Origin of the sequence: Verminephrobacter eiseniae EF01-2, assembly GCF_000015565.1 — a bacterium.
Taxonomy (GTDB): Bacteria; Pseudomonadota; Gammaproteobacteria; order Burkholderiales; family Burkholderiaceae_C; genus Acidovorax; species Acidovorax eiseniae.
This window is the reverse complement of sequence record NC_008786.1, coordinates 1,301,524-1,532,209: the sequence shown is the minus strand read 5'-3', so window position 1 is coordinate 1,532,209 and position 230,686 is coordinate 1,301,524. Positions and strand designations below refer to the sequence as shown.

194 protein-coding genes, 5 pseudogenes and 1 CRISPR repeat array (2 of these 200 running past the window's edge) are annotated in these 230,686 nt (G+C 64.6%); of the genes and pseudogenes, 107 read left to right on the top strand and 92 right to left on the bottom strand.

Annotated elements, in window-relative coordinates; genetic code table 11:
• The 12 genes from VEIS_RS06680 to VEIS_RS06625 all read left to right on the top strand — a co-directional run.
• Nucleotides 1-263, top strand: partial view of an aromatic ring-hydroxylating dioxygenase subunit alpha gene (locus VEIS_RS06680; protein WP_011809145.1) — the 3' end only. Its footprint begins 829 nt before the window's first position; the window shows 263 of its 1,092 coding nt (coding positions 830-1,092); the start codon falls outside the window, past its left edge; its stop codon occupies nt 261-263.
• Nucleotides 264-327: 64 nt separating this feature from the next.
• A complete protein-coding gene (locus VEIS_RS06675; protein ID WP_011809144.1) occupies nt 328-639 on the top strand; it encodes a protocatechuate 3,4-dioxygenase in 312 nt (103 codons plus the stop codon).
• A 62-nt stretch (nt 640-701) separates the two neighbouring features.
• On the top strand, nt 702-1,736 hold the full coding sequence (locus tag VEIS_RS06670) for an aromatic ring-hydroxylating dioxygenase subunit alpha (RefSeq protein WP_083758578.1): 1,035 nt from the start codon (nt 702-704) through the stop codon (nt 1,734-1,736).
• A 7-nt stretch (nt 1,737-1,743) separates the two neighbouring features.
• Complete coding sequence (locus VEIS_RS06665; protein ID WP_011809142.1) at nt 1,744-2,787, top strand: PDR/VanB family oxidoreductase; 1,044 nt, start codon at nt 1,744-1,746, stop codon at nt 2,785-2,787.
• Between the two features lie 15 nt (nt 2,788-2,802).
• Nucleotides 2,803-4,233 (top strand): LysR family transcriptional regulator, encoded by a 1,431-nt coding sequence (locus VEIS_RS06660; RefSeq protein ID WP_157048423.1) that lies wholly within the window; start codon nt 2,803-2,805, stop codon nt 4,231-4,233.
• Between the two features lie 138 nt (nt 4,234-4,371).
• On the top strand, nt 4,372-5,550 hold the full coding sequence (locus VEIS_RS06655) for an ABC transporter substrate-binding protein (RefSeq protein ID WP_011809140.1): 1,179 nt from the start codon (nt 4,372-4,374) through the stop codon (nt 5,548-5,550).
• Between the two features lie 46 nt (nt 5,551-5,596).
• Complete coding sequence (locus tag VEIS_RS06650; protein ID WP_011809139.1) at nt 5,597-6,469, top strand: branched-chain amino acid ABC transporter permease; 873 nt, start codon at nt 5,597-5,599, stop codon at nt 6,467-6,469.
• Nucleotides 6,470-6,471: 2 nt separating this feature from the next.
• Nucleotides 6,472-7,491: a branched-chain amino acid ABC transporter permease gene (locus VEIS_RS06645; RefSeq protein ID WP_011809138.1), complete on the top strand. Its 1,020-nt coding sequence runs from the start codon at nt 6,472-6,474 to the stop codon at nt 7,489-7,491.
• Nucleotides 7,488-8,243: an ABC transporter ATP-binding protein gene (locus VEIS_RS06640; RefSeq protein WP_011809137.1), complete on the top strand. Its 756-nt coding sequence runs from the start codon at nt 7,488-7,490 to the stop codon at nt 8,241-8,243. The genes VEIS_RS06645 and VEIS_RS06640 overlap by 4 nt, the downstream gene beginning before the upstream one ends.
• Nucleotides 8,236-8,946, top strand: a complete 711-nt coding sequence (locus VEIS_RS06635; protein WP_041949861.1) for an ABC transporter ATP-binding protein — start codon at nt 8,236-8,238, stop codon at nt 8,944-8,946. The genes VEIS_RS06640 and VEIS_RS06635 overlap by 8 nt, the downstream gene beginning before the upstream one ends.
• 273 nt (nt 8,947-9,219) lie before the next feature.
• Nucleotides 9,220-9,975 (top strand): alpha/beta fold hydrolase, encoded by a 756-nt coding sequence (locus VEIS_RS06630; RefSeq protein ID WP_011809136.1) that lies wholly within the window; start codon nt 9,220-9,222, stop codon nt 9,973-9,975.
• Between the two features lies 1 nt (nt 9,976).
• Nucleotides 9,977-10,426, top strand: a complete 450-nt coding sequence (locus tag VEIS_RS06625) for a nuclear transport factor 2 family protein (RefSeq protein WP_232287864.1) — start codon at nt 9,977-9,979, stop codon at nt 10,424-10,426.
• Between the two features lie 152 nt (nt 10,427-10,578).
• On the opposite strand, the gene VEIS_RS06620 is transcribed toward VEIS_RS06625, so the two are convergent.
• The 3 genes from VEIS_RS06620 to argH all read right to left on the bottom strand — a co-directional run bounded on the left by VEIS_RS06620 (nt 10,579) and on the right by argH (nt 27,344).
• Nucleotides 10,579-25,047, bottom strand: a complete 14,469-nt coding sequence (locus VEIS_RS06620; RefSeq protein WP_041949859.1) for an Ig-like domain-containing protein — start codon at nt 25,045-25,047, stop codon at nt 10,579-10,581.
• A 27-nt stretch (nt 25,048-25,074) separates the two neighbouring features.
• Nucleotides 25,075-25,350 carry a hypothetical protein gene (locus VEIS_RS28360; protein WP_049773835.1) on the bottom strand — a complete coding sequence of 92 codons (276 nt, stop codon included), beginning with the start codon at nt 25,348-25,350 and terminating at the stop codon, nt 25,075-25,077.
• A 527-nt stretch (nt 25,351-25,877) separates the two neighbouring features.
• The gene (gene argH / locus VEIS_RS06610; protein WP_011809131.1) at nt 25,878-27,344 is read right to left on the bottom strand and encodes an argininosuccinate lyase; all 1,467 of its coding nucleotides are present in this window, start codon (nt 27,342-27,344) and stop codon (nt 25,878-25,880) included.
• 51 nt (nt 27,345-27,395) lie between these two features.
• Between argH and VEIS_RS06605 the strand changes: the two genes are divergently transcribed.
• Nucleotides 27,396-28,550 (top strand): sensor histidine kinase, encoded by a 1,155-nt coding sequence (locus VEIS_RS06605; protein WP_011809130.1) that lies wholly within the window; start codon nt 27,396-27,398, stop codon nt 28,548-28,550.
• Between the two features lie 127 nt (nt 28,551-28,677).
• Here the strand turns inward: VEIS_RS06605 and VEIS_RS06600 are convergent, their stop codons facing one another.
• A complete protein-coding gene (locus VEIS_RS06600) occupies nt 28,678-29,595 on the bottom strand; it encodes a LysR family transcriptional regulator (protein WP_011809129.1) in 918 nt (305 codons plus the stop codon).
• A 123-nt stretch (nt 29,596-29,718) separates the two neighbouring features.
• Here VEIS_RS06600 and VEIS_RS06595 point away from each other — a divergent pair, with 123 nt between their 5' ends.
• Nucleotides 29,719-30,693, top strand: a complete 975-nt coding sequence (locus VEIS_RS06595; RefSeq protein WP_041949858.1) for a tripartite tricarboxylate transporter substrate binding protein — start codon at nt 29,719-29,721, stop codon at nt 30,691-30,693.
• On the opposite strand, the gene VEIS_RS25685 is transcribed toward VEIS_RS06595, so the two are convergent.
• Complete coding sequence (locus VEIS_RS25685; RefSeq protein ID WP_157048422.1) at nt 30,690-30,896, bottom strand: hypothetical protein; 207 nt, start codon at nt 30,894-30,896, stop codon at nt 30,690-30,692. The two genes, VEIS_RS06595 and VEIS_RS25685, sit on opposite strands and share 4 nt — an antisense overlap.
• A gap of 121 nt (nt 30,897-31,017) precedes the next feature.
• Nucleotides 31,018-31,206, bottom strand: a complete 189-nt coding sequence (locus tag VEIS_RS27590; RefSeq protein ID WP_232287863.1) for a hypothetical protein — start codon at nt 31,204-31,206, stop codon at nt 31,018-31,020.
• Nucleotides 31,207-31,254: 48 nt separating this feature from the next.
• Here VEIS_RS27590 and VEIS_RS06590 point away from each other — a divergent pair, with 48 nt between their 5' ends.
• Nucleotides 31,255-32,325, top strand: coding sequence for an isocitrate/isopropylmalate dehydrogenase family protein (locus tag VEIS_RS06590; protein ID WP_011809126.1), 1,071 nt, complete (start codon nt 31,255-31,257; stop codon nt 32,323-32,325).
• A gap of 151 nt (nt 32,326-32,476) precedes the next feature.
• Here the strand turns inward: VEIS_RS06590 and VEIS_RS28355 are convergent, their stop codons facing one another.
• From VEIS_RS28355 to VEIS_RS06580, 3 genes are all read right to left on the bottom strand, one after another.
• Entirely contained in the window at nt 32,477-32,629 is a 153-nt protein-coding gene (locus VEIS_RS28355) for a hypothetical protein (protein WP_157048421.1), read from the bottom strand.
• 69 nt (nt 32,630-32,698) lie between these two features.
• Entirely contained in the window at nt 32,699-33,670 is a 972-nt protein-coding gene (locus tag VEIS_RS06585) for a Bug family tripartite tricarboxylate transporter substrate binding protein (protein ID WP_157048420.1), read from the bottom strand.
• A 49-nt stretch (nt 33,671-33,719) separates the two neighbouring features.
• Nucleotides 33,720-34,508, bottom strand: coding sequence for an enoyl-CoA hydratase/isomerase family protein (locus tag VEIS_RS06580; protein ID WP_041949857.1), 789 nt, complete (start codon nt 34,506-34,508; stop codon nt 33,720-33,722).
• Nucleotides 34,509-34,616: 108 nt separating this feature from the next.
• Between VEIS_RS06580 and VEIS_RS27585 the strand changes: the two genes are divergently transcribed.
• A complete protein-coding gene (locus VEIS_RS27585) occupies nt 34,617-34,769 on the top strand; it encodes a hypothetical protein (RefSeq protein WP_157048417.1) in 153 nt (50 codons plus the stop codon).
• A gap of 68 nt (nt 34,770-34,837) precedes the next feature.
• Here VEIS_RS27585 and VEIS_RS06575 read toward each other — a convergent pair whose 3' ends face one another.
• From VEIS_RS06575 to VEIS_RS06555, 5 genes are all read right to left on the bottom strand, one after another.
• Entirely contained in the window at nt 34,838-36,103 is a 1,266-nt protein-coding gene (locus VEIS_RS06575; RefSeq protein WP_041949856.1) for an FAD-dependent monooxygenase, read from the bottom strand.
• A 193-nt stretch (nt 36,104-36,296) separates the two neighbouring features.
• On the bottom strand, nt 36,297-38,807 hold the full coding sequence (locus tag VEIS_RS06570; protein WP_011809121.1) for a putative bifunctional diguanylate cyclase/phosphodiesterase: 2,511 nt from the start codon (nt 38,805-38,807) through the stop codon (nt 36,297-36,299).
• A complete protein-coding gene (locus VEIS_RS06565) occupies nt 38,804-41,188 on the bottom strand; it encodes a bifunctional diguanylate cyclase/phosphodiesterase (protein ID WP_407831855.1) in 2,385 nt (794 codons plus the stop codon). The genes VEIS_RS06570 and VEIS_RS06565 overlap by 4 nt, the downstream gene beginning before the upstream one ends.
• A gap of 269 nt (nt 41,189-41,457) precedes the next feature.
• Nucleotides 41,458-44,277, bottom strand: coding sequence for an aconitate hydratase AcnA (acnA, locus tag VEIS_RS06560; RefSeq protein ID WP_011809119.1), 2,820 nt, complete (start codon nt 44,275-44,277; stop codon nt 41,458-41,460).
• Between the two features lie 155 nt (nt 44,278-44,432).
• Nucleotides 44,433-44,744, bottom strand: coding sequence for an H-NS histone family protein (locus tag VEIS_RS06555; RefSeq protein WP_041949855.1), 312 nt, complete (start codon nt 44,742-44,744; stop codon nt 44,433-44,435).
• 364 nt (nt 44,745-45,108) lie between these two features.
• Between VEIS_RS06555 and VEIS_RS06550 the strand changes: the two genes are divergently transcribed.
• The gene (locus VEIS_RS06550; protein WP_011809117.1) at nt 45,109-45,936 is read left to right on the top strand and encodes a symmetrical bis(5'-nucleosyl)-tetraphosphatase; all 828 of its coding nucleotides are present in this window, start codon (nt 45,109-45,111) and stop codon (nt 45,934-45,936) included.
• Between the two features lie 33 nt (nt 45,937-45,969).
• On the opposite strand, the gene VEIS_RS06545 is transcribed toward VEIS_RS06550, so the two are convergent.
• Entirely contained in the window at nt 45,970-47,430 is a 1,461-nt protein-coding gene (locus tag VEIS_RS06545) for a DEAD/DEAH box helicase (protein WP_011809116.1), read from the bottom strand.
• 245 nt (nt 47,431-47,675) lie between these two features.
• On the opposite strand from VEIS_RS06545, the gene VEIS_RS06540 reads away from it, so the two are divergent.
• Nucleotides 47,676-48,620 carry a delta(1)-pyrroline-2-carboxylate reductase family protein gene (locus VEIS_RS06540; protein WP_011809115.1) on the top strand — a complete coding sequence of 315 codons (945 nt, stop codon included), beginning with the start codon at nt 47,676-47,678 and terminating at the stop codon, nt 48,618-48,620.
• A gap of 41 nt (nt 48,621-48,661) precedes the next feature.
• On the opposite strand, the gene dcd is transcribed toward VEIS_RS06540, so the two are convergent.
• From dcd to tsaD, 3 genes are all read right to left on the bottom strand, one after another.
• Entirely contained in the window at nt 48,662-49,234 is a 573-nt protein-coding gene (gene dcd, locus VEIS_RS06535; RefSeq protein WP_041949854.1) for a dCTP deaminase, read from the bottom strand.
• Nucleotides 49,235-49,308: 74 nt separating this feature from the next.
• On the bottom strand, nt 49,309-50,607 hold the full coding sequence (gene guaD / locus VEIS_RS06530) for a guanine deaminase (RefSeq protein ID WP_011809113.1): 1,299 nt from the start codon (nt 50,605-50,607) through the stop codon (nt 49,309-49,311).
• A gap of 9 nt (nt 50,608-50,616) precedes the next feature.
• Nucleotides 50,617-51,654, bottom strand: coding sequence for a tRNA (adenosine(37)-N6)-threonylcarbamoyltransferase complex transferase subunit TsaD (gene tsaD, locus VEIS_RS06525; protein WP_041949853.1), 1,038 nt, complete (start codon nt 51,652-51,654; stop codon nt 50,617-50,619).
• Between the two features lie 106 nt (nt 51,655-51,760).
• On the opposite strand from tsaD, the gene VEIS_RS25670 reads away from it, so the two are divergent.
• From VEIS_RS25670 to VEIS_RS29635, 6 genes are all read left to right on the top strand, one after another.
• Nucleotides 51,761-51,949 carry a hypothetical protein gene (locus tag VEIS_RS25670; RefSeq protein ID WP_232287862.1) on the top strand — a complete coding sequence of 63 codons (189 nt, stop codon included), beginning with the start codon at nt 51,761-51,763 and terminating at the stop codon, nt 51,947-51,949.
• 40 nt (nt 51,950-51,989) lie between these two features.
• On the top strand, nt 51,990-52,928 hold the full coding sequence (locus VEIS_RS06520; RefSeq protein WP_011809111.1) for a cation diffusion facilitator family transporter: 939 nt from the start codon (nt 51,990-51,992) through the stop codon (nt 52,926-52,928).
• 110 nt (nt 52,929-53,038) lie between these two features.
• Nucleotides 53,039-54,229, top strand: a complete 1,191-nt coding sequence (locus VEIS_RS06515) for an isovaleryl-CoA dehydrogenase (RefSeq protein WP_011809110.1) — start codon at nt 53,039-53,041, stop codon at nt 54,227-54,229.
• 55 nt (nt 54,230-54,284) lie between these two features.
• Nucleotides 54,285-54,956: a carbonate dehydratase gene (can, locus tag VEIS_RS06510; RefSeq protein ID WP_011809109.1), complete on the top strand. Its 672-nt coding sequence runs from the start codon at nt 54,285-54,287 to the stop codon at nt 54,954-54,956.
• A gap of 66 nt (nt 54,957-55,022) precedes the next feature.
• Nucleotides 55,023-56,216, top strand: coding sequence for an acetyl-CoA C-acyltransferase (locus tag VEIS_RS06505; protein WP_011809108.1), 1,194 nt, complete (start codon nt 55,023-55,025; stop codon nt 56,214-56,216).
• A 13-nt stretch (nt 56,217-56,229) separates the two neighbouring features.
• A complete protein-coding gene (locus VEIS_RS29635) occupies nt 56,230-56,424 on the top strand; it encodes a hypothetical protein (protein WP_198138092.1) in 195 nt (64 codons plus the stop codon).
• Between the two features lie 45 nt (nt 56,425-56,469).
• Here VEIS_RS29635 and VEIS_RS06500 read toward each other — a convergent pair.
• From VEIS_RS06500 to VEIS_RS06470, 7 genes and pseudogenes are all read right to left on the bottom strand, one after another.
• A pseudogene (locus VEIS_RS06500) lies at nt 56,470-56,819 on the bottom strand (BLUF domain-containing protein); the annotation flags it as partial.
• Between the two features lie 239 nt (nt 56,820-57,058).
• Complete coding sequence (gene folE / locus VEIS_RS06495) at nt 57,059-57,784, bottom strand: GTP cyclohydrolase I (protein ID WP_041950601.1); 726 nt, start codon at nt 57,782-57,784, stop codon at nt 57,059-57,061.
• Between the two features lie 328 nt (nt 57,785-58,112).
• Complete coding sequence (clsB, locus tag VEIS_RS06490; RefSeq protein ID WP_011809105.1) at nt 58,113-59,345, bottom strand: cardiolipin synthase ClsB; 1,233 nt, start codon at nt 59,343-59,345, stop codon at nt 58,113-58,115.
• A gap of 22 nt (nt 59,346-59,367) precedes the next feature.
• The gene (locus VEIS_RS06485) at nt 59,368-60,105 is read right to left on the bottom strand and encodes an endonuclease/exonuclease/phosphatase family protein (protein ID WP_011809104.1); all 738 of its coding nucleotides are present in this window, start codon (nt 60,103-60,105) and stop codon (nt 59,368-59,370) included.
• A 116-nt stretch (nt 60,106-60,221) separates the two neighbouring features.
• Entirely contained in the window at nt 60,222-62,036 is a 1,815-nt protein-coding gene (gene aspS / locus VEIS_RS06480; protein WP_011809103.1) for an aspartate--tRNA ligase, read from the bottom strand.
• A 30-nt stretch (nt 62,037-62,066) separates the two neighbouring features.
• Nucleotides 62,067-62,705, bottom strand: coding sequence for a DUF502 domain-containing protein (locus VEIS_RS06475; protein WP_011809102.1), 639 nt, complete (start codon nt 62,703-62,705; stop codon nt 62,067-62,069).
• Nucleotides 62,706-62,713: 8 nt separating this feature from the next.
• Entirely contained in the window at nt 62,714-63,058 is a 345-nt protein-coding gene (locus tag VEIS_RS06470) for an FmdB family zinc ribbon protein (RefSeq protein WP_011809101.1), read from the bottom strand.
• A gap of 155 nt (nt 63,059-63,213) precedes the next feature.
• Between VEIS_RS06470 and VEIS_RS06465 the strand changes: the two genes are divergently transcribed.
• Together VEIS_RS06465 and VEIS_RS24675 are read left to right on the top strand one after the other, a co-directional pair.
• The gene (locus VEIS_RS06465) at nt 63,214-63,699 is read left to right on the top strand and encodes a Panacea domain-containing protein (protein ID WP_011809100.1); all 486 of its coding nucleotides are present in this window, start codon (nt 63,214-63,216) and stop codon (nt 63,697-63,699) included.
• 8 nt (nt 63,700-63,707) lie between these two features.
• Nucleotides 63,708-64,139: a hypothetical protein gene (locus VEIS_RS24675; protein WP_011809099.1), complete on the top strand. Its 432-nt coding sequence runs from the start codon at nt 63,708-63,710 to the stop codon at nt 64,137-64,139.
• A gap of 380 nt (nt 64,140-64,519) precedes the next feature.
• Here VEIS_RS24675 and ubiB read toward each other — a convergent pair whose 3' ends face one another.
• The 5 genes from ubiB to VEIS_RS06435 form a co-directional block, all read right to left on the bottom strand.
• Complete coding sequence (ubiB, locus tag VEIS_RS06455; protein ID WP_011809098.1) at nt 64,520-66,085, bottom strand: ubiquinone biosynthesis regulatory protein kinase UbiB; 1,566 nt, start codon at nt 66,083-66,085, stop codon at nt 64,520-64,522.
• Nucleotides 66,082-66,675: a hypothetical protein gene (locus VEIS_RS06450; protein ID WP_011809097.1), complete on the bottom strand. Its 594-nt coding sequence runs from the start codon at nt 66,673-66,675 to the stop codon at nt 66,082-66,084. The genes ubiB and VEIS_RS06450 overlap by 4 nt, the downstream gene beginning before the upstream one ends.
• A 67-nt stretch (nt 66,676-66,742) precedes the next feature.
• Entirely contained in the window at nt 66,743-67,708 is a 966-nt protein-coding gene (locus VEIS_RS06445; RefSeq protein ID WP_011809096.1) for a Tim44 domain-containing protein, read from the bottom strand.
• Nucleotides 67,709-67,775: 67 nt separating this feature from the next.
• Nucleotides 67,776-68,507 (bottom strand): bifunctional demethylmenaquinone methyltransferase/2-methoxy-6-polyprenyl-1,4-benzoquinol methylase UbiE, encoded by a 732-nt coding sequence (ubiE, locus tag VEIS_RS06440; protein WP_041949852.1) that lies wholly within the window; start codon nt 68,505-68,507, stop codon nt 67,776-67,778.
• Nucleotides 68,508-68,617: 110 nt separating this feature from the next.
• A complete protein-coding gene (locus tag VEIS_RS06435; RefSeq protein WP_232287861.1) occupies nt 68,618-69,385 on the bottom strand; it encodes a 4'-phosphopantetheinyl transferase family protein in 768 nt (255 codons plus the stop codon).
• Here VEIS_RS06435 and VEIS_RS29625 point away from each other — a divergent pair.
• A complete protein-coding gene (locus VEIS_RS29625; RefSeq protein ID WP_198138091.1) occupies nt 69,367-69,510 on the top strand; it encodes a hypothetical protein in 144 nt (47 codons plus the stop codon). The genes VEIS_RS06435 and VEIS_RS29625 overlap by 19 nt on opposite strands.
• A 64-nt stretch (nt 69,511-69,574) precedes the next feature.
• Here the strand turns inward: VEIS_RS29625 and VEIS_RS30315 are convergent, their stop codons facing one another.
• From VEIS_RS30315 to VEIS_RS06425, 3 genes and pseudogenes are all read right to left on the bottom strand, one after another.
• On the bottom strand, nt 69,575-69,832 hold the full coding sequence (locus VEIS_RS30315; RefSeq protein ID WP_049773834.1) for a hypothetical protein: 258 nt from the start codon (nt 69,830-69,832) through the stop codon (nt 69,575-69,577).
• A gap of 22 nt (nt 69,833-69,854) precedes the next feature.
• A pseudogene (locus tag VEIS_RS31495) lies at nt 69,855-70,394 on the bottom strand (beta-ketoacyl synthase chain length factor); the annotation flags it as partial.
• Between the two features lie 144 nt (nt 70,395-70,538).
• The gene (locus VEIS_RS06425; protein WP_011809092.1) at nt 70,539-70,955 is read right to left on the bottom strand and encodes a gamma-butyrobetaine hydroxylase-like domain-containing protein; all 417 of its coding nucleotides are present in this window, start codon (nt 70,953-70,955) and stop codon (nt 70,539-70,541) included.
• A 198-nt stretch (nt 70,956-71,153) separates the two neighbouring features.
• Here VEIS_RS06425 and VEIS_RS06420 point away from each other — a divergent pair, with 198 nt between their 5' ends.
• Together VEIS_RS06420 and VEIS_RS06415 are read left to right on the top strand one after the other, a co-directional pair.
• Nucleotides 71,154-72,011 (top strand): urea carboxylase-associated family protein, encoded by an 858-nt coding sequence (locus VEIS_RS06420; protein WP_041949851.1) that lies wholly within the window; start codon nt 71,154-71,156, stop codon nt 72,009-72,011.
• Complete coding sequence (locus tag VEIS_RS06415) at nt 71,990-72,673, top strand: GntR family transcriptional regulator (protein ID WP_011809090.1); 684 nt, start codon at nt 71,990-71,992, stop codon at nt 72,671-72,673. Before VEIS_RS06420 ends, VEIS_RS06415 begins: the two co-directional genes overlap by 22 nt.
• Nucleotides 72,674-73,210: 537 nt before the next feature.
• Here the strand turns inward: VEIS_RS06415 and VEIS_RS06405 are convergent.
• From VEIS_RS06405 to VEIS_RS06395, 4 genes are all read right to left on the bottom strand, one after another.
• Nucleotides 73,211-74,749: an amino acid ABC transporter permease/ATP-binding protein gene (locus tag VEIS_RS06405; RefSeq protein ID WP_011809089.1), complete on the bottom strand. Its 1,539-nt coding sequence runs from the start codon at nt 74,747-74,749 to the stop codon at nt 73,211-73,213.
• Between the two features lie 27 nt (nt 74,750-74,776).
• Entirely contained in the window at nt 74,777-75,688 is a 912-nt protein-coding gene (locus VEIS_RS06400; RefSeq protein ID WP_011809088.1) for an ABC transporter substrate-binding protein, read from the bottom strand.
• A gap of 180 nt (nt 75,689-75,868) precedes the next feature.
• Nucleotides 75,869-76,021, bottom strand: coding sequence for a hypothetical protein (locus VEIS_RS25650; protein WP_157048419.1), 153 nt, complete (start codon nt 76,019-76,021; stop codon nt 75,869-75,871).
• Nucleotides 76,022-76,156: 135 nt separating this feature from the next.
• A complete protein-coding gene (locus VEIS_RS06395; RefSeq protein WP_011809087.1) occupies nt 76,157-80,035 on the bottom strand; it encodes a DUF3683 domain-containing protein in 3,879 nt (1,292 codons plus the stop codon).
• 191 nt (nt 80,036-80,226) lie between these two features.
• Between VEIS_RS06395 and VEIS_RS06390 the strand changes: the two genes are divergently transcribed.
• Nucleotides 80,227-84,555 carry an Eco57I restriction-modification methylase domain-containing protein gene (locus tag VEIS_RS06390; RefSeq protein WP_011809086.1) on the top strand — a complete coding sequence of 1,443 codons (4,329 nt, stop codon included), beginning with the start codon at nt 80,227-80,229 and terminating at the stop codon, nt 84,553-84,555.
• Nucleotides 84,556-84,613: 58 nt separating this feature from the next.
• Here VEIS_RS06390 and serA read toward each other — a convergent pair whose 3' ends face one another.
• Nucleotides 84,614-85,843, bottom strand: coding sequence for a phosphoglycerate dehydrogenase (serA, locus tag VEIS_RS06385; RefSeq protein ID WP_011809085.1), 1,230 nt, complete (start codon nt 85,841-85,843; stop codon nt 84,614-84,616).
• A 197-nt stretch (nt 85,844-86,040) separates the two neighbouring features.
• Here serA and ugpQ point away from each other — a divergent pair, with 197 nt between their 5' ends.
• The gene (ugpQ, locus tag VEIS_RS06380) at nt 86,041-86,874 is read left to right on the top strand and encodes a glycerophosphodiester phosphodiesterase (protein ID WP_157048418.1); all 834 of its coding nucleotides are present in this window, start codon (nt 86,041-86,043) and stop codon (nt 86,872-86,874) included.
• Here ugpQ and coq7 read toward each other — a convergent pair.
• Entirely contained in the window at nt 86,865-87,491 is a 627-nt protein-coding gene (gene coq7 / locus VEIS_RS06375) for a 2-polyprenyl-3-methyl-6-methoxy-1,4-benzoquinone monooxygenase (protein WP_011809083.1), read from the bottom strand. The genes ugpQ and coq7 overlap by 10 nt on opposite strands.
• A 309-nt stretch (nt 87,492-87,800) precedes the next feature.
• Between coq7 and VEIS_RS06370 the strand changes: the two genes are divergently transcribed.
• The 10 genes from VEIS_RS06370 (at nt 87,801) to sixA (ending at nt 100,249) form a co-directional block, all read left to right on the top strand.
• Nucleotides 87,801-88,850 carry a porin gene (locus tag VEIS_RS06370; protein WP_011809082.1) on the top strand — a complete coding sequence of 350 codons (1,050 nt, stop codon included), beginning with the start codon at nt 87,801-87,803 and terminating at the stop codon, nt 88,848-88,850.
• A 154-nt stretch (nt 88,851-89,004) separates the two neighbouring features.
• Complete coding sequence (locus VEIS_RS06365) at nt 89,005-90,585, top strand: ABC transporter substrate-binding protein (protein ID WP_041949849.1); 1,581 nt, start codon at nt 89,005-89,007, stop codon at nt 90,583-90,585.
• A gap of 13 nt (nt 90,586-90,598) precedes the next feature.
• Entirely contained in the window at nt 90,599-91,579 is a 981-nt protein-coding gene (locus tag VEIS_RS06360) for an ABC transporter permease (protein ID WP_011809080.1), read from the top strand.
• Complete coding sequence (locus tag VEIS_RS06355; protein ID WP_011809079.1) at nt 91,579-92,793, top strand: M20 aminoacylase family protein; 1,215 nt, start codon at nt 91,579-91,581, stop codon at nt 92,791-92,793. The genes VEIS_RS06360 and VEIS_RS06355 overlap by 1 nt, the downstream gene beginning before the upstream one ends.
• A gap of 39 nt (nt 92,794-92,832) precedes the next feature.
• The gene (locus tag VEIS_RS06350) at nt 92,833-94,413 is read left to right on the top strand and encodes an ABC transporter substrate-binding protein (RefSeq protein WP_011809078.1); all 1,581 of its coding nucleotides are present in this window, start codon (nt 92,833-92,835) and stop codon (nt 94,411-94,413) included.
• Nucleotides 94,414-94,428: 15 nt separating this feature from the next.
• A complete protein-coding gene (locus VEIS_RS06345) occupies nt 94,429-95,340 on the top strand; it encodes an ABC transporter permease (protein ID WP_011809077.1) in 912 nt (303 codons plus the stop codon).
• Nucleotides 95,341-95,377: 37 nt separating this feature from the next.
• A complete protein-coding gene (locus tag VEIS_RS06340) occupies nt 95,378-96,361 on the top strand; it encodes an ABC transporter ATP-binding protein (protein WP_011809076.1) in 984 nt (327 codons plus the stop codon).
• Nucleotides 96,358-97,386: an ABC transporter ATP-binding protein gene (locus VEIS_RS06335; RefSeq protein WP_011809075.1), complete on the top strand. Its 1,029-nt coding sequence runs from the start codon at nt 96,358-96,360 to the stop codon at nt 97,384-97,386. Before VEIS_RS06340 ends, VEIS_RS06335 begins: the two co-directional genes overlap by 4 nt.
• A 314-nt stretch (nt 97,387-97,700) precedes the next feature.
• Nucleotides 97,701-99,788: a polyphosphate kinase 1 gene (gene ppk1, locus VEIS_RS06330; RefSeq protein WP_407831840.1), complete on the top strand. Its 2,088-nt coding sequence runs from the start codon at nt 97,701-97,703 to the stop codon at nt 99,786-99,788.
• On the top strand, nt 99,785-100,249 hold the full coding sequence (sixA, locus tag VEIS_RS06325) for a phosphohistidine phosphatase SixA (protein WP_011809073.1): 465 nt from the start codon (nt 99,785-99,787) through the stop codon (nt 100,247-100,249). Before ppk1 ends, sixA begins: the two co-directional genes overlap by 4 nt.
• Nucleotides 100,250-100,307: 58 nt before the next feature.
• On the opposite strand, the gene VEIS_RS06320 is transcribed toward sixA, so the two are convergent.
• Complete coding sequence (locus VEIS_RS06320) at nt 100,308-101,789, bottom strand: Ppx/GppA phosphatase family protein (protein ID WP_041949847.1); 1,482 nt, start codon at nt 101,787-101,789, stop codon at nt 100,308-100,310.
• A gap of 237 nt (nt 101,790-102,026) precedes the next feature.
• Between VEIS_RS06320 and pstS the strand changes: the two genes are divergently transcribed.
• The 8 genes from pstS (at nt 102,027) to VEIS_RS06280 (ending at nt 110,109) form a co-directional block, all read left to right on the top strand.
• Nucleotides 102,027-103,064, top strand: a complete 1,038-nt coding sequence (pstS, locus tag VEIS_RS06315) for a phosphate ABC transporter substrate-binding protein PstS (RefSeq protein WP_011809071.1) — start codon at nt 102,027-102,029, stop codon at nt 103,062-103,064.
• A 92-nt stretch (nt 103,065-103,156) separates the two neighbouring features.
• A complete protein-coding gene (pstC, locus tag VEIS_RS06310; RefSeq protein ID WP_011809070.1) occupies nt 103,157-104,173 on the top strand; it encodes a phosphate ABC transporter permease subunit PstC in 1,017 nt (338 codons plus the stop codon).
• 16 nt (nt 104,174-104,189) lie between these two features.
• Nucleotides 104,190-105,044 carry a phosphate ABC transporter permease PstA gene (gene pstA, locus VEIS_RS06305; protein WP_011809069.1) on the top strand — a complete coding sequence of 285 codons (855 nt, stop codon included), beginning with the start codon at nt 104,190-104,192 and terminating at the stop codon, nt 105,042-105,044.
• Nucleotides 105,045-105,083: 39 nt separating this feature from the next.
• Nucleotides 105,084-105,866, top strand: a complete 783-nt coding sequence (gene pstB, locus VEIS_RS06300; protein WP_041950590.1) for a phosphate ABC transporter ATP-binding protein PstB — start codon at nt 105,084-105,086, stop codon at nt 105,864-105,866.
• 10 nt (nt 105,867-105,876) lie between these two features.
• Nucleotides 105,877-106,578: a phosphate signaling complex protein PhoU gene (gene phoU, locus VEIS_RS06295; RefSeq protein WP_011809067.1), complete on the top strand. Its 702-nt coding sequence runs from the start codon at nt 105,877-105,879 to the stop codon at nt 106,576-106,578.
• 20 nt (nt 106,579-106,598) lie between these two features.
• A complete protein-coding gene (phoB, locus tag VEIS_RS06290; protein ID WP_041949846.1) occupies nt 106,599-107,294 on the top strand; it encodes a phosphate regulon transcriptional regulator PhoB in 696 nt (231 codons plus the stop codon).
• Nucleotides 107,295-107,362: 68 nt separating this feature from the next.
• Nucleotides 107,363-108,700, top strand: coding sequence for a phosphate regulon sensor histidine kinase PhoR (phoR, locus tag VEIS_RS06285; protein WP_041950589.1), 1,338 nt, complete (start codon nt 107,363-107,365; stop codon nt 108,698-108,700).
• A gap of 47 nt (nt 108,701-108,747) precedes the next feature.
• A complete protein-coding gene (locus tag VEIS_RS06280; protein ID WP_041949845.1) occupies nt 108,748-110,109 on the top strand; it encodes a TrpB-like pyridoxal phosphate-dependent enzyme in 1,362 nt (453 codons plus the stop codon).
• Nucleotides 110,110-110,199: 90 nt separating this feature from the next.
• Here VEIS_RS06280 and VEIS_RS25645 read toward each other — a convergent pair whose 3' ends face one another.
• Entirely contained in the window at nt 110,200-110,352 is a 153-nt protein-coding gene (locus VEIS_RS25645; protein WP_157048417.1) for a hypothetical protein, read from the bottom strand.
• Nucleotides 110,352-111,311, bottom strand: a complete 960-nt coding sequence (locus VEIS_RS06275) for a 3-hydroxyacyl-CoA dehydrogenase (RefSeq protein WP_011809063.1) — start codon at nt 111,309-111,311, stop codon at nt 110,352-110,354. Before VEIS_RS06275 ends, VEIS_RS25645 begins: the two co-directional genes overlap by 1 nt.
• A 152-nt stretch (nt 111,312-111,463) precedes the next feature.
• On the opposite strand from VEIS_RS06275, the gene VEIS_RS06270 reads away from it, so the two are divergent.
• The 3 genes and pseudogenes from VEIS_RS06270 to VEIS_RS24670 form a co-directional block, all read left to right on the top strand.
• Nucleotides 111,464-112,477 carry an AraC family transcriptional regulator gene (locus VEIS_RS06270; protein WP_011809062.1) on the top strand — a complete coding sequence of 338 codons (1,014 nt, stop codon included), beginning with the start codon at nt 111,464-111,466 and terminating at the stop codon, nt 112,475-112,477.
• Nucleotides 112,478-112,512: 35 nt separating this feature from the next.
• Nucleotides 112,513-112,737, top strand: a pseudogene (locus VEIS_RS29615) (IS5/IS1182 family transposase); the annotation flags it as partial.
• Nucleotides 112,738-112,899: 162 nt separating this feature from the next.
• A pseudogene (locus VEIS_RS24670) lies at nt 112,900-113,358 on the top strand (IS5 family transposase); the annotation flags it as partial.
• A gap of 451 nt (nt 113,359-113,809) precedes the next feature.
• On the opposite strand, the gene ptsP reads toward VEIS_RS24670, so the two are convergent.
• From ptsP to VEIS_RS28335, 5 genes are read right to left on the bottom strand one after another with little or no spacing between them, the layout of a single operon-like run.
• A complete protein-coding gene (ptsP, locus tag VEIS_RS06260; protein WP_011809060.1) occupies nt 113,810-115,588 on the bottom strand; it encodes a phosphoenolpyruvate--protein phosphotransferase in 1,779 nt (592 codons plus the stop codon).
• 41 nt (nt 115,589-115,629) lie between these two features.
• Complete coding sequence (locus tag VEIS_RS06255; protein WP_011809059.1) at nt 115,630-115,899, bottom strand: HPr family phosphocarrier protein; 270 nt, start codon at nt 115,897-115,899, stop codon at nt 115,630-115,632.
• Entirely contained in the window at nt 115,868-116,320 is a 453-nt protein-coding gene (locus VEIS_RS06250) for a PTS sugar transporter subunit IIA (RefSeq protein ID WP_011809058.1), read from the bottom strand. The genes VEIS_RS06255 and VEIS_RS06250 overlap by 32 nt, the downstream gene beginning before the upstream one ends.
• Nucleotides 116,317-117,798: an MFS transporter gene (locus VEIS_RS06245; protein WP_011809057.1), complete on the bottom strand. Its 1,482-nt coding sequence runs from the start codon at nt 117,796-117,798 to the stop codon at nt 116,317-116,319. Before VEIS_RS06245 ends, VEIS_RS06250 begins: the two co-directional genes overlap by 4 nt.
• Complete coding sequence (locus VEIS_RS28335; protein WP_157048416.1) at nt 117,795-118,028, bottom strand: hypothetical protein; 234 nt, start codon at nt 118,026-118,028, stop codon at nt 117,795-117,797. Before VEIS_RS28335 ends, VEIS_RS06245 begins: the two co-directional genes overlap by 4 nt.
• Before the next feature lie 201 nt (nt 118,029-118,229).
• On the opposite strand from VEIS_RS28335, the gene VEIS_RS06240 reads away from it, so the two are divergent.
• On the top strand, nt 118,230-118,733 hold the full coding sequence (locus VEIS_RS06240) for a TlpA family protein disulfide reductase (RefSeq protein ID WP_011809056.1): 504 nt from the start codon (nt 118,230-118,232) through the stop codon (nt 118,731-118,733).
• 82 nt (nt 118,734-118,815) lie between these two features.
• Here VEIS_RS06240 and VEIS_RS06235 read toward each other — a convergent pair whose 3' ends face one another.
• Nucleotides 118,816-119,271: a c-type cytochrome gene (locus VEIS_RS06235; protein ID WP_011809055.1), complete on the bottom strand. Its 456-nt coding sequence runs from the start codon at nt 119,269-119,271 to the stop codon at nt 118,816-118,818.
• Nucleotides 119,272-119,463: 192 nt separating this feature from the next.
• On the opposite strand from VEIS_RS06235, the gene VEIS_RS06230 reads away from it, so the two are divergent.
• Together VEIS_RS06230 and VEIS_RS06225 are read left to right on the top strand one after the other, a co-directional pair.
• The gene (locus VEIS_RS06230; protein ID WP_011809054.1) at nt 119,464-120,141 is read left to right on the top strand and encodes a cytochrome b/b6 domain-containing protein; all 678 of its coding nucleotides are present in this window, start codon (nt 119,464-119,466) and stop codon (nt 120,139-120,141) included.
• A 44-nt stretch (nt 120,142-120,185) separates the two neighbouring features.
• Complete coding sequence (locus tag VEIS_RS06225) at nt 120,186-120,677, top strand: GNAT family N-acetyltransferase (RefSeq protein WP_011809053.1); 492 nt, start codon at nt 120,186-120,188, stop codon at nt 120,675-120,677.
• A 6-nt stretch (nt 120,678-120,683) separates the two neighbouring features.
• Here VEIS_RS06225 and VEIS_RS06220 read toward each other — a convergent pair whose 3' ends face one another.
• From VEIS_RS06220 to VEIS_RS06130, 20 genes are all read right to left on the bottom strand, one after another.
• On the bottom strand, nt 120,684-121,190 hold the full coding sequence (locus VEIS_RS06220) for a peroxiredoxin (RefSeq protein WP_011809052.1): 507 nt from the start codon (nt 121,188-121,190) through the stop codon (nt 120,684-120,686).
• Between the two features lie 177 nt (nt 121,191-121,367).
• Complete coding sequence (gene rpsQ, locus VEIS_RS06215; RefSeq protein ID WP_011809051.1) at nt 121,368-121,637, bottom strand: 30S ribosomal protein S17; 270 nt, start codon at nt 121,635-121,637, stop codon at nt 121,368-121,370.
• Nucleotides 121,638-121,646: 9 nt separating this feature from the next.
• The gene (rpmC, locus tag VEIS_RS06210) at nt 121,647-121,841 is read right to left on the bottom strand and encodes a 50S ribosomal protein L29 (protein WP_011809050.1); all 195 of its coding nucleotides are present in this window, start codon (nt 121,839-121,841) and stop codon (nt 121,647-121,649) included.
• Nucleotides 121,842-121,857: 16 nt separating this feature from the next.
• Nucleotides 121,858-122,274, bottom strand: coding sequence for a 50S ribosomal protein L16 (rplP, locus tag VEIS_RS06205; RefSeq protein ID WP_011809049.1), 417 nt, complete (start codon nt 122,272-122,274; stop codon nt 121,858-121,860).
• A 2-nt stretch (nt 122,275-122,276) separates the two neighbouring features.
• A complete protein-coding gene (rpsC, locus tag VEIS_RS06200) occupies nt 122,277-123,161 on the bottom strand; it encodes a 30S ribosomal protein S3 (protein ID WP_011809048.1) in 885 nt (294 codons plus the stop codon).
• A gap of 12 nt (nt 123,162-123,173) precedes the next feature.
• Nucleotides 123,174-123,506 (bottom strand): 50S ribosomal protein L22, encoded by a 333-nt coding sequence (gene rplV, locus VEIS_RS06195; protein WP_011809047.1) that lies wholly within the window; start codon nt 123,504-123,506, stop codon nt 123,174-123,176.
• A gap of 10 nt (nt 123,507-123,516) precedes the next feature.
• A complete protein-coding gene (rpsS, locus tag VEIS_RS06190; RefSeq protein ID WP_011809046.1) occupies nt 123,517-123,792 on the bottom strand; it encodes a 30S ribosomal protein S19 in 276 nt (91 codons plus the stop codon).
• A gap of 10 nt (nt 123,793-123,802) precedes the next feature.
• Nucleotides 123,803-124,627 carry a 50S ribosomal protein L2 gene (gene rplB / locus VEIS_RS06185; protein WP_011809045.1) on the bottom strand — a complete coding sequence of 275 codons (825 nt, stop codon included), beginning with the start codon at nt 124,625-124,627 and terminating at the stop codon, nt 123,803-123,805.
• 3 nt (nt 124,628-124,630) lie between these two features.
• A complete protein-coding gene (gene rplW, locus VEIS_RS06180) occupies nt 124,631-124,945 on the bottom strand; it encodes a 50S ribosomal protein L23 (RefSeq protein WP_011809044.1) in 315 nt (104 codons plus the stop codon).
• Nucleotides 124,942-125,562 (bottom strand): 50S ribosomal protein L4, encoded by a 621-nt coding sequence (rplD, locus tag VEIS_RS06175; protein ID WP_011809043.1) that lies wholly within the window; start codon nt 125,560-125,562, stop codon nt 124,942-124,944. The genes rplW and rplD overlap by 4 nt, the downstream gene beginning before the upstream one ends.
• Nucleotides 125,562-126,236 (bottom strand): 50S ribosomal protein L3, encoded by a 675-nt coding sequence (gene rplC / locus VEIS_RS06170; RefSeq protein ID WP_011809042.1) that lies wholly within the window; start codon nt 126,234-126,236, stop codon nt 125,562-125,564. The genes rplD and rplC overlap by 1 nt, the downstream gene beginning before the upstream one ends.
• A 199-nt stretch (nt 126,237-126,435) precedes the next feature.
• Nucleotides 126,436-126,747 carry a 30S ribosomal protein S10 gene (rpsJ, locus tag VEIS_RS06165; protein ID WP_005796953.1) on the bottom strand — a complete coding sequence of 104 codons (312 nt, stop codon included), beginning with the start codon at nt 126,745-126,747 and terminating at the stop codon, nt 126,436-126,438.
• A gap of 26 nt (nt 126,748-126,773) precedes the next feature.
• A complete protein-coding gene (tuf, locus tag VEIS_RS06160) occupies nt 126,774-127,964 on the bottom strand; it encodes an elongation factor Tu (protein WP_011809041.1) in 1,191 nt (396 codons plus the stop codon).
• A 130-nt stretch (nt 127,965-128,094) separates the two neighbouring features.
• On the bottom strand, nt 128,095-130,197 hold the full coding sequence (fusA, locus tag VEIS_RS06155) for an elongation factor G (protein WP_011809040.1): 2,103 nt from the start codon (nt 130,195-130,197) through the stop codon (nt 128,095-128,097).
• A 166-nt stretch (nt 130,198-130,363) separates the two neighbouring features.
• A complete protein-coding gene (gene rpsG, locus VEIS_RS06150; RefSeq protein ID WP_011809039.1) occupies nt 130,364-130,837 on the bottom strand; it encodes a 30S ribosomal protein S7 in 474 nt (157 codons plus the stop codon).
• A 157-nt stretch (nt 130,838-130,994) separates the two neighbouring features.
• Nucleotides 130,995-131,372 (bottom strand): 30S ribosomal protein S12, encoded by a 378-nt coding sequence (gene rpsL, locus VEIS_RS06145; RefSeq protein ID WP_011809038.1) that lies wholly within the window; start codon nt 131,370-131,372, stop codon nt 130,995-130,997.
• Between the two features lie 72 nt (nt 131,373-131,444).
• Nucleotides 131,445-131,750: a hypothetical protein gene (locus VEIS_RS28330; protein WP_157048415.1), complete on the bottom strand. Its 306-nt coding sequence runs from the start codon at nt 131,748-131,750 to the stop codon at nt 131,445-131,447.
• Between the two features lie 62 nt (nt 131,751-131,812).
• Nucleotides 131,813-132,982, bottom strand: a complete 1,170-nt coding sequence (locus VEIS_RS06140; RefSeq protein WP_011809037.1) for a CaiB/BaiF CoA transferase family protein — start codon at nt 132,980-132,982, stop codon at nt 131,813-131,815.
• The gene (locus VEIS_RS06135) at nt 132,979-133,932 is read right to left on the bottom strand and encodes a Bug family tripartite tricarboxylate transporter substrate binding protein (protein WP_232287859.1); all 954 of its coding nucleotides are present in this window, start codon (nt 133,930-133,932) and stop codon (nt 132,979-132,981) included. Before VEIS_RS06135 ends, VEIS_RS06140 begins: the two co-directional genes overlap by 4 nt.
• 54 nt (nt 133,933-133,986) lie before the next feature.
• Complete coding sequence (locus VEIS_RS06130) at nt 133,987-134,748, bottom strand: enoyl-CoA hydratase/isomerase family protein (protein WP_011809035.1); 762 nt, start codon at nt 134,746-134,748, stop codon at nt 133,987-133,989.
• 171 nt (nt 134,749-134,919) lie between these two features.
• Between VEIS_RS06130 and VEIS_RS06125 the strand changes: the two genes are divergently transcribed.
• On the top strand, nt 134,920-135,288 hold the full coding sequence (locus VEIS_RS06125; protein WP_011809034.1) for an FCD domain-containing protein: 369 nt from the start codon (nt 134,920-134,922) through the stop codon (nt 135,286-135,288).
• A gap of 105 nt (nt 135,289-135,393) precedes the next feature.
• Here VEIS_RS06125 and VEIS_RS06120 read toward each other — a convergent pair whose 3' ends face one another.
• The 3 genes from VEIS_RS06120 to gshA form a co-directional block, all read right to left on the bottom strand.
• Nucleotides 135,394-136,563 (bottom strand): D-alanyl-D-alanine carboxypeptidase family protein, encoded by a 1,170-nt coding sequence (locus VEIS_RS06120; RefSeq protein ID WP_041949843.1) that lies wholly within the window; start codon nt 136,561-136,563, stop codon nt 135,394-135,396.
• Between the two features lie 113 nt (nt 136,564-136,676).
• Nucleotides 136,677-138,545: a potassium transporter Kup gene (locus VEIS_RS06115; protein WP_011809032.1), complete on the bottom strand. Its 1,869-nt coding sequence runs from the start codon at nt 138,543-138,545 to the stop codon at nt 136,677-136,679.
• Between the two features lie 147 nt (nt 138,546-138,692).
• Entirely contained in the window at nt 138,693-139,982 is a 1,290-nt protein-coding gene (gene gshA, locus VEIS_RS06110) for a glutamate--cysteine ligase (protein ID WP_011809031.1), read from the bottom strand.
• Between the two features lie 226 nt (nt 139,983-140,208).
• Here gshA and VEIS_RS06105 point away from each other — a divergent pair, with 226 nt between their 5' ends.
• The 13 genes and pseudogenes from VEIS_RS06105 to VEIS_RS06050 all read left to right on the top strand — a co-directional run bounded on the left by VEIS_RS06105 (nt 140,209) and on the right by VEIS_RS06050 (nt 156,235).
• Nucleotides 140,209-141,531 carry an MFS transporter gene (locus VEIS_RS06105; protein WP_011809030.1) on the top strand — a complete coding sequence of 441 codons (1,323 nt, stop codon included), beginning with the start codon at nt 140,209-140,211 and terminating at the stop codon, nt 141,529-141,531.
• Nucleotides 141,532-141,571: 40 nt separating this feature from the next.
• Nucleotides 141,572-143,083: an aldehyde dehydrogenase gene (locus tag VEIS_RS06100; protein ID WP_011809029.1), complete on the top strand. Its 1,512-nt coding sequence runs from the start codon at nt 141,572-141,574 to the stop codon at nt 143,081-143,083.
• Between the two features lie 51 nt (nt 143,084-143,134).
• Nucleotides 143,135-144,505, top strand: a complete 1,371-nt coding sequence (locus VEIS_RS06095; RefSeq protein ID WP_011809028.1) for an aminotransferase family protein — start codon at nt 143,135-143,137, stop codon at nt 144,503-144,505.
• A gap of 13 nt (nt 144,506-144,518) precedes the next feature.
• Nucleotides 144,519-145,685, top strand: a complete 1,167-nt coding sequence (locus VEIS_RS06090) for an enolase C-terminal domain-like protein (RefSeq protein WP_011809027.1) — start codon at nt 144,519-144,521, stop codon at nt 145,683-145,685.
• A gap of 15 nt (nt 145,686-145,700) precedes the next feature.
• On the top strand, nt 145,701-146,927 hold the full coding sequence (locus VEIS_RS06085) for a M20 family metallo-hydrolase (protein WP_011809026.1): 1,227 nt from the start codon (nt 145,701-145,703) through the stop codon (nt 146,925-146,927).
• 468 nt (nt 146,928-147,395) lie between these two features.
• Nucleotides 147,396-148,871 (top strand): IMP dehydrogenase, encoded by a 1,476-nt coding sequence (guaB, locus tag VEIS_RS06080; protein WP_011809025.1) that lies wholly within the window; start codon nt 147,396-147,398, stop codon nt 148,869-148,871.
• Nucleotides 148,872-148,907: 36 nt separating this feature from the next.
• Nucleotides 148,908-150,527, top strand: coding sequence for a glutamine-hydrolyzing GMP synthase (gene guaA / locus VEIS_RS06075; RefSeq protein ID WP_011809024.1), 1,620 nt, complete (start codon nt 148,908-148,910; stop codon nt 150,525-150,527).
• A gap of 164 nt (nt 150,528-150,691) precedes the next feature.
• Nucleotides 150,692-150,867 (top strand): annotated as a pseudogene (locus VEIS_RS30310) (Arm DNA-binding domain-containing protein); the annotation flags it as partial.
• 123 nt (nt 150,868-150,990) lie between these two features.
• On the top strand, nt 150,991-151,197 hold the full coding sequence (locus VEIS_RS30305; protein ID WP_232287858.1) for a hypothetical protein: 207 nt from the start codon (nt 150,991-150,993) through the stop codon (nt 151,195-151,197).
• A 798-nt stretch (nt 151,198-151,995) separates the two neighbouring features.
• On the top strand, nt 151,996-153,381 hold the full coding sequence (locus VEIS_RS06065) for an ABC transporter substrate-binding protein (protein WP_011809023.1): 1,386 nt from the start codon (nt 151,996-151,998) through the stop codon (nt 153,379-153,381).
• A gap of 31 nt (nt 153,382-153,412) precedes the next feature.
• Complete coding sequence (locus VEIS_RS06060) at nt 153,413-154,285, top strand: carbohydrate ABC transporter permease (protein WP_041949842.1); 873 nt, start codon at nt 153,413-153,415, stop codon at nt 154,283-154,285.
• On the top strand, nt 154,282-155,133 hold the full coding sequence (locus tag VEIS_RS06055) for a carbohydrate ABC transporter permease (protein ID WP_011809021.1): 852 nt from the start codon (nt 154,282-154,284) through the stop codon (nt 155,131-155,133). The genes VEIS_RS06060 and VEIS_RS06055 overlap by 4 nt, the downstream gene beginning before the upstream one ends.
• Nucleotides 155,134-155,152: 19 nt before the next feature.
• Nucleotides 155,153-156,235 (top strand): ABC transporter ATP-binding protein, encoded by a 1,083-nt coding sequence (locus VEIS_RS06050; protein ID WP_011809020.1) that lies wholly within the window; start codon nt 155,153-155,155, stop codon nt 156,233-156,235.
• Between the two features lie 304 nt (nt 156,236-156,539).
• On the opposite strand, the gene VEIS_RS06045 is transcribed toward VEIS_RS06050, so the two are convergent.
• Nucleotides 156,540-157,361: an NAD-dependent epimerase/dehydratase family protein gene (locus tag VEIS_RS06045; RefSeq protein WP_011809018.1), complete on the bottom strand. Its 822-nt coding sequence runs from the start codon at nt 157,359-157,361 to the stop codon at nt 156,540-156,542.
• Nucleotides 157,362-157,753: 392 nt separating this feature from the next.
• On the opposite strand from VEIS_RS06045, the gene VEIS_RS06040 reads away from it, so the two are divergent.
• From VEIS_RS06040 to VEIS_RS31490, 4 genes are all read left to right on the top strand, one after another.
• Nucleotides 157,754-158,353 (top strand): dihydrodipicolinate synthase family protein, encoded by a 600-nt coding sequence (locus VEIS_RS06040; RefSeq protein WP_011809017.1) that lies wholly within the window; start codon nt 157,754-157,756, stop codon nt 158,351-158,353.
• Between the two features lie 304 nt (nt 158,354-158,657).
• Nucleotides 158,658-159,290, top strand: coding sequence for an FMN-dependent NADH-azoreductase (locus tag VEIS_RS06035; RefSeq protein ID WP_011809016.1), 633 nt, complete (start codon nt 158,658-158,660; stop codon nt 159,288-159,290).
• A gap of 316 nt (nt 159,291-159,606) precedes the next feature.
• Complete coding sequence (locus tag VEIS_RS06030; RefSeq protein WP_011809015.1) at nt 159,607-159,993, top strand: 6-carboxytetrahydropterin synthase; 387 nt, start codon at nt 159,607-159,609, stop codon at nt 159,991-159,993.
• Nucleotides 159,994-160,251: 258 nt separating this feature from the next.
• Complete coding sequence (locus tag VEIS_RS31490) at nt 160,252-160,509, top strand: aminotransferase class III-fold pyridoxal phosphate-dependent enzyme (RefSeq protein WP_407831839.1); 258 nt, start codon at nt 160,252-160,254, stop codon at nt 160,507-160,509.
• Between the two features lie 469 nt (nt 160,510-160,978).
• A CRISPR array of direct repeats spans nt 160,979-161,673; the repeat unit is 36 nt; unit sequence GTTCCGGCCAGTGCGCATATCCCAGTGAGCTACAAT.
• 70 nt (nt 161,674-161,743) lie between these two features.
• Here VEIS_RS31490 and cas2 read toward each other — a convergent pair.
• From cas2 to cas9, 3 genes are read right to left on the bottom strand one after another with little or no spacing between them, the layout of a single operon-like run.
• A complete protein-coding gene (gene cas2 / locus VEIS_RS06020) occupies nt 161,744-162,070 on the bottom strand; it encodes a CRISPR-associated endonuclease Cas2 (RefSeq protein WP_198137962.1) in 327 nt (108 codons plus the stop codon).
• Between the two features lie 19 nt (nt 162,071-162,089).
• Nucleotides 162,090-163,019: a type II CRISPR-associated endonuclease Cas1 gene (cas1, locus tag VEIS_RS06015; protein ID WP_011809012.1), complete on the bottom strand. Its 930-nt coding sequence runs from the start codon at nt 163,017-163,019 to the stop codon at nt 162,090-162,092.
• Nucleotides 163,020-163,024: 5 nt separating this feature from the next.
• Nucleotides 163,025-166,231: a type II CRISPR RNA-guided endonuclease Cas9 gene (gene cas9 / locus VEIS_RS06010; RefSeq protein ID WP_011809011.1), complete on the bottom strand. Its 3,207-nt coding sequence runs from the start codon at nt 166,229-166,231 to the stop codon at nt 163,025-163,027.
• A gap of 984 nt (nt 166,232-167,215) precedes the next feature.
• Between cas9 and VEIS_RS06005 the strand changes: the two genes are divergently transcribed.
• The 5 genes from VEIS_RS06005 to VEIS_RS05985 all read left to right on the top strand — a co-directional run bounded on the left by VEIS_RS06005 (nt 167,216) and on the right by VEIS_RS05985 (nt 172,830).
• Complete coding sequence (locus VEIS_RS06005) at nt 167,216-168,046, top strand: glycosyltransferase family protein (RefSeq protein ID WP_011809009.1); 831 nt, start codon at nt 167,216-167,218, stop codon at nt 168,044-168,046.
• Nucleotides 168,043-169,143: a glycosyltransferase family 4 protein gene (locus VEIS_RS06000; RefSeq protein WP_011809008.1), complete on the top strand. Its 1,101-nt coding sequence runs from the start codon at nt 168,043-168,045 to the stop codon at nt 169,141-169,143. The genes VEIS_RS06005 and VEIS_RS06000 overlap by 4 nt, the downstream gene beginning before the upstream one ends.
• 141 nt (nt 169,144-169,284) lie before the next feature.
• Entirely contained in the window at nt 169,285-170,175 is an 891-nt protein-coding gene (gene argB, locus VEIS_RS05995; RefSeq protein ID WP_011809007.1) for an acetylglutamate kinase, read from the top strand.
• Between the two features lie 104 nt (nt 170,176-170,279).
• Nucleotides 170,280-171,029, top strand: a complete 750-nt coding sequence (locus VEIS_RS05990; protein WP_083758576.1) for a TetR/AcrR family transcriptional regulator — start codon at nt 170,280-170,282, stop codon at nt 171,027-171,029.
• A gap of 4 nt (nt 171,030-171,033) precedes the next feature.
• Complete coding sequence (locus VEIS_RS05985) at nt 171,034-172,830, top strand: acyl-CoA dehydrogenase C-terminal domain-containing protein (RefSeq protein ID WP_011809005.1); 1,797 nt, start codon at nt 171,034-171,036, stop codon at nt 172,828-172,830.
• 91 nt (nt 172,831-172,921) lie between these two features.
• Here the strand turns inward: VEIS_RS05985 and VEIS_RS05980 are convergent, their stop codons facing one another.
• Nucleotides 172,922-173,944 carry a sulfate ABC transporter substrate-binding protein gene (locus tag VEIS_RS05980; RefSeq protein ID WP_041949841.1) on the bottom strand — a complete coding sequence of 341 codons (1,023 nt, stop codon included), beginning with the start codon at nt 173,942-173,944 and terminating at the stop codon, nt 172,922-172,924.
• Between the two features lie 150 nt (nt 173,945-174,094).
• Between VEIS_RS05980 and VEIS_RS05975 the strand changes: the two genes are divergently transcribed.
• Together VEIS_RS05975 and VEIS_RS05970 are read left to right on the top strand one after the other, a co-directional pair.
• Nucleotides 174,095-174,367 (top strand): oxidative damage protection protein, encoded by a 273-nt coding sequence (locus VEIS_RS05975; protein WP_011809003.1) that lies wholly within the window; start codon nt 174,095-174,097, stop codon nt 174,365-174,367.
• A gap of 63 nt (nt 174,368-174,430) precedes the next feature.
• On the top strand, nt 174,431-176,302 hold the full coding sequence (locus VEIS_RS05970) for a bifunctional tRNA (5-methylaminomethyl-2-thiouridine)(34)-methyltransferase MnmD/FAD-dependent 5-carboxymethylaminomethyl-2-thiouridine(34) oxidoreductase MnmC (RefSeq protein WP_011809002.1): 1,872 nt from the start codon (nt 174,431-174,433) through the stop codon (nt 176,300-176,302).
• 129 nt (nt 176,303-176,431) lie between these two features.
• On the opposite strand, the gene VEIS_RS05965 is transcribed toward VEIS_RS05970, so the two are convergent.
• Nucleotides 176,432-177,121, bottom strand: a complete 690-nt coding sequence (locus VEIS_RS05965; RefSeq protein ID WP_011809001.1) for a dienelactone hydrolase family protein — start codon at nt 177,119-177,121, stop codon at nt 176,432-176,434.
• Between the two features lie 340 nt (nt 177,122-177,461).
• Here VEIS_RS05965 and VEIS_RS05960 point away from each other — a divergent pair, with 340 nt between their 5' ends.
• The 16 genes from VEIS_RS05960 to VEIS_RS05885 all read left to right on the top strand — a co-directional run bounded on the left by VEIS_RS05960 (nt 177,462) and on the right by VEIS_RS05885 (nt 194,521).
• Nucleotides 177,462-178,367, top strand: coding sequence for a transporter substrate-binding domain-containing protein (locus VEIS_RS05960; RefSeq protein WP_041949840.1), 906 nt, complete (start codon nt 177,462-177,464; stop codon nt 178,365-178,367).
• 188 nt (nt 178,368-178,555) lie between these two features.
• Nucleotides 178,556-179,311 (top strand): amino acid ABC transporter permease, encoded by a 756-nt coding sequence (locus VEIS_RS05955; RefSeq protein WP_011808999.1) that lies wholly within the window; start codon nt 178,556-178,558, stop codon nt 179,309-179,311.
• Complete coding sequence (locus tag VEIS_RS05950; RefSeq protein ID WP_011808998.1) at nt 179,308-179,976, top strand: amino acid ABC transporter permease; 669 nt, start codon at nt 179,308-179,310, stop codon at nt 179,974-179,976. The genes VEIS_RS05955 and VEIS_RS05950 overlap by 4 nt, the downstream gene beginning before the upstream one ends.
• 42 nt (nt 179,977-180,018) lie before the next feature.
• Nucleotides 180,019-180,756 carry an amino acid ABC transporter ATP-binding protein gene (locus VEIS_RS05945; protein ID WP_011808997.1) on the top strand — a complete coding sequence of 246 codons (738 nt, stop codon included), beginning with the start codon at nt 180,019-180,021 and terminating at the stop codon, nt 180,754-180,756.
• Between the two features lie 247 nt (nt 180,757-181,003).
• Nucleotides 181,004-182,047 (top strand): dihydroorotase, encoded by a 1,044-nt coding sequence (gene pyrC / locus VEIS_RS05940; protein WP_011808996.1) that lies wholly within the window; start codon nt 181,004-181,006, stop codon nt 182,045-182,047.
• Between the two features lie 101 nt (nt 182,048-182,148).
• Nucleotides 182,149-183,027 carry a protease HtpX gene (htpX, locus tag VEIS_RS05935; RefSeq protein ID WP_011808995.1) on the top strand — a complete coding sequence of 293 codons (879 nt, stop codon included), beginning with the start codon at nt 182,149-182,151 and terminating at the stop codon, nt 183,025-183,027.
• A gap of 322 nt (nt 183,028-183,349) precedes the next feature.
• Nucleotides 183,350-184,849 (top strand): anthranilate synthase component I, encoded by a 1,500-nt coding sequence (gene trpE, locus VEIS_RS05930; RefSeq protein WP_041950580.1) that lies wholly within the window; start codon nt 183,350-183,352, stop codon nt 184,847-184,849.
• 52 nt (nt 184,850-184,901) lie between these two features.
• Nucleotides 184,902-185,474: an aminodeoxychorismate/anthranilate synthase component II gene (locus VEIS_RS05925; RefSeq protein ID WP_011808993.1), complete on the top strand. Its 573-nt coding sequence runs from the start codon at nt 184,902-184,904 to the stop codon at nt 185,472-185,474.
• A gap of 126 nt (nt 185,475-185,600) precedes the next feature.
• Nucleotides 185,601-186,629: an anthranilate phosphoribosyltransferase gene (gene trpD, locus VEIS_RS05920; RefSeq protein ID WP_041950579.1), complete on the top strand. Its 1,029-nt coding sequence runs from the start codon at nt 185,601-185,603 to the stop codon at nt 186,627-186,629.
• 24 nt (nt 186,630-186,653) lie between these two features.
• Nucleotides 186,654-187,457 (top strand): indole-3-glycerol phosphate synthase TrpC, encoded by an 804-nt coding sequence (trpC, locus tag VEIS_RS05915; protein ID WP_011808991.1) that lies wholly within the window; start codon nt 186,654-186,656, stop codon nt 187,455-187,457.
• Entirely contained in the window at nt 187,354-187,938 is a 585-nt protein-coding gene (locus tag VEIS_RS31485) for a DUF6444 domain-containing protein (RefSeq protein WP_407831838.1), read from the top strand. The genes trpC and VEIS_RS31485 overlap by 104 nt, the downstream gene beginning before the upstream one ends.
• A 696-nt stretch (nt 187,939-188,634) precedes the next feature.
• On the top strand, nt 188,635-189,603 hold the full coding sequence (gene sbnA, locus VEIS_RS29610) for a 2,3-diaminopropionate biosynthesis protein SbnA (protein WP_011808989.1): 969 nt from the start codon (nt 188,635-188,637) through the stop codon (nt 189,601-189,603).
• A 13-nt stretch (nt 189,604-189,616) separates the two neighbouring features.
• On the top strand, nt 189,617-190,648 hold the full coding sequence (gene sbnB, locus VEIS_RS29605; protein WP_198137961.1) for a 2,3-diaminopropionate biosynthesis protein SbnB: 1,032 nt from the start codon (nt 189,617-189,619) through the stop codon (nt 190,646-190,648).
• On the top strand, nt 190,642-192,423 hold the full coding sequence (locus VEIS_RS25605) for an FAD/NAD(P)-binding protein (protein WP_011808987.1): 1,782 nt from the start codon (nt 190,642-190,644) through the stop codon (nt 192,421-192,423). Before sbnB ends, VEIS_RS25605 begins: the two co-directional genes overlap by 7 nt.
• A 20-nt stretch (nt 192,424-192,443) precedes the next feature.
• Nucleotides 192,444-193,058, top strand: a complete 615-nt coding sequence (locus VEIS_RS05890; RefSeq protein ID WP_011808986.1) for a glutathione S-transferase family protein — start codon at nt 192,444-192,446, stop codon at nt 193,056-193,058.
• A 17-nt stretch (nt 193,059-193,075) separates the two neighbouring features.
• Nucleotides 193,076-194,521, top strand: a complete 1,446-nt coding sequence (locus VEIS_RS05885; RefSeq protein WP_011808985.1) for an L-lactate permease — start codon at nt 193,076-193,078, stop codon at nt 194,519-194,521.
• Nucleotides 194,522-194,719: 198 nt separating this feature from the next.
• Here VEIS_RS05885 and VEIS_RS05880 read toward each other — a convergent pair whose 3' ends face one another.
• The 3 genes from VEIS_RS05880 to dapA are packed head-to-tail and all read right to left on the bottom strand — an operon-like array spanning nt 194,720 to nt 198,301.
• On the bottom strand, nt 194,720-196,222 hold the full coding sequence (locus VEIS_RS05880) for a M20 family metallopeptidase (RefSeq protein WP_011808984.1): 1,503 nt from the start codon (nt 196,220-196,222) through the stop codon (nt 194,720-194,722).
• 45 nt (nt 196,223-196,267) lie between these two features.
• A complete protein-coding gene (gene bamC, locus VEIS_RS05875) occupies nt 196,268-197,365 on the bottom strand; it encodes an outer membrane protein assembly factor BamC (protein ID WP_011808983.1) in 1,098 nt (365 codons plus the stop codon).
• 45 nt (nt 197,366-197,410) lie between these two features.
• Nucleotides 197,411-198,301: a 4-hydroxy-tetrahydrodipicolinate synthase gene (gene dapA, locus VEIS_RS05870; protein ID WP_011808982.1), complete on the bottom strand. Its 891-nt coding sequence runs from the start codon at nt 198,299-198,301 to the stop codon at nt 197,411-197,413.
• A gap of 899 nt (nt 198,302-199,200) precedes the next feature.
• On the opposite strand from dapA, the gene VEIS_RS05865 reads away from it, so the two are divergent.
• From VEIS_RS05865 to VEIS_RS05850, 4 genes are all read left to right on the top strand, one after another.
• Nucleotides 199,201-200,169: a Bug family tripartite tricarboxylate transporter substrate binding protein gene (locus VEIS_RS05865; RefSeq protein ID WP_011808980.1), complete on the top strand. Its 969-nt coding sequence runs from the start codon at nt 199,201-199,203 to the stop codon at nt 200,167-200,169.
• A 72-nt stretch (nt 200,170-200,241) separates the two neighbouring features.
• Nucleotides 200,242-201,405: an acyl-CoA dehydrogenase family protein gene (locus VEIS_RS05860; RefSeq protein WP_011808979.1), complete on the top strand. Its 1,164-nt coding sequence runs from the start codon at nt 200,242-200,244 to the stop codon at nt 201,403-201,405.
• A gap of 53 nt (nt 201,406-201,458) precedes the next feature.
• Complete coding sequence (locus VEIS_RS05855) at nt 201,459-202,340, top strand: LysR family transcriptional regulator (RefSeq protein ID WP_011808978.1); 882 nt, start codon at nt 201,459-201,461, stop codon at nt 202,338-202,340.
• Between the two features lie 22 nt (nt 202,341-202,362).
• A complete protein-coding gene (locus VEIS_RS05850; protein ID WP_041950578.1) occupies nt 202,363-203,427 on the top strand; it encodes a homocysteine S-methyltransferase family protein in 1,065 nt (354 codons plus the stop codon).
• Between the two features lie 26 nt (nt 203,428-203,453).
• Here VEIS_RS05850 and VEIS_RS25595 read toward each other — a convergent pair whose 3' ends face one another.
• Nucleotides 203,454-203,606 carry a hypothetical protein gene (locus tag VEIS_RS25595; protein WP_157048611.1) on the bottom strand — a complete coding sequence of 51 codons (153 nt, stop codon included), beginning with the start codon at nt 203,604-203,606 and terminating at the stop codon, nt 203,454-203,456.
• A gap of 128 nt (nt 203,607-203,734) precedes the next feature.
• Here VEIS_RS25595 and trhP point away from each other — a divergent pair, with 128 nt between their 5' ends.
• Nucleotides 203,735-205,096: a prephenate-dependent tRNA uridine(34) hydroxylase TrhP gene (gene trhP / locus VEIS_RS05845; RefSeq protein ID WP_011808976.1), complete on the top strand. Its 1,362-nt coding sequence runs from the start codon at nt 203,735-203,737 to the stop codon at nt 205,094-205,096.
• 108 nt (nt 205,097-205,204) lie between these two features.
• On the opposite strand, the gene VEIS_RS05840 is transcribed toward trhP, so the two are convergent.
• Nucleotides 205,205-206,014, bottom strand: a complete 810-nt coding sequence (locus VEIS_RS05840; protein ID WP_232287856.1) for a class I SAM-dependent methyltransferase — start codon at nt 206,012-206,014, stop codon at nt 205,205-205,207.
• Between the two features lie 345 nt (nt 206,015-206,359).
• Between VEIS_RS05840 and VEIS_RS05835 the strand changes: the two genes are divergently transcribed.
• From VEIS_RS05835 to VEIS_RS05825, 4 genes are all read left to right on the top strand, one after another.
• Nucleotides 206,360-207,643: a class II D-tagatose-bisphosphate aldolase, non-catalytic subunit gene (locus VEIS_RS05835; protein WP_011808974.1), complete on the top strand. Its 1,284-nt coding sequence runs from the start codon at nt 206,360-206,362 to the stop codon at nt 207,641-207,643.
• A 145-nt stretch (nt 207,644-207,788) separates the two neighbouring features.
• Nucleotides 207,789-208,031: a hypothetical protein gene (locus VEIS_RS28320; protein ID WP_157048414.1), complete on the top strand. Its 243-nt coding sequence runs from the start codon at nt 207,789-207,791 to the stop codon at nt 208,029-208,031.
• 78 nt (nt 208,032-208,109) lie between these two features.
• On the top strand, nt 208,110-209,153 hold the full coding sequence (locus VEIS_RS05830) for a Bug family tripartite tricarboxylate transporter substrate binding protein (RefSeq protein ID WP_011808972.1): 1,044 nt from the start codon (nt 208,110-208,112) through the stop codon (nt 209,151-209,153).
• Nucleotides 209,154-209,168: 15 nt separating this feature from the next.
• The gene (locus tag VEIS_RS05825; RefSeq protein WP_011808971.1) at nt 209,169-209,966 is read left to right on the top strand and encodes an aldolase/citrate lyase family protein; all 798 of its coding nucleotides are present in this window, start codon (nt 209,169-209,171) and stop codon (nt 209,964-209,966) included.
• Here VEIS_RS05825 and VEIS_RS05820 read toward each other — a convergent pair.
• Nucleotides 209,885-210,697 carry a phosphoribosyltransferase family protein gene (locus tag VEIS_RS05820; RefSeq protein WP_157048413.1) on the bottom strand — a complete coding sequence of 271 codons (813 nt, stop codon included), beginning with the start codon at nt 210,695-210,697 and terminating at the stop codon, nt 209,885-209,887. The two genes, VEIS_RS05825 and VEIS_RS05820, sit on opposite strands and share 82 nt — an antisense overlap.
• 34 nt (nt 210,698-210,731) lie before the next feature.
• Between VEIS_RS05820 and VEIS_RS05815 the strand changes: the two genes are divergently transcribed.
• Together VEIS_RS05815 and VEIS_RS05810 are read left to right on the top strand one after the other, a co-directional pair.
• Nucleotides 210,732-211,649 (top strand): malonyl-ACP O-methyltransferase BioC, encoded by a 918-nt coding sequence (locus VEIS_RS05815; RefSeq protein WP_041949836.1) that lies wholly within the window; start codon nt 210,732-210,734, stop codon nt 211,647-211,649.
• Between the two features lie 83 nt (nt 211,650-211,732).
• Nucleotides 211,733-212,287, top strand: coding sequence for a phosphonate degradation HD-domain oxygenase (locus VEIS_RS05810; RefSeq protein WP_011808969.1), 555 nt, complete (start codon nt 211,733-211,735; stop codon nt 212,285-212,287).
• A 163-nt stretch (nt 212,288-212,450) separates the two neighbouring features.
• Here the strand turns inward: VEIS_RS05810 and drmB are convergent, their stop codons facing one another.
• The 9 genes in view from drmB to drmD are tightly spaced (at most 12 nt apart) and all read right to left on the bottom strand, a layout consistent with a single transcriptional unit that may run on beyond the window.
• Nucleotides 212,451-214,301: a DUF1998 domain-containing protein gene (drmB, locus tag VEIS_RS05805; protein ID WP_011808968.1), complete on the bottom strand. Its 1,851-nt coding sequence runs from the start codon at nt 214,299-214,301 to the stop codon at nt 212,451-212,453.
• Entirely contained in the window at nt 214,298-218,263 is a 3,966-nt protein-coding gene (drmA, locus tag VEIS_RS05800) for a DISARM system helicase DrmA (protein ID WP_011808967.1), read from the bottom strand. The genes drmB and drmA overlap by 4 nt, the downstream gene beginning before the upstream one ends.
• Before the next feature lie 11 nt (nt 218,264-218,274).
• Entirely contained in the window at nt 218,275-219,339 is a 1,065-nt protein-coding gene (locus VEIS_RS05795; protein ID WP_011808966.1) for a PDDEXK nuclease domain-containing protein, read from the bottom strand.
• A gap of 12 nt (nt 219,340-219,351) precedes the next feature.
• Entirely contained in the window at nt 219,352-221,367 is a 2,016-nt protein-coding gene (locus VEIS_RS05790; protein WP_011808965.1) for a BbrUII/HgiDII family restriction enzyme, read from the bottom strand.
• An 11-nt stretch (nt 221,368-221,378) separates the two neighbouring features.
• Nucleotides 221,379-222,527 (bottom strand): reverse transcriptase family protein, encoded by a 1,149-nt coding sequence (locus VEIS_RS25580; protein WP_011808964.1) that lies wholly within the window; start codon nt 222,525-222,527, stop codon nt 221,379-221,381.
• The gene (locus tag VEIS_RS25575) at nt 222,528-223,928 is read right to left on the bottom strand and encodes a phosphoribosyltransferase-like protein (RefSeq protein ID WP_011808963.1); all 1,401 of its coding nucleotides are present in this window, start codon (nt 223,926-223,928) and stop codon (nt 222,528-222,530) included.
• Nucleotides 223,925-228,283, bottom strand: a complete 4,359-nt coding sequence (locus tag VEIS_RS05785) for an Eco57I restriction-modification methylase domain-containing protein (RefSeq protein WP_011808962.1) — start codon at nt 228,281-228,283, stop codon at nt 223,925-223,927. Before VEIS_RS05785 ends, VEIS_RS25575 begins: the two co-directional genes overlap by 4 nt.
• Complete coding sequence (locus tag VEIS_RS05780; protein ID WP_011808961.1) at nt 228,280-230,301, bottom strand: DUF2075 domain-containing protein; 2,022 nt, start codon at nt 230,299-230,301, stop codon at nt 228,280-228,282. Before VEIS_RS05780 ends, VEIS_RS05785 begins: the two co-directional genes overlap by 4 nt.
• Nucleotides 230,298-230,686 carry the 3' end of a DISARM system SNF2-like helicase DrmD gene (gene drmD, locus VEIS_RS05775; protein WP_011808960.1) on the bottom strand. Its footprint extends 2,707 nt past the window's final position, so only the last 389 of its 3,096 coding nucleotides appear in the window; its start codon lies beyond the right edge, outside the window; its stop codon occupies nt 230,298-230,300. Before drmD ends, VEIS_RS05780 begins: the two co-directional genes overlap by 4 nt.

The window sequence follows — 230,686 nt, the reverse complement described above, 5'->3', positions numbered from 1 at the left end:
CGGAGACGCAGACAAGCATCCATTATTGGTGGTTCAACTCACGCAACTTCAAGCTCGACGATGCAGATGCGGACCAATTCCTCTCCGACGCTTCGACGCAAGCCTATCTAGAGGACGTGGATGCCCTGCAATGGATCCTCGAAGTCGTCCGGAAAGATCACGAGAAGCAATTCGACCTCAATTTTGCCCCGGACAAGCCAGCGCTGTTGATGCGTCGCAGCCTTTATCACCGCGCCGCTGCCGAAGCCGGATATCGGCTTTGAACGACCCCGCACATTGATTGGAAACAAGACGTGGCAAGAATAATCGGTGGCATCGGGACGTCGCATGTCCAAACCCTACGTGTCGCATCCCGGACGATCATATGTCCTCTTGTGGAACATGATCCGCGCGGAGTCGCGCCACGAATACATCGAAGACGGCGAGAAGGCCATGACGGACGCCGGCCTCACGGATGAGGAAAAGGACATGATTCGTCGGCTCGACTGGATTGGCCTCGTTCGATACGGCGCCAACTTCTTTGTGCTCGAAAAGTATGCCCGCGTCGTGAAGACGCCAAACCTTGTCGTGTACGCCCTGATGCGAGGCCAGACGTTCGAGGAGTTTATGCAGACCCGGCAAGTTCCGAGCATGCGGTAACTCGAGATCCTGACTCAACCACTTTCCGAAAGCCACAAGTGAATGCATCCTCAACCTTTCCCTTGAATTCCTGGTACGTCGCCGCATGGGATGCCGAAGTCGGTCGCAAGCTGCTGGCGCGCACTGTATGCGACCAAGACATCGTGCTTTACCGCAAGCAAAACGGCGCAGCGGTGGCGCTGGCGGACGCCTGTTGGCACCGCCTTCTACCTCTCTCGCTCGGCACCATCGTTGACGACGACGTGCGCTGCGGATATCACGGACTCCGGTTCGACAGTGAAGGTCGTTGTACCCACATGCCGAGCCAAGAGACGATCAATCCGTCGGCCTGTGTGCGGGCCTTTCCGATCGTCGAACGGCATCGCTTCGTCTGGATCTGGCCGGGAGACCCCGCGCTGGCCGACCCAACTTTGGTGCCGGACTTGCGATGGATGAACGATCCTGCCTGGACTGGTGATGGCCGGATGACGGAGGTCAAAGCGGACTATCGACTCGTCATCGACAACCTGATGGATCTAACGCACGAGACTTATGTGCATGGATCGAGCATAGGCAATGAAGCGCTGGCGAAGGCGCCCTTCGATGCGGTGCATGGCGAAACCACGGCCACGATACGGCGCTGGGTGCTCAACGAGGATGCTCCGCCATTCTGGGGCGCGCAACTCGGCAAGCCCGGCCCCGTGGACCGCTGGCAGATTATTCATTTCAAGGCGCCTTCCACGATCGTTCTCGACGTCGGAGTGGCCCCCGCAGGAAGCGGTGCACCGGAAGGCCATCGCGAGGCTGGCGTCGGGATGTGGGTGATCCACATTCCTACCCCGTCCACGGCAAAGTCGTGCTACTACTTCTGGTGCCACCTTCGAAACTATCGTGTGCACGAACAGCGCGTGACGCGCGAAATTCTGCAAGGAGCTGGGGGGATTCTTCTGGAAGACGAGATCGTCATCGAGGCACAACAACGCGCGATCGACAAGAACCCGGATCGCGACTTCTACAACATGAACATCGACGCGGGCTCGCTCTGGGCCCGGCGTCTGATCGACGCGATGATCGAGAAGGAAACCCGGCGCCGCCCGATTCCTATCGCGGCGGCCTGAGAACGCCATGAATTACCACGACGAATGGATGCAGGTGGAGGTGCGGCGCATCCGCGACCTGACGCCGACTGTGCGGGAGTTCGAGCTTGTTTATCCGGAGCGCCAAGCTGCCGCCCCGGGTTCACACGTCAATGTCCGTGTGACCATTGATGGGCAGCCCGATAAGCGCTCCTATTCTGTTGTCTCGGGATCGGAAGATGCAATCGTGACCATTGCGGTGAAACTGCTTGCGGAAAGCCGCGGCGGCTCCCGATTCATGTGGACTCTGGAGCCCCGCATGCGGCTGCATGCGACGAAGCCGCATTCTGATTTCGAACTATCCCGCGGCGCGCCGCACTACCTGCTTCTGGCTGGCGGAATCGGGGTGACCCCGATTGTGGCGATGGCACGCGCGCTGAACCAGCTTGGCGCGAGTGTCCGGATGCTGTATGCCGCGCGCAGTCGGAATGAACTGGCTTACGCAGAAGAACTGGGCAACATACTTGGCGCGCGGGTCACCGTCTTTCCGGCGGACGAAGGAAAGATGGTCGATATTGCGGCGGAGGTCAGCGCTCTTCCTGCAGAGGGGGAACTCTACATGTGCGGCCCCATCGGTCTGCTCGATGCAGTGCGACAAGAGTGGGCGCTCCAGAAACGAGCACTGTCGAAACTTCGTTTCGAGACGTTTGGCTCAAGCGGCCACCACGCCGCAACATCGTTCCTGGTAAAGATTCCGCGCTTGAACCTGGAAGTCGTCGTGGCCGAGGATCGATCGATGCTCGATGCACTGACGTCTGCTGGCGTAGGAGTGCTGTCGGAGTGTCGACGTGGAGAGTGCGGCCTTTGTGCGATGGACGTGCTGAGCGTCGATGGCGAGATTGACCATCGAGATGTCTTCTTCAGCGGGGAACAGCGCGCACATAACAAGAAGGTCTGTGCTTGTGTATCCCGCGTTGCGGGTGGAACCATCGTCATCGAACCGGCGTTCCGAGGGGATCCAGACTTTGGGCGCATCGAAATTCTGAGTGACTGCGGCCTCAGGCAATGCGTCTATCCGTCGCACCTGCCCTGAATGGTTCGCTGCCGTATGTTCGCCGCTCTCGACACCGTGACTGCCACGTCGCACCTACGCGAAGTTCAAACGCTGCGCGTCGCAAAGATGGAGAGCAAGCCCGATGGACCATCCTTGCGCGTCAAGCTGCGCGGACTGCGTGCCATTGTCGCAGTCGTCGACCAAGGCGCTGTGGGTAAAGCGGCTGAAGTGCTGCACCTTTCGCAGCCCGCCGTGACGCGCGCGTTGCAGGATATAGAGGCCGGCCTCGGATTCCCGTTGTTCGACCGTACCGCGCGAGGCATGTTGCCGACTGCAGCGGGTCGCATTCTCGGCACACGCGCGCGGCGGGCCTTCGAAGAACTGGCGAAAGGCTGCAGCCGAGCCATCGCTTTGGTGGGATCGGCCCAATGCGAAATTAGCCGTGCTGCGCGCTTTTCTGCCGCGGTGGGGCCACAGGCGCTCGCGAGCTTGATCGCAGTGGCAGACATGGGAAGCGGCCCGCGTGCCGGTGAATGCTTGGGGTGTTCCCAGCCAACGATCCATCGAAATTTGCTGAAACTGGAGTATCTCGTTGGCGTGTCGCTGTTTCAGCGCACGCCCAGGGGCACGCGGCTCACCGAGTCGGGGGAGGCCCTGCTTCGCGGTGTGAAGCTTGCCTTTGCCGAGATCGCAATCGCCGAGGATGAATTGGCTGCGTTTGGAGGACGCCTTCAAGGTAGGGTGGTTGTCGCAGCGCTGCCTCTGTCCAGCGCCTTTCTGTTGCCGCGTGCGATTGACCGCCTGCTCAGCAAGCATCCGCGCCTCAATGTCACCGTTGTGGATGGCACTTACGACGCCCTCGTCCAAATGTTGCGCTGTGCGGATGTCGACATGATCGTAGGTGCATTGAGGTTGAACTCGCCGCCCTCCGAAATCGCTCAAGAAATGCTCTTTGACGACGGGCTCACGGTCATCGCCCGCGCCCAACATCCATGCCTTTTGACGCAGACCGCACGCGGATTGCGCGAGCTGGTCCGATATCCGTGGATCGTCCCACTGCCCAACACCCCAGCGCGTGCGGCATTTGAGCACGCGTTTCGGATCGAAGGCGTCGCATGTCCAGAAGCACAACTCCAGGTAAACAGCCCATCGGTCGTGCGCAACCTACTCCTGGAAAGTGATCGGTTGGCATTGCTCTCGCCGCTGCAAGTGGACGCTGAGTTGCGCACGGGCCAACTGGTTCAAGTACCTCTCGCGTTGCGAGATGCGTCAAGAGCAATCGGTGTGGCCACGCGGCGCAACGGATCGCTGTCGCCTGGCTCAGCGGGACTGCTCGACGAGTTGCGCGTGCTCGCGGCCACATTGCAGCCGAGCCACATTGCAGCCGACCGCGCCCACCCCGGTGTGAGCATATCGCCGTGCCGCATGGCTCCTGCATTGCCAAATGTGTACTCACTTGACTTGGGCTATCCGCAAAACGCATGAAATTTCAGGGCAAATTGATTCGACTGAGGCGCCCGACACTGCCATCCTCTGTTTCTGAATATGGCAATAGTGCGTCGACATCGGCGCCAACCCGGTTGCATAAACCACCTGCGCCCCGTGCGCCCAAGGAGACAAATCATGTTGCGTAGAAGATTGATTATGGCCAGCGCGTGCTGTGCACTGGGCATGGCGTTTAGCGCTCAAGCGGCCGAGATCAAAGTGGGGCTGCTCAGCCAGTTCTCAGGTCCCTATGCATGGTGGGGAAAAGAATACCAGCGCGGCGTGGACCTGTATCTCGCACAGATCGGCAACAAGATAGGCACCCATACGGTAACTGTCCTTGCCCGCGACGAAGGCGGCACCAGTCCGCAAAAATCACGCCAGTTGGCGCAGGAACTGGTGGTGCGCGACCAGGTTCAGTATCTTCTTGGTGGGACTTTTACACCGACCGTCCTCGGCGTCACAGATGTAGCGACGCAAACCAAGACCCCATTCGTGATCTGCAACGCCGGGACGTCGAGCGTCACGCAAAAATCTCCGTACTTCATTCGCGTGGGTTTCACCACCTGGACTGTGAGCGTTCCTCTCGTCCAGTACGCCTTGAGCCAGAATCTAAAGAAGGCGGCAATTGTCGCTGCTGACTATGCTCCCGGTCAGGATGCGATCGACGCGTTCGGACAAACTCTGTCCAAGCTGGGAGGAACGCTTTCTGGCGAGGTCAAAGTCCCTCTGGGAACGACCAACTTCTCAAGCTACCTTCAGCGCGTGCGTGATCTTCAGCCGCAAACGGTCTTCATGTTCATGCCAGTCGGACCAATGTCGGCAGGATTCATCAAGGCGTTCAAGGAACGGGAACTCGACAAGGCAGGCATCACGCTGCTGGCCAATGCCGAGACGAACGAAGCAGATCTCGGAGCCATCGGCGATAGCGCTCTGGGTCTCACGACTGCACTGCACTATTCACCGCATCTCGAAAATGCCACCAACAAGGCGTTTGTTGCAGCATACAAAACGAAGTACGGGAAGTCAGAACTTCCGAGCATCGCGTCACTCGCTGCGTATGACGGGATGCGCCTGATCGCGGAGATGATCCGTGCCAACGACGGCGTTCGCGACGGCGACAAGGCCATCACGGCCGCCAAGGGCTTCAAGTGGGAGAGTCCTCGCGGCCCGGTGAGCATCGATCCGAAGACACGCGAGATTGTGCAGAACGTCTACATCCGCAAGGTTGAGAAGATCGACGGCCAGCTTGGCAACAAATCTTTTCAGACCTTTACGGGAGTGAAGGATCCTTGGCACGAGGCCAACCCGCAGTGACTGCAACTTTCTGCCTGGCGAATCTCGAACCGACGTTGCTGCCGCCATGAACACCGCCTTTGCCACGTTGCTGTCGCTCGTAATCGACGGCGTCGCCTACGGAATGATGTTGTTCCTCATCTCCGTTGGTCTGACGATCACCTTGGGTGTAATGCGCGTCGTCAACCTTGCACATTCCGCATTCGCGATGATCGGCGGATATCTCGCCTTATGGAGCATGCAGCATGCAGGGCTCGGATTCTTCGTGGCGGTACCGATCGCAGTCATTGGCACGATGCTGATCGGTGCGTTGCTCGAGCGAACGCTTTATCGTTGGGTATACGCGACGAGTGGCCTGGGACAGATGCTCATGACGATCGGCCTTGCCTTCGTCATCACGGCCCTGTTCAAGAATCTCGGTGGAACCCAGTTGCAGTCCGTGCCAATACCCCCCTCCCTTCAGGGCAACTGGAACGTCGGCCCATTGAGCCTGTCCGTGTACCGCGCCTTCCTCGTCGGGGCGAGTGCCGCAGTGGGACTCAGCCTGTGGCTCGGCCTGGAAAGAACTTCGTTCGGGGCCAAGTTGAGGGCGTCTGTCGACAATCCACGGATAGCCCGATGTGTGGGCATCGATGTCCCTCTGGTCTTCTCGGTAACGTTTGCCATCGGATGCGGCCTCGCTGCATTGGGAGGTGCCCTCGGTAGCCAGTTCTTGCCGATCGAGCCGTACTACGGACTGAAGTATCTCGTGCATGTTCTCATCGTCGTTGCGGTCGGGGGCCTTGGAAGCCTGCGCGGGTCGCTATATGCGGGTCTGCTGCTGGGGGTGATCGATACGCTCGGACGTTACTACGTGCCAGCGTTGGGCGCCTTCGTTATCTACCTCGCCGTCCTCGCCATCCTTCTGATTCGCCCCCATGGCCTCGTGCCCAGAAGCTGAGCATGAACACAACCCACATTTCAGCAATGGCGGGCGCGCTTCGGCGACAACGCTTTACGGCAATCGACGCGGTGATTGCTGCTGCGCTGGTCGCTACCTTCTTCTTTGCGGAGCTGTATCTTGCGCTGGCGGTGAGCGTGCTCATCATGATCATCCTGGCGCTCTCACTGGACTTGGCGCAGGGATATGCAGGCATCGAGACATTAGGGCACGCTGCATTCTTCGGGAGCGGTGCCTACGCGGCCGGGTTGTATGCGCTGCATATTTCCACTGAGCCCTTCAGCGGTTTGGTTGTCGGCGCTGCCGCCGCCGCGATCGTGGGCGCGTTGACCGGCATCGCGGTCCTGCGCACCCAGGGCCTCACACAAATCATGCTGACCCTGGCCAGCGCCACGCTGCTGCTGGAGCTTGCAAATGTCGCCAAGAAGGTGACCATGGGCGACGATGGCCTGACCGGCTACTCGATTGCGCCCCTGCTAGGTCGCTTCGAGTTCGACATCCAGGGTCGCACCGCGTATGTCTATGCTGCCGTGGTTCTCATGCTCGTCTACATATTCGCGAAGTATTTCGTGAACTCGCCACTCGGCCTGACTGCGCAAGGCATCCGGGAAAATCCCGTTCGCATGCGGATGCTCGGCGTCCGCGTGTATGCGCGTCTCCTCGCAATCTACACGATCTCTGCGGCCGTGGCCGGCATTGCGGGAGCCTTGTCTGCCCAGGTCAATCGCATCGTCGGATTGGATGCTCTCGGGTTCACGTTGTCGGCGAACGTTCTTGTGATGCTGGCGCTGGGCGGCACGGGGCGGCTCTACGGTGCCTTCATCGGGGCCGTGCTCTTCATGCTGCTGTCGGACCGGGCTGCTGCGGTCGACCCGACCAATTGGCTGGCAGCGCTCGGCGTGTTGCTCATTCTTGCCGTTCGCTTTGCACCGGACGGCCTGATGGGACTGATCGAGAGATTCGCCTTCAAGTCGCGCCGAGAGGCTGCCAAGTCCCCGAACCATAGGAGTCAAGCACGGTGAGCGCGCCTCCACTCGAACTCCACGGCCTGCACAAGACTTTCGGCGCACTGGCCGTCACGCGTGACGTGAATCTCAGCCTGGCACACGGAGCGCGGCATGCCTTGATCGGTCCGAATGGGGCGGGCAAGAGCACGCTGATCAATCTCATTACCGGCGTACTTTCGCCGACGGCAGGACGTGTGTCGATTGCAGGACAGGACGTCACGAAGCTGTCGTCCGATCGGCGCGTCAAGTTGGGGCTGGCGCGGACGTTCCAAATCAATTCTCTGTTCATGCGGCTGACCGTTGCGGAAAACATCGGGCTCGCCCTCGCTGCACGCCACGGATTGGATGGTCGAATTGGCAGGCCCCTTGCGCGGCGGGAAGCACTGGTGGCAGAAGCTGCCGAGGGGCTTCGCACCTTGGGGTTGCTCGATCTCGCAGGGCGCCGTATCAACGAGCTGGCCTACGGTCAGCGACGCCAGGTCGAGATCGCGCTGGCGCTGGCGCTCAAGCCGAAAGTTCTGCTCCTCGACGAGCCAGTCGCCGGCGTCCCGTCCACCGAGGGCAAACGCCTATTTCAGTTGCTCGAAAGACTGCCCGAGGATGTCGCAGTGCTCGTGATCGAGCATGACATGGACTTGGTATTTCGCTTCGCCAAGCGCATCACAGTCCTTGTTGAAGGCGGCATCCTGGTGGAAGGCAGCGTCAGCGACATTCGCTCGGATCCGCACGTCCGAGACGTTTATTTGGGCAAGCGCGGCCATGACTGAAGCACTGCTCGACGTTCGTGGGTTGCATGCCGGCTACGGCGAGACCGTCATCCTGGAAGATGTTGGCATGCAGGTTGGCAATGGCGAGGCGCTTGCGCTTCTCGGTCGGAACGGCGTGGGCAAGACGACGTTACTGACGACCTTGCTAGGGTTGAACACGGTGCATCAGGGCACGGTTCGATTTTCCGGCAGGGACATCACTCGGTTGCCCTCCCATCAGCGAGCAAGGCTTGGCCTCGGTCTCGTGCCGCAGGAGCGCGAGATTTTCCGTTCCTTGACGGTCGAAGAAAACCTGCAGGTTGGTGCTGCGCCCGGTCCGTGGACACTTTCGCGCGTGTACGAATTGTTCCCTCGCCTGCAAGAGCGCAAGGGGAACCTCGGCCATCAGATCTCAGGTGGCGAGCAGCAGATGTTGGCGATTGGGCGTGCGCTGATCGGCAATCCGAAGATCGTCCTGTTCGACGAGCCATTCGAGGGATTGGCCCCGGTCATTGTCGATGGGCTGGTCGATGCGTTCCGGCGGCTGCGAAGCGATGGTGGCCTGTCCATCGTATTGGTCGAGCAGCACGCTGAATTGGCCCTCGAGCTCACCGAGCGTGCCATTGTCCTGGACCGTGGCCGCATCGTTTGGGAAGGCGCCAGCCCGACCCTCAGCGGCGATCCGGCGCGCCTGTCGTCGCTGATTGGCCTCGAGGTCGCTTAGCAGCGTATCGAGACTATGAAGGGCACGGTTGATAAAGCGCATTGCAACACTCGCCGATTGCATGCCACTTCAAGAAGCCAAGAAGCGATCACGCAACTTTGCGCCGATTTCCCATATCAAGCTGTTTATGAGCACACCATCCACTTCCTCTGCGGGTAGCACCGGCAAGTCGAGCCAACCCGTCGGCACCCATCCGGCTGATTTTGCCTGGCGTGCCGGCGGAGCGAGCGCTGCCTCGTGCCCTGGCAAAGGTGTCAATGAAAGGTTCAGCCCGTGACGAAGCCGATCCTCCTCCTCTTGCCGGGTTTGCTCTGCGACCGCGCGAACTGGGCTGCTCAGTGTGCCGACCTGGCAGAGCTGGCCGATTGTCACGTCCCTGTCTACAGTGCCTTCGACAGCATCGAATCGATGGCGGAGCACGTCCTTCGCGTGGCCCCTTCGGCCCGTTTCGCGCTCGCCGGTCATTCCATGGGCGGCAGGGTGGCGTTGGAGGTGATCCGGCGTGCACCTGAGCGGGTGGAACGAATTGCCTTGTTGGATACTGGATTCCAACCCCTGCCACAGGGAGAGACCGGCGAAAGGGAGCGCGTGGGACGCTATCAGCTTCTTTCTCGCGCACGCACCGACGGCATGCGCGCGCTGGGTGCGCATTGGGCGCGCGGAATGGTTCATCCAAGTCGTGTCGACACGCCGCTGTTCGAGGCTATCCTTGACATGATCGGTCGCAACACGCCGCAGATGTTTGAGTCGCAGATTCGCGCGCTACTCGGGAGGCCGGACGCCACTTCTGTCCTACCAGGCATTCGCTGTCCAACATTGCTGCTGTGCGGCCGCGACGATCTCTGGAGCCCGCTGGCACGACATGAGGAGATGCAGCGAGCCATTCCCACGGCACAGTTGAAAGTCATCGAGGATTCCGGTCACATGACGACGATGGAGCAGCCGCAGGCTGTCTCGACAGCGCTTGCCGAGTGGCTGCGAGATTCAGATGGCGCAATCGATAAGGGCGGTCGCAATGAGGAGCGATAAAGTGACGCTCTCTGCCGTGGATCGGATGTTGGCTGAACAGGCATGCCGTGACCTGGTGGTGCAGGCTGCTGCGTTCACCGATGCACAGTCACACGAAGATTTTGCCGCGCTGTTCACGGAGGACGGCGTCCTGATCCGTCCCGGCCCGGAGCACATCCAGGGACAGGCCGCGATCATCGAGTCGTACCGCTCCAGGCCGGCCGGACGCATGACTCGTCACCTGATAAGCAACATTTTGGTGAAGCTGGAGTCCGACACGGCAGCCCACTCCACCAGCTGCGTTTTACTTTGGTCGGGACTGGCGAGCGACGCCGCTGGCCCCTTCGGACGACCCGCGCAGGCGCGCCAGGTTGTCGGCGAATTCGACGATATCTTGTCGCTGACGCCTCAGGGCTGGCGCATTCGGAGGCGAGAAGCCCGATTCCTGTTGTTCAGCGAGAAATCGGCGTGAGCGACCCTTCAGCGCGAGCCAGTCGCGCAAAGCCTGCGCTGTGCGCGTTCGCGCTGACATGCGCGGCCAGCGCCGAGAGCGTCCAAAGCTCTGCGGCGTAACCCAAGTCCTTGGGCTTGCGACAGGCCAAGTCCACGACGGTGACGCGACACTTAGAACCAAAACCCCCGATGCGACTCGACCTGGGGCGGCGCCTGCCCGACGATGGACAGCGGCATCTTCGCTGCCGCGCCAAGGGCGGTGATGTGGCCATCGGCCAGCCCGTCGGTGTCGTACTGGCCGCCGTCCTGGATCTGAAAGTCCAGCCGCGTGCGCCCGCCTTCGGTGCTCATTTTGCCGCCGTAGGGTTCGCTGGCCAGGTTCACCCAGGTGCCGGCGCTGTCCTTGACCCAATAGCCGTTGACGCCGAGCGCCGGGTCTACGTACAGGCTGAAGCTCTCGGTGTAGCGTCCTTCGGACAGGCCGACCCTGAATTGCGTCAGACTGAGCGGCATTTCCATGCCCTTGGGCAGGCTGGCGGGGGCATCTTTGCGCACCAGTTCGCTGATGCGCGCATTGCTGCCGGGGATCAGTTTGCCGTCCTGGCTGCCGGCCACCAGGGTCAGGTCGCGGGTCGAGCCGACGGCGACCTGCTGGCTGTCCCGGATACCGTCGCCGTTGCCGTCGCCATCCGTGCCGGCCGAGCCATCGGGGCGCAGCAGGCCGGGGGCCTGGTCCTCCTGGGCGTTGGGCACACTGTCGTAGTCGGAGTCCAGCGCATTCGCCGTATCGCCGTCAGAGTCCTCGGATGATTTACGACTGTCGGCGTCGGTCGTGCCCGTCGCGGGCGCACGCGGGCTGAGGTTGGTCACCGGCCTGGCCGCGAAGCTGGCCGCGTCGTCGCCGCTGCCGGCTTCCTGCACCGCTTGCGGGTCGTCGCCGGTGCTGGGGTCGTTGTAGGCGACGGTCACCTGCTGGCCATGGCTCACCGCGCGCTCCAGCGTCAGCGTGACGGTCTTGGCCGCTGCATCCACGACCACGCCGGTGACGTTGTTGCGCACGCCATCGACCAGCACCACAAACGCATCGTTGGGCGCGTTATGGGTCTGGTCCGGGTCCAGCGCGGTTTCATCGCTGTAGAACAACACCAACTGGTTGCGGTTCACCGTGGCGTTGCTGAGCGCAAAGACCATGGTGTCTACGGTGTACTGGTTGAACGAGTAAGTGTTCACCGCCGGGGCGTTGCCTGCGGCATCCCTGACATTGGTCAGGTTCAGGGTGAGCCGGTGGTTGGTGGTGCGCGCCAGTCTGTCCGTGGGCGTGAAGGTGGCTGTCCAGACCTTGCCGTCGGTGCCGACCGGCACCAGGTCGCCCAGCGTGCCGTTGGCTTGGGACAGGTCGATGGCCTCTTTCGTGAAGCCGGTGACGCTCTCGCTGAAGGTGAAGGTGACGGTGGCGCTTTCGCCAGCGGTGAGGCGGTTATCGCTGATCGTCACCGTGACCTCGGGGGGCTTGGTGTCGATAGTGAAGTTGCCGCTGGTGCCGGTGCCCACCCCGGCGTTGCCCAGCGCGTCCCGGACGCCGGCGAGGCGCACGCTGATGGCGTTGTCGGCGCTCTCGATGCCGGGCCGGGGCGTGTAGCTGGCGCTCCAGACCCTGCCGTCGGTGCCGACCGGCGTCAGCGCGCCCAGCGTGCCTTTGCTGGTGTCGTACTGAACGTCGTCGAGATCGAAGCCGGTGACGCGCTCGTTGAAGGTGAAGGTGATGGTGGCGCTTTCGCCAGCGGTGAGGCGGTTATCGCTGATCGTCACCGCGACCTCGGGGGGCTTGGTGTCGATACTGAAGTTGCCGCTGGTGCCGGTACCCACCCCGGCGTTGCCCAGCGCGTCCCGGACGCCGGCGAGGTTCACGCTGATGGTGTTTTCGGCGCTCTCGGTGTCGGGCCGGGGCGTGTAGGTGGCGCTCCAGACCTTGCCGTCGGTGCCCACCGCCGTCAGCGCGCCCAGCGTGCCTTTGCTGGTGTCGTACTGAACGTCGTTGAGATCGAAGCCGGTGACGCTCTCTCTGAAGGTGAAGGTGACGGTGGCGGTTTGGCCAGCGATCAGGCGGTTGTCGCTGATCGCCACCGTGACTTCGGGGCGCTTGGTGTCGATGCTGAAGTTGCCGCTGCTGACGCTGCCCGTTCCGGCGTTGCCCTGCGCGTCCAGCACGCCGGCGAGGTTCACGCGGATGGTGTTGTCGGCGCTCTCGGTGTCGGGCCGGGGCGTGTAGGTGGCTGTCCAGACCTTGCCGTCGGTGCCGACTGCCGTCAGCGCGCCCAGCGTGCCTTTGCTGGTGTCGTACTGAACGTCGTTGAGATCGAAGCCGGTGACGCGCTCGTTGAAGGTGAAGGTGACGGTGGCGGTTTGGCCAGCGCTCAGGCGGTTGTCGCTGATCGTCACCGTGACCTCGGGGCGCTTGGTGTCGATGCTGAAGTTGCCGCTGCTGACGCTGCCCGTTCCGGCGTTGCCCTGCGCGTCCAGGACGCCGCTGAGGTTCACGCGGATGGTGTTGTCGGCGCTCTCGGTGTCGGGCCGGGGCGTGTAGGTGGCGCTCCAGACCTTGCCGTCGGTGCCGACCGCCGTCAGAGCGCCCAGCGTGCCTTTGCTGGTGTCGTACTGGATGTCCTCGGTGCCAAAGCCGGTGACGCGCTCGGTGAAGGTGAAAGTGACGGTGGCGGTTTCTCCTGCGCTCAGGCGCTCGTCGCTGATCGTCACCGTGACTTCGGGCGGCTTGGTGTCGATGCTGAAGTTGCCGCTGCTGGCGCTGCCCGTTCCGGCGTTGCCCTGCGCGTCCTGGACGCCGGCGAGGTTCACGCGGATGGTGTTGTCGGCGCTCTCGATGTTGCTGCGGGGCGTGTAGGTGGCTGTCCAGACCTTGCCGTCGGTGCCCACCGCCGTCAGAGCGCCCAGCGTGCCTTTGCTGGTGTCGTACTGGATGTCCTCGGTGCCAAAGCCGGTGACGCTCTCGCTGAAGGTGAAGGTGACGGTGGCGGTTTCTCCTGCGCTCAGGCGCTCGTCGCTGATCGTCACCGTGACCTCGGGGCGTTTGGTGTCGATGCTGAAGTTGCCGCTGCTGACGCTGCCCGTTCCGGCGTTGCCCTGCGCGTCCAGCACGCCGGCCAGGTTCACGCGGATGGTGTTGTCGGCGCTCTCGATGTTGGGCCGGGGCGTGTAGGTGGCTGTCCAGACCTTGCCGTCGGTGCCGACTGCCGTCAGAGCGCTCAGCGTGCCTTTGCTGGTGTCGTACTGGATGTCCTCGGTGCCAAAGCCGGTGACGCGCTCGGTGAAGGTGAAGGTGACGGTGGCGGTTTCTCCAGCGCTCAGGCGCTCGTCGCTGATCGTCACCGTGACTTCGGGCGGCCTGGTGTCGATGCTGAAGTTGCCGCTGCTGGCGCTGCCCGTTCCGGCGTTGCCCTGCGCGTCCTGGACGCCGGCCAGGTTCACGCGGATGGTGTTGTCGGCGCTCTCGATGTTGGGCCGGGGCGTGTAGGTGGCTGTCCAGACCTTGCCGTCGGTGCCGACCGCCGTCAGAGCGCTCAGCGTGCCTTTGCTGGTGTCGTACTGGATGTCCTCGGTGCCAAAGCCAGTGACGCTCTCTCTGAAGGTGAAGGTGACGGTGGCGGTTTCTCCTGCGCTCAGGCGCTCGTCGCTGATCGTCACCGTGACTTCCGGGCGTTTGGTGTCGATGCTGAAGTTGCCGCTGCTGACGCTGCCCGTTCCGGCGTTGCCCTGCGCGTCCTGGACGCCTGCGAGGTTCACGCGGATGGTGTTGTCGGCGCTCTCGATGTTGGGCCGGGGCGTGTAGGTGGCGCTCCAGACCTTGCCGTCGGTGCCCACCGCCGTCAGCGCGCCCAGCGTGCCTTTGCTGGTGTCGTACTGAACGTCGTTGAGATCGAAGCCGGTGACGCGCTCGTTGAAGGTGAAGGTGACGGTGGCGGTTTGGCCAGCGGCCAGGCGCTCGTCGCTGATCGTCACCGTGACTTCGGGGCGCTTGGTGTCGATGCTGAAGTTGCCGCTGCTGGCGCTGCCCGTTCCGGCGTTGCCCTGCGCGTCCTGGACGCCGGCGAGGTTCACGCGGATGGTGTTGGTGGCGCTTTCGGTGTCGGGCCGGGGCGTGTAGGTGGCGCTCCAGACCTTGCCGTCGGTACCGACCGCCGTCAGAGCGCTCAGCGTGCCTTTGCTGGTGTCGTACTGGATGTCCTCGGTGCCAAAGCCGGTGACGCGCTCGCTGAAGGTGAAGGTGACGGTGGCGGTTTGGCCAGCGCTCAGGCGCTCGTCGCTGATCGTCACCGTGACCTCGGGCGGCCTGGTGTCGATGCTGAAGTTGCCGCTGCTGACGCTGCCCGTTCCGGCGTTGCCCTGCGCGTCCTGGACGCCGGCCAGGTTCACGCGGATGGTGTTGTCGGCGCTCTCGATGTTGGGCCGGGGCGTGTAGGTGGCGCTCCAGACCTTGCCGTCGGTACCGACCGCCGTCAGAGCGCTCAGCGTGCCTTTGCTGGTGTCGTATTGAACGTCGTTGAGATCGAAGCCGGTGACGCTCTCTCTGAAGGTGAAGGTGACGGTGGCGGTTTCTCCCGCACTCAGGCGCTCGTCGCTGATCGCCACCGTGACCTCGGGGCGTTTGGTGTCGATGCTGAAGTTGCCGCTGCTGGCGCTGCCCGTTCCGGCGTTGCCCTGCGCGTCCTGGACGCCTGCCAGGTTCACGCGGATGGTGTTGTCGGCGCTCTCGGTGTCGCTGCGGGGCGTGTAGGTGGCGCTCCAGACCTTGCCGTCGGTGCCGACTGCCGTCAGCGCGCCCAGCGTGCCTTTGCTGGTGTCGTACTGAACGTCGTTGAGATCGAAGCCGGTGACGCGCTCGCTGAAGGTGAAGGTGAAGGTGGCGGTTTGGCCAGCGCTCAGGCGGTTGTCGCTGATCGTCACCGTGACTTCGGGGCGCTTGGTGTCGATGCTGAAGTTGCCGCTGCTGACGCTGCCCGTTCCGGCGTTGCCCTGCGCGTCCAGCACGCCGGCGAGGTTCACGCGGATGGTGTTGTCGGCGCTCTCGGTGTCGGGCCGGGGCGTGTAGGTGGCGCTCCAGACCTTGCCGTCGGTGCCGACCGCCGTCAGCGCGCTCAGCGTGCCTTTGCTGGTGTCGTACTGGATGTCCTCGGTGCCAAAGCCGGTGACGCTCTCTCTGAAGGTGAAGGTGACGGTGGCGGTTTCTCCTGCGCTCAGGCGCTCGTCGCTGATCGTCACCGTGACCTCGGGCGGCCTGGTGTCGATGCTGAAGTTGCCGCTGCTGGCGCTGCCCGTTCCGGCGTTGCCCTGCGCGTCCAGCACGCCGGCGAGGTTCACGCGGATGGTGTTGTCGGCGCTCTCGATGTTGGGCCGGGGCGTGTAGGTGGCTGTCCAGACCTTGCCGTCGGTGCCGACTGCCGTCAGAGCGCCCAGCGTGCCTTTGCTGGTGTCGTACTGGATGTCCTCGCTACCAAAGTCGGTGACGCTCTCTCTGAAGGTGAAGGTGACGGTGGCGGTTTCTCCTGCGCTCAGGCGCTCGTCGCTGATCGTCACCGTGACTTCGGGGCGCTTGGTGTCGATGCTGAAGTTGCCGCTGCTGACGCTGCCCGTTCCGGCGTTGCCCTGCGCGTCCAGGACGCCGGCCAGGTTCACGCGGATGGTGTTGTCGGCGCTCTCGATGTTGGGCCGGGGCGTGTAGGTGGCGCTCCAGACCTTGCCGTCGGTGCCGACCGCCGTCAGAGCGCCCAGCGTGCCTTTGCTGGTGTCGTACTGAACGTCGTTGAGATCGAAGCCGGTGACGCGCTCGCTGAAGGTGAAGGTGAAGGTGGCGGTTTGGCCAGCGATCAGGCGGTTGTCGCTGATCGTCACCGTGACTTCGGGGCGCTTGGTGTCGATGCTGAAGTTGCCGCTGGTGCCGGTGCCCACCCCGGCGTTGCCCTGCGCGTCCAGCACGCCGCTGAGGTTCACGCGGATGGTGTTGTCGGCGCTCTCGATGTCGGGCCGGGGCGTGTAGGTGGCTGTCCAGACCTTGCCGTCGGTGCCCACCGCCGTCAGAGCGCCCAGCGTGCCTTTGCTGGTGTCGTACTGGATGTCCTCGGTGCCAAAGCCGGTGACGCGCTCGGTGAAGGTGAAGGTGACGGTGGCGGTTTCTCCTGCGCTCAGGCGCTCGTCGCTGATCGTCACCGTGACTTCGGGCGGCCTGGTGTCGATGCTGAAGTTGCCGCTGCTGGCACTGCCCGTTCCGGCGTTGCCCTGCGCGTCCTGGACGCCGGCGAGGTTCACGCGGATGGTGTTGTCGGCGCTCTCGATGTTGGGCCGGGGCGTGTAGGTGGTGCTCCAGACCTTGCCGTCGGTGCCGACTGCCGTCAGCGCACCCAGCGTGCCTTTGCTGGTGTCGTACTGGATGTCCTCGGTGCCAAAGCCGGTGACGCGCTCGTTGAAGGTGAAGGTGACGGTGGCGGTTTCTCCAGCGGCGAGGCGCTCGTCGCTGATCGTCACCGTGACTTCGGGCGGCTTGGTGTCGATGCTGAAGTTGCCGCTGCTGGCGCTGCCCGTTCCGGCGTTGCCCTGCGCGTCCTGGACGCCGGCGAGGTTCACGCGGATGGTGTTGTCGGCGCTCTCGATGTTGGGCCGGGGCGTGTAGGTGGCGCTCCAGACCTTGCCGTCGGTACCGACCGCCGTTAGAGCGCTCAGCGTGCCTTTGCTGGTGTCGTACTGGATGTCCTCGGTGCCAAAGCCGGTGACGCGCTCGGTGAAGGTGAAGGTGACGGTGGCGGTTTCTCCTGCGCTCAGGCGCTCGTCGCTGATCGTCACCGTGACTTCGGGCGGTTTGGTGTCGATGCTGAAGTTGCCGCTGCTGACGCTGCCCGTTCCGGCGTTGCCCTGCGCGTCCAGCACGCCGGCCAGGTTCACGCGGATGGTGTTGTCGGCGCTCTCGATGTCGCTGCGGGGCGTGTAGGTGGCGCTCCAGACCTTGCCGTCGGTGCCCACTGCCGTCAGCGCACCCAGCGTGCCTTTGCTGGTGTCGTACTGAACGTCGTTGAGATCGAAGCCGGTGACGCGCTCGCTGAAGGTGAAGGTGAAGGTGGCGGTTTGGCCAGCGCTCAGGCGGTTGTCGCTGATCGTCACCGTGACTTCGGGGCGCTTGGTGTCGATGCTGAAGTTGCCGCTGCTGACGCTGCCCGTTCCGGCGTTGCCCTGCGCGTCCAGCACGCCGGCCAGGTTCACGCGGATGGTGTTGTCGGCGCTCTCGATGTTGCTGCGGGGCGTGTAGGTGGCTGTCCAGACCTTGCCGTCGGTGCCCACTGCCGTCAGCGCGCCCAGCGTGCCTTTGCTGGTGTCGTACTGGATGTCCTCGGTGCCAAAGCCGGTGACGCTCTCTCTGAAGGTGAAGGTGACGGTGGCGGTTTCTCCTGCGCTCAGGCGCTCGTCGCTGATCGTCACCGTGACTTCGGGGCGTTTGGTGTCGATGCTGAAGTTGCCGCTGCTGACGCTGCCCGTTCCGGCGTTGCCCTGCGCGTCCAGCACGCCGGCCAGGTTCACGCGGATGGTGTTGTCGGCGCTCTCGGTGTCGGGCCGGGGCGTGTAGGTGGCTGTCCAGACCTTGCCGTCGGTGCCGACTGCCGTCAGAGCGCCCAGCGTGCCTTTGCTGGTGTCGTACTGAACGTCGTTGAGATCGAAGCCGGTGACGCGCTCGCTGAAGGTGAAGGTGAAGGTGGCGGTTTGGCCAGCGCTCAGGCGGTTGTCGCTGATCGTCACCGTGACTTCGGGGCGCTTGGTGTCGATGCTGAAGTTGCCGCTGCTGACGCTGCCCGTTCCGGCGTTGCCCTGCGCGTCCAGCACGCCGGCGAGGTTCACGCGGATGGTGTTGTCGGCGCTCTCGGTGTCGGGCCGGGGCGTGTAGGTGGCGCTCCAGACCTTGCCGTCGGTGCCCACCGCCGTCAGCGCGCCCAGCGTGCCTTTGCTGGTGTCGTACTGAACGTCGTTGAGATCGAAGCCGGTGACGCGCTCGTTGAAGGTGAAGGTGAAGGTGGCGGTTTGGCCAGCGCTCAGGCGGTTGTCACTGATCGTCACCGTGACCTCGGGGCGCTTGGTGTCGATGCTGAAGTTGCCGCTGCTGACGCTGCCCGTTCCGGCGTTGCCCTGCGCGTCCAGGACGCCGCTGAGGTTCACGCGGATGGTGTTGTCGGCGCTCTCGATGTCGGGCCGGGGCGTGTAGGTGGCTGTCCAGACCTTGCCGTCGGTGCCGACTGCCGTCAGCGCACCCAGCGTGCCTTTGCTGGTGTCGTACTGAACGTCGTTGAGATCGAAGCCGGTGACGCGCTCGTTGAAGGTGAAGGTGACGGTGGCGGTTTGGCCAGCGCTCAGGCGGTTGTCGCTGATCGTCACCGTGACCTCGGGCGGCTTGGTGTCGATGCTGAAGTTGCCGCTGCTGACGCTGCCCGTTCCGGCGTTGCCCTGCGCGTCCAGCACGCCGGCCAGGTTCACGCGGATGGTGTTGTCGGCGCTCTCGGTGTCGGGCCGGGGCGTGTAGGTGGCTGTCCAGACCTTGCCGTCGGTGCCCACTGCCGTCAGCGCGCCCAGCGTGCCTTTGCTGGTGTCGTATTGAACGTCGTTGAGATCGAAGCCGGTGACGCGCTCGTTGAAGGTGAAGGTGACGGTGGCGGTTTGGCCAGCGCTCAGGCGGTTGTCGCTGATCGTCACCGTGACCTCGGGCGGCCTGGTGTCGATGCTGAAGTTGCCGCTGCTGGCGCTGCCCGTTCCGGCGTTGCCCTGCGCGTCCAGCACGCCGGCGAGGTTCACGCGGATGGTGTTTTCGGCGCTCTCGATGTCGCTGCGGGGCGTGTAGGTAGCGCTCCAGACCTTGCCGTCGGTACCGACTGCCGTCAGCGCGCCCAGCGTGCCTTTGCTGGTGTCGTACTGGATGTCCTCGGTGCCAAAGCCGGTGACGCGCTCGGTGAAGGTGAAGGTGACGGTGGCGGTTTGGCCAGCGCTCAGGCGCTCGTCGCTGATCGTCACCGTGACTTCGGGCGGCTTGGTGTCGATGCTGAAGTTGCCGCTGCTGGCGCTGCCCGTTCCGGCGTTGCCCTGCGCGTCCTGGACGCCGGCGAGGTTCACGCGGATGGTGTTGTCGGCGCTCTCGATGTTGGGCCGGGGCGTGTAGGTGGCGCTCCAGACCTTGCCGTCGGTGCCGACCGCCGTCAGAGCGCTCAGCGTGCCTTTGCTGGTGTCGTACTGGATGTCCTCGGTGCCAAAGCCGGTGACGCTCTCTCTGAAGGTGAAGGTGACGGTGGCGGTTTCTCCTGCGCTCAGGCGCTCGTCGCTGATCGTCACCGTGACCTCGGGGCGCTTGGTGTCGATGCTGAAGTTGCCGCTGCTGACGCTGCCCGTTCCGGCGTTGCCCTGCGCGTCCAGCACGCCGGCGAGGTTCACGCGGATGGTGTTGTCGGCGCTCTCGATGTCGCTGCGGGGCGTGTAGGTGGCGCTCCAGACCTTGCCGTCGGTGCCCACTGCCGTCAGCGCACCCAGCGTGCCTTTGCTGGTGTCGTACTGAACGTCGTTGAGATCGAAGCCGGTGACGCGCTCGTTGAAGGTGAAGGTGACGGTGGCGGTTTGGCCAGCGGCCAGGCGGTTGTCGCTGATCGTCACCGTGACTTCGGGGCGCTTGGTGTCGATGCTGAAGTTGCCGCTGCTGACGCTGCCCGCTCCGGCGTTGCCCTGCGCGTCCTGGACGCCGGCCAGGTTCACGCGGATGGTGTTGTCGGCGCTCTCGGTGTTGGGCCGGGGCGTGTAGGTGGCTGTCCAGACCTTGCCGTCGGTGCCCACTGCCGTCAGCGCGCCCAGCGTGCCTTTGCTGGTGTCGTACTGAACGTCGTTGAGATCGAAGCCGGTGACGCGCTCGCTGAAGGTGAAGGTGACGGTGGCAGTTTCGCCAGCGGTCAGGCGCTCGTCGCTGATCGCCACCGTGACTTCGGGGCGCTTGGTGTCGATGACGATGGTGGAGTCGCGGAACGGCAGGCTGCCATTGTTGACGTTGCCGGCGCTGTCCCTGAGGCCGTCCAGATTGATGCTGATCGAGCTGCTGGTGCTCTGCAGGTTGGCCGTGGGGGTGAAGGTGGCCCTCCAGATTCTGCCGTCGGTCGTGTCCTGCCTCAGGTTGCTCACAGAACCGTTGGGGATTTGAAAGGTATCTTCGGTGACGTTGTTGACGATCTCGTTGAAGATGACGGTGACGGTGGCGGTTTCTCCGGCGGCAAGGTGGGTTTTGTCAAACGTGGCGCTGATGGGAACGGGAGCCTTGGTGTCGATCGCGAAGTTGTTGCTGGTCGGGCTGACCGCTACGGCGTTGCCTGTGGCGTCACGGATGGTATGGAGGTTGCGCAGGCTGATGGTGTTGGTGGCATCCTCGACGTCCGGCTCTGCCGTGTAGGTGATGGTGTAGGTGCGGCCGTCGGCTGAGCTGTTCAGCGCTCCTATCCGGTTGCGGCCATAGGGCGTGACATGGGCGTTGCTGAAATCGATGTTGTCTGCCGTGAAGCCGGTGACTGCCTCGTCGAAGGTGATGGTGACGGTGACCAGTCTGTCATTGCTGTTCGTGACGGGGTTGGGGGTCACGGCAATGGTGGCGCTGGGCGGCCTGTCGACCACGGTGGGCCTGGTGTCGATGACGAAGTTGCCGCTGCTGCCGGTGCCCACCCCGGCGTTGCCCAGCGCGTCCAGCACGCCGGCGAGGTTCACGCGGATGGTGTTGGTGGCGCTTTCGGTGTCGGGCCGGGGCGTGTAGGTGGCGCTCCAGACCTTGCCGTCGGTACCGACTGCCGTCAGCGCGCCCAGCGTGCCTTTGCTGGTGTCGTACTGAACGTCGTTGAGATCGAAGCCGGTGACGCGCTCGGTGAAGGTGAAGGTGACGGTGGCGGTTTCGCCAGCCGTCAGGCGCTCGTCGCTGATCGCCACCGCGACTTCGGGGCGCTTGGTGTCGATAGTGAAGTTGCCGCTGGTGCCGGTGCCCACCCCGGCGTTGCCCTGCGCGTCCAGCACGCCGGCGAGGTTCACGCGGATGGTGTTGTCGGCGCTCTCGGTGTCGGGCCGGGGCGTGAAGGTGGCGCTCCAGACCTTGCCGTCGGTGCCCACCGGCACCAAGTCGCCCAGCGTGCCGTTGGCCAGGGTCAAGTCGATGTCATCTTTCGTGAAGCCGGTGACGCTCTTGCTGAAGGTGAAGGTGACGGTGGCGCTTTCGCCAGCGGTCAGGCGGTTGTCGCTGATCGTCACCGTGACCTCGGGCGGCCTGTCGACCTCGGGCGGCCTGGTGTCGATGCTGAAGTTGCCGCTGCTGACGCTGCCCTCTCCGGCGTTGCCCTGCGCATCCTGGACGCCGGCGAGGTTCACGCGGATGGTGTTGTCGGCGCTCTCGATGTTGGGCCGGGGCGTGTAGGTGGCTGTCCAGACCTTGCCGTCGGTACCGACCGCCGTCAGAGCGCCCAGCGTGCCTTTGCTGGTGTCGTACTGAACGTCGTTGAGATCGAAGCCGGTGACGCGCTCGCTGAAGGTGAAGGTGACGGTGGCGGTTTCGCCAGCGGTCAGGCGGTTGTCGCTGATCACCACCGTGACTTCGGGGCGCTTGGTGTCGATGACGATGGTGGAGTCGTAGAACGACTTGCGACCACTGCTGACGTTGCCGGCGCTGTCCCTGAGGTCGTTCAGATTGATGCTGATCAAGCTGCTGGCGCTCTGCAGGTTGGCCGTGGGGGTGAAGGTGACCCTCCAGATTCTGCCGTCGGTCGTGTCCTGCCTCAGGTTGCTCACCGAACCGTTGGGGATTTGAAAGCTATCTTCGGTGACGTTGTTGACGATCTCGTTGAAGGTGACGGTGACGGTGGCGGTTTCTCCGGCGGCAAGGTGGGTTTTGTCAAACGTGGCGCTGATGGGATCGGGATCCTCGGTATCGACCTCGTAGTTGTCGGTGCTGGCGCTGGAGTTAGGCACTGCGAGGTTGCCTGCGAGGTCACGCACGCCATCGAGGTTGCGGATGCTGACGGTGTTGGTGGAATCCGTGGTACGCGGAGCGGCACGGTAGGTGATGGTCCAGGTGCGGCCACCATCTGCGCTGACCGGCTCTTTCGGGCTGTAGGTGATGTAGGGAGAGGCACTGGAGTTGTCCAAATTGATGTTGGCCAACGTGAAGCCGGTGACTGCCTCGCTGAAGGTGAAGGTAATGGTGACGTCGGTGTCCTCCAAGACGATGGAGGTGGGGCCCACCACAGAGACGATGCTGGGCCGCCCGTCGACCACGGGCGGCCTGGTGTCGATGACGAAGTTGCCGCTGCTGCCGGTGCCCACTCCGGCGTTGCCCTGCGCGTCCTGGACGCCGGCGAGGTTCACGCGGATGGTGTTTTCGGCGCTCTCGATGTCGGGCCGGGGCGTGTAGGTGGCGCTCCAGACCTTGCCGTCGGTGCCGACCGCCGTCAGAGCGCTCAGCGTGCCTTTGCTGGTGTCGTACTGAACGTCGTTGAGATCGAAGCCGGTGACGCGCTCGCTGAAGGTGAAGGTGACGGTGGCGCTTTCGCCAGCGGTCAGGCGCTCGTCGCTGATCGTCACCGCGACCTCGGGGGGCTTGGTGTCGATGACGATGGTGGAGTCGTAGAACGTCTTGCGACCACTGCTGACGTTGCCGGCGCTGTCCCTGAGGTCGTTCAGATTGATGCTGATCAAGCTGCTGGCGCTCTGCAGGTTGGCCGTGGGGGTGAAGGTGGCCCGCCAGATTCTGCCGTCGGTCGGGTCCTGCCTCAGGTTGCTCACAGAACCGTTGGGGATATCAAAGGTGCCTTGGGTGACGTTGTTGACGATCTCGTTGAAGGTGACGGTGACGGTGGCGGTTTCTCCGGCGGCAAGGTGGGTTTTGTCAAACGTGGCGCTGATGGGATCGGGATCCTCGGTATCGACCTCGTAGTTGTCGGTGCTGGCGCTGGAGTTAGGCACTGCGAGGTTGCCTGCGAGGTCACGCACGCCATCGAGGTTGCGGATGCTGACGGTGTTGGTGGAATCCGTGGTACGCGGAGCGGCACGGAAGGTGATGGTCCAGGTGCGGCCACCATCTGCGCTGACCGGCTCTTTCGGGCTGTAGGTGATGTAGGGAGAGGCACTGGAGTTGTCCAAATTGATGTTGGCCAACGTGAAGCCGGTGACTGCCTCGCTGAAGGTGAAGGTAATGGTGACGTCGGTGTCCTCCAAGACGATGGAGGTGGGGCCCACCACAGAGACGATGCTGGGCCGCCCGTCGACCACGGTGGGCCTGGTGTCGATGACGAAGTTGCCGCTGCTGCCGGTGCCCACTCCGGCGTTGCCCTGCGCGTCCTGGACGCCGGCCAGGTTCACGCGGATGGTGTTGTTGGCGCTCTCGATGTCGCTGCGGGGCGTGTAGGTGGCTGTCCAGACCTTGCCGTCGGTGCCGACCGCCGTCAGAGCGCCCAGCGTGCCTTTGCTGGTGTCGTATTGAGCGTCGTTGAGATCGAAGCCGGTGACGCGCTCGCTGAAGGTGAAGGTGACGGTGGCGCTTTCGCCAGCGGTCAGGCGCTCGTCGCTGATCGTCACCGCGACCTCGGGGGGCTTGGTGTCGATACTGAAGTTGCCGCTGGTGCCGGTGCCCACCCCGGCGTTGCCCAGCGCGTCCCGGACGCCGGCGAGGTTCACGCTGATGGTGTTTTCGGCGCTCTCGATGTTGGGCCGGGGCGTGTAGGTGGCGGTCCAGACCCTGCCGTCGGTGCCGACCGCCGTCAGAGCGCTCAGTGTGCCTTTGCTGGTGTCGTACTGAACGTCGTCGAGATCGAAGCCGGTGACGCGCTCGTTGAAGGTGAAGGTGACGGTAAAGGAATCGCCGCCCTTGATGGTGGTGGCAGGCTGCCCGGTGATGGCGACCATGGGCGGCACACCGTTGTCGATGTTGTAGCTGACAGTCGGGAGGTTCACCCAAGGGTTGCCCGTCCCGTGCAACTGACTGTCCCAGATTGTGTTGCCTGCGCGATCGGTGATGCCGGCGAGGTTGATCCGTATCTGGTTGCCATCGAGGCCCGACGCGGGCCGGGTAGTAGGGGCCTGCAGGTCGACATGCCAAATGCGCTCTTGGTCGGAGAAGTAGGAGCGCAGGTTGCTCAAAGTGCCCTTGCCGGCGTCCACCTGCAGGTCTTCGAGTGTGAAGTTGTCGTAGAAGGCCAGCCGTTCGCTGAAGGTGATGGTGATGGTGGTTTTTTCCCCGAGGCGCAGATCGCTTTTGGCGATCGAGGCACTTTCAAGGGTGGGCCGCACGGTGTCAACGGCGAAGTTCTCGCTGATTGCGTCATCGGCTTTGCCGGCAACATCGTAGGTGAGGCGGTAGATGGATCTTTGCAGGTTCGCGGTAGGCGTGAATGTGGCGGTATAGACACGCTGACCGTTGATGACGCCACGATTGACGAGGCTGTGTACGGTGCCGCCCGTGGTCTCTCCGATGAGGGTGGTGACGGTCAGGCCTTCGAGGGAGAGGGAGTAATTGGGATTGGTGAAAGTGAACCTGATCTCGGCAGTCTCACCGATTTTGACGTATTGCCTGTCGATGGTGATGGTGGTGGCCATGGTGCTTTCCTTTCGATGTGACAAGGATTACGCTGATGCGCTGATGCGCTGATGCGCTGATGCGCTGATGCGCTGATGCGCTGATGCGCTGATGCGCTGATGCGCTGATGCGCTGATGCGCTGATGCGCTGATGCGCTGATGCGCTGATGCGCTGATGCGCTGATGCGCTGATGCGCTGATGCGCTGATGCGCTGATGCGCTGATGCGCTGATGCGCTGATGCGCTGATGCGCTGATGCGCTGATGCGCTGATGCGCTGATGCGCTGATGCGCTGATGGATGCAGGGGGAGGGCGACGATCACGGGGGCTTTCCTTTTGACGAATGGGCGGTGGATGCAAGAGCCTGTCGGGATTCGTCCGCCGTGGCCAGGGCCACGGCGGACGAGGGTGTCAGCGATGCCCGTCGTCCGTCCGGTGGGCGGCGCAACGGCTTGCGTTGGTGACAATAGTGAAACAAATTTCGCTGAGAGAAATATAGCCCGGCGGCAACCCGTCACCCCAGCCCCTGCTGCCTGGGGGTTTTGTCATGGGTCAAGGTTCGCGCAAAAGTACTGTCTGCGCTTCGCGTTCGCGTTTACGAACGATTCAGACATGGAATCAGGCAACGGCAGGGTACCAGAGTCTGGTGTCACGTCACCGATCATCTGTCTGCATGCGCTGGCCATCGGCATCTGACCGATGACGCGACACGGGCCCGGTCCAGCCATCGAGGCGAGTCGGCCAGCACGCTGACGCACAGCGCCGGCGCCCTTGCTGGCGGCCGGCGATGCGTTGGCCGCCAGACCGAGGGCGGCCTGCGCGGACATCGGTTCATCGGCACCTGCGCCAATCAGGCCAGGCGCGCCCGGTGCCGGGCCAACTGGGCGCGCACCTGCGCCGGCGCTGTGCCCCCCAAGGTGTTGCGTGCGTCCAGCGAGCCACGCAGGCTCAGCACCTGGTACACATCTTTTTCGATCTGCGGATGAAAGCCCTGCAGCACGGCCAGCGGCAACTCCGACAGGTCGCAGGCATGGGTGCTGGCGGCCTTGACGGCCTGGGCCACGGTTTCATGCGCATCGCGAAACGGCAGGCCCTTTCTGACCAGGTAGTCGGCCAGGTCGGTGGCCGTGGCATAGCCCTTGAGCGCGGCCTGCTCCATCGCCGGGGCATTGACGCTGATGCCGCCTTCCTTGTTGCCGGTGGCGGGATCGATCTGACCGGCCAGCATGTCGGCAAAGATGCGCAGCGTGTCTTTCAACGTGTCGACGGTATCGAACAGCGGCTCTTTGTCTTCCTGGTTGTCCTTGTTGTAGGCCAGCGGCTGGCCCTTCATCAGCGTGATCAGGCCCATCAGGTGGCCCACCACGCGCCCGGTCTTGCCACGCGCCAGTTCGGGCACATCGGGGTTCTTTTTCTGCGGCATGATCGACGAGCCGGTGGTGAAACGGTCGGCGATACGGATGAACCCGTAGTTCTGGCTCATCCAGAGGATCAACTCCTCCGACAGGCGGCTCACATGCACCATGCACAGGCTGGCGGCGGCGCTGAACTCGATGGCGAAGTCGCGGTCGCTGACCGCGTCCAGACTGTTCTGGCACAGCCTCGGCGCGCCGTCCGCATCCACCATGCCCAGCGTGCGCGCCACCCGTTCGCGGTCCAGCGGATAGCTGGTGCCGGCCAGCGCCGCGCAGCCCAACGGCAGCATGTTCACGCGCCGGCGCACCTCGGCCATGCGCTCGGCATCGCGGGCAAACATCTCCACGTAGGCCAGCAGATGGTGGCCAAAGCTCACCGGCTGGGCCACCTGCAAGTGGGTGAAGCCGGGCAGGATCAGCGCGACATGTTGCTCGGCCACCTCGACCAGCGCCAGTTGCAGCGCCCGGAGCAGCCCGTCGATCAGATCGATCTCGCCGCGCAGCCACAGCCGCATGTCGGTGGCCACCTGGTCGTTGCGGCTGCGGCCGGTGTGCAAACGCTTGCCGGCGTCGCCCACCAGCGCGATCAGGCGCGCCTCGATATTCAGGTGCAGGTCTTCCAGATCGAGCTTCCAGACAAACCGGCCGGAGCCGATCTCGGCGCTGATCTGTGCCATGCCGCGCTCGATGCTGGCAAGGTCTTCTTCAGAGATCAGCCCCTGGGCGGCGAGCATTTCGGCATGCGCCAGGCTGCCTGCGATATCGGCCTGCCACAGGCGCTGGTCGAAGGACACACTGGCGGTGTAGCGCTTGACCAGATCGCTCATGGGTTCGTCGAACAGCGCGGACCAGGCCTGGGCCTTGGCGTCGAATTGGTTCTGGGCGTGGGGAGTTTTGGACATGGGAAGGGCAATAATCTGGCGCTTCAGACACCCGACAGCCCGGATGCCGCAATGCGAAGCCCGCCCATTTTATCGACACGCCCCGCGTCACCGGATGCCGCCCCGGACCCCGCGCGCGAGGCGCCGGCGCCCCCGGCTCCCCGGCTCCCCCCGGGGCGGACGCTGGTATTCGACGCCTGCCATATCGGCGTCGTGCTGCGGGCCGTGTTGTTCGTGGAACTGGTCATTGGCGTCGATGCCATGTTCGATGCCCACAGCCCGGCGCAGTGGCTGACCAACCTGGCGCTGCTGACCGGCGGCGCGCTACCCGCCACGCTGGTGTGGCTGATCGCCGCCTGTAGCCTCAAAACCGTGCTGGAGCGCCTGAACACAGCGCTGCAATACGCCGCCGGCCTGTTGCTCGGGGCCTTGGCAGGCGCCTATGCCTGCGCCATGCTGGCGTTGGCCGGCGTAACGACGGCGCGCCCCTGGCTGGCCAGCGCTGCCACCGGGGCGCTGCTGGCGGCCCTGCTGGTGACGGCGCTGGTGCTGCGCGCGCGTGGCCGCACGCCGGCGGCCACCACGGCGCGCCTGGTCGAACTGCAATCGCGCATCCGCCCGCACTTTTTGTTCAACACGCTCAACAGCGCCATTGCGCTGGTGCGTGCAGAGCCGGCCAAGGCCGAAGCGCTGCTGGAAAACCTGAGCGAGCTGTTCCGCCATGCGTTGGCGGAACAGGGCGAATCGGTCACCCTGGCCGAAGAGCTCTGTCTGGCGCGCCGCTACCTGGCCATCGAGGAGGTGCGCTTTGGCCAGCGCCTGCAAGTGAAATGGAGCCTGGACCCGCGCAGCGACGCCGCCCGCCTGCCTCCGCTGCTGCTGCAACCGCTGGTGGAAAACGCCGTCAGGCATGGTGTCGAGCCCAGCCCGAACGGCGGCCGGCTGCATGTGCTGACAGCGCTGCGCGGCAGCCGCGTGCTGGTGCGCATCACCAACACCCTGCCGCCCAAGGAAGGCAAGAACGCCAAGGGCCATGGCATCGCGCTGGCCAATGTGCGCGCCCGGCTGGCGCTGCTGCACGATGTGCAAGGCGAATTCAGCGCCGGCGTGCAAGGCGATCTGTACCAGGTCCGCATCACCCTGCCGGCCCCGAAAACGGCCAACGCCACGGCCGCTGCGGCAAAGACCCCGGCACGACCTGCGAAAACCGCAACCCGGGTTTTGTGATCGTCCGAGCCACTGACCGGAGCCGGCGCAAACGACGACCGGATCGGGTCGATCCATGGTGCGGGCCATCGGATGGAGCGTTGCAACAGGGCGCGGCCAGGCCACGCAAGACCCACGGCGGCGAAAGTCATGGAAGCGGCCGTGCCTGCGCGCTCGACGCCCGATGAGCTGCGACCAGCAAATCGTGAAATGCCTGGGCCGCCGGCATCAAGGGCCGTGCGCGGCGCTTGATCACGCCGATGGTTCGCGTGACCTCGGGCTCGACCAGCCGGACGCTCGCCAGCGTTGCACCCTGGCCGCCGCGTATCGCGAAACGCGGCACGGCGCCCACGCCGACACCCGCTTCGATCAGGCTCAGCAACGCCGGCACATGGCGCGCTTCGCACGTCCAGCGAGGGGGGTACGCGACCGTCGAAAGCGCCTGGTCGATCAGCATGCGATTTCCGGTGCCGGGCGGCAGCGTCACGCAGTCATGCTGCGCCAACTCGGCCCATTTGACGCGGCGCTTGCGCGCCAGCGGATGGCCTGGCAGGCAGGCGAGGACAAAGGGCTCCTGCACCAGCCCCTGGAACTCCAGGTCGGGCTCCTGCGCTCCCCAGTAACTGACACCGAAGTCTGCCTCCGAGCGCACCACGGCCAGCAGGATCTCAGTGGCCGTTTCGTCAATGAGGCGCACCCGGATGCGTGGAAATTTGCGCTGAAAAGCCTCGACCGCTCCGGCCAGCAAGTGGGGCACGGACGAAGGCACGCAGGCCACAGTGACCTGCCCGCGCAGTCGGTCTGACATATCGGTCATGCCGAGAAGGGCGTTCTCGAGTTCGCTGAGCACATGTCGGGCCTTCGGAACGAAGCTGCGCCCTATCGCGCTGAGTTCGACTTTGCGTGTCGTGCGCTCGAAAAGCCGGAAACCCATTGCCTGCTCCAACTTTTCGACCCGGCGCGAGAGCGCAGGCTGCGAGATATGCAGCGTTTGCGCTGCGGCCCGAAAGCTGCCGAGGTCCGCCACCGCGACAAAGGCACGCATATCCGAGAGATCGAAATTCATGCGTGGATCGTATCAATCGGCATCTTCTTTGCAATTTACAACGAGGCATGTCTTGCCGATGATTCATCGCCAGGCGCCATCCGATCGGGTCTTCGCGCGCCAACGACACGAGACCAGCCCATCATGAAAATTTCCCTGTGCGGCGCGCTCATCGCGGCGATGGCCCTGCCGCCTCTGGCGGTGGCGGTGGCGGCGCAACCCGTTTACCCGAGCCGGCCGATCACCATGATCGTTCCCTTCTCCGCCGGTGGCGGCACCGACAGCATTGCGCGCGACATGGCCAGGAACATGGCCGATCGCCTGGGGCAGCCGGTCGTCATCGACAACCGCGGCGGGGCGGGCGGCGCCATCGGCGCAGACATGGTCGCCAAGGCCAAGCCGGACGGGTACACGGTGTTATTCGCCACCTCCAGTTTCGCCACGAACGCCGCCATCACGGTCGATCTGCCCTATGACGCCGTCAAGTCTTTCACCCCTGTCGCGATGATAGGCCGTGGGCCTTTGCTGGTGGTCGCGTCCCCGCAGCTCGGCGTCAAGCGCATGGCGGATGTGATCGCGGTCGCGAAGACCCGCCCCGGAGGACTCAATTTCTGTTCTGCGGGCAATGGCAGCATCAATCATCTGGCCGGTGAGATGTTGCGCCAGAAAGCGGGCTTGCAGATGACGCATGTTCCATTCAAGGGCAGCAGCCCGGCCACTGTCGAGTTGCTGTCGGGACGGGTCGATCTGTTCTTCTCCACCGTGCCGACCATCCTGCCGTTCGTGCGCGACGGCAAGCTCCCGGTGCTGGCGGTGACCAGCGCGCAGCGCTCGCCGCTGTTCCCCGGCGTGCCCACGATGGCCGAGGCGGGCATCGCCAGCTTCGATGTCAGCACATGGTGGGGTGTGCTCGCGCCGGCGAAGACGCCCGCAGCCATTGTCGAGGCGCTCAACCGCGCCATCAACGATGCGGCGGCGGCGGAGCCGGTGAAGGGGCGTCTGGTGAGCGAAGGCGCAGACCCCGTGCAGCTCACGCCGGCCGCGTTTGGCCAGGAACTGGGCAAGGAACTCGCGCTCTGGCGCGCGGTGGCCCGCCATCTCGGCATGCCATTGCGTTAAGACAATGGCAGAACCCATGAAACCCGATGCCCTTCGTCCCGTAGTGTCGCGTCACCGATCAGATGTCGTAGGCTGCGCGCAGCCATCGGAGCGCAGCGCAAGGCGCATCGCGCAGCCAATACCAAGCGTATTGGCAAGCGATGCAACGCCGCGATGCGCTTCGATGGCCAGCGCGGACCGACAGATGATCGGTGACGCGACACTAGCCTGCCGGGGCCGGCGTCGGTTCATCGGCACCGGCATGGCCGCAACCGTCTGTGCCGCAGCCGGCAGCGCCCGGGCCAGGGATGACGACCCCGCCAGACCGGTCACCGTGGTCGTTCCCTACGCGCCTAGTGTCGCGTCACGGATCAGATGTCGTAGGCTGCGCGCAGCCATCGGAGCGCAGCGCAAGGCGCATCGCTTGCCCATACCGAGCTGTATTGGCAAGCGATGCAACGCCGCGATGCACTTCGATGGCCAGCGCAGACCGACAGATGATCGGTGACGCGACACTAGCGGGCAGGGCGACATGTTCGCTCGCCTGCGCCAATCACTCGTTCATCCTGTTGAGGCTCTCTCATGAAAATCGTCGTTCTTCCCGGCGATGGCATCGGCCCCGAGATCATGGCCGTCGCGGTCCGGGTGCTCGAAGCCGCATCGAAACGCTTCCAGCTCGACCTGGAGATCGGCCATGACATCGCCGGCCACGCAAGCCTGCAGCGGCATGGCGCCACCGTGACGCCGGCCCTGTTGGAGAAGGTCAAAGCCGCCGACGGGCTGATGCTTGGCCCCATGGCCACCTACGATTTCAAGGACGAGGCCAAAGGCGAGATCAATCCGTCGAAGTTCTTTCGCAAGGAACTGGATCTCTACGCCAACATCCGGCCGGCGCGAACCTTTCCGGGCATGGCCCATCGCGTGGGCGAATTCAACCTCGCCGTGGTGCGCGAGAACACCGAAGGCTTCTACGCCGACCGCAACATCGAGTCCGGCTCCAGCGAAATGCTCATCACGCCGGACACCGTCATCTCGCTGCGCCGAATCACGCGCCTGTGCTGCGAGCGCATCGCGCGCTCGGCCTTCGATCTGGCCAGGACACGCGCCAGGCATGTGAGCATCGTGCACAAGGCCAATGTGCTGAAGATCGGCGACGGCATGTTCGTCGACATCTGCCGCCAGGTGGCGCGGGAATTTCCGCAGGTGAGGGTCGATGACTTCATCGTCGACGCGATGATGGCGCATGTGGTGCGCGCGCCGCAACGCTTCGACGTGATCGTCACGACCAACATGTTCGGCGACATCTTGTCAGACCTCACGGCCGAGCTGTCCGGGAGTCTCGGGCTGGGCGGTTCGCTGAATGCCGGCAAAGACCACGCCATGGGGCAGGCGGTGCACGGGTCTGCGCCGGACATTGCCGGGCGCAACATCGCGAATCCATACTCGCTCATCCTGTCTGCCGGCCAGTTGCTCGGCTGGCACGGACAGCGCAAGAACCTGCCGGCCTTTGCGCTGGCAGCCAGGGCCATCGACGAGACGGCGACGGCGGCGCTACAGGCGCGCGAAGGAACGCGCGATGCCGGCGGCGAGTTGGGCACCGCCGAAGCCGGGCAGTCCTTCGTGCGGCGCCTGCTGGAGGGCCGGTGCCGATGAGCGATCGGATCACTTTGCAGATGCCGCAAAACGCGTGCGACTGCCACACGCATGTCGTCGGCCCCCGCAGCCGGTATCCAATGGCCGAGGGCCGACGCTACACGCCGGGCCTGGCACCGCACGGCGCGCTGCTGGCGCACCTGGTGTCGTGTCACCGATCAGATGTCGCAGGCTGCGTGCCGCCATCGGAGCGCAGCGCAAGGCGCAGCGCGCGGCCGATACCGAGATGTATTGGCAAGCGATGCAACGCCGCGATGCGCTTCGATGGCCAGCGCAGACCGACAGATGACCGGTGACGCGACACTAGGCTTTCCGGGAGGGTCGGAAAGGCCGCCATCGGCATGGCGGCAACGGGCATGGTTCGTGCCCCCTTTCAGTCCAGCGTGATGCCGGACGACTTGGCAATGTCGCGCCATGTGGCTGCGTCACGCCCGATGGTCTGAGAAAACTTTCCGGGGCCATCTCCGACCGGCTCCGCCATTTGCCGAACGAGAAAGTCGCGCATGTTCCGGCGGCCGAGCGCTGCTTTGACGCCTCGACTGATCTTTTCGACGACCGGAGCAGGGGTTCCCCGTGGGGCGCAGAGACCGACCCATCCCGTGTAACCCATGTCCGCAAGCCCTTGTTCGGCAAGCGTGGGCACTGAGGGAATTTGCGGCAGCCGTTGCGCCGTCCCGACGGCCAAGCCCTTGACCCGACCCGCCTCGACCAGGGGCAAGGCCGAGATGATGGCGTCCATCATCACGCTGACCCGGCCGCCGGCCAGGTCCGGGTAGGCCGCAGCAGACCCCTTGTAGGGGATGTGCTGCATCTCCAGCCCATTCCTGGTTGCCATGGCGGCGCCCGCCAGATGCGGGGTCGTTCCATTGCCACTGGATGCGTAGTTGTGCTTGCCAGGCTCGCGTTTTGCCAGGCTGATGAACTCTTTCAGGCTGCCCGCTGGAACCTGGGGTGCAGCGACCCAGATCGTCGGCGTGTTTGCGATATGGGCAATCGGGGCGAAATCTTGGATGCGGTAGCCCAGTTTGGGATACACGGCGGTCGCAACGGCCAGGTTGCCCGTCGAGCAAATCAACAGCGTGTAGCCATCGGGCGCAGCCTGCGCAACCACGCCGGCGCCGACCGTGCCGCCCGCGCCAGCGCGGTTGTCGATGACGACGGATTGACCCAGTTCTTCGCCCAATGCCGGCGCGAGAAGGCGTGCAACGCTGTCATTGCCGCCGCCAGCGGAAAACGGCACCACCAGCGTGATGGGCTTGGTGGGCCAGTCTGGTGCCGCCAAGGCCAAGCCGGAGCACGAGAGAAAAGCCAGACCGGCGATGACGATGGAAGATATATGTTTCATGGATTTGCCCATCGATGGCACGCCGCGATGTCTGGATGCAACCTGGGCATCAACCCTGCAACCAGGCGGGCTTGCGCTTGTTCAGGAACGACTGCACGCCCTCCTTGCCCTCGCTGCTGGCCCGGATCTCGGCAATGCCCTGCACCGTGGCCGCGATCAGGTGCTCGTCGATCGCGCGCCCGGCCACATCGCGCAGCAGTTTCTTGCACGCGCGCGCGGCGCCGGGGCCGGCGCTGGTCAGGGCCGCGAGCAGCGCATCGACCTTGGCATCCAGCGCCTGGGCGCTCACCACCTCATGCACCAGGCCGATGCGCAGGGCCTCGGCCGCGCCAAAGCGCTCGGCCGTGAGGAAGTAGCGATGCGCCGCCCGTGCGCCGATGGCGCGGATCACATAGGGGCTGATGGTGGCGGGGATCAGCCCGAGCCGGACCTCGCTCAGGCAAAAACCCGCCGTATCCACGGCCACCGCGATATCGCACGCCGCCACCAGACCCATTCCGCCGGCGTACACATCGCCCTGCACGCGGGCCAGGGTCGGCTGGGGGCATTCGTGGATCACGCGCAGCATTTCGGCCAGCCTGGCCGCGTCGGCCAGGCTCTCGTCGCGCGTGTAGTCGGCCACGCGGCGCATCCAGTTCAGGTTGGCGCCGGCGCAGAACGCCGGGCCGCGTGCGGCCAGCACCACGGCGCGTATGTCGGCGCGGCCACCCGCTTCGATGAAGGCGGCGGTGAGCTCGGCAATGACTTCATCGCTGAACGCATTGCGGATTTCCGGCTGCGTGAGCGTGATGCGCGCCACGGCGCCTTCGTAGCTGATTTGCAGATGGTTGCGGTCCATGGTGTGCTCCTGGCTTGTGCCTGTGCTCCTGGCTCGTGCCGCGCACCGGCAGCGGCGCGGTCGGGCGCGCCATGTCATTTTTCACTGCCTCTGCCGCCCACGGTCCTAGTGTCGCGTCACCGATCATCTGTCGGTCTGCGCTGGCCATCGAAGCGCATCGCGGCGTTGCATCGCTTGCCAATACAGCTCGGTATGGGCTGCGCGATGCGCCTTGCGCTGCGCTCCGATGGCTGCGCGCAGCCTACGACATCTGATCGGTGACGCGACACTCGCATCTCGCAGCGTGTCGCGGGGATGTTAGCCGATGGCTGCCTCCATTGCGTTTGGCTTCACCGGCCCCGGTACAACCAGGGCATGTCCAGCAGCCGCTGGCCCAACAGCCGCAGCGCCAGGTCGCGCGCCCAGCGCAGCGCTCCGGTGGCGTGAAAGATGCGGCCGTTGCGGGTCGAGCGCGCCTGCACGCGGGCATTGCGCTGCCAGCGCTCGAGCGCGTAGCGGCGCAGGCGCTGCGGCACGGCCAGATGCGCCTGCGCCAGCGCGCGCTCGAGCGCGGCGGCGTCTTCGATGGCCATGCCCGCGCCCTGGGCCAGGTAAGGGCGCATCGGGTGGGCCGCGTCGCCGAGCAGCCCCACCAGGCCGCGCGCCATCGCGTCGGCGGCGGGCACCGGGGGGCGGTCGCACAGCGGCCACAGACGCCACAGCGGGCCGTCGCTGGCGCCCCCGGTGGCGCTGACGCTGCGCACCAGGTCTTGCAGCGCGGGGCAGGTGCGGCGCAGCGCCCGTTCCAGATCGGCTGCGTTGGCGGCCTGGTCCCAGCGCTCCAGGTCTTGCGGTGCCGGGCCTTGCACGATGACCACCAGGTTTTGCAGTTCGCCCCGGCGCACCGGGTAGTGCACGGCATGCAGTTGCGGGCCGAGCCAGACGGTGATCTGGCCGGTGCGCAGCGCATCGGGCAGCGCCGCCTGCGGCACCAGCGCGCGGTAGGCCAGGTGGCCCGTCACGCGCGGGGCCACTGCCTGCGGCAGTCGGGGATCGACATCCAGCAGACGTGGATCGACGCCCGGCAGGCGCGGGTCGGCGCCCAGCAGCCAGGTGCGCGTGCGGCTCCACAGGCCATCGGCGCCGATCAGCGCATCGCCCGTCACCGCCCGGGCGCGGCTGGTGTGCACCGTGACGCGGCCGTCGGCCTCGGCAAAGCGCTCGACGGCCTGCGCCAGGTGCAACTGCGTGCCGGTGTCCCGGGCCAGCGCCGCCAGCAGCAGGCCATGCAGGTCGGCGCGGTGGATGGTGGCGTAGGCGGCGCCATAGCGTTGCAGCGCCGTCGGGCCTAGCGGCAGCACGGCCAGTTCCTTGCCACTGTCGGCGCTGCGCACCTGCAAGCGGCCGGGGAACGCGGCCACCGATTGCAACGGCTGCTGCAAGCCCCAGGCCTGCAGGCAGCGCACCCCATTGGGCCCGAGTTGCACGCCAGCGCCGATCTCGCTGAACTCGGCGGCGCGTTCGTACAAGCGCACATCCCACCCCGCGCGCGCCGCGCCCAGGGCTGCGGCCAGACCGCCAATGCCACCGCCGGCCACCAATAGCTGTTTTTTCATGCGCCTCATTGTGCTGTGCTGTGCTGTGCCTGGGCTGGCGCGCGCCCCCTGGTTTGCCGCAGTGGCCAATGAATCTCCCGGGTCCTCCCCGTCTCTGTCAGACGGGCCTGACCGAAGCGCCTGTCAGCCTGTCAGCCTGTCAGCCTGTCAGCCTGTCAGAAGGGCCTGACGGGCAGGTCGGTCGGCGGGCCTGTCAGACGGGTCTGCCGAGGGGGTCAGGCACTACCTGAAACCTGTGCGCCAGCGCTTCGGGCGGCATCGGGCGGCCGAAGTGGTAGCCCTGGAATGTCTGGCAGCCATGGTGCTGCAAAAACTCCAGTTGCGCCCGGGTCTCCACCCCTTCGGCCACCACGGCCAGGCCCAGGCTCTGGGCCAGGGCCAGGATGCTGCGCACGATGGCGCCGTCGCCGGCGTCGGCGGGCAGGTCGCGCACAAAGCTGCGGTCGATCTTGATCTGGTCCAGCGGCAGGCGTTTGAGCTGGCTCAGCGACGAGTAGCCGGTGCCGAAGTCGTCGAGCGCGAAGCCCAGGCCGTGGCAGCGCAGTTGCTGCATGCGCGCGATGATGTCCTGCACGTCGTTCAGCAGCAGGCTTTCGGTGAGCTCTATGGTCAGGCGCTCGGGGTTGGCGCCGCTGGCCTCCAGCGTGGCCAGCAACTGCTGCACGAAATCGGCCTGGCGGAACTGCCGCACGCTGACGTTCACCGACAGGGAGAACGCCCGCGTGAGCGCGCTGCGCGACCAGGCCACCAACTGTGCGCAGGCGGTCTCCAACACCCATTGGCCCAGCGGCAGGATCAGGCCCGTTTGCTCGGCCAGCGGGGTGAATTCGGCCGGCGGCATCAGCCCCCGCTGCGGGTGGTTCCAGCGCACCAGGGCTTCGGCGCCTTGCAGGCGGCCCTGGCCATCGACCATGGGCTGGTAGTGCAGCACCAGTTCCCGCTGTTGCAGGCCCCGGCGCAGGTCGGCCTCCAGCGCGCTGCGGTGGCTGGCGGCGGCCTGCATCTCGGGGTCGAAAAAGCGCTGGGTGTTGCGCCCTGCGGCCTTGGCCTGGTACATCGCCAGGTCGGCCTGTTTGAGCAGTTCGTCCACGCGGCAAGCCTGCGGGCCGAACAGCGCGATGCCGATGCTCGGCGTGCTGTGGTGGACGGCCCCGCCCAGCGCATAGGGCTGGCCCAGGCTGGCGGCGATGTGCTTGGCCACCTGCGCGGCTTCGGCGCTGGCCTGGGCCGCAGCGGCGCTCAGCCCGGCGAGCAGCACCACGAATTCGTCGCCGCCGAAGCGGGCCACCGTGTCGACCTCGCGCACACAGGCTTTCAGGCGCTGCGCCGCCTGCTGCAGCAGGTGGTCGCCGGCGTCGTGGCCCAGGGTGTCGTTGAGGCTTTTGAAGTTGTCCAGGTCGATGAACAGCAGCGCGCCCTGGGTGTTCGAGCGCGTGACCGCCACCGTGGCGTGCTGCAGGCGGTCGAGCAGCAGGCGCCGGTTGGGCAGGCCGGTCAGCGCGTCGTAGAACGCCAGGCGTTCGATCTGGCCCTCGGCCTGTTTGCGTCCGGTGATGTCGCGGCCCACGCCCCGGTAGCCGCGCGGTGTGCCGTCGGCGCCCTGCACCGGCACGCCGCTGACGCTGATCCAGTGCATGCTGCCATCGGCGCGCCGGCGTTGCAGCTCCAGGTCGCGAAACGGTTGCTGCGCGGCCAGCACGGCGCGGTGCGCGGCCCAGTCGGCCTCGGTCATGTTCAGTGCGCCGATCTCCCAGCGCGTGCGCCCGAGCACGGCCGATAGCGGCATGCCGTTGACGCTCAGGTCGCCGGCCAGTTGGGTGAAGCGGCCCTGCGCGTCGTGCTCCCAGTACCAGTCGGACGACAGGTCGCTCAGCGAGCGAAAGCGCGCCTCGCTGTCGCGCAGTTGGTTTTCCACGCGCAGGTAGTCGCTGACATCGGCAAAGGTGCGCACCTGGCTGCCGTCGGCCAGCGCATTGGTGCGCACCTCCAGCGTGCGGCCATCGCGCGTGGTGCGCCAGTAGATGGCCGGGGCCGAGTCCCGGCCGCCCTGGGCCAGGTAGTCCTGCCCGAGCGGGCCCACCAGGCCGTAGTCGGGGCCAAAGTCGCCGCGCTCGGCCTGCAGGCGGGTCAGTTCGGCCAGCGTGGGGCGGTTGGCCAGCAGCGATTCGGGCAGGTCCAGCAGGTCCAGCGCGCGCTGGTTGTAGACGCTGATGCGGCCGTCCGGCCCGGTCTTGAAGATGCCTTGGCTGATGCTGGCCAGCGTGGCTTGCAAGGCCGCGCGCTGCTCTTGCAGCAGCGCCAACATGCGCGCCGACGGGTTCGGGGCGCCGGGCGCCTGCGCGGCCAGGCGCTGTCGCAGCAGCGCGGCCAGGCGCTGCATCAGTTCAGCCAGATGGGCCTGGCCATCCGCAGCCCGCAGCAGATAGTCGCCCAGCCCGTCGCGGAAGGCGCGCGCGGCCAGGGCTTCTTGCGCGGCGTCCAGGCACAGCAGCACCGGGTGGGTGGCGCATGGTTCGCGCAGATCGGGCAGTTCCCGGGCTGCCGGGTCCAGGCACAGCACCATCGCGTCCCAGGCCCGGCTGGCCTGCCCGGGCGCGGGGCTGTGCAGCAGGCGCCAGCCCGGGTGCTGCGCGCTGATCAATTGCTGCGCTGCGGCCGCATGCTGCGTGTCGCAGTCCACCCACAAGATGGCGGCGGTCTTCATGGCCCGGCCTGGGGTTGCGGCATTTTGCCCGGCCGGTGCGCGCAGGCGAACACCTCCATCGGCACCGGCCGGCCGAACAGATAGCCCTGAAACCCTTCGCAGCCATGCAGTTGCAGGAACGACAACTGTCCGGTGGTCTCGACCCCTTCGGCCACCACTTGCAGGTCCAGGCTCTTGGCCAGCGCCAGGATGGTGCGCACGATGGCCGCGTCGTTCGGGTCGGCCAGCACCTCGCGCACGAAGCTCTGGTCGATCTTGATCTGGTCCAGCGGCAGGCGCTTGAGGTAACTCAGGCTGGAGTAGCCGGTGCCGAAGTCGTCCAGCGCAAAGCCCACGCCTTCGCTCTTGAGCTGCGCCATGCGGGCGATGGTGTCTTCGATGTCGCCCAGCAGCAGGCTTTCGGTCAGCTCCAGCTTGAGTCTGCGCGGGTCGGCGCCGTGGCTTTTGAGCTGGTGCAGCACCTGCGCGACAAAGCCCGGTTGCCGAAATTGCCGGGCGCTGACGTTCACCGAGATCGACAGCCCGGCGGTGTCCGGGTGCTGGCTCCAGCGCTGCAACTGCGCGCAGGCGGTTTGCAGCACATACTGGCCCAGCGGCAGGATCAGCCCGGTCTGCTCGGCCAGCGGGATGAAGTCTGCCGGGCCGATCATGCCGCGCTGCGGGTGGCGCCAGCGCACCAGGGCTTCGGCGCCCATCAGGCGCGCCTGGTGATCGACCACCGGCTGGTAGTACACCAGCAGTTCGGCGCGCGCCAGGCCCTGGCGCAGGTCGGCCTCCAGGTTGGAGCGGGCGTTGACGGCGGCCTGCATGTCCGGGTCGAAGAAGCGCTGGGTGTTGCGCCCTGCGGCCTTGGCCTGGTACAGCGCCAGGTCGGCGCGCTTGAGCAGTTCGTCGACCGACAGGCGCTGCTCGCCAAACAGCGTCACGCCGATGCTCAGCGTGCTGTAGTGCTGGCCGCCGTCGAGCGCGAAGGGCTGGTTCAGGCTGGCCAGCAGTTTGTCGGCCACCATTTCGGCCTGCGCGGTGGCGGTGCGCAGGTCGGGGGCCAGGGCTTCGAGCATGACGACGAATTCGTCGCCGCCGAAGCGGGCCACGGTGTCGGCGGCGCGCACGCTGGCCACCAGGCGGGTGGCGACCTGCGCCAGCAGTTGGTCGCCCATGTCGTGGCCCAGGGTGTCGTTGAGGTCTTTGAAGTTGTCCAGGTCGATGAACAGCAGCGCGCCCAGTTTGTGCGTGCGCTGGCAGGTGGCGATGCTGCGTTGCAGCCGGTCGAGCAGCAGGCGCCGGTTGGGCAGGCCGGTCAGCGCGTCGTAGAACGCCAGGCGCTCGATCTCCTGCGCTGCGCGCTTGCGCTCGGTGATGTCGCGGCATACGCCGAGCACGCCGGTGACGCGGCCATGCAGGTCGCGGATGGGGGTCTTGATGGTCTCGAACCGGCCCTGGTAGCCATCCTCGGCAAAGGTCAGGGTCTCTTCGTAGACCAGTGGCTGCCGGGTCTGCATCGCGCGTTGGTCGTTCTGGCGAAACTGCCGGGCCTGGGCGGGCGTGGTCAGGTCGAAGTCGTTGCGGCCCACGATCTGGTGTTCGGGCCGGCCGATGAAGCGCTCGAACACCGGGTTGACGGACAGGTAGACGCCGTCGGCATCCTTGAGGAACACCATGTCGGGCATGGCGCTGACCACCCGGGCCAGGCGGCTTTCGCTCTCGCGCAGGCGGCTCTCGGCCTCCTGGATGCGGGCAAAGGGGCGGCGTATGCCGGCATCGAACACCGCCTGGTACAGCAGCGCGTAGGCGATCACCCGCAACCCGTGGGCCAGCGGGCTGGCGACCGAGCCGTGCACGCCCAGGGCACCGACGGTGATCTCGCCACAGGCAAAGGCCATGGTCGCCCAGGCAAGAATGCGCTCACGCGGCTGATCGTTGCGGCGGGCGCTGCGTTGCAGCACGGTGGCGGCCACGATCAGAGCCAACGCCAGCGCCAGCGCCAGCGGTTGGTGCAAGGCGCTGCCGGCGACCTGGGCAAACCAGCCGGGCAGCGGCCCCAGCGACAAGCCCACGATCGCCAGCGTGATCGCGCACGCCACGGCCAGCCAGGTTCTGCCCAGGCCCGGTGCCGACAGCCGCATGGCGGTGAACCACAGCGTGATCACCTCGGCCACCCGCGCCCAACTGCTCAGCCACAGTGAGATGTCGGCGCTGCCGGCCAGCAGAGGCGGATGCGCCGCGTCGAAGTGGAGCAGCATTCCGTGCAGCAGATTGCAGGCCGCCGCCACGCCAAAACCGGCCACCAGCACGTTGGCCCGCGCCTGCTCCTGCCTCTCGAATGTGCGCAGCGACACCGACACCACCAGCAGCCCGAGCAGAACCGCCACCAGTTCCATAAAAGGCTCCAGCCCATGCAGCACATCCACGCCAGCGCTCAGACGCTGCGCCAGCGGCAGCAGCACCAGCGCCAGCACCGCTGCCGCCACCGTGACGACGGGCGCATCGGACAGCGGCTCGCGCACCGGCCTGAGCGGCGTGCGCACGGGTTTGGACGGCTCGCGCGCTGGCTCGAGACTGGACGGCAGGGACATATGGGAAGGGTGTGGCGGGTGTGTCGACGACGGTTGCCGCGCCGCGCCGCGCGCCTCGACGCGCAGGGCAATGCTCAGTCTTGCAATAGCTGGCGCAGCACATAGGGCAGTATGCCCCCGGCCTGGTAGTAGTCGACCTCGATCGGGGTATCGATGCGCAGCGTCACGGCCACCTGCTGGCGCGTGCCGTCCGCGCGGTGGATGACCAGTTGCGCCTGGCTTTGCGGCCTGAGCGCCGGGTCCGGCAGCACATCGATGACTTCATCGCCTGCCAAGCCCAGCGTCTGCCACGAATCACCGGCCTGGAACTGCAGCGGCAACACCCCCATGCCCACCAGATTGGCGCGGTGGATGCGCTCGAAGCTGCGCGCCACCACGGCCTCGATGCCCAGCAACCGCGTGCCCTTGGCCGCCCAGTCGCGGCTGGAGCCGGTGCCGTATTCCTCGCCGGCAAAGATCACCGTGGGCCGGCCCTGGGCCTGGTACTGCATGGCGGCGTCGAAGATCGACAGCTTGTGGCCGCGCAACGCGCCATCGCCCTGGAACAGCGTCAGGCCGCCCTCCTCGCGCGCACCGTCGGCGCCGGGGGGCAGCATCAGGTTCTTGATGCGCACATTGGCAAAGCTGCCGCGCATCATCACCTCGTGGTGGCCCCGGCGGGCGCCGTAGCTGTTGAAGTCGGCCTGCAACACGCCATGCTGCAGCAGCCACTGGCCAGCGGGCGAGTGCGCGTCGATGGCGCCTGCCGGCGAGATATGGTCGGTGGTGATCGAATCGCCAAACAGCGCCATGATGCGCGCGCCATGCACTGCCGGCGCCAGGGCGACCGGTTCATCTCCACCCGCAGCTACTTTTTTGATAGCGAAATCGGCAAAGAAAGGCGGCTCGGCGATATAGGTGCTGGCAGGCCAGCGGTAGGTCTTGCTGTCCACGCCCTCGATCTGTTGCCAGAGCAGGCCGGGGTCGGTGGCGATCCGGGCGTAGCTGGCGCGCAAGGCCGGGCCGTTCATCGCGAACTGCATGAGTTGCCCGATTTCTTCGCTGCTCGGCCAGATGTCGCCCAGATAGATGTCGCGCCCGCCCCGGCCTTGGCCCACGGGCTCGGTCATCAAGTCCTTGAGCACCGTGCCGGCGATGGCGTAGGCGACCACCAGCGGCGGGCTGGCCAGAAAGTTGGCCTTGAGGTTCGGGTGGATGCGCGCCTCGAAATTGCGGTTGCCCGACAGCACGGACGCGCACACCAGTTGGTGGCGCGTGATGGCCTCGTTGAGCTCGGGCGCCAAGTCGCCGGCATTGCCGATGCAGGTGGTGCAGCCATAGCCGACGAGCGCAAAGCCGAGCTGCTCCAGATACGGCAGCAGACCCGTCTGCGCCAGGTATTCGGTGACGATGCGCGAGCCGGGCGCCAGCGAGGTCTTGATATGCGGCTGCACCACCAGCCCCGCCGCCACCGCCTTTTTGGCCAGCAGCCCGGCGGCCAGCAACACGCCGGGGTTGGAGGTGTTGGTGCAACTGGTGATGGCGGCGATCAGCACATCACCGTTGCCCACGGTGATGCCCCGATCACCGTTGCCGGCGCTGCTGCCCTGCGCGCCGTCGCGCCGGAGCGCGACGCGCTGGTGCAGCAGCCCGGCCGGGCGATTGAAGCCGTTGTGCGCATCGGGCTGGCTGAACAGCCGGGCAAACTGGCGGCTGACCTGGCCCAGTTCGATGCGGTCCTGCGGCCGCTTGGGGCCTGCCAGGCTGGGCGTGACGCTGCCCAGGTCCAGCCGGACCACCTGCGAATAGTCCAGTTCGCCGGCCAGCGGCACGCCAAACAGCCCCTGGGCCTTGAAGTAGGCCTCGAAGACTTCGATCTCGTCCTGGCTGCGGCCCGTGCCCTGGAAGTAAGCGATGGTTTTTTCGTCGACCGGGAAGAAGCCCATCGTGGCGCCGTACTCGGGCGCCATGTTGGCGATGGTGGCGCGGTCGGGCAGCGCCAGCGTGCGCGTGCCGGCGCCGAAGAACTCGACGAACTTGCCCACCACCTTGTGCTGGCGCAGCAGTTCGGTGACAGTGAGCACCAGATCGGTGGCCGTGACCCCCTCGCGCAGTTGGCCCGCCAGTTCCACGCCCACCACATCGGGCGTGAGAAAGTACACCGGCTGGCCCAGCATCGCGGCCTCGGCCTCGATGCCGCCCACGCCCCAGCCGACCACGCCGATGCCGTTGATCATCGTGGTGTGGCTGTCGGTGCCGACCAGCGTATCGGGATAATGAATGCCGTCTCCGGTCTGATGCACGCCGCGCGCCAGATACTCCAGATTGACTTGGTGCACGATGCCGAAGCCCGGCGGCACCACGCCCAGACGGTCAAAGGCTTGCATGCCCCATTTCATGAACTCGTAGCGCTCGCGGTTGCGCTGGAATTCGAGCTTCATGTTCAGATCGAGCGCATCCTTGCGGCCGTAATGATCGACCATGATGGAGTGGTCGACCACCAAATCCACCGGCACCAGCGGCTCGATTTTCTGCGGGTTTTGCCCCAACCGCAGGGCCTGGCTGCGCATCGCGGCCAGGTCGGCCAGCAGCGGCACGCCGGTGAAGTCTTGCAATACCACGCGCGCAACGACGAACGCAATTTCATCCTTGCGCTCGGCCCGGGGCGCCCAACAGGCCAATTGCCGCACATGCTCGGCAGTGATCTTGCGGCCATCGCAGTTGCGCAGCACCGATTCGAGCACGATGCGGATCGATATCGGCAAGCGCCCGATGGCGGGAAACTGCCGGGCCAGCGCGGGCAGACTATAGAATCGGCCCTCTTTGCCCGACGCCGCTTTGAAAACCCGCAGCAGATCGGCAAACGCGTGCCGGGCGGGCGCGGGCGCAGTGGGCGGCTTGGACGGTAAGGTCATGGAGAACTCCTGTAGCGGCATTCATTTTGGCAGTCTCCCCGCAAACGGTGCAAGCCTGGGGTCATGCGGCCAGATCATGAAAAAAGCCCGCAGATGCGGGCTTTTTTCATGGCCTCATGGCCGGGTGCAGGCACCCGGTTACAGGTGTGGCGGATTTAGATCGCGAATTTCGCGCGATCCTCGTTTTGAATCCACTTGGGCGCTTTGCCACGGCCGGTCCAGGTCTGGCCCGTCGCAGGCTCACGGTACTTGGGCGCCACCTTGGTGCCGCGGCTGGCGCGAGCACCCGGTATCCTGCCGCCGGACAGGAACTTGCTGGTGGGGAATATGTCTCTGGCAGTCAACCCATATTCGGCCACCAACGCACGGACCTGGCTCACCGCGTTCGCCAGTTCATTACGTCGGGCTTCATTGATTTGCTGCTCGAGCGCTTCGCGCTGCATCAGGAGTTCTTTGTAGCTGGTCATGGTGCTTGGGTTTCAGTTGGTAGTTGATGACGGGGCGATTATACGAATAATTCGGAGCGCCATGCAAGCGCAAAGAATTTTCATCAGGGAACGCCACAGATAACGCGCTGCGCCGCATATCCCGTGAATCCGGCGGCCCCGATGAATACGCCGCCCCGGTGGTATTCAAGGCGGACAGCCCCGGCCGGCCTGGCGCCTCGGGAATCCCGGGCCGGAAAATGCCCCCTGTTTGCGGCAGCAGAAAACGCGCCGGCATATGGGCCGGCTCCTGCCCGGGTGCGGCAATGGCGCAACACCCGCCGCGCCCCATGGGATCATCGGGGCAGAAAATACCCGCTTCCATTACACGACACAAGCATGCCCCATGGCTCTTTACTGTATCGGCGACATCCAGGGCTGCGATGAAGCCCTGGGGCGCCTGCTCGATGGCATCGGTTTTTCTGCCAGCCGGGACACGGCCTACCTGCTCGGCGACCTGGTCAACCGGGGCCCGGACTCGGCTGCCGTGCTGCGCCGCTGCATGCGCCATGGCGCCGCCATCGGCTGCCTGCTGGGCAACCATGACCTGCATCTGCTGGCCGTGGCGCAGGGTGTGCGCCAGCCCGCGCGCCGCGACACCTTGGCCAGCGTGCTGCAGGCCCCCGACCGCGCGGCCTTGCTGGCCTGGCTGCGCCAGCAGCCCCTGGCCCGCGTGCACGAACATGCCGGGCAGCAGTTGCTGATGGTGCATGCCGGCGTGCTGCCCGACTGGTCCGTCGCCGACACCCTGGCCCGCGCGGACGAAGTCCACGCGCTGCTGCGCAGCGCCGAGCTGCCGGCCTTCATGCACGCGCTGTTTGGCAACCAGCCCGAGCGCTGGAGCGGGGCGTTGACCGGCGGCGATCGGCTGCGGGTGATCGTCAATGCGCTCACCCGGCTGCGCTTTTGCTCGGCCAGCGGCCGGATGGACTTTGCCAGCACGGACAGCGCCACGCCGCCGCCGGGCCTGATGCCGTGGTTCGATGTGCCCGGGCGGCGCACCGCAGGCCAGTTGACGGCCTTCGGGCATTGGTCGACGCTGGGCTGGATCGAGCGCAGCGACCTGCTGGGGCTGGACACCGGCTGCGTTTGGGGCGGCTGCCTGAGCGCCGTGCGCTTTGGCGCGACGCTGGCGCAGCGCGAGCGGTTGCAGGTGCGCTGCGCGCCGCTCTGAGCGCGTGCCGGCCGGCCTGATGACGGGGCCTGATTACGGCGCCGGGCTTTCGGGCGGAGCCGCCTTGAACAGGGCCGCCAGATGGCGCTTGGGCTTGATGTTGGCCGACAGGCTGCCGCGCACGGGCGGCCGGGCGACGGACTCCCAGGCCGAGGGGGCGGTGGCCGCCGCGCTGTCGGGTTCGTAGGGTTTGGCGAAAAACGGGTCCTGCGCAGCCGGCGCCGCAGACATGCCCCGGGAGGGTTCGCGGCGCTCGCGCGTGGCCGGGCTGCCGGTGTCGCACGGATGGCCCGTCTCATCGTCCTGGCGCCATGCGCGGCGGCCGTCGTTGATGCGTCCGCGGGGGCGGTCTTCGTCGTATTCGATGGCTTCGAGGTCGGTCTTTTTGCCGATCAGCTTTTCGATGTCGGCCACCAGCCGCGCATCGCTGCCCGAGACCAGCGTGACGGCCAAGCCCGAGGCGCCGGCGCGGCCGGTGCGGCCGATGCGGTGCACATAGTCTTCGGCGTTGAAGGGCACGTCGAAATTGAACACCGCAGGCACGTCCTTGATGTCCAGGCCGCGCGCGGCCACGTCGGTGCACACCAGCAGGTCCACGTCACCGCTTTTGAAGGCTTGCAGCGCCTTCAAGCGTTCGTCCTGGCTTCTGTCGCCATGCAGGGCAGCCGTCCTGAGCCCTTCGCGCTCCAGGCTGCGCGCCAGCCGGGCGCAGCCGAGCTTGCTGTTGACGAAGATGAACGCCTGCTTGAGGCCGCGCGTGCGTAGCACCTGGTGGATGGCGCGGCGCTTGTCGTCGTCGTTGGCGCTGTAAAAGCGCTGCTCGACCGTCGCCGCCGTGGCATTCGGGCGCGCCACTTCGATGGTCACGGGCTGGTGCAGGTAGCTGCTGGCCAGGCGCCTGATCTCGGGCGAGAAGGTGGCGCTGAACAGCAGCGTGGTGCGCTCCTTGGGCAGGTAGCTCAGGATGCGTTGCAGGTCGGGCAGGAAGCCGATGTCGAGCATGCGGTCGGCTTCGTCGAGCACCACGTATTCCACCTGGTTGAGCACCGCGTTCTTGGCCTCGATATGGTCGAGCAGGCGCCCGGGCGTGGCCACCAGCACTTCCACGCCTTTTTTCAATTCGAGGGTCTGGGGCTTCATGTCGATGCCGCCAAACACCACGGTGCTGCGCAGTTTGGTGTGCCGCGCGTACAGCGCGATCTGCCGGGCCACCTGGTCGGCCAGCTCGCGCGTGGGCAGCAGCACCAGCGCCCGCACCGGGTGGCGCGCGGGGGATGCGGAACTGCTCTCGTGCCGCAGCAGGCGCTGCAACAGCGGCAGCGAGAACGCCGCCGTCTTGCCGGTGCCGGTCTGGGCGGCGCCCATCACGTCTTGGCCGGTCAGCACCACCGGAATGGCTTGCGCCTGTATCGGCGTCATGGCCGTGTAGCCCATTTCGGCCACGGCGCGCGCCAGCGGCTCGGCCAGCATCAGATTGGAGAAGGAACTTGTCATTGGGTCGGCTATTGTCGCACCAGTGCGCGCAGCGGCTTTTTTTGCCTTTTTTCGTGCCGGCAAGGCCGGCATATACGATGCTTTCGATAGCGCAAGGCGCACAGCAAGGCGCACATTTTGCTCGCACATCGTTGGCACATGTTAGCTACATGTGGCCTGCATCCGTGGCCTGCACGATCGGCACGGCGGCAAACCGGCGCCCGGGCGCCGCGGCGCTGCCCCGGCGTTGTGTGTAAAGTCCGCCCATGTCTTTGCCTGCCTTTTGCGCAACCACCGGCATGTTGGATGCGGCGGCCACGGCGGCGCGCCTGCCCTGGTCCGGTCTGGCCGATGAAATCGCCGCCCTGCTGCGCGACGGCAGCGTGGCGGTCCCCGCCCGCAGCATGCTGCCATTGGCGCATGGCGGCAGCCTGTTCGTGATGCCGGCCACCGACCACAGCGTGGCGATGATCAAGCTCATCACCCTGACCCCCGGCAACGCCGGCACCGGGCGCGCGTCGATACAGGGCGATGTGCTGGTGTTCGACTGCGCCACCGGCGAGCGCCGGCTGGTGCTCGACGGCCCCACCGTCACCGCGCGCCGCACGGCGGCCGTCTCGCTGCTGGCCGCCCGGCTGTTGGCGCCGGCGCCGCAAGGCCCTTTGCTGATCGTCGGCGCCGGGGTGCAGGGCCGCTCCCATGCCGAGGCTTTCATTCAGGGCCTGGGGGTGCGCGAGGTCTGGGTGGCCTCGCGCAGCAGCGCCAGTGCCTTGGCCTTGGCCGCGCAGGTGCAGGCCCTGGGTGCCCAGGCCCGGGTGGTGGCCGACGCGGATGCGGCCGCGCCCCACTGCCCGCTGATCGTGACCTGCACCACCGCCCGGCGCGTGGTGCTGGCGGCCGCGCCGCGCCCCGATGCCTTTGTCGCCGCAGTGGGCGCCTTCACCCCGGCGATGCTGGAACTGGCCCCGGCGCTGTGCCGGCATCTGGCGCAGCAGGGGCAGATCGTGGTCGATTCCCCGGATGCCGGCCACGAGGCCGGCGATCTGCTGCAAGCCGGACTTGACGTGGCGGCCATGCCGGTGCTCGGGGATGTGGTGCAAGGCCGGTGGACGGCCGGCTCCGGGCCGGTGCTGTTCAAAAGCTGTGGCTGGGCCGGCTGGGATCTGGCCGCAGCGCGGCTGGCCATGCGCACGGCCATGCACGACGCATAGCGCGGCGCGGCGCGGCTGAGCGCGCGCTGCCATCCACGTCCTCACGCCTTGGGCAGCGTCACCCCGACCTGGCCCTGGTACTTGCCGCCACGGTCGCGGTAGCTGACCTCGCAAACGTCGTCCGCGTCGCTCTCGAAGAACAGCACCTGCGCGCAGCCTTCGCCGGCATGGATGCGGGCGGGCAAGGGCGTGGTGTTGGAGAACTCCAGCGTCACAAAGCCTTCCCATTCGGGCTCGAAGGGGGTCACGTTGACGATGATGCCGCAGCGGGCATAGGTGCTCTTGCCCAGGCAGATGGTCAGCACATTGCGCGGAATGCGAAAGTACTCGACCGTGCGGGCCAGCGCGAAGCTGTTGGGCGGGATGATGCAACTGTCGCCCGCGAAGTCGACGAAGCTCTTGGCGTCGAAGTTCTTGGGGTCGATCACCGTGCTGTGGATGTTGGTGAAGACTTTGAATTCGGGCGCGCAGCGAATGTCGTAGCCGTAGCTGCTGGTGCCGTAGCTGATGATTTTGCGGCCTTCGACCTGCCGCACCTGGCCAGGCTCGAAAGGCTCGATCATGCCGTGCTCGGCGACCATGCGGCGGATCCATTTATCGCTCTTGATGCTCATCGCAGACCTTCTTGCGCCATGGCCCGGGCGGGTCGCCATGCGCTATTTGATTTGTAGCTTGCAGCACATGGAGATCATGCGCCAGCGTAGTATTTTGCTTGAGAAATCACGGTGCGCTCGATGACCCGGTCGTCCCCCAGCACGATCAGCGCGAACAGCAACTCGTCCAGGCTTGCGGCCTGGCCGGTGCGGCGCTCGAGCAGCGGCGTGGCGCGGGGGTTGAGCACCACGAAGTCGGCCTCGCAACCGGGTTGCAGGTTGCCCACCACGCCGGCCAGGCCCAGGGCCTTGGCGGCGCCTGCGGTGTGCAGCCACCACAGGCGCCGGGGTGACAGATCGAACGCCGGCGGGACGCGCCGCGCACGCGCCACGTAATACGCGGCCAGCATGGTGTGCAACGGGCAAAAACTGCTGCCCCCGCCCACATCGCTGGCCAGGCCGTAGCCAAAGCCCGCGCGCTCGGCGCGGGCGTAGTCGAAAAATCCGCTGCCCAGAAACAGGTTGCTGCTCGGGCAGACCGCCGCCACTGCGCCGCTGGCGCGCATCAGCGCCCGGTCCTCGTCGTCGAAATGGATGCAATGCGCATACACCGCGCGCTGGCGCAGCAGGCCAAAGCCGTGGTACACGGCCAGGTAGCTGCGCGCGGCCGGGAACAGCGCGCGCGCCCAGCGCACCTCGTGCCGGTTTTCAGCCACATGCGACTGGATCCAGACATCGGGATGGAGCGCGGCCAACTCGCCCGCCCCGCGCAGTTGCTCGGGCGTGCTGGTGGGGGCAAAGCGCGGCGTGATGGCGTAGCCCAGGCGCTCCACGCCGTGCCAGCGCCGGATCAGCGCCTGCGTGTCGAGCAGGCTTTGCCCGGTCTGGTCGCGCACGCCGTCGGGCGAGTGGCGGTCTTGCAGCACCTTGCCGGCGATGAGCCGCATCTGCTGGCGCCGGGCCTCGGCAAACAGCGCATCCACCGAGGCCGGGTGCGAGCTGCCAAACGCCAGCGCCGTGCTCACCCCGTTGCGCAATAGTTCGGCGATGAAGAACTGCGCCACCTGCGCGCAATGCCCGGGCGCCGCAAAGCGCGTCTCCTGGGGGTAGGTGTGTTGCTCCAGCCAGGGCAGCAAACCGTCGGCCGGCGAGGCGATCACGTCGGTCTGCGGAAAGTGGATATGCATGTCGACAAAGCCCGGCGCCAGAATGCGCCCCGGCAACGGCACGACCGGCTGCCCGGCGTAGCGCGGCGCCAGCGCCTGCCACGCGCCTGCGGCCAGCACCCGCTGGCGGCCCTGGGCGTCCGGGCCTACGGCCAGCAGCCCGTCCTCGTCATACAGCGCCGTGCCGTCGTCGGCAAAGCGCAACAGGGCGCTGCGGTAGACGGGCATGCCGGGCTTTCAGGCGCTGGCCGCCAACGGCCAGCGGGGCAAAACGTCGAAGGCGTAGTCGGTGCCGGCCTGCTGCACCCCGGCCTGCAGGCGCATCGCGGCGGCCAGCGCAATCATCGCGCCGTTGTCGGTGCACAGCGCCAGTTCCGGGTAGTGCACGCGCAGCCCGCTGTCGGCGCAGGCGGCGTCCAGTTGCTGGCGCAGGCGCCGGTTGGCCCCCACGCCGCCGGCCACCACGATGCGTCGCAGGCCGGTCTGGCGCAGCGCCGCCAGGGTTTTTTTCACCAGCACTTGCACGATGGCGGCCTCGGTGCTGGCTGCCAGATCGGCCTTGCGGGCCGGCAACTGGTCGCCGAGCTTTCTGACCTGCGTGAGCACGGCGGTTTTCAGGCCGGCGAAGGAAAAGTCCAGATCGCCGCTGTGCAGCAAAGGCCGTGGCAGCCCGAATGCCGTGGCACTGCCTTGTTCGGCCAGCCGCGCCAAGGCGGGGCCGCCGGGGTAGCCCAGGCCCATGAGCTTGGCGGATTTGTCGAATGCCTCGCCCGCTGCGTCGTCGATGGTCTCGCCCAGCAGCGCGTAGCGGCCCACGCCGTCCACACGCATCAGCTGCGTATGGCCGCCCGATACCAGCAGCGCGACAAACGGGAACTCCGGCGGGTCCGCGCTCAGGAACGGCGACAGCAAATGCCCTTCCAGGTGGTGCACGCCCAGCACCGGCTTGCCCAGGGCCGCCGCCAGCGCGCAGGCCAGGCCGGCGCCCACCAGCAGCGCCCCGGCCAGGCCGGGGCCGCGCGTATAGGCCAGCACATCGACATCCGCCAGCCGCTGGCCGGACGCGCGCAGCACCTGCGTGGTCAGCGGCAGCACGCGGCGGATATGGTCGCGGCTGGCCAGTTCCGGCACCACGCCGCCATAGGCTTGGTGCATCTGCACCTGGCTGTGCAGCGCATGCGCCAGCAGCCGGGGCCGGGCAGCGCCGATCGAACGCACCAGCGCCACGCCGGTTTCATCGCACGATGATTCAATGCCCAGGATCAGCAAGCCCATGGCGCGAGTGTAAAACCCGAAAGCGCTGACACCCCGGGTGGGCTGCCCCCGCACTTTCCCCTCGGGTCGCCTGCGCCCCGGCAAAGCCGGTTTTGCGGCGTCCCTAGTGTCGCGTCACCGATCATCTGTCGGTCTGCGCTGGCCATCGAAGCGCATCGCGGCGTTGCATCGCTTGCCAATACGCTCGGTATGGGCTGCGCGATGCGCCTTGCGCTGCGCTCCGATGGCTGCGCGCAGCCTACGACATCTGATCCGTGACACGACACTAGCGCGGGCCGTCGGAAAACTGGTGTAATTTGCAGGCCCTTTGCCACTGCCCGAGAAGGCCCGCCACCATGCCCACTTGCCCCGCCGCGCCGCGCCGCTGGCTCAGCCCGCGCCACCTGCTGTGGGCTTCGGTGGCCGTGGCGCTGCTCACCATTGTGCTCAAGACGCTGGCCTGGCATGTCACCGGCTCGGTGGGTCTGCTGTCGGACGCAATGGAGTCGTTCGTGAACCTGGCCGGCGCCATGTTTGCGCTGGCGATGGTGACGGTGGCGCAGCGCCCGGCCGATGACGACCATCCCTATGGCCACCACAAGGCGGAATACTTTTCCTCCGGCTTCGAGGGCGTGCTGATCGTGGGCGTGTCGGTGGGCATCCTGTGGGCGGCCGGGTACCGGCTGCTGGAGCCGCAGCCGATCGCGCAGCCCGGCTGGGGCATGGGACTGTCGCTGCTCAGTTCGGCGCTCAATGGCCTGCTGGCCTGGATGATGCTGCGCTCGGCGCGCGAGCACCGCTCGGTCGCGCTGGAGGCCGACGCCCGCCACCTCGTCACCGATGTCTGGACCTCGGCCGGCGTGCTGGCCGGCATTGCCGGCGTGGCCCTGACCGGCTGGCTCTGGCTGGACGCGCTGGCGGCCATCGCCGTGGCGCTGAACATCCTCAAAGAAGGCGCAACGCTGGTGTGGCGCTCGTCCCAGGGCCTGATGGACAGCGCCGTGGAACCCGCCGTGCAGGCCCGCATCGACAGCACGCTGCGACAGTTCGTGCAAGCGCAGCCGCCCGGGGCCTTGCGCTTCGACCATGTGATTACCCGCCGCGCAGGCCAGCGCCAGTTCGTCGACCTGCACCTGCATCTGCCCGCCGACTGGACCTTGGGCCAGGCCGCCACGCTGCGCGGCCAGCTCGAGCAGTCCTTGATGAGCGCCATGCCCGGCCTGCGCGCCACCATCGAACTGTTGCCGACCGATGTCGAGGCGCTCGGTGATCCGGGGGCGGCAGCGCGCTGCTGAGGGCTGGTGCATCAGCGGCCGAACCGGCAAGTGGCTGCGCGACGGCCGACGGGCCGCGACAATATCCCGGGCTGAGCCTGGCCCGATCATCTTTGCCTCTGGAGACATTCATGAGCCTTCCCGCCCCTCTTCCCGGCCTGAATTTCCAACTCGGCCCGGACATCGATGCGCTGCGCGACGCGGTGCGCGATTTCGCGCAGGCCGAAATCGCGCCACAGGCGGCGGAGATCGACCGCAGCGACCAATTCCCGATGGCGCTGTGGCGCAAGATGGGCGCCCTGGGGCTGCTCGGCATCACGGTGCCCGAGACCTATGGCGGCGCCGCGATGGGCTATCTGGCCCATATGGTGGCCATGGAGGAGATCTCGCGCGCCAGCGCGTCTGTCGGCCTGTCCTACGGGGCGCACAGCAATCTGTGCGTGAACCAGATCAACCGCAACGGCAGCCCTGAGCAAAAGCGCAAGTACCTGCCCCGGCTGATCAGCGGCGAGCATGTGGGGGCGCTGGCGATGAGCGAGTCCGGCGCCGGTTCCGACGTGATCAGCATGCAACTGCGCGCCGAGGACAAGGGCGGCTACTACCTGCTCGATGGCAGCAAGATGTGGATCACCAACGGGCCGGACGCCGATATCCTGGTGGTGTACGCCAGAACCGGGCCCGGAACGGGCAGCCAGGGCATCACGGCCTTTCTGATCGAAAAGGGCATGCCCGGCTTTGGCTGCGCGCAAAGGCTCGACAAGCTGGGCATGCGCGGCAGCCCTACCGGCGAGTTGGTGTTCGACGGTGTGCAAGTCCCTGCGGCCCAGGTGCTCGGTGGCCTCGATCAGGGCGCCAAGGTGCTGATGAGCGGCCTGGACTACGAGCGCGCAGTGCTCACCGGCGGCCCGCTGGGCATCATGCAATCGGTGCTCGATCATGTGCTGCCTTACATCCATGAGCGCCAGCAGTTCGGCCAGAGCATCGGCCAATTCCAACTGATCCAGGCCAAGGTCGCAGACATGTACACGACGCTGCAAGCGGGCCGCGCGTTTGCCTACACGGTGGCCAAGAACCTGGACCTGCTCGGCACCGGGCATGTGCGCCAAGTGCGCAAGGACTGCGCCAGCGCAATCCTGTGGTGCGCCGAGAAGGCCACCTGGATGGCCGGCGAAGGTCTGCAAATCCATGGCGGCAATGGCTACATCAACGACTACCCGCTGGGCCGCCTGTGGCGCGATGCCAAGCTCTATGAGATCGGCGCCGGCACCAGCGAGATCCGCCGCATGCTGATCGGCCGCGAGCTGTTTGCCGAAACCTGTTGAGCCGCCGCCACGCGCGCCACCCGCAGGCAGCCCCCGGAGCCAACCCGCAAACCCCATGACCTCATCGATCGAAGACCTGTTTGTGCACAACCGCGCCTGGGCGGCCCGGATGGAGCGCGAGCGGCCCGGGTTCTTCACCGGCCTGCTGGCGCAGCAGCAGCCCAAGTACATGTGGATCGGCTGCTCGGACAGCCGCGTTCCGGCCAACCAGATCACGGGCCTGGAGCCTGGCGAAGTGTTCGTGCACCGCAATGTGGCGAATGTGGTGGCGCACACCGATCTGAACTGCCTGTCCACCATCCAGTACGCCATCGACCAACTGCATGTCGCGCACCTGATGGTGGTCGGCCACTATGGCTGCGGCGGCGTGCGCGCGGCGCTGGAGGGCACCCGCGTCGGGCTGGCCGACAACTGGATTCGCCATGTGCAGGATGTGCGCGACCGCCACCGGGAGTTGATCGCGTCCATCGCCCCGGACTGGCGCCACGACGTGCTCTGCGAGCTCAATGCCATCGAGCAGGTGGCCCATGTCGCGCAGACCACGGTCATGCTCGATGCCTGGGGCCGGGGCCAGAAGGTCACGCTGCATGGCTGGTGCTATGGGCTCAAGGACGGGCTGATCAACGACCTGCAAATGACCGTCGACAGCACCGCAGGGCTGGACGCGATCTACCAGGCGGCCATCGCCGGCGTCGCCGGCGCCGTCAGAACGCCGGCGCCCGCATGAACCGGCGCAGCCCGGGCCGGCAGGGCCACAATGCGCCAAACCAACCAATCAACCAAGGAGCAACCGATGCCAGCATCCCCCCAAGACCCCATCGTCATCGTCGGCGCGGCCCGCACCCCCATGGGGTCGTTGCAGGGCGACTTTGCCGACCTGGCCGCCCACGACCTGGGCGGCGTGGCCATCCGGGCCGCGCTGGCGCGTGCCGGCCTGGCGCCCGAGACCGTGGGCGAAGTGTTGATGGGCAACTGCCTGATGGCCGGCCAGGGCCAGGCGCCCGCCCGCCAGGCGGCGTTCAAGGGCGGACTGCCCGACAGCGCAGGCGCGGTCACGCTGAGCAAGATGTGCGGCTCGGGCATGAAGGCCGCGATGCTGGCCCACGACATGCTGCTGGCCGGCACGCACGAGGTGATCGTGGCCGGCGGCATGGAGAGCATGAGCCGCGCCCCCTACCTGCTGCAAAAAGGCCGCGCCGGCTACCGCCTGGGCCATGACCGCCTGTACGACCACCTGATGCTCGACGGCCTGGAAGACGCCTATGAGGCCGGCCGCTCGATGGGCACCTTCGGCGAAGACTGCGCCGCCCGGTACCAGTTCAGCCGCGCGCAGCAGGACGCCTTTGCCAGCGCCAGCGTGCAGCGCGCCCAGGCCGCCACCGCGTCGGGCGCCTTCGCCGCCGAAATCGAGCCCGTCGCCGTCAAGACCCGCGCCGGCCAGACCCTGGTGTCGATCGACGAAGGGCCCGGCAAAATCCGGCTCGAAAAAATCGCCACGCTCAAACCGGCCTTCAAAAAGGACGGCACCATCACCGCCGCATCGAGCTCCAGCATCAACGACGGCGCCGCAGCGCTGGTGCTGCTGCGCGCATCCAGCGCGCAAAAGCTCGGCTGCCAGCCGCTGGCCCGCATCGTGAGCCACGCCACGCACGCGCAAGCGCCGCAATGGTTTGCCACCGCCCCGCTGGGCGCCGCGCAAAAAGCCCTGGCCAAGGCCGGTTGGGCCGTCGGCGATGTGCAGTTGTGGGAGATCAACGAGGCCTTTGCCGTCGTGCCCATGGCGCTGATGAAAGAGCTGAACCTGGCGCACGAGCAGGTCAATGTGAACGGCGGCGCCTGCGCGCTGGGCCACCCGATCGGCGCCAGCGGCGCGCGCATCGTGGTCACGCTGATCCATGCGCTCAAGGCCCGCGGCCTGCGCCGGGGCCTGGCCACACTGTGCATCGGCGGTGGCGAAGCCACGGCGCTGGCGCTGGAATCGATGTGACACCGCCCCGGCAGTGAACGGCGCCGCCTGGCCCGGAGCGCGGCGCCGGCAGCCTCGTGTCGCGTCACCGATCATCTGTCGGTCTGCGCTGGCCATCGAAGCGCATCGCGGCGTTGCATCGCTTGCCAATACGCTCGGTATTGGCGGCGCGATGCGCCTTGCACTGCGCTCCGATGGCTGCGCGCAGCCTACGACATCTGATCGGTGACGCGACACTAGCGCCGGCGCCCCGGTTCAGCGGGTTCCCGGATTTTCAGGCATGGCCAATGATCGAGGCCGTGGCCATCGGTTCTTCGAGCAATGCCAGCGAAACCTTGCCCGAGACCGCATCCGGGTCGAGCGCGGGCTTTGCGCAGTACTTGGGCAAGATCGCATGCTGGACCCTGGACAGGTTCACCTGCCCCATGGTCCAGCCGCCGAGGCGACGCTCGGTGATCTCCTCGTAGTGCAGCCGTTGCACGTCGCGGTGGCGCGGGTTGCGCTGTATCTGGCCATACAGCGCGCTCACGGCGTGGCGCCCGCCCTCGATGGCTGGTGCAGAAAGACCCCGGCGCCGTAGCACAGCACACCGGTGATGCCGCAGCCCGGGTTGTGCTGATGGGCCTAGTGTCGCGTCACGGATCAGATGTCGTAGGCTGCGCGCAGCCATCGGAGCGCAGCGCAAGGCGCATCGCTTGCCCATACCGATCTGTATTGGCAAGCGATGCAACGCCGCGATGCGCTTCGATGGCCAGCGCAGACCGACAGATGATCGGTGACGCGACACTAGGTGAGGATGGCCTCGATGGCCGCCGCCGAAGTGCCGACCGCACGGCGGGCATAGAGCAGGCGCCCCGGCAGGGTCAATTCCTGCCAGGGAGCAGGGCGAGGAATTCACGGCGCAGCGCGCTGTCCTTGAGGAACACGCCGCGCATCACCGAGTTGATCATCTTGCTGTCCATTTCGCGCACACCGCGCCAGGACATGCAAAAGTGGCTGGCCTCCATCATGATCGCCAGCCCGTCGGGCTGGGTTTTCTCCATGATCAGGTCGGCCAGTTGCACCACGGCTTCTTCCTGGATCTGCGGGCGGCCCATGATCCAGTCCACCAGCCGCGCGTACTTGGACAGGCCGATCACGTTGGTGTGCTCGCTGGGCAGCACGCCGATCCAGATCCTGCCGACCACGGGGCAAAAATGGTGGCTGCAGGCACTGCGCACCGTCAGCGGCCCGACGATCATGAGTTCGTTCAGCCGCTCGACGTTGGGAAACTCGGTGATCGGCGGCGCCGGCACATAGCGGCCCTTGAACACCTCGTTGAGGTACATCTTGGCCATGCGGCGCGCAGTGTGGCGGGTGTTGTGGTCGTCCTCGGTGTCGATGACCAGGCTGTCGAGCATGCCCTCGATCTTGACCTCGACTTCATCGAGCAACTGCGCCAGCTCGCCAGGCTCGATGAACTGGGCAATGTTGTCGTTGGCGTGAAAGCGCTTGCGCGCTGCGACGAGCCGCTCGCGGATTTTGACGGAAACCGGACTGCCTGGGTCCGGCGGGAGGGGCGCCATGGCGCCTGCGGGTGGACTGCTCATGGCCCGCATCGTACCAGTGAACGGCCCGCGCACAGGCGCAATGGTTTTCGCCCCGGGTGCAAGCCAATCATACGTCATAAGCTACTATTTCAATAGCGTCACCGGGGTCGGCCCGGGCGCCTTCGCGCCCTGGGCAGTCGTCCCTGCGGGAATCGGGCGGCAGTGTATGCGAGCGGGGTATGCCGGCGGGTTTTCCCGTTGCCCTGTGCGCTCGATCCCATCGCCGCCGGCATCGCTGCGGGTATGAGCAATCATTTGCCGGAGCGCGCACCAGGCAGACGCGCAGCGAGGTGCCACGGCCCGACGAATCCATCGTTCGCACGGAGGCTCAATAACGCTGGCCCGTGACCCACAGGGCCAGCCGCATCAGCGCGTAGGCGATGCGCTCGAGCAGGCGCTGGCGCAGCGGCCGGCCGGCGTAGCGCGCCGGGTCCATGCGCCGCCCGGCTTGCTGTATCGCGCGCAGCAGGCGCTGGCGCAGGTCGCAGGCAAAGGCGGCGTCTTGCACCACCACGTTGGCCTCACGCGCCAGCAGCAGGCTCAACGGGTCCAGGTTCGACGAACCCACGGTGGCCCAGGGTCGGCGGCCCTGGGCATCGATCACGGCCACCTTGGCATGCAAAAAGCTCGGGGCGTATTCGTAGATCTCCACCCCGGCGGCCAGCAGCGCGCCATACACCGGCCGGGCCGCGTGGTACTGCATGAAGTGCTCATAGCGCCCCTGCAACAGCAGGCGCACGCGCACCCCCCGGAGCGCGGCCAGCACCAGCGCGCGGCGCAGTTTGCCGCCGGGCATGAAGTAGGCATTGGCAATGATGATCTCGCGCCGCGCGGCACCGATGGCGCGGCGGTAGGCGCGCTCGATCTGGCTGCGGTGGCGCAGGTTGTCGCGCAGCACCAGCGCGGCGCGCATGAACTGCCCGGCATCGCCGTGGGCCGCGCGCCTGGCCGCACTGGTCACACTGGCCGTGCGCAGCGCCTGCAACGCTTGCAACGCCTCGGGCAGGCGCCGCTGGCGCGCATCGCGCACGGCCTGCAGGCGCCACCACAGTTGCTCCATCGCGTCGCTGGCCAGCGCCACCAGGCTGCCGCTGGCGCGCACGGCAAAATCGAGACGCGGCGCTTCGAGCCGGCCATGTTTGGGGTCGTGAAAGTCATCGAGCACATTGATGCCGCCGCAAAACAGCAGGCGGCCATCGACCACGCACAGCTTGCGGTGCAGCCGGCGCCAGCACCGGGGCAGCAACAATCCCAAGGGCCCCAGCGGCGAGTACACGCAGCACTGCACCCCGGCGGCGTGCAGGCGCTCGGCCCAGACGCGGGGCAAGGGGCCGGTGCCCACGCCATCGACCACCAGCCGGGTGCGCACGCCACGCGCGGCGGCGCGCATCAGCGCCTGGGCCACGCTCGCGCCCGAGTCGGTGAAGTCGAAGATATAGGTCTCGAACTGTATGTCCGACAGCGCGGCGTCCATGGCCTCGATCAGGGCCGGAAAAAGCTCCCCGGTCCCTTGCAACAGGCGCACCCGGTGGTCTGCGGCAAATCCGGATGCCTGGGCCATGGTCGGCTTTTTCGTCACGGGTTCAGCGCCGGAATTCGGCGATCAACGGCAGGTGGTCCGACATGCGCCACCAGATCCGGCCTCGCGGCACATGCAGCGACAGCGGTGCCAGCCCGCGCGCATACACATGGTCGAGCTGCACCAGCGGCAACCGTGCCGGGTAGGTAAAGGCGCGCGGCGCATCGAACTCCAGCAGCGCAAAGCCGGCCAGCATGCGCTTGACCTGCACGCCCCAGTCGTTGAAGTCCCCGGCCACCACCAGCGGCGCGGCGGACGGCACCTCGCGCTCGATGAAGCCTTGCAGCCGCTCGATCTGGCGCATGCGGCTGCCCGCTATCAGCCCCAGGTGCACCACGATCACGTGCAGGGGCCGGCCATGGACATCGAGCTGCACATGCAGCAGGCCGCGCTGCTCGAAGCGGTGGTCCGACAGATCCTGATGCTGGTGCCCGATCACGGGCCAGCGCGACAGCAGTGCGTTGCCATGCTCGCCATGCCGGGTGACGGCGTTGGTGCGGTACACGGCTTCATAGCCTTCGGGCGCCAGGAATTGGGCCTGCGGCAGTTCGGGCCAGCGCTGAAAGTAGGCTTGCTCGCGCCGGTGCAGCTTGCGCACTTCCTGCAGGCAGACGATGTCGGCGTCGAGCTGCTCGATCGCCAGGCCCAGGTTGTGGATTTCCAGCCGACGCCCCGGGCCTATGCCTTGCACTCCCTTGTGGATGTTGTAGCTTGCCACACGCAAGATATCGTCTTGTTCCATGACCAGATTGTGTCGCAGGGAAGGTGAAACACCGCCCTGCACTGCCTGCGGCTTGTGCCGCTGAAGGGACAACGCCGGCGCCTGCCTGGTTTCGGAAGCCGGCGCCCGTTGCCGGATCAGTGGGCCTTGGCTGCGTCAGGGTTGCGCAAGCGGATGTGCAACTCGCGCAGTTGTTTTTCATCCACAGGGCTGGGCGCCTGGGTCAGCAGGCATTGTGCGCGCTGGGTCTTGGGGAAGGCGATCACGTCGCGAATCGACTCGGCGCCGGTCATCAGGGTCACGATGCGGTCCAGGCCAAAGGCCATGCCGCCATGCGGCGGCGCGCCATATTGCAGCGCGTCGAGCAGGAAGCCGAACTTGAGCCGGGCTTCCTCGGGCGTGATCTGGAGCGCGTCGAACACCTTTTGCTGCACATCGGCGCGGTGGATACGGACTGAGCCGCCGCCCATTTCCCAGCCGTTGAGCACCATGTCGTAGCCCTTGGAGATGCATTTTTCGGGCGCGCTGGCCATCCAGTCCTCATGGCCGTCCTTGGGCGCCGTGAAGGGGTGGTGCATGGCGCTGTAGCGCTGCGCTTGTTCGTCGAACTCGAACATCGGAAAGTCCACCACCCACAGCGCTGCCCAGCGCTCCTCGAACAGGCCGTTCTTCTTGCCGAATTCGCTGTGGCCGATCTTGGTGCGCAATGCGCCGATGGCGTCGTTGACGATCTTTTCCTTGTCCGCGCCAAAAAAGATCAGATCGCCGTCCTGGGCACCCGTGCGCGCAAGGATTTCGGTGAGCGCGGCATCGTGCAGGTTCTTCACGATCGGCGACTGCAGGCCGTCACGCCCGCGGGCACGCGCGTTGACCTTGATGTAAGCCAGGCCCTTGGCGCCGTAGATCTTGACGAACTCGGTGTAGGCGTCGATCTCGCCGCGCGAGAGGCCGCCGGCGTCGCGCGCGCCGCCGGGCACGCGCAGGCCCACCACGCGGCCGCCCTTCATGCCGGCCGCGCCCGAGAACACCTTGAAGTCGACATCCTTCATCACCCCGGTCAGCTCGGTGAATTCGAGCTTGACGCGCAGATCGGGCTTGTCCGAGCCGTAGCGGCTGGTCGCATCCTGGTAGGTCATCACCGGAAATTCGCCCAGGTCCACGCCCAGCGTGTTCCGGAACACCGTCTCGATCATGTCCTGGAACAGGTCGCGGATGTCCTGCTCTTGCATGAACGAGGTTTCGATGTCGATCTGGGTGAATTCGGGCTGGCGGTCGGCGCGCAGGTCTTCGTCACGAAAGCACTTGGTGATCTGGTAGTAGCGATCGAACCCGGCCACCATCAGCAGTTGCTTGAACAGTTGGGGCGATTGGGGCAGCGCAAAGAACTGGCCGTCGTGCACGCGGCTGGGCACCAGGTAGTCGCGCGCGCCTTCGGGCGTGCTCTTGGTGAGCATCGGGGTTTCGATGTCGATGAAGCCGTTGGCATCGAGGAAGTTGCGCACCTGCATCGCCACCTTGTAGCGCAGCATCAGGTTGCGCTGCATGTAGGGGCGGCGCAGATCGAGCACGCGGTGCGTCAGGCGCGTGGTTTCCGACAGGTTTTCCTCATCGATCTGGAACGCCGGCGTGACCGAAGGGTTGAGCACGTTCAGCGCGTGGCACAGCACTTCGATCTGACCGCTCTTGATCCGGTCGTTGCTGCTGCCGTCCGGGCGCGCGCGCACCAAGCCCGTGACCTGCACGCAGAACTCGCTGCGCAACCCTTCGGCGGTCTTGAACATCTGCTCGCGCTCGGGGTCGCACACCACCTGCACATGGCCTTCGCGGTCACGCAGGTCGATGAAGATCACACCGCCGTGGTCGCGGCGGCGGTTCACCCAGCCCGCCAGGGTCACGGTTTGGCCCATCAGGGCTTGGGTCACGAGACCGCAGTAGTGGGTGCGCATGGCCATGGCAAAAACTTCCGGCGCCGCAGTGGCGCGTCAAAGAGAGGGTTCATCGGAGCGCAGGGCTGCGAGCAACGGGTCCGCCGGCGCAACCACGCCCATGGACACGATGTATTTGAGGGCGGTATCCACGCTCATGTCGAGCTCTACGCAGTCGCTCCTGCGCATCATCACGAAGTAGCCACCGGTCGGGTTCGGGGTCGTGGGCACGTACACACTGACGAAATCGTCACGCAAATAGGCCGCCACTTCACCGCCGGGCGCGCCCGTGACGAAGGCCACGGTCCAGACACCATCGCGGGGCCATTGCACCAGCACGGCCTTGCGAAACGCATTGCCGCTTTCGGAGAACAGCGTATCCGACACCTGCTTGACGCTGGAGTAGATGGAGCGCACCACCGGAATGCGGTGCACCAGCGCGTCGCCCCACTGCACCAGCTTGCGCCCGGCAAAATTGCTGGCGATGGCGCCCACGAGCAACAAGATCAGCAGCGTCAGCACCACCCCGAAGCCCGGCACATGAACCCCCAGCAGTTTGTCGGGCTGCCATGCGCCAGGCAGGATCAGCAGGGTCTGGTCGAGCATGCCCACGATCCAGTTGAGCACCCAGGCGGTAATGACACCGGGCACGATCACCAGCAGACCCGTCAACAGCCATTTGCGCAACGCAGCCATGCCCGAACTCAGTTCGACGGGGCAGAAGAAGAACTGCTGCTGGCGCTGGAGGTGCTTGCGCTCGGCGCTGCTTTTTCCGCAGCAGCGCCGGTGCCGGTGCCGGCGGCTTCAGGCTTGGCATCCGTCTTGGCGTCCGCTTTGGCGTCGTCGGTCTTGGCCGGCGCGCTGCTGCCGCCACGAAAATCGGTCACGTACCAACCAGAGCCTTTGAGCTGAAAGCCCGCCGCCGTCAGCTGCTTGGCAAAAGCCTCGGCACCGCAGGCCGGGCATCGCGTCAGTGGCTGGTCGGAGAGTTTTTGCAGCACATCCTTGGCATGGCCGCAGGAGCCGCATCGGTAGGCGTAAATAGGCATATCGGTGTATCAAGGTCAAGGGCAAATGCAAAGCCTTCGATTATAGGTGGCGTGCCGATCCTGAAGGGGACGCCAAGCGGATTCCAAGCTAAGATCCAAGGCCCAAGGCACGCTACCCAAGGCTTTGGCACATGTTTTCACTGGAGGTATGAACCATGGCGCACCCCGAGTACTCTGCTTTTGCCATCGCCAATGCCTTCGTTCAGAAGGCTGGGCAAGGCGCCATTCCGAATCTGACACCCATGAAGCTGCAAAAGCTGCTGTATTTCACGCAAGCATGGCATCTGAAAGTCAGAGGCTTCCCGCTTCTCGATGATCACTTTGCGCGCTGGAAGCATGGGCCGGTGATACCGGCTGTCTACCATGAGTTCAGGGCTTATGGCCATCGGCCCATCACCCGCAAGGCGACGACCCTGGCAATGAGCGATGATGACTACGCCGTCAAAATACCGATGGTCCCCTTGGCGGATCGGGACACATGGGGTTTGATAGATGCCATCATCGACCGCTATGGCGCTGTCGATGCCCAGGAGCTATCGCGCATGACCCATCTGGAAGGTTCTGCGTGGGCTACGGGCGGCGGTGCCGACGGCACGGTAATCACCGCTGAACAAATTCGCAACGATCCTTCGATCCAATAAGTCCAACGATGGCCGATTTGCCTTCCAATCCGCCAAGCACGCCAGCGATAGATTGGAAGGAACAGATCCGTGGCAAGCAATCGTCCTCCACCGCCCATCAAGAGTCGGCCGTTGATGACGGGGCATCTCTGGACGGTGAGGATGCGCCGCCCTCCGGAAAATTCCCGGACGAGCTTCGCGACGAGAAGATTGCCGACATGCGGGCGAATCGGCAACTGCGCGAGAAGTTCGCAAACAAAGCCTATCGATTGGCTGTCGGATGCCTTGGGTGTTGGGGGGTCTTGCTGGCTGCACAGGGTTTCGTAAAAGCATGCTTCGGCATTGAGCTGTGGACCGAGAAAGTGATCATTGCCGTGACGACAGGGGTGACGGTCAGTGTTTTGGCGGCCTTTTTGGGAGTGATCCGCGGCCTTTTCCCGCACCGGGAAAGACAAAAGTAGCGGTTTCACCCCGTTTTCCGGCCCCATACCGTGTCGGCATTGGGCCCACACTGCCTTCTCGTCGTGGGGCCTGCCTCTTGTGATCGTCGATCCGCTGAGGCAACAGCGCGCCTGCTCGCCATGGCGGCCCGTTGCTACGGGAAGGACTCGGCCGCATGGGGCTGGCGACGAACAACCGCCACACCCCCAGGCCCATGGTCAGCGCCAACATGGTGGTGGCGCGCTGGCAGTACAGGCCAAGACCAGTGGCACTCGGGATGCGCCGCAGACCAGCGTCGCCAGGCTTGCGATGACCATGCCCATGGTGCCGCTCCGGCACTCCAGGGTGGGTTGAGGAGAGGCAAAAGATGGATGGCAACGGATGGAGTCACTTTCGCGCATCAGAAAACGCGGATGCGCATGAACCACTGCATCGCCAGCAGGCCGAGCACGAAACCGACCCCGCCGTAAATGATGGACTGCAGCAGGCGGTTGGTGCGCTTTTGCGCATCGAGCAGTTCGCGCAGAACCTGCTGCTGCTCCGCAGGGGGCTGGCGCAGCACGCCATGGAGCAGGCGCGGCAGTTCGGGCAGCAGCTTGGCGTAATGCGGTGCTTCGGCCCGTAGCTGGCGCCACAGGCGCTGTGGCCCCATTCGTTCGAGCATCCACTTTTCCAGGAAGGGCTTGGCGGTGCTCCACAGGTCGAGTTCCGGATCGAGCTCCCGGCCCAGGCCCTCGATGTTGAGCAAGGTTTTTTGCAGCAGCACCAGTTGGGGCTGGATCTCGACGTGAAAGCGGCGCGAGGTCTGGAACAGGCGCATCAGCACCATGCCCAGCGAGATCTCCTTGAGCGGCCGATCAAAGTACGGCTCGCACACGGCGCGGATGGCCGATTCGAGGTCGTTGGCCCGGGTCTCGGGAGGCACCCAACCGCTTTCGATATGCAACTCGGCCACACGCTTGTAGTCGCGGCGAAAAAAGGCCACGAAGTTCTGCGCCAGATATTCCTTGTCCGATTCGGTCAGCGTGCCCACGATGCCGAAGTCGAGCGAGATACAGCGCCCGAAAGTGGCCGGCTCCAGGCTGACCTGTATGTTGCCCGGGTGCATGTCGGCATGAAAGAAGCCGTCGCGGAACACCTGCGTGAAAAAGATCGTGACGCCGTCGCGCGCCAGCTTGGAGATGTCCGCCCCGGCTTGGCGCAGGCGCTCGATCTGGCTGATCGGCACGCCGTTCATGCGCTGCATCACCATCACCTCGGGGTGGCAGAAATCCCAGAAAACCTCCGGTATCAGCACCAGGTCCAGGCCCTGCATGTTGCGGCGCAGTTGCGCGGCATTGGCCGCCTCGCGCACCAGGTCGAGCTCGTCGTGCAGGTAGTTGTCGAACTCGGCCACCACCTGGCGCGGTTTGAGGCGCTTGCCGTCGGCAGACAGGCTCTCCACCCAGCCGGCCATCATGCGCATCAGGCTCAGGTCTTTTTCTATCACCGCCAACATGCCCGGGCGCAGCACCTTGACCGCCACCTCGCGCTCGATGCCCTGGCGGTCCCGCAGCGTGGCGAAATGCACCTGCGCGATCGAGGCGCTGGCCACCGGCACGCGCTCGAACGCGCCAAAGACCTGATCCACCGGGCGGTGAAACGCGCGCTCGATGGTGGCGATGGCGATCTCGGGCGCAAAGGGCGCCACCCGGTCTTGCAGCCGCGCCAGTTCGTCGGCGATGTCGGCCGGCAGCAGGTCGCGCCGTGTCGAGAGCACCTGACCGAACTTGACGAAGATCGGCCCCAGGCGCTCCAGCGCCTCGCGCAGGCGCTGCCCGCGCGGCGCGTCCAGACGGCGCCCGACGGACACCATGCGCGCCAGCAACCGCAGCCCGGGCTTTTGAAAGCTGTCGAGCACCAGCCCATCGAGGCCAAACCGGAACACCACCCACAAGATGGTCGCGCCCCGCAGAAAGCGCTTCATGCGTCGGCCCGGTCGGTGCCATTGGCCGGCACTGGCGCTGCCGCAGGAGGCTGTGCCGGCGGCGCCCGGCGCGCGCCCACGAACTGGCGCAGGGCCTGCGCCGCACGGCGGGCAAGCTGCGCCAGCATATGCGCGGGCATGTCGCCGATCACGCGCGCCAAGTCTTCCTCCGGCTCCCAGCGCACATGGTCCGCGAGCCAGTTGATGTCGGCGGCCAGTTGCACATCGCCTTCGATGCGGATGGCCGGCTTGTCGCCGCGCAACGCGCCCTGGGCCAACGCAAGCGCCGAGGGCTCGGACAGCTCCAGCCGCAGATCCGGCGCAGCCGTCTCGGGGGCCAGGTCGAACAGCCCGGCCGGCGTGATCAGCAGCGCCAGCGACCAACTGCGCCATTGCACGCGGGCCACGCGGCCTTTTTGCCGCAGCAAGCGCTCCATGGCCTGCTTTTCCTGCATCAGCACATGGTTGAGAAACAGCACCATGCGCTGCTGCATCTCATGCACCAGCCATTGCGGCGGTGGTTGCGGGCCGGCGGCCACGCGCGCGAGCAGGCCGTTCAGCAAGGAAAAAGGGGACTGTGGTGTTGCCATGGTCCCCCGATTATTCCCTGAACCGCAAGCCCGCCGGACGAGCGAAGAAGCCCGATGGCCTGGATTCTTACTGCAATGCCTGCACCCCGGCCACCAGCCAGCCGGTGCTGCCGGCCTTGGACTTGGTCATGTTCCAGACCTCACGGAAGGGGCTGGCGCCGGCCGATGGCTCTTCACGGATCATGCCGGAGAACTCGACGCTGGCCATGTAGCAGTCGGCCTGGTCTTCGATGCCCAGCAAGCGGGCCTCGATCATCACCGCCTCGGTCTGCTGGCTCTGCGCACCATGCTGCGCTTCGCGCTCGGCCAGTTGCGCGCGGATCTCGCCGAGCATGTCGTCGGTCATCATGGAGCGCAGCGTGCTGATGTCCGAACGGTCCCAGGCCGCTTGCAGCGTGACGAAATTGCGCTTGGCCGCAGCCAGAAAGCCGTCCGTGTCGAAGCCCTCGGGCACACCCCAATTCTGCGCACCGGCCAAGCCCGAGCCGATCACCACCCCTGCGGCCGGCTGGCGGCCAGCCATGCCGCTGCCCTCCCAGGGGCGCGCCGAGGCGTCGTTGCCCACGTTGTGGGGGCTGTACTGCACGGGCGCCTGCGCGGCCTGCGGCGAGCTTGCGCCCGCACCCTGCAAGGCCAGCCCGGAGCCGCCCGCGCCGCCTTGGCGGGCACGCAGCACCATCCTGTAGACGGCATAGGCCAGCATGGCGAGCAGCGCGATCATCAGGAACTGGCCAAAGCCTGCGCCCAGGCCCAGCGAATGCGCCAGCCAGGCCAGGCCCAGACCCGCCGCCAGACCGCCGAGCATCGCGCCCCAGGGCTTCGTCGCCGGTGCGGCCGCTGCCGGCGATGTTGCCGGCTTGGCGGCGTTCTGGGCTGGCGCTCCCGGACTGGCCGGCGGCGTTGCCGCCTCGCGCTGCGTCACGTTGCCCGATTGCCTGCCCATGGACTTGCCACCCCCGAGCCGCTTGGCGTCGGCATCGGCATGTGCCAGCACCAGCAGCGCGACCAACACCACAGACCACAGTTTCATCATGTCATTTCTCCATCACGTTAACACTTGTCACTTGAGCAGGAATCGCAGCATTGGTTCAACCACCGGCTCAACATTTGATGCCGACATGCAAGGCCACGATGCCCCCTGTCATATTGTGATAGTCCACATGCCCGAAGCCGCTTTGCTGCATCAGGCGCTTGAGCGCCTCCTGCCCGGGGTGCATGCGGATCGACTCGGCCAGGTAGCGGTAGCTGGCCTCGTCGCCGGCCACCCACCGGCCCAGCCGGGGCAGCACCTTGAACGAATACCAGTCGTAGGCCTTTTGCAACGGCCGGACCACCTTGGAAAACTCCAGCACCAGCAGCTTGCCGCCGGGCCTGAGCACACGGCACATCTCGGCCAGGGCCTGGTCCTTGTGCGTCATGTTGCGCAGGCCGAAGGCCACGCTCACCAGATCGAAACGCGCATCGGGGAAGGGCAGTTGCTGCGCATCACAGACCAGGGTGGGCAGCAGCACGCCGGCGTCGATCAGGCGGTCGCGGCCCAGGCGCAGCATGGCTTCGTTGATGTCGGTGTGGAGCACGCACCCCGAGGCTCCCACCTTCTTGGCAAACGCCAGCGCCAAATCGCCCGTGCCGCCGGCAATGTCGAGCACCTGACTGCCTTCGCCCAGACCGGCCGCGAGCACGGCGCAGGCTTTCCAGACGCGGTGCAGGCCCGCCGACATCAGATCGTTCATCAGGTCGTACCGGGGGGCGACGGAGTCGAACACGGCACGCACCTGGCCTGCCTTTGCCTGCTCGTCAACCGACTGGAAACCGAAATGCGTGGTGTTCATAAAAGTCATTGCCGCGACAGCCCTGCGGATGGGCAGGGGTGCTGCCGCGCCCAGCCCGCACCATTCTGAAGCAAGATGGCCGCTGGTGCAAGCATATATTGTGCGGACAGCTATTTTTTCAATAGCGCCCCGGGAATCGCGGGGGTTGGCTGCGGGTTGTGCGTGTGGCTCCAGCATGTCCAATCGAACTGCTGGGGGCTTGTTTCTTCCCATTGCAGGGTCGCCGCTGTGGCCGGGTAGACCGCCAGGGTCAGTGTCTGATTCTGGCCCACCATGGCCACACTGCGTGCATCATCGCACGGCGTGAAGCGGATGGACCTCATCGGCGGTCGGTCCGGCCCCGCTTGCTTGAGCCAGGCTTCTTTCAGGGTCCACTGCGCATAAAACCAGGACTGCTGCTCCTGCGGCGTTTTCCCGCTCCACCTTGGCAGGGCCGAGGGTTCATGCAGCCATTCAATCAGGGCGGGAAAGTCGCGTGCACGGTCGCAGCGTTCCACGTCCACGCCCACGGGCTGCCGTGCTACCGCACAGGCGAGCCAGTCAGCGCTGTGGCTCAAGGAAAAATGCCAGTCTCCGAAGTCCATGCGTTCGGGCATGGCCAGGATTCGGGGCGCAGCATCATCCGGCGCGGACAGGACGTAATCTTGCCAATGCCCCCCTGCCCGGGCCGCCAGGCATTGGCGCGCCAGCCAGTGTCCTGCGATGAACTGGGCACGCCGGCGCAGCGCCGTCATGGTGGCCAGGCGCGTTTGCTCCGGTTTGCTGAGCCAGCGCAGACCCAGGCCAGACAGGCCCGCATGGAGGGCGTCGACACTCTGGAGCGTGAGGCTGATGATCCTGTCGCCCGGGATCATGCCTAGTGTCGCGTCACCGATCATCTGTCGGTCTGCGCTGGCCATCGAACCGCATCGCGGCGTTGCATCGCTTGCCAATACGCTCGGTATTGGCAAGCGATGCGCCTTGCGCTGCGCTCCGATGGCTGCGCGCAGCCTACGACATCTGATCCGTGACGCGACACTAGTCTGGCGCCATGCGCTGGGGCAATGCCCGCCTTGGCCGGCCGTCAATCAGAGCTTGAACAGCTCGGTGCGGATGGCTTCTTGCAGACCCTGCACCCATTTGTTGTAGGAAGGGTGGATGAGCGGCTGGCCGCCATTCGGGTCGTAGTTCATGCCGATGCTGTTCTGATAGGCCAGCGAGTATTTTTCGGACGTATAGGCAATCAACACCATGACGGTGTGCTTGCCGCGAACATTCACTGTCGCCAGCAGTTGGCCGTCCCCCTGCTCGGCCGTGGTCCAGCCCTTTGCGGCTGCGCCGACCATGATGGCCTGCTTGACCTGGCAGAGGGGCGTCGTAACAGACCACCAGCACCTCGATGGCGCCGTCTGCCAGCAGCGCAGCGGCTTCGGTCAGTGCGGCTGCGGCGCTGGCGCGGCCCGCTGCAACGACCACCGTATTGCTCGTGTGTCCCCGTGCGATCGAATACAAAGCGGATATGGCGTTGTGCACGGAAAGACCAAATCCGGTGGGCGACAAAGGCTGCCCCCGCACCAGATCGCCCAACAGCGACAGGCTCCGCTCTGCATCGCCATAGCGCGAAGCAAACACCATCGGCGCCTGGGCTGCGGGCTGGCACCAATAGGCGACTTGGCAGGCCAGACGCCCCAAACGGTCCACGCGGCGGCGCATCATGGCCGGCATTTCAGCCAACGCCGGCACGGTGGCTACGGTCGGCCGGGGAAGTGGCGCAAAGCCTTCGGCCCACCTGAGCCAGGCAGCACGATCGATCAGGCCATCGGCATACGCCGACCATTCGAGAATGATGAACTCGAACGGCGCAGCAGACCCGTGGGCGGATGGCTTCACCCTCGATCGGGCCGGCATGTGCGTGGTTCTTCCAGATTGATTGCGTGGGGCGGGCCTGTGGTGCGCGAAGACCCGCAGTCTGCGTCCTGCGCCCGTTCGCCGATCGCGCCTTGGCGCGGTCGAGACCCGGGCTGCGCAGGTTCGCAGCGCAAGGCGTGGCGCTCAGTGGTCGGCGCAGGCATGGCCTGCGGCCTTGGGGGCCATCGGCGCATCGCGCTCGACACCCGCTGCGGCCAGCCGTTCGATGTACCGTGCCCACAGCGCCTGCTGCTGCTGGCCCAGTTCGTAGAGGTAGTCCCAACTGAAAAGGCCGCTGTCATGGCCGTCGGAGAATGTCGGCTTGACGGCGTAGTTGCCCACCGGCTCCAGGTTGACCAGGGTGACATCGCGTTTGCCGGTCTGCAGCACCTGCTGGTCCGGCCCGTGGCCCTGCACCTCGGCCGAGGGTGAATACACGCGCAGCAATTCGAACGGGATGCGGAACTTGGCGCCATCGGAGAACGCCACTTCGAGCACCCGCGACTTCTGGTGCACCGTCAGTGCCTGCGGCGTGGGCGCGCCGGCTTTCAAACCTGCCATGGGATCACCTTGTGAAAATGCGGGTCGACGACCACGGGGATTGTCCGGGATGCAACGCCTCATCTGCCGGCGGTCGGTGTTTTCCCTACCGAAGACGCCTTGCCACGCTCTTTCGCTGCGCTATGCTCGGGGCCTGGTTGTTCAACAATGTTGGCCCGTCGGCCACCGCCTGACGATGGTTTTACGGCAAAGGCAAGCATGTCCAGTCACCCCGCAGCGTATCAGGTCAGCAAGGGCTCGGCCCTGAGCGTGGACCGGGCTTTTTACCGCACGCTGATCGCCGAGCGCGCGCAGCGCCGATTGCTCGCCGCGCATGTGGTCCCGATCCGCAGCGGCTTTGCCTGGAAGGTGCCGGCCGGCCATCTGTTTCGCATCGTCACCCTCGAAGGCCCGCAGGTCGCCGACTTGAACCTCTGGAATCTGCACAACCCGCGCGAGCGCATGTGGGCCGCGCGCACGCGGCAGTTGCAGCAGGCGCATGTCAGCACGCACGACCGGCTCTGGTCGACGCTGCCCTATCTGCGCCCGCTGGCCACCATCACCGAAGACACGCTGGCGGGCTACGGCGCAGACCACGACGGCGCCCGCGTGCACGATCTGCTGGGCACCCGCTGCGACCCCTATGTGAACCGGCTGCTGACGGGCCAGGACTTTCACTTTCACTGCCACTCGAACCTGACCCGCGCGATTGCGCCGCATGGCCTGACCGAGTTCGATGTGCATGACGTGCTCAACGTGTTCCAGGTCACGGGCCTGAACGATGACGACAAGTACTTCATGAAGGCTTGCCCGGCGCAGCCTGGCGACTTTCTGGAGTTCTTCGCCGAGATCGACCTGCTGTGCGCCATCTCCACCTGCCCCGGCGGCGATTTGTCGGTGCCGATGTGGGGGCCGCAGGCGCGCGATCCGGTCGATGTCTGCAGGCCGCTGGGCGTCGAGGTCTACGCGCTCGACCCGGCGCTGCTGCAAGGCTGGACGGCGCCCGAAGTTTCCCCGTACCGGGGCGTCCACGGCCTGCATCCGGAAAAAGTCGCGTGGTCATCACGACGCCCGTGACCCCGACGCTGCCGCTGGCGCAGCGGATCAACCACCGGCTGCGCGACGACATCATCGACGGCAAGCTGCCGCCCGGCACGCAGTTGGTCGAAGTCGAGCTTGCCGCGACCTACGGCGCGTCGCGCAACACCATCCGCGAAGTCCTGCACCAGTTGGGCCACGAGGGCTTGGCCACCTTCGTGCGCCACAAGGGCGTGATCGTGCGCCGCATGGAACGCAAGGATCTGCGTGCCATCTACGCGGCGCGGCGCGCGCTGGAGTTGCAGGCCGTCAGCGGCGAGCGCGCGCTCAAGCCCGCGCTGCTGGACAAGATGCTGGCCGCCAACCAGGCGGCCGAGCGCGCGCTGGCCAGGCAGGACTGGCGCCGCGTCGGCACGCTCAGCCTGCAGGTGCACCAGCATCTGGTCGCGCAGTTGGGCAGCCGGTTGCTCGACGAGTTCTTTCGCACGCTGTGCGCGCAACTGCGTCTGGTGTTCGCTTCGGAAGTGGACGAAAGCCGCATTCAGACATCGGACTGGATCGCACGCGAACGCCTGATCCACGGCCTGCTGGTGCAAGGCCAGCGCAACGCAGCGGCGCTGGCGCTGGCGCGCTACCTGGACGATTCGGAGCGCATACTGACCGGCGTCCTGGCCCGGCTGAAAAACCGGCAAGGCCCATAAGCCCGTAACGGCCCCTGATACGCGCAGCAGCACCGGCACGCGCACCGGACGCCGCGCCGCGCATGAAAAGGCTGACACCCGGCGCCAGCAGCACCAGGGCCTTGAGGCCAATCACCACGGCTTGCGCCCCCTCTGCATGGGAATGCAACTGCGCATCGGCCGCCATCGCATCGATGGACAAACGGAGGTGGCGTGGCCGCATCGACAGGTTCTGATGGGTGTACTGCAGCCCATCAGACCGCCAGCGCCAAAACCAGCGTGCGGCGCACCCTCGCTGAACTGCCGGAACCATGAGGGATGACCGCCAGCGGGAATCGCCCGCAAGCAACTGGCGCCCCCATCGCGACATGGACGGTGCACGGGCCGAAGGCGGGGCCTTTGCCGGGCACGGCGCAGGGTGGGCCATCCACATCGCCCGCCATGGGCTTCACCATCCGGGCCATCCGGGCCGAATGGCCGACCTTTGCACGGACCAAAAGCGCGATGAAAGCCCGTGCGGCAGGTGCATGGCATCGTCCGAATGGTCGAGGGGCAGGCTCAGGCGCGTGCATGGGCTTGGCCGACGGGCTGGCCAGCCATCTGCATATGGCGGAGGAAGCCCTTGATCCGTGGGTCTTCACTGGCCAGCAACCGGGCCGGTGGCGCATCGAGCAGCACGCGGCCGCTGTCCATGAACAGCACACGGTCGGACACGCTGAAGGCGAAGCCCATCTCATGCGTCACGATCAGCATCGTCATGCCCTCGCGCGCCAGCGTCTCCACCACTTTGAGCACCTCGGCCACCAACGGCGGATCGAGCGCCGATGTCGGCTCGTCCAGCAGCATGATCGATGGCCGCATGGCCAGCGCGCGGGCAATGGCCACGCGCTGCTGTTGGCCGCCGGACAGTTGGTGCGGGTATTTGTGGGCGTGATCGAGCATGCCCACCTTGTCCAGCAGCGCCAGCGCTTGGCAGCGCAGGTCCGCGAACTTGCCGCGCCGGTGGTAGCTGGGCGCGAGCAGCACGTTGTGCAGCACGGTTTTGTGCGGGAACAGGTTCAGGCCCTGGAACAGCATGCCGACGCCCAGGACGCGCGCGCCGGGGCTGGACGAGCGTGTCGCGTCCAGGAACGGCTGCCCGTGCAGCAGCACGCGCCCGCCATCGAGCGAGGCCAGGCCGTTGAGCGTGCGTATCAGCGTGGTCTTGCCCGAACCGGACGGCCCGATGATGCTGATCACCTCGCCTGGCCGCACCGCCAGGTCGATGCCCTCGAGCACCTCATGCCCGCCCAGGCGTTTGCGCGCGCCCTGGACTTGCAGCGCATATTCGGCGCCCCGGACGCCAGGGCTGGCCCGTGGCCGGCTGTCCTTGGCGCGCAGCGCAGCGAGCGTGCGTCGATCCAGCGCCAGGGGCCGGGGCTTGCGGCGCAGGATGTTCATATGCGCTTCCAGCGCGCCGAGCAGTTTGTCGAAGACGGTGACGATCAGCACGTAGTAGAAGGCCACCGCCAGCATGGTCTCGAACACCAGGAAGTTCTGCGTGTACAGCCGCTGGCCGACCAGCAGTATCTCCGCCAGCGAGATCACCGACACCAGCGAGGTCATCTTGGCAATGGTGATGAACTCGTTGCTCAGCGCCGGCAGCGCAATGCGCAGCGCCTGCGGAATCACGATCATGCGCTGTATGCCGGCGCGACCGATGCCCAGCGCGCGGCCAGCCTCGATCTGCCCGGGCGGCACGCCCAGGATGCCGCCGCGGTGGATTTCGGCGATGAAGGCCGTCTCGCTGACCACCAGGGCCGTCAGCCCGGCGTAGAACGGATCGGACAGCAGCACGCCCGACGCCGGAAATACCTGCGGCAGGTTGTAGGTGAACACCAGCAGCACCAGCAGCGGCAGGCTGCGAAAAAACCAGATATACAGGCCCGCCAGCCGGCGCAGCACCGGGCTGCCCGACTGCTTGCCCAATGCCAGCCCAAAGCCGGCGACCAGGCCCATGCACCAGGTGGCGATGCTCAGCTCGACCACCACCCGACAGGCGCTCCAAAAATCCCTGTCCCACAACAGACCGAGCGCGTAGTCCGCATCGAAGTGCATGTGGCTGGCCTGCTGCGCACCGTGGCGTCATTTTGGCGGCACGGCCAGCGCGGCCTCGATATCGGCCGGCGAAGGCGGCTGCAGCCCATAGCGCGACAACAGCGCCGCATACTCGCCGCTGGCGCGCGCCTGGTCCAGGGCCTGCTGGAGCTGGCCTTGCAGTTGCCGGGCATCCCTGTGCAGGCCCAAGCCGATCACCACCGGATACAGCAGCGCGGTGGAGCTCAACTTCACGGCGTTGTTCGTCTGCGCGAGCATGGCGTGCGCCACCGCTGCGTCTTCCATCATCGCGTCGGCCGCCTGCGAGCGCAGCGCCATCAGGGCCTCCGGCGAGCTCGGAAATTCCAGCACCTCGATGGCGCGCCGGCCCGTCGGCTGGCACAGCTCGCGCGTTACCTTGTGCAGTTTCGGCGTCCAGGATGCGCCCTTGATCGACGCCACGCGCTTGCCGCAAAGCGCCTGCGGTGTGGCGGGCGCATCGCTGCTCGCGGCCGGCACCAGCAGCGCGGCGCCGGTCTTGAGGTAGGCAATGAAGTCGATCAGTTTGGCGCGCTCCGGCGTCATGTACAGCGCCGACGCCACGATGTCGAAGCGGTGCGCCCGCAGGCCCAGGATCAGGTCCGGGAAACGGGTATCGACGAACACCGGCTGCAGCGACAGCTTGGCCGCCAGCAAGCGCGCAAAGTCGGCGTCGAAACCGGCCGGCTTGCCGGCCTCGAAGAAGGCATAGGGCGGATAGGTGAGATCGGAGCCGACGGTCAGGCGGCCCTCGACGATGCCCGATGCCGCAAGCGCCCAGGCACCGGGGCTGCACAGCGCGATGGCGGCAAGCGCACGGGCCGCGCGCTGGAACGGAGCACGCACGCTGGCCGCGCGCCTGAATGGGGCAAGCGCGCTGGCCGCGCGCTGGAGCCGGATCAGCAAGACGGAATCGCGCATCGGTTTTCCCCCTGTCGGATGTCCTGAAAGAGCGGCGCCAGCGCCGGGCTTGCGTGGCCTGTCCGGAAGGGCTTGCAGCGCTCGTGATTGTTGAACAATCTCTGTCGATTCTGCGCTCCCGGAACCCGCCGGCAGTATGGGTGTTTTCCCGTAGCGCAGGCCCGGGGCGCTAGTGTCGTGTCACCGATCAGATGTCGTAGGCTGCGCGCAGCCATCGGAGCGCAGCGCAAGGCGCATCGCGCAGCCCATACCGAGCTGTATTGGCCAGCGATGCAACGCCGCGATGCGCTTCGATGGCCAGCGCAGACCGACAGATGATCGGTGACGCGACACGAGTCGCCAGCGTTGGCCTGGACGAAGCCGCCGGCGCCGGGCGTTGCCTCGGTTACCTCGGTTACCTCGGCGACCTCGTGCCGGGCGCCGTGCCGCTGCGCCTGAAGTGCCCCCGATCGCCGGGCACGGCGGCCATCACACCAGCACCCGCTCGATGCCCCCGTCATTGGCGCGCTGCACATAGCCGGGCAGCCAGTCGTGGCCCAACAGGGCGCGGGCCATTTCGACCACGATGTAGTCGGCTTCGAGCAAGCCGTTTTGCAGGTCGTCCCGGTAGCGGTTCAGGCCCTGCAGGCAACTGGGGCAACTGGTCAGGATTTTGATGTTCTGCGGCGCGGCGCCGCTGGCGCGCAGACTGGCTTCGTTGCTTTTGATCTCCTCTTCCTTGCGAAAACGCACCTGGGTCGCAATGTCGGGCCGGGTCACGCCCAGCGTGCCGGATTCGCCGCAGCAGCGCTCGCTTTTGAGCACCCGGTTGCCCAGCAGCGCCTGCACCGTCGTCATGGAATCCTGGCGTTTCATCGGGTTGTGGCAAGGCTCGTGGTACAGGTAGGCGCCCTGGTCCTGCAAGCGCAGGCCCTTGTCGAGCAGGTATTCGTGGATGTCGATGGTGCGGCTGCCGGGGAATATCTTGTCGAATTCGTAGCCCTGCAACTGGTCGTGGCAGGTGCCGCAACTGACCACCACGGTCTTGATGTCCAGGTAGTTGAGCGTGTTCGCCACGCGGTGGAACAGCACCCGGTTGTCGGTGATCATTTTCTCGGCCCGCTCGAACTGGCCCGCGCCGCGCTGCGGGTAGCCGCAGCACAGATAGCCGGGCGGCAGCACGGTCTGCACGCCCACATGCCAGAGCATGGCCTGCGTGGCCAGGCCCACCTGGCTGAACAGGCGCTCGGAGCCGCAGCCGGGAAAGTAGAACACGGCCTCGGTCTCGGCCGTGGTGGTCTGCGGGTTGCGGATGATGGGGACGTAGTTCTTGTCCTCGATGTCCAGCAGCGCGCGCGCCGTCTTCTTGGGCAGGCCGCCGGGCAGTTTCTTGTTGATGAAGTGGATCAGCTGCTCCTTGACCGGCGCAGCGCCCACCGTGGCCGGCGGCTTGTCCGTCTGCTGGCGGCCCATTGTGCGCAGCAGGTCGACGGCCAGGCGCTGGGCCTTGAAGCCCAGGTCCACCAGGCCCCGGCGCAGGAGCCGGATGCTGTCCGGGTTGGTGGCGTTGAGCATGGCCATGGCCAGCGCATGGCCCGGGCGCCAGCTTTGCTTGTCCATCTTGCGCAGCAGGTTGCGCATGTTCATCGTGACCGCGCCGAAGTCGATTTTCACCGGGCAGGGGCTTTCGCATTTGTGGCAGACCGTGCAGTGGTCGGCCACGTCCTCGAACTCCTGCCAGTGCTTGATGCTCACGCCACGGCGCGTCTGCTCTTCGTAGAGGAAGGCTTCGACCAGCAGCGAGGTGGCCAGGATTTTGTTGCGCGGGCTGTACAGCAGGTTCGCGCGCGGCACATGCGTGGCGCATACCGGCTTGCATTTGCCGCAGCGCAGGCAGTCCTTGATCGAATCGGCAATCGCGCCGATGTCACTTTGCTGCATGATCAGCGACTCGTGGCCCATCAGGCCGAAGCTGGGCGTGTAGGCCCGGCTCAGGTCGGCCGCCAGTGCTTGATCGGCTTGTGTAGCCTGCTCCTCGTTTCGCAGCAATTTGCCTCGATTGAAATGCCCGTGCGGGTCCACCTCGCGCTTGTACCGGGCAAACGGGAGCAGTTCTTCGTCGCTCAGAAACTGCAACTTGGTGATGCCTATGCCATGCTCGCCCGAGATCACGCCGTCGAGGCTGCGCGCCAGCGCCATGATGCGCGCTACCGCCTGGTGCGCGGTTTGCAGCATGTCGTAGTCGTCGCTGTTGACCGGCAGGTTGGTGTGCACGTTGCCGTCGCCGGCGTGCATGTGCAGCGCCGCCCACACGCGGCCCTTGAGCACGCGCTGGTGGATGGCCGTGGCCTGGTCGAGGATGGGCTGGAATGCCGCCCCGCAGAAGATGCCCTGCAGCGGCGCGCGCAATTGGGTCTTCCAACTGGCCCGCAGCCTGTGGTCTTGCAACTGCGGGAACAAGGTTGCAATGTCCTGCAGCCATGCCGACCACTGCGCGCGCACCTGGGCCACCAAGGCCAGCGCCTGGGCCACGCGGTCTTCCAGCAGTTCGGCCGACGGTATCTGGCTGGTCTCGTCATGCTGGCCCAGCGGCAGTTGGCCGCGCTGGAAAAATGCGCTGAGCGCATCGCACAGACTGATCTTGTTGCGCAGGCTCAGCTCGATGTTGATGCGCTCGATGCCGTCGGTGTACTCAGCCATGCGCGGCAGCGGGATCACCACGTCCTCATTGATCTTGAAGGCGTTGGTGTGGCGGCTGATGGCGGCCGTGCGCTTGCGGTCGAGCCAGAACTTCTTGCGCGCCTCGGGGCTGGTGGCGATGAAGCCCTCGCCGCTGCGCGAGTTGGCAATGCGCACGACCGCGCTGGCGGCGCGCGCCACGGCGTCGGCGTCGGCGCCGGCGAGGTCGCCAAACAGCACCATCTTGGGCAGGCCGCCGCCATGCTTGCGGCTCTTGGTGGCGTAGCCCACGGCCTTCAGATACCGGTCGTCCATATGCTCCAGGCCGGCCAGCAGCACGCCCGAGCGTTTTTGCTCGGCGAACATGAAGTCCTTGATCTCGACGATGCTGGGCACGGCGTCCCTGGCGCTGCCAAAGAACTCCAGGCACACGGTGCGCTGGTGCCCGGGCATGCGGTGCAGCACCCAGCGCGCGCTGGTGATCAGGCCGTCGCAGCCCTCCTTCTGGACGCCGGGCAGGCCCGAGAGGAACTTGTCGGTCACGTCCTTGCCCAGGCCCGCCTTGCGAAAGCTCTTGCCGGGGATGTCCAGGCGCTCGGTGCGCACCGGCGTCCGGCCATCGGCCTCGAAGTACTGCAGCTCGAAGCTGGCCATGTCCGCATCATGGATCTTGCCCATGTCGTGGGCGATGCGGGTGACTTCGAGCCACTGCGCATCGGGCGTGACCATGCGCCAACTGGCCAGGTTGTCCAGCGCCGTGCCCCAGAGCACGGCTTTCTTGCCGCCGGCGTTCATCGCGATGCAGCCGCCGACGCACGCGGCCTCGGCGCTGGTCGGATCCACGGCAAACACAAAACCCGCGCGCTCGGCCATGTCGGCCACGCGCTGGGCGACCACGCCGGCTTCGGTCCAGACGGTGGCCACCTCATGGTCCAGGCCCGGCAACTGGCGCATCTGCACCCCGGTCATGGCGTCGAGCTTTTCGGTGTTGATCACCGCGCTCATGCCGGTCAGCGGCACCGCGCCCCCGGTGTAGCCCGTGCCGCCGCCACGCGCAATGATGGTCAGACCCAGGTCGATGCAGCCCTTGACCAGCGCGGCCAGTTCGGCCTCGGTGCCGGGCGTGAGCACCACGAAGGGGTATTCCACGCGCCAGTCGGTGGCGTCGGTCACATGGCTCACGCGCGCCAGGCCGTCGAATTGGATGTTGTCCTTGGCCGTCAGGCGCCCGAGCGTTTTGCGCGCCTGGCGGCGCAGCCGGGCCACCTGCCCGAAACTGGCATCAAACCCGGCCACTGCGCGGCGCGCGGCCACGACCAGTTCGCCCACCAGCCGGTCGCGCTGCGCATCGTCGGCCGGCCGGCGGCGTTTTTCGATCTCGCCCAGGCGGTGCTGCAACGCATCGACCAGCAGCTTGCGGCGCGCCGGGTCGTCCAGCAGGTCGTCTTGCAGATAGGGGTTGCGCTGCACCACCCAGATGTCGCCCAGCACCTCGTAGAGCATGCGGGCCGAGCGCCCCGTGCGGCGCTCATTGCGCAGTTGGTCGAGCGCCTCCCAGGCCGCAGACCCCAGCAGACGGATCACGATCTCCCGGTCGGAGAACGAGGTGTAGTTGTAGGGAATTTCGCGCAGACGCGCCGGCTCGGCGGCCTGCGCCGGCAAAGCCGCCAGCGCCATCGGGACATTCATCGGGGTCTACCTCGGGTGGGCGCTGCGCACGGGTCCATCCGTGATGGGCGCGCAGCCGCCCATGGGCTTAGGGGGCGCGATTTTATGCCAGCCGCTCCCCCGGCCCCGGTCCATGCGCCTGCCGGTGCCCGCGCGGCGCCGGCTTACACTCCCGGCACCCGCAGCCAGCGCACAGCCACCCCCGACAGCAGATGCAAGGGCAACTTTTCAGCCAAGACTTCCTGACGCGCGGTGTCCTGGCGACGCCCCCTTGCCAAGCCTTCGATGACCTGGCCTGCGCGGCTTTCACCGCCGCGTTGCGCAGCATCTACCAAAGTGCCGGACTCGATGCCGGCGCCACCATCGACGAAGCGCAGACCGAGTCCCTGGTCATCGACAAGGTGCTGGCGGCGCTGGGCTGGGGGGACGACTTTTTGCCCCAGGTCAACCTGTCCGGCAAACGTCGCCAAGATGTGCCCGACTACCTGCTGTTTGCCGATGGCGCGCAAAAAACCGCCGCCCTCGGGCAGCGCAAGGATGAGCTGCGCTACCGCCACGGCCTGGTCATTTTGGAGGCCAAGCGCTGGCTGCGCCCGCTCGACCGGGGCGATGGCGCCGAGCCTGCCGACCCTGACGCGCCGTCGAGCCAAATGCTGCGCTACCTCAGCCGTGCCGAACTGGTGTCCGAGCGTGCCGTCCAGTGGGGCATGCTCACCAACGGGAATGTCTGGCGCTTGTACTGGCAGGGCGCCCGTTCCCGCTCCGAGGAGTTTTTCGAGGTCGACGTCGCCGCCGCGCTGGGCCTGCCGGGCATCGAGCCAGAGTCGGACGAAATCGCCCCGGCCCATGCGCTGCGGCTGTTTTTCCTGTTCTTCCAGCGCAGCGCATTCCTGCCGCAAAGCTGGGACAGCGCGCATCGATCCTGGCATGCCTACGCCCTGAATGAAGCCCGGCTGTACGAAGAAAAGGTCGCGCAAGACCTGGGCGCGAGAGTGTTTGCCGACATCTTTGCGCAACTGGCCGATGCGCTGGCCCGGGGCGACCTGCACGCGCGCAGCCAGCGCATCGGCTACGGCCAGTTCACCCGCAGCCAGTACACGCCCGACTATCTGGACGAAGTGCGCGAAGCCGCGCTGGTGTTGCTGTACCGGCTGCTGTTCCTGTTTTACGCCGAAGACCGCAACCTGCTGCCGGTGCGCGATGCGCGCTACGCGCCCTACAGCGTGCGCCGCATCCGCGAAGAGGTGCGCGACAAGGTGGATGCGGGGGGCATGTTCTCCAGCACCGTCGGACGCATCTGGCTGCACCTTCAGGGAACGTTCACGCTGATCGACAAAGGCGACGACGATGTGGGCATGCCCGCCTACGACGGGGGGCTGTTCGAGCGCAGCCGCTCGCTGCTGCTGGAGCGCAGCAAAGTCCCCGACAAGGTGCTGGCCCCCATCATCGACGCCCTCTCGCGCCGCACCGAAGACCAGCGGCATGGCTGGATCAACTACCGCGACCTGGCCGTGGCCCACCTGGGGAGCATTTACGAGCGTCTGCTGGCCTACAGCCTGGTGCACGAGGTGCAGGCCAGGGACGACTACAAAGACAAGCCCGAGATCGACCGCATCATTGCCGCCCCGGCCAGTTTTGCGCGCAAGCTGTCCGGCAGCTACTACACGCACCACGACCTGGTGCGCCTGATCCTGCGCGAGTCCGTCGGCGTGCTGGCAACGCAGCGCCTCGATGCGTTCGAGGCGCTGCTGAAAAAGCTCGCCCGAAAAGCAGCGCTCAACCCCGCCGACCGGGAGACCCTGGACGCGCACGACCCGGCCAGCCAAATGCTGGAGCTCAAGATCTGCGACCCCGCGATGGGCAGCGGCCATTTCCTGGTGGCGCTGGTCGACGACCTGGCCGACCGGGTGCTGGAAGCCACCACGACGGCCGCCTTGCATGCCAACGCCCAACCCTGGGCCGCGCATCTGGTCGAGCGCGGGCGCCCCTGGCAAAGCCCGGTGCTGGCACGCATCAGCCATATCCGCCGCAGCATACAGACGACGGCCAGAACCCATGGCTGGGCCGTGACCGAGGCGCAGCTCGACGACCGCCACATCGTGCGCCGCATGATCCTGAAGAAGACCATCTTCGGGGTCGACAAAAACCCGATGGCCGTGGAACTGGCCAAAACCGCCCTGTGGCTGCACACCTTTACGGTCGGCGCCCCGCTGAGTTTTCTCGACCACCACCTGAAAGTCGGCGACAGCCTGCACGGAGAACGGCTGCCCGTGGTGCAACGCAACCTGCAAGCCCTGGGCGGCCTGCTGCTGCAAAGCGAGTTCGACCGTCTGGCCAAAGCCGCCGCCAACATTGCGCAAGTGGCCGACCTGACCGATGTCGACATTGCCGAGGCCCATCTTTCCAGACAACTGGCCGCCGAAGCCGATGCGCAAGTGGCCCCCATCCTGGCGGTGCTGGACTTTTGGCGCGCGCTGCGCTGGCTGGTGCCCGGCTGGCCTGTCGCCGAGGCCAGCCAGTTGCCCCGGCTGCTCCAACCCGCAGACGGCCAGCCGAACGCGCTGTTGCCGGGCATCACCCAACTGCTGGACCCCGGCCACAACCTGGTGGCAGTGCTGGGTGCGGGCCAATTGCCTGGCAGCGGCGGCGCCACCCAAGCGGCCAATGCGCTGATGGCGCAGGCCCGCCGACTGGCGGCGCGCGAGAGCTTCTTTCACTGGTGGACCAGTTTCCCCACGGTGTTTGGCGGGGGCGACAAGGCCCGGGCCACTCCCGGCGGATTCGACGCCATCATCGGCAACCCGCCGTGGGATCGCATCAAGCTGCAAGAGGTGGAGTGGTTTGCCGAGCGTGATCTGCACATCGCCGCCCAAACCCGCGCCGCCGACCGCAAACGGCTGATTGGCGCGCTGCAAAGCAAAAAATCCCCGCTGTGGCAAAGCTACTTGCAAGCCAGCGAGCGCGCCCAGGCCAACGCCCGCGTGCTGGGCAACGGCCGGCAGGGCAGCGGCGACTACCCGCTGCTCGGCGGGGGCGACATCAACCTCTACAGCCTGTTCGTCGAGCGCGCCCAGGCCCTCATCCACCCGCAAGGCGTGGTGGCCCTGCTCACCCCCAGCGGCATCGCCGCCGACAAAGGGGCCGCAGAGTTCATCCGCCACCTGAGCAGCACCGGCCGGCTGCACGCGCTGTTCGACTTTGAAAACCACAGGCGCTTCTTTCCCGATGTGCACAGCAGATTCAAATTCTGCGCGCTGGTGTTCGGCAAAGCCCCGCGCCTGACGGCGACCGAGCCAGCGCAGGCCCAGCCCAGCCGCTGCGCGTTTTACCTGCACAGCCTGGCCGAGCTCGACGAGCCGGGCCGCGTCCTGAGCCTCTCCAGCCAGGACTTCGCCCGCGTCAACCCGAACACCGGCGCCGCCCCGATCTTCCGCAACCAGCGCGATGCGGACATCACCCTCGGGCTTTACGCCCGGCACCCGGTGCTGGTCAGGCACGGCGCGCTGAGCAAGTCTTTGGGCCGGCAGCCGGACGACAAGGCATGGCCCGTCAAATACCAGCGCATGTTTGACATGACGAACGACTCGCACCTGTTCCTGAAAAAAGAGGAACTCGACCGGCAAGGCTGGACCCGGGCCGCCTTCAACCGCTGGGAAAAGGCCGACGGCGCAGGCGCCCGGGCGGCCTTGCCCCTGTACGAAGGCAAGATGGTGCAGATGTTCGACCACCGGGCGGCCGATGTCCTGGTCAATGCGGCGAACCTGAAACGCGCAGCACAGCCCGGGGCGCTGGCCGCCGGCGAAAAAGCAAACCCCGCGCGCTACCCCGAGCCCCAGTATTGGGTCGACGCCAACGACATCGCCCCGATCTGGCAGGGGCCATGGTGCATTGCCTACAAAAGCGTCACCGCGCCGAGCAACATGCGCACCATGATCGCCGCGCTACTGCCCCGCTGCGCAGTGGGCAACAGCATGGCCATGCTGCTGCCCGAGCGCGGCGCAGAACCAGGCTACGCCCGGTGGGCCGCCCTGCTGCTCGCGAACCTGTGCTCGCTGGCGTTCGACTTTGCCCTGCGGCAAAAGGTGCAGGGCCAAAACCTCAACTGGTTCATCGTCGAGCAAGCCGCCGTCATCGCAGCGCAGCGCTTTGACGCGCCATTGCCGGCCGCCTTCGCCGCCGCGATGCGCGCCGCCCAACTGATGAACGGCCGCCACGCGCACCCCACGGTGGCCGACTTCGTGCTGCCCCAGGTGCTGGCGCTGACCTATACCGCCCACGACATGGCCGCCTTCGCCCGCGACATGGGCTATGTGGACGCCGACGGCCAGGCGCTGGCGCCCCTGCCGTGGGACGAAGACCAGCGCCGCGCGCGCATGGCCGCGCTGGATGCGGTGTTTTTCCATCTGTACGGGCTGGGCGCCGAAGAAGTCCGCTACATGCTGGAGACCTTCCCCATCGTGCGTGAGCAAGACATGAAGATTTTTGGCAGCTACAAAACACAAACCGACATCCTGGCGCTGCTGCCGCTGCTGCAAGCGTGAACGGCAACGCCCCCCGAGGCGCCTGCGGCCGGGCCAAGCCTGCGGGGCCGCCGCCGCTTCAAAACAGCACGCGGCAGCGCAGCGTGCCGCGGACCCCGGCCAGCCGGTCCAGCGCCAGTTCGGAAGAAGCGGCATCGATGTCGATGACCACATAGCCAATCGTCTCATTGGTCTGCAGGTACTGGGCTGCGATGTTGATCCGGGTATCCGAAAAGATGCGGTTGATCTCGGACAGCACCCCCGGCATGTTGCGGTGGACATGCAGCAAGCGGTGCTTGCCGGGGTGGGCGGGCAGCGCCACCTCCGGGAAGTTGACCGACGAGGTGCTGGTGCCGTTGTCGCTGTACTTGACCAGCTTTTCCGCCACCTCCAGGCCAATATTGGCCTGCGCCTCCACCGTCGAGCCGCCGATATGGGGGGTCAGGATCACATTGTCCAGTCCGCGCAGCGGCGACAGAAACTCGTCCTGGTTGCTGCGCGGCTCGACCGGGAACACATCGATGGCGGCGCCCAACAGCCGGCCGGCCTTCAGGGCCTGCGCCAGCGGCTCGATCTCGACCACGCTGCCGCGCGCGGCGTTGATCAAAATGCCGCCGGGCTTCATCGCGGCGATCTCGGCCGCGCCGATCAGCCACTGGGTGGACGCAAGCTCGGGCACATGCAGGCTCACGATGTCGCTTTGCGCCAGCAGATCGCGCAATTGCGGCACCTGGCGGGCATTGCCCAAAGGCAGCTTGCTGAGCACATCGAAAAACGCCACCTGCATGCCGAGCGCCTCGGCCAGCACCGACAACTGCGTGCCGATCGAGCCGTAGCCGACGATGCCCAGTGTCTTGCCCCGGATCTCATACGCCTTGTCGGCCGACTTGAGCCAGCCGCCACGGTGGGCCGCCGCGTTCTTTGCAGGAATCCCGCGCAGCAGCAAAATGGCCTCGGCCAGCACCAACTCGGCCACCGAGCGGGTGTTGGAGTAGGGCGCGTTGAACACGGCAATGCCACGCTCGCGCGCCGCGTTCAGGTCCACCTGATTGGTGCCGATGCAAAAGCACCCCACGGCGACCAGCTTGGGCGCCTGGGCCAGCACCGCCCCGGTCAACTGTGTGCGCGAGCGGATGCCGAGAAAATGCGCATCGGCGATGCTGCGCTGCAACTGCTCGTCGGGCAAGGCGCCGGGCACCGTCTCGATCCGGGTGTAGCCCGCCGCGCGAATCACCTCCACCGCAGAGGAATGAATGCCCTCGAGCAACAAAAATTTGATCCGGCTCTTGTCCAGGGAATGGGAAAGCATGGCAGTCGATGGGTCTCGTGATGAAAATTGCAATCAGTCCTGTGGCGCATCCGGCGCCATCCCTTGCTTGGTTGGCGATCCCGACGCACCGGGCCGGGCAACGCGCCACCTCGGCAACGCGCCATACGGCGGCACTGGCATCATGCTGAATGGGTAGTGGCCTTGGCCATTGTCCGGCACATCGGAAAACCCCTCCCATGCACCTGCCCACCCCCTGGCCCTACCCGCGCTGGATTGCGCACCGCGGCGCGGGCCTGCTGGCCCCGGAAAACACCCTGGCCGCCTTTCGCCTGGGCGCCCGCCATGGCTACCGCATGTTCGAGTGCGATGCCAAGCTCAGCCGCGACGGCGTGCCGTTTCTGCTGCACGACACCACGCTGGAGCGCACCACCAACAGCGTCCAAGCCCTGGGCCAGGCGGCCAGCCGCACCGGCGGCGACCACCGCTGGAGCGCCCTGTCCCGCTTGGACGCCGGCGCCTGGCATTCCCCCGGCTACGCCGGCGAGCCGCTGCCCACCCTGGAGAACCTGGCGCGCTACTGCATCGCCAATGGCTTCTTTTTGAACCTGGAGATCAAACCCACGCCGGGCCTGTCGGCAAAGACCGGCCAAGTGGTCGGCGCATATGCGGCGCGGCTGTGGCAAGGCCAGCCGGCGCAGCCGCTGCTCTCGTCCTTCCACCCCGAGGCGCTGGCAGGCGCGCTGGCGACGGCGCCGCATCTGCCGCGCGCCCTGCTGCTCGATGCGCTGTGGGACGGCTGCCTGGACTGCGCGCGCCAACTCGGTTGCGCGGCCATCGTCTGCCATCACCCGCTGTGGGAGCCGGCCCTGGTGGCGCAGGTCAACGGCCAAGGCATGCGCACGCTGAGCTACACCGTGAACGACGAGGGCGCGGCGCGGCGCCTGATCGGTCTGGGAACGGACGCCATCATCACCGACCGGGTGGACCTGTTTGCGCCTGCCGCAGCCGATCGGGCGCCAGGCTCGCCGGCGGGCCTGGCGGTTGCCGGCCCCGATCAGAATCAGACATAGTGCGCCGTGCTGGTCATCAGCCTGGCTGCCGCCTTCATCGCGGCGCGGACCGGCGCCGGCAGTGCCAGCGCGCCCGAGGCGCGGGCCTGCGCGGCATGCCGCTCTTCATCGTCTTTCATGCGCGCCACCACGGCCCGCGACGCCAAGTCCTGCTGCGGGAGCCGCTGCAAATGGCTTTGCAGATGGGCGGCCACCTGGCTTTCCGTCTCCGCCACGAACCCCAGGCTGACCCGATCGCCGACCTTGGCCGCCACCAGGCCCAGCGCGAAGGCGCCAGCGAACCACAGCGGATCGAGCAAACTGGTGCGCGCGCCCAGCGCGTCGAGCCGCTGCCGGGTCCAGGCCAGGTGATCGATCTCTTCCCGCGCCGCTTGCTGCAACCGGGCGCGCAGCCGGGCGTCGCGCGTCAGCGCCGCCTGGGCCGTGTAAAGCGCCTGTGCGCACACTTCGCCGACATGGTTCACGCGCATCAGCGCCCCGGCCAACCTCTTTTCGGCCGGGTCCAGCGCGGCCTCGGCCACAGCGTCGGCGGGGGACTTTTCCGCAGCCCCGGGCTTGGCAAAAAGCGTGCGCAGCGCATTGTCTGCGGCAGCCAACAGGGAGTCAGCAGGGGACATGGCAACCTTCAGGACACGAACTGGGCAGCGAAACACAAAAATTAGCACCTGGACACAAACAATCGGCGCACGGGGCATGATAGCGGCACGGCTCCAATGGGGGTCTGCCAGTGCCTGCGCAGATGTTGTAACACAGCAACGAATCTCCGGTTTCATCACGCTTGTCGGTGAATTCCTTTGCGCAACCCGGCCGGGTCTGGTGCAATAAGCGCAACTTCCCCACCAGGAGGTTGGCCCGGGAGACCGGCGGGACTGCGCACCTAGCCCCCCCGTACCGGAGCCCGATGTTTAACCTTGGAGTACCTCGCAATGAAAAAATCCCTGATGGCCTTGGCTGTGCTGGCTGCTTCCGGCGCTGCAATGGCCCAATCGTCCGTAACCCTGTTCGGCGTGCTCGACGCCACCTATGCCTACGGTTCCGGCAGTCTCTCCAACAAATCGCAACTGACCAACTCCGGCATCGGCGGTAGCCGCCTGGGCTTCCGTGGCACCGAAGACATGGGTGGCGGCCTGTCTGCCTCGTTCTGGATCGAAGCGGGTGTGAACAACGATGACGGCACCGGCACTGCGACCGACACCAACAACCAAGCCAATTCCAGTGGCGGCGGCGGCCTGGCATTCAACCGCCGTTCGACGGTCAGCCTGGGCGGCGGCTTCGGTGAAGTTCGCCTCGGTCGTGACTACACCCCCCAATTCACGAACTTGACCGCATTCGATCCGTTCGGCACGAACGGCGTTGGCTCCAACCAAATGCTGGTCTCCAGCGTTGGCGGCCCGACCAGGGTCCGCGCATCGAACTCGATCGGCTACATCCTGCCCGGCAACCTGGGCGGCTTCTACGGTCAAGCCATGTACTACCTGGGTGAGAACAGCAGCAACAGTGCCAACAAGAAGGACGGCAACGGCCTGGGACTGCGCGCCGGCTACAAGAACGGCCCGATCGACGCTGCGCTGGCTTTCTCGCAAACCAAGTACCTGACGGGCGACATCAAGACCGTGAACCTGGGTGGCCAATATGACCTCGGCATGGTCAAGCTGATGGCCCAGTACAGCCAGGACAAGGCCACCAAACGCGGCACCGGCAAGGGCATGCTGGCCGGTGGCACGGTTCCGATGGGCCCTGGCGAAATCGACTTTTCGTACTCGACCTACAAGCTCGATGTCGCAGGCCCTGTGGATCCGCGCACGAACCTGCTGGCCGTGGGTTACACCTACAACCTGTCCAAGCGCACCGCCTTGTACACCACGTTCGCCCGCGCAAGCAACAAGGGTGGCGCGACCATCGCCTTGGCTGGCGCTACGACGGCAGCCAACACCAACTCCAACGGCTACAACTTCGGCCTGCGCCACAGCTTCTGATCTCCCAAAGATCAAAGCTCCCGGAAAAACCGCCCTCGGGCGGTTTTTTCTTGGCACCATAGTTGCTTGAAAGATGGGGCCGGGGTGCAGGGATTTCCCGTTGGCGATAGCGCCGCTTTTGCGGCACAGTCAAACTTTGGATCGAGAGCGTGCCATGCAACTCAAATACCGTCGTCTTTGCTCGCTGTTCGCTGTCGCACTGCTGTGTGCGCCAGCGTTGCACGCCAAGCCCTTCAAATGGTCGAGCCAGGGAGATGTTGCGACCTGGGACATCCATGCGCAAAACAATGCGCTGCAAAACGGCATTCATGGCACCGTGTATGAGAGCCTGGTTTCGTACAACAGCAAGACCTTCGCGATCGAGCCGCTGCTGGCGACTTCCTGGAAAGAAATCAACCCCACGCAGATGCGTTTCGCGCTGCGCCAGGGGGTGCGGTTCCATGATGGCTCGGCGCTGACGGCCGACGATGTGGTGTTTTCGCTGCAGCGGGCCATGGCCAAGACCTCAAACTTCACGCCCTATACGCAGGGCATCAGCCGGGTCGCCAAGGTCGATGAGCGGACGGTGGATGTCTTTCTGACGACGCCCAATCCGGTGCTGCTGCGCCAGATGACCGAGTTGCGCATCATGAGCCGGGCCTGGGCCGAAAAGAACAAGTCGACAGAGCCCGAGGACATGAAGAGCGGCGAGGAAATCTTCGCCCACCGCAATGCGATGGGCACGGGGCCTTACACGCTCGAATCCTGGCAGCCCGATGTGAAGATGGTCTTCAAACGCTACCCCGGTTGGTGGGGCACGATGGACGGCAATGTGACCGAGATCGTCTACCTGCCGATCAAATCGGCGCCCACGCGCATGGCGGCGTTGCTGTCGGGCGAGGTGGACATGGTGCTCGACCCTGCGCCGCAGGACCTCGATCGCCTGCGCGCCAGCCCCGATCTGAAGGTGATCGACGGGCTGGAATACCGCACCATCTTCCTGGGCCTGGACCAGTTGCGCGATGAGTTGCCCGGCTCGAACATCAAGGGCAAGAACCCGCTCAAGGATCTGCGCGTGCGCAAGGCCCTGTACCAGGCGATCGATGCCGAAGCGATTACGCGCACCATCATGCGCGGCCTGGGCAAGCCCGCCGCCACCATCGTGGCGCCGATGGTGGCGGGCCACACCGAAGCGGTTGGCAAGCGCTTGCCATACAGCGTCGAGGCAGCGAAAAAGCTGTTGGCCGAAGCCGGCTACCCCGACGGCTTCGAGGTCGACTTTGCCTGCCCGAACAACCGCTACATCAACGACGAGGCGGTTTGCCAGGCCGTCACGGCGATGTGGTCGCGTGTCGGGGTCAAGGCCAGGCTGCGCACCCTGCCGCTGGCGACTTACTTCCCGATGATCCAGCGCTACGAAGCCAGCATCTACATGCTGGGCTGGGGCGTGCCCACGTTCGATGCGCTGTACAGCCTGCAATCGCTGGTGCGCACGGTGGGCACCGGTGGCGACGGCAACTACAACCTGGGGCGCTACAGCAACCAGCGCATGGATTACCTGGTCGATCGCATCAAGGGAGAAACCGACGCGCCGGTGCGCTCGCGCATGTTGACCGAAGCGCTGCAACTGTCCAACGACACCGTCTCGCACATTCCCTTGCATGACCAGGTGATCCCATGGGCGATGAAGAAGAATGTCGATCTGATTCATCGCGCCGACAACAAGCTGGACATGCGCACGGTCAAGGTGAACTGAAGACGCCCTCCTGATGCTGGCCTTCATAGTGCGCCGCCTGATGCAGGCGGTGGCGGTGATGATCACGGTCGCCTTCATCGCCTTCATGCTGTTTCAGTATGTTGGCGACCCCGTGGTCTTCCTGCTGGGCCAGGATGCGACCCCGGAGCAGATTCACGCATTGCGCAGCGCCCTGGGGCTGGACCGCTCCTTTGTCGTGCAGTTCTGGCATTTTCTGGTGCATGCGGCGCAGGGCGAATTCGGCCTGAGCCTGCGCCAGGGGGCCAAGGTCTCGCGCCTGCTCGCCGAGCGTTTGCCGGCCACGCTGGAGCTGACCTTGGTGAGTGCACTGTTGGCCCTGGCGTTCGGGATTCCGATGGGGGTGTACGCGGCCCTGCGGCGCGGCAGCTTCAGCAGCCAACTGCTGATGACACTGTCGCTGCTGGGGGTGTCCTTGCCCACTTTCCTGATCGGCATTTTGCTGATCCTGGTGTTTGCGGTGACCCTGGGCTGGTTCCCGAGCTTTGGCCGGGGCGAGGTGGTGCAGATCGGCTGGTGGAGCACCGGGCTGCTCAGTGCCAAGGGCTGGCACCATATCGCGCTGCCGGCGATTACGCTGGCGATTTTTCAACTCACACTGATCATGCGGCTGGTGCGTGCCGAGATGCTGGAGGTGCTGCGCACCGATTACATCAAGTTCGCGCGCGCCCGCGGCCTGTCCAGCCGGGTGATCCATTTTGGCCATGCGCTCAAGAACACGCTGGTGCCGGTGATGACCATCACCGGCCTGCAACTCGGGGGCCTGATTGCGTTTGCCATCATCACCGAGACGGTGTTCCAATGGCCCGGCATGGGCCTGTTGTTCATACAGTCCGTGACCTTTGCCGACATTCCGGTGATGGCGGCCTACCTGTGCCTGATCGCGCTGTTCTTCGTGCTGATCAATCTGATGGTGGATTTGTTGTATTTTGCCGTGGACCCCCGCTTGCGCGTGGACCGGGCAGGAGGCCATTGATGCCGGGTTCACGTCTGAAAGCGGGTGGCCGCCCGTTTGCGCATATCGCCCAATACCACCCTGAACTGACCGCGCTGCGGCGCGATCTGCATGCCCATCCCGAACTGGGCTTCGAGGAGCGCTACACCAGCCAGCGCGTGCAGGAGGCCCTCCACCTGTGCGGTGTCGACGAGATCCATCGCGGCATGGGCCGCACCGGCGTGGTCGGCGTGATCCGGGGGCACGGCCACTCCAGCGGCAGCATGGTGGGGCTGCGCGCCGACATGGATGCCTTGCCGATGACCGAGCACAACGACTTCGCCTGGAAGTCGTGCAAACCCGGGTTGATGCACGGCTGCGGCCATGACGGCCACACCGCGATGCTGCTCGGCGCCGCGCGCTATCTGGCCGAAACCCGCAACTTCGACGGCACGGCGGTGCTGGTGTTCCAGCCGGGCGAAGAAGGCTTTGCCGGCGCCCGCGCGATGATCGACGACGGCCTGTTCGAGCGGTTTCCGGTGCAGTCGATCTTTGCCATGCACAACTGGCCGGCGCTCAAGCCCGGCACCGTGGGCCTGAACTCCGGCCCGATGATGGCGGCGGCCGACCGCTTCACCGTCGAGATCACCGGCCGGGGCGGCCATGGCGCCCATGCCTACCAGACGGTCGATGTGGTGCTGGTGGCGGCGCACATCATCACCGCCGCGCAGAGCATCGTGGCGCGCAATGTGCGCCCGATCGACAGCGCCGTGGTCAGCCTGTGCGCCGTGCAGGCGGGCGACTTGGGCGCGTTCAGCGTGCTGCCTGGCTCGGCCACGCTGGTCGGCACCGTGCGCACCTTCGATCCGCAGGTGCAGGAGATGGTGGAAAGGCACCTCAAGGAGCTGTGCCACGCCATTGCCCTGGGCTTTGGCGCCACGGCCAGCGTGCATTACGAGCGCATCTACCCGGCCACGATCAACAGCGAGAGCGAAGCCTCGTTTGCCGGCGATGTGGCGCAATCGCTGCTGGGCGCCGAGCATGTGCTGCGCGACCTGGAGCCGAGCATGGGATCGGAGGATTTTTCGTTCATGCTCCAGACCAAGCCCGGCGCCTATCTGCGCATCGGCCAGGGCGCTGGCGCGGGCGGCGGCCTGCACAACAGCCGCTACGACTTCAATGACGACATCCTGCCGCTGGGCGCCGCGCTGCATGCCAGCCTGATCGAGCAGGCCATGCCTTTGGCGACGCCCTGATCCACCCCCCTTTTTTTCCATGACCAGGAGATTGATTTGATGCGATGGCACAAGAAAATCGCCGTGACCGCCCTCGTGGCCGCGCTGACGGCGGCCAGCGGGGTTGCCGGCGCGCAGACCGTCAGGATCGCCAACCAGGGCGATGCGCTCTCGATGGACCCGCACTCGCTCAACGAAACGCTGCAACTGAGCATCACCGGCAATGTGTATGAGGGACTGACCGGGCGCAACAAGGACCTGAGCCTGGCCCCGGCGCTGGCCACCCGTTGGCAGCAGACCGCGCCCACCGTGTGGCGTTTCGATCTGCGCCGGGGTGTGCTGTTTCATGACGGCAGCCCCTTTACCGCCGACGATGTGCTGTTCAGCCTGGCGCGCACCCAGGTCGAAGGCTCGGACATGAAGAGCAACACCAACGACTTCAAGCAGGTGCGCAAGATCGATGAGCACACCGTGGAGATCGAGACCAAGATTCCGTTCCTGACCCTGCCCGACACGCTCTCGCTGGTGTACATGATGAGCAAGAAATGGTGCGAGACCCACCAGGCCAGCGCGCCGGTGGATCGCCGCAAGGGCATAGAGAACGCGGCCTCGTTCCGCGCCAACGGCACCGGGCCTTTTCGCCTGCGCGAGCGCCAGCCCGGGGTGCGCACCGTGTTCACGCGCAATGGCTCGTACTGGGACAAGATCGAAGGCAACGTCAGCGAGGTGGTGTTCACGCCGATCGGCAATGAGGCCACCCGGGTGGCGGCCTTGCTGTCCGGGCAGGTGGACGTGATGGAGCCGGTGCCGGTGCAAGACATCGCGCGCGTCAACCGTGGCGCCGACACGCGCGTGATCGCCGGCCCCGAACTGCGCACCGTCTTTCTGGGCATGGACCAAAGGCGCGACGAACTGCTGTACTCCAACGTCAAGGGCAAGAACCCCTTCAAGGACAAGCGCGTGCGCCAAGCCTTCTACCAGGCCATCGATATCGAAGGCATCAAGCGCACCGTGATGCGCGGCGCATCCCTTCCTTCGGCGCTGATGGTAGGCCCGGGCGTGAATGGCTTTCAGCCGGACGCCAAGCGCCTGCCCTACGATGTGGAGGCGGCGAAAAAGCTGATGCTGCAAGCGGGCTATCCGAATGGTTTCGAGGTCTCGATGAACTGCCCGAACGACCGCTATGTGAACGATAGCCGCATCTGCCAGGCGGTGGCGGCCAACCTGTCGCGCATCAACGTCAAGATCAACCTGCAGGCCGAAACCAAGGGTTCCTACTTCCCCAAACTCCTGCGCCGCGACACCAGCTTTTACATGCTGGGCTGGATGCCTCCGACCTACGACGCGCACAATGCGCTCAATGCGCTGATGCGTTGCTCGGACGACCGGGGAGCGGGCCAGTACAACTATGGCGCTTACTGCAATCCGAAGGTGGACGAGTTGACGCTCAAGATCCAGTCGGAAAACGACAAGACCCGGCGCAACGCGATGATCAAAGAGGTGTTCGAGATCCACGCGGCAGACATCGGCCATCTGCCGCTGCACCAGCAGATGCTGGCCTGGGGCGTGAGCAAGAAGGTCCAGTTGGTGCAGACGGCCGACAACATCATGCTGTTCAAGTGGATCAGTATCCGCCCGTGAGCGGACAGCGCAGCCATGAGAAAGACCCTTGCCAGATGGCTCGACAGCGATGTGGGCTACAGCTTTCGCCACTCGCCGATGGCGGTGCTGGCGGCGGCGATTGCGCTGGTCTGCCTGTTCTGTTCGGTGTTTGCCGGGTGGGTCGCGCCCCATAACCCGTTCGATCTGAGCACGCTCAACCTCTACGATGGCCAGCTACCGCCGGCCTGGAGCGAGCGGGGCTCGACGAAATACCTGCTGGGCACCGATGAGCAGGGGCGCGACATCCTCTCGGCGCTGATGTACGGGGCCCGCATCTCGCTCGTGGTGGGCATCGTTTCAGTGCTGCTGTCGGTGGCGCTGGGCGTGTCCCTGGGCCTGCTGGCAGGCTTTCGCGGCGGCTGGATCGATGCCGTGCTGATGCGGCTGTGCGATGTGATGCTGTCTTTTCCGCCCATCCTGGTGGCTTTGCTGATTGCCGGTGTCGGCCGGGTGCTGTTTCCGCAGGCCCATGACTCGCTGGCCTTTGGCGTGCTGATCCTGTCGATCTCGCTCACCGGCTGGGTGCAGTACGCGCGCACGGTGCGCGGCTCGACGCTGGTCGAGCGCAACAAGGAATATGTGCAGGCGGCCCGCGTCGCCGGCGTCGCCCCGCTGCGCATCATGCGCCGGCATGTGCTGCCCAACGTCATGGGGCCGGTGCTGGTGCTGGCCACGATACAGGTGGCAACGGCGATCATCACCGAGGCCACGCTGTCCTTCCTGGGCGTGGGCGCGCCGCCGACCTCGCCCTCGCTGGGCACGCTGATCCGCACCGGCAACAACTTCCTGTTCTCGGGCGAATGGTGGGTTACCGTTTTCCCTGGCGCCATGCTGGTGCTGATTGCGCTGTCGGTGAACCTGCTGGGCGACTGGCTGCGCGATGCGCTCAACCCCCGCCTGCGCTGAGCGCACTGCGGCTTACCCGTAGCAGGCACCACAGCCCATGTCGCTCCTGGAAGTCAAAAACCTGGTGGTCGAATTCCCCGGCCGGCGCGGCAACTTGCGCGCGCTCGATGACATCAGCTTTTCCATCGCGCCCGGCGAGATTCTGGGCGTGGTGGGGGAGTCCGGCGCCGGCAAGTCGCTCACCGGCGCGGCCATCATCGGCTTGCTGGAGCCGCCGGGCCGCATCGTCTCGGGCCAGATCCTGCTGCAAGGCCAGCGCATCGACCAGCTCCGCGAGAGCCAACTGCGCCACATTCGCGGGCGCCGCATCGGCGCCATCTTTCAGGACCCGCTGACCTCGCTGAACCCGCTGTACACGGTGGGCCGCCAATTGAGTGAAACCATTTTGGCCCATCTGCCGGTAACGCCCGCCGAGGCCCGCCAGCGTGCGATCGGGCTGCTGCAAGACACCGGCATCCCGGCAGCCGCGCAGCGCATCGACCATTACCCGCACCAGTTCTCCGGCGGCATGCGCCAGCGGGTGGTGATTGCGCTGGCGCTGGCCGCCGAGCCGCAGTTGATCGTGGCCGACGAGCCGACCACGGCGCTGGACGTGTCGATACAAGCGCAGATCATCACGCTGCTGAAAAGCATCTGCCATGCGCGTGGCGCCGCCGTGATGCTGATCACCCACGACATGGGGGTGATCGCCGAAACCTGCGACCGCGTGGCCGTGCTGTACGCCGGCCGGGTGGCTGAAATCGGCCCGGTGCATGAGGTGATCAACCAGCCCGCCCATCCCTACACGGCGGGCTTGATGGCAGCCATCCCCGACATGACGTCAGACCGTGAGCGGCTGAACCAGATCGATGGCGCCATGCCCCGCCTGAACGCCATCCCCCCGGGCTGCGCCTACCACCCGCGCTGCCCCAAGGCCATGGAACGCTGCCGCAGCCAGCGCCCGGACCTGATGGCCGCCGGCGCCACCCGCGCCGCCTGCTGGCTGCACGCTGGCGCCACGCCGGCCGGGGTGGCCCGATGAGCAGCGCCGCCGCCCATCCGGCCGGCCCGGCCAGTTCGGCCCTGGTGCAGGCGCATGACCTGGCCATGACCTTCGACGTATCCGCCCCCTGGCTCAACCGTGTGCTCGAACGCAAGCCGCGCGCGCTGTTGCACGCGGTCGACGGCGTGGACTTTACGATCGAAAAAGGCCAGACGCTGGCCCTGGTGGGCGAATCCGGCTGTGGCAAGAGCACCGTGGCCCGCCTGCTGGTGGGCCTGTACCAGCCCACGCGCGGGAGTTTCCGGTTCGACAACCAGGACGCACATGCGGCTTTCAAAGGCCCCGAGGCGCGCGCGCTGCGGCGCCGCATACAGATGATCTTCCAGGACCCCTATGCCAGCCTGAACCCGCGCTGGCTGGTGCAAGACATCGTCGGCGAGCCGCTGCGCGAGCATGGCCTGATCACCGACCGAGGCGCGCTCGGGCACCGCGTGGGCGATCTGCTGCGCTCGGTGGGCCTGTCGCCGCTGGACATGGCGAAGTACCCGCACCAGTTTTCCGGCGGCCAGCGCCAGCGCATCTCGATTGCCCGCGCGCTGGCCACCGAGCCTGAGTTCCTGGTGTGCGATGAGCCTACCTCGGCGCTCGATGTGTCGGTGCAGGCGCAGGTGCTCAACATCATGAAAGACTTGCAGCGCCAGCGGCAACTGACCTATCTGTTCATCAGCCACAACCTGGCGGTGGTGCGCCATGTGAGCGACCAGGTCGGCGTGATGTACCTGGGCCGGCTGGTGGAACTGGCCGACAAGCATGCGCTGTTCGATACGCCGCGCCACCCCTACACGCGCATGCTGCTCGACGCCATCCCCAAGATGCACGACACCGGCAAGGCGCGCACGCCGGTGCAGGGCGAGGTGCCCAATCCGCTGAGCCCGCCGTCCGGCTGCGCCTTTCATCCGCGCTGCCCACATGCGGATCAGCGCTGCCGGTCGGAGCGGCCGCAACTCCAGAGCCTGGACGGCATACGGATTGCTTGCCATGCGGTGGCGAGCGGACGGCTCTGAACCGGGCCGGCGGTTCTGCGGCCGGCCATGGCCGGTTCAGGTCGTTGGGTCGTTGGGTTGTTGGGTTCAGGCCGCCATCGAATCGCTGGCGAGCGCCGATGAGCGGACGATCCGGCGCCCGGGCGCTGTCCGGGCGGGTGTGCTGGTGGAGATCAGACCTGGAGATCACATGCTGTCACAGCCTTATCATCTGCACACGCGAAACTGACGCTATCCTGCGGTCAATAAGCATCCGTGGCCCGTGATTCATGTTGCCCTTGCCCCCCACCGATATGGTGCCTTTACAGAGTGCGCCGTCCGATGCTGCCACAGGCATGGCTGCGGCGCCTGGGCGGCAGCCCATGTTCCTGGACCGGGACCACAGCATCCTGGCCTTCAATGAGCGCGTCTTCGACTGGGCGCTGCGCAGCGACATCCCGTTGCTCGAACGCCTGCGCTACCTGTGCATCGTGTCAGCCAACCTGGACGAGTTTTTCGAGGTGCGCGCGGCGCCCCACATCACGGCCGCGCAGCAGGGGCAGACCCAGGGGCTGTATACGACGCGCTCGTTCGAGGCGCTCTCGGCCAAGGTCCAGCATCTGGTTGCGCGGCAGTACAGCTTGTACAACGAGGTCTTGCTCCCGGCGTTTGCCCGGCATGGCATCCGTATCGTCACCCATGCCGACCGATCCCCGGCGCAAAAACGCTGGGTGCACGAGTCCTTCATCCGCGAGGTTCGCCCGCTGCTGATTCCGGTGGGGCTGGACCCGGCGCATCCGTTTCCGCAGGTGGCCAACAAGTCGCTGAACTTCATCGTCCGCCTCAAGGCGCAGGCGGCCTTTGGCCGCAAGAACGAAATTGCCATCGTCAAGGTGCCGCGCGCGCTGCCGCGTCTGCTGCGCATGCCGGCCAAAGTGGCGCCCGAGGAGGCGCTGTTCGCGAGCCTGTCGAGCATCATCCGGGCGCATCTGGAAGAGCTGTTTCCGGGCCGGGAAGTGACCGAGTTTTCGCAGTTTCGCGTGACGCGCCATTCCGATCTGGCGCTCGACGAAGAAGATGTGCGCAACCTGCGCACCGCCTTGCGGCAGGGCTTGCAGCATCGCCACTACGGGCAGGCCGTGCGGCTGGAGGTGTCTGCGGCCTGCTCGCCGTTCCTGTCGGACTTTCTGCTGGCGCAGTTCGACCTGCCGGCCGCAGCGCTGTACCGGGTGCATGGCCCGGTGAACCTGGCGCGCCTGGCGCAGTTGGTGGACTTGGTGAACCGGCCGGCCTTGCTGTTCCCGGCCTGGGATGGCGCCTGGCCGCGCCAGCTACGGCCCGGCCGCTCGATCATGGCGCAATTGCGCCAGCGCGATGTGCTGATCCACCAGCCGTTCGAGAGCTTCGACGGCCTGCTGGCCTTCTTGCGCGAAGCGGTGAACGACCCGCAGGTGCTGGCCATCAAGCAGACGATCTACCGCACCGGCTCCGACTCGGCGCTGATGGCGCTGCTGACCGAGGCGGTGCGCCGGGGCAAGGAGGTGATGGCCGTGGTCGAGCTCAAAGCCCGCTTCGACGAAGAAGTCAACATCAACTGGGCCGAGGCGCTGGAGTCGATCGGCGCCCAGGTGGTGTATGGCGTGGTGGGGCTCAAGACGCACGCCAAGATGCTGCTGGTCACGCGCCGGGAAGGGCGGCGGTTGCGCCGTTACGGGCATCTTGCGACCGGCAACTACAACATGCGCACCGCCCGGCTCTACACCGACCTGAGCTACCTGAGCGCCGATGAGGCGCTCACCGCCGACATGGACGGCGTATTCAACCACCTGGCCAGCCAGAACCGGCCGCCCCATTTGCGCCGGCTGATGCTGGCGCCGTTTCACCTGCAGCGCCGCATGCTGGAAAAGATCGAGCGGGTCGGACTGGCCGCCAGCCGTGGCGAGGCCGCCCGCATCGTCGCCAAGATGAACGCGCTGACCGACGAGGCGCTGATGCGGGCCTTGATCCTGGCCGGTCAGCGCGGCGCGCGCATCGATCTGATCGTGCGCGGCGCCTGCATGTTGGCGGCGCAACTGCCCGGGGTCACGGACAACATCCGCGTGCGCTCGGTGATTGGCCGATTCCTGGAGCACACGCGGGTTTTCTACTTTTGCGCCGGCAGCGAGGAAGACCTGTATCTGTCCAGCGCCGACTGGATGAACCGCAACATGCTGCGCCGTGTCGAGCTGGCCTGGCCGGTGACCGACCCGGGCTTGCGCCAGCAGATCATCGACGAATGTCTGGTGGCCTATCTGCATGATGACCGGGATGCCTGGACATTGAACGCCGACGGCAGTTACGCCGCTGCGCCGCGCCCGGTGGACGGCCTGGGCGCCCAAGCGGCGTTGATGCTCCGCTACGGCCCCGGCGGCGCCGGTTCCGGTCGCCGGCCAGGGGCGCCATGATGGACTTGATCCTGTGGCGCCACGCCGAGGCGCAAGAGGCCGGGGACGGCAGCGACGACCTGGCCCGGGCGCTGACGGCCAAGGGCGAAAAGCAGGCGGCGCGCATGGCGGCATGGCTCGACCGGCAACTGCCCGAGGGCCTGCGGGTGCTGGCCAGCCCGGCGCGTCGGGCCGAACAGACCGCCAGCGCGTTGGGGCGCAAGTTCAAGCGGCGCGCCGAACTGCTGCCCGGCGGCACGCCCCAGGATCTGCTGGAACTGGCCCAGTGGCCAGAGGCCAAAGGCGCGGTGCTGATCGTCGGGCATCAGCCGGTGCTCGGGCAAACCATTGCCCGGCTCTTGGCGATTCCAGCGCCGCAATGCGCGGTGCGCAAGGGCGCCGTGTGGTGGCTGCGCCAGCGCCAGCGGCTCGACCACGGCCAGGCGGTGCTGCTGGTGGTCCAGTCGCCCGAGTTTTTGTAGCGCCGGCGGCCTGCCTGCGGGGTATCGGCGGGATATCGGCGGGGATGCCGGGGGCCGTTCACGGCAGGTCCAGCACCAATTCCCAGGGCGTCTTCTGCCAGGCCAGCACCTCCTCGCGCAGCAGATGCGCAGACTGCGGGTAGGCGCTGGCCCAGCCCGGGCGGGCGCTGAGGTCGAAGCGCTGGCCCTGGCGGCGCAGCAGCAGGCCGCTGCGGTCGGGGTCGCGCCTGGCATGGCACAGGATCACCGCCAGCCGCAGACTCAGCAGTTGCAGCGCGAAGATCGGCTCGTCCAGGTCGGCCCCCAGTTTGCGCACCTTGCCGCGCTGGCTTTGCACCAGCATGCCCAGGCGATGCAGTTCGGGCATGGCAAAGCCGGCGGCGTCGGTGTTGTCCAGGATGTAGGCGCCGTGGCGGTGGTAGTCGCTGTGCGATATGCGGCAGCCGATCTCATGCAGCCGGGCCGCCCAGTCGAGCTTGCGCGCAGCACGCTCGCTGCCGGCCGGCGCGGCCAGCTCGAACAGCGCACAGGCCGTGCGCGCCACCCGCTGCGCGTGCTCCGCATCGACGCCAAACCGCTGCATCAGTCCGTTGACGGTGCTGCTGCGCAGGTCGGTCTCCGGTTGCTCGCGATCGAGCAGGTCATACAGCGCGCCTTGGCGCAGCGCGCCCTGGGCGACATGCAGCACGTCGATGTCCAGCAGGTCGAACACCGCGCGCAGCACGCTGATGCCGCCGCCGATGACGGCACGCCGCTCTTCCTTGAGCCCTTCGATGCGCAGCCGATCGGCGCTCTGCGCGCGCAACATGCGCTCGTGCAGCCAGTTCAGGCCGGCACGGGTGATCTGGCCCTCGGCCCCCACCCCCGATGCGGCGAGCATGCCCCCCACCGCGCCGACCGTTCCCGAGGAGCCGTAGGCCCGCTCCCAGGTCTGCGGCCTGAAGGTTCCCAGTGCTTCATCGAGCACCGCCTTGGCCGCGATCTCGGCCGCCAGAAAGGCCGAGGCGCTGAACGCGCCGCCGGCAAAGTAGCGCTGCGACCATGCGACGCTGCCCACTTGGTAGGAAGCCACGGCCTGCGGGCTGAACTGCTGGCCCAGAATCAACTCGGTGGAGCGCCCGCCGATATCGACGACCAGCCGCCGCTCGTCCGATTGCGGCAGCAGCCGGGCCACGCCCTGGTAGATCAGCCGCGCTTCTTCGGCGCCGGAGACCACGTCGATCGGGTAGGCCAGCACCGCGCTGCCACGGGACAGGAATTCCTCCCGGTTGCGTGCCTCGCGCAAGGTCTGCGTGGCCACGGCCCGCACCTGGGCCCGGGGGAAACCGGCCAGCCGCTCGCCAAACCGCGCCAGGCAGGCCCAGCCGCGCTCCATGGCGGCGCGCGTCAGTTGCTGGTCTTCGTCGAGACCGTTGCCCAGGCGCACGGTCTCCTTGAGGTACTCCACCCGTTGTATGTGGCCAAACTCATAGCGCCCGATTTCCAGGCGAAAACTGTTGGAGCCGAGGTCGACTGCGGCCAGACGGGTGCCATTGCGCATGTTGTACTGCCGGGGACCGGGAAGTTGGAAACAGGAAATCGGAAGCAGGGGGGCGGATCGTACCGTGGGCCGGGCCGACACTGTGTGCCCGCTTCATGACAGATCGGTGACAGGATCGGTGACGAGTCAGCGCCATGCGGACGACGGCGCGGGGGCCTTGGCCCTACAGTCACCGAATTGTCATCATCCGCGCCTAGAGTCTGCCCTGTCCCGTTCATTCCAGTCGAAAGGTATTTGATGAAACCCGAACGCATATTTTTCAAAACCGTTGCCGTCATTGCCGTCACATTGGCCAGCAGCGCCGTCGGCACGGCCTTGGCAGCGGACATCACGGGCGCAGGCGCGACCTTCCCGTTCCCGATGTACGCCAAATGGGCTGAAGCCTACAAAAAGGAAACCGGCATCGGACTGAACTATCAATCGATAGGCTCGTCGGGCGGCATTCGCCAGATCCGCGCCAAAACCGTGGCCTTCGGCGCCACGGATGCGCCACTGTCCGGGGCCGATCTGGAAAAAGACGGCATGGTGCAGTTCCCCGCGATCATTGGCGGCACCGTGCCCGTGATCAACCTCGAAGGCTTCAAGCCGGGCGAGTTGCGCGTCACCGGCCCGGTGCTGGCCGAGGTGTTCCTGGGCAAGATCAGCAAGTGGAATGACGCCAAGCTGGCCGCCCTCAATCCCGGCAAGGCGCTGCCGGATCAGGGCATCACCGTCGTGCACCGCGCCGATGGCTCCGGCACCACGTTCAACTGGACCGACTACCTGACTTCGGTCAGCAAGGAATGGGCCGATCAGGTGGGCAAGGGGGCGGCCGTCAAGTGGCCCGCAGCCTCTTCGGTGGGCGGCAAGGGCAACGAGGGCGTGGCCGCAAATGTGACGCGCGTCAAAGGCGCCGTGGGTTATGTCGAGTACGCTTACGTCAAGAAGAACAATATGAACTACCTGCAACTGCAAAATGCCGACGGCAAGTATGTCAACCCGGACGACAAGACCTTTGCGTCGGCTGCGGCCAGTGCCGACTGGTTCAGCGTGCCGGGCATGGGCATCTCGATGGTCAACGCCAAGGGCGCCGACAGTTGGCCGGTGAGCACGGCCTCGTTCATCCTGATGTACAAGGACCCGGCCGACAAGGCGCAGTCCGCCGAGGTGTTGAAGTTCTTCGAGTGGGCTTTCAAGAACGGCAAGGGCATGGCGGCGGAGTTGGACTATGTGCCGCTGCCTGACCGCCTGACCGCCGAAATTGGCGCCAAAGTCTGGTCGCAGATCAAGAAGTAACCTTTACCGATATAGTCGATCGCCCCCCGCTGCCGTCCGTCGGTCGCTCTGGCCGACGGACGCCGGCTCGGCCGGCCTTTCAGGGAGTCCCCATGGGCCTCGGAACCACGATGAATCCGCAACCCCTGTCCGTGATCGAGGCCGGCGATGCGCCGACCAAGGCCATGGCCATGGCATCGATTGCCAGGCGGCAGCGCTTGCAGGACATGGTGTTCCATCGGCTGACGCAGAGTCTGTCGCTGCTGGTGCTGGCGGCGTTGCTGGGCATCATCGTCTCGCTCTTCGTCTACGCTTGGCCGTCGTTTCACAAGTTCGGCATCCAATTTGGCTGGCGCGTGGAATGGGACATCGTCAATGAAGAATTCGGTGCCGCGATCGCCATCGTCGGCACCCTGGTCAGTGCCGGCATTGCGCTGCTGATCGCCGTGCCGCTGGCCTTCGGCATCGCCTTGTTCCTGACCGAAACCTGCCCGGTATGGCTGCGGCGCCCGCTGGGCACGGCCGTGGAACTGCTGGCGGCGGTGCCTTCGATCATCTACGGCATGTTCGGCCTGTTCGTGTTTGCCCCGCTGTTTGCCGACTACTTCCAGATGCCGATGCAAAAGCTGCTCGGAACCATGCCGCTGATCGGTTTTCTGTTTGGCGGCAGCACCAACGGTTTCGGCATCCTGGCGGCCGGCATCGTGCTCGCATTCATGGTGCTGCCTTTCATCGCCGCCGTGATGCGCGATGTGTTCGAGATCGTCCCGCCCATCCTGCGCGAGTCCGCCTACGGCCTGGGCTGCACCACCTGGGAGGTGGTGCGCCGCGTGGTACTGCCCTACACCCAGAAGGGGGTCGTCGGCGGGATCATGCTGGGACTGGGCCGCGCGCTCGGCGAGACCATGGCGGTGACCTTCGTGATCGGCAATGCCAACCGCATGCCCACTTCGTTGTTCTCGCCCGGCACCTCGATCGCCTCGACGCTGGCCAACGAGTTTGGCGAGGCGGCAGACTTTCACCTGTCCACGCTGTTCGCGCTGGGCTTTTTGCTGTTCGTGATCACCTTCGTGGTGCTGTCGGCCGCCAAGCTGATGATGATGCGCGCCGAAAAGGCCAAGGGCCTGTGAACCGGAGGGCCGACCGATGGAACGCAACCAATCCCTGTACAAAAAACGCCGGCGCTCGAATGCCATCGGTCTGACCCTGTCGCTGGGCGCGATGGTGCTGGGTCTGTTCGTGCTGCTGTGGATTCTGAGCGTGCTGCTGGCCAACGGCTTTGCCGCACTCGACTGGAACATGTTCACCCAGTCGACCCCGGCGCCCGGCTCCGAAGGCGGCGGCCTGGCCAATGCCATCGTCGGCAGCCTGATGATCGTGGGCTTTACCGTGCTGGTCTCGACCCCCGTGGGCGTGCTGGCCGGCGTGTACCTGGCCGAATACGGCGACCAGAGCAAAACCGCCGAACTGACCCGCTTTGTCACCGATGTCATGCTGTCGGCCCCCTCTATCGTTCTGGGCCTGTTCGTCTACGCGATTGCCGTGGCCACGGTCGGCAAATTCTCGGGTTGGGCCGGCAGTCTGGCGCTGTCGCTGATCGCCGTGCCGGTGGTGGTGCGCACCACCGAGAACATGCTGCGCCTGGTGCCCGGCAGCCTGCGTGAAGCGGCTTTTGCACTCGGTGCGCCGCGCTGGAAGGTCTCGACCATGGTCACGCTGCGCGCTGCGCGCAGCGGGGTGATGACCGGCCTGCTGCTGGCCGTGGCGCGCATCAGCGGCGAGACCGCGCCGATGCTGTTTACCGCGCTGAACAACCAGTTCTTCAGCACCAACATGGGCGCCCCCATGGCGAACCTGCCGGTGGTGATCTTCCAGTTTGCCCTCAGCCCCTACCCGAACTGGGTGCGGCTGGCCTGGGGCGGGGCGCTGCTGATCACGCTGTCGGTGCTGATTCTGAACATCGTGGCCCGGGTGTTCCTGCGTGAGAAGAACCGTGCCTGACAGGGCCGGACCGGCAGCCTCCCATTTCAGGATTCGATGATGAACCCCGCCACCACCATCACCGCCGCCGCCAATGCGCTGGAATTGAGCCATCTGAATTTCTTCTATGGCAAGTTCCAGGGCCTGCGCGATGTCAGCCTGAACATTGCCGAGCACAAGGTGACGGCCTTCATCGGCCCCTCGGGTTGCGGCAAATCGACCCTGCTGCGCACGCTCAACCGCATGTACAGCCTGTACCCCGGGCAACGCGCCGAGGGCAGCATCCGCTTTTACGGACAGGAGATCCTGGACCCGCGGCAGGACATCAACCTGCTGCGCGCGCGCATTGGCATGGTGTTCCAAAAGCCCACGCCGTTTCCGATGTCGATCTACGACAACATCGCCTTTGGCGTGCGGCTCTACGAGACGCTGAGCAAGGGCCAAATGGATGACCGCGTGGAATGGGCGCTGTCCAAGGCCGCCCTGTGGTCCGAGGTCAAGGACAAGCTCAGCCAGAGCGGCCTGTCACTGTCCGGCGGCCAACAACAGCGCCTGTGCATCGCCCGCAGTGTGGCCGTCAAGCCCTCGGTGCTGCTGCTCGATGAGCCTACTTCGGCGCTCGATCCGCTGTCCACGGCCAAGATCGAGGAGTTGATCGACGAGCTCAAGCACGACTACACGATTGCCATCGTGACGCACAACATGCAGCAGGCGGCCCGCTGCAGCGACTACACCGCCTACATGTACCTCGGCGAGATGATCGAATTCGGCGCCACCGAGCAGATCTTCTTCAAGCCCGAGCGCAAGGAAACCGAAGACTACATCACCGGCCGTTTCGGCTAAGGAGCAGCAGATGCCCGATAAACATCTTTCGTCGCAGTTCGACAGCGAACTCAACAGCGTCTCGGCCCGGGTGATGGAAATGGGCGGCCTGGTGGAATCGCAGATCCGCCAGGCGGTATATGCGCTGTCGCAGTTCAGCCTGGAGGCCGTGGAAACCGTCGGCGTCATCGAAGCCCGGGTGAACGCGATGGAGGTCGAGATCGACCAGGAGCTGTCCTCGATCATCGCCCGCAGACAGCCCACCGCGCGCGATCTGCGCCTGCTGCTGGCCATCTCCAAGGCCACGGCCAACCTGGAGCGCATGGGCGATGAGGCCAACAAGATGGCGCGCATGGTGCGCTCCATCATCGAAAGCGGCGCCCCGCGCTCGCTGCCATCGAGCGACCTGCGCGTGGCGGCCGAACTGGCCTCGGGCCTGCTGCGCAAGGCGCTCGACGCCTTCGCCCGCCTGGACACCAAGACGGCGGTGGCCATCCTCAAGGAGGACGACCTGATCGACCGGGAGTTCGACGGCTTTGTGCGCAAGCTGATCACCTACATGATGGAAGACCCGCGCACCATCTCGCCGAGCCTGGACCTGCTGTTCCTGGCCAAGGCCATCGAGCGCATCGGAGACCACTCCAAGAACGTGGCCGAACTGATCATCTATCTGGTCAAGGGCAAGGATGTGCGGCACACGGCCCTGGACGAGATCGAGTCCACCGTCCTGTGATGGTTTCCCGTAGCCATGCCATGAGAAAGCTCCCACGCGTCCTGATCGTCGAAGACGAACCGGCGATTGCCGAACTGATTGCCATCAATCTGCGCCACAACGGATTCCAGCCCTTCTGGGCCGAAGACGGCGAATCGGCGCAGCGCGAGCTCGATGCCGTCCTGCCCGAGGTCATCCTGCTCGACTGGATGCTGCCCGGGCAAAGCGGCTTGTCGCTGGCCCGCAAATGGCGCGCCGACAGCCGCACCAAGCCGATCCCGATCCTGATGCTCACCGCGCGCGGCGACGAGCCTGACAAGGTGGCCGGGCTCGATGCCGGCGCGGACGACTACATCACCAAGCCATTTTCCACGCAGGAACTGCTGGCCCGCATCCGGGCCGTGCTGCGCCGGCGCGCGCCCGAGCAACTCAGCGACAGCGTGCACATCGGCGAACTGCGGCTCGATGCCGCGACCTACAGGGTGACCTTTCAGGGGCAGCCGCTCAAGGTCGGCCCCACCGAATTCAAACTGCTGCATTTCCTGATGCGGCACACCGAGCGCGTGCACAGCCGCTCGCAACTGCTCGACAAGGTCTGGGGCGACCATGTGTACATCGAAGAGCGCACGGTAGACGTGCATGTCAAACGCCTGCGCGAGGCCCTGGGGGCGGCGTCCGTGATGGTGGAAACCGTGCGCGGCGCCGGCTATCGGTTGACAGCGCAGGTGCCGACCTGATGGTGCCCACGCAATCGATGGGCGCGCCTGCCGCACCCCCGGGTTTCCAAAAAAACTTCGCTCTCCGCATGTTGTGGCGCATTTCATATTGTCTGCTGTGGCAGTTGGTCGGCGGCGCCCTGGGCTGGTGGCAGAGCGGCCCCTGGGGCGCTGCGCTGGGGGCTGCGCTGGCGGCCTGGGCCTGGTCCGTCCGGGACTTCGTGCGCGGCGCGCGGGTGCTGCATTGGCTGCGCACCGGCGACCTGGCCGACGCCCCGGTGGTGCACGGCATCTGGGGCGAAGCCGCAGACCGTGCGCTGCGCCTGCTGCGCAGGCAGCAAGCCCGGATCCAGAGCAGCCAGGACCGGCTGCAGGAAATCCTGACCGCACTCCAGGCCTCGCCCAACGGCGTGGTCTTGCTCGACGCCCAGGGGCGCATCGAATGGTGCAACCAGACGGCGGCCAACCATTTCGGCTTTGACGCCCAGCGCGATGTCATGCAATCGATCGGCAACCTGCTGCGCAACCCCGAATTCACCGCCTACTATGCGGTCAAGGACTTCTCCGCCGCCGTGGTGCTGGAGGGGCGCGCGAGCACGCCGTCGCGGCCGGTGCGCATCTCGGTGCACCTGCACCCCTACGGCGACGGCTGCACCCTGCTGCTCTCGCGCGATGTCACGGCGCTGGAGCAGGCCGAGGCCATGCGGCGCGACTTCGTGGCCAATGTGTCGCACGAAATCCGCACCCCGTTGACCGTGCTGATCGGCTTCGTCGAAACCTTGCAGACCCTGCCTCTGAGCGCCGAGGAGCGCTCCCGCTACCTGGGCCTGATGGCGCAACAGGCGCTGCGCATGCAAAACGTGGTGCAGGACCTGCTCACCCTGTCGCGCCTGGAAGGCAGCCCACCGCCCGGCATGGCCGAATGGACGCCGGTGCAATCGCTGCTACAGCGCTGCGAAGACGAGGGCCGCGCCTTGTCCGCCCTGCTCACGCAGCACCAGCCGCATCTGCTGCGCTTTCCGGCGCCGGAGGTCTTGCGCGCCCAGGGCGACATCGCCGGAGTACCCGCCGAATTGCAAAGCGCCCTGTCCAACCTGATCAACAACGCCGTGCGCTACACGCCCGCAGGCGGCTGCATCAGCGTGCAATGGAAGCGCGAGCCTGACGGCCGCGCAGTCTTTTCGGTGCATGACACCGGCCCCGGCATTGCGCCCGAACATATACCGCGCCTGACCGAGCGCTTTTACCGCGTGGACCGCAGCCGATCGCGCGAAACCGGTGGCACGGGCCTGGGGCTGGCCATCGTCAAACATGTGCTGCAACGCCATGGCGCCACGCTGGACATCAACAGTACCCTGGGCAAAGGCTCGGCGTTTTCGGTCACCTTCCCGGCCAACCGGCTGCGCGGCTTTGCGCCGTCGACATGATCGATGGCAAGAAAATCCGAGCACCACTTCATCGATGGAAGAGCACCATGAACCAGCCCACCCGCTTCGTTCTTGACGAACCCAGGCTGCCCCGCGTTTGGTACAACCTTGCTGCGGACTTGCCGCAGCCTGTGCCTGCGATGCTTCATCCCGGCACACGCCAGCCTATACAGGCCAGCGACCTCGCACCGCTGTTTCCGCCTGCGATCATCGGGCAGGAGTTGTCGGTCGAGCGGGAAATTCCGATTCCCGACGCGGTGCGTGACGTGTATCGCCTGTGGCGCCCGTCGCCGCTCATTCGCGCGCACCGGCTGGAGCAGGCGCTCGATACGCCGGCGCGCATCTACTACAAGAATGAAGGCGTATCGCCGTCCGGGTCGCACAAGCCAAATTCCGCCGTGCCGCAAGCCTGGTACAACAAGCAGGCCGGCATCAAACGGTTGACCACGGAAACAGGCGCAGGCCAATGGGGGGCGTCTCTCGCTTTCGCCGGGCAGCTTTTCGGACTGGACGTTACCGTCTTTCAGGTGCGCATCTCATACGATCAAAAACCGTACCGCAGAGCGCTGATGGAAACCTACGGCGCGCGCTGCCTGGCGTCGCCATCGACAGAAACCGGGTTTGGCCGCTCCGTACTGTCCAGAGCTCCCGATCACCTCGGCTCGCTGGGTATCGCGATCTCCGAGGCCGTCGAGGCCGCCGTGGCAACACCCGACACGCGCTATGCGCTCGGCTCGGTCTTGAACCATGTGCTGCTTCATCAAACGATCGTTGGGCAGGAGGCGCTGATGCAAATGGAAATGGCGGGCGACGACCCCGACGTGATCGTCGCGTGCACCGGCGGCGGGTCCAATTTCGCCGGTCTGGTGTTTCCGTTTCTTGGCTTGCAATTGCGCGGCGGGCGGGCGCGCCGCTACGTTGCGGCGGAACCCATGGCGTGTCCGTCGCTGACACGCGGGCGCTATGCGTATGACTTCGGCGATACAGCCGGCATCACGCCGCTGGCGAAGATGCACACGCTGGGATCGGGCTTTACGCCGCCGGGACTTCATGCGGGCGGGCTGCGCTATCACGGCATGGCGCCGTTGGTGTCGCATCTGCGCGAGTTGGGCCTCATCGAAGCAATGGCCTACCATCAAACCGAATGCTTCGGCGCTGGCCGGCTGTTTGCGCGCTGCGAAGGCATCATCCCGGCACCGGAAGCCAACCATGCGATTGCTTGCACCATTCAGGAAGCGTTGCGCTGCAAGCGCGAGGGGCGGGCGGAGACCATTTTGTTCAATCTGTCGGGACACGGCCACTTCGACATGAGCGCGTATCAGGATTTCAACGCGCAGCAATTGACCGACAAGACTTACGATGAAACCGAACTGGCGACGGCGCTCGCCGGCCTGCCATCCGTTTCCTGATATTCGCCAGCGCAATCGACGGCATGTCTGTCGGCCTGCCGTCGATACGGAGAAAGCGGCAGTGCGCGCCGTCGGGCGCGTAGTGTCGCGTCACCGGTCAGATGTCGTAGGCTGCGCGCAGCCATCGGAGCGCAGCGCAAGGCGCATCGCGCAGCCCATACCGAGCTGTATTGGCAAGCGATGCAACGCCGCGATGCGCTTCGATGGCCAGCGCAGACCGACAGATGATCGGTGACGCGACACTAGGCCGCAGGGATGCAGCGATCCACAATCTTGGACAGCTGTGACAGGGGCGGCACCGACAGGAAGCCCGCATCTTCGTAAGCGGGATTCGGATAGTCGTAGTAGCCCTTGCCCGACAGCATGCCCATGCGCCCTTTGTCCATCAGATGGGTCTTGATGTACTCGGCATTGGCCAACTGTTGCCGGTCGCCCAGCACCTGGCCCCAGTGCATGCTCACGTCGTAGCAGGTCTTCATGCCGACGACGTCCATCATGCCCATCGGGCCCATCCGGGCGCCCGGGTTCGCGATCAGGAACGTCCGGTCCACGACCTCGGGCGTGGTGATGCCATTGGTCACCAGGGCCTGGGCCGCAGTCACCAAGGGTGCGAACCATGCATTGAGCACGTAGCCGTTGTGTTCCTTGCCGACGGGAATCGGCACCATGCCCGTCTCGATTGCAAACCGGGTGACGTCGTCGAGCGTGGTCCGCGCCGTCGCCGCATGCGGCATGATTTCAACCAGGTTGGCCGCCCAGATGTAGTTCGCGTAGTGCAATGCGCAAAACTTGTCGGGCCGGCCGGTGGCCGCGGCGAAATCGCTTGGCAGAAACGTCGACGAATTCGTGGCGATCAAGGTGTGGGCCGGCAGCAGCGGCGCCATTTGCTGGTAGACGCTGGTCTTGACCTGCGGAATCTCCGGAACGGCTTCGATGACCAGATCGGCGCTGGCCACGGCGCTGGCCAGGTCGGTTGCGAAGGTCAAGCGCTGCCGCGCGCCCGCCACGTCGGCCTCGCTGGCGCCGACCGCATCGGTCTGGTAGATGGCCGCATAGTGCGCTTGCGCCGCACGGCAGCGCGCCAGTGCCTCTTCCGAGATGTCGTACACGACGACGCTTTTTCCCTTGAAGGCGCTATGCCAAGAGATCTGGCCGCCCAGTACGCCTGCGCCCAGGACGGTCAGATGGTTCACATAGGACATGGTTGTCTCCTTAGTTGTATGACGGGGAAATGTTAGGTCTAACCCCTCTGGCGTTACTTGTGTTTACGCGACATAATTTTGATGTTCCACGCCACGCCACGCCACGCCACGCCACGCGCACGCTCCCGCCCTATGTTTGTTATTCCTGCTCCATGAGTCTGGTACGCGCTGCCGGGATGGCCGGTTTCGAAGACTTGGTGCGCCGCTGCGGGGGCGATCCGGCGGCCATCCTGCGCACGGGCGGCCTCGCCCCTGGCGATTTGGTCAATCCCGAGCGCTACCTGCCCACCCGATGCGCGGCCCTGGCGATTGAGGCGGCCGCACGCACGCTGGGTGCGCCTGATTTCGGCCTGCGCCTGTGCGCCATACAGAGCATAGATACCCTGGGTCTGCTGGGACTGGTCATCCAGTCCGCACCCACCGTGCGCGAAGGCATGTTGCAGGGAGCCAAGTACATCCGCTTCCACACCACCACGCTGGGTTACCGGACCTTCATGGCGCCCGGCGAGGGGTTGGAATGCCTGGAAGTGTTCCAGCGACAGCAGCCCCTGCCCGACGCGCCGCAGTTCGCGGAAATCTGCGTGGCTTACTTGTGCCGCCTGACCGATGTGTTGTCCGCAGGCGCGCTGCGCCCAACCGTCATCTACTGCCGCCACGCCCCCGTGGGTAGCAGCGCTCAGTACCGGCGGCACCTGGGGCAGTTGCCGCGGTTCAATGCTGCGTTCGACGGCATTGCCATCGACCCACAGGCCTGGCGCCAGCCCATGCCGCGCCACAACCGGCTGCTGCAGCAGTTTGTCGAACGTTTTCTGCTCGGATCGTCGCCGGGACGGGATGGCAGTGCGGCAGACCATGTGCGCGGCGTGTTGGACAGTTTGGTTCGCATGGGCACGACGGATCTGGGCGCGGTAGCGCGCGCCCTGGGGCAGAGCCCGCGCACGTTGCAGCGGCGCTTGCAGGCCGAGGGCGCGGTCTTCGAGAAACTGCGCGAGGCCGCTCGCCAGGCCTGGGCCCGTCAGTTGCTGGAGCAGCCGGATCTGAGCCTCGGCCATATCGCGCAGTTGCTGGGGTATGCGGACCAGTCGGTGCTCACGCGCGCCTGCCAGCGCTGGTTCGGTGTCTCGCCCCGGCAACTGCGCCGGGGCCTTTTGGGCTACGCTGAATAGGGCAACCGCACGCTTTTATCAGGCGTTATGTTTTGTTGAAGCAACAGACCCTCGCCATCGCCGCCGACCAGTCCGAAAGCTTTGATCGCTATCGCCGCCAGACGCGGCGTGACGAGTTCCTGGTGACCATGGAGCGCGTCGTGCCGTGGGCCGAGTTGTGCGCTGTCATCGAGCCCTTCTACCCCAAGGCGGGCAACGGCCGGCCACCGGTGCGGCTGGCGCGCATGCTGCGCATGTACTTCGTGCGGCACTGGTTCAACCTAGTGTCGCGTCACCGATCATCTGTCGGTCTGCGCTGGCCATCGAAGCGCATCGCGGCGTTGCATCGCTTGCCAATACGCTCGGTATTGGCTGCGCGATGCGCCTTGCGCTGCGCTCCGATGGCTGCGTGCAGCCTACGACATCTGATCCGTGACGCGACACTAGCCGACGAAGCCTGCGAAGAGGCACTGCTGGACAGCGTGGCCCTGCGCCGCTTCGTGGGCATCTATCTGGGCTGCGCGCGCGTGCCCGACGGCACCACCCTGCTGAAGTTCCGGCGCTTGCTGGAGCAGCATGACCTGGGCGCTGCGCTTTTCGCCCAGGTTGGGCAAGTGCTGCAAGACAAGGGCATGAAGCTGGGCACCGGCACCATCGTGGATGCCACCGCCATCTCCGCGCTCTCGTCGACCAAGAATGCCGAGGGCGAGCGCGATCCGGAGATGCACCAGACCTGCAAGGGTCAGCAGTGGTACTTCGGCATGAAGCTGCACATCGGCGTAGACAGCAAGACCGGGCTTGCGCACAGCGCCGTGGTGACCGCAGCCCACGTGCATGACAAGCACCCGCTGCCCCAGTTGCTGCACCGCGCCGAGCAAGAGGTCTACGGCGACAGCGCCTATGCCTCGCAACAAGACCTGATCGGGTCCAAGGCGCGGTGGCCAAGGACTGCACCAATGAGCGCGTGAACGGCAGTGGTATCGCGGCTGACATCGCGCGCATCGCCAATCGAATGACAGGGATGGCTGTAAGCGCTTGTCGGCGATTCAAGTTGGCAGAAGGCCCCGCGGCGTCACGAGCGCATGGATTCAACCTGGAGCAACGTACGCCTTCTGCATGCCACCAGAGGCCAGCGCAACCACACGATGGCGGCCTCTATCCAGCATCTTGCTCGGCGCCGCAGGCTAGCTCCCCGTATTGCGGCGATAGAGACTGAGGGCAACAGCCAAGCTGGATTTTCATTTGCTGCTTTCATCTCGCGGCGCAATGATGCGATTTTCTCGCCCGCTCGCGGGGTCTTTCGGCGCCACGCATTTCCGCCTGCGCATCCAATGCCTTGGCCGCCTGCCTGCCTCAGAAGCCTTGTCTTCGTGCTTCAACGGGCTCCCGCCAGTCCTCAGGCTCATCGCCTTGCAGCACCTGCTGCGCCCAGGGGGCGAGCTTGCGCGTATCGGCGCGCAGCACCTCCTGCTTGACGGCCAGAATCTGCGCCGGGTGCATCGAGAAACTGCGCAGGCCCAGGCCCAGCAGCAGGCGCGTCATGCCCACATCACCTGCGGTTTCGCCGCACACGCACACGCTTTTGCCCTGCGCCTGGCCTTGGGCGATCACGTCCGCCACCAGGCGCAGCACGGCCGGGTGCAGCGGGTCGTACAAATGGGCCACGGCTTCGTCGGCCCGGTCTATGGCCAGCGTGTACTGGATCAGGTCGTTGGTGCCGATCGACAGAAAGTCGAAATGCTTCAGGAAACTGCGCACCATCAGCGCGGCGGCAGGCACTTCGATCATTGCACCGAGCTGCACCGGGCCGTAAGGCGCGCCGCGCGCATCGAGCTCGGCGCGGGCCAGATCGACCTGCGCCAGCGTTTGCCGGATCTCATGCTGGTGCGCGAGCATCGGAAACAGCAGGTTGACCTTGCCATGCGCGGCAGCGCGCAACACGGCGCGTAGCTGGGTGCGGAACATCACCGGGTCGGCCAGGCTCCAGCGGATGGCGCGCAGGCCCAGGGCCGGGTTCAGGTGGTTGTCCTTGTGGCCCTTGTCCAGCGGCTTGTCGGCGCCCACGTCGATGGTGCGGATGGTGACCGGCAGGCCCTGCATGCCGTCTATGGCCTCGCAGTAGGCGCGGTATTGCTCGTCTTCGCCCGGCAGGTGACCGCTCTTGCCCATGAACAGGAATTCGCTGCGAAACAGGCCCACGCCCACGGCCCCGGCGCGCACGGCGGCCAGCGCGTCGCCGGGCTGCTCGATATTGGCCAGCAGTTCCACCTTGTGGCCGTCGCTGGTGATCGCGCAGGTGTGTCGCAGCCGGGTCAGGCGCTCGCGTTCCAGTTCGGCCTGGCGCTGGCGAAAGCCGTATTCGGCCAGGATGATGGGCGAGGGATCGACGATCACCACGCCGGCATCGCCGTCGATGATGACCCAGTCGTCCTGGCGCACCAGTTGGCTGGCAGCGCGCGCTCCGACCACGGACGGGATGCCCATGCTGCGCGCCACGATGGCGGTGTGCGAGGTCTTGCCGCCGACATCGGTGACGAAGCCGGCAAACACGCTTTGCTTGAATTGCAGCATGTCGGCAGGCGAGAGGTCGTGCGCCACCAGCACCAGCGGCGTGTCGAGCATGTCGCTCGGCAGCAGGCCCTGCGGTGTCTTGCGGCGCGGGCTGTGGGCCGGCGGCACCACCGGGAGCGCGACCCCCTTCATGTGGCGCAGGATGCGCTCTACCACCTGCTCCAGGTCGGCCTTGCGTTCGCGCAGGTACTCGTCCTCCATCTCATCGAACTGGCGCGCGATGACTTCCAACTGCGTGGTCAGCGCCCATTCGGCGTTGTACAGGCGCTCGGTGATCCAGTGCTTGACGCCCCCGGTGAGCGCTTCGTCTTGCAGCAGCATCAGGTGCACATCGAGCAGCGCCGTGAGCTCGTGCGGCGCATCGGCGGGCATCTCGACCTGCAGGCGCTGCAATTCCTCGACCACCGCATTGCGCCCGCGGCGCACGCGCTCGATTTCGTCCTCGACCTGCTCGGGCTGCACGAAGTAATGCGCCACATCCGCGCGGCCGGACGCCACCAGCACCGCGCGGCCGATGGCAATGCCGCGCGCCACTGCAAGGCCGTGGATGGAAAAGGTCATGGTGCCGTTGCCGGGTCGCCGGGGGCAGGGCGCGACATGCTCTACTGGCCCTCGCCAAACTTGTCGACCATCAAGGCCAGCAGGGCCTGCATCGCCTCCTGCTCGCGCTCGCCGCTGGTTTCGATTTCGACTTCGGCGCCCTGACCGGCGGCCAGCATCATCACGCCCATGATGCTTTTGGCGTTGATGCGGCGCTCGCCACGGCGCATGAAAACGTCGCAGGGGAAACTGCCGGCCAGCTTGGTGAGCTTGGCCGATGCGCGGGCATGCAGGCCCAGTTTATTGCTGATGATGGTTCGGGTCTTGATCATGTCGGTAACGGCGGTTCTGGTTCTGCGGTGCGCTGACGGCCACCTGCATGATCCCTTGCGCGCCACCCACGACAGCGCGGGTGACCACCGCATCGAGAGGCTCGCAGCGGTAGCTCACGGCACGCAGCAGCATCGGCAGGTTGACCCCGGCCACCAGGCGCGAGCGCAGGCCGTCGACCAGGCGCTGCGCGATGTTGCAGGGCGTGGCGCCAAACAGGTCGGTCAGCACCAGCGTGCTGTCCGCGCCCAGTTGGTCGAGCATGATGCGCGCCTGGGCCAGTGACTCTTCGGGGGGCTGGTGGGGGAGTATGTCCAATGCGGCCACGCTGTCCGCGCAATCGGCAAACACATGCAGTGCACATGCACGCAAAGCGTGCGCCAGCGGGGCATGGGCAATGATGAGGATGCTGGTGGTGCTCATGGGACGGGGGTTTGCCGCGCATTATGGCGCTGGCCCCGAAACAGAAACCAGGCGTAGGCCGCCGCGTTGCACGCCAAGTACAGTGCCATCGCCGCCTGAAAAGCCGCCGTGGTGTTGGCCCCCACGGTCGCTTCGCTCCCTGCCCCCCGAGGGGGTCGTATTTCGCCTTGGGGCGGCCCGGCGGCGAAACCTGTGGCCCCCACGGTCGCTTCGCTCCCTGCCCCCCGAGGGGGTCGCATTTCGCCTTGGGGCGGCCCGGCGGCGAAATCTGTGGCCCCCACGGCAACAAACGCATCCACCGCCAGGCCGATGCCCCATTGCACCGTGAACACGCCGGCAAAAATGACCAGGTTGAAGGCCGATAGCGCGCGTCCGGCCAGCGCCTGCGGGAACGCCAGCGCCAGTGCCGGCTGCGATAGCGCCACGCAGGTGCACGACACGCAATACAGCGCCCAGGCGCCACCCCCGGCCCGGGGTCCGGCGATGATGATGCCCAGCAGCACTGCCAGGCTCAACGGCAGCCCCAGGGCCAGCAGCCGATCGGCCCCCCAGCCCTTGCGCAGCAGCCAGGGGTTGACCATGCCCCAGGTCCAGAACACGCCGAGCATGGCGACATTGATGCCGAACAGGCCGGCCGCAGACTCCAGCGGCGTATAGCCCGCCACGCGCTGCATCCAGGGCCCGGCCCACAGTGTCTGCATGGCCATCATGCCGCCGTAACAGAAAAAGCCCAGCGGTGCCAGGCGCTGAAAGTACGGGTGGCGCCACACCAGGGCGTAACCCGAGGCCGCAGCGCCGCCTGTGTCATCGGTGCCACCTGCGCGACCTGCGCCGTCGGTGCCACTGGCCCAGCCCGGCACCCGCAGCGCAATCACCACCATGGCCAGCGCGATCAGGGCCGCCAAGGCCCAGAACAAGGGCCGCCAGCCCCACAGCGGCAAGGCCCATTGCACCGGCAGCGTCGAGGCCACCATGCCCAGCGAGCCCATCATCAGCATCCAGGAATTGGCACTCATCTGCGCCTGGGGCGCGAACCAGCGGCGATAGCCCGTGAGCGGCGCCATCAGGCAGGCGCTGACGCCTGCGCCACACAACACGCGCCCGGCCAGCAGACCCGAAAAGCCGGTGGCCGCCGCGAACACCAGGCAGCCCAGCACGGCCAAGCCCAGAAAACCCAGCAATACCTTGCGCGGACCATGGCGGTCCAGCCAGCGGCCCAATGGCAACTGCATGGCGGCAAAGCCCAGAAAGTAACCCCCGGCCAGCAGACCCAGATCGCGCGCCTGCAACGCAAACTCCGGCGCCAATGTCGGCGCCAGCGTGGCGGTGACAGCCCGCACCAAAGCCGACAGGAAATACGCGAAAGCCAGGGCCAAAAAGACGGTGATGGCAACCGGCCGCGGCAGCAACTGGCTCACTGGAGTACCTTCGCCTTCGGCTACGGTATGAGCGCCTTCGGGCGGCCGGGCGGCGCTCATGGCCATGGCTCCATCGCGCCCTGCGCGCGCCACGGGGCCTGCAATGGCTGCCGCATCTGACGCCCGCCTAGTGTCGCGTCACCGATCAGATGTCGCAGGCTGCGCGCAGCCATCGGAGCGTAGCGCAAGGCGCATCGCGCAGCCAATACCGAGCGTATTGGCAAGCGATGCAACGCCGCGATGCGCTTCGATGGCCAGCGCAGACCGACAGATGATCGGTGACGCGACACTAGACGCCGGCACACCAGGCGCCACGGTCTTGGCCGAGCCGCTGGCGCCGCCCCGTTGCGGGGGATGCGCCGCTGCCGCCCAGGGATCCATGTGCGGTTCATCGGTCGATGATCGGCAATGCGGCCGCAGCGCCACCGGCGTAGCCAAACTCCGGCGTGCGGCACAATCCGGCCTTGTCTTTTGGTATGGATGGTGCAGTCATGGCGATCAAGCAGTGGGCAGCGGGTGTGACAGTTGCAGCGTTTGTGGCCGTCGGCGCCTATTTGTACCTGGACATGGGCGGCCATGCAGCGCCCGAATCGACCTTTGTGCTGCTCGACGGCTCGCGCCAATCGATGGCCGATCTGCGCGGCAAGGTGACGCTGGTGAATTTCTGGGCCACCAATTGCAGCACCTGTGTGGCCGAAATGCCCGCGCTCGCGGCTACCTACGACAAGTACCACACGCAGGGTTTCGACACCCTGGCCGTGGCCATGAGCTATGACCCCCCGAGCTACGTGGTGAACTTTGCCGCAACGCGCAAGCTACCCTTCAAGGTGGCCATCGACAACACCGGCCAGTTGGCCCGGGACTGGGGCGATGTGCGCCTGACACCAACGAGCTTTCTGGTCAACAAGCGCGGCGAGGTCGTCAAGAGCTTCGTCGGCGCTCCCGATTTTCCTGCGCTGCACCGGTTGATCGAGCAGCTACTGGCGCAAAGCTGAGTCAAATCGCCCTCCTGCGCCAGGTAGATCAAGCACCTGTAGCCATCAAAAATACAGCTGCCGAAGATCGTCGCCGGAGCCGTCACTTGGCCCGAAAGCTGTCATGGCAGGATTTGCAGGAGTCGGCGGTGGCGCCAAATGCGGCTTTGAGGCTGTCCAGACTTCCGGTCTGCGCAGCGGCAGCGAGCTTGACGGTTTCGGCTTGCATCTTTTCGGCATGTTCCTTGAACTTGGCCGGCTCGGCCCAGACCTCGGGCCGGGCCTTGGTAGGCGCGCCCTTGTCGGTGCCGGCACTGAAAGCGGGCCAAGGCAGCTTGGCAAGCTGGGCCAGCAGTGCGGCATTGTCTTGCGCCACCTTGGCATCGAACGGCATACGCCCGGTGGCCATGGCGCCCAGGCGGCCGAAATGCTGGCCCATCACGAACAGCGCGCTCTGGCGGTATTTGATCGCGTCCTCGGTTTTGGCAAACTGGGCCGCAGCCGGGGCGCAAAAGGTCAAGGCCGCAGCGGCCAGGGTCAACGCAGCAAGGGTTTTCATCGGAATTTCCTTTTTCGTGGGTGGAACGAGAGCAAATTTTTGTAACGCCGCCGGAGTATGCCGGTTTGATGGCGACTGTGCTGCGGGCCGGTCATTCCGGGTTGACCGGGCCGCGCGCACCGTGCGACCATACATGCCCAGGCTGCCGAGCACGGCACATCACACCGCACACATCATGACACAGCACGCACCATGACGCAGCACACCGTCCGCATCTGGGATCTTCCGACCCGCATCTTCCACTGGGCGCTGGCCGCCTGTGTGGTGGCGCTGGTCATCACCGGCAAACTGGGCGGCAACGCAATGCTGTGGCACCTGCGCCTGGGCCATGTGGTGTTGGCGCTGCTGCTGTTTCGCATCGTCTGGGGCTTGGTCGGCGGGCGCTGGTCGCGCTTTGCGGCCTTCCTGTATTCGCCGGCGCGGCTGCTGCGCTACCTGCGCGGCATGCCCCACCCGCAGGACGACGTTGGCCACAGTCCGCTGGGCGCGCTGTCGGTGTTCTCCTTGCTGGCAGTGCTGCTGGCGCAGGTCGGGACCGGCCTGTTCAGCGACGACGAGATCGCCTTTGCCGGGCCGCTGTCAGCACGGGTATCGAACGCGGTGGTCGAGCAGATGACGAGCTACCACGAGGGCATCGGCCAGTATCTGGTGCTGGGACTGGCGGGCCTGCATCTGCTGGCCATCGTGTTTTATGTGCGCGTGCGGCGGCGGCTGATCCGGCCGATGCTCGATGGCGACAAGCTGCTGGCCAGCGCCGTCGCCCCCTCGCGCGATGACCTCGGCAGCCGGGTCGCAGCGCTGCTGCTGCTGGCCCTGTGTGCCGGGCTGTCATGGTGGCTGTCATCACTGGCATCAGCCGCAGGCTGGTGAGCGAACTCGCTACACTGCGGGCTGTCATCGTTTGAACCCGCGTCGTGGACCCGCCTGCCGTCACCCTGCGCACCCCGTCCTCGCCCGCCGAGATGGAAGCGGTGCGCCAGATCTTTCGCGAGTACGCCAACAGCCTCGGTGTGGACCTGTGCTTCCAGAACTTCGAGAGCGAGCTGGCGCAACTGCCCGGCGACTATGCAGCGCCGCGCGGTGCACTGCTGCTGGCCGAAGTCGAGGGCGCCATTGCCGGCTGCTGCGCGTTGCGCCCGCTGGACAGCGCCGATTACCCCAACGCCAGCGAAATGAAGCGGCTGTACGTGCGCAAGGCGTTTCGCCGTCGCGGCCTGGGGCGCGAGCTGGCCGAGGCCACGCTGGACCGGGCCCGGCAAGCTGGCTACGCCTGTGTCTTGCTCGACACGCTCGACGACATGGAATCGGCCCGCACGCTGTACACCGACCTGGGCTTTGCCGCGATTGCGCCCTACTACCACAACCCGATCGCGGGCGCGCATTACCTCAAGGCCGACATTTCCTGAAGCCTGTCAGCCCTTGGCCTGGGCCAGCAGCCGGTCTGCGCCGCTCACCTCGAATTGGCCCGGGGCTTCGACGTTGAGCGTGACCACCTTGCCATCGCGCACCAGCATCGAGTAGCGGTTGCTGCGCAGTCCCAGGCCCTTGCCGCTCAGATCGAGCGTCAGGCCGGTGGCCTTGGTGAAGGTGGCATCGCCATCGGCCAGCAGGCGCAGCTTGCCGGCGCTCTTTTGCTCACGCGCCCAGGCCCCCATCACGAAGGCGTCGTTGACGCTGATGCACCAGATTTCGTCAACGCCTGCGGCCTTGAATTCATCGGCCTTTTGCAGATAACCGGGCAGATGCCGGGCCGAGCAGGTGGGCGTGAACGCGCCCGGCAGGGCAAACAGCGCGATCGTCTTGCCGGCCGTGGCCTCGACAACGGGCACGGGGTTGGGGCCCACGCTGCAGCCCGGGCCTTCGACTTCGTGATACTCCATCAGCGTGGTTGCGGGCAGGCGGTCTCCGACTTTGATCATGGCTGGCTCTCCTCTGGATGGTGGATTCAACAGGGGGCTTTGCCAGGAAACCTTGCCGGGGAATGGCCCCCACAAGCCCGCACAAAGCAAAGCGACCCACATTGTGGGTCGTTGCGAAAGGCTTTGCCGGGCGCGGGAGATTGTGTCGGCCCGCAGCGCCGGCTGTGGCGCGGCCGCTTACAGCAGGCCGGCCTTTTGCACCAGGCGGCTGGCCACCCAGTTCTTGGTTTTGGACAGCGGACGGCTCTCGGTGATTTCTATCATGTCGCCCAGCTTGTATTCGCCCTTTTCGTCATGGGCGTGGTACTTGCTCGAACGGGCAATGATCTTGCCGTAGAGCTCGTGCTTGACACGGCGCTCGACCAGCACGGTCACGGTCTTTTGCCGCTTGTCACTGACCACCTTGCCGATCAGGGTGCGCTTGAGGGATTTTTGGGCTTCCGTCATGGGTGCTCCTCAGTGGGCGGCTTGCTTTTGCGCAAGAATGGTTTTGGCCCGGGCGATGGCTCGGCGGGTGGTGCGCAGCGTGCTGGTGTTGGACAGTTGCTGGGTTGCCTTTTGCATGCGCAGGCTGAAATGGGCTTTTTGCAGGGCCTTGATTTCGGCTTCGATGCCGGCGACATCTTTTGCGCGCAGTTCAGTGGTTTTCATGGCGGGTTCTCCTGAATCAGGCGCCGATCAGACGGCTGACGAAGGTGGTGCGCAGCGGCAGTTTGGCGGCCGCCAGGCGGAAGGCTTCACGGGCCAGTTCTTCGGGCACACCGACGATCTCGAAAACGATTTTTCCGGGCTGGATTTCGGCCACGTAGTACTCGGGGTTGCCCTTGCCGTTGCCCATGCGCACTTCGGCGGGCTTGGTGGAAATGGGCTTGTCCGGGAACACGCGGATCCAGATGCGGCCGCCACGCTTGACATGGCGGGAGATCGCACGGCGTGCCGCCTCGATCTGGCGGGCCGTCAGCCGGCCACGGTCGGTGCATTTGAGACCGAAATCACCGAAGGCTACGGTAGCACCCCGCGTAGCGACACCGGTATTGCGGCCCTTTTGCTCCTTGCGGTATTTGCGGCGAGCAGGTTGCAACATGCTTATTCTCCCTTTACGTCCGCAGCGGGTGCCGCAGGCGCGGCGACTTTGCGCACGCGCTTGACGGCGGTGTTGTCAGCGCCCCCGGCGCCAGCCGGCTTGTCGCTGCCATCGGCCGGCGCGCTGTTGCCAGCGGCAGGGCGACGCGGTCCACGGCCTGCGCCCGAACGGTCGCCGCCGGGGCGGCCATCACGGCGTGGGCCGCGTGGGCGGCGCTCTTCGTCCGGGCGCGGGGTTTCCACGGCGGGCAGGTCGTTGCGGCCCAGCGTGTCGCCTTTGTAGACCCAGACCTTGACGCCGATCACGCCATAGGTGGTCTTGGCTTCCGAGGTGCCGTAGTCGATGTCCGCACGCAGCGTGTGCAGCGGCACGCGGCCTTCGCGGTACCACTCGCAACGCGCGATTTCGATGCCGTTGAGCCGGCCGGACGACATGATCTTGATGCCCTGTGCCCCCAGACGCATCGCGTTTTGCATCGCGCGCTTCATCGCGCGGCGGAACATGATGCGCTTTTCCAACTGCTGCGTGATGCTGTCGGCGATCAGCTTGGCGTCGATTTCCGGCTTGCGCACTTCTTCGATGTTCACTGCCACCGGCACGCCCAGGCGCACGGCGAGTTCCTTTTTCAGGCTCTCGATGTCTTCGCCTTTCTTGCCGATCACCACACCGGGACGGGCCGAGTAAATGGTGATGCGCGCGTTCTTGGCCGGGCGCTCGATCAGGATGCGCGAGACGGCGGCGTTCTTGAGCTTGGTCTTGAGGTACTCGCGCACCTTGATGTCTTCGGCCAGCATGCCGGCGAAATCGCGGTTGTCGGCGTACCAACGGCTGGCCCAGTTGCGGCTGACCGCAAGGCGAAAGCCGGTAGGATGGATTTTCTGTCCCATGGTCCTGGCCCTTTAGTTGCCTACCGTCACGTACACATGGCACGTCGGCTTGCTGATGCGGTTGCCGCGACCTTTGGCGCGCGCGGCGGAGCGCTTGAGGGTGGTGCCTTGCTCGACATGGATGGTCTTGACCTTCAGTTCGTCGATGTCGGCACTATCGTTGTGTTCGGCGTTGGCGATGGCCGACTCCAGCACCTTCCGGATGATTCCTGCAGCTTTTTTCTGCGTGAAGTTCAGGATGTTCAGCGCTTGATCGACCTTCTTGCCGCGAATCAGGTCAGCGACCAGACGACCCTTGTCGACCGACAGACGGACACCCCGCAAGATGGCATGTGTTTCAGGCATGGTCGACTCCTTACTTCTTGACTTTCTTGTCAGCGGGGTGGCCCTTGAAGGTGCGCGTCAGGGCGAATTCGCCCAGCTTGTGGCCCACCATCTGGTCGGTGACATAGACCGGCACATGCTGCTTGCCGTTGTGCACGGCGATGGTCAGACCGATGAACTCGGGCAGCACCATGGAGCGACGCGACCAGGTCTTGACGGGTTTCTTGTCCTTGGTGGCGACGGCTTTTTCGACCTTGGCCAGCAAGTGATGGTCAACAAATGGACCCTTTTTGAGAGAGCGAGTCATCCGTTACCCCTTACTTCTTGCGACGCGACACGATCATGCTCTGTGTGCGCTTGTTGTTGCGGGTGCGATAACCCTTGGTCAGATTGCCCCAGGGATCGACGGCATGGCGGCCTTCACCGGTGCGGCCTTCGCCGCCACCGTGCGGGTGATCCACCGGGTTCATGGCCACGCCGCGCACCGTGGGACGGATCCCCATCCAGCGCTTGACCCCGGCTTTGCCCAGTTGGCGCAGGCTGTGCTCTTCGTTGGCCACCTCGCCGATGGTGGCGCGGCATTCGATGTGGATCTTGCGCACCTCGCCCGAGCGCATGCGCACTTGGGCGTAGGTGCCTTCGCGCGCCAGCAGCGTGGCCGAGGCGCCGGCCGAGCGGGCGATCTGCGCGCCGGCACCGGGCTTGAGCTCGATGCAGTGGATGGTCGAACCCACGGGGATGTTGCGGATCGGCAGCGTGTTGCCGGCGCGGATCGGGGCCTCCGCGCCGGACAGCAGCGTGGCGCCCACTTCCAGGTTGCGCGGCGCGATGATGTAGCGCCGTTCACCGTCGGCGTAGCACACCAGCGCGATATGGGCCGTGCGGTTCGGGTCGTACTCGATGCGCTCGACCTTGGCCGCAATGCCGTCCTTGTTGCGCTTGAAGTCCACCACCCGGTAGTGGTGCTTGTGACCACCGCCCTTGTGGCGGGTGGTGATGTGGCCGTTGTTGTTGCGGCCCGCTTTCTGGAACTGGGGCTCCAGCAGCGGGGCATGGGGCTGGCCCTTGTGCAGGTGCTCCCGCGTGACCTTCACCACGGCGCGGCGCCCGGGCGAGGTGGGTTTCATCTTGATGACAGCCATGATTTACGCGGCCTCCCCGGAGAATTTCAGTTCTTGACCGGGCTGCAGCGTGACATAGGCCTTGCGGACATTGTCGCGGCGGCCGATCGTCTTGCCGGTGCGCTTGGTCTTGCCCTTGGTATTGAGCACGGAAACACCCTTGACCTGAACCTTGAACAGCAACTGCACAGCGGCCTTGATCTCCGGCTTGGTGGCGTTTTGCAGCACCTTGAACGTCACGGCATTGGACTTGTCGGCAAGCATCGTGGCCTTTTCGGAGACGATGGGAGCGACCAGCACCTGCATCAGACGTGCTTCGTCGAAGTGGGGCGCGCTCATGCGAACATCTCCTGGAGTTTGTCGATTGCGCCCTTGGTGACGAGCACTTTCTTGAAGCGCACCAGCGACACGGGATCGGCGTAACGGGGCTCGACGACGAGCACGTTCACCAGGTTGCGCGCTGCCAGATACAGGTTTTCGTCGACTTCATCGGCAATCACCATCACCGATTGCAGGTTCATCGCCTTGAACTTGTCGGCCAGGACCCGGGTCTTGGGCGAGTCGAGCTTGATCGATTCGACCACCGCCAGACGGCCTTCGCGGGCCAACTGCGAGAAGATCGCCGACATGCCGGCGCGGTACATCTTCTTGTTGATCTTGTGCGTGAAGTTCTCGTCCGGCATGTTCGGAAAAATCCGGCCACCCCCGCGCCACAGCGGCGAGGAGGTCATGCCGGCGCGCGCATTGCCCGTGCCCTTTTGCTTGAACGGCTTCCTGGTCGAGTGCCGGACCTGCCCACGGTCTTTCTGGGCGCGGGTGCCTTGGCGTGCGTTGGCCTGGTAGGCGACCACGATCTGGTGCACCAGCGCTTCGTTGTATTCGCGACCGAAAACGGTTTCGGGCACATCCAGCCGGGATGCGCCCTGGCCTTGGTCATTCAGGAGTTCGAGCTGCATCAGTTCGCTCCTTTCGCAGCCTGGCTCCGGACGGCCGGACGCACCGTCACGAACCCGCCCTTGGAGCCCGGGATGGCGCCCTTGATCAACAGCAGTTGCCGCGCTTCGTCGATGCGGATCAGGTCGAGATTTTGCGTGGTCCGGGTGGCATCGCCGAGGTGGCCCGTCATCCGCTTGCCGGGGAACACGCGGCCCGGGTCCTGCGCCATGCCGATCGAGCCGGGCACGTTGTGCGAACGGCTGTTGCCGTGCGAGGCGCGCTGCGACCGCATGTTGTGGCGCTTGATGGTGCCGGCATAGCCCTTGCCGATCGAGGTGCCTTGCACATCGACCTTCTGGCCCACGGAAAACACCGACGTTATCGCCACCGATGCGCCCGCCTGGTACTGGGCGGCGGTATCGGCGCTGACGCGAAATTCCTGGATGATCTCTCCGGCTTGCACCCCTGCCTTGGCAAGGTGGCCGGCTTCGGGCTTGCTCACGCGCGAGGCCTTGCGCGCACCGAACGTGACCTGCAAGGCGACATAGCCGTCGTTCTCTTGGGTTTTGACCTGGGTCACGCGGTTGTCGGACACATCGACCACCGTGACAGGCACTGCGTCCCCATCATCGGTGAACAGACGCATCATGCCCACTTTGCGACCCAGCAACCCGAGGGAGTTGCTCAGACTCATTGGTTTCTCCAAAACTTCCACCGCCGCAACTTCAATTGGCTGCGGCGTTTGCACCTCAGGTGCGTGAAAGAAGGGTTGATAAGACTTCGGTTGCCATCATGCGCTACAGGCGGCTTTCCCGGGCCGGCGCCCAATCAGGCAAGCCGCAGAGTATAGCGCGCGAACCCGGTTTTTTCCAGCCAGGTTCGCATGGCTTGAATCATTGCAGCTTGATTTCGACATCCACGCCCGCAGGCAGGTCGAGCTTCATCAGTGCGTCCACCGTCTTGTCGGTGGGGTCGACGATGTCCATCAGGCGCTGGTGCGTGCGGATTTCGAGCTGGTCGCGGCTGGTCTTGTTGACATGCGGCGAGCGCAGGATGTCAAAACGCTTCATGCGCGTTGGCAAGGGCACGGGGCCCTTGACGATGGCGCCGGTGCGCTTGGCGGTGTCGACGATCTCGGCTGCGGACTGGTCGATCAGCTTGTAATCGAATGCCTTCAGGCGGATGCGGATTTTTTGCTTGGACATGGCAGGTTCCTGGTTTTGCGGGCGCATCAGGCCAGGATCTTGGCCACGACACCAGCGCCCACGGTGCGGCCGCCTTCGCGGATCGCAAAGCGCAGACCTTCTTCCATCGCGATCGGGTTGATCAGCTTGACCGTGATCGATACGTTGTCGCCCGGCATCACCATTTCCTTGTCCGCCGGCAACTCGATGGCCCCGGTCACGTCCGTGGTGCGAAAGTAGAACTGCGGCCGGTAGTTGTTGAAAAACGGCGTGTGCCGCCCTCCTTCGTCCTTGCTCAGCACGTAGACCTCGGCGGTGAAGTGGGTGTGCGGCTTGATCGAGCCGGGCTTGCACAGCACCTGCCCGCGTTCCACGTCTTCGCGCTTGGTGCCGCGCAGCAGCAGGCCGACGTTGTCGCCGGCCTGGCCCTGGTCAAGCAGTTTGCGGAACATCTCCACGCCGGTGCAGATGGTTTTTTGCGTGTCGCGGATGCCGACGATTTCGATTTCTTCGCCCACCTTGATGACGCCGCGCTCGACGCGGCCGGTGACCACGGTGCCGCGGCCGGAGATCGAGAACACGTCTTCCACCGGCATCAGGAAGGTGCCGTCTATCGCGCGCTCGGGCGTCGGGATGTAGGTGTCCAGCGCGTGCGCGAGCTTCATGATGGCTTGTTCGCCTTGCACGCCCTTGTCGCCTTCGAGCGCCAGCTTGGCCGAGCCGCGAATGATCGGGGTGTCGTCGCCGGGGAAGTCGTACTTGTCGAGCAGTTCGCGCACTTCCATCTCGACGAGTTCGAGCAGTTCTTCGTCATCGACCATGTCGCATTTGTTCAGGAACACGACGATGTAAGGCACGCCCACCTGGCGGGCCAGCAGGATATGCTCGCGGGTCTGGGGCATGGGGCCGTCGGCGGCCGAGCACACCAGGATGGCGCCGTCCATCTGGGCGGCGCCGGTGATCATGTTCTTCACATAGTCGGCGTGGCCGGGGCAGTCGACATGGGCGTAGTGGCGGTTGGCCGTCTCGTATTCCACATGGGCGGTGTTGATGGTGATGCCACGGGCCTTTTCTTCGGGCGCTGCATCGATCTGGTCATAAGCCTTGGCTTCGCCGCCGAACTTGGTAGACAGCACGGTGGCGATGGCCGCCGTCAGCGTTGTCTTGCCATGGTCGACGTGACCGATGGTGCCCACGTTGACGTGGGGCTTGGTGCGCTCGAACTTTCCTTTTGCCATTTCCAATTCTCCAAAGAGCAAGTCCTGTGTGGTGGTTTAACGTCTGCACCGGGTGGCTGTATCGCCCCGCACAGGGGACAGGGCGGCGCCCGATCGCAGACCAGACAAAGCTCAGATCAGGGGGTGTTTCTCACTTTGCGCGCGCGGCCACGATGGCTTCAGACACGTTGCGCGGCGCTTCGCTGTAATGCTTGAATTCCATCGTGTAGGTGGCGCGGCCTTGCGACATCGAACGCAGCGTGGTCGAGTAGCCGAACATTTCGGACAGCGGCACTTCGGCCTTGATGGCCTTGCCGCCACCGACCATGTCGTCCATGCCTTGCACCATGCCACGGCGTGAGGACAGGTCGCCCATCACGTTGCCGGCATAGTCTTCCGGCGTTTCCACTTCCACGGCCATCATCGGCTCCAGGATCACCGGGGAGGCCCTCTTGCAGCCTTCCTTGAAGCCGAAGATGGCGGCCATCTTGAACGCCAGTTCGTTCGAGTCGACATCGTGGTACGAGCCGAAGTGCAGCGTGACCTTGACATCGACCACCGGGTAGCCGGCCAGCACGCCTTGGGTCACGGCTTCGTTGACCCCTTTTTCCACGGCCGGGATGTATTCGCGCGGCACCACACCGCCCTTGATGGCGTCGATGAACTCTATGCCCTTGCCGGCTTCGTTGGGCTCGATCTTGAGCACGACATGGCCGTACTGGCCCTTGCCGCCGGACTGGCGCACGAACTTGCCTTCGGCTTCCTGCACCGTCTTGCGGATGGTTTCGCGGTAGGCCACCTGGGGCTTGCCCACGTTGGCCTCGACGCCGAATTCACGCCGCATGCGATCGACGATGATTTCCAAGTGCAACTCGCCCATGCCGCCGATGATGGTCTGGCCCGACTCCTCGTCGGTGCTGACACGAAATGACGGGTCTTCGGCGGCCAGGCGCGACAGCGCAATCCCCATCTTTTCCTGGTCGGCCTTGGACTTGGGCTCCACCGCCTGGCGAATCACGGGCTCGGGAAACACCATGCGCTCGAGCGTCACGATGGCCGTCGGGTCGCACAGGGTTTCGCCGGTGGTCACATCCTTCAGGCCGACGCAGGCAGCGATGTCTCCGGCGCGGATTTCGTCGACTTCCTGGCGCTCGTTGGCGTGCATCTGCACGATGCGGCCGATGCGCTCCTTTTTGCCGCGCACCGGGTTGTATACGGTGTCGCCCTTGGCAAGCACGCCGGAGTACACGCGCACAAAGGTCAGTTGGCCCACGAACGGGTCGGTCATCAGTTTGAACGCCAGGGCCGAGAACTTCTCGCCGTCGTCGGCCCTGCGGGTGACCGCCTTGTCGTCTTCATCAAAGCCGGGCACGGGGGGCACGTCCAGCGGTGAGGGCAAGAGTTCGATCACGGCGTCGAGCATGCGCTGCACGCCCTTGTTCTTGAACGCAGTGCCGCACATCATCGGCTGGATTTCGCCGGCAACGGTGCGCGCGCGCAGGCCGCTGGTGATCTCGTCCTCCGACAAATCACCCTCTTCCAGGTACTTGTTCATCAGCTCTTCAGAGGCTTCTGCCGCCGCTTCCACCATCTTCTCGCGCCATTCCTTGGCGCTGGCTTGCAGCGCGGCGGGAATGTCCTCGAATCTGAACTTCATGCCCTGGGAGGCTTCGTCCCAGATGATGGCCTTCATCTTGCGCAGATCGACCACCCCCGTGAAATGCTCTTCGGCGCCAATCGGAATCACGATGGGCACGGGGTTGGCCTTCAGGCGCAGCTTCATCTGGTCGACGACCTTGAAGAAGTTGGCGCCGGTGCGGTCCATCTTGTTCACGAAAGCCAGACGCGGCACCCGGTACTTGTTGGCCTGGCGCCAGACGGTTTCCGACTGGGGCTGCACGCCACCGACGGCGCAATACACCATGCAGGCGCCGTCGAGCACGCGCATGGAACGCTCCACTTCGATGGTGAAATCGACGTGGCCGGGAGTGTCGATGATGTTGATGCGGTGCTCGGGAAAGGACATGTCCATGCCCTTCCAGAAGCAGGTGGTGGCCGCCGAGGTGATCGTGATGCCACGCTCTTGCTCTTGCTCCATCCAGTCCATGGTGGCCGCGCCGTCGTGCACTTCACCAATCTTGTGGTTCACACCGGTGTAGAAAAGAATGCGCTCGGTCGTCGTGGTCTTGCCAGCGTCGATATGGGCCGAGATACCGATGTTGCGGTAGCGCTCCAGGGGGGTCTTGCGAGCCATGGGGATCCTTGCGATGGGTCGTGTTGTTCAGGGGCGGGCCAGCATTGCGGCGCTGCAACCCGTCAGGTTCGTGAGCGCCTTCCCGCTCCAAGGCTGCCGGCAGCCTTGGCGACGGGCGCCAGACGGTGGGTGCGTCAGGCAGATGCGTCCGATGAATGCCCGGCGTTCAAAAACGAAAGTGACTGAACGCCTTGTTGGCTTCGGCCATACGGTGCACTTCGTCGCGCTTTTTCATTGCACCGCCACGGCCTTCGGTGGCTTCGAGCAACTCGTTGGCCAGACGTTGGGCCATCGACTTTTCGCCACGCTTGCGGGCCGCTTCCTTGATCCAGCGCATCGACAGCGCCAGCCGGCGGACAGGACGCACCTCCACCGGCACCTGGTAGTTGGCACCGCCGACACGGCGGGACTTGACTTCGACCATGGGTTTGACGTTGTTGATGGCCACGGTGAAGGCTTCCAGAGGGTCCTTGTCGGGGTGCTTTTTCTCTATCAGTTCCAGGGCGCCATAGATGATGCGCTCGGCAACCGCCTTCTTGCCGCTTTCCATGATCACGTTCATGAATTTGGACAGCTCTACATTGCCAAACTTGGGATCCGGCAGGATTTCACGCTTGGGGACTTCGCGACGACGTGGCATTTTTTCACCTCATTTGCTTCAGTTGGCATCTTTGCAGACACCGCGGGGATCATGCAAAACCCCCACTTACTCGACCCGCGCAAGACATTTGCGCTTTCGGGTCACTACGCTGCAACGCCGCGCCACGCGGCAAGCAGCACCGAAATATCTGCAACGCTCACTTGGCCTTGGGCTTTTTGGCGCCGTACTTGGAGCGCGCCTGTTTGCGGTCTTTCACGCCTTGCAGGTCGAGCGAGCCGCGCACGATGTGGTAGCGCACACCGGGCAGGTCCTTGACACGACCGCCGCGCACCAGCACCACGCTGTGCTCTTGCAGGTTGTGGCCTTCACCGCCGATGTAGGAGATGACCTCGGAACCGTTGGTCAGACGCACCTTGGCGACCTTGCGCAAAGCGGAGTTGGGCTTCTTGGGCGTCGTGGTGTACACCCGGGTGCACACGCCACGGCGCTGCGGCGAGTTTTCCATCGCAGGGCTTTTGGACTTGATCTTTTCGACCTCGCGCCCCTGACGGACCAGTTGATTGATGGTTGGCATGAAATACGTCCCTGAACGTCAAAACCGCAAAAACGGCAAGCGGACAATCCTTCGGAAATCCCGAAAAGCCTTCTAATGTAGCCGGACCGGACTGCGCCGGCAAGCCCCGGCCTCGTCCAATTCAAAATTCAGCCATGCGCCCGGGCGCGCCGATCGGATGCAGGGGAAGGTCCGTGAATTCCGACGCCCCCCTCGACATGGTCGGCGGCGCCGGACCAGTGTCGCGTCACCGATCAGATGTCGTAGGCTGCGCGCAGCCATCGGAGCGCAGCGCAAGGCGCATCGTGCAGCCAATACCGAGCGTATTGGCAAGCGATGCAACGCCGCGATGCGCTTCGATGGCCAGCGCAGACCGACAGATGATCGGTGACGCGACACTAGGCTGGGCCGCAACGGCCCACACCGGTTGCGCTGGCACCGGTCGACGACGCGCGCAGGCGTCAGCTGATTCCGATGCTTGCCAGGATGGCTTGCCGATCCTGATCTAGCTGCGGTGGTTGCCGCACCAGCGGCGTTCGGTGCGCTCCCACATGCACGGGACTTCCTGCCACGGTCAGGCTCTGCCCATTTCGCGCCTGCACCTGTATCAGCATTTGCCGGGATTGGATCTGCGGGTCATTGCACACAGCCGCCAGATCGTTATAGGGGCCGGTCGGAATGTCGTTCGACATCAGCACTTCTTGCCAGTCGGCGCATGGGGCCGAGTTCAGTTGTCGTTCGATCAGCGCCTTCAGCGCCTCATGATGCAGGCAACGCAAGTGGTTGGTCAAAAATCGCGGGTCCTCGATCAATCCATGCAAGCCCAATACCGCGCACAGCTTGCGGAACACCGCATCATTGCCCGCTGCGATGACGAGCCAGCCATCTCGTGCACGAAAGACGTCAAAGGGCGTGATGGACGGGTGTCGCGAACCCAGAGGGCCAGGCACACGCCCGTCGACCTGCATCCGGGAAATGGCATTTTCCAGCAGAGCCACCTGGCAGTCGAGCATCGCCACATCCACCCGATCCCCGAAGCCCGTGCGCTCGCGCTGCAACAGTGCCGCCTGAGTTCCTACCGCAGCATACAGACCCGCCGCCAAGTCACCGATCGACACACCGACCCGTGTCGGCAACGCACCCGGCTGGCCCGTCAGACTCATGATGCCCCCCATTGCCTGCACCACCATGTCATACGCTGGCCGTTTGCTGTACGGCCCCGTCTGGCCAAAGCCGGATACCGAGGTGTAGACCAAGCGCGGTAGCCGCTCATGCAGCGCCTCCCAGACATACCCCAGTTTCTCCATCGTGCCCGGACGAAAGTTTTCGACCAGCACATCCGCCGTTTGGAGCAAGGACTCGAAAATCTGACGATCGTCAGCCGACTTCAGATCCAGCGCAATGGACTCCTTGTTGCGATTCACCGACATGAAGTAGGCCGAGTCGCCCTCGACAAAGGGACCGATATGACGGGCATCGTCTCCTACTCCCGGCTGCTCCACCTTGATCACTCGCGCACCAAGATCGGCAAGCAGCAAGGTGCAATAAGGGCCCGCCAGCACGCGGGTCAGATCGATGATGGTGTAACCATCCAAGGGGCCTTTTGATGAATGTGACACCGGTGTTCTCATTCCATGGTGACGCCGTGGCGCAGGATCGACTCTTTGGCTTTCCTGCCCTCGGCCATGGCCCACTCGCGGAACTCCGCAAGCGAGGCAGACGGCTTTGCTTCATTGCCGGACTTTGCCAACTTGGCCTGCACTTGCGGGTCATCGAGTGCGATGACACTTGCATCGAACAACTTCTGCGCTATGTCCGTTGGCAGTCCCGCTGGCCCGAATAATCCGAACCAGAACGTTTGGTCATAGCCCTTGACGCCAATTTCAGCCATGCCGGGTATGTCCGGGAACATCGGCGAGCGTGCCTCGGAGGTCACCGCCAAGACACGCAACTTGCCTCCTTGGGCCATGGGCAGAACCGAAGGCGGGGTGCCAAATGCGAGCTGGACATCGCCACTGGCGACCGCCAGCAGCGCAGGGGCGCCTCCCTTGAAAGGCACATGGAGCATGGAAATACCTGCGGCCCGCGCGAAGGAAAGTGCAGCCAGGTGGGTCGCCACGCCGATGCCCGACGATGCATAGGAGAGCTTGCCCGGGCTTTGCCTGGCAAACGCAATCAATTCTTGCGCCGTGTTCGCCGGGAAGTCTTTGTTGACTGCCAAAAGCATCGGCGCAGAGCTCCAGCGGGAGATCGGCACAAAGCTTTTGGCGCCGTCGTAAGTCACGTTCCTGTAGAGAATTTGATCGCTGCCGTACAGATTCGAACTCCCCAGAAGCAAGGTGTAGCCATCGGGTGCTGCATGTGCGACCAAGACCGAACCGATGGTGGTGCCCGCACCGGGACGGTTGTCTATGACGATGGCTTGCCCCAGCACGCGACTCATCTTGTTCGTGACGATCCGGGCGACGGTGTCTGCGCCGCCCCCGGTTGGAAACCCGACCACCAAGGTGATTGGCTTGGCTGGATATGACTGCGCGACGGCACTGGCCGACAAAGTGATGATCACCGCAAGTGCGAGCAAACGCCTGACATGCTGCACGCTTGTCCCCGGTGTGAGAGATTGGTTTTTTGCGCCTCAGCGCCCCGCGAAAATCGGGCGCCGTTTCTCTTGCCACGCGCGCCCTCCTTCCGCCAGATCCTCAGACTGCAGGCTGCGCTTGACATCCGCCGCCACCGCAGCCGGGTCAACAATGCCCCGGGCGATGTGGTTGAGGTGTTTCTTCATGCCCAGCAGGGGCAGCGGCGCCATCGCGCTGAGCGTGCCCGAGAGCCGTTGCAACTGTTCATCAAATGCAGCGCGATCGACGAGGTGCGTCAGAAATCCGCTGGCGTACATGGACTGCGCGTCCATCTTCTCGCCCGTCAGGAACAATCTTTTGGCGACATCGACCCCGAGCCGGCTGACATAGCGCTCCATGCCGGACAGGTAAAAGTGCAGCCCCAACCGGGCGGCAGGCATGAACATCTCGGTGTCTTGACTGCCGATTCGAAAATCGCATGCCAGCGCCATGTCTGTCGCACCGCCGTAAACTCCGCCATGGACGGCCGCGATGGTTACCGCTGTGCATTTTTCGAGTTCATCGACCATTTTTCCGAATCTGCTGCCCTCGGTCTGGCTATCCTTGGCAATGGCCGATATATCAAACCCGCTACAAAAGTGCTTTCCTTGCGCACGAAGAACCAAAACCAGCACCTCGGGCGTTTGGTCTACCGTTTGAAAATGCCTGCACAGCTCGGTCAGGTCCTCCGTCGTCAGCTTGTTTGCGGCTTCAGGTCGTTGCAGCGTGACGCAGGCAACACGGCCATTGATCTGCAGGGATGGAAGTTGGCGCATCATGGGGCGTCAGATATGTCAAAGAATTCTCTGAATACTTTTACATTGATGCACCCCGTACAAACCCCCGCCCCTTTGAACCTTCAAGACCGCATTCGACCGCATTCGCAAGCACTTGGAGGAGGAGATCCCGTCCGGTGCGCTGTCCCCGGGCGCCCCTATCGATGAGAAAAATTGGCGTTGCGCCTCGATGCTTCGCGAACGCCTGTGCGCAAAGCACTGCTGTTGCTGGGTGTCCAGGGGCTTGTCGATATCGTGCCGCGCACGGGCATCCATGTGCGCAAGCTGCGGGCCAGCGAACTCATTGCCATGATGGAGGAGGCCCTGGACGAACTGGAGGACGTGCTCACCCGCTGGGCTGCGCGTCGCATCGTTGCATCCCGAAGGCCGATGCTGCAGACAGCCTTGGAAGGGACTGCCCGTTGCGCACAAACCAACGATATCGCCAGCTACGAGGACGCCAATGCCACCCTGCATGAAGTCATCTACCTTGCCAGCGGAAACCCCTTCATTCCTGTCCAACGACTTGCGCTGAAAGTCTGACCATGGTGCGGCAGCCGCCAAAGAAAGATGGGGTGCCAGTCCATGGCGTGATGCGCCGCATCGAGGGATGTTGGGTCAGATGCACTGGAGCCGTGCATCCCGCCTCTACTTGATCCACAGCCGGATCGCATCCCAGGCACGGCCCAGAATGCCGGCCTCCTGCACGTCTTCGAGCGCCACCAGCGGCACCTCGCCCAGCGTCTGGTCACCGAGCATCACCTGCAAGGTGCCGATCGACTGGCCCTTGGTGTATGGGGCGACCAGCGGGTCGGGGCGTGCGATCCGGGTGGTGATCCTGCCGGTGCTGCCTGCGGGCACGGTCATGACGATGGCCTCTTCATGGCCGATCTTGAGCTGGCTCGTCCGACCCTTCCAGACCGCCGGCGTTGCCACCGGCTGGCCGGCATCGAACAGCTTGACGGCCTCGAACGCGGTGTAACCCCAGTTCAGCAGTTTCTGGCTTTCGTTGGCACGCGCGCTTTCGCTGGCCGCGCCCAACATGATGGACAGCAGACGGCGCTGGCCCAGGCCGGGGAACTCGCGCTTGGCGGTGGCCACCAGGCAGTAGCCCGCAGCGGCGGTGTGCCCGGTCTTGAGGCCATCCACGGTCGGGTCGCGGTACAGCAGCGTGTTGCGGTTGTTGGCGTTGCTGGCCGGCGTGCCGGGGTAGCTGTACTGCTTGGTGGCGTAGTAATGCATGTGCTGCGGGAAGTCCTTCATCAGGCGCGTGGCCAGCAGGCCCAGATCGCGCGCCGTCGACAGGTGGCCAGGCTCGGTCAGACCCTCGGGGTTTTTGTAGCTCGTGCTCTGCATGCCCAGGGCCTTGGCCTGTTCGTTCATCAGTTTGACGAAGTTCTCGGCCGTGGCGCCCACGCCTTCGGCCAGGGCCATGGCGGCGTCGTTGCCCGACTGGACGATCATGCCCTTGAGCAGATCTTCGACCGGCACCTGCATCGTGGGGTCGATGAACATGCGCGAGCCGGGCATCTTCCAGGCGCGCTCGCTCACGGGCAGATTTTGCTGGAGCGATATTTTTTCGGCGCGCAGTGCGTCGAACACCAGATAGGCCGTCATCAGCTTGGTCAGCGAGGCCTGTTCCACCGGCGCGTCGATGTTCTTGGCCGCCAGCACCTGGTTGGCGGTGACATCCAGCAGGATATAGGCGCGCGCGGCGATTTCGGGCGGCTGTGGCGCCTGGGCGTGGGCACCGAAGGCAGCAGGGGCCAGCGCAGCCAAGATGGCCAGGGGGCGTAGCACGGACAGGATGCGTTTCATGGGGTGGGGCGGCTCGAAAAAAAGATACGAGTTTCTCATGGCGCCCTGCGCCACCCGCGCGCGGCCCCTGGCGGCGCCCCCTGCGGGGCGGGCAGCGGCGGCGGTTCAGGGGGTCATATTTCGATTTTCGACCCCAGTTCCACCACCGCATTGCTGGGCAGATGCAGGAAGTCGGCGGCGCCGCTGGCGTTGTGGTGCATCTGGGCAAACAGCTTTTCGCGCCAGGGGGCCATGCCGCTGCCGATGGTCGGGATGACGGTGTCGCGCGACAGGAAGTAGCTGGTGCTCATCGGCTCGATGTCGCAACCGCGCCCGCGCAACAGCGCCAGCGCGCGCGGCAGGTCCAGGTCGTTCTTGAAGCCATAGTGGATCACGACCTGCCAGCAGTCATGGCCCAGCGACTCGATCTGCAACCGCCTGTCCAGCCCGATCCACGGGGTTTCGTGGTTGTGCACGGTGACGAACAGGTTTTGCTGGTGCAGCACCTTGTTGTGCTTGAGGTTGTGCAGCAGCGCATTGGGCACTGCGCCGGTTCCGGCGGTCAGGAAGACGGCGGTGCCTTCGACGCGCGTGGGCGGGTTGGTGAAGACCGACGCCAGAAAATCCTTCAGATCGAGGGCGTCGGCACGCAGCTTGACGTTGAGCAGCCTGCGCCCTTCCTTCCAGGTCATCATCAGCGCAAACACGATGCCACCGATCATCAGCGGGAACCAGCCACCCTGGAACAGCTTGAGCAGGTTGGAGGCAAAGAAGGCCAGGTCGACCACGGCGAAACAGCCGGTGGCCGCTACACACAGCGCCAGCGGGTAGCCCCAGCCGTAACGGATCACAAAGAAGGTCAGCGTGGTGGTGATCAGCATGTCCAGCGTCACGGCGATCCCGTAGGCCGCCGCCAGGTTGCTCGACGAGCGGAACATCACGACCGCCAGCACGATGGCCACGAACAACCCCCAGTTGACCAGCGGCATGTAGATCTGGCCGGTATCGCGCACGCTGGTGTGCTGTATGCCCAAGCGCGGCAGATAGCCCAGTTGTATCACCTGCTTGGTCACGCTGAAGGCGCCGGTGATCAAGGCCTGCGAGGCGATCACCGTGGCCATGGTGGCCAGCACCACCAGCGGGATCAGCGCCCAGTCGGGCGCCATCATGTAAAACGGATTGCGGACCGCCCCGGGTTCGGCCAGCAGCAGCGCCCCCTGGCCAAAGTAGTTCAGCGTCAGCGCAGGCATGGCCACGCCGAACCAGGCCAGGCGGATGGGCCGCTTGCCGAAATGCCCCAGGTCGGCGTACAGCGCTTCCGCCCCGGTGACGCACAGCACCACGGCGCCCAGGATGATGAAACTGGTGCCCGGGTTGGCGAACATGAAGCCCAGCGCATGGTGCGGGCTCAAGGCCCACAGGATCTCGGGGTGCCCCAGGATATGCGCCAGGCCCAGCAGGGCAATGCTGGCAAACCACACCAGGGTGATGGGGCCAAAGAACCTGCCGATGCCACCGGTGCCGCGCTTTTGCACGGCGAAAAGGCAAAACAGCACCACCAGCGTGATCGGGATCACGTACTTCTTGAAGTGGGGCGAGACCACCTCCAGCCCCTCGATGGCCGACAGCACCGAAATCGCCGGGGTGATGACGCCATCGCCATAGAACAGCGAGGTGCCGAAGATGCCCACCGCCAGCAGCGCCGAGCGCAGACGGGGTTTGTCCTTGACGGCCTGGGAGGCCAGGGCCAGCATCGCGACCAAGCCGCCTTCGCCATGGTTGTCGGCGCGCAGCACCAGCACCACGTACTTGAGCGAGACAATGACCGTCAGCGTCCAGAAGAAGATGGACAGGATGCCGTAGACATTGCTCTGGGTGAACGGCACATGGCCGGACCCGAAGACCTCCTTGACGGCATACAGCACGCTGGTGCCGATGTCACCGTAGACCACACCGATGGCGCCCAGCGTGAGCGCTGCGAGCGATGACTTGGAACTTTGCACTGACCACCACCCCGGCGCGCTGGGTCGGACGGGGCTCCGTTGCTTTGAGGAGCGCTATTGTGCGCTCGCGCTGCGCCCGTGATGCGCCCGTGCTGCGCGCCTGCGCTGCACGGGCGCCGGCTCGCGCGTCCGGCGGGGGAAGTCACCTCAGTCGTACACCTCGGCATCCGGGTTGGTCGCCTCCAGCTCATAGCTGGCCGCCAGCATGGCCAGGCGCGCCACCACGCCATACATATAAAAACGGTTCGGGCCGCTGACACCGGGACGAACGCCGGACTGGGGCGACGGGGTGCTGTGCTCGAAAGCCAGTGGCACAAAGCCGGCATCCGGCGGACTCTCGTCGTCGCCACGCTCGGCGTGGATGCGGTAAAAGCCACCCACCACATAGCGGTCCATCATGTAGACCACGGGCTCGGCTATCGCGTCATTCACCCGCTCGCGGGTCAGAACGCCCTCCTGGACGATGAGCGCGCTGGCCGGCTGACCGTCCTTGCCGAACACCATCATGTGGCGCACCTTGCGCTGCAACGCATCGAGATCCTTGGTCTCGCGCACGGTCATGATGCCCATGTCGGGACGGCCGTTGTCCGCCTTGACGGTGACGAACGGTTTCTCGTTGATGCCATATTCCTTGTACTTGCGGCGCACCTTGGCCAGCAGGGCGTCCACCGTGGTCTGCAACTGCCCCAGGCCCTTGCCCCCGGTGCCGTCCACTGCAGCGCACTGGCTGTACATGGGGTTGATGAGCCAGGGGTCTATGCCCAGCATCTTGCCCAAACGCTTGGCCACTTCTTCGTAATTCTTGAAGTGGGTGCTCAAGCGGCGCACGCTCCGGCCGGCATGCAGCGGGGGCAACAGGTACTGCTCGTGAATCTCTTCCAGGATGCCCGGCGGCCCCGCCAGCAAATCGTTGTTCAGCAAGATGGTGCAGGGGTCAAAGTCCTTCAGACCCAGACGGCGCTTGGTGCGCACCACGGGTTCGAGCGTCACGCTGTCGCCGTTGGGCAGCTTGATCAGGGTGGGCTTTTTGATCTCGGGGCTGATCGAGCCCACGCGCACATTCAGACCCGCCATGTTGAAGATGCGCTGCAACTGCACCACGTTGGCCAGGTAGAAGGTATTGCGCTGGTGGTTCTCGGGAATGATCAGCAGGTTGCGCGCCTCCGGGCAGATCTTCTCGATGGCGGCCATCGCCGCCTGCACCGCCAGCGGCAGCATCTCGGTGGTCAGGTTGTTCCAGCCACCCGGAAACAGGTTGCTGTCCACCGGCGCCAGCTTGAAGCCCGCATTGCGGATGTCGACCGAGGTATAGAACGGCGGCTGATGCTCCATCCATTCCAGGCGGAACCAGCGTTCGATGGCAGGCATCGAGTCGAGGATGCGCTGTTCGAGTTCGTTGATCGGCCCGGTCAGGGCCGTGATGAGATGCGGAACCATGGCAACAAACCCCCGGAAAGCGCTGGCGCTCGATTGTAGGGACTTGGGGGTCAGACCGAGGCTTCGCAAGCCCTGCCCGTGATGGCCCTCCTGGCACCGGCGGCGAGCAGCATGCCGGCCCCACTGGGGTAGCTCCGCTTGACAGTGGCCACAGAATGATCAACAATATTGATGTTTTATCTTTTGGCGCCATGATCGCTCAACGCAACAGAGAGGTTACTGTCCCATGTCCACCGCACAGACCATCGCACCGAGCATCCCGGCAGACCCCGCCACACTCAGGCGCGCCATGACCGCAGGGGTCATCGGTCATTTTGTCGAATGGTACGACTATGGCGTTTATGCCTATGTCGCAACGATTCTCGCCGTGGTGTTTTTTGCTCCATCGGATCCGACTGCGGCGTTGCTCTCGGTCTTTGCCACTTTCGCGGTGGCCTTTTTCGCCCGACCGCTCGGCGGGTTGATTTTCGGATACCTTGGCGACCGGATCGGACGGCAACGCTGTCTGGCATTCGTCATCGTGCTGATGTCGGTTGCGACCTTCACGATCGGTATCTTGCCAACCTATGAACAAGTGTCGGTGCTGGCACCTGTTTTGCTGCTGATCTGCCGCATCGTTCAAGGACTGTCCGCAGGCGGCGAGATTGCGGGGGCATCCTCATTCATCAATGAATATGCCCCCCAGGGCCGACGCGGCTTGTTTTCAAGTCTGCTGCCCGCAGCGTCGGCCGTGGGATTGCTGCTCGGTGCCCTGCTGATGGCCATTTTGACGGCGAATCTATCGGCGCAACAGATGATCGCCTGGGGCTGGCGTGTCCCTTTCCTGATTGCGCTACTGCTGGGGGCCGCCGGCCTTTATTTGCGGATCAAAATCGAAGACACACCCATGTTCCGTGCATTGGTGAGCGCAGCCAAAACCGAGGCCAATCCGCTGAAGGCGAGTATCATGCAACAGTCCCGATGGATTGCCGTCGCCTTCGGGGCCACGCTCACCTATGGCGTCGGCTTTTATACGATCCTCAGTTACATGCCATCCTATCTCAGGCTCGTCTCGAAATTCGACCAGACTTCGGTATTTGCCATCACGGCAGTGACCCTGATCGCTCATATCATCGCGCTGCCGATGTGGGGTGCGCTCTCGGATCGCGTGGGGCGACGCCCGGTGATCCTTGGCGCCAGTCTGGCACTCATGGTCGTCACCTACCCGGCCTTTCTTCTGCTGGCACAAGGCAATACCCCGATCACCGGCATGATCGGGGGCGCCTTCATGGCCATCCTCATTGCTGCCGGTGCTGCGCCACTTTTTGCCTATATGGCGGAGATGTTTCCCACCACGGTCCGGGCGAGTTCCATTTCCATTGGCTACAACGCTTCGGTCATGTTGTTTGGTGGAACTGCGCCATTCATCGCCACCTACCTCATCCAATCGACAGGCAGCCAGGTTGCACCGAGTTTCTACCTGGTGGCTGCTGCAGCCTGCGCTGCACTGACCCTGCTCTTTGCCGGCACCAACGATAAAAGCCACCGCATTGAATTGAGACAGAGCTAATCGGGACATTCGTGGTATTGATTTTTGTAAAGGATGCAGCATGACTGATGCAAAGCACGGCGAAACCATACAAGGCCCGATGTCATACGGACATTGGATTGCAGGTCGTGAAACACACTCGGGGGGCGCCAGCTTTCCCTCCCATAACCCGACGACAGGCGCCGAGTGGGGGCGGTTCGCCTTGGGATCGCAAGATACGGTCGGGGATGCCGTAGCGGCGGCAACAGCCGCGTTCGAGGGCGCCGAATGGTCGTCACTGTCGCCTACGCGCCGGGGCCGGTTGATGATGCGCTGGGGCGATGCCATTGCGCAGCATGCCGAAAAACTGGGGGCACTGGAAACCAGTCAGAATGGCAAGCTGCTATCCGAGATGGTACTGCAGGCGCGCATCGTGCCCGACTGGCTTTATTACTATGGTGGTCTGGCAGACAAGATCGAGGGCCGGGTCATTCCGGTCGAACGGCGTTCGGTACTCAACTATACGCGGCGGGAGGCGCTGGGCGTGGTGGGCGTCATCATGCCGTGGAATTCGCCGCTTTTCCTGACGACGATGGCGGTGGCGCCGGCGCTTGCGGCGGGCAATACCGTCGTCATCAAGCCGTCCGAAGTAAGCTCCGCGTCAATCATCGAAGCCGTCAAATTGGCCGAGCAGATCGGATTTCCACGCGGCGTTCTGAATGTCGTGACCGGTGGGCGTGAAACGGCAGAGGCGCTCATCGACCATTGCGGGGTTGCCAAGATCGCTTTCACCGGAGGGGTCGAGGCGGGCCGCGCAGTCGGTGTGCGGGCCGCCCGGCGCATGGCGCAGGTCACTCTGGAGTTGGGTGGTAAATCGGCGAATATCGTGTTCCCGGATGCAGATTTGGCCCAGGCCAGGGCGGGACTGCTGGCCGGTATTTTTGCCGCAGCGGGACAGACCTGTGTGGCTGGCTCGCGCGCGTTCGTGCACCGCAGCATTCACGATCGATTGCTGGCCGAACTCGCCGAGCGGGCAAAAAATATCAGGATCGGCAACCCCCTCGATCCCGCGACGCAAATGGGGCCGGTGGCAACGAAGGCGCAACTCGACAAGGACGAGTCAATGGTGCGCCGGGCCATCGATGAAGGCGCCCAAGTGGTTCATGGCGGCTGCCGCGCTGCGGTAGACGGGTTTCCCGGGGGATATTTCTATACCCCGACCATTCTCACGGGCGTCAGCCCCGGGAGCTATATTGCACAAAACGAAGTATTCGGTCCGGTGCTGTCGGTCATTCCCTTTGATGATGAAGACGAGGTCATCGCGCTGGCCAACGGAACAGGCTTTGGTCTCGCAGCAGGCATTTGGTCGCTCAATATTCGCCAGGCGCATCGGGTGGCCAACCAATTGCAGGCGGGAACCGTCTGGGTCAACATGTATCGGGCCATGAGCTTCAATTCGCCATTCGGCGGCTACAAGGCCAGTGGCATCGGTCGGCAAAACGGCATCGAAGCGATCGACTCCTACCTGCAAACCAAGAGTATCTGGTGCGAACTCAGTCAAGAGGTGCAAGACCCCTTTGTGATGCGTGCCTGAAACCTGATGCAGGTGTTTCCTTTTCATTGACCGACTGAAATCAAAAACCCCATGACCGATGCCGAAACCGCAGTAATGCCAGACAGGACAAATACCAGCCGCGATCACGCCAAACGCTATGTACGGCATTTTCTGGCTGACTTCGCCAAACTCGATCAGGAATATCCGCGCACCTACCCCAGGATGATCGTGCGCGGTGAAGGTGCCTATGTGATCGACGAAGAGGGGCGCCGGATTCTGGACGCCGGCAGTCACCTCGGGGCTTGTCAGATCGGCCACGGCCATCCGGAGGTCGCCGACCGTATCCATCAGCAGGTGCGCAATATTGAATTCATAGCGCTCGATGCGGGCATTTCGCATGTCTATGCCGCAGCGCTGGGCGAACGCCTGGCAAAAATGGTGTTGTGCGACGATCCTGTTTTTTCATTTACCAACAGTGGCAGTGAATCCAATGAACTGGCATTCAAGATCGCCCGCCAATACCACAGACGCCGCGGCCAGCCCGGGCGCGTGAAAATTTTTTCGCGCAATGGCTCCTACCATGGCTCCACGTTGGCAACATCTGCTGCAACCGGGGCCGCGCCATTCAAGGAGGGGTTCGGGCCGCTGCCCGAGGGATTCATCCAGGGCGCGCAGCCCTCGCCCGGCCGCTGCGGTCACTGCGGATTCAACGATGCCTGCTCCCTGGCCTGTCTTGATGATTTCGAGCGTCTGATCATGGCCGAGGGCTCCGAAACCGTTGCGGCCGTCATTGCCGAGCCGATTGCCATTCCCCAGGCCGTCAAAGTGCCACCGCCCGATTATTTTGTTCGCCTGCGCAAGTTCTGTGATGACCATGGCATTCTGCTCATCATCGATGAGGTGGTGTGCGGCTTTGGGCGTACCGGCCGCATGTTCGGCGCCGAGCATTTTGGCGTGCACGGTGATATCGTGACCTTTGCCAAGGGGCTTACCTCGGGTTATGTGCCGATGGGTGCAGTGGCCGTTGCACGCCATGTCGAGGAGGTATTCAAAAATGCCCCTTTGCTGCACCTGAACACCTATGCCGGCCATCCGGTGGCGTGTGCAGCCGCGATGGCCGTGCTCGATATCATGGAGCGCGAGCGACTGGTGCTGCACAGCGCGCGCATGGAACCCATTTTGCGGCGTGAATTGCAGCGCTTGCAAAATGCAGTGGCCAGGGTGCGGTATCTTTCCGTCATTGGACTGTTGTCCAGCGTGATCGTCGATATATCGGATCGACCCGATCCCGACGCCGTGATCCGGCGCGTGCGCAATATCGCCTACGATAACGGACTGCTGGCCCGCGTTGCCCGCGATGGCGCACTCCTGAGCGTGCACTTTTATCCCCCATTGGTGGTTGCCGAGCAAGATATCGTTGCCGGGGTGCGCGCACTGGAAATCGCTTTGCGCATGATTTGACGAAAGTCCGACCATGCGCATCGTCGAAATTCGCGAGCGGGCCATCCCGCTGCAAGCCAATATCAAGAACTCTGTCGTCAATTTTGCCGGGCATACCGTTTCACTGTTGGCATTGATCACCGACGTCATGCAAGATGGCAAGCCGGTGGCGGGATTGGCCTTCGATTCCATAGGCCGCTTTGGCCAGAGTGGCCTGCTGCGCGAACGATTCATTCCGCGATTGATGCAAGCGCAGCCGCAACTGCTGCTGACGGACGATGGGAAACTGTTCGATCCGCAGCGGGTGCTGTCGGTCATCATGCAAAACGAGAAACCCGGCGGTCATGGTGACCGTGCCCATGCGGCCGCCGCGATCGAGCTCGCGGTCTGGGATTTGAACGCCAAATTGCAGCACATGCCTGCATGGCAGCACATTGCGAATCATTTTGGAGTCATCCCCAGGCCGACCATGCCGGTCTATGCGGCCGGCGGATATTATTACCCTGAAGATAACCAAGGCCGTTTGCAGGGTGAATTACAGCATTACCGTGATCTCGGGTATGGTCGCTTCAAAATGAAGATTGGCGGCGCCTCGCTCGTCGAAGACATGGCGCGCATCGAAGCGGCCCTGAAGGTGGTCGGAAACCCTGCCGATCTGGCGGTCGACGCCAACGGGCGTTTTGATCTCCAGACCGCTCTGGCTTATGGCCATGCCATGAAGGATTTCGGCTTGCGCTGGTATGAAGAGGCTGGTGATCCACTCGATTTTGCGCTGATGGCCGCACTTGCAGAGCAATACCCGCACCGCCTGGCCACGGGAGAAAATCTGTTTTCTGTCAGCGATGTAAGGAATCTGGTTCATTTTGGTCAAATGCGGCCAAATTTTGATCTGTTTCAGATGGATCCGGGTCTCAGTTATGGGCTTGGTGAATTCGTGAAGATGATCGGCGTGATCGAAGCGCAGGGCTATTCACGGCGCGATGTCCATCCGCACGGTGGTCATATGATGGCCCTGCACATCGTTGTCGGTCTGGGACTTGGCGGTTCGGAGGCTTACCCCGGGGTGTTTTCTCCATTCGGGGGCTACACGGCAGGGTGCCGCATTGCGGACGGCGGCGTTACGCCCGGCCGGGCGCCGGGTTTTGGATTGGAAGAAAAAACGGATTTATATCCGCATATTCAAACCCTGCTCTGCATGTAACTTCGAGGAGTTGTGATGCCCTTGCTCAAAGTGAATCGCGAGCGTCTGAAGCGCAGCATGGACCAGATATCGACGATAGGCGCCACCCCCAGGGGTGGAATGCATCGTCTGGCGCTCGGCGATAAGGACCGGCAGGCGCGCGATTTGCTCAAGCGGTGGTGCATGGACGCCGGATTTCCGGTCAGGGTGGACCCGATCGGCAATATGTTCGCGCGGCGGGCGGGGCGCCATTCCGATAGTCCGCCGGTGGTTATTGGCAGCCATCTGGACAGCCAGTGCATGGCAGGTCGCTTCGATGGGCCTGTGGGCGTCATCGCGGCATTGGAAGTGCTGCGCACGCTGGATGACCAGCGCGTGGTCACGCAAGCGCCGATTGACTTGGTCAACTGGACCAATGAGGAGGGCGCGCGGTTCAGCCCGCCGCTTTTGGGGTCGGGCGTTTTCACCGGGGCCCATGATCTGGATTTTGCGCTGCGCCAGACGGACAAGGAAGGTCTGAGCGTTCAGCAGGAACTGGTCAGGATTGGATATGCCGGTGCGGGGCCGGTGACGCTTCCTGTCAGAAAATATATCGAATTGCATATCGAGCAAGGGGTGGTTCTTGAGCAGGCAGCCATCGGGATCGGTGTGGTTACCGGATTTGTCGGCATCCGCGACACCAAAGTGACCGTGCTGGGCCAGAGCACACATGCCGGCCCGCTGGCGATGGACAGCCGGCGTGACGCATTGGTGGGGGCTGCGGGCATGATTTTGGCAGCCAGGGAGATTGGCCTGGCGCATGGCCCGGATGCCCGGGTCACGATTGGCAAACTCGCCATTCCTTCGGACTCGCACAGCGTGGTGCCGGGTTGCGTCGAAATGGTGCTGGATGTTCGCCACCCGGACGCCCACCGCCTCAATGCGGTGGTTTTCGCATTGCAGCAGCGCTTTCGTGCCATGGCGACCGACAGCGGGTTGGCGGTGCATTTCGAGGACAGTTGGTATTACCCGCCGGTGGTGTTCGATTCCGGGCTGCGTTCGCAGATTGCCGAGGCCGCTGCGGGTTTTGGGTATTCGCATATGGAGTTGCCGAGCCGGGCCGGCCATGACGCGCTGAACATGGCGCGGGTTGCGCCCACGGCGATGATCTTCATTCCGTGTCGCGCCGGTCTGAGCCATAACGAACTGGAATTTGCCGAAGATCAGGATATCGCCGCTGGTGCCGATGTGCTTTTGGCGGCCGCGCTGGCTGCTGCCCGGTGATCGTTCCGGCCCAGGCCATTCGATATCAGGGTTCATTCCATTTCCCAATCGTTCGCGAAGGCGGAGCGCAGACTGCACGAATATATGGCAAGCGAAGCCGGCAAGGTGCACGGATGATTCGGGAATGGAATCACGCCGCAATGGGGCATCGTTGCCCCGCTTGCGGGCCACTTCGTCAATGGCCTTTTCATCCGCCATGATGGATTGCATCATGGCTGGCACAGGAATACCGGTGGTGATGGACCGGTGGTGGGTACCGGGCTGATCCGGTCAGCGTAGCGAAAGGGAGGCCGGGTCTGTTTTCAATCCCGAGGCCCCTGTCAGGGCACCGCAGACACCCCGGCTGCGCCCAATCCTTGCCCGCATACAAAACCCCCCGCCCATGCCAGGCCAGGCCATGGCGGGCAAGGCTGTTGCAGTGGGGGGCGTTTCGGGCGCGGATACAATCCGGCTTTTGGAGCCTCTTTCATGCGCCTTCTTGGCAAAGCGCTCACCTTCGACGATGTGTTGCTGGTGCCAGCGTACTCCCGGATCCTGCCCAAAGACACGTCGCTTGCGACCAAACTCTCGCGCAATATCGAACTGAACCTGCCGCTGGTGTCCGCCGCCATGGACACCGTGACCGAGGCGCGCCTGGCAATTGCCATTGCCCAGGAGGGCGGCGTCGGCATCGTGCACAAGAACCTCACGCCGCAGGCGCAGGCCGCGCAAGTGGCCAAGGTCAAGCGCTATGAGTCGGGCGTGCTGCGCGATCCGGTGGTAATCACTCCCGGGCACACCGTGCTGCAGGTGCTGCAGTTGTCCGAGCAGTTGGGTATTTCGGGCTTTCCGGTGTGCGATGGCGGCAAGGTGGTTGGCATCGTGACGGGCCGTGATCTGCGCTTCGAGACGCGCTACGACGTCAAGGTCCACCAGATCATGACCCCGCGCGAGAAACTGATCACGGTCAATGAAAAGGACGGCACCACGCCGGCCGAGGCCAAGGCGCTGCTCAACAAGCACAAGCTCGAACGCATCCTGGTGATCAACGACGCCTTCGAGCTCAAGGGCCTGATCACCGTCAAGGACATCACCAAGCAGACCAGTTTCCCCAATGCCGCGCGCGACGCCGCAGGCCGCCTGCGTGTGGGCGCTGCGGTGGGCGTGGGCGAGGGCACCGAAGAGCGCGTCGAGGCCCTGGTCCGGGCCGGCGTCGATGCCATCGTCGTCGACACGGCCCATGGCCACAGCAAGGGCGTGATCGAGCGCGTGCGCTGGGTCCGGCAGAACTATCCCCAGGTCGACGTGATCGGCGGCAACATTGCCACCGGCGCCGGAGCGCTGGCGCTGGTCGAGGCCGGGGCCGACGCCGTCAAGGTCGGCATCGGCCCGGGCTCGATCTGCACCACCCGCATCGTGGCCGGCGTGGGCGTGCCGCAGATCATGGCGATCGACAGCGTCGCCACGGCGCTCAAAGGCACCGGCGTGCCGCTGATCGCCGACGGCGGCATCCGCTACAGCGGAGACATCGCCAAGGCCCTGGCCGCCGGCGCTGGCACGGTGATGATGGGCGGCATGTTTGCCGGCACCGAAGAAGCCCCGGGCGAAGTCATCCTGTACCAGGGCCGCAGCTACAAGAGCTACCGTGGCATGGGCAGCATAGGCGCCATGCAGCAAGGCAGCGCCGACCGCTACTTCCAGGAGTCGAGCACCGGCAACCCCAATGCCGACAAACTGGTGCCCGAAGGCATAGAAGGCCGCGTGCCCTACAAGGGCTCGATGGTTTCCATCGTCTACCAGATGGCCGGCGGCGTGCGCGCCGCCATGGGCTACTGCGGCTGCGCCAGCATCGAGGAGATGAACCACCGGGCCGAATTCGTCGAGATCACCGCCGCCGGCATCCGTGAAAGCCATGTGCACGATGTGCAGATCACCAAGGAAGCGCCGAACTACCGCGCCGATTGATCTCCGCGACGGATCCCCGCCTGATCGGCCTGCACCATGCAACACCAGAAAATCCTGATCCTCGACTTCGGCTCACAGCTCACCCAACTCATCGCCCGCCGCGTGCGCGAGGCCCATGTGTACTGCGAGGTGCAGCCCTGCGACGTGAGCGACGAGTGGCTGCGTGCGTATGCCCAAGACGGCTCGCTCAAGGGCGTGATCCTGTCCGGCAGCCACGCCAGCGTGTATGAAGACAGCACCGACAAGGCGCCCCAGGCGGTGTTCGCGCTGGGCCTGCCAGTGCTGGGCATCTGCTACGGCATGCAAACCATGGCGCATCAGCTCGGCGGCAAGGTCGAGAGCGGCCGACAGCGCGAATTCGGCATGGCCGCCGTGCGCGCACGCGGCCACACCGCGCTGCTGGCCGACATTGCCGACTTCACCTCCCCCGAAGGCCACGGCATGCTCGAGGTGTGGATGAGCCACGGCGACAAAGTCACCGAGTTGCCCCCGGGCTTTACGCTCATGGCCAGCACCGACAGTTGCCCGATTGCCGGCATGGCCGACGAGAAACGGCGCTTTTATGCCGTGCAGTTCCACCCCGAAGTCACGCACACGGTGCAGGGCCGGGCGCTGCTGGAGCGCTTTGTGCTGGGCATCTGTGGCGCCAGGCCCGACTGGGTGATGCGCGACCACATTGCCGAGGCGCTGGTGCAGATCCGCCAGCAGGTCGGCGTCGAGCAGGTGATCCTGGGCCTTTCGGGCGGCGTGGACTCCTCCGTGGCCGCAGCGCTGATACAGCGCGCCATCGGCGCGCAACTCACCTGCGTGTTCGTCGATCACGGCCTGCTGCGCCTGAACGAAGGCGACATGGTCATGGACATGTTCGCAGGCCGGCTGCAAGCCCGGGTGATCCGGGTCGACGCCAGCGAGTCATTCCTGTCCCGGCTGGCGGGCGTGAGCGACCCGGAAGCCAAGCGCAAGATCATCGGTGGCCTGTTCATCGAGGTATTCAAGACCGAGGCCGCCAAGCTCAAAGCCAACAACGCCGAGCACCGGGGCGCCACTTTCCTCGCACAGGGCACCATCTATCCCGACGTGATCGAATCGGGCGGCGCCAAGAGCAAAAAGGCCGTCACCATCAAGAGCCACCACAACGTCGGTGGCCTGCCCGAGCAACTGGGCCTGAAACTGCTGGAACCATTGCGCGACCTGTTCAAGGACGAAGTGCGCGAGTTGGGCCTGGCCCTGGGCCTGCCGCCCGAGATGGTCTACCGCCACCCATTCCCCGGCCCCGGCTTGGGCGTGCGCATCCTGGGCGAGGTGAAGAAGGAATTCGCCGACCTGCTGCGCCAAGCCGACGCGATCTTCATCGAAGAACTGCACAACTTCACCGACCCCGCCACAGGCAAGACTTGGTACCAACTGACCAGCCAGGCCTTCGCCGTGTTCCTGCCGGTCAAGAGCGTGGGCGTGATGGGCGACGGCCGCACCTACGACTACGTTGTGGCGCTGCGCGCCGTGCAGACCAGCGACTTCATGACAGCCGACCAGGCCGAACTGCCCTACGCCCTGCTCAAGAAAGTGTCGAGCCGCATCATCAACGAAGTGCGTGGCATCAACCGCGTGACCTACGACATATCGAGCAAGCCACCGGCGACCATCGAGTGGGAATGAATTTCCCTCGTTTCAGGACGTCCCAACGCGCTCTGGCTTTCCCGAGAGTTGCCGTTCTGACCGGGGGGGGGGGGGGAGGAAGCGTCTCATAAGGCTTCACACCGCGTCACCCGAGCCAGACCGCTTTGTCGGTACCGGCTTACGGTACGTGTTGGAGGAAAAGGATGCTTACTGACCAGCAGTTATGGACGCTGAAGGCAGCCGAGAAGGTCTACAAGGTCGCCAGGTCGCCGACCAGCAAGGCCTGTACGTGACGGTCCTGCGTACGGGGAACATCAGCTTTCGCTATGACTACCGGTTGAACGGGCGTCGTGAGACGCTCGTCATCGGTCAGCCAGGCCGGCCAAGACGGCCTGCTCGAACGCGGTCAGTTTCTGTGTTGCCATCGCGGACCTACGTTTTGACCATGTCCAGGTAGCCGCGAATCGGCGCGCCTCGCTTATCGAGACGAGGCCGGCCACCAATGGAGCGCAGGACTGACCGCGAAAGGAGCTTGTTGCCGGCAACGCACGATGTCTCCGGCATCATCACGCAGTCTGGGCAGGCGCCACCACGCTCCGTGCAAAGCGATCCTTGCGGATCAGCCAGCTATGCGCATGAACTGGCCCCCGAGGCGCTCGAGCAGGCCCTGGCGAGCGGCGACATGCCGCCCCATTCGCCCCGTACCTGAGCCATTTGCTCGACGAAACGCCCGTGCCCATCGTCGTGATGGCCGTGGAGGGGACGGCTTCGCGCGCGCACCTGACCTGCCATCGCGGCAGATCTGGCGCAGCGTGGCGAAGCTGGCCGAATCCTTGTCCGTGCACCGGCGGGCACCGTGGGCATGAAGTCCGGGTCGCTGCCCGGCGCTCCCTGGGAGAAGCTGTTCCCACGAGCGCTGGCGCTGATCGACGAAATCAGCCGGTACGGTGGGATCGAGGATCCGTTCTGGACCTTGGGGCGGCGGGACCGTGCTGATGTTCCGTTTCCACCATCGGCTGAGCAAGGACATCGTTATCTTCATGCCCGATCCGCAGCGCGCGCATCGAGACGGTGGCGACGCAGCAAGCCGCCGCCATGGCATTGCATCCGCTCGAGCGCCGTCACCGCTGTGCCACCCCTGGCACCTGTCGCCGATCCCGCCGATCCCGGAGCGTGGCACGCGCGCTGGCCGCTCGTGGCGTTGCTGCTTGCGGGCTTTTCCATGCCGTCGCACTGGCGGGTCGAGGGTCGAGATCGTTTCGGCGACTTTCATCCTGCGCTGGGCGGTGCCGTCGATTTCGGCCATCTCGTCGATCCGCTTCATGCGTCGGTCACGCCCCCGCTGTGCGTCTCCCACGATGCGCCAGGCCGCAGGCGGGATACGAAGTGTGTTTCATGTTTACGCGCTGTTTGCAGCTTTGCAACGGTTCATGCGCGCATAGGCTATGCTTGCGCAGGTTATGCTCGGCGTCCTGGGCATTCTCACCAAAAAGAAAAGGAGGCAATGATGAAACTCGCCAAGTCGCTGATCGGGCCGATGCTGGCTGTACTGGGTTGGGGGGCGCTGGCAGGTCCGGCCGTGGCGCAGGAAAAACTCACCGTCTGGTGGGTCAAGGGCTTCTACAAGTCGGAGGACGACGCGCTGAATGCCGCCATCAGGAAGTTCGAGGAGAAAAACAAGAACGTGAAGATCGAGCTGTCGCAGTACCCGATCCAGGACATGATTCCCAAGACTGTGTCCGCGCTCGATTCAGGCAATCCGCCCGATGTGGCCTACGCCGACTCGTTCGACTTCCAGGTCGCCGGCAAGTGGGCCCACGACGGCAAGCTCGAGGACATCGGCAGCGTGCTGATGCCGATCAAGGAGCGCTTTGCGCCCAACACGATAGAGACCACGTACCTCTACAGCGACCAAACGAAAAAGAAGGCGTACTACGCGTTCCCGCTCAAGCAGCAGACGATGCATATCGAGTACTGGAACGACATGCTCGACGAGGCCGGGTTCAAGGCGTCCGACATCCCCACCCAGTGGAAGGACTACTGGTCGTTCTGGTGCGAGAAGGTGCAGCCCGCCAGCCGCCGCAAGACGGGCAAGCGCGTTTTCGGCATCGGCCAGCCGATGGGCGTGGATTCGACCGATAGCTTCTTTTCGTTCCTGACCTTCATGGACGCCCACAACGTCAAACTGGTCGATGACAACGGCAAGCTGCTGGTCGACGATCCCCAGGTGCGCACTGGCCTGATCAACGCCTTGACCGACTACGCCATGCCCTACCTGAAGGGTTGCACGCCGCCGTCATCGACGAGTTGGAAGGACCCGGACAACAACGTTGCTTTTCACAACAAGACGATCGTGATGACGCACAACGCAACCATCTCGATCGCCGGCAAATGGCTCGACGACTGGAACAACGCTGCGCTGACACCCGAGCAACGCGAGCAAGCGCGCAAGAACTACACCGAGCGCATCCACACGGCCGGTTTTCCCGACAAGCCTGACGGCAGCAAGATGGTCTACCGCGCTGCGGTGAAGACCGGCGTGGTGTTCAAGGACGCCAAGAACAAGGCGCGCGCCAAGGAGTTCGTCTCCTTCTTGCTGGAAGAAGAAAACCTCACTCCCTATGTCGAAGGTGCGCTGGGCCGCTGGTTCCCGGTGACCCGGGCCGGGCAGGCGAGCGAGTTCTGGAAGGCCGATCCGCATCGGCTGTCGGTGCTCAACCAGTTCGCCGCCGGCACCGTGACCTTCGAGTTCACCAAGAACTACAGATTCACCGTGCTGAACAACGAGAACGTCTGGGCCAAGGCGGTCAACCGCATCGTCACCGACAAGTTGCCTGTGGGCCAGGCGGTCGACGAAATGATCGCGCGCATCAAGACGGTGGTGGCGCAGTAAGCCGCCGCCATGGCATTGCCTGCATCCGCATATGAGCAGCGTCACTGCGGCGCCACCCGTGGCGCCTGTTGCCGATCCTGGGGCGCGGCACGCGCGCTGGCAGTTCTGGGGCGCGGTGATGGTCGTGCCCTACCTGCTGGTGTTCGTGGTGTTCGTGCTCTACCCGGTGGGGTATGGACTGTGGCTGGCGCGCCATCCGCAAAGCTATGTGCAACTGGTCGAAGACCCGATTTTCTTGCGCTCGGTGATCAACACGGCCATTTTCCTGGCCGTGGCGATCAACCTGAAAATGCTCATGGCGTTGCTGCTCTCGGGCTTTTTCGTGCAGTCGCGCTGGTGGATCAAGATCGTTTCGGCGATTTTCATCCTGCCCTGGGCGATGCCGTCGATTCCGACCATCTTGTCGATCCGCTTCATGCTCAACCCCGAGTGGGGCGTGATCAACAGCACCATCTTCCGGCTGACCGGCGCTGACGGGCCGAACTGGCTCAATGACCCCGCGCTGGCACTGAGCTTGGCGATGGTGGTGCATGTGTGGAAGTCGCTGCCGTTCTGGACGCTGATTCTCGTGGCGGGGCGGCTGGCGATTGCTTCGGAGCAGTACGAGGCCGCGTCGGTCGACGGCGCCTCGTCGTGGCAGAAGTTTCGCTTCGTGAGCTGGCCGGCGCTCAAGACGCTCTACATCACCTCGACCATCTTGTCGATGATCTGGACCCTGGGCGACTTCAACAGCGTCTATCTGCTGACCGGCGGCGGCCCTGCGGACTTGACGCAGGTGCTGGCCACACTCGGCATCCGTTACCTGCGGCTCGACCAGGTCGGCCTGTCGATGGCGTCGATCGTGGTGGCGTTGCCTCTGGTCTTGCCTCTGGTGTACTTCATGATGAAGAGGCTCTCGAAATGAAACGCTGGACCCTCCGGGCCGCAGTGACCGAGGCCCGACTGCTGCTGATCGGCATCCCGGTGCTGCTGTGGACGCTGGTCCCGGTCTATCACATGGTGCTGTTTGCGATTTCGGCCAAGGATTCCGCCACCTCGGGCCATCTGTGGCCCGAGAACCCGACGCTGGACAACTTTCGCATCGTGTTCCTGCAGCAGCATTTCCACCTCGACCACTTCTGGCGGCAACTGGGCAACTCGTTGCTGATCGCGCTGACGGTGGGCGCTTTGACGCTCTTCGTGGCAACCACGGCCGCGTTCGCGATCAGCCGGCTGCAATTCAGGGGCGGGCGCATCGTGATGAACCTGGCGCTGCTCACGTACTTCATTCCCGCCGCCTTCCTGGCGGTGCCGATGTACAAGACGATGGGCAACTACGGACTGCTGGGCAGCCGGTGGGCGCTGATATTGGCGATGGTGACGATCGCCTCGCCGTACTGCATCTGGGTGCTCAAGCAGGCTTCCGACAAGCTGCCATATGAGCTTGACGAGGCCGCGCGCATCGACGGCGCATCGCCGCTGCAACTGTTGCGCCTGGTGTATCTGCCGCTGATGGTGCCGTCACTGGTGGCGGTGGGCACCTATGCGCTGTTGTTGGCATGGAACGAGTACCTCTATGCCTTCCTGCTGCTGTCCAACGACAAGAGCATGACACTGGCCGTGGCGCTGGGCAACTTCCTGTCGGCCGACGATTCACCATGGGAGTTGTTGATGGCCACGGGCCTGATCTATGCCTTGCCGCCTGCGGCGATCTACTACGCCTTCAAGCGCTACATGGTCGGCGGCCTCACGGCCGGCGCCGTCAAGAGCTGAATCAATCGAGGGACATCCCATGGCGACCGTATCTTTTCGCAACATCCGCAAATCCTTCGGCAAGGTCCAGATCATCCAGGATCTGAGCCTGGACATTGCCGACGGCGAGTTCGTGGTGCTGGTCGGGCCTTCGGGCTGCGGCAAGTCGACCCTGCTGCGCATGCTCGCAGGGCTTGAAGACATCAGCGGCGGCCAGATCATGATCGACGAGCGCGTGGTCAACGACCTCGAATCGAAGGACCGCGACATCGCGATGGTGTTTCAGAGCTATGCGCTTTATCCGCACATGACGGTAGGCCAGAACATGGGCTTTGGCCTGCGTCTGCGCAAGGTCGACAAGTCGGAGATCGACGAGCGCGTGGCGCGGGCCGCAAAGATTCTCAACCTCGACACCTTGCTCGGACGCTATCCGCGCGAGCTGTCGGGCGGCCAGCGCCAGCGCGTGGCCATGGGGCGCGCCATCGTGCGCGACCCGAAGGTGTTTTTGTTCGACGAGCCACTGTCCAATCTGGACGCCAAGCTGCGCGTGGCGATGCGCGCCGAGATCAAGGCGCTGCACCAGCGGCTGAAAACCACCACGGTCTATGTGACGCACGACCAGATCGAAGCCATGACCATGGCCGACCGCATCGTCGTGCTGCACGACGGCGTCGTCGAGCAGATCGGCACGCCGCTCGACCTGTACGACCGGCCCGATAACCTGTTCGTGGCGCAGTTCATTGGCTCGCCGTCGATGAACGTGATCGAGGGCCAGTGGCAGCGCGCGGACACGGGCTGCCATGTTCAGGCGCAGGGCGCACGCTGGCCCGTGCCCGCAGACCTGCCGGCGACGGACGGGCAAGCCGTGCACTACGGCATCCGGCCGGGCGACATCACGCTTGCTGCGGCAGGCAGCGGCGCTGACGCGCACGTTGACGCGCAAGTGGTGGTGGTCGAGCCCACCGGCGCCGAGACCGAACTGCTGGTGCAGGTGGGCCAAGACAAACTGGTGCTGCTGATGCACGGCCGCGTTGACGCCCGGCCCGGGCAGACCGTGGGGCTGCGGGTCAACATCGGGAATGTGCACCTGTTCGACCGGCAGACCGGCCGGCGCATGGGCTGATCGAAGTCAGCCACGGCCCGGGATCAGATCGGGCAAGATCAGATCGGGCAAGATCAAATCGGTCAAGCACAGCGGGAAAGCCGGCGCGCAGGCCATGGCCAGGCTCTCCGCCCCAGCCAGACCAAGCGCCCGGCGCTTGCCAACGACTGAAACGATGGACCTGAGGCACCGGCAACGACCTCCGGTGCAGCGCGCGTCGTTCAGTGTCGATCCAGAAAAAGCGCTTGTTCCGGCACGCGCCACACCGGGCTTTTGCCCACTTCGGATGCGCTGCTCTGACAGCAGCAGACCCGCAGCGCCAGGCTCATTTCGCAAGCGGGCCGCTGCGAACGAAAATGCCACCCTGGTAGATCGTGGCCGGGTCGGTCATATCGGGCGGCGGCTCGGAGGACTCGATCCGGGAGCGGAAACGCTCGGAGCTGTCTTGCGGCTGGTAGCCGATGTGGCGGGCCAGGTGGTTGTCCCACCAGCCGACGGCGTTGTCGCCGACACCATAGATGATGCTGTGCCCTACCATCGGCGCAGTCAGGCTGGCGACGACCAAACGCTCCAGGTCGTCGTAACTGATCCAGGTGGCCAGCGTGCGGCGGTCGTGCGGCTCGGGCAGCGCCGAGCCGATGCGCAGGCAAACGGTCTCGATGCCGTACCGGTCGAAGTACAACCGCGCGAGGTCTTCGCCGAAAGTCTTGGACAGGCCGTACAGCCCATCCGGACGGGCCGGATCATCCAGGCCCACCACCTGGTCGCGCCGGTAAAAGCCGGTCACATGGTTGGAACTGGCAAACACCACGCGCGGGACGGCCTGCTTGCGGGCCGCCTCGTACAGGTTGTATGCACCGATGATGTTCGCCTGCAAGATGGCCTCCCAGGGCTGCTCGGTCGACACGCCGCCCAGATGCACCACGGCCTGAACCCCTTCGAGCAGGCGCGACATCGCGTCGGCATCTTCCAGACGGGCCGGGTGCAGTTCCTCGCCCGGCGCGGCGCTGCCCAGGTCGGCAATGTCCGAAACGCGCAGCAGGCAGCAATGGGCTTTCAGGCGCGGGCGCAGCTGACGCCCGAGCACCCCGGCGGCGCCGGTCAGCAACAAACGTTTAAAGTGAATGGAAGTCGGATAACAGGACATGGTCAAGCCCAGGGTTCTTGCTGCAGTGGCGCGACTGCGTGATGGACATGATTGGACATGATGCAGGAGGGAGATTATCGTCAGTCGCTGTCAATAGCCGTATGACGAACGGCGCAATATAACCTACGAACGGCGCAGCACAACCGAATAGCCCAACTCCTTTTGGCCCATCCACCGCCCGGAACGACACCAAGACGAGCACCGACATCGCGCCACACCGCAGACCCCGTACCCTGGCCTTGGGACTGCTCTCGACACCCCGGACGAGCGCATCCGCGATGGCCACCTGGCCAACAGCCCGTAGTCCCCCGCAGGGTTTTGCGACGGGCGTCGTCGTACGATGACTCAACCACCCGATCAGGCCCCGCCAGCCGGCCTTCAGCGCCCTGCCCATGACCCCGCAAGAACTCAAAAGCGTGCTGCAAGCCGGCCTGCTCTCGTTCGCGTTGACCGACTTCGACAGCGAACTGCGTTTTGCCCCCAAGCCCTACACCGAACGCCTGGAATGGCTACAGCCCTACGGGGCCTCGGCGCCGTTTGCAGCCGCTGGCACCGGCGAGTTCTTCTCACTGACGCCGCAGGAATTTGGCGCCGTGGTGCAAGTGGCCGTCGAACGCTGCCGTGGCCGCACCCCCATCATTGCCGATGCCGATGCCGATGCCGATGCCGGCGGCGGCACCTTGGCCGTCGGCTACGCACAGGAAGCCGAGCGCCTGGGCGCGCAGGGCATCTTGCTGCTGCCCCATTACCTGACCGAAGCCAGCCAGGAAGGCTTGGTGGCCCATGTTTGCGAGCGCCTGATACGCGACTTCTTCCTGCCCTACATCGCCCTGCGCAACCAGGGCCAGGGCTATGCGGTGGCCATCGTGAAGGCGGGCGCCACATTGGTCGGCCACGGCGCCGGCCCGGTGCGCCGCCCACCGCTGTCCGACCTCAAGCCCGCCGAAGTCCAGGCACTGCGCGCGCTGCTGGTGCCGCTGGGAACGCAATAGCAATAGCCCCGGGCGGCCTTGCGGGCACCCGCGGCCGGCCATCAGGGGCGGGTGGCCAAACCGTTGACGGGGAATGGGCCAGGGATGGGCCAATGCGACGGGCAGGCCCGGACTTCCGCTCAAAAAAATCCTTGAGAAAAAAAGAGGCGTACCCACATGGAAAAAGTTGCACAGGCCAAGCAAGGGACGGCTTCACCCAATGGGTGCAACGAAGCCGCATGGGTACGCCGATGGCCAGTGCCATTGGGTACCACGATGGATCACCGCGAATTTTTCGCATCCCCGTTCACCAATGGAAGCACCCATGAAATTACTGCATATCAACGCCTCGACACGCGGCGAAAACAGCGAATCCCTGAAAATGGCCAACACCTTCATTGCGGAGGTGCGCAACCATACGCAATTGGAGCTCGACACATTCAATCTGTTTGATGACAAACTGCCGGAATTCGACGGACTTGCCGTGGGCGCCAAGATGGCACTGTTCTCCGGCAGCGGCTTCAGTAGCGCACAAACAAAAGTCTGGGAAGAGATGAAACAAATTTTCGATCGCTTCGCCCGCGCAGACGCGTACATTTTCAACACCCCGCTATGGAACAACGGGATTCCGTATAAACTGAAACAGTTCATCGATGTCGTTACCCAACCCGGATGGGCATTTGGATTCGATGTCGAAAAAGGGTATTCGGGCTTGCTGCATGGGAAAAAAGCCCTCGTCATACACGCCAGCGGCGTGTACCACGCTGCAATAGCAGCGGGTTTCGGATCAGACTTTTCCACCCCTTATGTGGATGACTGGCTCAAATTCATCGGGGTTCAATCGGTCGCGCATATTCATGTCGCGCCAACCGTCGTGAATACCGACTTCGCCAAGACAAAAGCGAATGCGGAAATCGATGCGCGAAAAGTAGCCAGGGAATGGGCGTCCAAGGCGTAATTCCATTTCCAAATCGTTCGTGAACGCGAAGGCGAAGCGCAGGCAGTACGAATGTACGGCAAGCGAAGCCGACGAAGTGCACGAATGATTGGGGAAGGGAATAACTGCACAGCCCCCCGGACCCACGGCCCGGCCCATCCACCACAGCAAGGCTGAAACGGCAAGCCCGGCAAAGAGGGGGAGCACATCACCAAACAAGGCGCCTTGGCTCGTGCATGGTCGCCAAGCAGGAACGGATGAGGGCCGCTGGGCAGGCGCGGGGAAGGCCGGGGGAACTTCAGACTAAACTCGCCACCCGCCTGGCCCGGTTTTACCCATGCAGCACACGATTTCCCAGCGTTTTTTCTTTGATGCGGCCCACACCTTGCGCCGCGAGATCGAGGCCGAAGGCAGCCGCCGCGTTCACGGCCACACTTACCACGCCGAGGTCGCGCTCACCGGAGCTTGCGACCCGGCCACCGGCATGGTGCTGGACCTGGGACTGCTACGCCAGGGCCTGGAGCGGGTGCGCGCACAGCTCGACCACCACATGCTCGACGATGTGCCCGGCCTGGGCCCACCGACATTGGAGAACCTGTGCGTCTTCATCGCCCGTGCCCTGCCCGACGAGCTACGTTGGCGCGCCAGCCGCGTGCGGGTCTGGCGCGAGGCCTTGGGTGACGGCTGCACGCTGGATTTGCCGGCCTCCACGCAGGCGCCGTGAGATGTGCGACACCCCCAATGGCCCGCGCCCATGACGCTCTGGCCACCCGCAGCCTGGCCCATATATGGCACCCGGCACGCAGGCAGGTCATCCTCATGCGGCAGGAACACGACCGCAGCCTGGCCCATGTATGGTGCCCGACACGCAGATGAAGCGGCACGAAGCGCAGCCGCCCGTGGCCATTGCCCGTGCGCAGGGGTCTTGGCTGTGCGACACCGATGGCCGGGGCGTTATCTGGACGGCATCAGCTCTTGGTGGGTGAATCTGTTCGGCCACAACCACCCCCATGTCAAGGCCGCACTGGCCGAGCAGTTGGCGCCACTCGACCATGTGATGCTCGCCGGCTTCACACATGCGCCGGTGGCGCAGTTGTCGGAGCGCCTGGGCGCGCTCACGGGTCTGGGCCATGCGTTCTACGGCAGTGATGGCGCTGCGGCCACCGAGAGCGGGCTGAAAATGAGCGCGCATCACTGGCGCAACATCGGCCGCCCGGCCAAGAGCCGCTTGTCGGTCTGACGGGCGGTCACCACAGTGAGACCGTGGGCGCGCTGGCCGTGGCCAGACATCGCGCCGCCTACGCCCCGCTGGTGCGCCTGGCCGTCACCGTGCCCCGTCCTGACGCACGCGGCGCAGGCACCCGGTGAGACACCGCAACCGGGCGGAGGATGTGGTGCAGTTGCTGCAAGCACTGCATGGTCTGGCACGCAGCGCCGCAGCGCCAAGGTAGCCGCCACCCAGGCGCCACTACCACAGGGCAGAATTTGTCAACAATCAATGGAATATGTTTATGCCCGGTATCTGAATGAATAGGTACCGAAGATGCAAGAAATCGGAAAACGATTACGCGATGACCAATGGGAGAAATTGCCTGCGTTATTCTACTGGGTAAACTCGGCGATCCTGGTGCGACCGCACAGGACCATCAGCTATTTTTGGAAGCGGTGTTGTGGACCGTGCACACTGGTTCACCATGGTAAGAATTCACGTTCCGGCCAGTGCGCATATCCCAGTGAGCTACAATTGGCAGTGTCGCCGGCCTTGTTCAGCTTGCGTTCCGGCCAGTGCGCATATCCCAGTGAGCTACAATGATCTGCAGGCGTCATGGGCACAAGTCATGGTTCCGGCCAGTGCGCATATCCCAGTGAGCTACAATTTAAAATGAACTTTTCCCATGGGGTGAAATGTTCCGGCCAGTGCGCATATCCCAGTGAGCTACAATAGACGCAAGCCGGGCTTTTAGCGTCATGTCGTTCCGGCCAGTGCGCATATCCCAGTGAGCTACAATCAGGCCGAGGCCGATATGGCATGGAAACGCGTTCCGGCCAGTGCGCATATCCCAGTGAGCTACAATACGCGGCATCGACCACTGGAGCAGGAGCAGGTTCCGGCCAGTGCGCATATCCCAGTGAGCTACAATTTTGATGGATTAATCAAATTGACCCTTCTGGTTCCGGCCAGTGCGCATATCCCAGTGAGCTACAATGCGGAACCGTCAAGGTCGGCCCTGGCCTTGTTCCGGCCAGTGCGCATATCCCAGTGAGCTACAATCGCAGCGCACAACACGTTGGATTGAATCTCGTTCCGGCCAGTGCGCATATCCCAGTGAGCTACAATAACTCCTTGTTTGATGTACTTGCTAATGCCGTTCCGGCCAGTGCGCATATCCCAGTGAGCTACAATCTCAATGCGCTAACCGATTGATTCTTAAGGAAATTTTCGTCTTCCGAGGACAGGAAAGTCGCCTCATGGTCTAAAAAAGGTCGAACTGATCCGGCGCTTTTTGCGTGGGTTGCCTGCTACGTCCGCGGTAGGTGATGGCGCGTTCGTATTGCTTGTCTGTGAACTGAAAGATATGCACTTTGCCGCCGGAAGGCAAGGCGCGCTCCACTGTGCGGCACAGGGTGTCCACTTGGGTCTGGCTGGCGCAAAAGCGCATGTACACGCTGAACTGGCTCATCTCGAAGCCCATGTCGAGCAGCGCGTTGCGAAACTGCGTGGCCGCTTGGCGCTCGGCTTTTTCTACCACCGGCAAATCGAACATCACCAGCATCCACATAAGTCGGTACCCGGACAACATGGCGCGGCTGGCAAGGGGATCAATCTGGCTCGAAGCTGCCAGCCAGCGCCAGCGGCAGCCCCGGCAAGGGCAAATCCAGTTTGGCGCGTTCGCCCAGGTACACCTGCGCCAGCGATGTCGCCAGGCGCTGCATGCACACCATCACCGGCGTCACCCCTGCCGCTGTCTGCATGTCGTCATACAGCACGCGCACCAGGGCGCGCTTGGTGTCTGGCGTGACGTGCGATTCGCCCGCCTTGTGCAACTGCCATACCTTCAGGTCCACGATGGGGCGAAAAGGCTCCATCAAATCGTCCACCAGCCGCATGGCGTTGGCGTCGTTGCTGTGGTGCAGCCCAATGCTGGGGTGCAGGCCGGCAGCCACCACCGCGCGGGCGCAGGCAGAGCGCACGATGGTGTAGCCGTAGTTCAGCAGCGCATTCAAGCCGTCGCCGCTCTGGTCGCGCCGAAACTCCGCGCCAAACAGCAGCCCCCAGTAGCGGCGCGCACCTTGTCCTTCGATATTCTCCGGGTCGCCGCTTCTCACTTTGGCGACCAGGGCCTGTAGCGGCGCCGTGGGTGCGGCCACAGCCTCCAGTGCTGCGGCCTGTTGTTCCAGTTTGGACTTGACCACGGCTGCCCACAGGCGCTTGTGCATGGGCAGGCCGGCTGCGATCTGCGCCTCTATGCGCTTGGCCTGCACATGGTGGCCGTCGAGTGGCAACAGCATGCCCACGGCGTTGTGGTTGGGGCCGCACAGCACGAAGGGGGCGCCGCGTTCGGCCAGGGCCACCAGCAGATTGTTCGTGTAGGTGAGGCCATGCGCATTGGCGATGACCGCCGCAATGTCGTCCAGCGGCACTTGCCCCAGTTCCTTGCGCTCGCCCTCGGTGTCCTTGATCACCATGAAACCGCGATTGACAAACAGGTGCCGCCGGTCGTCTGCGATTTCCACGGTGCGGCCTATCATCGCCGTCAGCCTTTGAAGCCTGGGTCGCGCAGTTCGCCTATGGGGGAGATGGTGACTTGGCGGGCCTTGGCTTTGCGCAGTTGGTCAGCACGTTTGTAGGTGTAAGTAAATGGATCCTGCTCGTCCGGCATGTTATTGCGTTTATCCACGTTTGCTTCACGCACAGGCGCAAAAACCATCTCTTTCCCGCTCATTTTCACAACACGCATCACCTCATCGCGCCCATCGACTTCCATCCTGACACTATCCCCAATCACCAAGCGCATCACCAGCGGCTGCCCGTTTTGGCTCTGCGCGCCGCGCAGACGCTCCCAGCCTGATTTCCGCACGATGGAATCGGCTTCAACCGTCGAGATCACCTGCCCGGCACGCGCCGCCGCATCGGCAGCGGCCTTGATGCGATAGGCATCAAACGTCGAGATCACCTGCCCCTCCCACTTGCCCTTGCCGTTCTTCGTGATCTCGATGCAATAGTTGCTACCACTCGCATAGCCCTTGTACGGCAGGGGCTTGCCTTCTGCATCCACGCCATGGCGGGCGAGTTGGCGAGGCTCGTCAATAGGAATGAGGGTGATGGTCTTGTGGTCCGCGCTACCTTTGGCCTTGGGGCGTTGCTTGATTCTGCCGTCCTCGCGGATGCCGTCCTCGCGAATGCCGTGGGCGGTCCCTTTCATCATCGCCCCCTCAAAGCCATGGTCTGGCCGGTGACTGACCCGGATATGGCGCACTGCACGCTCCACATGGTCGTAGTAGCTGGGCCACCAAGGCAAGAGCATGTCTTGCACCAGCCGGGTCAAGCCATTTTCACGGGCTTGTTTGCTGGCGTTGGCAAAGCGCTGCATCAGGCCCTGGTCGGTCACGCCGATCACGCAGGCATCGACCGCATGATGGCGGTGGTCGTTGCGGTTTTTTTTGCCGTCCAAACCCAGCACAGAGTTCAACCCGAACTTGCCGCGCAGCTTGTCCGTCATCTGCCCCGGAATCACCCGCACCCCTTGCGGACACACCAGCCGCAAATAGTTGGCAGCCAGCCGCGAGAGGTAGCTCGTGTCATTGAGCGCACGGGCCAGAAAGTTCCGGTCCTTGCCCAACCAGCGCTGGTAGCCATCTTCCGCAAATCGGTAGCGCTTGCGCGGCGGCATGCCCTCGGCGCGTTGCAAGATGGCTTCATAGCGCCAACCCTGGGCTTCAAAGTCAGCCCGCGCCTCCCAAGGGGTGCGGTCGCCCTTGATGCGATTGGCCCGGCGCATGGCCACGGTGCGGTTGTTCAGGCTGTCGTCCAGCGTTCTCGAAAACGGCAGGATATGCTCGATTTCCACCGCTTCGCTAAGTAGCATAGTGGCGCTGATCCGTTCGCCGCTGTAGGGACAGTGACGGTCAGCGATATCCTTTTTGTTCAGTTCTTCCCACAAGATCCATTTTTTGATATCACGGTCGCGCACACGCTCGGGACTGGTTTCCAGGATTGGAGCAATGCGCTTACGAATGTCCTCGTTGCGCTTCTGGTTGTCAGCCTGTTCGCGCTGCGTCTGCTGCTTTTGCTCGCGACTTTGCTTCAAGTCACGCGCCAGCTCCACCACCACTTCGGTGGGGTGACCATAGCGGCGGATCAGCGCATTGACCACGGTGCGCACCTGGTTCAGCCCGATGTGTACCGTGGGGTTGGCGATCTTGCCGTAGCACTTTTCCTCATGGTCTTTGGCATCGCCACTGCCAAAGGCCACATGGCGCTGCAGGGCCTTGCCGTAGTACGGCAGTTGCTTGAAAGCGTACTGCGCTTGCACCTCGCCAGTTGATGCGATGGTGTGTTCGCCCACCTGCTGCACCTCATCCTCGGCGTAATCAAAGTCAAAACCCAGGTCGCTATGGTGCGCAAAACCGGCTGCCTGCACGGCCTTGTCGTAGGTGCAAACCTCGCGCTGCAACGCAGGCACGATGCGCTCCAAGGCCTTGCGGCTCAGGCGGCCATAGCCATCGGGCAAACGGGTGTTGACGATGGCCTCAGCGCACACCCCATCCACCCCCGTGTGTTGCTGCAACCAGGCGATCAAGGCGCCCTCGCTCTCCTGACTGACCAGTCGCCAAACGATCTCGTCTTGCACGGCTGCGTCAAACCCCGCCCAAGCGTCGCCAAACAAGTCCTTGCGGGCCAGTATGACGCTGGTGGCGTTGCCTTTGAGTTCGGCGCGCTTTTCGTCTTCCAGGTTGAACTTGCCCGAGAGCGTGAGCAACTTGCGTATTGCCGCAAAGCTCAGTTCTTTCTTGCCCTCCAGCGCGCTCACCACTGCATCACGCTGCGCCAGGTTCAGTGGCACTTCGCGCAGTGCTTCGTCCAGGAGACGCAGATTGTTCACCTCTTGCAGGATGCGAAAGCGCTGCGTGCTGGGCAAGGCCAGCGGGGCGCGTTCTTCTGCAGGCAGCAGCGTGCAGCGGCCAGGCTTGACAGGGCGCAGATCGCGTTGGTACAGCAGCGTGTCTTTCAATTCCGCACGCGCCGCTTCGGTGAACAAGCCAGGCTGCAACGCCGCTTGCGCGGCCCACAGCGCATCAAACTCCTGTTCAACCATGGCGCGGTCCACATACAGGTCATAGCCGATGCGCTTTTTACCCTCGTCAGTGGTGGAAGGCGTTTTACGGTAGCGTGCCCGCACCCATTGGCCGCGCACGCCCTCGGGCTTTTGCTGCATGCGCTCCTTCCAGAACCACTCGCCTGCCGTGGCGCAGTCGCTGTCCTGGATGCGCTTGCGCAGTTCGCTAATGGCTTGCTTGAGCGCGCCACTGTCATTGTCCTTGCGATCGGTCTTGCGGTTGCTTTTGAAACCCCGGCGCTGGTTGATGTGGAACAGCGCCCGGGCAAACTCGCCCGGGGTCAGGGCCTCATGCAAGCCCTTGGCGCGCAACTGGTAGGGGTTCAGCCGCTCCAGTTCCTTGCGCTCGGCCACCTCGGCAGGAAAAAAGCCATGCTGCACCAGTTGATCGTGCATGCGTTTTTTGCGCTTGAGCAAACGGTCCCGGCGCCGGCGCATGGCGCGGGCCACGCGGCGGTGGACTGCCAGCGGCTCGCTGTTGGCATTGCGACCATCGCTGAAGATGCGAACCCCCGCCCTGATGATGGCCGTAGGCTCACGCGCCTCATTCAGCCGAAAAATAGCCCATCCCAGCGAAGTCGATCCCAGATCCAGCGCCAGGCGATAAGCGACGGCCTTGTTCATTGGTACCTCTCATGCATTGATTGACGGGGGTGGTTGTAGCAGATGTGGCGAATCAGGTTACACTGGCAACCGGATATCTCACTGGGATATGCGCTCTGGACGCTAACAAGCCGAGAGATGCGGCGCCAAATGGAAAGCCCCGCAGTGCGGGGCTTTCGTCATTTCGGCCAACCCACTGCGTTCGTCCCAGGCTGCTGCACGGCCAGCCAGATCGCCCGCGCATCGGTTGCGCCGGTCTTGCGGCCGGCCACCAACGGGCGCGCCGCCTTGCCGTGGGTCGAAGCGCACGCTGTGACCCCAGGCCATGATTGCGCGCGCCCACACCGTGTCCAACCGCGCCCATTGGTGCCCAATGGAGCGTGCGCCAGTGCAGACCCCGATGCCAGGCGCGCAGGGCCGTCGATTGGCAAAGTGCTCCAACACCTTGGCCGGCTTCAATGGGATGGTGCTTCTCGCCCGATTCCATGTCCGGCATGCGCCTCTGAAACCGCCACTGAAGCACGCTCTTGGCGCTATCCAGGCCGTGCCCCCGCCGGCCGTCGATCGTGCCGATGGTTTGCCCGGCGTTCATGGGCCGAAGTATCAGTATCATTCAAGCCCATGCAGCGGCTCCAAGCGTTCAAATACCCACCCCGCCCAACGGCGGGCAAGTGCGCAAGATGCGCTGCTTCGCCGGTTCTTGCCGATTCGTCTGCAACGAGGCGCGCCAGTGCTGCAAAAGACCGGCTACACGGCGGGCCGCAGGTTCCTCGGCGACGCGGCGCTGGCAAAACGCCTGACCGCGTGGCGCAACGGCACTGAAACGCCATGGCTCGAAGAGGCCCCGGTTCATCCGTTGCGACATGCCGGCGTAATGAAGGTATTGGCACGGGGACGCCGCGCTGCAGCCTGTGGAGAGGCTGTCGAGAGGACGGCGCTGGCCTGGACGGAACCGGCCTGTAGCGCAGCAGGAACCCGCCGAAGTGACTGTGACTGAGGCAACCCATGGGTAGCACCGCAGGAATCCCCCTTTGGGCGGGGGAGGGTGTCAAGACCTGCTTTTCTCCTTTGCCGGGCGACTTGGTGGTCTCGGTGGTCAGCCATGGCCACGGGCCGCTGGTGCAGCGTCTGCTGGACGACTTGGCGCGGCTGAGCAGCGCCACGGTGCGGCGTGTGGTGCTGACGCTGAATTTGCCCGAGGCGCCGCCCTTGCCGCCCGCCGGTGGCTGGCCTTTTGCGCTGCAGATTCGCGGCAATGCCCGGCCTGTGGGCTTTGGCACAAACCACAATCGGGCGCTGGCCGGAGCGACCGAGCCTTGCGTCTGTGTGCTGAACCCGGATATCACGCTGGCCTGCGGCGACCCCTTTGCCGCGCTGGTGCAACTGGCAGCGGCGCCGGGCATTGGCTGTGCCTACCCGGTGCAGATCGATGCCCAGGGCCGCCGGCAAGACAGTGAACGTGCATTGCCCACGCCCCGTGCCTTATGGCGCCGCCGCGCCCGCAGGTTGCCTGAAACAAGGCTGGATTGGGTCAACGCCGCCTGCTTGGTGCTGCCGCAGCCGGTGTGGCAGTCGCTCAACGGGTTTGACGAGGGCTACTTCATGTACTGCGAAGATGTGGACCTGTGCCTGCGTCTGCGCCTGGCCGGTTTCAGGCTGGCACGCGCGCCGGCGCAACTGGTGCATGCGGGCCAGCGGGCCAGCGGGCGGCGCCTGAACCATCTGTGCTGGCATCTGCAAAGCCTCTGGCGGCTCTGGAACTCGCCCGTCTACAGGCAGGCGCAACGGCTGCTTGCATCTGACCGGGCCATCACTGATAGGATCGATGTCCCATGATCTTGTTGTCTGTGGTGGGTTTTCTGGTGGCGGCGCTGGTTGCGGGGCTCATCGTGCGATGGGGGCGCAAACATGCGGCGCGCTACGGCAATGCGATGCCGCAGCGCTTTCATCTGGGCGACATCCCCCGCATCGGCGGGGCCGCATTGCTGATCGGCATGGCCATGAGTTGGGGGCTGGGGATGTGGCAGTCCTCCCAGGGTGATCCCGGCTCGCTGCGCTTGGACACCTGGGTGGGTGGCTGGCTGCTGGTCTTGCTGCCCGCTGCGCTGGGGGGTATTGCCGAGGACATGACGCAGCGCCTGTCGGTGCGCTATCGGCTGATCCTGACCGGCACGTCCGGCGCGTTGGCGGTGCTGCTGCTCGATCTCACCTTGCCCCGTCTGGGCTGGCCCTGGCTGGATGCGTTGCTGGCCTCCGCCCCATGGCTGGGCGTTGTCATCGTGGTGCTGGCCATCGCCGGCCTGCCACATGCGTTCAACATCATCGACGGCTACAACGGCTTGGCGGGCATGGTCGCCCTGATCGTCTGTCTGGCCCTGGCCCATGTGGCCATGCAGGTGGGCGACCGCGCGCTGGCCGCGCTGCTGATGTCCACCGCCGCCGCCACCGGGGGGTTTCTGATCTGGAACTATCCGCATGGCATGCTGTTTGCCGGCGATGGTGGCGCCTATGTCTGGGGCGTGGCGATTGCCCTGGCCAGCATCTCGCTGGTGCAGCGCAATGCCGATGTGTCGCCATGGTTCCCGATGCTGCTGTTGATTTATCCGGTCTGGGAGACGATTTTCTCGATCTACAGGAAGGCCGTTCGCGGCATCTCGCCCGGCGTGGCCGACGCGCTGCATTTTCATCAGCTGATCTACCGCCGCATCGTGCGCGGCGTGTTCCACGATGACGAGTCACGCCGGGTGCTGATGCGCAACAACCGCACCTCGCCCTATCTGTGGGGCTTTACGCTGCTCACCGTGATGCCCGCAGTGCTGTTTTGGAACAACACCCCGGGGTTGATGGTGTTTTGCGGCTTGTTCGTGATCAGCTATGTGCTGGCCTACCTGGCCATCGTGCGCTTCAAGGTGCCGCGCTGGTTGCGCCGCTGAACATGCCGGCGGCATTTTCCAGGGCCGGGCGACTCTTTTGCTTGCACCCCCGACGGGGCCGCAAACATCCCGCTGCGCAGGCAGCGCCACGCGCATGCGGCACAATGCGCCCTACCGTTTTTTTGCGGATCGCAGGCCTGCATGACCGACCCTCTTTCGATTGCCCCGCGCGACCAGGCTGAAATCCTGGCCCGGGCGTTGCCCTATATCCGCAGGTTCCATGGCAAGACCATGGTCATCAAGTACGGTGGCAACGCGATGACCGACCCGGCGTTGCAGGCCGACTTTGCAGAAGATGTGGTGCTGCTCAAACTGGTCGGCATGAACCCGGTGGTGGTGCATGGCGGGGGGCCCCAGATCGAGACGGCATTGAATCGCCTGGGCAAAAAGGGCGTGTTCATCCAGGGCATGCGCGTGACCGACGCCGAGACCATGGAGGTGGTCGAGTGGGTGCTCGCCGGCCAGGTGCAGCAAGACATCGTGGGCCTGATCAACCAGGCCGGCGGCAAGGCCGTGGGGCTGACCGGGCGCGACGGCGCGATGATACGCGCGCAAAAGCTCAAGATGGTCGACAGCAAGGATTCCAGCATCGAACATGACATCGGCCAAGTGGGCGACATCGTGTCCATAGACCCCAGCGTGGTCAAGGCGCTGCAGGACGATGCCTTCATCCCGGTCATCAGCCCCATCGGCTTTGGCGAGAACAACGAGAGCTACAACATCAATGCCGACGTGGTGGCCAGCAAACTGGCCACCGTGCTGCAGGCGCAAAAACTGGTGCTGCTGACCAACACGCCGGGCGTGCTGGACAAGAAGGGGAATCTGCTGACCGATCTGACGGCCCGCGAGATCGATGCGCTGTTCGCCGACGGCACGATTTCCGGCGGCATGTTGCCCAAGATAGCTGGCGCACTCGATGCCGCCAAGGCGGGCGTGCATGCCGTGCACATCATCGATGGCCGGGTGCCGCATGCGATGCTGCTCGAAATCCTGACCGACCAAGCCTTCGGCACCATGATCCGCAGCCATTGAGCGCACGCGGGCAGTGTGCAAATCATTGGCCTTTTTTTCCGAAGGTGGTGGTTCGGCAGCGGATTTGCGGCAAAATAGAACGATCGTTCTTTTTTTCATGCGCGATGTCCACCGACCCAGACCAGAGCACCGACCAGCCCGGCGGCCAGATCACCCGCTTGCCGCGCGCGCGCAGCAGCGGCGGCGGCGACCGTGCCCTGCAAAAAGGCCAGCAAACCAAGGCCGCGATCGTCGATGCCGCCCTGGGTCTGGCCACGCACATCGGGCTGGAAGGGCTGTCGATCGGCGCGCTGGCCGATGTCACGGGCATGAGCAAGTCGGGCGTGTTTGCCCATTTCGGCTCGCGCGAGGAGTTGCAGATTTCCGTCATCCGCGAGTACCACACACGGTTCGAGCAGGAGGTGTTCTACCCCGCCCTGTCCGCGCCGCGCGGTGTGGCCCGGCTGAGCGCGCTGTTCGACAACTGGATGAAACGCAGCTCGATCGAAATCGACTCCGGCTGCATCTACATCAGTGGCGCGGTCGAGTTCGATGACCGCAGCGGCCCCGTGCGCGACGCGCTGGTGCATTCGGTGCTGACCTGGCACACCGCGATGCTGCGCGCGATAGAGCAGTGCAAAGAGGCAGGCCAATTGCGCCCGGACACCCGGGAGGAGCAGATGCTGTTTGAAATCCACGGCCTCATTCTTGCGCTGCACTACGAGGCGCGTTTCCTGCAGGCCCCGGGCGCTCCGGAGCGCGCCCAAGCGGGGTTTCACCACATTCTGGCGCGCTACGGCGCCCAGACCGACGCTGCGGCCCCCGCTGCAACCGACCAGGCGCCACGCCAGGTTTCCACCACCCACCGGGAGTAAACCCATGCCCATCTATACGCCGCCGCTGCGCGACATGCAATTCGTGCTGCACGAAGTGCTCGGGGTCAGTGATGAATTCAAGGCCCTGCCAGCGCATGCCGAAGTGGATGCGCAGACCATCGACGCCGTGCTCGCAGCCGGCGGCCGGTTCGCAGCCGAAGTGACCTTCCCGCTGAACACCGGTGGCGATGCACAAGGCTGCCAACACAACCCGTCCACCCATGCAGTGACCACGCCAACAGGCTTCAAGCAGGCCTACGCCCAATATGTCGAGGGCGGCTGGGCGGCGCTGTCCTGCGACCCGGCTTACGGCGGCCAGGGCCTGCCGCTGGTGCTCAACCAGTGCTTCTACGAGATGCTGAACGCAGCCAACCAGGCCTGGACCATGTACCCCGGCCTCTCGCATGGCGCCTATGCCTGCCTGCATGCGCATGGCACGCCGGAGCAAAAGAAAATCTACCTGCCCAAGCTCACCAGTGGCGCCTGGACCGGCACCATGTGCCTGACCGAGGCCCATTGCGGCACCGACCTGGGCCTGCTGCGCACCAAGGCCGAACCCCAGGCCGACGGCAGTTACAAGATCACCGGCAGCAAGATCTTCATCTCGGCCGGCGAGCATGACATGGCCGGCAACATCGTCCACCTGGTGCTGGCCCGCCTGCCCGATGCGCCTGCGGGCAGCAAGGGCATCAGCCTGTTCGTCTGCCCCAAGTTCATCGTGCACGCCGACGGCAGCCTGGGCGAGCGCAACGCGATCGACTGCGCCGGCCTGGAGCACAAGATGGGCATCCATGGCAATGCCACGGCGCAGATCATGCTCGACGGCGCCAGCGGCAGCCTGGTGGGCCAGCCCCACAAGGGCCTGGCCGCGATGTTCGTGATGATGAACGCCGCCCGTCTGGGTGTGGGCAACCAGTCGCTGGGCCTGACCGAAGTGGCCTACCAGAACGCGCTGGCCTACGCCAAGGAGCGCCTGCAGATGCGCAGCCTGGCCGGCCCCCGGGCGCGGGATCTGCCGGCCGATCCGATCATCGTGCACCCCGATGTGCGCAGGATGCTGCTCACGGCCAAGGCCTACGCCGAGGGCGGCCGCGCCCTGTCGAGCTACTGCGCACTGCTGCTGGACAAGGAGCAGCAGCACCCCGACGAAAAAGTGCGCCAGGCCAGCAGCGAAATGCTGGCGCTGCTGACACCGATCGTCAAAGCCTTCATCACCGACAACGGCTATGAAGCCACGACGCTGTGCCAGCAGGTCTTTGGCGGCCACGGCTACATCAAGGAATCGGGCATGGAGCAGCATGTGCGCGACGCGCGCATCAACATGATCTACGAAGGCACCAACACCATCCAGGCGCTGGACCTGCTGGGCCGCAAGGTGCTGGGCAACAACGGCGCCACGCTCAAGAAGTTCGGCCAGCTACTGGGCCAACTGGCGCAAGAGGCGGGCACAAACCGGAGCATGGCCGAGTTCATCACCCCCCTGGTCGAACTGGGCGAGCAACTGACCCCACTGACCACCGAGATCGGTTTGCGCGGCCTGCAAAACCCCGACGAAGTGGGCGCTGCCGCAGTCGACTACCTGCGCATCACCGGCCATCTGGTGTTTGGCTACTTTTTCGCCCGCATGGCCCAGGTCGCGCTGCGCCAGATGGCGGCCGGCAATGCCGATCCGTTCTACCCGGCCAAGCTGCAGACCGCACGCTTTTATTTCGCCCGGCTGTTCCCCGAGACCGCGACGCTGCTGCACCGCGTCCGCGCCGGCAGCCAGACCCTGATGGACACCGATCTGGCCCTGGCCTGATGCGGCCTGGCTCGCACCATCCCTGCGCCGCAGGCCATCCACTCGTCTGTGCCGCAGCTGCTCCGGCTGAACCGCTGCGGCGGATCGATGCCTACTTGCTGGTGTAGATCTGGTCGAAGCTCGCACCGTCGGCAAAATGCTCCCGGGCGGCCTTGTCCCAGCCACCGAAAGCGGCATCGATCGTGAACAGGTTCAGATCGGCAAACTGCCGGGCGTACTTGGCCTTGGCCTTTTCAGAAACTGCCGGACGGTAAAAATGCTTGCCCACGATGTTCTGGCCTTGCTCGGTGTAGAGAAACCGCAGATATTCCTCGGCCACGGCCCGCGTGCCCTTTTGGTCTACATTCTTGTCGACCACGGTCACGGCCGGCTCTGCCAGGATGGAGATGGATGGCGCAATCACGTCGAACCGGGGGCCGAATTCCTGGCCCAGCAGATAGGCCTCGTTTTCCCAGGCAATCAGCACATCGCCCTGGTTGCGCTGGGCAAAACTGATGGTCGAACCACGGGCGCCGGTGTCGAGCACCGGCACATTGCGATACAGCTTGGCGACAAACTCCTTGGCCTGCGCGTCGCTGCCGAGCTTGCGCCGGGCAAACTCCCAGGCCGCAAGGTAGTTCCAGCGCGCGCCCCCCGAGGTCTTGGGATTGGGCGTGATCACCGCGATGCCGGGCCGCACCAGGTCATCCCAGTCCTCGATGCCCTTCGGGTTGCCCTGGCGCACCACCAGCACGATGGTCGATGTGTAGGGCGAGCTGTTGTGCGGCAAACGCTTTTGCCAGTCCTTCGGAATCCAGTTGCCATGGTTGTGCAGCGCGTCGGTGTCGCCGGCCAGCGCCAGCGTGGCCACATCGGCCCCCAGCCCATCGATGATGGAGCGCGCCTGCTTGCCGGAGCCGCCGTGCGATTGCTTGACAATCACGTCCTGCCCGGTCTTGGCCTTCCAGTACTTGGCAAACGCCTGGTTGAATTCGACATACAGCTCGCGCGTCGGGTCATACGAGACATTGAGCAGCGTCACGGACTGCGCAAACGCCGGCCATGCCGTCAAGGCCATGCTGCCCGTCAGCGCGGCAGCCAGGGGAAACTTGATAAAGTCGCGGCGGTAATTCATTGGAAAGGCCCTTTTCAGATGCATGAAGCGCTGTGAAGCAGCGACGAAACGCATTCTGCAAGGCCCTCTTCAAAACTGGAATGACTGAAATTTCAGTTGTTTATATCAAAATCATCTGAGTGAACCCCTTCACTCGCCGCAAGGAGCCCCATGGCACGTACCGTTCAATGCATCAAGCTCGGCAAGGAGGCCGAGGGCCTGGACTTTCCTCCCTACCCCGGAGAACTGGGCCAACGCATCTGGGCCAACGTGAGCAAACAGGCTTGGGCGGGCTGGCTCAAGCACCAGACCATGCTGGTCAATGAAAACCGCCTGAACCTGGCCGACGCCCGTGCGCGCCAATACCTGGCCCGTCAGATGGAAAACCATTTTTTTGGCAGTGGCGCAGACGCTGCGGCGGGCTACGTCCCGCCCAGCGCGTAGCGCCGTGGGGCGCGGCGAAAAATGGTGCGGCCCCGAACCGTTTTTCCCGGCACGCAATGACATGTGACGCAGCGCGGTGAAGTGCCGGATTTTCTGCATGGTTGCGGTCTGCCTGCGGCCTGGGCCGGGCTGCCGCAATGGCGCATTCTGGAGACCGGGTTCGGCTTTGGCCTGAACTTCCTGGCGACCTGGGCCGCTTGGCGCGCCGATCCACACCGGCCTGTGCTGCTGCACTTCGTGGCGACCGAGGCCCAACCCGTCAGCGCCGCTGACCTGCTGCGGGCCGGCAGCGCCCGGCCCGGGCTTGCGCCGCTGGCGCAGGAGCTTTCGCGCCAGTGGTGGGGCCTGCTGCCGGGCCTGCACCGCCTGCGCTTCGACGACGGCCATGTGCTGCTCACGCTGTGCCTGGGCGACTGGCAGGCGCAACTGCGCCAGCAACGCCAGCAGCTGACGGTGGACTCGGTCTACCTGCATGACTTGCCGCAGGACTGGCGCCCCCAACGCCACCCCGCCCCTGCGGGTCTGCCGGGCCTGCCGGGTCTGAAGGCCGTGGCGGCTTGCTGCCGGCGCGGCACCCGGCTGGCCAGCCGGTGCAGCACCGTGCGGGATGCGCTGGTGCAATGCGGTTTCACGCTGCACCCCGCGCCCGGCAGCGACGCGCAGCGCGACATGCTGCATGCCGTCTACCAACCGCATTGGCAGCCGCGCACCATGCGACCCGCGGCAGCGCCGGCAACACCCGGCGAGTGCATGGTGATCGGTGGCGGCATTGCCGGCGCCGCCACTGCGGCCAGCCTGGCGCGGCGCGGCTGGCAACTGCGCGTGCTGGATCAGGCCGCAGCGCCTGCCGCAGGCGCCTCGGGCCTGCCGGCGGGCATCTTTGCGCCCCATGTGTCAGCCGACGACAACCTGCTCTCGCGCCTGTCGCGCAGCGGCGTGCGCAGCACGCTGGAGCAGGCCCGCTGGCGATTGCGCGAGGGCCTGGACTGGAGCCACTGCGGTGTGCTGGAGCACCGCGCCGACGCCAGCCCCGGCCTGCCTGCCCGCTGGAGCGACGGGCCTGGCGCCGATGGGCGCCAAAGCGCTGCGCATGCAGCGCTCGGCGCGCTGGCCCAATCCGGCCTGCCCGCCAATGCCAGCGTCTGCTGGCACCCGCAGGCCGGCTGGATACGCCCGGCACGCCTGGTGGCGGCCTTGCTGGCCCAGCCCGGCATTCGCTGGCAGGGCGCTTGCCGGGTGGCGCGGCTGCGGCGCGTCCAAGCGCCGGGCGCTGGCCCCACGGCATGGCAGGCACTGGACGCGCAAGGCCGGGTGCTGGCCCAAGCGCCCACGGTGGTCATCGCTGCCGGCGCCGGCAGCCTGGAACTGCTGGAACATCGCTGGCCCTTGCAGCCGGTGCGCGGTCAGGTGTCCTGGGGCCTGCATGGGGACCCGGCTGCGCCGCTGCTGCCCTTTCCGGTGAACGGCCATGGCCATCTGGTTCCCCGCTTTCCGTTGGGGGACGACGCGCAAGGCCCCTGCGCCTGGGTGATGGGCGCCACCTTTGAGCGCGGCGTGGAGCAGATGCCGCCTGCGCCCGCCGATGTGCAGGCCGCCCATGCCAGCCACTGGGCCCGATTGCAAACCCTGCTGCCCCGGATGGCGCCCCCACTGGAGTCCGCCTTCGCGGCGGCCCGTGCCGACGCCGGGCTTGCTGCGTCGGCGCGGGCCGCCCAATCCTGGGCCGCCGTGCGCTGCACCGCGCCCGACCGTTTGCCGATCGTCGGCCCGGTCGATGCGGCCGCCTTGCCCGGGCTATGGGTTTGCAGTGCCATGGGGGCACGCGGGCTGACGCTGGCGCTGCTGTGCGGCGAACTGCTGGCTGCGCGCCTGCAGGGCGAGCCTTTGCCGATAGAGCACCGGCTGGCCAAGGCGCTGGACAGCGGGCGCATGTAGCGCTTGCGGGGCCATGCGGCGCGCTGCTGCCCATGCGGCGCCTTGCCGTCCATGCGGCGCCTTGCCGTCCATGCAGCGCCTTGCGGCGCGCGTGCGTGTCAGCCGCAGCGCCTGCGGCGCGTGCCTGTGTCAGCCCAGGTGCTGGCCCAGGAATGCCAGCGTCCGGTCATGCGCCGTCACGGCCGATGGCTCGTGGTAGCTGCCGCGCTGGTCGCAGTTGAAGCCATGGTCGGCCGGATAGGTTTGCACCACGACTTCGGGGTGGGCCAAGGCAAAGGCCTGCACGCCAGCCAGCGCGATCCAGGGGTCGCGCTCGCCGAAATGGGCCAGCACGGGCACCAGGGGCTTGCGCGCCACTTCATCGGCCGTGGTCATCCCCCCGCCGTAATAAGGCACCGCCGCCGACAGCCCCCGGAGCGTACAGGCCGCGCGCCAACTGAGCAGGCCGCCCCAGCAAAAGCCCAGAATGCCCACCTTGCGGCCACTGTGCTGCGCCGCGTAGTCGATGGCCGCCTGAATGTCCGGCATCACACCCGCAGCGGGCAGCGCCTCGACCGCCGCCTTCAAGGCCATGCCGGCCTGCATATCCTCAGGCCCATAGCCCAGTTCGACTGCGGGCTCGATGCGGGCGAACAGCGCCGGCGCCACGGCCAGATAGCCGCTGGCTGCAAAGCGCTCGGCCACCGAGCGGATATGCGCGTTCACGCCAAAGATTTCCTGCAGCAGCACCACGGCGCCACGGGGCGCGCCTGCGGGGGTGGCCACCCAGGCGGGCAGCACGAAACCGTCAGCGCCCATCAGATCGACACTTTGTCCCATCGCTGTTGCTCCTTGAAAATGGCAGGCGGGTTGCGCTCGATGGGCGCCGATCTTACCGGGATTCATGCCCGGGAGCAGTGCACTACCGGCAAGGAGTCTGCGCCAAAGTGGGGCTTGAACAGGAATGCGCATGTTGTACAGTCTGCACCGTGGCATCGGGGCCGGCCAGATGCAGGGGCAGGGGCCAGATGCGCTGTGGCAAGGCCCCGGGTGGCACGAAGATTGCCGCTGTGCTGACCCGTGGTTTGCGCGCTTTTTTGGAGATAGCCCACTGACCCGACTCTGTAGCATCCAGGGTTGCGGAATTTTCCCTTTTTGCTTTCGACACCAGGAGATAACCATGAAAAAGCATTTGCTTGCGGCCACCGTGACCTCTCTCTGCCTCTCGGCCGGTAGCGTTGGCGCCCAGACCGGCGACACCCTGGCCAAAATCAAGGCCTCGGGCAGCGTGACGCTGGGCGTGCGCGAGTCCTCGGGTCTGTCCTACACGCTGGGCAACGGCAAGTATGTGGGCTTTCATACCGAAATGGCCGAGCGCATCCTGGCCGACATCCAAAAGCAACTGGGCCTGGCCACTCTGACAACCAAGTACCAGCCCGTCACCTCGCAAAACCGCATCCCGCTGGTGACCAATGGCACCGTGGACCTGGAATGCGGCTCGACCACCAACACCACGGCGCGCCAAAAGGATGTGGCTTTTGCCATGACCACCTATGTGGAAGAGATACGCACCGCGACCAAGGCCAACTCGGGCATCACGTCGATACGGGACCTGAACGGCAAGACCGTGGCCACGACCACCGGCACCACCTCGGTGCAGACCCTGCGCAGGCATCAGCGTGCCGATGGCGTCGACTTCAAGGAGGTCTTCGGCAAAGACCATGCGGACAGCTTTTTGCTGCTGGAGACGGGCCGCGCCGACGCATACGTGATGGACGTATCGATTCTGGCGGCCAACATCTCCAAGTCCAAGGCGCCTTCGGACTACAAGATCGTCGGCGAGGTACTGTCGGTGGAGCCCATTGCCTGCATGCTGCGCAAGGATGACCCGGCCTTCAAGAAGGCCGTCGACGACAGCATCAAGCGCCAGGTTGCCGACGGCTCGCTGGCCAAGCTGTACGACAAATGGTTCATGCAGCCGGTGCCGCCGAGCAACGTCACGCTTGGTTTGCCACTGTCGGATGCCATCAAGGCCGCTTGGGCCAATCCGAACGACAAACCGATGGAAGACTACGCCAAAAAGTAACTCCCCGGGTCTCACCTGCGTGCGCTGGCGTATCGGCACTGATGCACGCCCGTGCATCGCCCACCGAACCGCTCGCGCGCGCTGGAGCGCAGTGGCAGTGGCGGCACCCGTTTCATGCGCCGCAGGTCGTGCCGGCCAGGGCACGGCGCAATGGCCGGGAATTCAGGAGAACAGGAGGAGATGAGCCTATGAGCTGGGATTGGCAGGTGTTCTGCCAGAGCACCATCAGCCAGGATATGGCGCCGGGCTGCTTTGGCGAAGGTGGCGACACCACCTACCTGGACTGGATGCTGTCCGCCTGGGGCTGGACGATATCGGTCTCGCTGCTGGCGCTGGCTCTGGCGCTGGTGGCCGGCTCGGTGATCGGCACGCTGCGCACCTTGCAGGACCGGCCGATGATCGTGCGCCTGGGCAATGCCTGGGTCGAGCTGTTTCGCAACATTCCGCTGCTGGTGCAGATTTTCCTGTGGTACCACGTTCTGCCCAGCATGTTTCCGGTTTTGAAAGGCGCGCCGGGTTTTGCGCTGGTGGTGCTGGCGCTGGGCTTTTTCACCTCGGCGCGCATTGCCGAGCAGGTGCGGGCGGGCATACAGACCCTGCCCAGTGGCCAGCGCTACGCCGGTCTGGCCATGGGTTTCACCACCTTGCAGACCTACCGCTACGTGCTGCTGCCGATGGCGTTTCGCATCATCATCCCGCCGCTGACCAGCGAGATGATGAACATCTTCAAGAACTCCTCCGTGGCGTTTGCCGTGTCGGTGGCCGAACTGACGATGTTTGCGATGCAGGCGCAGGAAGAAACCGCGCGCGGCATCGAGGTCTATCTGGCCGTGACGGCGCTGTACATCATCTCGGCGTTGATCATCAACCGGATCATGGTGTTCATTGAAAAGCGCGTGCGCATTCCGGGCACGGCCGGTGGCGCAGCCGGAGGTCATCGATGATGAACCTGGACCTTTCCTTCTACAACCAGGAACTGATCTCCAACTTCGTGCTCAAGGGGCTGTACTTCAGCCTGCAGCTGACCTTGGAGGCCGCCATCGGCGGCATACTGCTTGGCACCCTGCTGGCGCTGATGCGTCTGTCGGGCAAAAAATGGCTGGAAATGCCTGCGGCCATCTACGTCAATGGCATGCGCAGCATTCCGCTGGTGATGGTGATCCTGTGGTTCTTTTTGCTGATGCCTGCGATCATCGGTCGGCCCATCGGCGCCGAAGTGTCGGCCGTCATCACCTTCATCGCTTTCGAGGCGGCTTACTTCAGCGAGATCATGCGCGCCGGCATTGCGGCGATACCGCGTGGCCAGGTGCATGCCGGCCAGGCCCTGGGCATGACCTATGCCCAGAACATGCAACTGGTGCTGCTGCCGCAGGCCCTGCGCAACATGCTGCCGGTGCTGCTGACGCAGATCATCATCTTGTTCCAGGACACATCGCTGGTCTACGCCATCGGTGCTTACGACCTGCTCAAGGGCTTTGAATTGGCGGGCAAGAACTTCGGGCGCCCCATCGAAGCCTATCTGGCGGCGACGGTGCTGTACTTTGCGCTGTGCTTTACGCTGTCCTGGCTGGTCAAACGCCTGCACCGCAAGATCGCGATCATCCGCTGAAGAACCCAATCAATGCAATGAGACCGGATCGGGGAACGAGACATGATAGAACTCAGGAACGTATCCAAATGGTATGGCCCGGTGCAGGTGCTCGACGACTGCTCGGCCTCGATCAACAAGGGCGAAGTGGTGGTGGTGTGCGGGCCTTCCGGCTCGGGCAAGTCCACGCTGATCAAGGCCATCAACGCGCTGGAGCCTTTTCAGAAGGGCGAAATCACGGTCGACGGCATCCGGCTGCACGACCCCCGCACCGACCTGCCCAAACTGCGCAGCCGCGTGGGCATGGTGTTCCAGCACTTCGAGCTGTTTCCGCACCTGTCCGTGATGCAGAACCTGACCATCGCGCAGATCAAGGTGCTCGGCCGCAACCCGGACGATGCCAAAAAGCGCGGCCTGGCGATGCTCGACCGGGTGGGGCTCGTCGCCCACAAGGACAAGTATCCGGGCCAGCTCTCCGGCGGCCAGCAGCAGCGCGTGGCGATTGCGCGGGCGCTGTCGATGGACCCGATCGTGATGCTGTTCGACGAGCCTACCTCGGCCCTCGACCCCGAGATGGTCGGCGAAGTGCTCGACGTGATGGTCGGCCTGGCCCACGAAGGCATGACCATGATGTGCGTGACGCACGAGATGGGCTTTGCCCGCAAGGTCAGCCACCGCGTGATCTTCATGGACGTGGGCGGCAAAATCCTGGAGGACTGCCCCAAGGACGACTTCTTCAACAACCTCGATGCACGCCAGCCGCGCACCAAGGATTTTCTCAACAAGATCTTGTCGCACTGAGCGCCGCACGGCCTGCGCGCATCGCTCGAAATGCGTGCATCGCTCCAAGGACAGACCTGTCCGATGGCGTTGAAGACAGCAGCCGCGCCCGCCCGCGCGCACCTCCTGGACTGGCCCGCCAGCGACAGGCCCATCCCTGATGCCACCGGGCCTGGCGGCCTGAAGACTTGCAGTCTGCTGGCACCCGGCTGGTGAGTTTTTTAGCTATATAAAACATAGCGCAGCGAGCCATGGGAAAATGCCGCCGATGAGCGCCGCAGCCCCCGACAGCATCACCATCACCCGCCCCGACGACTGGCACCTGCACCTGCGCGACGGCGCGCCGCTGCGCACCGTCGTGCCGCACGCGGCCGCCCGCTTCGGCCGCGCCATCATCATGCCCAACCTGCGCCCGCCGGTGACCAGCACGCAGCAGGCGCTGGACTACCGGCAGCGCATCCTGGCGGCCCTGCCCGCCGCAGCGCAGTTCGAGCCGCTGATGACGCTGTACCTCACCGACCAACTGCCGCCCGACGAGATCTGGCGCGCCCAGGCCGCCGGCGTGGTGGCCGCCAAGCTCTACCCTGCGGGCGCCACCACCCACAGCGACGCGGGCGTGACCGATCTGCGCAAGATTGGCAAAACGCTGGAGGCCATGCAAAAGGCCGACATGCCGCTGCTGGTGCACGGCGAAGTCACCGACAGTGACATCGACCTGTTCGACCGCGAGGCCGCATTCATCACGCAGCAGCTGATCCCGCTGCGCCGCGCTTACCCCGCGCTCAGGATCGTCCTGGAGCACATCACCACCCGGGATGCGGCCGACTATGTGCAGCAGGCCGACCGCTTCACGGCCGCCACCATCACCGCGCACCACCTGCTGTACAACCGCAACGCCTTGTTCACCGGCGGCATCTGCCCGCATTACTACTGCCTGCCCGTGCTCAAGCGCGAGACGCACCGCCTGGCGCTGGTGCAGGCGGCCAGCAGCGGCAGCCCCAAATTCTTTCTGGGCAGCGACAGCGCGCCGCACCCCGCGCACCTGAAGGAGCAGGCCACCGGCTGCGCCGGCTGCTACACCGCCCATGCCGCCATCGAGCTGTATGCCGAGGCTTTCGACAAGGCCGGCGCGCTCGGGCGGCTCGAAGGCTTTGCCAGTTTCCACGGCCCCGACTTCTACCGCCTGCCGCGCAACACCGGCCGCATCACGCTGCGCCGCGAATCCTGGACGCCCCCGCACAGCTTTGCGTTTGGCGACGCCTGGCTCAAGCCACTGCGCGCGGGCGAAGCCCTGCCGTGGAAACTGGCATGACGGCGCGCCGCGACCTGCCGGCTTGGCTTGAAGTGCAACACCCGGCCCCCATCTGCGCCTGCATTCACCTTGATGTTTGACCACCCCTACGGAGAGAGCACATGAAACGAATCTTGTTGTTTGTACTGACCAACCTGGCCGTCGTCCTCGTGCTGGGGGTGGTGGCCAGCCTGCTGGGCGTCAACCACTACCTCACGGGCAACGGTCTGAATCTGGGCGCGCTGCTGGGCTTTGCGCTGGTGATGGGCTTTGGCGGCGCGTTCATCTCGCTGCTGATCAGCAAGCCCATGGCCAAGTGGAGCGCGGGCGTGCGCGTGATCGACGGTTCGGGCTCGCCCGACGAGCGCTGGATCGTCGAGACCGTGCGCAAGCTGGCAAGCCAGGCCGGCATCGGCATGCCCGAAGTCGGCATCTTCGACGGCGCCCCGAATGCCTTTGCCACCGGCGCGTTCAAAAACTCGGCGCTGGTGGCGGTGTCCACCGGCCTGCTGCAGGGCATGACGCGCGAGGAAGTCGAGGCCGTGATCGGCCACGAGGTGGCCCACATTGCCAACGGCGACATGGTCACGATGACGCTGATCCAGGGCGTGATGAACACCTTCGTGGTGTTCCTGTCGCGCGTCATCGGCTATGCGGTCGACAGCGCGCTGCGCAAGAACAACGACAGCCAAACCGGCCCGGGCATGGGCTACTACGTGACCACCATCGTGCTGGACATCGCGCTGGGCTTTGTCGCGGCCATCATCGTGGCCTGGTTCAGCCGCCAGCGCGAGTTTCGCGCCGACGCCGGCGCCGCCCGGTTGATGGGCCGGCGCCAACCGATGATCGCCGCGCTGGCGCGCCTGGGCGGCATGCAGCCGGCGCAGTTGCCCAAGAGCATGGCCGCGCTGGGCATTGCCGGCGGCATCGGTCAGTGGTTCAGCACCCATCCGCCGTTGGAGGCCCGCATCGCGGCGCTGCAAAACGCGCACCAAGACTGAGCGCCACCGGCGCGGGCCACAGGGCCACAGGGCCACGGCAAGACCGCCGCAAAGCCGCCTGCCCCGTGCAGCGGCTTTTTTTCTTGGCGCGCAGCGGTCTGACTTGCTACACTCGCGACCCATGTTCATTCACCGCATGTTCATCACAGGTTGCAGCGACCGGGGAGCCTGGCCCTGGCGCCCGCCCGCTGCATCGAACGCCTGATCGTCTGATCGCACCAGGGCCTTGCCCCTGCGTGCACCCGTGGCCCCGCCGCCGGGGCCGATCGTGAATGAACCGCCGTCCCGCACCCCCGGGCACGGCGACAGTTGGGAGCCGCCCGTGATCACGGAACTCGAATTCAACAGCCTGGCCAACGCCGGCTACAACCGCATTCCGCTGATGCTGCAAGCCTTTGCGGACCTGGAAACCCCGCTCTCGCTCTACCTGAAGCTGGCGCACAGCCAGGACGGTGGCCGGCACAGCTTCCTGCTCGAATCGGTGGTCGGCGGGGAACGCTTCGGGCGCTACAGCTTCATCGGCCTGCCGGCACGCACCCTGCTGCGCGCCAGCGGCTTCGGGGCCGACGCCAAGACCGAAGTCGTCACCGATGGCCAGGTGGTCGAATCTGCGGCCGGCAATCCGCTCGATTTCATCGCCGCCTACCAGCAGCGCTTCAAGGTGGCGCTGCGGCCCGGCATGCCGCGTTTTTGCGGTGGTCTGGCGGGCTACTTCGGTTACGACGCGGTGCGCTACATCGAGAAAAAGTTGCAGGCCAGTTGCCCGCCGGACACGCTCGGCTGCCCCGACATCCTGCTGCTGCAATGCGAGGAGTTGGCCGTCATCGACAACCTCTCGGGCAAGCTGTACCTGATCGTCTATGCCGACCCGGCCCAGCCCGACGCCCATGCCCGGGGGCGCAAGCGGCTGCGCGAGCTCAAGGAGCAACTGCGGCATTCGGTGACGGCCCCGGTGCTGCAGGCCAGCGCCAGCCACCCGGTGCAGCGCGACTTTGCCAAGGCCGACTACCTGGCCGCCGTGGAGCGCGCCAAGGAGTTGATCGCCGCCGGCGACTTCATGCAGGTGCAACTGGGCCAGCGCATCCACAAGCGCTACAGCGCCAGCCCGCTGTCGCTGTACCGCGCGCTGCGCTCGCTCAACCCCTCGCCGTACATGTACTTCTATGACTTTGGCGACTTCCATGTGGTGGGCGCCAGCCCCGAAATCCTGGTGCGCCAGGAAAGGACCGAAGCCGGCACCAAGGTCACCATCCGTCCGCTGGCCGGCACCCGGCCTCGCGGCGCCACGCCCGAGAAGGACCAGGCCATCGAGGCCGAGCTGATCAACGACCCCAAGGAACGCGCCGAGCATGTGATGCTGATCGACCTGGCGCGCAACGACATCGGCCGCATCGCCAAGATCGGCAGCGTGAAGGTGACCGAGGCCTTCGCGGTCGAGCGCTACAGCCATGTGATGCACATCGTGAGCAATGTCGAAGGACTGCTGAGCGAGGGCATGACCAACATCGACGTGCTCCGGGCCACCTTCCCGGCCGGCACGCTCACCGGCGCGCCCAAGGTGCATGCGATGGAATTGATAGACCGGCTCGAACCGACCAAGCGCGGCCTGTACGGCGGCGCCTGCGGCTACCTGAGCTACGCCGGCGACATGGATGTGGCGATTGCGATCCGCACCGGCATCATCAAGGACGGCACGCTGCATGTGCAGGCGGCGGCAGGGGTGGTGGCCGATTCGGTGCCCGAACTGGAATGGAAGGAAACCGAGCACAAGGCCCGCGCGCTGCTGCGCGCCGCAGAACTCGTCGAGGAGGGACTGGAATGAACCGCGCCCGACAAGCCCCGCCAGCGAACCGCCGAGTGACGAGGAGCGCAGCATGAGACTCTTGATGATCGACAACTACGACAGCTTCACCTACATCATCGTCCAGTACCTGGGCGAACTCGGTGCCGATGTCGAGGTGTTTCGCAACGACGCGATCACGCTGGAGGGCATTGCGGCCCGAGCGCCCGAGCGCCTGGTGATCTCGCCCGGCCCCGGCTCACCGGCCGAGGCCGGCATTTCGGTGCCTGCGATCGGGCATTTTGCCGGCAAGCTGCCGATTCTGGGCGTGTGCCTGGGCCACCAGAGCATAGGCGCCGCGTTCGGCGGCACCATCGTGCGGGCCCGGCAGTTGATGCACGGCAAAACCAGCGTCATCGACACCACGCAAAAGGGCCTGTTCGCCGGCCTGCCCCGGCAGTTCACGGTCAACCGCTACCACTCGCTGGCCATCGAGCGCGCCAGTTGCCCGGAGATGCTCGAAGTCACGGCCTGGGCCGAAGACGGCGAGATCATGGGCGTGCGCCACAAGACGCTGCCGATCGAGGGCGTGCAGTTCCACCCCGAAAGCATCCTGACCGAGCATGGCCACGCGCTGCTGAAGAACTTCCTGGAGCAGCGCAGATGACCGCAGCCCCGGCCTGCGTGCCGACCGCCTCGCACCATGCCCTGCGCGGACCCGATCGCGCCCGGCCTTCAGCGCAAAGCCCTTCGGCGTAATGCCCCACCAGGAAACCACCCCATGCCCATGCCCATGCCCATCACCGCCCAGCAAGCGCTGCAGCGCACCATCGAACACCGCGAAATCTTCCACGACGAAATGCTGCACCTGATGCGCATGATCATGAACGGCGAACTCTCGCCGGCCATGACCGCTGCCATCATCACCGGCCTGCGCGTGAAGAAGGAAACCATCGGCGAGATCACGGCCGCCGCGCAGGTGATGCGCGAGTTCTCGACCAAGGTCCAAGTGCCCGATCGCAAGCATCTGGTGGACATCGTCGGCACCGGCGGCGACGGCGCCAGCACCTTCAACATCTCCACCTGCGCGATGTTCGTGGCAGCGGCTGCCGGCGCCAAGGTCAGCAAGCACGGCGGCCGCAGCGTTTCGAGCAAGAGCGGCAGCGCCGACGTGATGGAGGCCCTGGGCATCCACATCCACCTTGCGCCCGAGGCCATTGCCCGGTGCATTGCCGAGGTCGGCATCGGCTTCATGTTCGCGCCCAACCACCACCCGGCAATGAAGAACGTGGCGCCGGTGCGCAAGGAACTGGGCGTGCGCACCATCTTCAACATCCTGGGGCCGCTGACCAACCCGGCAGAGGCCCCCCATGTCCTGGTGGGCGTGTTCCACCCCGACCTGGTCGGCATACAGGTGCGCGCGCTGCAACGCCTGGGCGCCGAGCATGTGCTGGTCGTCTACGGCCGTGACGGCATGGACGAAGCCAGTCTGGGCGCAGCCACGCTGGTGGGCGAACTCAAGAACGGCCAGATCAGCGAATACGACATCCACCCCGAGGACTTCGGGCTGGCCATGACCAGCAACCGGGCGCTCAAGGTCGACACGCCCGAGCAGTCGCGCGACATGCTGCTCGGCGTGCTGCGGGGCCAGCCCGGGGCCGCACATGACACCGTCTGCCTGAACGCCGGCGTGGCGCTGTACGCGGCCAATGTGGCCGAATCGATCGCGGCGGGCCTGGCGCTGGCGCGCGCTGCGATTGCCTCGGGCGCGGCGCTGGCCAAGCTCGAACAGTTGGTCGCGCGCACACATGCGCTGGCCTGAAATACCCACCCCCTGCCGACCACCATGAACGACATCCTCGACCAGATCATGGCCGCCAAACGCGCCGAAGTGGCTGCGGCCCAAAAGCGCGTGCCCCTGGCCGCGGTGCGTGCCGACGCCGAAAGCCGCGTGCTCACCCGCGACTTTGAAGGCGCGCTGCGCGCCAAAATCAGCCAAGGCCAGGCGGCGGTGATTGCCGAAATCAAGAAGGCCAGCCCCAGCAAGGGCCTGCTGCGCGCCGACTTCATTGCCGCCGACATCGCGCAAAGCTATGCCGAAGGCGACGCCGGCGTGAGCGCGGCCTGCCTGTCGGTGCTGACCGACCAGGCGTTCTTCCAGGGCAGCATCGACTACCTCAAACAGGCCCGCGCCAGTTGCCAACTGCCGGTGCTGCGCAAGGACTTCCTGCTCGATCCCTATCAGGTCTACGAAGCCCGCGCGATGGGTGCAGACGCCATCTTGCTGATCGCCGCCTGCCTGGACGACGCGCAACTGGCCGACTTCGAGGCCATCGCCCGCAGCCTGGACATGGCGGTGCTGCTGGAAGTGCACGACCGCCCCGAACTCGAGCGCGCGCTGGCCCGCTGCAAAACCCCGCTGGTGGGCATCAACAACCGCAACCTGCGCAGCTTCGAGGTCAGCCTGTCAACCACGCTGGACATGCTCGCTGACATGCCGCCAGAGCGCCTGCCGGTCACCGAATCCGGCATCCTGACGCCGCAGGATGTCAAAACCCTGCGCGACGCCGGCGTGCAAGCCTTCCTGGTCGGCGAAGCCTTCATGCGCGCAGCCGACCCGGGCCTGGCGCTGGCCCGGTTGTTTGCCTGAGTTTGTCCGACAGTCCGCGATGCTGCGATTGCTTCGACAGTTACGTGTCAATGCCAATCGCAACTGCTCGGCCGCACCATCGCCGCAAGCTACGACCCGTGACTTGATGCAACAGCTATCCGACCTCAGCGCGTTCAGCCATCCCCAGCGGGATGAACTGGTTCTGCCGCTATGGTCGACGGTGTGGACGCACACTGTTCAAGTGGAGGTTCAACAAATTCCAATCAACGAATTGCAAGCGAGGTGCCATCTGAACAGCCAGAACTCCAGCAAACTGCCCTCCAGCGATGGGCCCAACAAGCCCAAGTCATTTTGCAAAGCCAGGCTAGACCGATCGGCGGGCGCAAGGGCCACAAGGGCAGTATCTTGGCGCCAAGTGGTCAAGCCCGGCGTAGTCATCACCCATGCGCCACCCGAGCATTGCGCCGTCTGCCAGAGCAGACTGGGCGAGACGCGCTTGGTCGAGTCTGGCACTTCATGAACGATCCGGGAGTGCCCCTGACCAACCAACATCACCGAGCAGGCAGTGCGCATGCCCAAGGTCGCGCAGAAGACTTCTGGCTGCTTCCGGTCGATCCAAGGGGCAGACATGCTGCATCATCCGTTCCTGCTTGGTGAGCCTGCACAAGCAGGGTGACAATCTTTTTGATGCGCTCGCTCAAGCATTTCAGGGCTCACCGCTTCAACCTCGCTTGGGTTGATTGACTGAGGAATGGCCTGGGTAACTCAGCAGTTACGAAAATATTTGTTGACATGTTTTGCAAATTGTTGTAAATTCCACCCTGACAAGATCAACCGGAAGACGACACTCGCTGCACGGTCAACAATGGAGCAAGCAACACCCGCATATCAAAACTTTCTTGGAACTGACGAACATGCTGTCAAGACGAAAATATGGATCGCGACCGCAACATCGCCATCATCAAAAAACGTCTGCATTTACCTTACAGCCTTCATGAGGTTCTACAAATCCTGATCTCAAACTACCTGCTCCATCCACCGAAGAATCCAACATCGATTCAGTCCACTCTCTTATGACAAGCGTTGGGCCACTACTGGTGGCCTTTAAGGTGTTGATAGTGTCGGAAACGAGCGCATTGCAATAGTGAGTTTTCAATTACTCCGTCATCAATAGTGCAATGTACCGAATCCGGAAAAAATTTAGAGGAGGGAACACATGTTCAGACAACTCATGAATGAAGATATTTACGTGCAAATTGAATATCTCTGCGCAGCAAGAATTCAACTCAAAATCGAGGGATTAAATCCTGCAGGATCCATAAAACTCAAAACGGCACACTCCATCATCACGGACCTTGAATTTCAAGGGCTTATCACGAAAAGAACTCGCTTGATTGAATCATCATCCGGAAATCTTGGCGTCGCCCTTGCAATGGTGTGTGCCGCAAAAGGTTACAAATTTATCTGTGTGATCGATCCGAACATATCAGCTACGAACAAAAAGCTCATTGAAGCGCTCGGTGCGGAGGTGCTGATGGTCAATCAACGTGACGAAAATGGTGGATTTCTGCATTCGCGCATTCGCTTGATCAAGCAACTCGTTGCTCAGGATACTGATTGCATATGGCTCAATCAGTATCAGAATCCAGCCAATCCACTTGCCCACTATCAAACAACAGCCAAGTCCATTGCTCACAGATTCTCCCGTGTCGACTATCTGTTTGTCGGAGCAGGAACAACTGGCACGTTGATGGGATGCAAGAATTATTTTGCCGAACATCATCCAGAAACGAAGATTATAGCTGTCGATAGCGTCGGATCGGTCACGTTCGATTTGCCAGGTGGTCCTCGTCATATTCCAGGACTGGGCACAAGCCGCAAACCTGAAATCTTCGATCCATCCGGCATTTACGCTTTTTTATCCGTACCGGAGGAGTGCACGATCAGGGCATGCCGCTGGTTAGTTCAACGGTATGGTCTTCTTTTCGGAGGTTCTACCGGAACAGTCCTCGCTGGTGTGCAGGAATGGGCTGCCCATATTCGCCCCGATGATGTCGTTGTAGCAATCTCACCAGACATGGGTGAGCGATACCTCGAAACGATTTACTCTGATGATTGGGTCTTACAACGCTTCGATACAACCGCGTTGCAACCCCTCATTCCAACAATCCCTCTTTCATTATAGATGCATCCGTGCAATGAACATGCAAACATTGATTCAAGAATTCCACGTAGTCCCTGGTGTTGCCGTCAAAGGCATTCTTGCCGAACTTCGTAAAGAAGCGATTGAAGTCGTTGCCCAAACTTATCTGGCGCACGAACGCGGTGATACCATCAATCCAGACAGCTATTTCCTGCGTTTCCCATCTGAACCAGCAAACCGAATCATTGCTCTACCAGCGGCAATCACGGATACCGATGGTGATCAGTCTGTATCTGGTCTCAAGTGGGTTGCCAGCTATCCCGCCAACATCCGATGGGGCATTCCCCGTGCATCTGCCGTCCTGATTCTCAACGATTCGCGCACCGGATATCCCTATGCCATCTTGGAAGGAGCGCTTATCAGCGCCCAGCGCACGGCTGCGTCTGCTGTTCTCGGCGCTCGGTGGTTGAATGGACCACAAAAAAACATTCACCGCCTCTCCATTGTGGGTGGCGGTGTCATTTCTCGAAACATACTAGAGACATTCATGATAGACGGTTGGTCGTTCGAGAGTGTAGGGGTCCATGATCTCGACGATGCCTCAGCTAAGGCACTGTCGGCATTCGGTGGGCAAATTGGATTGCCAGACGTACAAATATTATCGCTTGAGGAAGCATTAACTGCCGATATTGTGGTTTTTGCTACCAGTGCAGGCACTCCATACGTTATTGAAAGCGGGACGTTCCGCGCAGGGCAAATTGTTCTCAATATCTCTCTTCGTGATATTTCTGCAGAAATCATCGCAGAAAGCTACAACTATTTCGATGACGTGACGCATTGTCTGAAAGCTAATACCTCACCACATTTGGCTGAGCAGAAATATGGACATCGCGAATTCGTTACCGGTACAGTGGCGGCCATGATTCGCGGCGACATACGACCCGCCAAAGATAAACCGCTGATCTACTCCCCATTTGGTATGGGTATACTTGATCTTGCTATTGGTCGGATGGTATATGAGATAGCAATCAAGGACGGCTCAGCTATCGCCATTCCCTCGTTCTTCGGGGAGGAGCGCAGATGGTGACGGCTCCTTTACGCATTGGTCTCGTGGGTTGTGGGTCTCGCGGACTCTCGATTTTCGAACGCATCTTGAGTCTCAGTGAAGAACGCCCCGGCCATCCCGTCATCATCGATATCTTTGATTCCAATTTGTATGGTAGTGGGGTGCATCGGCCTGATCAACCAGACTATCTCCTACTGAATACAGTCGCAGGACAACTCGGCGTGTTCCCTGATGCTGCTGCATTTGGAAGTCTGGCTGATGCACGAGAGAGGCCCGGTCGAGATTTTCTGACGTGGTGTCGCGACAACAACATCAAAGTCGATCCGAAAAGTGGCCTGCTTGCACACGAAGGACGAGACGTTGAACCGTACGACTTCCTACCAAGAAGATTACTCGGCGCTTATCTTGCGGACGCATTTTCAGAAATACTGGCTACAGCACCTGAATGGATAACGGTACGTCTGCACAACCAAAGGGTCACAGCCCTTGAGACAACCGAATCGCAGCAATTTGTTTTGAAAACACCGTCGGATGCTTCTGCTATGGTGGATCGACTGATTTTAACGGTCGGTCATACGGGGCGAACCCAGGGCGGAGGTCGTGGCTGCATCAAGGACATCTACCCCCTACTTGGTAGCCTGGACACCATCAAGCCCGGGGAAGCAGTTTTGATCGAAGGGTTGGGGTTGAGCGCAATGGATGCATTGGCGACCCTCACATCTGGTAGAGGTGGGTTCTACGAACGCATCTCAGATGGAAATCATGTCTATCATCCCTCTGGCAATGAACCGGTCATTTTTATTCAGTCACGCGACGGACTCCCTTTTCGAACCCGTCCGAATGGGCTCGCCCGATTTCCACCTCATAAGGCCGTCATTTTCACGAGTTCCTGCATCAATTTCTTGCGGGAAAATGCAACGAATCGGCAGATCGATTTCGAACGGGACATTCTCCCACTGATGCTACTTGAAATGCGTGCCGCCGCCGTTGCTGTTATGCACTCAGGATCAAATCCAGACCGTCAACAGGATGTTCTGAATCACATCAGAGCAATCAGCAGTCACAACGACTCTGGCGTCGCCACCTGCGAGGCGTTGCTGCGACACTATGAAAATCTTTCTGGCTCATTCGAACCAGAGACATTTATCTGGCATATACTACCAGTCAACGTGAATCCGCATAACTACCATTCTTGGCTCTACGATACCATAGAGGCAGATCTGCGCGAATCCAGGATTGGACTGGCAGAATCTCCAGTCAAAGCTGCGATGGAAGTCTGGCGGGACCTACGAGATCATTTACGTGAAGCTGTCGATTTCGACGGCCTTACTGAAGTTTCACATCGCCAGTTCTATGGAAAATGGCATAAATCGATTAACCGGCTCGTCGCCGGCCCTCAGAAAGAGCGCCATGCAGATCTTCTTGCATTGTGTGATGCCGGACTCTTGACGTTCCTCAGTCCATCGGCTTATCCCGTTATAGAAAATTACCGGCGCGTCGCGGCCTATGTTCAAAGCTCCGGGGTAGTAAACAGCGACTGCCCTCCTGTGCGCGATCTCGAACGTCTCGGCTTCATCCGACCCAAGACCACCGGGCAGGGTATTGACGGTATCGACATTGACGCTGCGTGCCATCCCAAGTCGCGTTGGGGTGAGTCTATACTCAACATTTGGGTACTCGGGCCACTCGCTGAAGGCTCTTGCTACTACAATCACTATGTCGCTTCGGCAGGTGCCCCCTCACGCCTTTTCATGGACGCACACAAGGCGGCCCAATCGATACTTGAAGTGGTTTGATTTCTATCAGGAATTTCAACATGAAACTCTTCTACCAGACCCATTCACCTTATGCCCGCAAGGTACTGGTTCTCGCCCACGAACTTGGAATCGCATCGCGCCTGGATGTGATCCACCACGAGACCAGCCCCACGAACCCGAATGCAACAATCTACAACGTCAACCCATTGGGCAAGGTACCGGTTCTCGTCTTGTCTAACGGGGAGGCATTGTTCGATTCCATTGTGATTTGCGACTACCTCGACAACCTTCATGACGGCCTCAGACTGATTCCACTGGAGGGAGCAGAGCGTTATCAGGCCCTGCGCCTGCAAGCCCTGGCGCAAGGCCTATGCGACGTCGGCATCAAGCTGCGATGGGAAGTGGAACGTCGACCAGAGGCATTGCGCTACCCTGCCTATGCTGAAGGTCAGGCTTACAAACTTGATCAAACCTATTGCTTCATCGAAAACCATATAGCCCTCAATGGTCGCACAACCATAGGACATATTGCCTTGGCGACAGCACTCGACTGGATCGCTTTCCGAAAACTATCGGACTTCTCTTCCCAACAACGCTTGGCCGAGTGGTATCAGACATTTTGTGAGCGCCCATCAATGCGGGCAACTGAGTATTCCGGAAAAACGCACGACTGAATCAAGAAAGACGATGTATGACATCACTCATGCTTCAAATGCTGCCAATCGGTGTCGTGGTCGCATGGATTCTCATTTTGCGCAGGCCACCGGTACAAGCCGCATTCGCGGGCGTCGCCCTTGTCTTTTTGCTGTGGATATTGGGCGCCGCAGCCCCCCTGTCCACTGCAACCACGGCAGCCATCTTCAAAGACACAAGCATTTTGTTTTTCAGCACCGCCTGCGTCATTGTGCCGGGCCTGGCCTTTGTCATGTTGGTCGAGCGCGGTGGCGCACCACAGGCCATTGGCGCCTGGGTCAAGGAACTCGGCTGGACTCCAGCGGCGCAAATCATCTTTATCGTTCTGGGTTTGGCACCGCTGCTCGAGTCGATGACAGGCTTCGGTGTTTCCCTCATCGCTACCGTTCCATTATTGATCGGGCTGTTCACTCGCCAATCCGGTATGAAAATCGCCTTGGCGGGCATGGTCATCATGCCGTGGGGAACCCTTGGTCTTGCCACATTGGTTGGCGCATTATTGGCTCATTTGCCTGCCGGAACACTCGGCAGCCATTCGGCGCTGATCAGCGCACCGGTTTTCTTCTGCCTTGCAGCCATCGCGTTGTGGCAAGCAGGAATACGCACCGTGGCGCCGTGGCTCGGGCTCGTTGTGATGACGGCGCTTTTCGTCACGGTGCTCTACTGCATCAATCAGTGGATAGGGCCGGAAGTTTCAGGCGTTCTTGCGGGGCTTGCCGTTGCGTGCGTGGGGCTGGCTGTCTCGTTGTCCCATCGCAAAAGGCTTGTGCGCTGGCCGGACGCTGCCTGGCCTTACCTCGCCTTGCTTGGCATCATCGTCGTGTCGCGGGGAGTATTTGTTTTGACGGGCTGGGATGCTCTTTGGATTGTCAAAGGAGAGCATACTTCGTGGAAACCTCTGGCATCCCCTGGACTTGCACTGCTGATGAGCAGCATCCTGATATCGATCAGGCAAGCTGCCACAGCGGGCTTTCCATGGCAGGCGCTGTTCAAGCGCGCCAAGTTTCCTGTCACTACGATCTTCCTTTTCCTGCTGCTTTCCCAAGTCATGGTCAACGCGGGATTTCTGGTCGAGGCTCAACGCATACTGCAATCGCTGTCCGGCGTTTCCCTGGTTCCGACGATAGCGTTGCTGGCAGGCATTGCAGGCTATGTCACGGGGTCCAACGTGGGCGGCAACACCTTGGTCATGCCGTCTATCGCCGCACTGACAACCGGCCACGGCCCTTGGCTTGCCGCAATGGTCAATAGTGCAGCGGGGCATGGAGCTCTCGGATCGTTGTCGATTCTTTCTCTCATCACCGGGCTTGCGGCAGCCAATCGGCAAGAAGAAAACCATTTGATTCGATTTGCCTTTGGCCTCGTTCTCCTCAATATCGTCATCGTCGCCGCAGCCGGCGTTTGCGTACTTTATATTGGGGCCGTTCCAGGGAACGGAAAATAAGGCACGCCGAACGCACGCAGAAGCCGCGACCCGGCGGTATCGCGCAGGCATTGGAGAAAGCTCGCTCCCGATTCGTGGCCGTGGATTCCAGCATCGAGGCCCGGTGGGAGGCCTGTCCGGCACGGCGGGGCCCGATGCAAGCCGGATGCGATGCCGCGCCGTCCAGGCGTCTCGCCCAGGCGCCGGCCCGTCAGCGGTTCAGCCTGCCGTGGCCGGCGGGCTGGCGGGTGTGGTGGCCTGCTGCGCCATCGCGGCAATCACCTGCGCCACCGAGGCCGTGAGGCGCTTGGCGTAGGGCAGGTGCAGGAATTCGTTGGGGCCGTGCGCATTGCTCTTGGGGCCGAGCACGCCGCAGACCATCATCTGGGCCTTGGGCAGGCTTTGGCTGAGCATGTTCATCACCGGGATGGTGCCGCCTTGACCGACATAGCCGCAGGGCGCGCCAAAGTGGGCCTGCGAGGCTTGGGTGATGGCCTGCTCGAACCAGGGCGCGGTGGCCGGGGCGTTCCAGCCGGTGGCGCCGCCGCCGCTCTCGAAGGTGACCTTGGCCTGGTAGGGCGCGTTGTCTTCCAGCAGCGCCTTGAGTTTCTGCACGGCCAGGGCGGCGTCCACCAGCGGGGGCAGACGCAGGCTGAGCTTGAAGGCGGTGTAGGGGCGCAGCACGTTGCCCGCGTCCTGCAAGGCCGGAAAACCCTCGGCCCCGGTCACGCTCAATGTAGGCTCCCAGGTGCGCTTGAGCAGCGCTTGCAGCGGGTCGGTAGTGGTGGGCAGCGCAAAGCGGGTGGCGCCGCCGCAGTCGTAGTGCGCCCAGGGGAAGCGCTGGTAGACCTCTGCGCCCAGGATGTCGGCCGTGGCGCGGGCCTGTGCGATGCGCTCGGCGGGTACTTCGCAGTGGAAACTGGCCGGCAGCAGGCGGCCGGTGGCGCTGTCTTCGAGGCGGTCGAGCACTTGGCGCATGATGCGCAACGACGAGGGCACCAGACCCGAGGCGTCGCCCGAATGCACGCCTTCGCTGAGTATCTCGACCTTGAGCGTGCCGCTGGCCATGCCGCGCAGGCTGGTGGTCAGCCACAGTTGCTCGTAGTTGCCGGCGCCGGAGTCCAGGCACACCACCAGGCCCACCGCGCCGATGCGCGCGCGCAGCGCGGCAATGCAGGGCAGCAGGTCACGCGAGCCGCTTTCTTCGCAGGTCTCGATCAAGCCCACGATGCGCGGGTGCGGCAGGTTCTGGCGCTTGAGTTCCTGCACTGCGGCAATGCTGGCGTAGACCGCGTAGCCGTCGTCTGCGGCGCCGCGGCCGTAGAGTTTGCCGTCTTCGTATTTGGGCGTCCAGGGGCCGAGGTCGCTGCGCCAGCCCGAGAACTCCGGCTGCTTGTCCAGATGGCCGTACATCAGCACGCTGTCGGTGGCCCCGGGTTGCGTCGCCGCTATCTCGAAGAACAGCACCGGTGTGCGGCCTTCGAGGCGCAGGATTTCCAGCCGCAAACCTTGCACCCGCTGCGCCTCGACCCAGGTGGCGGCGTTGCGCACCACGGTGTCGAGCAGCCCCTGCTCGGCCCAGTCGGGCGCAAACATCGGGGATTTGGCGGGGATGGCAATGTAGTCCTCGAGTTGGCCAATGATGTCGTCATCCCAGACTTGGCTGATCCGCTCCAATGCGAGTTCAGGCTGGAGGACTTGGCGCGGGACAGGGGCGTTCATGGGCAGGTTCTCCCGGGGGTGGCCGAGGTGGTGTCTCGCTTCATTTCACTTCATTTCGTCCGCCAGCACGCGCACGATGCGCTCGGCGTTGGCCGACGCTTCGGGCGCGCCGGTGGCATCGAGCACCGATACCGTGCTCGCCTCGCCCTGGCTGCGCACGACGATGCGGTATTTCAGGGGCGGCGTTGCGCTGGGCGCGCCAAACAGCTTGCTGAAGAAGCCGGGTTCTTTCTTGTCGGTGCCGGGAGCGACGTAGCGCACGAAGTAGGTGCCTTCGGCGCGATTGCGGTCTTCCACGGTAAAGCCCGTGCGGTCCAGCGCCAGTCCCACCAGACGCCATGCGCGGTCGAAGCCCTCGTCGAGCTGAACCACGGGCGTCTGATCGACCGTGGCCATGCGCGCAGAGGGTGCGCGTGGGGCGGCATCGGAGGTGGCGGCGATGGCCCGGGATTGTTCCTGGCTGATGCCGAGTTTGACCATCAGGCGGCGCAGAAACTCGGTTTCCAGTTCCGGATCTGACGGGCGCGGCTGCCACACCGTGCTGTCCTTGGAGGCCGAGCCGTACACCTCGATCAAGCCGCGGTGGGTGATGTAGATCTCCGTGCCATTGTCGGCGCGGCGTTCCAGGCGGGTGCGGAACTTGTCGCGCTCACCGGTCGAGTACAGCGATTCGAGCAGTTTGCCCAGCGTCGAGCGGATGAAGTCCTGGGGCAGCTTGGCGCGGTTTTCTGCCCAATCGGTCTCCATGATTCCGACATTGGCATCGGCCTGCGCCAGCGTGAAGCCGTTGGCTTGCCAGAAATCACGCACCGGCTCCCAGAGCTGGTCAGCGGGGCGGCGGACCACCAGCCAGCGTTTCTGGCCGTCGCGCTCGATGCGCACATCGCCCAGTGCCAGCGCTGCGGCGTTGACCGTGCCCGCAGGCTGCGCCGCCTGGCCGGCCTGCAAGGCGGTGGCCGATACGGCGCCGCCTGCCACGGTGTAGCGCGAGTCGTTCGGCAACTGGGTCAGGTCTGGCGGAACTTCCAGGGTCGAGCCTTTGGTGGCGCTTTTGTAGTCGATCTTGTCGCCATCGAAGACGGAGCAGGCGGACAGGGCCAAGGCCAGAGCCAGCAGGCCCGGTCGGGTGGTAGCAGCTTTCACACGGAAGTCCTCGAAATGGCTCGAATGTTGTTTCTGGGCCCGGGATCAGATCAGGCCGCTGGCGCGCAGCGCGGATTCGAGCACCGCCTCGTTGCCGCCGGACAGCGGCGTCATCGGCAGGCGCAGGCGGCCACCGCACAGGCCCATGCGGGCCATGGCCCATTTGACCGGGATCGGGTTGGCTTCGACGAGCAGGTTCTTGTGCAGCGGCAGCAGTTGAAACTGGATCTGCATCGCACGCTGCACATTGCCGGCCAGCGCTGCCACGCACAACTCGTGCACCAGGCGCGGCGCCACATTGGCCGTGACGCTGATGCAGCCATGCCCGCCGCACAGCATCAGGGCCACCGCCGTCGGGTCGTCGCCCGAGCAGACGGCAAAGCCCTTGGGCAGGTCGCGGATCAGCCATTGGGCGCGCTCGATATTGCCGGTGGCCTCCTTGATGCCGATCACGCCGGGCACCTGCGCCAAGCGCAGCACGGTGTCGTGCTGCATGTCGGCCACCGTGCGGCCGGGCACGTTGTACAGCACGATGGGCAGGTCGCCCGTGGCTTCGGCGATGGCTTTGAAATGCTGGTATTGGCCTTCTTGCGTGGGCTTGTTGTAGTAGGGCACCACTTGCAATTGGCTGCTGGCGCCCACCGTTTTGGCGAACCGGGCCAGTTCAATGGCTTCGGCGGTCGAGTTGGCGCCGCAGCCGGCCATGATGGGCACGCGCTTGGCCGCCTGCTGCACGGCCACGCGAATGATTTCGCAATGCTCCTGCACATTGACCGTGGGCGATTCGCCCGTGGTGCCGACCACGCCGATGCAGTCGGTGCCTTCGGCGATATGCCAGTCGATCAGTTTGCGCAGGCTGGCGTAGTCCACGCTACCGTCCTCGTGCATGGGGGTGATGAGGGCAACGATGCTGCCGGTGACGCAGGAAGAGCTCATGTCATGTCCGCAGTGGTAAACGGGAATGCGGCATTTTAGCCGTGACCTTGCCCGATGCGGCCCTGGCTCCCCGTTCGGGACTTGCCGATTCCTGATTGCGCGCCGATGGCGCCGCACCGAAAACCCGCTGTGCATCAGTGCCGGGCGAAATACCAATATATAATCCGCGGCCACACCACGAAATGTGAGCCAATGTGTACCAAGGTTTCAGCGCATCCGATGCCTTGATTGTCCAAGTTTGTGTCTGTCCCTCCCTGTCCCTCCAGTAGGAAATCGAAATGAAGAAATCCCTCGTCTTGGCCGTCCTGATCGCCGCTGCTGCACTTGCCGCTTGTGGCAAGAAGGAAGAACCGGCAGCACCCGCTCCTGCAGAAATGCCTGCTGCCGAACCGGCACCAGCCGCTGAACCAGCGCCGGCACCGGCTGCCGAGCCGGCTCCGGCACCAGCCGCCGATGCAACCGCTCCTGCGGCATCCGGCGCGGCTGACGCTGCGCCCGCCGCCGCCCCTGCGGAGGCGGCTTCCGCCAAGTAAGCACACACCGGGGCCTGGGCTGGCCCCGGCCAGATTCCACCCCGGTGCGCGCCCCCCGGACTCGAGGGGCCGCGCACGGTCCCACCGAACCTGCCGTGCAGGCTTGCCACCCGGGTGAGTCCGGGCCTGCAAGCCTTGCTGCGCATCGATCCATCGCCCATCTCACCGTCCGTGGCGTTGCGCCGCCTGCGGCGTGGCCCTGCGCCGGCGTGGCCTCGCCCATCTGCCTAGTGTCCCTGAATGATTGGCAATGCCAATCGATCGTTCCAATGATGCAATTGGACGCTAATGGTTGTCAGCGCCAGAATGCGCTGTGGCCCGGGCATCAGGGCGTCGACAGACCGATATTCAGGAGACATCCGGAAAATGCAGCAGATCATTCGCTCCACATTGCTGGCATGTGGCTGGGCGGCGGCCAGCCTGTGCGCGCTGGCGCAGCAGCCCTATCCTGGCGCGCCGATCACGCTGATCGTGCCGTTCGCGGCCGGCAGCGGCACGGATGCAGTGGCGCGCATGCTCGGCCAGAGGCTGGCCGAGCGGCTCCAGCAGCCGGTGCTGGTGGACAACAAGCCCGGTGCCAATGCGCAGATAGCGGCGCAGATCGTCGCCAAGGCCCGGCCCGACGGCTACACGCTGTTCATGACCACCAACACCTCGCACTCGGCCAATCCGGCGCTCTACCGCCAGCTCAAGTACGACCCCATCAAGGACTTCACGCCGGTGGCGCGGGTCGGCGAGCTGCCTTTTGCGCTGGTCGTGCACCCCTCGGTGCCGGCCCAATCGCTGGCCGAGCTTATCGACCATGCGCGCGCCAACCCCGGCAAGCTCAGCTATGCCACGCCCAACAGCACCTCGTTGGTGGCGCTGGAGAGCATCAAGCGCATTGCCGACCTGGACATCGTCGGCATTCCCTACAAGTCCAGCCCGCAGGCCATGACCGACCTGGTGAGCGGGCAGGTGCAGGTGTATGTGGTGGATCTGGGGTCGGGCCGCAGCATGCTCGCCAGCGACAAGTTGCGCACGCTGGGCATCACCACGGCCCGCCCGTCGGCATTGCTGCCCGGCGTGCCGCCGATAGGGTTGACCGTCAAGGGCTTCGATCTGACCTCGTGGAATGGCATCTTCGGGCCAGCCGGTATGCCGCCGGCCGTCGTCAGCCGCCTGCATACCGAGTTGCAGGCCGTGCTGGCCGACCCGTCGACGCAAGACAAACTGGCGCAGATCGGCTTTCAGGTCTGGCCCAGCAAAAGCCCCGAGGAGTTCGCCCGCTATGTGGCTGACCAACTCACGCACTGGCGCCGGCTGATCGAGCAGGCCGGCATCCGGCCAGAATGAGGCCCGCCACCAGCGCAGCACCCGGCAGGCCCATTTGCCGATCTGTCCACCCCTGCCCACGAGCACGCCCCCATGCACTTTGCCCTCAGCCCCGAGCAGGAACAGATCTGCGCCGCCATCGGGCGCGTCTGCGCCCCCTTTGATGCCGACTACTGGCTGCGCCGCGACCGCGAAGGCGGTTTCCCCGAGGACTTCCACCGCGCGCTGGCCGACGCGGGCTGGCTGGGCATCGCCATGCCCGAAGCCTATGGCGGCGCGGGCCTGGGCATCGGCGAGGCCGCGCTGATGATGCACACCATCGCCGCCACGGGCGCGGGCCTGTCGGGGGCTTCGGCGGTGCACATGAACATCTTCGGCCTGCATCCGGTGGTGGTGTTCGGCACCGACGCGCAAAAGGCCCGCTGGCTGCCCGCGCTGATCCAGGGGCGCGACAAGGCTTGCTTTGGCGTGACCGAGCCCGACACCGGCCTGAACACCTTGAAGCTCAAGACCCGCGCCGTGCGCCAGGGCGACCACTATCTGGTGCATGGCCAAAAGCTGTGGATCAGCACCGCGCAGGTGGCCAACAAGATATTGCTGCTGGCGCGCACCACGCCGGTGGAAGAATGCAGCGGCACGCAGGGCCTGAGCCTGTTCTACACGGACATGGACCGCAGCACCATGGAGGTGCGCGAGATCGAAAAGCTCGGCCGCAAATGCGTGGACTCCAACCAGGTCTTCATCGACGGGTTGCGCATCCCCGAGCAAGACCTGGTGGGCCAGGAGGGCCAGGGCTTTGGCTACATCCTGCACGGCCTGAACCCCGAGCGCATCCTGATCGCCAGCGAGGCCGTGGGCCTGGGCCGCGCCGCGCTCGCGCGCGCCACCGGCTATGCCAGCGAGCGCGAGGTGTTTGGCCGCCCCATCGGGCAGAACCAGGGCATACAGCACCCGCTGGCCCAGTCCTGGATGGAGCTCGAAGCCGCCCACCTGATGGTGCACAAGGCCGCCTGGCTCTACGACCAGCACCGGCCCTGCGGCGCTGAAGCCAACGCCGCCAAATACCTTGCCGCCGAAGCCTGCTACCACGCCTGCGAACGCGCCATCTTCACGCATGGCGGCATGGGCTACGCCAAGGAATACCATGTCGAGCGCTACCTGCGCGAATCATGGATCCCGCGCCTTGCGCCGGTCAGCCCGCAACTGATCCTGTGCTTCATCGCCGAGAAGGTGCTGGGGCTGCCGAAGTCCTACTGACGCTCGTTGATGGCTGTCCCTGGCGACGGGAGACCGGCTGGCATGATGCGGGCATGAAGCTGCATCTGCTGCGCTATTTCGCCGTGCTCGCCGAGGAACTGCACTTCGGCCACGCGGCCGAACGGCTGGCCATCACGCAGCCGCCGCTGTCCTCGGGCATCAAGGCGCTGGAGGACAAACTGGGCGTGCGCCTGTTCGAGCGCAGCAGCAAGCATGTGGCACTGACGGCCGCCGGCCAAGCCTATCTGGCCGAGGTGCGCGTGGTGCTCGAACATGTCGCGCGCGCCGGCGAGACCGCCCGCTGCGTGGCCGCCGGGCTGCGCGGGCGGCTGGACATCGGCTTTGCCGGCTCCATGGTCTACCGCGACATGCCAGGCATCGTGCGCGCCTTTGGCCAGCGGGCGCCGGGCATCGAGGTCAACCTGCGCGAAATGTCCTCGGGCGAGCAGTTGGAAGCGCTGCGCCACCGGCAACTGCACGCCGGCTTCATCAACACCGGCGCGGTGCCCGAGCCGCTGTGCAGCCTGCCCTTGGCGCCGGACCACTTCGTCTGCTGCCTGCCCGAGGACCACGCGCTGGCGGGCGCGGCCAGCGTCGATCTGCGGGCCTTGGCCGCCGAGACCTTCGTGATGTTCTCGCGCACGGTCGCACCCGCCAACCACGACAACGTGATCGCCCTGTTCCAGCGCGCCGGCATCCACCCGCGCATATTGCATGCGACGCGCCAGTGGCTCACCGTGCTGACCTTGGTGGCGCTGCGCATGGGCGTGGCGCTGGTGCCCGCCTGCATGGCGCAGGCCGCCGTCACCGGCGTGCGCTTGCTGCCGATCGCCACGCTGCGGCACCCCTGCGTGGGCGTGCTGGCCTGGCACCAGGATGCGGTCACGCCGGCGCTGCGGGGCTTTCTGGATGTGGCTGCGGCCCACAGGCCCTGACGGCGCTTCCTACAATCGCGCAATGCAAGCCCTGCACTACACCCGCGCCGCCCGGCTGCCCGACATCCTGGCCCAACGCATCGTCATCCTCGACGGCGCGATGGGCACCATGCTCCAGCGATTGCGACTCGGTGAAGCGCAGTACCGTGGCGCAGGCTATGCCGGGCCTGACGGCGCGGGCGAGCGGTTCAAGGACTTTGCGCGCGACCTCAAGGGCAACAACGAACTGCTGAGCATCACCCGCCCCGACCTGATCAGCGACATCCACGAACACTATCTGGCCGCAGGCGCCGACCTGATCGAGACCAACACCTTCGGCGCCACCCGCGTGGCGCAAGAGGACTACCGGATGGCCCCGCTGGCGCGTGAGATGAACCTGCGCTCGGCCCAACTGGCGCGCGCCGCCTGCGACAAATACAGTCGCCCCGACAAGCCGCGCTTCGTTGCCGGCGCGCTCGGCCCCACGCCCAAGACTGCCAGCATCAGCCCCGACGTGAACGACCCCGGCGCCCGCAACATCGACTTCGAGCAACTGCGTGCCGCTTACTACGAGCAGACCGAAGCGCTGCTCGAAGGCGGCGCGGACATACTGCTGGTGGAAACCATTTTCGACACCCTCAACGCCAAGGCCGCACTGTTCGCCATCGACGAATGCTTCGAGCACAGCGGCGAGCGCCTGCCCATCATCATCAGCGGCACAGTCACCGACGCCTCGGGCCGCATCCTGTCGGGCCAGACCGTGACGGCCTTCTGGCACAGCGTACGCCATGCCCGCCCCCTGGCCATCGGCCTGAACTGCGCGCTGGGCGCCACGCTGATGCGCCCGTACATACAAGAGCTGCACCGGGCGGCACGAGACTGCTTCATCAGTTGCTACCCCAACGCCGGCCTGCCCAACCCCATGAGCGACACCGGCTTTGACGAAACACCGCAGATCACCAGCCGCCTGCTGCACGAATTCGCCGCCGAAGGACTGGTCAACATCCTGGGCGGCTGCTGCGGCACCACCCCCGAGCACATTGGCGCAATAGCCAAAGCCGTGGAAAATCAGCCCGCGCGCCAGCGCTTTTACCCGGCCGAGGCTTGAGTGCCCGTTCCGGGCCTGGTGTCGCGTCACCGATCAGATGTCGTAGGCTGCGCGCAGCCATCGGAGCGCAGCGCAAGGCGCAGCGCGCAGCCCATACCGAGCTGTATTGGCAAGCGATGCAACGCCGCGATGCGCTTCGATGGCCAGCGCAGACCGACAGATGATCGGTGACGCGACACTAGCCGTGCGTTGAGCAGAAAAACCGGCGCATGCGCATGTTCCACCGTTACCTTCCGCGATTGAATTCGTGGCAACTGCCGAGACCGCTTGGCAGACGCATTTTTATCCTTATCCAACAGGCCACCCCATGACCACCGCCCCGGAACTGCTGCTGCCCGCTGGCTCGCTCGACAAGATGCGCGCCGCGTATGACTTTGGCGCCGACGCCGTGTACGCGGGCCAGCCGCGCTATTCGCTGCGCGCGCGCAACAACGAATTTCGCCTCGAACAAATCCGCCAGGGCATTGACGAGGCCCATGCCCGCGGCAAAAAGTTCTTCGTGACCAGCAACCTGATCGCGCACAACGACAAGCTGCGCACTTACCTGCGCGACATCGAGCCCGTGATAGCCCTGCGGCCGGACGCGCTGATCATGGCCGACGCGGGCCTGATCATGATGGTCAAGGACAAATGGCCCGAGGTGCCCGTGCACCTGTCGGTGCAGGCCAACACCACCAACTCGGCGGCCGTCAAGTTCTGGCAAAGGATGGGCGTGCAGCGCATCATCTTGTCGCGCGAACTGAGCCTGGACGAGATCGGGCAAATCCGCCAGCAATGCCCCGACATGGAGTTGGAAGTATTCGTGCACGGCGCACTGTGCATTGCGTATTCGGGCCGCTGCCTGCTCAGCGGCTACTTCAACCACCGCGACCCCAACCAAGGCACCTGCACCAACGCCTGCCGCTGGAGCTACGCCACCCACGACGCCGACACCGACCCGAATACCGGCGAGGCCCGCGCCCAAAAAATGGCCACCGACTTCCACTTCGCCGCCGCGCAGCAAGAGGCCGAGCAAGCATTTTCCACCTGCGGCGACGGCGCGCGCCACCCGGCCGCCGACAAGGTCTACCTGCTCGAAGAAGCCGGCCGCCCCGGCCAGCACATGCCGATCATGGAAGACGAGCACGGCACCTACATCATGAACAGCAAAGACCTGCGCGCCGTCGAACATGTGGCGCGCCTGGCCGCCATGGGCGTGGACTCGCTCAAGATCGAAGGCCGCACCAAAAGCCTGTACTACGTGGCCCGCACCGCGCAGGTCTACCGCCGCGCCATCGACGACGCCATGGCCGGGCGGCCCTTCAACCCCGAGCTGCTGCTCGAACTCGAGGGCTTGTCCAACCGCGGCTACACCGGCGGCCTGCTGGAGCGCCGGCCCAGCCAAGACTATCAAAACTACCTCAGCGGGCACTCGCAGACCCGGCGCAGCCAGTTCGTCGGCGCAGTGCGCGCCTGGGCCGATGGTTGGGCCGAGATCGAAACCAAAAACCACTTCCAGCTCGGCGACCGGCTGGAGATCATCCACCCCCAAGGCAACCGCAGCATTCAACTCGAACGCATGTTCAACCTCGCCGGCGAGCCCATCACCGTAGCCCCGGGCAGCCCGCTGCGCGTGCGCATCCCGCTCGACGGCCCGGTGGATGGGGCGCTGATTGCGCGGTTGGTCTGATCCGATTTCCAAATCGTTCGTGAACGCGAAGGCGAAGGCGAAGCGCAGACAGCCGGGCCGCATGGCTCGCGCAGCGGGCCATTCGACCGCCCCACATATCCATGGCCCTCAGTTGCGCTGCAACCGGTACACGAATGCCGGTGGAAGGTTGGCTGCGACGAAACCGATGCGCACCGCATTCAGCCCCATGCATTCCAGCAGTGCCTCCGGCACCGGACAGCGCGGCAGGTAAGTGAACTGGTAGAGGGCGCCATCCGCATGCAGATGACGCAGGAATACTCCGCGCAGGATCGCGATCGTCTTCTCGATCGGCATGGACAACAGCGGAATGCCACTGACGATGGTGCTCGCCTTTTTTCGGCCGAAAAAGACGCCGGTCTGTTCCAGATGCGCCGCGTCCATATGCAGAACCCGGACTCCCGGAAACCGTTGCTCCAGCAACTTGGCAAAAGCACGGTCGGCTTCGACCAGCACCAGCCGTTCCCTGGGCACGCCACGGGCCAGCAGGGCCTGGGTAAAGACGCCGGTGCCCGGACCCAGTTCGATGATGGGATCGTCCAACGACCGGATGTCGGAGGTAATCAGCGCTGCCAGCGAGCGGCTAGACGGTGCGACCGCACTGACGAGGCGCGGGTTGCGCAACCAAGCGCGCAGGAACAACATTTTTTCGGCGGTGGACATGCTTTGGACTTTCTTGGAAATGGGTGCTGCGGTCGATTTCCCACCATGTCCATTGGGTTGTGGCCATTTCGGGCGGGCGCCGCGCAGCGCAGCGCAGAGAATACCGAAGCTCGCCGTTGGAAATCTTGCCGTGCCCTTTATGCAGCCCACGCCCTTTGGCTTGCGCCGCAAGGCCGAGAAGCGGCCCACCGCCGCCTCGCTGATCGATGACTCGTCGGCGCAGAGCAACGTCGCCAACGGCCCATACGTTCCGCAGAACGACGATCGCCAGTTCAAAGGGCCTGGTGTCGGCGCGCAGCGCAACGATAGTACGGCATGTGACGTATGTAACTTTGGCTGTGGCGCGGCGAGTTGCTGCACACTGTGCAGTCGCCCATGGGCCTCGATGGCATGGTGTTCGGTGGCGCTCTGCTCCGCATGCCCAGTCGTCTACCCCGGTCATCTGCGCCTGTGGCCCAGGTCTTCCTGGCCACCAGGCTACCCAAGCCTGCCCGTGCCGCGCCGTGTGGCGACAGCGGTGGTGTCCGTGCCATCGTCATCGTGGCGCGGCGACTTTCAACCCGTAGTGACAAGAAAGCAGCCATGCAATACCTGCGTGATATCAACCAACGCAACCGCAGCGCCGGTGTGGCCTGCACGCCGTCGGTGTGCTCGGCCCATCCCCAAGTGCTCCTGGCGTCTTTGTTGTTGGCCCAGTCCAGGCAACGCCCGCTGCTGGTCGAGGCCACCAGCAACCAAGTCAACCAGTTCGGTGGTTACACCGGCATGCAGGCGGCAGATTTCATTGCCCATGTGCAGCGTATCGGCCAAGCCCACGGCATCGATCGCAGTCTGGTGTTGTTTGGCGGCGACCACTTGGGCCCACAGGTCTGGCGTGACCAGGACGCGCACAGCGCCATGGCGCACGCGAGTGCTTTGGTCGCGTCTTACGTGCAGGCGGGCTTTGGCAAAATTCATCTGGACTGCTCTGAAGGCTGTGCCGGTGAGGCCGCGCAGGTCGGGGATGCGCTGAGCGCGCAGCGCGCCGCGCAGTTGGCGCGGGTGTGCGAGCAAGCAGCGCGCAACCCGCAAGCGCTGAGTTATGTGGTCGGCACCGAAGTGCCGCCGCCCGGTGGTGCGCGTGCCGAAGACGGCGCCATGCGCGTGCCCCCGACTTCGGCGCAGAGTGCCCGTTTGACGATTGCCGCGCACCAGCAGGCGTTCGCGCAACAGGGCTTGCATGAGGCTTGGGGGCGCGTGACAGGCTTGGTGGTGCAGCCCGGCCTGGAGTTTGGGCCAGACCATGTGCAGCACTTCGACCTGCAAGCGCCCGACTCGTTGTCCGAGGTGCTGGCCCCGCACCCGCAGTTGGCGTTTGAGGCCCACTCCACCGACTACCAGAAACCGCCTGTGTTTGCCGCCCTGGCCCGGCGCCATTTCACCGTGCTCAAGGTGGGACCGGCGTTGACCTTTGCCTATCGGCAAGCGGTTTATGCCTTGGACGCGCTGGCCACCTGGCTGGCGCCACAAAGCCCGCGCGCAGCGCTGGCGCAGGTGCTGGAGCAATTGATGCAGGCCGAGCCGCAACACTGGCGCAAGCACTACAGCGGCGACGCGCGGGCGCTACGCCTGCTGCGCCACTTTGGCTACGCGGACCGTGTGCGCTACTACTGGGGGCAGCCGGCGGCCAAGAGTGCCGTCGCGCAGCTCATGCAGTTGCTGGCAGAGCAGCCCGAGCCTTTGGCGCCGCTTTTGGCGCAGCATTTTGCCGATCCCGTGCTCGAAGGCGCGCAAACCTTGCAGTCGCAAGGCTTTGCCTGGCCACAGGCACTGGTGCTGGCACAGATACAGGCCGCCTTGAATCCTTATTTTCTGGCGCCGCAGTAATGGTCTGCCCCACTGCCTGACCCACTGCCTGCCCCACTGCCTGACCCACTGCCTGACCCACTGCTTGACCCAGCGACAAGGCCAGCGGCCAGGCCCGGTGCTGGCTTCGACCGGCACGGCGACCTGGTGTTTGCACGCTGTGCTAGTGTCGCGTCACCGATCATCTGTCGGTCCGCGCTGGCCATCGAAGCGCATCGCGGCGTTGCATCGCTTGCCAATACGCTCGGTATTGGCTGCGCGATGCGCCTTGCGCTGCGCTCCGATGGCTGCGCGCAGCCTACGACATCTGATCGGTGACGCGACACTAGGCTGCGGGCGCCCCCTTGGGGCCAGGCGCGGCAGGCGACTCGGGCGTGCCCCGCATCAGCCGCATAATCCGGCGGCGTAGCGACGAATCCGGTAGACGAATCCCGTGGGCCGGGGGCCAGGTGCCGACGCGCAACGCATCCCTCAGGAGGAGACATCGATGTTGCTTTTCTTTCCCGGGCATCATGCCCGGGCACACTGCGCCCGCGTGGGCGCTCGGGCTTTGTCGCATCGGCAGGTCGCGCTGGGTCTGCTGATCGGGCTGTCGTTGCTGCTGCCCTTGGCGCAGGCGCAGGATCACAGCGCAGTGTGGCCCGTCAAGCCGATCAAGCTCGTCGTGCCGTTCCCGCCCGGCGGCAGCACCGACACCATAGGGCGCCTGCTGGCGGCCGAACTGAGCCAGAGCTTTGGGCAACCGGTGGTCGTCGACAACAAGGCCGGGGCCAATGGCAGCATCGGCGCCGACCTCGTCGCAAAAGCGCCCGCCGACGGCTACACCTTGCTGCTCTCGGGCATAGGCTCGAATGCCACCAACTACAGCCTCAACCGCAACACGCCCTACAAGGATTCGTCGTTCAGGCATGTGGCACTGTTGGCAACGGGGCCGAGCGTGCTGGTCGTCAGCCAGCAGTTCGCCGCAAAGACGGTGGCCGACCTGGTGCGGATGACCAAGGACAAGCCCGGCGCCTACTCGCATGCCAGTTCGGGCAGTGGCTCCTCGGGGCATCTGACCATGGAACTGTTCAAGCAGACCCATGGCCTGGAGATCACCCATGTGCCCTACAGAGGCAATGCTCTGGCGATCACCGATGTGATCGGCGGCCTGGTGCCGATCATGGCGCTGAACAACGACACTGCGCTGGCCTATGTGAACGCCGGCAAGGTTCGCGCGCTGGCGGTCACCAGCCTGGCGCGCAATCCGGCGTTCCCGGATGTGCCCACGATGGCCGAGTCGGGCATCCCGGGTTTCGATGTCGTGTCCTGGTTCGGACTGTCCGCCCCGGCAGGTGTCCCGGACGCGCTGGTCATCCAACTGGCCCACACGACCCGGCAGGCATTGCAGGCGCCCAAGCTGCGCCAATACCTGGAAAGCACGGGCTTTGTCGTGGCCGGCGGCACCTCCAGGCAGTTCAGCCATTTCGTCAGCGCAGAAATCGCCAAATGGCAGACCGTGGTCGAGCGCGCCGGCATCACACCCGACTGAGCAGGACGAAAAACGATGGCCTACACCACCATTCCCAATTCCTTCCGGCGCGACATCCTCGCCTGCCGTCGCCTGATCGGATGCTGGTCGTCCCTGACCAGCCACATCACCGCCGAAATCCTGGGGCAGGCTGATTTCGACTGGATCTTGCTCGACAGCGAGCATGCCCCCAACGATCTGTCCACGCTGCTCACCCAGTTGATGGCGCTCAAGGACAGCCGCAGCGCCCCGGTCGTGCGCCCGCCGGCCAACGACCCCGTGCTCATCAAGCGGCTGCTGGACATCGGTTTCGTCAACCTGCTGCTGCCGCTCATCGAATCGGCCGAAGCGGCGCAGTCGGCGGTGGCCGCCACGCGCTATCCGCCGCTGGGCATCCGTGGCGTCTCGAACGCGCAGCGCTGCAACCGCTACGGCGCGCAAACCGAGTACGCGAGCCAGATACATGACAACGTTTGCGTGCTGCTGCAAATCGAAACCCGTGCCGGCATCGAGGCGCTGGAGCGCATTTTGCAGGTGCCGGGGGTCGATGGCATCTTCATCGGCCCGGCCGACCTGTCGGCGGCCCTGGGGCATTTCGGCGACCCCAACCACCGGCAGGTGCAGGCGGCCATTGCCGACATCCATGCGCGCAGCCGTGCTGCCGGCAAAGCCGTCGGCATCCTCACGACGGTCGAAGCCGACGCGCGCCGCTATATCGAACAGGGCTTCCAGTTCGTTGCGGTCGGAACCGATCAAGCGCTGTTTCGTGCCGCCACGCAGGGACTGCGAGATCGCTTCCCATCCGGCGACCCCGGCGCATTGCCCGCCCGTTGACTGGCGGCCGTACTGGCGGCCGTGCGTGCCAGCACGACCACCGTGACATGGGCCGCGCCGGCCTCGCGCAGCGCCAGCGTGGCCGCGTGCACGGTGGCGCTGGTGGTCATGACATCGTCGAGCAGCACCAGGCGCTGGCCGCGCAGAGCCGCAGCCAGCGGGGGCGCCAGCGCAAAGGCGCCGCGCAGGTTGCGCAGCCGCTGCGCGCGCGGCAGACCGCTTTGGGCCTCGGTGGCATGGCGGCGCAGCAGGGTCCGGGCATCGGTCTTGGCGCCCGCCAACGGCTGTGCCAGCAGGGCAGACTGGTTGAACCCCCGCTCGCGCAGCCGCTGTGCAGACAGCGGCACGGGCAGCACCCGGTCGGCGGCGGCGATGGCAGACGCCACCCCGGGGGTGGCGCGCAGCAGGGTCGACAGCGTGCCGGCCCAGCCCGGATCGGCACGGAACTTGAAGTCCGCCAGGGCATCGGCCCAGGGGTAGGCATAGTCGAGCGCAGCCAGGCAGGCATCGAAGACCGGCGGGTCGTGCAGGCAGGCGCCACACACCAAAACCCCGCTCGGCACCCGCAGCGCGCAGCGCTGGCACCGGATCGCCGGCGCGGCAAACCGTGCCACGCAGGCCGCGCAGACCCGCTGCGCAGGCCATGCATGGCACACAGCGCATTGGCTGGGTACGCCGGCCGCCCAAGCCCGAAGGCGGCGCGAAAGTCCTGGCAAGCCCGTGAAAAGCATGAATCAATATACTCGCGCGTCGCCGTTCCCTGCCATGTCCTCTGAGCGCCCTCCCAGCATCGATCCCGTGGCCGCTGCCCGTTGGCATGCGGCGGCGCCGGCATATTCGCCTTGGCTGCACGAGGAAGTGGCGCGCCGCATGCAAGAGCGCTTGCAGTGGCTGCGCCAAGCGCCCAAGTCTTGGTGCCACTGGGACGCAGTACGCGGCGGACTGCAAGCGCAGGCGCTCATCAGCGCCCGTTACCCCCAGGCGCGCTGCCAAGTGCATGAAAGCGCCGGACATTGCCGGCCCGTGGCGCAGCAAGCGCTGGCCAGCCCCTGGTGGAATCCTTCCCGCTGGAGCGCCGCCAGCCCCCGGTTTGGCATGCCCGACGATGCCAGTGTGCAGATGCTGTGGGCCAATATGGCGCTGCACATGGCAGCCGACCCCCAGGCGCTGATCGGGCAATGGCAGCGCGCGCTGGCCGTGGATGGTTATCTGATGTTTTCCTGCCTGGGCCCGGACACGCTGCAGGAGTTGCATGCGGTCTATGCCGCGCTGGGCTGGCCGCCTGCGGGCCAGACCTTCACCGACATGCACGACTGGGGTGACATGCTGGTGCAGGCCGGGTTCGCCGAGCCGGTGATGGACATGGAACACATCAGGCTCACTTTTGCCACGCCCGAGCGTCTGCTGCAGGAACTGCGCGAACTCGGCTGCAACCTGCACCCGCAGCGCTTTGCCGCACTGCGCGGGCGGCGCTGGCGCGAGCAACTCCATCGGGCGCTGGCCGAACGGCTGGCCGATCCGCAACATGCAGGCCGGCTGGCACTGACATTCGAGGTCATCTATGGCCATGCGCTCAAGCCTGCGCCCCGGGTGCGCGTGGGTCCTGTCAGCAGCGTTTCGCTGCAGGACATGCGCTCCATATTGCGGCCCGAGGGCGGAAAAACGGGTGCCAGACGCGGCTGACACAGCGTGTCATGAAAAACAGGATCAGCACTGCTTCAATCGCCGAAGCACTGCCTCCTGAAACTTTTCACGAACGGCCCACCATGAACCCCGCCATTGCAGACCTCTTCGACCTCTTGCGCTCCAAGGGCCATGCCCGATACGACGGCGAGGCGGTGACACAACTCGAACACGCGCTGCAGTCAGCGCAGTGGGCCGAGCGCTCCGGTGCCGACAGCGCGCTGATCGCGGCCGCTCTGCTGCATGACCTGGGCCACCTGCTGCATGATTTTGACGGCACCCCCACCCGACAGGGGCTGGACGATTTGCACCAATACCGTTGCCTGCCGTTCCTGCGCCCCCTGTTCGGTCCCGCGACGCTGGAGCCGATCAGGCTGCATGTCGACGCCAAGCGCTTTCTGTGCGCGCGCGAGCCAGGCTACCTCGATAGCCTGTCGCCAGACTCCCGGCGCAGCCTGGCCTTGCAAGGCGGTGTCTTCGATGCAGCGCAGGCGACGGCTTTCGCGGCCTTGCCCCATGCGCTGGATGCAGTCCGTTTGCGCCGCTGGGACGACCTGGCCAAATCGGCCGGTGCACAAACGCCCGACCTGGAGCACTTCGCGCGCCACCTGGATAGCAGCGCTGTCAGCCAAGGCTGACCGATCGACGACGGCTCTGGCCGTGGCCGTGCCGACGACATCCGACAGGGAGACGTTCGTCTTCGCGTCCTCGATCTTCCGAATCGCGCCCGCCAGTGCCCGAACCTTCTCCGGTGAAACGGGACGGACCACGTCTGTGACGGCTTCCAGCAGCCTTTCCATGTCACAACCCCGCGAAGAACGCGGCATCCCCTCGGTCGAGGGTCGGCACCAGCAAGGCTCTGTCGAGGTAACGGTTGCTCCGCTCGCAGGAGGTCTCGGCGACCAGGCTGCACGCATGGCAGGCTGCGGCGTGGAGTGAGCGGTCTTTGCCCGGGTCATGTTCCGAGCAGAGCGGGTCGGACGAGCAGATCTTCGAGCGGTCCAGCGCCTGCCGGAGCAACCGACCGAGGTTTTCCGGCCGGCCGAGATCGACGAGGCCGCCCAGCGTTCCATCGGAATCGGCGGCTGCCGTGTAGATGAGGATGCCCGCTTGCGAATGCGCTCCCGAAGTGTCGGCGTAAATCCGTTCGCGGATACTCGCCGCGTTGTAGCCGCATTCCAGCGCCAATTCCCGAATCAACAGGTGCGAGAGGGTGTGGAGCATGGCATACCGGATGCCGGGGTAGCCCTCGTTCGGGTCGAGGTGGCGCGAATTGCGCCATCCACGATGGCCGCCTTCGAGCATTCCATCCACGCGCTCGACGCCAGCCTGCGCCTCCCATGTCCGCAGCGCCGCTTCATCGAATTGGATGAAGATGCCTTCGCCGTGAACCTGATTCGCCGGCACCCAATCCGGCTTGCGGCGCGCAAGGCCCGCCATCCGAGGACGCTCGCTCGGATCGCTCGATTCTTCGGGAGCCTCCACGCGGGTGAAACCCAACAAGGCATTCACCTCGCGCAGCCTCTCCAGCAGCAGCACGCTGCCAATGTGTTTCTCGAAACCGGGTGGCGTGGCAACCTTCTTGCTCATGAAATGCGGGTAGTCGGCGGGCGGGTTGGCCGCCGTCAGCACTTCCCACTCCGGCCCCTCGATGTCGGCGACGACCTCCTGACCGCCGCCATTGCGATGGGCCTCGATGGCCGCCCAGATGTCCGATGCCGGGTACTTGTCGATGCCCGGCAAGGCCCCGGTCTTCTTCAGCGCCTTCACCGTCACGGCGACGGCGGCCTCGGAATCCAGATCGTCGAAAAACTCCCAGCCGTCTTGAATCAGTTGGCCGAGCGGGTCTTTCGCCTGCGGGATGGCGAGCGCCGACAGCGTGATCGGGAACCAACTGTTCGTCGAACCCAGCAGGACGGCGCGCGCTTCCTCGTCACACTCGTCGTCGAAATGATCGAGGTGGGGATGCCTGCCCCGGCAACTCGGCAGGTTTTCCTTCCCGGCCTTGCCGAAGGCGTGTGCCATGCTGCGCGACGCGCCGCAGGCATCGCACTTCACCCACAGGTTCTCGGTCTGCAACGAGGCCCCGCTCTCGAAGAAGCGCAGCGTTCCCTTGCACGAGCCGTTGCCGCCGTGGACGAAATAGTGCCATGGGAAGTCGTCGAGATGGCCGTCGCGGCAGGCCAAGAGGAAACGCGCCGGAACGGCGTCGGCATCCTTCGCCGGCTGGTCGCCCTTGGAGCCACGGCATCCCTTGTGGACGAAACGGGTTCGCTCCGGGCGGAAACGGTTTTCCTTGATTTCGAACAGCCCCGCATCGAAGGGCGACAGCAGGCCGCACTTCACACAGCGCATCCAGCGCGGGAACGGACGCACGGGAACACCGATGTTCGCCTCCGCCGACCACGGATCGACGGGTTCGATCTTCTGGAACGGCGGCATGCGCAGGCTCTCCACCTGCGCCCCGAGAATCTTGCGGACGGCGGCAAGCAGGCGCGGCTCACCAATGGGCTGGCAACGCTCCTTTTCCCACTGGTCGATGCCCAACGTCACCACCGAGAGGCTGGGCAGGTCGATCAACGCGCCCGGCCCGTATGTCCAGAGCAGTTGACTGGGGCGGACTTCTCCGACGGGTGTTTCATTGGTGCTCATGGTCGGTCCTCGTCCTTCGGCACCGGACGCGGCTTCCACCCGTGCTCGTCCGGGATGCGCTCCGTGTTCATGATCAGGCGCACGCCCGGCTCCACTTCGCGCATCGACATCGGCACCGTCCAGTTGTCCCACGCATGGATGCCCGGCGACTTGACCAGTCCGACCATCGTCGCTGCCTGCGCCCCTGGCTTTTCGTAGACCAGCGTGCGACCAGGCACGCTCACAGCCTTGGCCCATTCGTCCGCGCGTTCCTTCAGTTCACGCTCGGCCAGATGCTCGATGGTGGTCGTTTCGCTGACGTTCCAAGCCCGCCGCACCAGCACGTCGATGGCATCGAGGATCTCGGGTTTGTCGGATTTGTCCAGTTCACCCGCACCCGCGTTCGGGCTGAAGGCGCCGTTCTCCAGCCGCATCAGGGCGAGCAGCGCGCCGGTCAGGCCGCGATCCATCGCGCGCGGCGAGAACGGCGTCACCGACTGCGCTTCCACATGCTTGTAGAAGGTCGCGTGGTAATGCTCGAAGGTCTCGTAGTGCGAGAGGTCGCGCGGACGCGCCCAGGTGAGCACCGTGCAGACCAAGCCGGGGAAGAAACGGCCCACGCGGCTGGTGGCCTGGATGTATTCCGCCGTGCCCTTGGGCTGACCGTTGACCGCCATCAGGCCCAGCCGGTTCACGTCCAGACCCACCGACAGCATATTGGTCGCCAGCACCACGTCGATCGCGCGGGTATCGCCCTGGTTCCACTTCGTCACGAACTTCCCGGTGGCCGGATCGAACGCGGCCTTGAACTTGACTTCCAGATCGTCGAGGTACTTCGGGATGTCCTGACTGGAGACGCGCGACGTCAGCTCGCGGATGTTGTTGACGCTGCGCTGCGCGAGCGCAGGCCGATCGACCATGCTCATCCGAACACGGTAGGCGCGCGTCTGCACGTCGTCCTCTGCCAAGCGCCGCATCCCGCCCAGCTCACGCAGCGAGTTGAAGTAGCCGACCGTCGTCATGTACGGATCGGCGGGTTCGCCGAAACGGTCGAACAGGGCCTGGGCGGCGGTGAGGAAGGCGGTATAGACGCGGATCAGCATCGCGGGACGCGAGCTGCCGGGCGAGCACACGCCCAGATAGCGCCGTCCGGGCCGTTCCTCGATCGGGCGCTGCACCGAGAAGTAGTTGTCCTCCACGTCCAAGCCATGCGGCGGGAACACCGACACGCGCCGCATGAACACGTTGTTCACCTGTTCCTTGGCTTTGCGCACCGTCGCCGTGGACGCGACGATCTTGGGCTTGACCGTCTTGCCATCGAGCGTCCAGCCAGACAGTTCATCGACAACGGATTCGTACAAGCCGACCATCGTGCCCAGCGGGCCGCTGATGAGGTGGAACTCGTCCTGGATGATCAGATCGGGCGGACGGATTGGTGCGACGTTCTTGACCTTGACCGCTGGCGAATTTTTCGACGCGGGGTGATTGCCCGTGCAATCGCAGTCAGGCCACAGCAGGCCGTGGCGCTCGCATTCCTGGCTCACGCGACCGAACAGCGTGCGCACCTGGCCGCGCCACGCCATCATGGCGAACTTGTCCACGGTGGCGATCATCATCGTCGGCGGACGGTGGTAGATCTCCTCATCCACCGTCAGCACCGGGATGCCGGGGTGCGGCGACTTGCTCGATCTGCCGCGAGAGAATGTGCAACTGCTCTTTTTGTCACCGCAGTAAACGACCGTTCTACCGCGATCCTTATCGACGACGACGTCTTTTCCGGGGTCGATCGTGGAGCCACACCAAGGGCAACTGGTGAGCTGAAGTGGTGAAGCACGTCCTGCTTTGTTCTTTCCTGGATCACGCAGAGCCTGGATGGCCCGGTGGCTGTCCTCGGTCGTGCCCGGCGTCACCTTGTTGCCGACCCACAGGCCGATGGTGAAAGGTTCCTTGCCGAGCGACTCGTCACCTCGAACGAGAGCATCCCGCCGAAGTTTTTCCATCGCGCAGATCAGCGCAGTGGCGCGCTGGAACTGCTGCAAGGTCAGCAGGCGCAGCGTATAGCGCATGATCACCGCCAGACCGCGCAAGCCGTCGTAGCCGCCGAGCTTGCCTTGCAGACGGCGGATCGCCATCGTGAACGCCGCGACGCCCAGATAGGCTTCGGTCTTGCCGCCGCCGGTGGGGAACCATAGCAGATCGGCATGGGCTTCCATCGGCTGCACGCGATCGGGGTGCATGGGATCGGCCAGCGACGGGATAGCCAGCAGCAGGAACGCCAACTGGAACGGACGCCAGCTCCGGTTCTTCGGCTGGTCGAACTGATCGACCGTCACGTCACGCCCGCGCCGCACTTCGAGCGCGTACTGGCTGCGCACACGCTGGATCGCCATTGCTTTATTGGCGAAGCGGAATGCGGCCAGCGCCTTGCCGTCGTTCTTCAGCGTGTCGATGCCCTGTTGCAAGCGCGACTGGATTTCCTGACAGCGATCCAGCGCCTGTGCGGCCTGCGTGTCATACCCGACCACGTCGATGCGCTCGCGCTGCTCCACGATCCACGCCGCGTAGTCCTTCGTCAGCACATTCAGGGCATCGACCAACTCGGCGACTTCCAGCGTGGCGAGCCGCTGCATGTCGAGCAGGCCGCTCGCCAGCATCTCCTTCATCGCCGGACGGTCGGCGGGGTCGAGGCCCGGCGTCTCCGTGACCTGCACTTCGTACTGCGGCAGCACGGTGGTGCGCACCTCGGTGGCCAGCGTCACGTCGTCCGCCGTCTCGGCGTGGACGGCGACGCCATGCCCGACCGCGAACTCCACGCGATTGCGGTAGATCATCTCCAGCGATTCGCGCTCCGGGTCGTTCCCGTCGGCATCAAGCACGGGGCGGCGGCGGAAGATGACGCGCTTGGACGCCTCGGCTTCTGCGCGCACGATCAGTTCCGGCTGGAACAGCCAGGCCGTATCGCGGTTGGTGTCGGGCTCCTCCTGCGCATTCACCAAGAACAGCGTCACCAAGCGGTCGCCATTGGCGTTCTTGGCGCGGACGGAACCCTGTATCCGCACCGCCGGACGGTTCGCATCCGGTGCCTGATGGGGAACCACGCCCTCGGTGAGCGACAACACCAGCTTCCCGCCGCAAGGGATACGCAGCCAGACCTTGGCCTTCTGCCCATTGGGCCGCGCCAGCTCGTGTTCCTCGTTCGGCACGCGCTCGTAGCTGCCCCAGCGCGCCTCGACCTCGATGCGCTCGACGTCGCCATCCACGCAGAAGGTCATGCCGAAGCTGCTGGGCACCAGCGACTGATTGCTGGCCGCGTCGATTTCGTCCGAACCGTCCGACTCGGGTTCCACTCGCCCCGTCGCCGTACCGAACTCGGCACCGGGTTCGTGCTGGCCGGGCACGATGGGGTCGGTGGGTTCCTCCACATCTTCCTCAGCCAGCGGGCCTTCCGGCCCTTCGATGCCTCCCTGAGCATCATCACGCGGCGCCAACTTGCCGACCAGATAACGGTCGCGCACGCCCATGTCCACGATGCGTTCGTGTGGGCCACCCGCCGGGCCGAGCAGGTCGTCCACCACGGCCAGTTGCAGCAGTTCACGGATGTAGGCCGGATCCTCGACCGGCAGCATGCCGGTGACGGTCTGGTGCAGCGCCGTGGACAAGGCCGCGACGAACTCGTCCCACTGGATGCGCCCGACGTTGCCCGACGACGGGGGAGCCAGAGAAACGCTGGTGACCGGCACCGGAGCGTCAGCGGCGGACAGCCGGTCGAAGAAGATCGTGGTGGTTTCGAGGTCGGAACGAAGCCGCAGCACACGCCCGGCGCGAGCGATCTCCCCGGCAGAATTCAGCACGAGCACCCAATCGTCTTCGGCGATGGCCTGATACAGGGATCGGTCACCCTTCAAGACCAGGGTGTAGGGCGCGAGCCTGCGATCGGTGCCGCGACCGTGATCGATGGCGATCCATGCGTTGGCGTCACTCATGGGTGCCCCATTCATATGCTCTCCAGCAGGTGCGCAATGGCTTCCGGAGATGGCAACTGGTCTTTCAGCTTCTTCGGCAGCGTCTTGGTGATTTCGTAGGTCGCCACGCCGATGGGCTTGCGCGCGTCGCGCAGCGCGTACTCGACGATGGTGCGGGTCTTCTCCTTGCACAGGATGATGCCGATGGACGGGTTCTCGTCTTCCTGCCGCACCTGCGCGTCCAGCGCCGCGAGGTAGAACTGCATCTTGCCGACGAACTCCGGCTCGAACTCACCGATCTTCAACTCGATGGCGACCAGCGCATGCAGCCTCCGGTGGAACAGTAGCAGGTCGATGAAGAACTCCTTGCCTTCCACCTCCAGCCGGTACTGGCTGCCCATGAAGGCGAACATGCCGCCCATCGCGCGCAGGAAGTCCTCGATGCGGGTGATCAGCGCGCGTTCCAGCTCGCGCTCGCTGTGCTGCTGGCCCAGTTCGAGGAAGTCGAAAGCGTATTCGTCCCTCACCGCCAACTTGGCCTGCGCGCGCAGGGCCGGGGTCAGCGTTTGGTCGAAATTGGTCTGGCCCAGCAACGATTTCTCGTAGCTCTGGTTGTCGATCTGGTGGGCGAGCACGTTCTTCGACCAGCCGAACTTGCGCGCCATGCGCAGGTAGAACTCGCGCTCCTGCGCGTCCCCGCAGCGTTCGAGGATGATCAGGTTGTGGCTCCAGCCGATTTCTCGCACCAGTGGTGCGAGTTTTCCCGCGCCGCTGTAGGTCTCGAAGAAGCTCTTCATCCGCCACAGGTTGGAGGCCGAAAAGCCGCACGTGCCCGGAAAGGCTGCTTGAAGGTCGGCGGCGAGCTGCGCCACCACGGCCTTGCCCCAGCCTTCGGTCTGCTGCCGCTCCACGATCAGCCGTCCGATGTCCCAGTACAGGCCGACCAGTTCCTTGTTGACCGCGCGCAGTGCCGCGTATTGCGCGGACTGGATGCGCGCCTTCACCTCGGACAGCAGGGCCGGGTAGTCCTTCGCGGCAGCAGTTTCTCGCACCGCTGGTGCGAGTTTCTTGCGGGTGGTCTTCTTGCTTGTAGCCATGCTGCTGAACCCTCAAATCCTGTTCACGATGTTTTCGAGCTTGTCCAGCGCCTTGGTCTGGTCGATGTAGGCCGAATAGGCTTCCTGCGCTCCACGGATCAGCGTGTCGTAGTGGACGATGCGGCTACCCGGTGCGATGGATTCCATTGACGACTTGAGCCGATCTGGGTTGGTGGCTTCCTCATCGACCGCCTTGCCGATCACGAAGATCACCTCGATGTCCGGCGACGTCACATTCTGCTCACGCAGAATCTTCCTGAGCTTGTCCACATAGGTCTGGCCTTGCTCGACCAATTCGAGCAGTCCCATCTTGCGACCGACCTTCTTGAGCTCGACGATGACGTGCTTGCCCGCCTGCGTGCGATAGGCGATGTCCACGCGGCCCAGACGTTCTTTCTCGGTCAGGCCTGCGACCAGCACGCCTTCGGTCGTGAGGCGAGACTCCATGATCTGGCTACCCGTGGCACGCTCCCACGCCGGATCGAGTAGCCAGAGATGGTCGAACAGATACTTCTGGAGCACCCGTTCCTTCGCGTCCTCGTCGATGATGGTCTGGAAGTCGCGGATTGCGTCCAAACGCGACTTCACGATGTCACGGTACAGCGAGGCTTCCAGTGCGTCGCGGTCCGCGAGCACGGCCAGCAACCGGTCGGCGCTCTCCACGCTCGTCACGAACTCTTCCGTCGAGCCACGGAGCTTCATGCGCTCGAAAGCCAGAATGCCGTGCCGATACATGAGCTTACGGTCGTCCTCGTCGTCCACCGGCAGCGCGCTCAATTTGGCTATCAGCGTCTCGGCGCTCTTTCTGTAGCCCTCCGGGAGCGTCTCCAGCCACTCGGCCAGTGCCGGAGAGGTTTCCTTGGCTTTCTCCACCTCATGTTTCCTGCGCCATTCATTCCAACGCTTTTCGAGCTGGTTGAGCCGTGACCTGAGGAACGCGATCAATTGGGTGTATCGCTCATCGTCCTCCTGCACGCGCTGGCGGTCACTGGTGGCGATGTCCGGCTGATCGTCATCGTCGAGGAAGTCCGCTTCGATCTGCCCCGTGAGGTACTTGGTGTAGAGCCGACCGTCGTTCAGACGGTCGAGAACGTTCTCATGGAACAGACGGCCTCGGGCGAAAACCACGATGCCATTCAGATTCCCCCCTTCGTCATCGTCGAGATCTTTGGGCTTGCGCGCAGTGCCGAGCCAGCCCCTCACGCGCCAGGCCGAATCCCAAGCATCGAACCGTGCGGGCAGCGATTCGCTTTCTTTGACGTGCGAGATGGTGTTGGCTTCCGGCTCGTAGCCCTCGAACGTCCAAAGAAACTGGACTTTGGGCAAGTCACCGCGATCCGCTGCCGTGATGGGCAGGCCGTCGATCTCGATGTCGAATCCGTTGGCCTGACCGATGATCGAGAAGCGACGGGCCAGACGCTTGCGCAGCGCGGCGACGCCCTTGCCGAGCCGCTGCCGCTTGATCTCGCGCAGCACGAGCTTCGTGCCCTGCGTCACCGTGAGCACATCACTCGCAAGCGGTTCGGGGTGGTACTTCTGCTTTTCGTGGACAGCCTTCTTGATGTCCGGCACGGTCATGCGAAAGCCGTGCCTATCGCCGTTCTTGGCGGATTGCACTTCGATGACGTCGGCGATGGAAAAGAGAGACAGCTTTCCCAACCCCTTGCGGCCCATCACGGGTCGGCCTTTGGCCGTCTTGCGCCCGTGTTCCGCATCTTCGTCGTCGCGGCGGCGGTAGCCGACACGCAGGTACTTGCCGTTCAAATCATCGACGGACATGCCGATGCCGTCGTCCTCGATTTCGACCCATTGGTTGTTCGGATCGACACGAACCCTCACGCTCGACGCATCCGCGTCCCATGCGTTGGCGACCGCTTCGGTCAGGACGGCGGCGATGTTGCTGTAGAGGTTGATTCCGAGGTGCTCGAGGACGTTGAGATCGACGGTCATCTCGAACGTCGGGGATTTGCTGTTGTCTGGCTCGGAGGATGAAGGGTCGGCCTCAATGCCAATGCTAGTCGTATGCATCACAGTCCTCTTCAAGCGGACGAGTTCATGGGTGATTGCAATCTCGAAAAACGGGCATGAAATTCTTCCCATCGGACCTTGTCCACGTCTTTCACGAAGGCAATCAAGCCTGCAAGATGGTTATAGAAGCCACTCGGGGAATCGAATTTTTCATGCTTTGCCACGTCGGGAAGTCCATACTTCTCAGACGCATGAAGGTGCCGATCAATGCGCTTGAAGGTTTCCTTTGATATTCGTGGCCCCTCGCCATCGACGAGCAACCCGAGTACAACTTTCTTTGAACCTGGGCCTGCGATACGGGTTTTATCTAGGTTCTCTCTGAACCCATTCTTTCTGATGATTCCGGTTACCTTCCGATGAAGGTTGCCTATGGCCATTCCTCTCGGCAGGTTTCCGCCGCACGATAGGGTGAGGTCATCAGCATAGCGTGTATAAACAAAGCCATACTGGGTTGAGAATTCGGTCAATTTTTCATCCAGACGGCGGGCGACCAGGTTACTGAGCATGGGGCTGGTTGGCGCTCCCTGGGGAAGCACACCCATTGCACCTGAACGATCGGCATAAAACTGATAACCGTGCGACTTGTGGCTGCGATGTGTCCAAAGGTGAGGCAACAGGTGTTTGGGAAGCCGGGTCGTAGTGCAAATGCGAGCCATCTCGAACGCCAGCAGGGGACGATATCCAAGCCCCACGAATACCCCATAGACATCAGCTTCGTTCACCGAGTAAAAGAAATTCGCCAAATCAAACTGAAAAAGCCACTGAGCACCACAATGTTCGGAAGCACAGGTGCGAATACCGCCATCCGCATGAAAAGCAAAAGAGGCCACGTGAGGTTCCAGTTTTTGGAGAATTTCAGTGTTGATGAATTGGTGTGCCTTAAATAGCTCACCAGTGACCGCATGTATATGTCTTCGCCCGCCGGATCGCTTCTTGATGGCGAACATGCGGTAGTTGGCTGACTCCCGGCGACGCTCGACTGTTGCACGCAGCAAGGAATAGTCGACGCCAGTGATTCTGGATAAATGGCCTAGAGAGAAGATGACAGGTAGGCCAGCTTGTCGCAGACGCAGCGCATATGTCTTCAAGTCGTCGGCGGCTGCTTGGCCGAGGATCGGCTCGGCCTTTTGAGAAAGGTGGTGTACTGACCAGGCTTCCATTCACCTCTCCTTTGAGCCCAAGGGGCCATCGGTGTCGCGTCTCTCCCGAGACGCCGAAGGTGCATGGGACGTGACACCGAAGGGCGGCGTAGCCGCCTTGGCGTCAGTTCCTTCCAGAGATGTCTGTCCGACATCCCCATCCGCCGAAGCCGAGGCTGCGACGGAATCTGCCAACCTTTGAGAGACTGAGTCTCCATCAGTCAGCGGCTGAACGGTTACCCGGCCAGCACACCACGAACTTGGAATATACAGGCTGCAATCCCATTCAGGGAGCATCAAGCTCTTGCCTGACTGGATGAATCGATCCATCCCTACTGAAGTCAAACGAACCTGAGGGGTCAACAACCTCAGATTTTTCGCATACGCGATCAGATCGTTGGCATATCCATGATCGACACCGAGCCGGATGGCAAGACTACGCACGCTGCGGATACCACGCTTCACCAGCGCCAAGAGCTTGGATAACTCATCTGGTAAAGCATTCGCTGCGTTGCTGACTGATAGAGGGGCAGCCAGAAGATTCAATAACCAATCGGGAATTGCCCTCTCGGGCATCAAGCCATTCCACTTCTTGCAGGTACACCACAATGCTCCAGGAATATTGTTGGGCACGCTATGATAAAAAACGATATTCGCCATCACATCACCATATCCCAAGCGCCGCTTCGTAGGGATCTGGGTTTGTGCCTGGCAGAGATTGATTATTTCAGCATGAGACTTGCCCCACCGTGCTTCATGCCAGCCAATCTCATAGACCACTTCACTGGTGAATGTGATTTTGTCTGACTTCCTGAATTTACGCTTACCGTGATCTGATCCCCGAATCTTGGCAATGACCCTTTTTTCGGCCTCCCGTGGCCTGGCAAAGCTGACAATGCGAAGCCTGACCCAGCCGAAGCTCCACCAGCTCAAAAAAGTTGGGTGTGCCAGCATCGCATTGATGAACCCTGAAATACGATCGCCACTCCCGATCGAATCGTCGATGAGTACGAAATTTCGTACTTTCTGATCTTTCAGATCCGTAAGCGATGGATGGTCAAGCAACCTTCCATTGCCTGAGCGAACCAGATTCGAAACAAGCGAATAAACCAAGTCCTCGCTACCCAGCGAGGTGCCCGGACGAACGACGGGGTTTCCAGCTTCATCCCAAAAAACGACCTGGGTCTTTTCGAGTTTTCTGACTGAGTAAAGTGCATAAATTTCGCTGTCTGGAAGCTCCCCCACCGCTCGGCGCAACCACACCGAAAACTCGTCGCGTGAAACGAATTTGAGGTGATGCAATAGCATCTTGGCTGCTTTCCGATTTCCAATAGAAAATTGGGACAGCCACGACTGAATTTCCGGCGATTGATCAATCGTGGCAGTAGAAAGCTTCTGGAATACTGGCTTAGCGTGCGTCATGGCTTGGCCCGATAACGCGCCCCGCGCCGCTCACCTTGGCACTCGACACGACCAGCGGCGAGCAGCTCGGCGATGGCGGTATTCCATTGGCTATCGGTGATGCCAGTGGCGGCGAGGATGTCGGATTTGGTGTGCCAGCCGGGATGGGCTTTCAAGTACTCGGTGATGGCGTGAGATGGTCCCGCGCGGTAGTCGGCGCGCGGCTCGGCGACTTTGAGGTATTGACCCTCGTTGGCGGGAATGGCATCGAAGTCGAGCGTGGGCTGCGGAATGTCGGCGCTGGTGCGACGGCGTTTGGGAGTCGAGGCGCGTGATGTGGCGTTGCCGTGCAGCCCTTGCGCGACTTCTTCCTCGTATCGCTGACGATTCAACTCCGACAGTCGTCGCAGCACTTCGACGCGCGCCGCCTCTGAGATGGTGAAGCGGACGCGGTCGTTCTCCGGCAGGTACGGCACTTCGTGGAAGTCGTGTTGGAGGTCGAGCTCGTCCCAGCCGTAGGCGTGCGCGACGGCGGTGTCCATTTCGCGCTGCAATGCGCGCAACCCTTCGATGCGGTAATCGCGTTTGGTGTCGGTATGGAAGCGGTTGTAGAGCTTTGTAAGACCGATGCCGTCTTTGACCATCAGAGCGGCACGCAACTGATGTAAATTCGCCCCTCGCTCCAGGAGCGCGTCATGAGGGTGAGCAGGAAACGGAAACGTTTCGAACGCATTACCGATAGAGTATTTCAGTCGCGTTTCTAGCCGGGAGCTATAAACGCGTGCCCAAACCTCGTGTAAAGAGGACTGACAAATCGCAAAAGACTCTTCGTTCCGAAATACGTCTGCTCGATCCGACATGATGTAGTCATTGTGGATAAGGACATACGATAGATGCTTGGTTACTTCGCTGCACACCATGACTTTGTTTGCCGGGCTGTTTTCGGAGATCCATCCATCAGGATGACGCTCGAAGTGTCGGCCACGACCGATGGCGTGAAACAGCCCAATCCGCCGCCCTTCGTAGAGCCACCATTCATCTCTCAGCGGTCGGGCACAAACATAGCGCCCGTCGTCACGCAGCCGGAATCTGTCGGGCTTGACTCGCTCTTCGATCCATTCCCAAGGAAGTGGATATTCTTGCGCGCGTTTCTGCGACCAATCCCAGAAGTTGATTACCCATCGACTCGGACGTTGCTCGGGATCTGAATTGAGATCTTCTCCGTTGATATAGGGGAAGATCACATCAACGTTCTTCGGGTCGGCATCAAGCATTCGACGCGCTTCGTCGGGCGAAAGCACGAAGCCCAAGCCCCGCGTGATGCATCCCTGAAATGCAAGATTCGCATTGACTTTCAGCCGCTTGGGACTCCAGTCCTGACGATCGGACAAGAAGGCTGATATGAAGGGAGCCGATCTCCCCGACAGCGAGCGTTCGCCCGACCACTCGCCCTTGTGTACATGCACCCGACTGGTGACGACCGCTGCCTTCCCTGGCCAAGGTTCGTTCGGAAAGGCCGCATGGATGATGGCACCCGCGCCGACCATCGCTTCCAGCCCGACCTGTCGTGTGTCGCCTTCCGCGATGGTGTTGACCGCGAGCAACCCGAAGCCTCCGCCGTCGCGCAGCAGACTCCAAGCACGAAGGAAGAAATAGGCGACCAGATCCGCCGAACCGCGCCGCCCTTCGGCGATGTGCGCGACCAGCCAATCACGGAAGGCAGTGCCCGCGACGCCGGTGATGCGCTGCCCACCCAGAAAGGGCGGATTGCCGACCATGCCGTCGAAGCCGCCGCGTTCACGCGCGAACACCTCTGGAAACTCCAACGGCCAATGGAATGGCCGACGTGCGGGCTTGTCGGCAGGCAGATCGGTCGAGAGCGCGACGACCGTTCTCCGGCCCATTGAGACGAGCACGTCGCGGTCGCCGTCGATAACCTGTCCAACTTGGACGGTCAGCAAAGTCAGCGTGTTCTCCAGCCCCGCACCATTGCCCCCCGAAGCCAAGACCTCCCCGATGAACGCATCGGCAATGCATTCCGGCACTTCGAGCCTGCGGCGTGCGTCGGCGTCCAGATGCGCCATCACTTCCACGTCGTGGATGTCGCGGATGGGCATTTCGCGCAACCGTTGCCGCAGTTCGATGGCCTCGCGCACGGCCCGCTCGATGTTCTGGCCAAACAGGCGTAGCTGGCCCTGACCCGTGGGGTTCATCGAAAGCTGGGTGAGCTGCTCCAGCCGATGGATGCCGAGCAGGCTGTCGCCACAACGCAGGCTGTGGTCGAGGAAGCCGAAAGGTCGACCCTTGGCCAGCGTCACCAGCCAAATGGAGAGTTTGGCCAGTTCGACCGCCAACGGATTGAGATCGACGCCGTAGAGGCAGCGTTCGGCGATGAGGCGGCGCGCGACGATGGTGCGCGCCTCGGTGTCGTGAGACAGCGGCTCGGCGTTGGCGTCGGCATCCGCCACCCGCCCATCGACACCGATCGTGTGGCTTTGCGTCTCGGCCTTCGCCCATGCCTCCACCAACCGGTCGGCCAGCCACCGGCAGACTTGCACGAGGAAAGCGCCCGAACCCATCGCCGGGTCGCAGATCTTCAGATCGAGCAATTCGGCGGGCGATTTCAGCGTCCAATCTGCGCGCGGCGTGCCTTCCGCTGGGCCGATGTAGGCGATGGGCGTGAGCGTCTCGGTGACGATGGCCTCGGTGAGGGACTTCGGCGTGTAGTGCGTGCCGGTCTCGCGCCGGTCGGAGCCAGTGGTGACGATGAAGGCCCCGGCGGGATAGACCAGCGGGTAGCCCCACGGGTCGGTGCGCACCAGATGACCGAACGGCTCGATGCGGTCGCGTAATGAGGTGTCACCGTGGCAAGCGGTCAACAGACGATCGGCGAGCGCATCGTCCACGGGACGAGCCAAGTCGTTGCGCACGCGGCTGGCGGAACTGCCGGAACGCTGTTGGAGCAGTTCGGCCAAGCGTCCTGCACCGTCCAGCCGTGCGGATTCGAGTTCGGCCAGAGTCACCCAAGGCGACTGGGCGCTCTTGGTGCCGTCGAGTTCCAGCGTGACCTCGACGGTGCGCTTGACGGTACGCTCCAGCAGGCCCTCGTAGACGTAGCCGATCTGCTCGACATCCAGCGCCCGATACGACAGCGTGCGTCCTTGGAATTGCTGGATGGCTTCGAGCAGCAGCAGGACGGTGCGGTTGTCGATCGGAAGCGGATCGGCGATGTCGGTGCGCCAGTGGGAACCTTTCGCGCGGCCTTCGAGGAAGGGGAAGCGATCCGGATCGAACAGCGAGCCACCCAGCGCGGGCAGACGCAGGTTTTCGTGCTCGATGCCGCCATACACCGCGCGGAAAACGGCCAGTAGACGTGACCAGGCATCCCAGCGGCGCTCCAGAATCTCGTCGGATTCGGCGCGCAACTGCATGCGCAGTGTCGAGAGCGCGTAGTTCGCCTCGTAGCGTTCGTCGCCCAAGAGCAGCAGGCCGCGCTCCTCGGCGGCAAGCAGGAAGACCAGCCGCATCATCACCGTCAGCGCGGCTTCGTAGAGCTCGGTTTCCTTCACGCCACGCAACAGTTCGCGGTCACGGTCTTGATCGGCTTTGTCGAGCGACTGGATCAGCACTTCGACCGCACGTCGCACCTGTTCGCCCAAGGCGTCGGTCACTTCGTCCTGGAACTTCAGCGAGCGATCGAACAGCGCGGGCAGCCGTTCCGATTCATCGACGAAGAAGCGCCGGATGCCCAAGAGGTGGACGAAGGCTTGGAGGGTGACGGGTTCCTGCGCCCAGATACGCGCATACCAACTGGCGAAAGTAGTGACCGCGCCCACCGGCGCATCGACCAGCATCCAGCGTTCGCCATTGGTCACCAACCCGAGGCGGCAGCCCGTGGCGCGGCAGAGCGTCACCATGCGTTCCGCCGGTGTGCTGGCCCAACCTTCCAGCTTTTGCGTGGTATCGAGATCGACGTCCGGCCCGTAGGCATGGACGAGCATCAGCGGCACATCGCCGTTGCCCACGACGGCGAAGTCCGGCGACAGGCTCACGCCGTGTTCGGGCAGCGCGACGTTCAGGTGCGCGGCGCACCAGTCCTCACGTTTGAGCACATCGCCGCGACCGTCCTCGTCGAGTTCCAGCCCGCGCGACAAGACCTCGGCTATCCACGCCGCGTGCAGTTCCTCGATGCGCGGATCGTCGGTTTCCAGCGCCTCGAGCCATTCGTCATAGGCTTGCCGCAGCCGCTTGCGCTTGGCCGCATCGAGTTCTTCCAGCCCTTGCGGGAAGGCTTCCTTCAGAACGGGAACGGCGAGGAACGGGCCGGAAATCTCGACGAGCGAGAGCCAGTCGTGGTGATGATCGTTTTGGCTCATGCCTCGGCCCCTTCGAATTCTTCTCGAAGCTCTGGCACGCCGACTGCCTCAAGCAAACTCCGAACCCGGTCGAATCTGTCCGGTTCGAGCGTCGGGTCGCTTGCCTTACCCGGAGGTATCCAGATGACCATGCCGAGACGCGCACGCGTGAGCAGCACGCGGTAGCGATTGCGTACATAGGTGCGTTCCGAATCGCTACGCACCTGATTCCAGCTACTGCCGCGAAACTTGCGGTACTCCCAGCTGCCAGAGGCGGATGGCGTCAAATCGCCGCCCCAGCACAGTCCCACCCAATCGAGCTCGAGCCCTTGGCATTCGAACTCCGACGCCGCCACCTCGAGAGCATGGCTCGAACGAACGTCCGCGGGAGGCATCAGGAACCACTTCTCGAACGAGTAATCCAGCCGGAAGGCACTGGAGCGTTCCAGGCCATAGGCACGAAGACGTTGATCCTCCGATGTAGCGATCAGGCCTGCTCGCTGACCACAGCCCGGTTCACTCCTGGCTCGCAACCACGCCTTGGCGACTTCGAGATCACGAGTGAAATGGAGCGGGAACTCCCGGCGATCCGGCACGAGAGACCGTGCGTGTTCGGTATCGAGGAGGAGCACCGCATCGACCCACTCCGCCAACCGTTGAGCGCGAAAGCTTCGCACGCCGACACTGAGGTGCGCCAATGGCTCGGGGCGGAACTCGATGCCAGAGGGAACGCCATCAGTGAACAAGCGATGTCCGGATACGCTGGCACCTCCGGAGACGACTTCGGGAGAGGCGACGACTCGCCAATCGGGCCGAACGGCGACGGCTCGCCCCCATTCCTCCAATCCTGCCTCACCGAGGAAGATCTCTTGTCCGCCGCCGACGAGAGCAATGATCACGGCCCATCCATCCAGTCGATCCATCACGTCGAAGAGTTCGGCAGCCTCCGAACGGTCCACCCCTTGCTTGCGCTGCATCTGCTCGCGATCCCATGCACGTTGGGCCTCGTCGAAGACGACGACGTGCTCGTGTGGCAGAGCCGCGGGATGCTCGCGGTGATAGCGCAAGAATTGGTGGACGTTCTGGATGAAGGTCGAGACTTCATGGGCGCTGTCCTGGCGCCGACGCCCGGCACGCTGCTGGCTCAACACCAAAGCCTCTCGCACGACCTTGACCAGGGGGCCGTTGCCGGACAAGAAGATTCCAGATGGGCCGCCTTCCACACGCAGGGATGGGTCGTGGACGACGTTGAGCCCAGTCAACGTTTTCCCGGCGCCTGGAACACCGGTGACGAAGCATACGCACCGTCGGTTCTGCGCACGTGCTTCTCTGATCACTTCCGAAAGCAGGTCCGTCGTTGCGTCCAAGTTGCTGGCGTAGCTGTGGCTGATCTCACGAACGTCATGGTTCTCGTAAAGGCGCTCAGCTGCTTCTATGACCGAAAGCGTCGGACGGTACGGTGCATCGACCCATGTGTCGGGATCAATGGATCGGTCGCTGGGATCGTGCTGCGCCGAGTAGGCCGACAGCAATACGCTGGCTAGGCCGTTGGCATTCGTGAGCCGTATGGGCGCGACACAGGAGCTCGAAATTAAAGGCGAACTCATGACGGTCGGCGTAGCAGTGGAACAAAGCACCGGCACGATCGCGCGCCCGGAACTGCCGCCGTGGAAGTCACGCAAGTTCAAGCAGTAATCTTCTACTTGCCAGCGAGACGATGCATCGTGAGACATGGCTCCGACCTTGAACTCGACTACAAGGATCACGTCCTCGGCGAGCAAGATCGCATCGGGGCGCTTCTGGCGGCGTGGCAGTTCATACTCAAGGATCACTTGCCAGCCTTTGGCGGCCTCGTGCATCTCGATCAGGGCATACGCACATTGCTTCAGGAGCGCGACCTGGGTCTTCCACGTTTCTATCTGGGTCGTGCGTGTGCTTTGTATACCTGTCGAGGCAACCGCGTCGGTGAGCTCGCCCAGCAACTGAGCGTCATCGGCATGCGCGAATCCGGATAGCGAATATCGAACGCCGCGACTCATCTTGCGCTGCCCTCCGACACGACGAAGATCACCGCCACCGGGAAGGTGCGGTCGTCGAGCTTGGCGTAGCGGGATTCGATGGCCTGCGTCTCCATCCTGCGCTCGTCGGGGATGCGTGCGAGGCGCGCTTCCAACGCAGCGATGTCGCGCCGGAGCTGCGTGCGCTCGTCCTCGGTGAAGAGCGAGAGCTGTTCGGGTTGCTGATCCTTCTTCAACTCGGACTGGATTGCCTTTTCCAGTTCGTCGAGCACCGTGCCGATATCGTCAAGCTCCTGCTGCTTGCGGGTCTGGAGCGTGTTGGTCAGGTAGCGGAGACGTTCTTTGGAACGGGCATCGACGGCCTTCAGGATGGCCTCCTGCTGACGGTCGAAGCGGACGCGCAGTG

Excerpts from the sequence above, each read along its gene's own strand:
- VEIS_RS06105 (WP_011809030.1), top strand. The coding sequence starts at position 140,209 with ATGTCCACCGCACAGACCATCGCACCGAGCATCCCGGCAGACCCCGCC.
- ppk1 (WP_407831840.1), top strand. The coding sequence starts at position 97,701 with ATGGCTGCGGCGCCTGGGCGGCAGCCCATGTTCCTGGACCGGGACCAC.
- VEIS_RS05860 (WP_011808979.1), top strand. The coding sequence starts at position 200,242 with ATGCACTTTGCCCTCAGCCCCGAGCAGGAACAGATCTGCGCCGCCATC.
- rplD (WP_011809043.1), bottom strand. The coding sequence starts at position 125,562 with ATGCAGCTCGAACTCCTGAATGACCAAGGCCAGGGCGCATCCCGGCTG.
- VEIS_RS06515 (WP_011809110.1), top strand. The coding sequence starts at position 53,039 with ATGAGCCTTCCCGCCCCTCTTCCCGGCCTGAATTTCCAACTCGGCCCG.
- phoR (WP_041950589.1), top strand. The coding sequence starts at position 107,363 with ATGTTGTGGCGCATTTCATATTGTCTGCTGTGGCAGTTGGTCGGCGGC.
- VEIS_RS31485 (WP_407831838.1), top strand. The coding sequence starts at position 187,354 with ATGTCAAAACCCTGCGCGACGCCGGCGTGCAAGCCTTCCTGGTCGGCG.
- VEIS_RS05795 (WP_011808966.1), bottom strand. The coding sequence starts at position 219,339 with ATGGCTACAAGCAAGAAGACCACCCGCAAGAAACTCGCACCAGCGGTG.
- VEIS_RS05825 (WP_011808971.1), top strand. The coding sequence starts at position 209,169 with ATGGCCTACACCACCATTCCCAATTCCTTCCGGCGCGACATCCTCGCC.
- VEIS_RS06245 (WP_011809057.1), bottom strand. The coding sequence starts at position 117,798 with ATGAGCGCCGCCCGGCCGCCCGAAGGCGCTCATACCGTAGCCGAAGGC.
- VEIS_RS06370 (WP_011809082.1), top strand. The coding sequence starts at position 87,801 with ATGAAAAAATCCCTGATGGCCTTGGCTGTGCTGGCTGCTTCCGGCGCT.
- VEIS_RS05880 (WP_011808984.1), bottom strand. The coding sequence starts at position 196,222 with ATGAACGCCCCTGTCCCGCGCCAAGTCCTCCAGCCTGAACTCGCATTG.
- VEIS_RS06420 (WP_041949851.1), top strand. The coding sequence starts at position 71,154 with ATGTCCAGTCACCCCGCAGCGTATCAGGTCAGCAAGGGCTCGGCCCTG.
- trpD (WP_041950579.1), top strand. The coding sequence starts at position 185,601 with ATGCCCATCACCGCCCAGCAAGCGCTGCAGCGCACCATCGAACACCGC.
- VEIS_RS06620 (WP_041949859.1), bottom strand. The coding sequence starts at position 25,047 with ATGGCCACCACCATCACCATCGACAGGCAATACGTCAAAATCGGTGAG.
- VEIS_RS06590 (WP_011809126.1), top strand. The coding sequence starts at position 31,255 with ATGAAAATCGTCGTTCTTCCCGGCGATGGCATCGGCCCCGAGATCATG.
- VEIS_RS05960 (WP_041949840.1), top strand. The coding sequence starts at position 177,462 with ATGAAAAAGCATTTGCTTGCGGCCACCGTGACCTCTCTCTGCCTCTCG.
- ugpQ (WP_157048418.1), top strand. The coding sequence starts at position 86,041 with ATGCACCTGCCCACCCCCTGGCCCTACCCGCGCTGGATTGCGCACCGC.
- VEIS_RS06650 (WP_011809139.1), top strand. The coding sequence starts at position 5,597 with ATGAACACCGCCTTTGCCACGTTGCTGTCGCTCGTAATCGACGGCGTC.
- rplV (WP_011809047.1), bottom strand. The coding sequence starts at position 123,506 with ATGCCTGAAACACATGCCATCTTGCGGGGTGTCCGTCTGTCGGTCGAC.
- VEIS_RS06435 (WP_232287861.1), bottom strand. The coding sequence starts at position 69,385 with ATGATCGGTGACGCGACACTAGGCATGATCCCGGGCGACAGGATCATC.
- VEIS_RS05865 (WP_011808980.1), top strand. The coding sequence starts at position 199,201 with ATGCAGCAGATCATTCGCTCCACATTGCTGGCATGTGGCTGGGCGGCG.
- VEIS_RS05890 (WP_011808986.1), top strand. The coding sequence starts at position 192,444 with ATGAAACTCTTCTACCAGACCCATTCACCTTATGCCCGCAAGGTACTG.
- sbnA (WP_011808989.1), top strand. The coding sequence starts at position 188,635 with ATGTTCAGACAACTCATGAATGAAGATATTTACGTGCAAATTGAATAT.
- VEIS_RS06425 (WP_011809092.1), bottom strand. The coding sequence starts at position 70,955 with ATGGCAGGTTTGAAAGCCGGCGCGCCCACGCCGCAGGCACTGACGGTG.
- VEIS_RS05980 (WP_041949841.1), bottom strand. The coding sequence starts at position 173,944 with ATGAATTACCGCCGCGACTTTATCAAGTTTCCCCTGGCTGCCGCGCTG.
- VEIS_RS06485 (WP_011809104.1), bottom strand. The coding sequence starts at position 60,105 with ATGGAACAAGACGATATCTTGCGTGTGGCAAGCTACAACATCCACAAG.
- VEIS_RS06470 (WP_011809101.1), bottom strand. The coding sequence starts at position 63,058 with ATGCCTATTTACGCCTACCGATGCGGCTCCTGCGGCCATGCCAAGGAT.
- sixA (WP_011809073.1), top strand. The coding sequence starts at position 99,785 with ATGATGGACTTGATCCTGTGGCGCCACGCCGAGGCGCAAGAGGCCGGG.
- sbnB (WP_198137961.1), top strand. The coding sequence starts at position 189,617 with ATGAACATGCAAACATTGATTCAAGAATTCCACGTAGTCCCTGGTGTT.
- VEIS_RS05945 (WP_011808997.1), top strand. The coding sequence starts at position 180,019 with ATGATAGAACTCAGGAACGTATCCAAATGGTATGGCCCGGTGCAGGTG.
- VEIS_RS30315 (WP_049773834.1), bottom strand. The coding sequence starts at position 69,832 with ATGGTCGGCGCAGCCGCAAAGGGCTGGACCACGGCCGAGCAGGGGGAC.
- VEIS_RS06060 (WP_041949842.1), top strand. The coding sequence starts at position 153,413 with ATGAGCAGCGTCACTGCGGCGCCACCCGTGGCGCCTGTTGCCGATCCT.
- VEIS_RS06095 (WP_011809028.1), top strand. The coding sequence starts at position 143,135 with ATGACCGATGCCGAAACCGCAGTAATGCCAGACAGGACAAATACCAGC.
- VEIS_RS05830 (WP_011808972.1), top strand. The coding sequence starts at position 208,110 with ATGTTGCTTTTCTTTCCCGGGCATCATGCCCGGGCACACTGCGCCCGC.
- VEIS_RS06445 (WP_011809096.1), bottom strand. The coding sequence starts at position 67,708 with ATGATGAAACTGTGGTCTGTGGTGTTGGTCGCGCTGCTGGTGCTGGCA.
- VEIS_RS05780 (WP_011808961.1), bottom strand. The coding sequence starts at position 230,301 with ATGAGTCGCGGCGTTCGATATTCGCTATCCGGATTCGCGCATGCCGAT.
- VEIS_RS06055 (WP_011809021.1), top strand. The coding sequence starts at position 154,282 with ATGAAACGCTGGACCCTCCGGGCCGCAGTGACCGAGGCCCGACTGCTG.
- drmB (WP_011808968.1), bottom strand. The coding sequence starts at position 214,301 with ATGAGCACCAATGAAACACCCGTCGGAGAAGTCCGCCCCAGTCAACTG.
- VEIS_RS05950 (WP_011808998.1), top strand. The coding sequence starts at position 179,308 with ATGATGAACCTGGACCTTTCCTTCTACAACCAGGAACTGATCTCCAAC.
- VEIS_RS06065 (WP_011809023.1), top strand. The coding sequence starts at position 151,996 with ATGAAACTCGCCAAGTCGCTGATCGGGCCGATGCTGGCTGTACTGGGT.
- coq7 (WP_011809083.1), bottom strand. The coding sequence starts at position 87,491 with ATGTCCCCTGCTGACTCCCTGTTGGCTGCCGCAGACAATGCGCTGCGC.
- VEIS_RS06335 (WP_011809075.1), top strand. The coding sequence starts at position 96,358 with ATGAGCAGCGCCGCCGCCCATCCGGCCGGCCCGGCCAGTTCGGCCCTG.
- acnA (WP_011809119.1), bottom strand. The coding sequence starts at position 44,277 with ATGACCTTACCGTCCAAGCCGCCCACTGCGCCCGCGCCCGCCCGGCAC.
- VEIS_RS05790 (WP_011808965.1), bottom strand. The coding sequence starts at position 221,367 with ATGCATACGACTAGCATTGGCATTGAGGCCGACCCTTCATCCTCCGAG.
- VEIS_RS06655 (WP_011809140.1), top strand. The coding sequence starts at position 4,372 with ATGTTGCGTAGAAGATTGATTATGGCCAGCGCGTGCTGTGCACTGGGC.
- VEIS_RS27590 (WP_232287863.1), bottom strand. The coding sequence starts at position 31,206 with ATGTCGCCCTGCCCGCTAGTGTCGCGTCACCGATCATCTGTCGGTCTG.
- tsaD (WP_041949853.1), bottom strand. The coding sequence starts at position 51,654 with ATGGGCTTGCTGATCCTGGGCATTGAATCATCGTGCGATGAAACCGGC.
- gshA (WP_011809031.1), bottom strand. The coding sequence starts at position 139,982 with ATGGTTCCGCATCTCATCACGGCCCTGACCGGGCCGATCAACGAACTC.
- VEIS_RS06540 (WP_011809115.1), top strand. The coding sequence starts at position 47,676 with ATGTCTTTGCCTGCCTTTTGCGCAACCACCGGCATGTTGGATGCGGCG.
- pstS (WP_011809071.1), top strand. The coding sequence starts at position 102,027 with ATGAAACCCGAACGCATATTTTTCAAAACCGTTGCCGTCATTGCCGTC.
- pyrC (WP_011808996.1), top strand. The coding sequence starts at position 181,004 with ATGAGCGCCGCAGCCCCCGACAGCATCACCATCACCCGCCCCGACGAC.
- VEIS_RS25605 (WP_011808987.1), top strand. The coding sequence starts at position 190,642 with ATGGTGACGGCTCCTTTACGCATTGGTCTCGTGGGTTGTGGGTCTCGC.
- VEIS_RS06345 (WP_011809077.1), top strand. The coding sequence starts at position 94,429 with ATGAGAAAGACCCTTGCCAGATGGCTCGACAGCGATGTGGGCTACAGC.
- VEIS_RS05835 (WP_011808974.1), top strand. The coding sequence starts at position 206,360 with ATGCAATACCTGCGTGATATCAACCAACGCAACCGCAGCGCCGGTGTG.
- trpC (WP_011808991.1), top strand. The coding sequence starts at position 186,654 with ATGAACGACATCCTCGACCAGATCATGGCCGCCAAACGCGCCGAAGTG.
- VEIS_RS06645 (WP_011809138.1), top strand. The coding sequence starts at position 6,472 with ATGAACACAACCCACATTTCAGCAATGGCGGGCGCGCTTCGGCGACAA.
- tuf (WP_011809041.1), bottom strand. The coding sequence starts at position 127,964 with ATGGCAAAAGGAAAGTTCGAGCGCACCAAGCCCCACGTCAACGTGGGC.
- guaB (WP_011809025.1), top strand. The coding sequence starts at position 147,396 with ATGCGCCTTCTTGGCAAAGCGCTCACCTTCGACGATGTGTTGCTGGTG.
- VEIS_RS06355 (WP_011809079.1), top strand. The coding sequence starts at position 91,579 with ATGCCGGGTTCACGTCTGAAAGCGGGTGGCCGCCCGTTTGCGCATATC.
- rpmC (WP_011809050.1), bottom strand. The coding sequence starts at position 121,841 with ATGAAAACCACTGAACTGCGCGCAAAAGATGTCGCCGGCATCGAAGCC.
- VEIS_RS06240 (WP_011809056.1), top strand. The coding sequence starts at position 118,230 with ATGGCGATCAAGCAGTGGGCAGCGGGTGTGACAGTTGCAGCGTTTGTG.
- VEIS_RS06585 (WP_157048420.1), bottom strand. The coding sequence starts at position 33,670 with ATGAAACATATATCTTCCATCGTCATCGCCGGTCTGGCTTTTCTCTCG.
- guaD (WP_011809113.1), bottom strand. The coding sequence starts at position 50,607 with ATGCCCGTCTACCGCAGCGCCCTGTTGCGCTTTGCCGACGACGGCACG.
- can (WP_011809109.1), top strand. The coding sequence starts at position 54,285 with ATGACCTCATCGATCGAAGACCTGTTTGTGCACAACCGCGCCTGGGCG.
- VEIS_RS05975 (WP_011809003.1), top strand. The coding sequence starts at position 174,095 with ATGGCACGTACCGTTCAATGCATCAAGCTCGGCAAGGAGGCCGAGGGC.
- rplC (WP_011809042.1), bottom strand. The coding sequence starts at position 126,236 with ATGAGTCTGAGCAACTCCCTCGGGTTGCTGGGTCGCAAAGTGGGCATG.
- rpsQ (WP_011809051.1), bottom strand. The coding sequence starts at position 121,637 with ATGACGGAAGCCCAAAAATCCCTCAAGCGCACCCTGATCGGCAAGGTG.
- VEIS_RS05785 (WP_011808962.1), bottom strand. The coding sequence starts at position 228,283 with ATGAGCCAAAACGATCATCACCACGACTGGCTCTCGCTCGTCGAGATT.
- rpsJ (WP_005796953.1), bottom strand. The coding sequence starts at position 126,747 with ATGTCCAAGCAAAAAATCCGCATCCGCCTGAAGGCATTCGATTACAAG.
- VEIS_RS06575 (WP_041949856.1), bottom strand. The coding sequence starts at position 36,103 with ATGAAAAAACAGCTATTGGTGGCCGGCGGTGGCATTGGCGGTCTGGCC.
- VEIS_RS05925 (WP_011808993.1), top strand. The coding sequence starts at position 184,902 with ATGAGACTCTTGATGATCGACAACTACGACAGCTTCACCTACATCATC.
- VEIS_RS05850 (WP_041950578.1), top strand. The coding sequence starts at position 202,363 with ATGCAAGCCCTGCACTACACCCGCGCCGCCCGGCTGCCCGACATCCTG.
- phoB (WP_041949846.1), top strand. The coding sequence starts at position 106,599 with ATGAGAAAGCTCCCACGCGTCCTGATCGTCGAAGACGAACCGGCGATT.
- phoU (WP_011809067.1), top strand. The coding sequence starts at position 105,877 with ATGCCCGATAAACATCTTTCGTCGCAGTTCGACAGCGAACTCAACAGC.
- guaA (WP_011809024.1), top strand. The coding sequence starts at position 148,908 with ATGCAACACCAGAAAATCCTGATCCTCGACTTCGGCTCACAGCTCACC.
- rpsG (WP_011809039.1), bottom strand. The coding sequence starts at position 130,837 with ATGCCACGTCGTCGCGAAGTCCCCAAGCGTGAAATCCTGCCGGATCCC.
- VEIS_RS06565 (WP_407831855.1), bottom strand. The coding sequence starts at position 41,188 with ATGGAACTGGTGGCGGTTCTGCTCGGGCTGCTGGTGGTGTCGGTGTCG.
- VEIS_RS06050 (WP_011809020.1), top strand. The coding sequence starts at position 155,153 with ATGGCGACCGTATCTTTTCGCAACATCCGCAAATCCTTCGGCAAGGTC.
- VEIS_RS06475 (WP_011809102.1), bottom strand. The coding sequence starts at position 62,705 with ATGGCTGCGTTGCGCAAATGGCTGTTGACGGGTCTGCTGGTGATCGTG.
- fusA (WP_011809040.1), bottom strand. The coding sequence starts at position 130,197 with ATGGCTCGCAAGACCCCCCTGGAGCGCTACCGCAACATCGGTATCTCG.
- VEIS_RS25575 (WP_011808963.1), bottom strand. The coding sequence starts at position 223,928 with ATGACGCACGCTAAGCCAGTATTCCAGAAGCTTTCTACTGCCACGATT.
- rpsC (WP_011809048.1), bottom strand. The coding sequence starts at position 123,161 with ATGGGACAGAAAATCCATCCTACCGGCTTTCGCCTTGCGGTCAGCCGC.
- VEIS_RS06230 (WP_011809054.1), top strand. The coding sequence starts at position 119,464 with ATGACGCAGCACACCGTCCGCATCTGGGATCTTCCGACCCGCATCTTC.
- VEIS_RS05990 (WP_083758576.1), top strand. The coding sequence starts at position 170,280 with ATGTCCACCGACCCAGACCAGAGCACCGACCAGCCCGGCGGCCAGATC.
- VEIS_RS06000 (WP_011809008.1), top strand. The coding sequence starts at position 168,043 with ATGATCTTGTTGTCTGTGGTGGGTTTTCTGGTGGCGGCGCTGGTTGCG.
- VEIS_RS06270 (WP_011809062.1), top strand. The coding sequence starts at position 111,464 with ATGAGTCTGGTACGCGCTGCCGGGATGGCCGGTTTCGAAGACTTGGTG.
- rplW (WP_011809044.1), bottom strand. The coding sequence starts at position 124,945 with ATGAGCGCGCCCCACTTCGACGAAGCACGTCTGATGCAGGTGCTGGTC.
- clsB (WP_011809105.1), bottom strand. The coding sequence starts at position 59,345 with ATGGCCCAGGCATCCGGATTTGCCGCAGACCACCGGGTGCGCCTGTTG.
- VEIS_RS06040 (WP_011809017.1), top strand. The coding sequence starts at position 157,754 with ATGACCCCGCAAGAACTCAAAAGCGTGCTGCAAGCCGGCCTGCTCTCG.
- cas2 (WP_198137962.1), bottom strand. The coding sequence starts at position 162,070 with ATGTTGTCCGGGTACCGACTTATGTGGATGCTGGTGATGTTCGATTTG.
- VEIS_RS06605 (WP_011809130.1), top strand. The coding sequence starts at position 27,396 with ATGCGAAGCCCGCCCATTTTATCGACACGCCCCGCGTCACCGGATGCC.
- VEIS_RS06085 (WP_011809026.1), top strand. The coding sequence starts at position 145,701 with ATGCCCTTGCTCAAAGTGAATCGCGAGCGTCTGAAGCGCAGCATGGAC.
- rplP (WP_011809049.1), bottom strand. The coding sequence starts at position 122,274 with ATGTTGCAACCTGCTCGCCGCAAATACCGCAAGGAGCAAAAGGGCCGC.
- VEIS_RS06600 (WP_011809129.1), bottom strand. The coding sequence starts at position 29,595 with ATGAATTTCGATCTCTCGGATATGCGTGCCTTTGTCGCGGTGGCGGAC.
- cas1 (WP_011809012.1), bottom strand. The coding sequence starts at position 163,019 with ATGATAGGCCGCACCGTGGAAATCGCAGACGACCGGCGGCACCTGTTT.
- VEIS_RS06035 (WP_011809016.1), top strand. The coding sequence starts at position 158,658 with ATGAAATTACTGCATATCAACGCCTCGACACGCGGCGAAAACAGCGAA.
- ubiE (WP_041949852.1), bottom strand. The coding sequence starts at position 68,507 with ATGAACACCACGCATTTCGGTTTCCAGTCGGTTGACGAGCAGGCAAAG.
- VEIS_RS06360 (WP_011809080.1), top strand. The coding sequence starts at position 90,599 with ATGCTGGCCTTCATAGTGCGCCGCCTGATGCAGGCGGTGGCGGTGATG.
- VEIS_RS06555 (WP_041949855.1), bottom strand. The coding sequence starts at position 44,744 with ATGACCAGCTACAAAGAACTCCTGATGCAGCGCGAAGCGCTCGAGCAG.
- VEIS_RS05985 (WP_011809005.1), top strand. The coding sequence starts at position 171,034 with ATGCCCATCTATACGCCGCCGCTGCGCGACATGCAATTCGTGCTGCAC.
- VEIS_RS06275 (WP_011809063.1), bottom strand. The coding sequence starts at position 111,311 with ATGTCCTATGTGAACCATCTGACCGTCCTGGGCGCAGGCGTACTGGGC.
- VEIS_RS06220 (WP_011809052.1), bottom strand. The coding sequence starts at position 121,190 with ATGATCAAAGTCGGAGACCGCCTGCCCGCAACCACGCTGATGGAGTAT.
- VEIS_RS06395 (WP_011809087.1), bottom strand. The coding sequence starts at position 80,035 with ATGAATGTCCCGATGGCGCTGGCGGCTTTGCCGGCGCAGGCCGCCGAG.
- folE (WP_041950601.1), bottom strand. The coding sequence starts at position 57,784 with ATGAGCAGTCCACCCGCAGGCGCCATGGCGCCCCTCCCGCCGGACCCA.
- ptsP (WP_011809060.1), bottom strand. The coding sequence starts at position 115,588 with ATGACCTTTTCCATCCACGGCCTTGCAGTGGCGCGCGGCATTGCCATC.
- VEIS_RS05820 (WP_157048413.1), bottom strand. The coding sequence starts at position 210,697 with ATGCTTTTCACGGGCTTGCCAGGACTTTCGCGCCGCCTTCGGGCTTGG.
- dcd (WP_041949854.1), bottom strand. The coding sequence starts at position 49,234 with ATGAGCATCAAGAGCGATAAATGGATCCGCCGCATGGTCGCCGAGCAC.
- VEIS_RS06100 (WP_011809029.1), top strand. The coding sequence starts at position 141,572 with ATGACTGATGCAAAGCACGGCGAAACCATACAAGGCCCGATGTCATAC.
- pstB (WP_041950590.1), top strand. The coding sequence starts at position 105,084 with ATGAACCCCGCCACCACCATCACCGCCGCCGCCAATGCGCTGGAATTG.
- VEIS_RS06235 (WP_011809055.1), bottom strand. The coding sequence starts at position 119,271 with ATGAAAACCCTTGCTGCGTTGACCCTGGCCGCTGCGGCCTTGACCTTT.
- VEIS_RS25580 (WP_011808964.1), bottom strand. The coding sequence starts at position 222,527 with ATGGAAGCCTGGTCAGTACACCACCTTTCTCAAAAGGCCGAGCCGATC.
- VEIS_RS05810 (WP_011808969.1), top strand. The coding sequence starts at position 211,733 with ATGAACCCCGCCATTGCAGACCTCTTCGACCTCTTGCGCTCCAAGGGC.
- VEIS_RS05965 (WP_011809001.1), bottom strand. The coding sequence starts at position 177,121 with ATGGGACAAAGTGTCGATCTGATGGGCGCTGACGGTTTCGTGCTGCCC.
- VEIS_RS06130 (WP_011809035.1), bottom strand. The coding sequence starts at position 134,748 with ATGATGCGCCAACTTCCATCCCTGCAGATCAATGGCCGTGTTGCCTGC.
- VEIS_RS06545 (WP_011809116.1), bottom strand. The coding sequence starts at position 47,430 with ATGACAAGTTCCTTCTCCAATCTGATGCTGGCCGAGCCGCTGGCGCGC.
- VEIS_RS06250 (WP_011809058.1), bottom strand. The coding sequence starts at position 116,320 with ATGAGCACCACCAGCATCCTCATCATTGCCCATGCCCCGCTGGCGCAC.
- VEIS_RS06005 (WP_011809009.1), top strand. The coding sequence starts at position 167,216 with ATGGGTAGCACCGCAGGAATCCCCCTTTGGGCGGGGGAGGGTGTCAAG.
- rpsS (WP_011809046.1), bottom strand. The coding sequence starts at position 123,792 with ATGACTCGCTCTCTCAAAAAGGGTCCATTTGTTGACCATCACTTGCTG.
- VEIS_RS05885 (WP_011808985.1), top strand. The coding sequence starts at position 193,076 with ATGACATCACTCATGCTTCAAATGCTGCCAATCGGTGTCGTGGTCGCA.
- htpX (WP_011808995.1), top strand. The coding sequence starts at position 182,149 with ATGAAACGAATCTTGTTGTTTGTACTGACCAACCTGGCCGTCGTCCTC.
- VEIS_RS06450 (WP_011809097.1), bottom strand. The coding sequence starts at position 66,675 with ATGGCAACACCACAGTCCCCTTTTTCCTTGCTGAACGGCCTGCTCGCG.
- VEIS_RS06580 (WP_041949857.1), bottom strand. The coding sequence starts at position 34,508 with ATGGACCGCAACCATCTGCAAATCAGCTACGAAGGCGCCGTGGCGCGC.
- VEIS_RS06120 (WP_041949843.1), bottom strand. The coding sequence starts at position 136,563 with ATGAAACGCATCCTGTCCGTGCTACGCCCCCTGGCCATCTTGGCTGCG.
- VEIS_RS06340 (WP_011809076.1), top strand. The coding sequence starts at position 95,378 with ATGTCGCTCCTGGAAGTCAAAAACCTGGTGGTCGAATTCCCCGGCCGG.
- ubiB (WP_011809098.1), bottom strand. The coding sequence starts at position 66,085 with ATGAAGCGCTTTCTGCGGGGCGCGACCATCTTGTGGGTGGTGTTCCGG.
- VEIS_RS06045 (WP_011809018.1), bottom strand. The coding sequence starts at position 157,361 with ATGTCCTGTTATCCGACTTCCATTCACTTTAAACGTTTGTTGCTGACC.
- VEIS_RS06570 (WP_011809121.1), bottom strand. The coding sequence starts at position 38,807 with ATGAAGACCGCCGCCATCTTGTGGGTGGACTGCGACACGCAGCATGCG.
- VEIS_RS06675 (WP_011809144.1), top strand. The coding sequence starts at position 328 with ATGTCCAAACCCTACGTGTCGCATCCCGGACGATCATATGTCCTCTTG.
- VEIS_RS06255 (WP_011809059.1), bottom strand. The coding sequence starts at position 115,899 with ATGATCAAGACCCGAACCATCATCAGCAATAAACTGGGCCTGCATGCC.
- rplB (WP_011809045.1), bottom strand. The coding sequence starts at position 124,627 with ATGGCTGTCATCAAGATGAAACCCACCTCGCCCGGGCGCCGCGCCGTG.
- VEIS_RS06520 (WP_011809111.1), top strand. The coding sequence starts at position 51,990 with ATGCCCACTTGCCCCGCCGCGCCGCGCCGCTGGCTCAGCCCGCGCCAC.
- VEIS_RS30305 (WP_232287858.1), top strand. The coding sequence starts at position 150,991 with ATGGAGCGCAGGACTGACCGCGAAAGGAGCTTGTTGCCGGCAACGCAC.
- aspS (WP_011809103.1), bottom strand. The coding sequence starts at position 62,036 with ATGGCCATGCGCACCCACTACTGCGGTCTCGTGACCCAAGCCCTGATG.
- VEIS_RS24675 (WP_011809099.1), top strand. The coding sequence starts at position 63,708 with ATGGCCGATTTGCCTTCCAATCCGCCAAGCACGCCAGCGATAGATTGG.
- VEIS_RS06595 (WP_041949858.1), top strand. The coding sequence starts at position 29,719 with ATGAAAATTTCCCTGTGCGGCGCGCTCATCGCGGCGATGGCCCTGCCG.
- VEIS_RS06635 (WP_041949861.1), top strand. The coding sequence starts at position 8,236 with ATGACTGAAGCACTGCTCGACGTTCGTGGGTTGCATGCCGGCTACGGC.
- VEIS_RS06400 (WP_011809088.1), bottom strand. The coding sequence starts at position 75,688 with ATGCGCGATTCCGTCTTGCTGATCCGGCTCCAGCGCGCGGCCAGCGCG.
- argH (WP_011809131.1), bottom strand. The coding sequence starts at position 27,344 with ATGTCCAAAACTCCCCACGCCCAGAACCAATTCGACGCCAAGGCCCAG.
- pstC (WP_011809070.1), top strand. The coding sequence starts at position 103,157 with ATGGGCCTCGGAACCACGATGAATCCGCAACCCCTGTCCGTGATCGAG.
- argB (WP_011809007.1), top strand. The coding sequence starts at position 169,285 with ATGACCGACCCTCTTTCGATTGCCCCGCGCGACCAGGCTGAAATCCTG.
- VEIS_RS06090 (WP_011809027.1), top strand. The coding sequence starts at position 144,519 with ATGCGCATCGTCGAAATTCGCGAGCGGGCCATCCCGCTGCAAGCCAAT.
- VEIS_RS06505 (WP_011809108.1), top strand. The coding sequence starts at position 55,023 with ATGCCAGCATCCCCCCAAGACCCCATCGTCATCGTCGGCGCGGCCCGC.
- cas9 (WP_011809011.1), bottom strand. The coding sequence starts at position 166,231 with ATGAACAAGGCCGTCGCTTATCGCCTGGCGCTGGATCTGGGATCGACT.
- VEIS_RS06405 (WP_011809089.1), bottom strand. The coding sequence starts at position 74,749 with ATGCACTTCGATGCGGACTACGCGCTCGGTCTGTTGTGGGACAGGGAT.
- rpsL (WP_011809038.1), bottom strand. The coding sequence starts at position 131,372 with ATGCCAACCATCAATCAACTGGTCCGTCAGGGGCGCGAGGTCGAAAAG.
- VEIS_RS06365 (WP_041949849.1), top strand. The coding sequence starts at position 89,005 with ATGCAACTCAAATACCGTCGTCTTTGCTCGCTGTTCGCTGTCGCACTG.
- dapA (WP_011808982.1), bottom strand. The coding sequence starts at position 198,301 with ATGAGCTCTTCCTGCGTCACCGGCAGCATCGTTGCCCTCATCACCCCC.
- VEIS_RS06030 (WP_011809015.1), top strand. The coding sequence starts at position 159,607 with ATGCAGCACACGATTTCCCAGCGTTTTTTCTTTGATGCGGCCCACACC.
- pstA (WP_011809069.1), top strand. The coding sequence starts at position 104,190 with ATGGAACGCAACCAATCCCTGTACAAAAAACGCCGGCGCTCGAATGCC.
- trhP (WP_011808976.1), top strand. The coding sequence starts at position 203,735 with ATGACCACCGCCCCGGAACTGCTGCTGCCCGCTGGCTCGCTCGACAAG.
- VEIS_RS06465 (WP_011809100.1), top strand. The coding sequence starts at position 63,214 with ATGGCGCACCCCGAGTACTCTGCTTTTGCCATCGCCAATGCCTTCGTT.
- VEIS_RS06550 (WP_011809117.1), top strand. The coding sequence starts at position 45,109 with ATGGCTCTTTACTGTATCGGCGACATCCAGGGCTGCGATGAAGCCCTG.
- drmA (WP_011808967.1), bottom strand. The coding sequence starts at position 218,263 with ATGAGTGACGCCAACGCATGGATCGCCATCGATCACGGTCGCGGCACC.
- VEIS_RS06320 (WP_041949847.1), bottom strand. The coding sequence starts at position 101,789 with ATGCGCAATGGCACCCGTCTGGCCGCAGTCGACCTCGGCTCCAACAGT.
- VEIS_RS06660 (WP_157048423.1), top strand. The coding sequence starts at position 2,803 with ATGTTCGCCGCTCTCGACACCGTGACTGCCACGTCGCACCTACGCGAA.
- VEIS_RS06350 (WP_011809078.1), top strand. The coding sequence starts at position 92,833 with ATGCGATGGCACAAGAAAATCGCCGTGACCGCCCTCGTGGCCGCGCTG.
- VEIS_RS05815 (WP_041949836.1), top strand. The coding sequence starts at position 210,732 with ATGTCCTCTGAGCGCCCTCCCAGCATCGATCCCGTGGCCGCTGCCCGT.
- VEIS_RS05955 (WP_011808999.1), top strand. The coding sequence starts at position 178,556 with ATGAGCTGGGATTGGCAGGTGTTCTGCCAGAGCACCATCAGCCAGGAT.
- VEIS_RS06140 (WP_011809037.1), bottom strand. The coding sequence starts at position 132,982 with ATGAGAACACCGGTGTCACATTCATCAAAAGGCCCCTTGGATGGTTAC.
- serA (WP_011809085.1), bottom strand. The coding sequence starts at position 85,843 with ATGCTTTCCCATTCCCTGGACAAGAGCCGGATCAAATTTTTGTTGCTC.
- VEIS_RS05855 (WP_011808978.1), top strand. The coding sequence starts at position 201,459 with ATGAAGCTGCATCTGCTGCGCTATTTCGCCGTGCTCGCCGAGGAACTG.
- VEIS_RS06665 (WP_011809142.1), top strand. The coding sequence starts at position 1,744 with ATGAATTACCACGACGAATGGATGCAGGTGGAGGTGCGGCGCATCCGC.
- VEIS_RS06390 (WP_011809086.1), top strand. The coding sequence starts at position 80,227 with ATGCAAGGGCAACTTTTCAGCCAAGACTTCCTGACGCGCGGTGTCCTG.
- VEIS_RS06280 (WP_041949845.1), top strand. The coding sequence starts at position 108,748 with ATGAACCAGCCCACCCGCTTCGTTCTTGACGAACCCAGGCTGCCCCGC.